The following is a 230,686-nucleotide window of genomic DNA, read 5'->3' as shown; positions in this document are numbered from 1 at the left end:
GGCGGCTGGCGCGGGCACCGCGCGGCACGGTGGCCGCCGCCGGCGGCGGGTGGCGGCCGCGCGGGACCGTACTGATCACCGGCGGTACGGGCTCGCTGGGCGGCCATGCCGCCCGCTGGCTGGCCCGTAACGGCGCCGAGCGCCTGGTGCTCACCAGCCGACGCGGCGAGGCCGCCGAGGGGGCGGCGGAACTGCGTGCGGAGCTCGAGGGCCTGGGGGCCAAGGTCGCCGTCGTGGCGTGCGACGTGGCCGACAGGAGCGCGGTCGCCGGGCTGCTCGGCTCGCTCGAGGAGACCGGCCCCGGGCTGACGGCGGTCGTCCACGCGGCGGGGCTTCCGCAGTTCGCGACCATCATGGACACGGGTACGGCCGAGCTGGCCGCCGTCGTGTCGGCCAAGGTCGCGGGTGCGGTGCACCTGGACGAGCTGCTGGGCGACCGGCCGCTGGACGCCTTCGTCCTCTTCTCGTCGGTGTCCGGGGTGTGGGGCAGCGGCAGCCAGGCCGCGTACTCGGCGGCCAACGCGTTCCTCGACTCGCTGGCGCAGCGGCGGCGGGCCCGCGGCCTGGCCGCGACTGCCGTCGCCTGGGGCCCGTGGGCCGAGGGCGGCATGGCGGCCGACGGCGGGGCGGAGGAGCACCTGCGCCGGCGCGGCCTGCCCTCGCTGCCGCCGGACCTGGCCGTCGGCGCGCTGCAGAACGCGATGGACCGGGGCGACACGGCGGTGGTCGTGGCGGACGTGGACTGGTCGCGGTTCGCGCCGTCGTTCACCATCGGCCGCCCCAGTCCGCTGCTCGGCGACCTGCCCGAGGTGGGTACGGCGCTGGCCTCCGGGGCCGGCCGTGACGACGAGGCGCCGGGTGACGGCGTCCTGGAGCTGACGCGGCGTCTGGCCGGGCTCGCGCGGGACGATCGGCGCGAGGCCCTGCTCGAGGTCGTACGGGCCGAGGCGGCCGCCGTGCTCGGCTACACGGGGGCCGCCGGGGCAGCCGCCGTCGAGCCGGACAGGGCGTTCCGCGAGCTGGGCTTCGATTCGCTCACGGCGGTCGAACTGCGCAACCGGCTCGGCACGGTCACGGGCCTGAAGCTCCCGATGACCATGGTCTTCGACCACCCCACGCCGCTGGCCCTGACCGAACAGCTGCTTGCCGACCTGCTCGTGGAGAACGGCCGCGACGGCTCCGGCGACGGCTCCGGCGCCGGTGGGAGCGACGACGAACGGGTGCGTCAGGCCCTCGCCGCCCTGCCGCTCGCCCGCCTGCGCGAGGCGGGGCTGCTGGACGCCCTGCTGCGTCTGGCGGGCGACAGCAACCCCGCCGACCCGGCACTTGCCCCTGCCCCCGCCGCCGGTACGGACGCCGACGAGGCGTCGCGATCCATCGAGTCGATGGACGTCGACAACCTCATCGAACTGGCGCTGGGCGACGGCGAACTCTGAACGATTTCCGAAACGGCCTGAGTACGGAGCACATGATGACCACGTCGAACGAGAAAATCGTTCAGGCACTGCGGGCCTCCCTCCAGGAGACCGAGCGGCTGCGTCGGCAGAACCGGAAACTGGTGGCGGAATCCCGGGAGCCCATCGCGATCGTCGCGATGAGCTGCCGCTTCCCCGGCGGCGTCACCTCGCCCGAGGAGCTGTGGCGGCTCGTCGAGGAAGGCGGCGACGCCGTCTCCGGATTCCCCGCCGACCGGGGCTGGGACCTGGACGCGCTCTACGACCCCGACCCCGACAACGCGGGCACCTGCTACGTCCGCGAGGGCGGATTCCTCGACGGCGTCGGCGACTTCGACGCCGCGTTCTTCGGGATCTCGCCGCGCGAGGCCCTGATGATGGACCCCCAGCAGCGGCTGCTGCTGGAGACCGCCTGGGAGGCCTTCGAACGGGCGGGCATCGACCCGGCCTCCGTACGCGGCAGCCGCACCGGAGTCTTCGCCGGCACGAACGGCCAGGACTACGCCCGCCTGTCCACCTCCCCCGAGGACTTCGACGGCTACCTCGGCACGGGCAACGCCGCCGCCGTCGTCTCGGGCCGGCTGGCCTACACCTTCGGGCTCGAGGGCCCGGCGGTGACGGTGGACACGGCGTGCTCGTCGTCGCTGGTCGCCCTGCACCTGGCCGCGCAGTCGCTGCGCAAGGGGGAGTGCTCGCTCGCCCTGGTCAGCGGGGTGACGGTGATGTCCACGCCGGGTGCGTTCATGGAGTTCAGCCGCCAGCGCGGGCTGGCCGCCGACGGCCGCTGCAAGCCGTTCGCGGCCGCCGCCGACGGCACCGGATGGGCCGAGGGCGTCGGCATGCTGCTCGTCGAGCGGCTCTCGGACGCCGAGCGCAACGGCCACCGGGTCCTCGCGGTCCTGCGCGGCTCGGCCGTCAACCAGGACGGCGCCTCCAACGGCCTCACCGCCCCCAGCGGTCCGGCCCAGCAGCGGGTGATCCGCCAGGCGCTGGCCGACGCCGGCCTCGGCGCGTCGGACGTCGACGTGGTCGAGGCGCACGGCACCGGCACCGCCCTCGGCGACCCCATCGAGGCCCAGGCGCTGCTGGCGACGTACGGGCAGGACCGGCCGGACGAGCGGCCGCTCCTGCTGGGAGCGCTGAAGTCGAACATCGGGCACACGCAGGCCGCCGCCGGCGTCGCGGGTGTCATCAAGACGGTGCTGGCCATGCGGCACGGCGTCCTGCCCAGGACCCTGCACCTGGACGAGCCCACGCCGCACGTCGACTGGTCGGCCGGCGCGGTCCGGCTGCTGACCGAGGCCACCCCGTGGCCGGCCGGGGAACCGGGCCGGCCGAGGCGGGCGGGCGTGTCGGCGTTCGGCGTGAGCGGTACGAACGCCCACGTCATCCTCGAGCAGGCCCCGGAGCCGTCCGCGACCATGGATCCTGGGGACACCGACGCGGAGAGGACCCGCGCGGAGACGCCCCACGCCACCGCCCGGCCGCTGCCCTGGATCGTCTCCGCGAAGGACGAGGCCGCCCTGCGCGATCAGGCGCGGCGCCTGCTCGCCTACGCCCGGACGCACCCCGAGCTCACACCCGGCGACATCGGCCACTCGCTGCTCACCACGCGCGCCGCGCTGCCGTACCGCGCCGCCACCGTGGGCGCCGGCCGCGACGAACTCCTCGCCGGACTCACCGCCCTGGCCCAGGGAGAGACGGCCGGAAACGCCGTGCGGGGCGTGTCCGCCCGGAGGAGCAAGGTCGCGTTCCTGTTCTCCGGGCAGGGGAGCCAGCGACCGGGCATGGGCCGGGAGCTGTACGCCGCCTTCCCGGTCTTCGCCGACGCCTTCGACGAGGTGTGCGCGTACATGGACACGCATCTCGAGCGTCCGTTACGGGATGTGGTGTTCGGCGAGGACACGGACGGGCTGCTCGACCACACCGGGTTCACTCAGCCGGCGTTGTTCGCTGTCGAGGTGGCGTTGTTCCGGTTGGTGGAGTCGTGGGGTGTCCGGCCGGACTTCCTGGCTGGGCATTCGATCGGTGAGCTGGCCGCCGCGCACGTTGCCGGGGTGCTGTCCCTGGCCGATGCGGCCGTGCTCGTAGTGGCTCGTGGTCGTCTGATGCAGGCGCTTCCCGCCGGTGGCGTGATGGTCGCCGTTCAGGCGTCGGAGGACGAGGTTCTTCCGCTGCTCGTCGGATACGAGGACCGGGTCGGCATCGCCGCCGTCAACGGTCCGCAGGCCGTGGTCCTGTCCGGCGCCGAAGCGGCCGTCACCGAGATCGCCGAACAGCTCGCCGCCCAGGGACGCAGGACGAAGCGGCTCCCGGTCTCGCACGCCTTCCACTCGCCGCTGATGGACCCGATGCTCGCGGAATTCCGGGCCGTCGCCGAGGGCCTGACCTATGCCGCCCCCACGATCCCGGTCGTCTCCGCCCTGACCGGCACCCCGGTCCCGGCCGACGAGCTGCGCGACCCCGCGTACTGGACCCGGCACGTGCGCCGACCGGTCCGCTTCGCGGACGCCGTCCGGTCGCTGGCCGCCGAAGGCGCGACGACCTTCCTCGAGATCGGCCCCGGCGGCGCGCTGACCGCCCTGGCCCAGGACGTCCTCGACGACGAGTCCGCCGTCGCGGTCCCGGCCCTGCGCACCGCCGACCGCCGCCCGGAGGACGCGGCCGTCGTCACCGCCCTCGCCCGGCTCCACGTCCACGGCGTCCCCGTCGACTGGACCGCCCTCTCTTTCGGAGACCACCGCACCGCGCTCGTCGACCTGCCGACGTATGCCTTCCAACGCCGCCGCTACTGGCTGGAGTCCACGGCCTTCGCCCCCGGCAACCCGTCGGCCGCGGCCGGGGACGCCCCGGCCGCGAACCCGGCCGAGGCGGGCTTCTGGGAGGCCGTCGAGAGCGAGGACCTGGCCGCGTTCGCCGACCGCATCGACGTCGAGGACGACGCCCCGCTGAGCTCGGTGCTGCCCGCCCTCTCCTCCTGGCGGCGGAGGAACCGCGAACAGTCGACGGTCGACCGGTGGCGCTACCGCGTCGTCTGGAAGCCGGCCACCGGCCTCGAGGCGCCCGCACTGAGCGGCACCTGGCTCGCGCTCACCCCCGCCTCCCACGCCGACGACCCCTGGGCCGCCGCCGTCGTACGGGCGCTGCGCGACCACGGCGCCGACGTCCACCCGGTCGTCGTCGAGGCCGGCGCCGACCGCGAGACGCTCGCCGCGCACCTGCCCGCCGGTGTCCACGTCGCGGGAGTCCTGTCCCTGCTCGCCCTCGCCGAGCGGCCGCACGGCCGGCACGAGGCGATGACCGAGGGCCTGGCCGCCACGCTGGCCCTGATCCAGGCGCTCGGCGACGCCGGCCTCGACGCCCCCCTGTGGTCCGTCACCCGGCGCGCGGTCTCCACCGGCTCCTCCGACCCCCTGCACAGCGCCCGCCAGGCACAGGTGTGGGCGCTGGGCCGGACCGCGGCCCTCGAACACCCCTCGCGCTGGGGCGGATCCGTCGACCTCCCCGACGAGCTCGACGCCCGCGCCGCCCGCCGCCTGGCGGCCGTCCTCGCCGGCGGCGGCGAGGACCAGCTGGCGGTGCGCGGGTCGGGAGTGTTCGTACGTCGCCTCGCGCGCGCCCCGCAAGGGGCCGTCACGGCGAAGGCGGCGTGGCAGCCGCACGGCACCGTCCTGATCACCGGCGGTACGGGCGCGCTGGGCGGGCACGTGGCCCGCTGGCTCGCCGGGGCCGGCACCGGACGGCCGCACCTGCTGCTGACCAGCCGGCGCGGCCCCGCGGCGGACGGCGCCGACCGGCTCAAGGCGGAGCTCGAGGAGCTCGGCGCCCGCGTCACCATCGAGGCCTGCGACATGGCCGACCGCGACGCCGTGGCCCGGCTGCTGGCGGGCGTACCGGAGGAGGAACCGCTGACCGCGGTGTTCCACGCGGCCGGCGTGGGCACGCCCGAGATGCTCGCCGACACCACGCCCGCACGGTTCGCGGACGTCCTCGCGGCGAAGACCACGGGCGCGGCCCACCTGGACGTACTCCTGGGCGACCGACCGCTGGACGCCTTCGTGATGTTCTCCTCGATCTCCGGCGTCTGGGGCGCCGGCGGGCAGGCGGCCTACGCCGTCGCCAACGCCTCGCTCGACGCCCTGGCCGAACGCCGCCGGGCCCGCGGCCTGACCGGGACGGCCGTGGCCTGGGGCCCCTGGGCCGACGGCGGCATGGTCGAGGACGGCGACGCCGAGGACCGGCTCCGCCGGCGCGGGCTGCCCGCGCTCGCCCCCCGGGCCGCGATCACCGCGCTGCGCGGGGTGATCGACCGCGACGAGACCGCCGTGACCGTCGCCGACGTGGACTGGACCCGTTTCGCGCCGTCCTTCACCCTGCTGCGGCCCAGCCCGCTGCTGGGCCACCTGCCCGAGGTACGGGCCGCCCTGGCCGCCGCCGCCGCTGACGCGGACGGGACCGGCGGGACCGGCGATCAGGTTCCGGCGTTCGTCCGGCGCGTGACCGCGATGAACGACGGCGAACGCCGGCGCGCCCTGCTGGACCTCGTCCGCACCGAAGCGGCAGCCGTGCTCGGCCACACCGGAACCGAAGCCGTCGCCTCCGACCGTGCCTTCCGCGAACTGGGCTTCGACTCGCTCACCGCCGTCGAGCTGCGCGACCGGCTGGCCAGAGCCACCGGCGTCCGGCTGCCCGCCACGCTCGTCTTCGACCACCCGACCCCCGCCGTGCTGGCCGCGCACCTCGCCACCGAACTCGGCACGGGCACGAGCACGGCGGCGAGCGCGCCCGACGCCGCCGTCACGCCCCCGCCCGTCGCGGCCGCCGGCCCCGACGACGAGCCGATCGCGATCGTGGCCATGAGCTGCCGCTACCCCGGCGACGTCCGCACGCCCGAGGACCTGTGGCGGCTCGTGGCCGACGGACGGGACGCCGTCTCCGGCTTCCCCACCGACCGTGGCTGGGACCTCGACGCCCTCTACGACCCCGACCCCGACCGCCCCGGCACCACCTACGCCAAGGACGGCGGCTTCCTCCACGACGTGGGCGACTTCGACCCGGCGTTCTTCGGCATCTCGCCGCGCGAGGCGCTGGCCATGGACCCGCAGCAACGGCTCCTGCTGGAGATCGCCTGGGAGGCGTTCGAACGGGCCGGCATCGACCCGACGTCGGTGCGCGGCAGCGCCACCGGAGTGTTCATCGGCTCCGGTTACCAGGACTACGCGGCCCGGCTGCTGAGCGTGCCGCAGGACCTGGAGGGCTACATCGGCACCGGAAGCTCCGGCAGCGTCGTCTCCGGACGCATCGCCTACTCCTTCGGCCTCGAGGGCCCCACCCTGACCGTCGACACGGCCTGCTCGTCGTCCCTGGTCGCCCTGCACCTCGCCGCGCAGGCCCTGCGACGGGGCGAGTGCTCGATGGCCCTCGCCGGCGGCGTGACCGTCATGTCCAGCCCCAACGCCTTCATCGAGTTCAGCCGCCAGCGCGGTCTCGCCCCCGACGGCCGCTGCAAGCCGTTCGCGGCGGCCGCCGACGGCACGGGCTGGGGCGAGGGCGCGGGCATGCTCCTCGTCGAGCGCCTCTCCGACGCCCGGCGCAACGGGCACAAGGTGCTCGCGGTCATGCGGTCCAGCGCGATCAACCAGGATGGCGCGTCGAACGGTCTGACGGCTCCGAACGGTCCGGCGCAGCAGCGGGTGATCCGGCAGGCGTTGGCCGGTGCGGGTCTGTCGGCTGCGGATGTGGATGTGGTCGAGGCGCACGGTACGGGTACGACGCTGGGTGACCCGATTGAGGCGCAGGCGGTGTTGGCGACGTACGGTCAGGACCGGCCGGAGGGTCGTCCACTCTGGCTGGGGTCGCTGAAGTCGAACATGGGCCACACGCAGGCCGCCGCCGGTGTGGGCGGCATCATCAAGATGGTGCAGGCGATGCGGCACGGTGTGCTGCCGAAGACGCTGCACGTCGATGAGCCGTCGCCGCACGTGGACTGGGCGGCGGGCGAGGTGCGGCTGCTGACCGAGCCCGTGGAGTGGACGACGGACGCCGAGGGGCGTCCGCGCCGGGCCGGCATCTCCTCCTTCGGCGTGAGCGGCACCAACGCCCACGTCATCATCGAGCAGGCGCCACGCACCCCGGACGAGCCCCGGAGTCCGGCCACCGCCCCCGTCGGCTCACGACCGGTCCCGTGGCTGCTCTCCGGAAGCGGCGCGGACGCCCTGCGGGAACAGGCCGAACGGCTGCTCGCCCATGTGACGGCACGGCCGGAGCTCGGACTCGCCGATGTCGCGCTGTCGCTGGCCACCACCCGCGCCGCGCTGGAACACCGCGCGGCCATGGTCGTCACCGACCGGTCGGCAGCGTTGGACGGCCTGCACGCCCTGGCGGCCGGGGAGACGACGGGCACGGAGGCCCGAGGCGTCGCTGCCACGGACGGCAAGGTCGCGTTCCTGTTCTCGGGGCAGGGGAGTCAGCGGGTGGGGATGGGACGGGAGTTGTACGCCACGTTCCCGGCGTTCGCCGATGCCTTCGACGAGGTGTGCGCGTACATGGACGCGCATCTCGAGCGTCCGTTACGGGATGTGGTGTTCGGCGAGGACACGGACGGGCTGCTGAATCAGACCGGTTTCACTCAGCCGGCGTTGTTCGCGGTCGAGGTGGCGTTGTTCCGGCTCCTCGAGTCCTGGGGTGTCCGGCCGGACTTCCTGGCCGGGCATTCGATCGGTGAGCTGGCCGCCGCGCACGTTGCCGGGGTGCTGTCCCTTGCCGACGCAGCCGTGCTCGTAGCGGCTCGTGGTCGTCTGATGCAGGCGCTTCCTGCCGGTGGCGTGATGGTGGCGGTGCAGGCGTCGGAGGACGAGGTCCTTCCACTGCTCACCGGCTACGAGGACCAAGCCGGCATCGCCGCTGTCAACGGTCCGCAGGCCGTGGTCCTGTCCGGCGCCGAAGCGGCCGTCACCGAGCTCGCCGAACAGCTCGCCGCCCAGGGCCGTAGAACCAAGGCCCTGGCCGTCTCGCACGCCTTCCACTCGCCGCTGATGGAGCCGATGCTCGCCGACTTCCGCAAGGTCGCCGAGAGCATCACCCTCTCCGCTCCCGCGCTGCCGATCGTCTCGACGCTCACCGGTCGGCCCGTCCCGGCCGAGGAGTTGTGCGACCCCGAGTACTGGGTGCGGCACGTCCGCCATGCCGTCCGCTTCGCCGACGCCGTCGAGGCGCTGGCCGCCGAAGGTGTGACCGCCTTCCTCGAGATCGGCCCCGGCGGCGTCCTGGCCGCGCTCGCCGACGCCGTCCTCGACGGCCGGGCGGACGCCGTGGTCGCCGCTCTGCGCGCCGACCGCCCCGAGGAGACGGCCCTGATCAGTGCCCTCGCCGGGCTCCACGTCCACGGCGTCCCCGTCGACTGGACCGCCCTCTTCTCCGACCGCGACGACGCCCGCCCCGTCGACCTGCCCACCTACGCCTTCCAGCGCCGACGCTACTGGCTGGACACCGGCCCGGCGGCCGCCGACCTGACGAGCGCCGGCCTGCGGTCCGCCGAACACCCGCTGCTGGGCGCCGCGGTGGCGCTCGCCGAGGGCGAGGGCGCGGTGCTGACCGGGCGGCTGTCGGTCGCGGCCCAGCCGTGGCTGGCCGAGCACGCGGTCATGGGGGCGGTGCTGCTGCCCGGCACCGCCCTCGTCGACCTCGCCCTACGCGCGGCCGACGAGGTGGGCTGCGACCACCTCGAGGAGCTGACCCTGCGGGCCCCGCTCGCGCTGCCCGCCGAGGGCGCGCTGCAGCTGCAGGTCACCGTCGGCGCCGCCGACGACGCCGGGCGCCGCACGGTCCAGGTGTACTCCCGCGCCGACGGCACCGGCCCGGATACCCCCTGGGTGTCGCACGCCACCGGCGTGCTCACATCGGCCCCGGCCCCGGCCACCGCACAACCCGACCTGGCCCAGTGGCCCCCGTCCGGCGCCACCCCGGTGCCCACCGACGGCTACTACGAGCGCCTCGCCGAGCTCGGCTTCGGCTACGGACCCGTGTTCCAGGGCCTGCGCGGCCTGTGGCGTGCCGCCGCCGACGGCGACACGAGCGACGGCGGCGGTACGAGCGACGGCGAGCCCCAGGGCGAGGTGTTCGCCGAGGTCGCGCTGCCCGACGGCACCGACGTCACCGGCTTCGGCGTTCATCCGGCGCTGCTCGACGCGGCGTTGCACGCCGTGGGCCTGGGCGGGCTGCTGTCCGACACCGGTCAGGGACGCGTGCCGTTCTCGTGGAGCGGCGTACACCTGTACGCCACGGGCGCGACCTCGCTCCGCGTCCGGCTGCGCCCGGCCGGGCAGGACGCGGTGTCCCTCCTGGTCGCGGACGCCGCCGGTCGGCCCGTCGCCTCGGTGGACTCCCTGGTCCTGCGCCCCGTGACGGCCGATCGGCTCGGGGCGGGCGCCGACCGGACCGTCGAGCACCAGGACGCGCTGTACCGCCTCGCCTGGCCGGCCGTCCCCTTGCCCGACTCGGCCCCCCGGCCCGCGTGCGTCCTGCTCGGTGCCGCCGAACCCGCCCTCGCCGAGGGCCTCGTAAGCCACCCCGACCTCGGCTCCCTCGCCGCCGCGGCCCCGGACGCCGTGCTCGTACGGTCGGACATCCCCGGCGGCGACACCGCCGAGGACGTGCGTACGGCCACCCGGTACGCCCTCGAGCTGGTGCGGGGGTGGCTGGGGGAGGAGCGGTTCGCCGGGTCTCGACTGGTGCTGCTCACCCGTGGCGCCGTCGCCGCCGTGCCCGGCGAGACCGTGGCCGACCCGGCGCAGGCGGCCCTCTGGGGCCTCCTGCGGTCGGCGCAGACCGAGAACCCGGACCGCTTCGTCCTGCTCGACGTCGACGACGACCCCGCCTCCGCCAGTGCCCTGACGGCCGCGCTGGCGGCCGGCGAGCCCCAACTCGCCCTGCGGCACGGCACCGCGTACGCGCCCCGGCTCGCCCGCCGGACGGCCGAGGACGCCCTGCGCCCCGCCCCCGGCGCCACCGGCTGGCGGCTCACGACCAGCGGCACCGGCACCCTCGACGACCTGGCGCTGACGGAGAACCCCGCCGCCACCGCGCCACTGGGCGAGGGGCAGGTGCGCATCGCCGTGCGCGCCGCCGGGGTCAACTTCCGCGACGCGCTCATCGCCCTCGGCATGTACCCCGGCGCCGCGACGCTCGGCAGCGAGGCCGCGGGTGTCGTGACCGAGACCGGGCCGGGCGTCACCGGCCTCGCGCCCGGCGACCGCGTCATGGGCATGGTCCCCGAGTCGTTCGGCCCGCTGGCCGTCGCCGACCACCGCATGGTGGCGCCGATGCCCCGGGGCTGGACGTTCGCCCAGGCCGCGTCCGTACCCATCGTGTTCCTCACCGCCTACTACGCCCTGGTCGACCTGGCCCGCCTGCGCCCCGGCCAGTCGCTGCTGGTGCACTCGGCCGCCGGCGGCGTCGGCATGGCCGCCACCCAGCTCGCCCGGCACCTGGGCGCCGAGGTCTACGGCACGGCCAGTCCCGGCAAGTGGGCGGCGCTGCGCGCCGACGGGCTGGACGAGAAGCACCTGGCGAACTCGCGCACCCTCGAGTTCGAGCAGGCCTTCCGCGAGGCCACCGGCGGCCGCGGGCTGGACGTCGTGCTCAACTCGCTGGCCGGCGAGTACGTGGACGCCTCGCTGCGCCTGCTGGCCGACGGCGGGCGTTTCCTGGAGATGGGCAAGACCGACGTCCGCGACCCCGCGGGGATCGCCGCGACCCGTCCCGGCGCGTCGTACCAGGCGTTCGACACCATCGAGGCGGGACCGGACCGCATCGGCGCCATGCTGCGCGCGCTCGTCGAGCTCTTCGAGCGCGGCGTGCTACAGCCGCTGCCCCTCACCTGCTGGGACGTCCGCCAGGCACCCGAGGCCCTGCGCCACCTCAGCCAGGCCCGGCACGTCGGCAAGCTCGTCCTCACCGTCCCGGCCGCCCCCGACCCCCAGGGCACCGTGCTCGTCACCGGCGCCACCGGAGCGCTCGGCGGCACCGTGGCCCGCCACCTGGTGGCCGAACACGGCGCACGCCACCTGCTGCTCACGAGCAGGCGCGGCCCGGCCGCCGAGGGCGCGGCCGCGCTGCGCGAGGACCTGCTCGCCCTGGGCGCCGAGACCGTCACCGTGGCCGCCTGCGACGCCGCCGACCGCGACGCGCTCGGCGCGCTGCTGGCGGACATCCCCGAAACCCACCCGCTGACGGCCGTGATCCACGCGGCCGGTGTCCTGGACGACGGCCTGGTCGCCTCCCTCACCCCCGAGCGGCTGGAGACCGTGCTGCGCCCCAAGACGGACACCGCGCTCCATCTGCACGAGCTCACACGGGAGGCGGACCTGTCGGCCTTCGTGCTGTTCTCCTCCGTCGCCGCCACGCTCGGCAGCGCCGGGCAGGGCAACTACGCGGCCGCCAACGCCCATCTGGACGCCCTGGCCGGGCGGCGGCGCGCGGCCGGGCTGCCCGCCGTCTCCCTGGCCTGGGGGCCGTGGGCCGACGGCGGCATGGCCGACGGCCTGGACGAGCGGGGGCGGAGCCGCATGGCCCGCTCCGGCCTGGTCTCCTTCCGCGCGGCGGAGGGCCTGGAGCTCTTCGACGCGGCGCGCCTCGGCGAGCAGGCCGTCGCCGTGCCGGTGCGCTTCGCCTCCCCGGCCACGGCCGGACGGGACGGTGAGGCGGCCGGCGTGCCCGCGATCCTGCGCGGCCTGGTCCGTACGCCGGCGCGGCGCACGGCTGGGGCCGCGGCCGCGCCGGGCGGGGACGCCGACGGCCTGCGCCGGCGCCTCGAGGGACTGCCGGAGACGGAGCGAAGCGGCATCCTGCTGGACCTCGTCCGCGCGAACGTCGCGGCCGTCCTCGGCATCGGCGGCCCGCAGGAGGTCGAACGCAACCGGGAGTTCAAGGCGCTCGGCTTCGACTCGCTGACCTCCGTGGAGCTCCGCAACCGCCTCAACGCCGCCACCGGGCTGCGGCTCCCCGCGACCCTGGTGTTCGACTGCCCCACGCCCATGGCGCTCGCCGAGCGGATCGGCGCGGACCTGGCGCCCGGGGGAGCGGACCCGGCGCTGTCGGCCCTGTCCGTGTTCGGCGAGCTCGACCGGCTGGACGCGGCCCTCGCCGCGGTCGGCGCGGACGACGAGCTCGTACGCTCGCGCGTCCGCACCCGGCTGCAGAGCGTGCTCGCCCGGCTCAGCGCATCGCCCGCGGCCCCGGCGGAGACCACCGGGCCGGACGACGACCCCGACGGCGGCGCCACGTCCGACGAACGCCTGCGGACGGCCACCGTCGACGACATCTTCGACCTCATCGACCAGGAACTCGACGGTGCCTGACCGCCCCGACGGCGCGGCCCTGCCGCTCACCGGAACACGCACGACTTCACGAACTCCTATGGCGGGTGAACGAGACATGCAGAACGAGCAGAACGAGCAGAAGCTGCTCGACTACCTCAAGCGTGTGACGGCCGATCTCAAGCAGACCCGGCGCCGGTTGCACGAAGTCGAGGCCAAGGACCAGGAGCCGATCGCCATCGTGGCGATGAGCTGCCGCTACCCCGGGCGGATCGACAGCCCCGAGGCGCTGTGGCGCCTGGTCGAGGACGGCGCCGACGCCGTCTCCGGCTTCCCCGCCGACCGCGGCTGGGACCTCGAGGGCCTCTACGACCCCGACCCGGGCACCCCCGGCAAGTGCTACACGCGCCACGGCGGATTCCTCCACGACGCCGGCGACTTCGACCCCGGCTTCTTCGGGATGTCCCCGCGCGAGGCCCTCGCCACCGACCCGCAGCAGCGACTGCTGCTCGAGGTCGCCTGGGAGACGTTCGAACGGGCCGGCATCGACCCGTCGTCCGTCAAGGGCTCGCGCACCGGCGTGTTCGTCGGCCTCGCCTACCAGGGCTACGCCGGCGGCAGCGACACCCTCGAGGAGCTCGAGGGCTTCCTGCTGACCGGCACCGCCCCCAGCGTCGCCTCGGGCCGGCTCTCCTACACCTTCGGACTCGAGGGCCCGGCGCTGACCGTGGACACGGCCTGCTCGTCGTCGCTGGTCGCCCTGCACCTGGCGGTGCAGGCGCTGCGGCAGGGCGAGTGCTCGATGGCCCTGGCCGGCGGCGCGGCCGTCATGGCGAGCACCGGCATGTTCACCGAGTTCAGCCGCCAGCGGGGCCTCGCGGCCGACGGCCGCTGCAAGTCCTTCTCCGCCGAAGCCGACGGCACGGGCTGGGGCGAGGGCATCGGCATGCTGCTGGTCGAGCGCCTGTCCGACGCGCGGCGCAACGGCCACCCGGTCCTCGCCGTCGTACGCGGCAGCGCCGTCAACCAGGACGGCGCCTCCAACGGCCTCACCGCCCCCAACGGCCCCGCCCAGCAACGCGTCATCCAGCAGGCCCTGGCCGGAGCCGGCCTCTCGCCGGCGGACGTCGACGTCGTCGAGGCGCACGGCACGGGCACGACGCTGGGCGACCCCATCGAGGCCCAGGCCCTGCTGGCCACGTACGGGCAGGGACGCCCGCAGGAGCAGCCGCTGTGGCTGGGCTCGCTCAAGTCGAACATCGGGCACACGCAGGCGGCGGCCGGCGTCGGCGGCATCATCAAGATGGTCGAGGCGATACGCCACGGCGTACTGCCCAGGACGCTGCACGCCGACGAGCCCTCGCCGCACGTCGACTGGTCGACGGGCACCGTACGCCTGCTGACCGAGAGCGTGCCCTGGCCTGAGACCGGGCACCCACGCCGGGCGGCCGTCTCGTCCTTCGGCGTGAGCGGCACCAACGCCCACACCATCATCGAACAGGCCCCCGCGGCAGGCACCGACCCGGAGCCGGAGCGCGCAGGGGCGGTGCGGGCACCGGTGCCCTGGATCGTCTCGGCCCGCAGCGCGGCGGCCCTGCGTGAGCAGGCGGAACGGCTGCTCACGCACGTCATCGGCCTCTCCGACGACACCGACGTCGAGCCCCTCGACGTCGCCTACTCGCTGGCCACCACCCGCGCGGCCATGGAACACCGCGCGGTCGTCGTCGGCACCGACCCCGGCGAACTCACCGCCGGCCTCCGGGCGCTGGCCGAGGGCACGTCCGCCCCGAACGTGGTGGACGGCGTCGTCGGCAAGGAAGGCAAGCTGGCGTTCCTGTTCTCGGGGCAGGGGAGTCAGCGGGTGGGGATGGGGCGGGAGCTGTATGCCGCGTTCCCGGTGTTCGCTGATGCCTTTGATGCGGTGGGCGCGCACATGGACGCGCATCTCGAGCATCCGCTGCGGGAGGTCGCTTTCGGTGACGATGACGGGCTGCTGAACCAGACCCGTTTCACGCAGCCTGCCTTGTTCGCTGTCGAGGTGGCGTTGTTCCGTCTCCTCGAGTCCTGGGGCGTGCGGCCCGACTTCCTGGCCGGGCATTCGATCGGTGAGCTGGCCGCCGCGCACGTCGCCGGGGTGCTGTCCCTGGCCGACGCCGCCGCGCTCGTAGCGGCTCGCGGTCGTCTGATGCAGGCGCTTCCCACCGGTGGCGTGATGGTCGCCGTTCAGGCGTCGGAGGACGAGGTCCTTCCGCTGCTGGTCGGCTACGAGGACCAGGCGGGGATCGCGGCCGTCAACGGTCCGCAGGCCGTGGTCCTGTCCGGCGCGGAAGCGGCCGTCACCGAGATCGCCGCCAAGCTCGCCGCCCAGGGACGTAAGACCAAGCCCCTGGCCGTCTCGCACGCCTTTCACTCGCCGCTGATGGACCCGATGCTCGCCGACTTCCGGGCCGTGGCGGAAGGCGTCACCTTCTCCGCCCCCGCGCTGCCGATCGTCTCGACGCTCACCGGTCGGCCCGTCCCGGCCGAGGAGTTGTGCGACCCCGAGTACTGGGTACGGCACGTCCGCCAGGCGGTGCGCTTCGCCGACGCCGTCGAGGCGCTGGCGGCCGAAGGTGTGACCGCCTTCCTCGAGATCGGCCCCGGCGGCGTCCTGACCGCGCTCGCCCGGTCGGTCCTCGCCGCCGCCCCGGCCGCGGCCCTTCCCGCCCTGCGCGCCGACCGCCCCGAGGACGTGGCGCTGACCACGGCCCTCGCCGGGCTGCACGTCCATGGTGCGGCCGTGGACTGGCACGCCGTCCTCGCCGGCCGCGGCGCCCGGCGCGTCGACCTGCCCACCTACGCCTTCCAGCGTCGGCCGTACTGGCTGGCGTCCCCCGCGCCCGGCTCCGGCGCCGACGGCACGCGGTACGTGGTCGCCTGGCGGCCGCTCGCCGACGCAGGCCCCCGGCCGCCGACCGCCGAGGGGCTGTGGCTGCTGCTGACCCCGCCGGACGACCGCGCCACGCGGGACGGTTCCGCCCTTCAGGAGGAGCTGACCGGGCGGGGTGCCCACACGCTCAGCCTGAGCGTCGACCCCGCCGAGGACCGTGACACGCTCGCGAACCGCCTGCGCACGGCGGCGGAGCACAAGGCCGACGGCCGGCTTCGTGGCGTCGTCTCCTTCCTCGCACTGGACGACGAGCCCTCGGTCCTCCCCACCCTCACCCTGGTGCAGGCGCTCGGCGACGCCGGCGTCGAGGCGCCCCTGTGGTGCCTGACCCGGGGCGCGGTCGCCACCGGCGAGTCCGACCCGCCGACCGTCCCCGCGCAGGCGGGAGTCTGGGGGCTCGGCCGGGTGGCCGCCCTGGAGCTTCCCCAGCGCTGGGGCGGGCTCGTCGACCTGCCGGAGGACCTCGACGCCCGGGCCCTGGCCCGGGTGGCCGGCGTCCTCACGGGCGGCCACGGCGACGAGGACCAGCTCGCCGTCCGCCCGGCCGGCGTCCTCGGCCGCCGCCTGGCGCACCGGGACAGTGCTCCGGCCGGGCCCGCGTTCTCCCCTCGGGGGACCGTCCTCGTCACGGGCGGCACGGGTGCCCTCGGCGGGCACGTGGCCCGGTGGCTGGCCGCCGAAGGCGCCGAGCGTCTCGTCCTCACCAGCCGTCGCGGCCCCGCCGCCGAGGGCGCGTCGGCACTGCGCGCCGAACTCGAGGAGCTCGGGGCGCGGGTGACGATCCTCCCGTGCGACGTCTCGGACCGGGACGCGGTCGCGGAACTGCTCCAGGGGCTGCCGGACCTGACCGCCGTCTTCCACACCGCCGGCGTCGACACCCCGGGCCCGCTGCCTGGCACCTCACCCGAGGCCTTCGCCGAGGTCGTGGCGGCCAAGGCGGCGGGCGCCGCGCATCTGGACGAGCTGCTGGGCGACCGCCCGCTGGACGCGTTCGTGCTGTTCTCCTCGATCGCCGGCGTCTGGGGCGCGGGCGGCCAGGCCGCCTACTCCAGCGCCAACGCCTGCCTCGACGCCCTCGCCGCCGCCCGCCGCGCCCGGGGGCTCGCGGCGACGGCCGTGGCCTGGGGGCCGTGGGCGGAGGCCGGCATGGCGGGTTCCGCCGAGGTCGCCGACGCCCTGCGCCGCCGCGGCCTGAACCCGATGACCCCGGCGTTCGCGATCTCCTCGCTCGCGGAGGCGCTGGGCCGGGACGAGGCCGCGGTGACCGTCGCCGACGTGGCCTGGGAACGGTTCGCGCCCACCTTCACCATCGGCCGGTCCAGCCCGCTGCTCGCCGACCTGCCCGAGGTCCGGGCCGCCGCGCGGCCCGCGGGCGACCGGCACGACGACGGGGAGGCCTCCGGCGCTGCCGCCGCCCTGTGCCGCACGCTCGCCGGGGCCGACGCCGCCGAACGCGACCGCATGCTGGTGGAGCTCGTACGGACCGAGGCGGCCACCGTGCTGGGGCACAGCGGACCGCAGGCGATCGAGCCGGGCCGGGCGTTCCGCGAGCTGGGCTTCGACTCGCTGACCGCCGTCGAGCTGCGCGACCGGCTCGGGCGGGCCACGGGTCTCCCGCTGGCCACCACCGTCGTCTTCGACTACCCCTCGGCCATCGACCTCGCCGGCCGGCTCCTGGTCGAACTGCTGGGCACCGGCGCGGAGTCCGGTCCTCTCGCGGGCTCCCGCGCCGCCGAGGACGAGCCCATCGCCATCGTGGCGATGAGCTGCCGCTACCCCGGCGACGTACGGTCCCCCGAGGACCTGTGGCGGCTCGTGGCCGAGGGCGCCGACGCGATGACCCCCTTCCCCGGCAACCGGGGCTGGGACCTGGACGCCCTCTACCACCCCGACCCCGACCACCCCGGCACCACGTACGCACGGGCGGGCGGCTTCCTGCACGACCTCCCCGACTTCGACGCCGCCTTCTTCGGCATCTCGCCGCGCGAGGCCTCGGCCATGGACCCGCAGCAGCGGCTGCTGCTGGAGACGTCGTGGGAGGTGTTCGAGCGGGCCGGCATCGACCCGACGGCCGTACGGTCCACGCCCGTCGGCGTGTTCGTCGGCTCCGGCTACCAGGACTACATCCGGCGCAACCTGCAGGTCCCCGACGGCGTCGAGGGCTATCTCGGCACCGGCAACGCCGCCAGCGTCGTCTCCGGCCGCATCGCCTACACCCTCGGGCTCGAGGGCCCGGCCGTCACCGTCGACACGGCGTGCTCGTCGTCGCTGGTCGCCCTGCACCTGGCGGCCCAGGCGCTGCGGCAGGGCGAGTGCGAGATGGCGCTGGCCGGCGGCGTGACGGTCATGTCGAGCTCCGGCGCCTTCGTGGAGTTCAGCCGGCAGCGGGGCCTGGCGGCCGACGGCCGCTGCAAGGCCTTCTCGGCCGGCGCCGACGGCACCGGCTGGAGCGAGGGCGTGGGCATGCTGCTCGTGGAGCGGCTGTCCGACGCCCACCGCAAGGGACACCGGGTCCTCGCGGTCGTGCGCGGCTCGGCCATCAACCAGGACGGCGCCAGCAACGGCCTGACCGCCCCCAACGGCCCCGCCCAGCAGCGCGTCATCCGCCAGGCCCTGGCCAACGCGGGGCTGACGGCCGCGGACGTGGACGCGGTGGAGGCCCACGGCACGGGCACGACGCTGGGCGACCCCATCGAGGCGTCGGCGCTGCTGGCCACGTACGGGCAGGAGCGGCCCGACGGCCGCCCGCTGTGGCTGGGCTCGCTCAAGTCGAACATCGGTCACACCCAGGCGGCGGCCGGTGCGGGAGGCATCATCAAGATGGTGCAGGCCCTGCGGCACCGGACGCTGCCGAGGACGCTGCACGTGGACGAGCCGACCCCGCACGTCGACTGGGCCTCGGGAGCCGTCCGGCTGCTCACCGACCCCGTCGCCTGGGAGGACGCCGGCCGCCCCCGGCGGGCCGGCGTGTCCTCCTTCGGCATGAGCGGCACCAACGCCCACGTCATCATCGAGGAGGCGCCCGAGCCGCCCGCGCCCGCCGAAGGCGACCCCGTGCGGCCGGTGTTCGACCCGGTGGCCGTTCCGCTGCTCCTCTCCGCCCGCACCCCCGCCGCGCTGGAGGAACAGGCGGGCCGGCTCGCGGCGCTGCTGGGCGAGTCCGCCGACGCGCGGCCGCGGGACGTGGCCCACGCCCTCGCCACCACCCGCACGGCCTTCGACGAGCGTGCGGTCGTCGTGGGCGCCGACCGCGACGGGCTGACCGCCGCGCTCGAGGCCCTCGCCTCGGGCGACGCGCACGAGCACCTGGTGCGCGCCACCGCCGCCGGCTCCCGCCGGCCGGTCTTCGTCTTCCCCGGGCAGGGCTCGCAATGGGCCGGGATGGCGGTGGAACTCCTCGACTCCTCGGCGGTGTTCCGCGAGTGGATCACCGCTTGCGGCGAGGCGCTGGCCCCGTACGTGGACTGGTCGCTGGAGGACGTGCTGCGCGGCGAGGCGGGAGCGCCCGGCCTGGAGCGGGTCGACGTGGTCCAGCCGGCGCTGTGGGCGGTGATGGTGTCGCTGGCCGAGCTGTGGCGCGCGTGCGGCGTGCGGCCGGCGGCCGTCGTCGGCCACTCGCAGGGCGAGATCGCGGCGGCCTGCGTGGCCGGCGCGCTGTCGCTCCAGGACGCGGCCCGGGTCGTGGCCCGGCGCAGCGCCCTGGTGTCGCGGCTCGCGGGCCTGGGCGGCATGGCCTCGCTCCCGGAGTCCGAGGCGGACGCCGCCCGGCGGCTCGCGCGCTGGGACGGGCGGCTGAGCCTGGCGGCCGTCAACGGGCCCCGTGCGGTGGTCGTCTCCGGCGACCTCGACGCGCTGGACGAGCTGCTCGCCGAGTGCGCGGCGCAGGGCGTGAAGGCCAAGCGCATCCAGGTGGACTATCCCTCGCACTGCGCCCAGGTCGAGACGGTCCGCGACGCGTTCGCCGAGGCGCTGGGCCCCCTGGCCCCGAAGGTGCCGGCGGTGCCGTTCTGTTCCACGGTGACCGGCGGCCCGTTGGACGTCGCCCCCGACGTGGCGTACTGGTACCGCAACCTGCGCGAGACCGTGCGCTTCGAGGAGGCCACCCGGCACCTGATGGCCGACGGGCACCGGGTCTTCGTGGAGATGAGCCCGCACCCGGTGCTGGTGTACGGCCTGCAGGACACCCTCGACGCCCACGGGGACGGCGACGTCCCCGGTGCCGTCGTCCCGACGCTGCGGCGCGGCGACGGCGGTGTCCCGCGGTTCCTCGCCTCCCTGGGCGAGGCCCACGCGCATGGGGCGCCCGTCGACTGGCGGGCGGTGTTCGCCGGCTGGGACGTCCGCCCCGTGGACGTGCCGACCTACCCCTTCCAGCGGCGGCGTTACTGGCTCGAGGCGCCGGAGGAGACCGCTCCGGCGGCGTCGGTGGTGGACGCCGCCTTCTGGGAGGCGGTCGAGCGCGAGGACCTGCGGGCGCTCGCCGAGGGACTGCACGTCGACGAGGACGTCACCCTGCGGTCGGCGCTGCCCGCGCTGTCCGCCTGGCACCGGCGCCGCCGTGACGAGTCGGCCGCCGACGCCTGGCGCTACCGGATCACCTGGAAGCCCCTGCCCGAGACGGCGCCGCCCGCCGTGCCCGGCACCTGGCTGGCCGTGGTGCCGCGCGACCGTGCGGACGACCCGGCCGTCACGCTCGCCCTGAACTCGCTGACCGCGCACGGCGCCGACGTGGTGCGGCTGACGGTGGACGGCTCCGAGGACCGGCGGGCGCTCGAGGCTCTCGTACGCGAGGCATGCTCCGAACCGGTCGGCGTGCTCTCCCTGCTGGCGCTGGACGACCGCCCGCACACGGACCACCCGGCGCTCGCGCGCGGCCTGGCCCAGTCGCTGCTGCTCATCCAGGCACTCGGCGACGCGGGCGTGGAGGCGCCACTGTGGTGCGTCACGCGGGGCGCGGTGTCGGCCGGCGTGGCAGGCGACGCCCCGCTCGCCGTGCGGCAGGCGCCCGTGTGGGCGCTGGGGCGCGTCGCGGCCCTGGAACACCCCGGGCGCTGGGGCGGCCTGGTGGACCTGCCGGGGACGGTGGGGGCCTCCGACGGGCGCGTCGCCCGGCGCCTGGCCGCCCGGCTCCTCGGTACGGGCGGCGAGGACCAGGTCGCGGTGCGGGACGCCGGAACGTACGCCCGGCGCCTGGTACGCACCCCCGGCGGCTCCGCGTCCGGCGAGCGGCCCTGGCGGCCGCGCGGCACCGTCCTGGTCACCGGCGGCACCGGCCACATCGGCGGTCACGTCGCCCGGCGGCTGGCCGCCGACGGCGCCGAGCACGTGGTGCTGGCCGGCCGCCGCGGCCCCGGGGCCGCGGGCGTCGCCGAACTGCGCGAGGAACTCCAGGCGCTGGGGGCGGGGGTGACGGTCGCCGCCTGCGACCTCGCGGACCGGGACGCGGTGGCCGCGCTCCTGGCCTCCCTCGAGGACCTGCCGCCCCTGACCGCCGTGGTGCACGCCGCCGGCATCGGCACGCCGGCCATGCTCGCCGACACCACCGTCGAGGAGTTCGCCGCCGTGATGGACGCGAAGGCGGCCGGCGCGGCGCATCTGGACGAGCTGCTGGGCGACCGCGCGCTGGACGCCTTCGTCCTCTTCTCCTCGGGAGCCGCCGCCTGGGGCAGCGGTGCCCAGGGCGCCTACGCGGCCGCGAACGCCTTCGTGGACGCCCTCGCCGAGGACCGCCGCGCCCGCGGCCTCGCCGCCACCTCCATCGCCTGGGGCGCCTGGGGCGGAGGCGGCATGGTCGACGCGGCGGCCGGGGAACGCCTGCGGCTGCGCGGCCTGGACCCGATGGGCCCCGACGCCGCGGTGCTCGCCCTGCGCCGCGCGGTCGAACGCGACGAGACGACCGCCGTCGTCGCCGACGTCGACTGGGCGCGCTTCGTGCCCGGCTTCACCATGGCCCGCCCCAGCCCGCTCATCGGCGACCTCCCCGAGGTCGCCCGACTGGCCGCCGAGGAGGAGCCCGCGGAGGGAACCGAACCGCCGCTGGTGCGCCGCCTGGCCGGCCTCCCGGAGGAGGAACACCTGTCGGCGGTCGTGGAGTTCGTCCGCGCCGAGGCGGCCGCCGTCCTCGGCCACCCGGACAAGGACGCGGTGGGGGAGCGGCACGTCTTCCTGGAGCTGGGCTTCGACTCGCTGACCGCCGTCCAGCTGGGCAAGCGCGTCGGCCGGGCCACCGGGCTGAAGCCGCCGAGCACCCTGGTCTTCGACCACCCCACGCCGGCCGCCGTCGCCGCCCACCTGCTCTCGCTGCTCGGCGAACGGCAGGGCAACCAGGAGGCAGGGGGCGCGCCGGCCGAGGAGGACGTCCTCGTCACCCTCTACCGCCGCGCCGCCGCCGTCGGCCGGCTCGCCGAGGGGATCGACATGGTCATGAGCGCCTCGCGGCTGCGGCCGGTCTTCGCGGCCGCCGACGCCGGGGCGCACCTGCCCACGCCCGTGCGGCTGGCGCGCGGCGAGGAGGGCCCGCACCTGGTCTGCTTCGGCCCGTACATGGCGCCGTCCGGTGTGCACCAGTACGCCAGGTTCGCGGCCGCGTTCGCGGGGCGTCGCAGCATCTGGGCGCTGCCCGAGCCCGGCTTCGCGCCGCACGAGGCGCTGCCCGAGGACGTGGCCGCCCTGCTCGAGGTGCACGCCGCCGCGATCGCGGCGAGCGTGGGCGACGAACCGGTCGTGCTGGTCGGCTACTCCTCCGGCGGTTGGGTCGCGCACGCGGTCGCCTGCCACCTCGAGCGGCTGGGCCGGCCGGTCGAGGGCGTGGTGATGCTGGACAGCTTCACCCGCCGGGAAGGCATGGGCGACCGCTTCCAGTCGGCGGTGGCCCAGGAACAGGCGGAGCGCTTCGACTTCGTCTCCTCGCCGGGCACCCAGCTCACCGCCATGGGCGGCTATCTCCGCGTCTTCGACGGCTGGGACGCGCCGACGGCCGCCGCTCCCACGCTCGTCGTCAGGGCGGGGGAGTGGATGGCGGATCAGGCGGCGAGCTCCGACGACCGCCCCGCCGCCCCGGAGCATGCCGATACGGTGACCGAAGTGCCGGGGAACCACTACACGCTGATGGAACGTCATGCCGAGTCGACCGCGGCGGCCGTCGACGAGTGGGTGGCGAAGCTGGGCACCGCGTCCTGAGGAAGGTCGGGACACCTAGCACTTCTGCCGAGACGACCGTGTTGGAAGGAACGACCCCACTGTGATCGACAACCTCTCGGGTGACGACAACGGCCTGTGGATCCGCAGGTTCCACCCGCGCCCGGACAGCGAGGTGCGGCTGGTGTGCCTGCCGCACGCCGGCGGCGCCGCGAGCTACTTCTTCCCCCTGTCCAAGGCGATGCCGTCGTTCGCCGAGGTGCTCAGCGTCCAGTACCCCGGCCGCCAGGACCGGCGCAACGAACCGCTCATCGACAGCATCCCCGACCTCGCCGACCGGGTCTACGCCGCGCTGTTGCCCTGGGCGGACCGCCCGCTGGCGTTCCTGGGCCACAGCCTGGGCGCCTCGCTGGCCTTCGAGGTGGCCCGGCGCTTCGAACGGGAGAAGGACATCGTCGCGGCCGGGCTCTTCGCCTCCGCCCGCCGGGCGCCCTCCACGCACCGCAGCGAGACCGTGCACCTGCTCGACGACCGGGGCCTGGTCGCCGAGGTCGACCGCCTCGCCGGCACCGCCTCCGGACTGCTCCAGGACGAGGAGGTGCTGCGGATGGTTCTGCCCGCCATCCGCTCCGACTACCGGGCCGCCGAGACCTACGTCTACGAGCCGGGGGAGCCGCTGCGCTGCCCGGTCCTGGCCATGACCGGCGACGCCGACCCCAAGGTGACGCTCGACGAGGTCGCCGCGTGGGAGCGCCACACCGAGGGCCCGTTCGAGCTCAAGGTCTACCCCGGCGGTCACTTCTACCTCGCCGACCACCAGGCGGCGGTGACCGAGGAGATAGCCGGCCGGCTGCGGCAGGCATGAGCGAGCGCGTGGGCCCGCCCGGCATCAGCCGGGCGGGCCCACGCGCGTCGCGCCTACGACTCCTGCCGGTCGCTCTGGACCTTGCCCTCGTGCGAGGCCCAGTCCCCGAAGGCCGCCGCGCCCGAGCCCTTGCCGCGGACGCTGCTCAGCCGGCCGTCCATGCCGAGCACCACCGCGACGTTGCGGCCGCGGGAGTCCTGGACGAGGGCGGCGGTGCCGCGGTGCGGTATGCCCTGCTCCAGCCAGGGGCCCGGACGCCCGGAGCCGGCGGACAGCCGGATACGCCCCTTGCCGTCCCGGGCGGCGAGCACGGTGTCGTTGCCGGCCTGGGCCAGCGCCACCCGCCCGTAGCCGCTGATCGGCTCGCACTGCGACGTCACCCGCCAGCCGCCGTTGTCCTGCCGGTCGGAGACCAGCACACGGGAGGTGGCCGGCTGGCGCATGGCCAGGCGCAGGCCGCCGCCGGACAGCGCGGCGAGCGACAGCGGTCCGGTGGCGGCGGGCAGCCGCGTCGGCTCGGCCATGTTCAGCGGGCTGCCCGGGCCGTCGGACATCCAGTGGTGGACGGTCTTGACGTCGGCCGCCACGACATGAAGGCGGCCCTTGGCGTCGAGCACCGCGTCCAGGCCGTCCTCGGCCTTCACCGGCTGCTCCGAGGTGGGCAGCTGCTCCCACTCCGACCAGTCCTTGCCGTGGGCGCCGGTGCACAGGCTGACGCCGCCCGCCCAGTTCTTGACGAGCACGTGGACCATGCCGTCCTTGTCGGCGACGGCGACGGGGTAGCCGACCTCGATCGACCGCTGGGGGTCCTCCTCGGGCGAGCGCAGCGACTCCCACGGGCCGAACGCCGGGGCGCCGCCGGGCGTCCTGCCGGTCTGCCGGGTCGTGACGATCTCGCGCCGGTGCGCCTGGTCGGCGGTGGGCAGCACGGTCCGTACGGAGAACAGCTGCAGCGTGCCGTCCGCGTGGCGCAGCGCCTGCACCTGGCCCTCCAGCATGCCGCCGTCCACGGGGACGGGCTTGGACCAGACGCCGCCGCCGGCCCGGGTCTCGGTCCAGCACTGCACCTGGCCGTCGAGGAGCGCGAAGGCGGCGAGCCGGCCGTCGGGCAGCGGCTGCACCCAGCGCTGGGTGCCGGTGGCGCGGTGGCGGAGGTTGTCGGACCAGCGGGTGTCCTTCGAGCGGTTGCCGACCTTGCGGTCGCCGCAGCCGGCCGGGTCGCCGCAGTCCTTGCCGTCGGCCCAGCCGTAGATGTCGAGGATCTTTATCTTGTGGCGGGTGGTGGCCGCGTCCAGGCTGTTGGGGAGCGTGGCGACCTCGTAGCCGACGTAGGTGTCGACGGCGGTGGGCCGGGAGTGCTTGCGCCCCCAGTACTGGGCCAGGGCGGCCTGCGCGAAGTAGGCGGAGGTCGTGTGGTCCTGGTGGTCGTACTTGGCTATGCCCTGCAGGACGGGCGGGGTGTTGGGGTAGTGGGGTTCCTTGGGCAGGTGCGTGGGGTTGGGGTCGAGCGTGCGCACGACCGTCGGCTGGTAGCGCTCCAGCACGGCGGTCAGCGTGTCGATCACCTGCTGGCGGTTGTACTGGAAGGTCCGCTTGACCGGGCTCGCGGCGGGCACCAGCGTGGTGAGCCTGGGCGCGGCGCCGAGCCACAGACCCCTCAGGCTCTCCTGCCGGGGGGCCTTGATGAAGCGGGCCTCTATCAGCTCCATGAAGATCAGCTGGACCTGCGGGGCGGCCTTGAGGGTCTGCAGTTCGACCTCGAAGCCGGGCAGGAGCGTCAGCGTCTCCACGGTCCACGGGCTGAGCCAGTCGCCGGTGGCCATCTGGGCGGTCGCCTCGCGCAGGCCGTTCATCCGGGCGCGGACGAACTCCGGCCGCTTCTCCGGGAGTTTGGCGTAGCCGGGGCTGCGGGCGAGCGCGTTGCGGCCGTCGGACTCGCCGCCGGTCATGCAGACGGTGACGGTCGGGGCGCCGCTGCGTATGGACTGCTCGAGCTCGGGGTTCATGAAGTACAGCGAGTCGTCGGCGTGCGCCATGATGTGGACGAACGACTCGTTGGTGGCGGCCTTCGCCGGCCGTGCGGGGAACTCCCCCGGCCGGCGGCTCTTCCCGGAGCCGGGAGCCAGCCACTGCCAGGCGCCCACCGCGCCCGTTCCGACGACCAGGCCTCCGCCCGCGACCTGGAGGACGCGCCGACGCGGTATTCGCCCTGGCACAGGGGTGTCTCCTTCTTCTCCTGCGCCAAGTGAGCGCGGCCGTGAAATGGAAAGAGGGCGATTAGCACTAATCGCCCGCTGATCATGAGTTCGATCCTATGATCCGCAAGCCCCTGTTTCCCTGCTGTTGTGTAACAGCCATGCCACGGCGAGGCATAGATTCTGAGGCGATTGGGCAACGTGGAGCGAAGCTCCTCGCGCCGCTACGGTCCGTCTGCGGACGGCTCCATGAGGTGATGCCCGCCGAGGGGTGCGGGCACTCCGCTCAGGCCGGTCCGCGGTCGTTGAGGATCTTGTGGTAAAGGACGTGGTCCCGCCACTCCCCGTCGATGTGCAGGTAGTTCCGCGCGGTGCCGATCAGCTCGAAGCCGCACTTGGCCAGCACCCGCTGGGAGGCGGCGTTGGCCACGACGGTCCCGGCCTCGATCCGGTGCAGCCCCAGCCGCTCGTCGGCGTCACGGCACGCCGCCGTCACCGCGGCGGTGGCCAGGCCCTTGCCCGCGTGCTCCGCCGCGACCCAGTACCCGAGATTGGTGCTGCGCCACGCCCCGTGCACGATGTTGGCGAGGTTCACCAGCCCCACGATCTCGCCCCGCCCCCCGTCCTCCGCCAGCACCCAGGGCATCACACGCCCCGCCGCGCGCAGCGCCAACAGGTCCTCCAGCCGCGCCGCCTGGCCCTCGGCCGTGAAGAACGCCTCGCTCCGGCCCGGCTCCCAGGGCCTGAGGTGGTCCCGGTTGCGCGTGTACGCCCGGGCGAAGGCCGCCGCGTCGTCGAGGGTCACCGGGCGCAGCACGATGTCCGAAGTGAGGGCATGGAAGTCAGCGATCATCCGCCTACCGTAAGGGCGGCGGGCGGCCTCGGCCGTCCCGGGGACCCCGGGAGCCACTCTCGTCATACCCCGGTATCACCCTCCGGTTGGCTCCCCGGGTTGACGCCCGGCGACCCACCCCCTTCCTACGTTCTCCCTCGTCACCACCTACGAGGGAGTTCACACATGCGCCGCTTCAAGCGCACGCTGGTCGCCGCGGCCGTCGCCACGACCGTCATGGCCGGCACGGCCGGCTGGGCCGTCGGCGGCGAGCAGACCGTCGTGACCGGCCCGCCGGCCGGCGCCGCCGCGTGGCGCGCGGACCACTCCCTCCCCGACCCCGAGGCCGCCCCCGAGGACATCGCCCGCTTCTTCGCCGCCCTCCCCGAGGCGAGCCGGCACGAACTGGCGTCCCGTCACCCGCTGGTCGTCGGCAACCTCGACGGCGCGCCCGTGGCACTGCGCTACGAGGCCAACCGCCTGGCCCTCACCACCGAGCGCGACCGGGAGCGTGCCCGGGCGGCCGACCGCTCCCTCGGCGCGCCCGAGCGCCGCCGGGCCGGCGACCTCGCCGACCGCTACACGCGGCTGCTCGGGCCCGGACGGCAGATCCTCGCCTTCGACCCGCGCGGGCGCGGCCAGGTCGCCGAGGTGTACGGCGACTGGACGGCGGCCCGGCACACGGCGGTCGTCGTCCCCGGCTCCGACATCGACCTCGCCTCCTTCGACCGCACCCACGACCGGTACGGCACCCCCGCCGGAATGGCCCGCTCGCTGCGCGCCGAACTGGCCCGGCAGGCCCCCGGCATCCCCACCGCCGTGATCGCCTGGGCCGGCTACACCACACCGGTCGGCGTCGGCCTCGACGCCGCGACCGGACGCCTCGCCGAGGCCGGCGCGCCGCGCCTGGAGCGCCTGCTGGCCGGCCTCTCCGCTCTGGGCACCGCCGCCACGCCGCCCGCCGTCTTCTGCCACAGCTACGGTTCGGTCGTCTGCGGCCTGGCCGCCCACGACATCGACGGCACCGAGGCCGCCGACCTCGTCGTCCTCGGCAGCCCCGGCATGCGCGCCGACTCCGCCGCCGGCCTGCGCACCGGCGCCCGGGTCTGGGCGACCCGCCGCAACAGCGCCGACTGGATAGGCCGCGTCCCCAACGTCAGCGCCTTCGGCCTGGGCCACGGCGGCGACCCGACGGCGGCGGAGTTCGGGGCGCGCCCGGTCCCCTCCGACGGGGCGCACGGGCACAGCGCCTACTTCGCGCCGGACACGCGGTCGCTGCGGCACTTCGCCGAGATCACGCTCGGGCGGTACGCCGATGTCCGCTGACGCCCATGCGTCGGAAGCGCCGTGACGTGACGTCAGAGGCGCCGGTCGAGCAGGAACTCCGAGAGGGCGACGAGTTCACCGACCGCCTCCGGCGCGAACGTCCCGCCCGCGAGGCACCGGCGGGCGGCCGCCGCGTGGCGGCGGGCCGCGACCTCGGCGGCGTCCCGCCCGCCCGCCTCCTCGACGAGCCCGGCCGCGTGGCGAGCGGCTCCGGCGTCCAGCGGGACCCCGGAGCCGAGCAGCGCCTCCAGGGAGCGGGCGGCCGGGCCCGCCCCGGCCAGGGCCGCGAGCACGGGCAGGGTCTTCTTCCCCCGGCGCAGGTCGCCGTGCACGGGCTTGCCGGTGACCTCCGGGTCGCCCCAGATGCCCAGCACGTCGTCCACCGCCTGGAAGGCGGCGCCCAGATGCCGCCCCGCCTCCGTCAGCGCGTCCACCCGCCGCGGCGAGGCGTCGGCGAGCACCGGCCCCAGCGCCAGCGCGCCGGCGAGCAGCGACCCCGTCTTGCCGGCCACCATGGCCTCGTACTCCGCCACCCGCACCGCCTGAGGGCCCGCCCATGGCCGGGACTCGAAGAGGAGGTCGTCGGCCTGACCGTGCAGCAGGTCGCGCAGCACGCCGGACAGACAGCGCACCGCCGCCGCGCCGTGCGCGCCCTCCGCCCGGGCCAGCGTCTCGACCGCCAGCGCGAACAACGCGTCCCCCACCAGGACCGCCGGGCCGGTGCCGAACGCCTTCCACGCGCTGTCGCGGTGCCGGCGCCGCTCGTCGCCGTCCATGACGTCGTCGTGCACCAGCGAGAAGGTGTGCACCAGTTCCACGGCGACCGCCCCGGCGACGACCGCCTCCTCCGGGGCGCCCACGGCCTGCCCGCCGAGCACCGCCAGGGCCTGGCGGACGCCCTTGCCGCCGCCGCCCGCGGCCGGCGTGCCGTCGGCCTCGCACCAGCCCAGCGCGAACGAGGCCATGCGCCGCGGCCAGGGGTGCAGGCTTCCCACGGCCGCGCGCAGGGCGGGCTCGACCCGCTCCCGGCAGCGGTCGAGGACCTGGAGCGGGCCGGTGTCCGGCAGTGCGAGGCCGGTGCGGGGCGTCACGCGGAGACCCCGAGCTCCGCGCGGGCCTTCGTGACCATCTCCCGGGCGTGCAACAGCCCCAGGCCGCCGAGCGTGCGGTCGAGTTCGTCGAGGTCGGCGGCGGTCTCCGCCGTGTCCCGCCCGAGGCGGGCCCGCGCCTTGACCAGGCCCAGGCCGGCCAGCGCGGTGCCCCGCGGCTCGCCCATGGCGCGGAACTCCTCCAGGGCCCCGGCGTAGGTCTCGCGCGCCTCCTCGTAACGCCCCGCGCGGAAGAGGACGTTGCCGCGCATCTTGTGGTTGTAGGCGAGGGCGCTCACCAGCCGCATCTCGCGGCAGGTGCGCTCGGCCCGCGCCAGCAGCTCCAGGGCGCGCCCGGTCTCGCCCCGCAGGGAGAGCACGTCGGCTATGCCGCGTAAGGCCCAGGCGTGGCCGCGCGCGTCGTCGGCCTTCTCCGCTATCGCCGCCGCCTCCTCGAACATCTCCAGGGCGGTGTCGTACGAGCCGGTGTTGCGGTGCATCTGGGCGATGCCCTCGAGCGCCCACACCGTGTGCCGGGCCTCGCCCCGGCGCCTGGCCTCGGCCAGCAGCTTCTCGTGCAGCTCGCCGACCGCCTGGTAGTCGCCCTGGATGCGGCCGGTCTCGGCCAGTCCCGCCAGCGAGTAGCCCCGGGCGACGACGTCCCCGCCGTGTTTGGCGAGTTCGGCGGCGATGGCCAGCCACCGCCGGGCCAGGGCCAGGTCGCCGCGCTGCCGGGCCAGGGTGCCGCCGCTCCACACGGCCCAGGCCATCGCGCCCTGGTCGCCGGCCCGCCGTGCCGAGCGGTAGCTCGCCTTCCAGGCCCGCTCGGCCTCCTCGATCCGGCCCAGCCGCCGGCTCGCCTCGGCCACGGCGAGACCCGCGTGCGCCGCGTCCAGCGCGGATCCGGCCCGTTCGGCCTCCTGCCGCTGTGCGACGGCCTTGTCCAGGACCTCCTCCAGGGAAGAGTTCACCGAGAGCGCGCCGAGCGCGCCGCGATATTCGGGCGCGAACGCCTTGCCGTACATGTGGTGCCTCTCTTCGTGACGGGGCGGCGAGGGCTGACGGGCACGCCGTCCGGCCCGTCTCCCACCGTTGATCACGAAGCTATGGCCAACACCCCGGGCCCGTAATCCGTCCCTGAGGTGGTCCCGTGTACCTCTGAGGACTGGTGGCCGAAGGACATGTCATACGTGAGATGTACGTGTCCGGACAGCTGATAGCTTCTCCGCGTTGATCTTGCGTTCGCCGAACGTAGGTCAGCTGTTCGCGGAATCGTTACTTTGTTTAAGGATGCACCATTGCTCCGGCACCGCCGTTTACCCCGTCTGGCGCGCTGCGCGACGATCTCGGCCGTCGTCCTCGCCGCCCTTCCCGCGGCCCCCGCCTTCGCGAGCCCGTCGCCCACCCCGCACCTCGACGCCGTGGAGAAGACGCTGCGTCAGGTCTCGCCGGGCCTCGAGGGTGACGTCTGGCAGCGCACCAGCGGCAACAGGCTGGACGCCTCCTCCGCCGACGCCTCCGACTGGCTGCTGCAGAGCCCCGGATGCTGGGGCGACGACACCTGCGCGGACCGCCCGGGCACCAAGCGGCTGCTGGCGAAGATGACGGAGAACATCTCCAAGGCGAAGCGCACGGTCGACATCTCCACCCTCGCGCCCTTCCCGAACGGCGCCTTCCAGGAGGCGATAGCCGCCGGCCTCAAGGCCTCGGTCGAGGCCGGTAACAAGCCGCGCGTACGGGTCCTCGTCGGCGCCGCGCCCGTCTACCACGTGAACGTGCTGCCCTCGAAGTACCGCGACGACCTCCTGGCGCGCCTGGGCAAGGCCGCCGGCGGCATCACGCTGAACGTCGCGTCGATGACGACGTCGAAGACCAGCTTCTCCTGGAACCACTCCAAGCTGCTCGTCGTGGACGGCGAGTCGGCGATCACCGGCGGCATCAACAGCTGGAAGGACGACTACGTCGACACCACCCACCCGGTGACCGACGTCGACCTCGCCCTGACCGGCCCCGCCGCCCACTCCGCCGGCCGCTACCTGGACCAGCTGTGGAGCTGGACCTGCCAGAACAAGGGCAACGTCGCCAGCGTCTGGTTCGTCTCCTCCGGCGGCGACTGCATGCCCACCATGCACAAGGACGCCAACCCCACCCCCTCCGCGCCCACCGGCGACGTCCCGGTGATCGCCGTCGGCGGCCTGGGCGTGGGCATCAAGGACCGTGACGCCGCCTCGGCGTTCGACCCGAAGCTGCCGACCGCTCCGGACACCAAGTGCGTCGTGGGCCTGCCGGACAAGACCAACGCCGACCGCGACTACGACACGGTCAACCCCGAGGAGAGCGCCCTGCGCGCGCTCGTCGGCAGCGCCGAGCGCAGCATCGTGATCTCCCAGCAGGACCTCAACGCCACCTGCCCGCCCATCGCCCGCTACGACATCCGCCTCTACGACCAGCTCGCCGCGAAGATGGCGGCCGGCGTGAAGGTCCGCATCGTCGTCAGCGACCCCGCCAACCGCGGCGCGGTCGGCAGCGGCGGCTACTCGCAGATCAAGTCCCTCGCCGAGATCAGCGACACCCTGCGCAACCGCCTCGCCCTGGTCACCGGCGACCAGCAGAAGGCGAAGGCGGCGATGTGCTCCAACCTCCAGCTCGCCACCTTCCGCAGCTCGCCGGGGGCGAAGTGGGCCGACGGCAAGCCGTACGCGCTGCACCACAAGCTGGTGTCCGTGGACAGCTCCGCCTTCTACATCGGCTCCAAGAACCTCTACCCCTCGTGGCTGCAGGACTTCGGCTACATCGTGGAGAGCCCGGCGGCCGCCAAGCAGTTGGAGGCCAAGCTGCTCGACCCCGAATGGACGTACTCGCAGCAGGCCGCCACGGTCGACCACGCGCGCGGGGTCTGCACCGGCTGACCCTGTGACGACCTGATGCCCGGCGTCCCCACGCCGGACCGGGAGTGCCCGTGCCACACAGGTGCGGGCACTCCCCTTTTCGTTCAGACATTCTCGTTCGAATACCGGAGAATTATCCGATCGTATTCACTCCTTGGTGAAAGAATTTCTTTCCGTGTGGCGTTTGATGCAAGCATGCGCTCGCTTCAACCGACGAGCGAGGAATTCTGGAGACTCAATGGAGCCATGTGAGGGAAGTGTGGTCCGCCGCTGGGGAGCGGCACTGACCGCGTCGGCCGCCGCCGTGGCGGTCGCCCTCCCGCCGGCCACCGCCCAGGCCGCGGGGGGCCCGACGGGAATCGGCGCCAAGGGCGCGTACCTCGACCGGGGTCCGGACGGAAAGCCGTGGGGCAAGGCCGCCGACACCCGGCGGCAGATGGCCAGCACCACCAAGATCATGACCGCCGTGGTCGTGGTCGACGACTACGCGGGAGCGCTGCACCAGCAGGTCGCCGTCAAGCAGTCCTACCGCGACTGGGTGCAGCGCAACCAGGCCAGCACGGCCGACCTGCGCACCGGCGACGAACTCACCGTGCGGCAGCTGCTCTACGCGATGATGCTCCCGTCCGGCTGCGACGCCGCCTACGCCCTCGCCGACACCTTCGGCGACGGCGCGACGGAGCAGGAGCGCACCGCGTCGTTCGTGGAGAAGATGAACAAGAAGGCCCGCGCCCTGGGAATGCGCGACACCCACTACGACTCCTTCGACGGAATCTCCGCGCGCGGCACCAATTACTCCACCCCGCGCGACCTGGCGAAACTCGCACGGCACGCCCTGGGCGACGGCACGCTCACGACCGTGATGAAGTCGATGAACACCCAGCAGAAGGCGGCCAACGTCAACCGCCTCTACACCTGGTACAACACCAACAAGCTGCTCGGGTCGTACGACGGAGTCGTCGGGCTCAAGACCGGGTCCACCCGGGCGGCGGGCCCCTGCCTGGTCTTCGCCGCCCGGCGCGCCGGCCGTACGGTCGTCGGGGTCGTGCTCGACGACCGCACCGGCCGCTACCCGGACGCCGCGAGGATGCTCGACTACGCCTACGGCTCACGCACCGCGCTCAAGCTCCGCGAGCTGCCCATGGGCGCCCACGAGGACTGACCCCCGAAGGGGCCGACGGTCCGTGCGCCCCCCGGGCGGGGGAGCGCGGACCGCCGGCTCAGGGCTCGTTGGAGGGGCGCGGCGAGGGCAGGGTGTCCATCGGGGCCCGGTGCCGGACGCGCTCGACGGGGTGGCAGTAGTCCAGGCCGGCGAGGGGATCGCCGCGGAAGAAGCGGGTCATCAGGTCCACCAGCTCCGCCGGGCGCTCGAGGTGGACGAGATGGTCGGCGTCCTTGAAGGTGGTGAACCGGGCGTCCGCGAGCCGGGTGGCCGCCTCCCGGCTCAGCGCGGGTGTGCTCAGCGGGTCGTGCTCACCGGTCGTCACCAGGGCCGGGACGCGCACGGACGGGCCGCCGGGAAGCCGCGAACACGACAGCAGTCGCTGGGAGTTCTCCTTGTACTTGGCGAGGTCGTCCGGCGTCATGTCGTACAGGGCGCGGCTCAGACACCGGGCGATCGCGGACCGCCGGGAGACCGTGACCAGCGGTGAGACGCACAGCATCGTCTCGATGACGCAGTCGACGAACTCCGCCCGCCGTCCCTGCTCCGCCATGACGAGCGTGCGCTCCACCCGGGCCCGTACGTGGTCGGCCAGATGGGACATGGTGCCCACCAGCCCGAGCCGTTCGGCTCGCCGGGGATGGTCTCGCACCCACTGGTAGGCCACCGCGCTCCCGTACGAGCCGCCCAGGACGTTCACCGGGGACGGCGCCACCTTGGAGAGCAGCTGGTCCAGCGCCTCGGCGAGGAAGTCGAAGCCGTACCGGGCGGGCAGCCGGTCCGCGTCGCCCCAGCCGGGCAGGTCGACGGTGATGACCGTGGCCGACTCCAGGAAGCCCTGCTCCAGCCGGCCCCAGGCGTTCTGGTGCTGGAACGCGCCGCCGACCAGGACGACGGGCGCCATTCTGGCGTCCGGCTGATGGATGACCCGGCCGCTGTAGGCGTAACCGTCGAGGGTGAGCGGAATGACCTCTTCCAAGAGTGCGGTACGCGTCGGCACGGCCGGTCTCCGTTTCGTGGGGGAGCTTCACCAGAGGAAACGAGGGGCGGCGGTGGGACGTTACTGCCCGTAGGCCCGGCGGTCCCCGGGCACGGGCGGCCGTCTCACGGCCGCAGCGCGAGCACCTCCGCGTGGATCAGAGCGGGCAGCCGGTCCGCCAGTCGGCGGTGGGCGTGATCGGTCACCACCGTCACCACGGCGGTCGTGTCGTGCAGGAACATCGTCACCGCCAACGGGTGGCCGGGGCTGAGCGGAGGCAGCCCCGCCAGCCCGGCCAGCCACGCGCCGCCCAGGCCGAGCGGGCCCGCGTACGTCGCCGCGCTGCTGCACAGCAGCGAGGAGTGGAAAGGGGAGTCGGCGTAGCGGCCGAGCACGTCGCCCAGCACGCTGTGCCGTCGCGGCCGCGACGCCACCAGGCGGGCCTGGGCCCGCGCCCGCTCCTTGAGCGCCGCGCGCCGGGTGAAGCCGTCCACCGCCGCCAGCCGCCGCCGGACGTCCCCGCCCAGGGGCAGCGGCACGCGGACCGTGGCGTAGCGGTTGCCCAGCACCGCCGCCTCGTCCGCCGTGCGCACGTCGACGGGCACCATCGCGCACACCCCCGGCAGCGGCAGCCGCCCCACCGCCCCGGCGGTGCGCAACGCACCGGCGGTCGCGGCCAGGAAGACGGCGTTGATCGAGGCCCGCCCCGCCGACAGCGCGCCCCGGGCCGCGCCCACGTCCGCCATGGACAACCGGCTCCAGGCCACCGCCCGCCGGGAGTCCACCGCGCCGTGGAACGGCAGCGGACGCCCCCGGGGAACCATGTCCGCCAAGGCCCGGGCCCAGGCGGCCCCGGGCGCGGAGGAGGCCGCCCGCGCGAGGGACTCCCGGCCCGGCCGGGGGCCCGGCAGGGCCGCCACCGGGGCGTCGAGGAGGGTGCGCAGCAGCGTGATGAGCGAGACCCCGTCGAGGAGCGCGTGATGCGCGCGCAGCAGCAGCGCGAAGCCGCCGGCGGCCGGCAGCAGGTGCAGCTGCCAGGGCGGCCGGCCCGGACCCAGGGGCTGGGCGAGCAGCCGGGCGACGACCGCCTCCGCCGGTGCCGTGGCGGCCCCCGGCCCCTCCACGACATGGTCCCCGGCGGCGAAGGGCGGACCGGCGACCCACCTCGGCCAGGCCCGGGGCCCGGCGGCCGCGTCCGGCGTCAGGCACAGCCGCTCGTGCGCCCCCCAGCGGGCCGCGACCCGCTCGCGCAGCCAGGCGGTCGGGGGAGGAGCACCGTCGAACCAGGCCATGACGCCGACGGTCATGCAGATCGCCCCGCTGCTCTGGTGCCGGTACAGCCAGGCGTCCAGCGGCGGCATGGCCGCTCCCGCCGGCCGGCCGTCGGCCGGAGCGGCCGGCGGGGCGAGAGCGGGCGCGGGCGTGTGCGGTGTCATGAACGCTTCCTCATCCGTGGCTGTGGCGTGGTCCCTTCGGGCCGTCCGGCACTCACCGGCCGGTCTCCGCGACCGCCCGGGCGACGGCCCCGGCCCCGTCCTCCCGCCCCAGCCGCCCGGCCAGCTCGACCGCGCGCCGGCCGAAGCGCGGATCGCCCGTGGCCCGCCGCAGGGCCCCCGCCAGCCGGCCCACCGTCAGGTCGGCGAACGGCAGCACCCCGGGGCTCACCCCCAGCCGCGCCAGCCGGGCGGCCCACCACGGCTGGTCGGTCAGGACCGGCACCGGCACCGCCGGCACGCCCGCCCGCAGGCCGGCCGCCGTGGTGCCGGCCCCGGCGTGATGGACCACGGCGGCGGTGCGCGGCATGAGCCACCCGTGCGGGAGCGGACCGACGGTGATGACGTCGTCGCCGGCCACGGACAGCCCGGCCCAGCCGGACTGGACGATGCCGCGCAGCCCCGCCTGCCGCAGGGCACGGACCGTCAGATCGCTCAGCCGCTCGGAATCGCCGGGCATCATGCTGCCGAAGCCCACGAACACCGGCGGCGGCCCGGCCGCGAGGAAGTCCGTGACCTGCGCGGGCGGCTGCCAGTCGGCGCACTCGTGCGGCCACCAGTAGCCCGCGACCCGCAGGCCCGGGCGCCAGTCCGCCGGGCGGGGCACCACCGACGGGCTGTAGCCGTGCCAGATCGGCCACCGCTCGCGCTCCCGCTCCCGGCGCAGCCGGTGCGCGCTGCGGTGGGCCAGCCCGAGCCGGAGATGCAGGCTGCGGTTCGCGGCGGCGTACAGGGCGTCCAGCACGCCGTTCGCGCCGTACCCGCGCAGCCGGTTCGCGTACCCCGGCGGCCTCAGGGCCATGGTGCAGGGCGAGAACGCCGAGGTGGGCGCGTCGGGCTGGAGGAAGACGCCCATGCTCGCGATGCCGTGGTAGCGCGCCACCACCCGGCCGATCGGGGCGGCGATCGACGACAGCAGCACCAGGTCGGCCTTGGGGTCCAGAGCGGCCAGGATCCCGTCGACGAGCGCGAGCGCGGCCCGCTCGACAGCGCGTGCGAAGTCCAGCAGCACGCGCGGCGAACGGGCCGCGCCATCGGCCCGGCTGTGCACCCCCAGCAGTTCCTCGAACGGGTCCGCCTCCAGCGGCCGCATGCCCAGGCCGCAACACGTCACCGCCGGGGCGAACCTGGCGTGGGTGACGAGCTCCACCTCGTGGCCCTCCGACCGCAGCCGGTGCCCGAGGCCCGTGTAGGGGGCGACGGAACCCGTCGTACCCGCTGTGATGATCTGGATGCGCATGTCCTCGGCCCTCCCGCCGCCCTGCCGGGACAACGACAGGGCCCCCGGACCGGATACGGCACCCGGCTACTTCGCCGCCCCCTCGGGCACCGGCAGCGGGCCGGCCGCGCACGACATGTCGCGCTCCGGCGCCTTGCCGTCGAGGAGGTAGGACTCGACGACGCCGTCCACACAGGTGTTCCCCGACATGTACGCGCCGTGGTCGCCGCCGCCGGTCACCGTGACCAGACGCGACCCGCGCAGGGCACGGTGGGCCCGCAGGGCGCCCTCGTAGTGGGTGGCCGGGTCGTGCTCCGAGTTGAGCATCAGCGTGGTGGGCAGGCCCTTGCCGGTCACCTTCACCGCGGGCGCCGGGGACGCGGGCCAGGCCGCGCAGACCGAGGCGAAGGCGAGCTCGCGGGCGCCGATCAGCGGCAGGTCGCGGGCGTCCTCGCCGCCCTTGCGCACCCAGTGGCCGGTGTCACGGGTCCACGGGGTGTCGTTGCAGGTCACCGAGAAGTACTCGGCGAGGAACTCCGGGCTGAGGTACTCGCCGAACACCTTGCCCACCAGCTGCTTCTCCGCCGGGGCGGCGGCGTCCCAGTGGTCGAGCGCCACGAGGCCCCGGGCCAGCGCCGGGAAGCCGTCCTTCGCGTTGTACATCGTCCGTATCGCGCCGTTGTCGAACTGGTTGGGGCCGATGACCACCGAGCCGGCCGTCACCGGGTGCTCGCGCAGCGCGGCCCGCCGCCGCTCCCAGGCGGCCTTGACCTCCTCGACCGTACGCCCGTAGTGGTAGACGTCGTCGTACTTCGCCAGCCAGGGCAGGAAGTCCTGCTCGAAACGGCGCTGGAAGCTCTTGGGCTGGCCCGTCATGAACTCCTCCCAGGTGCCGTCGAAGGCGATGTTGCTGTCCAGCACGGCCCGCTCGACGCGCTGCGGGAAGAGCGTGGCGTAATAGGCGCCGATCATCGTGGCGTAGGACGCGCCGTAGTACGCGATCCTGGGCGCGCCCAGCAGCGAGCGGAAGAGGTCCATGTCCCGCACCGTCTGCTCGGTGTTGAGGTAGGGCAGCAGGTCCCCCGTGCGGGCCTTGCAGCCCTCGACGAACGCGCGCGACTTCCGCAGCACGGCGTCGATCGCGGCGGGGGAGCGGTCGCGGTAGTCCCCGGCCAGGAAGTCGGTGAACTCCGCGTCGGTCTGGCACACCGCCCGGGTGCTGCGCCCCACCCCGCGCTGGTCGAAGCTGACCACGTCGTAGGCCGCCCCCACCGCCGGGGACCTGCGCACGACCTCACCGGGTCGCGCCAGCCCGCTGCCGCCGGGCCCGCCCGCGGCCATCATCAGCACGCCGCGCCGCTTGCCGGGGTCGCTCGCCCGGTGCCGGGAGACCTCGACCGAGATGTCCGCGCCGGTGCCCGGGCGGTGCCAGTCGCGGGGCACGGTCATCGTCGCGCACTCCAGCGACGAACCTTCCTCGCAGGCCCGCCAGTCCAGCTTCTGCCCGGCGTAGCGGGCGGGCACCGCCGAGCGGGCCTGGGCGGGCGACGCCGGAAGGGCGGTGGCGGCGACGGCCGCCACCAGAGCGCTCGCGGCGACGGCCGCCCGCCGCGACGACTTCCCGAACGTGAACATCGATCCTCCTGGGCAGTGTGAGTACGGCGTCGATACTTCCGCGCCGACCGGTCACGATCGATCCCTTCAGTGCCCGTCCTGGGGGTGGCACCAATGCCACCCCCGCGTCACGTCCCACCGTCCGGAGAGAGGACCCCGATGGACATCGCCGCACTGCGCGAGGACACCCCCGGCTGCGCGCATCGCGTGCACCTCAACAACGCCGGCGCCGCGCTCCTGTCCCGCCGCACCCTCGACACCATGACCGCCTACCTCGAATTCGAGGCCCGCATCGGAGGCTACGAGGCCGCCGCCGAGCGCCTCGCCGACATCGAGGCGACGTACGCCGCCGTCGCCCGACTCGTCGGCGGACGCCCCGAGGAGGTGGCTCTGTTCGACAACGCCACCCACGCCTGGGGGGCCGCCTTCTACTCCCTGCGCCTGCGGCCCGGCGACCGGATCCTGACCGGGCGTTCGGAGTACGGCAGCAATGTGCTGGCCTATCTGCAGGTCGCCCAGCGCACCGGCGCCGAGGTGGTGGTCGTCCCCGACGACGCCTTCGGACAACTCGATACCGAGGCCCTGGCCGGCCTCATCGACGAGCGCGTCCGGCTGGTCGGCGTCAGCCATGTCCCCACCGGCGGCGGCCTCGTCAACCCGGTCGCCGAGATCGGCCGGATCACCCGCCGGGCGGGGGTGCCGTTCCTGCTGGACGCCACCCAGTCCGTCGGCCAGTTCCCCGTCGACGTCGAGGAGATCGGCTGCGACATGCTCTGCGCCACCGGCCGCAAGTTCCTGCGCGGCCCGCGCGGCACCGGCTTCCTGTGGATCCGCTCCGGGCTCGCCGACGGGCTCGAACCGCCCGTCAACGAGACGGCCGCGGCCATCTGGGACGGCAAGGACGGCTACACCTGGCGGCCGGGCGCACGGCGCTTCGGGACGTGGGAGATGAGCTACTCCAACGTCCTGGGTCTGGGCAGCGCCGCCCGGCAGGCCCTGGAGCTCGGCCTGGACGCCATCGGCGAGCGCGCCCGGGGCCTGGGCGCGGCCCTGCGGGAGCGCCTCGACGCCGTGCCGGGCGTCACCACGCACGACCGGGGGCGCGAGCGGTGCGCCCTCGTGACCGCCACGGTCGAAGGGTTCGCCGCCGACGAGGTCAAGGCGGAGCTGGCCCGGCACGGGATCAACGTGACCGTCACCACCCCGGAGACGTCGCTGTACCAGAGCGAACCGCTGGTGCGGCTCTCGCCGCACTACTACAACACCGAGGACGAGCTCGACCGGGCCGTCGCCGTGCTCGCCGGCCTCGCCGGGAGCGCTCAGCCCAGGTAGTCGATCTGGTAGATGTGCAGCGTCTTCGTCTGGTGGCCCAGATAGATGACGGCGAAGACCTCGTCCAGCACCAGCATCCGCATGATCCCGTCGTCCTCGCCGTACGGGACGGTCGCCGCGAAGGGGTCCGTGCAGGCGGCGGCGAGGACGTCGCTGAGCTGCGCGCTCACCGGCGGCGGGAGCGAGTCCCAGACGGCGGCTATCGTCGCATCGTATTTGAGCGCGTACACCCACCCAGGGTGTCAGCTCCAGGCGGCTCCGCGGGCGCGAACGAGGGCAGCGTCCTCCTGCACCTTTCGGGTGATGTCGATCCAGTCGCCCGGGACGTCGCCGCCCGCCGCCTGCGCCGCCGCCGCCTGCCGGCCGCGTTCGACCGCGGCGAGGGTGCGTTCGGCGATGCCCTGCCACTTCGCGAAGACGGCCAGCACCTCGTGCGCCGGGGCCCGGCCGATCTCATGGACGAAGCGGCGGGAGAGGTCGGGACTGCCGAGGGCGTCGCGAATGCGCTCGATGCTCCACACCTGGCCGGTGCTCATGGGTCCTCCCCGCGTAGGCGGCTCGACCGCCCAGAGTAGCGAAATCGCTCTCGCCGTATCAGGGGAACCCGAGTGGTGCCTGGGCACTGCCGGGCGACGGGCGCCGGCTGCCGGATGAAGGCCACGCTGTGGAACGTCTGGCGGCCGTAGAACCCGGCCGGGAAGCAGGACGCCGCGCCCCGGCAGTCGGGCGTGTCGTAGAGATGGGCGGGCCGGTCGGTCTCGTTCCCGGTCACGCCCTGGGCGTCACCCGAACGATTCCCCCGGCGTCCCGTAGACCCTCCGGGCGTTGCCCGCCGCGATCATCGCCGCCACCCGCTCCGCGTCCCGGGCCCGCCAGGCGCCCTCCTCCACCCAGCCCGTCAGCAGCCGCGTCAGGGACCGGCGGAAGAGCTCGGCGCCCACCACGTACAGCTCCGGCAGCCCGTAGGCGTCCGTGGAGAACAGCAGCTTCCCGAACGGGGTCAGCTCGGCCGTCTCCGCCAGCACCGCCTCCGCCCGTGCGCCGGTGTGGGACAGCGACAGGCCCACGTCGGCGTAGACGTGCGGGAAGACGGCGGCCAGGTAGCCGGCGTTGCGGTGGTAGGGGTAGCCGTGCAGCAGCACCAGCGTGCAGCCCGTGGACCGTACGGCCTTGACGAAGTCGGTGAGCAGCAGGGGATCGCAGCGGTGCAGCCGCAGGTCGGGGTCGCCGAAGCCGGTGTGCAGCTGGAGCGGCAGGCCGGTGTCGGCGGCCGACCACAGCAGATGGCGCAGCAGGACCGGGTCGGCCAGCCGCTCGCCCGGGGCCCGTCCGGCCAGCCACCGGCCGGCGGCGGAGCGCACCTCGGCGGGTTCCGGCCGGGCGGGCGCGAAGTCCAGGCCGTGGCGGTAGCCGACGACCGACTTGAAGCCCACCGCGCCGGCCGCGGCGTCCGTCACGGCCGTGGCGAGGCCGTCGAGGAAGGAGGAGACGCCGCCGGCCGTGTCCGCGGCCCGTTCGGCGAGCGGCTCCAGGCGGACGATTTCGTGGCAGGCGGCACCGCTCGCGGCCGCCAGCTCGGCGGGCGTGGTCAGATCGCCGGTCAGCCCGGTGTCCACCAGGTAGTCGGCGATGCCGGCGGCGCCCAGCAGCCGGCGCGTGGCCTCGGCCGGGCCGAGTTCGTGGCGGCGCCGGAGGTACTCCTCCGGCGGGCAGTGCGGCTCGAGCCCGAGCAGCGGCGGGCACCAGCGGCGTACGGCGAAGCCGAGCTGGGTGTCGAAGAAGGTGGTGCCGGGCGCGGCGGGCGCGTCGGACTCGGTGAGGAAGGACTCGAAGGCCTCGGCGGACAGCCCGGAGCGGGCCACGCCGTGGCAGTGGTGGTCGACCAGCGGCGGCACGTACGGGCCGGTCATGTCAGTACCGCCGGCGGGTGGCGGCCACGACGTCCTTCGGCGCGAGGCCCTCGAACAGCTTCACCTCGCCCGCGCGGACGGCGGCGATCGCCTCGAACAGCGGGTCGCCGAGCGCCGTGCGCAGCAGGTCCGAGCGCCGGAAGTGCTCCAGCGCCTCGGCCAGGGACGTCGGCAGGCGCTCCTGGCCGCCGGTGAGGGCCGGGTCGCCGGCCGCCGGGGGCGGCAGCCGGAGCCCCTCGTCCAGCCCGGCCAGCCCGGCGGCGACGACCGCGCCGGTGACCAGGTACGGATTGGCCGCCGCGTCGAAGCACTTGACCTCGGCGTTGGCGGCCTCGGTGTCGTCGGGCGCGCCCGTGACGAAGCGCAGCGCGGCCTCGCGGGCCTCCAGGCCCCAGCAGCGGTAGACGCCGGCCCAGCGGGAGGGCTCGAGCCGCAGATAGCTGGCGGGCGTGGGAGCGCCGAGCGCCAGCAGGGCGGGGAGCTCCCGCAGGATCCCGGCCAGGAAAGCTTCGGACTCGTCGGTCATGCCGAACGGGCCGTCACCGCCCCGGCACAGGTTCCGCTCGTCCCGCCACAGGCTCAGGTGCAGATGGGCGCCGTTGCCGACGCCTCCCGGCTCCACCACGGGAGCGAAGGAGGCGTCGAGGCCGTGCCGGTGCGAGACCGCGCGCACGGTCTCGCGGACCAGGACGGACAGGTCGGCCGCCCCCACCGGGTCCGAGGGGGCGACGGACACCTCGAACTGGCCGGGGGAGTACTCGGGATGGATCTGCAGCACCTCGACCTTCTGCGCGCTCAGCGCGTCGAGCACGTCGTGCAGATAGTCCGACAGTTCGACGATCCGCGTCATGCCGTAGGCGGGGCCGGAGCAGCCGTAGCGGGGTGGTTCGTGGCCGTTGGACCGCATGACGACCCACTCGGTCTCGAACCCCATGCGCAGCCGGAGCCCGCGGGCCGCCGCGGCGTCCGTCATGCGGCGGGCGAACTGCCGCTGGCAGGCGACGTGGGGCGTGCCGTCCTGCGCGTAGCGGTCCACCGGCGCCCAGGCCCAGCCGGGCTGGGCGGCGAGCACGGTGAGCCGGTCCAGGTCGGGGAAGAGCCGCAGGTCGCCGTCCGGGCCGCCGAGGTACCGGCTGGTGACCGCGGAGTCGTCGACGAGGTAGGTGTCGAAGCACGGTGACGCGCCGACGCCCCGGCGGGCGGCGTGGGCGAGCCTGCCCGTCGGGACGGCCTTGGTACGGGAGATGCCGGCGTTGTCCACCCAGGTGAGGGCGACGCCGCGGACGTCCTGCGCGGTGAGCTGAGCGGCTGCCTGCCGGGCCGCCGACTCCGCCCGTTCCCGTTGCTCCACGGCCGCTCCTCCGCTCGAAGGCCCTTCGGGCCCGGGGGTCTGGTCGAGATCTGTCCGTATTACACCCCACGCGCGGTGGCGGAGGTGCGGATACGGCCATGTGCGGGGCGCCCTCGGTGCGGCGGCCGCCGGCTGCTGCCGGCGACCGCCGGGCGGGTGGCGCGGGATCAGCGCAGCGAGGTGAGCTTCTTCAGGTCCTTGCTCGTCTCGGTGGCGGCCGTCGGCCCGGCACCGCAGTACTCGGCCTCGAGCAGCGCGTTGGGGTCACCGGCCCAGTCGCCGTTGAAGTTGAACGCGGCGGTGTGGCGGCCGTCGGGGGTGCCGGAGGCCATCGAGGTGGAGCCGTGGATACCGCCGCCGTGGAACCAGATCGTCACGCCGCACGACAGCTTGCCCGTGGAGAGGCCGAGACCGTACCCGGCGCCGATCTCCTTGTCGCTTGTCGGCACGGCGGTGAGGAGCTCCCGCTGCTGGCGCTCGGGGAGCAGGTCGCCGCGCAGCAGCGCGCGGTAGTAGCGGTTGAGGTCGCCGGTGGTGGAGATGATCTCGCCGGCCGCCCAGCCCCAGGAGGGGTTGAGCTCGGTGACGTCGTGGATCTTCGCGTCGGGCGCGGTGGCGAACAGCTTGCTGTATCCCCTGCCATGGGGGCCGGGCACGCGGGCCGAGGTGCCGGGCAGGGTGGTGGAGCGCATGCCGGCCTTCTTGAGGATGCGCTTGTCGACCTCGGAGGCGTACGAGTGGCCGGTCACCTTCTCGACGATCATCCCGGCGAGGACGTAGTTGGTGTTGGAGTAGTGCCAGCCCTTGCCCGGCTCGAAGTGGGGCTCGTGCTTCATCGCCGTGGCCACCAGCTGCGCGGGCGTGCGGGTCTCGTAGCGGTGCTCGAGGAAGCCCGTGCTGATCTGCTGGAAGAACGCGGGGTCCTCGGTGTAGTTGAAGACGCCGCTGGTGTGGTTGAGGAGCTGCCGGATGGTGATCCGGCCGCCGTCGTGGCCGTTGCCGTGCACGACGCCGGGCAGCCGGCGCTCGACGCTGTCGTCGAGGTCGAGCCTGCCCTCGGCCTCCAGCTGCAGCAGCACGGTGGAGACGAAGGACTTGGTGATGCTGCCGATGCGGAAGCGGTCCTGGGGGAGCCGCTCGCGGCCGGTTCCGCGGTCGGCGACGCCGGCGGAGGCGTTCCAGACGCCGTGCGCGTCCTGCGCCTGTCCCAGGACGCCGGGAACCCCGGCCTTCACCTGAGCCTCCATCATGGCCCGGGTGGCGGCGTGCCGGTCGTGGTCCCGGCCGGTGTCGGCCGAGGCGGTGGTGGTGAGGGCCGTGGTGGCCAGCGCCGCGGCCAGGGCCGCCGCCGTCAGTGCTCTGCGTATCGTCCGTGCGGTCATCTGCCTGCCTCTCCCTGCGAGGAAACCTTCAAAGGGCTGTACAGCGGGGAGGACTCCGTCAACGTCCCTGGCGTTGAGAGGCGGTTGAGGGGATTCCGGTGGGGGGAGCGGGTTTCGGCCATTGTTCTTATCAGACCACTATCTACCGAGATGTCGTACTCCACTCCGTAATCTCACTCGATCGACGGAATGCACGTAAGGTGAGTGACCGACTACGCTGGATTTGTGGCGTTCTGGGGTCGTGCTGCCGTGATGCAGCCCGTGATGCGGGCTGTCATCGTGCTGCTGGCCTCCGCCCTGATGGTGCTGTCCGGTGTGACGTCGGAGTGGGTGGAGTCCGCCTCCGCCCGGGAGAGGGCTCCCGCCTCGGCCCCGGCGTCGGACGGCTCGTCCGACGACGCCGCCTGCGTGCCGGAAAGGCGCGTTCCGCGTCCGGGGAGGGCGGGGCGGCCGGTGGGCGGACGCTCGCCGGTCCCGACGGCCGCCATCGGAGGTGCCGGGGGGCTCGCCTGCGGGCAGCCGCCGGCCCGGCCCGGCGAGGCCGCCGTCGCCCCCGGTCACGCCTGTCATTCCGTCCTGCGCTGCTGAGCGGAACCACGTCCCCCGCCCTGTTCGAGGGCCGGGGGCGTCGTTCGTGTACCCGGATTCCGGCATGCCAGCAGTACGACAGCAGGAGTGACGTCATGCGCATCGATCCCGCGCGTGCGCTCGGCGCCTATGTGCGCGCCGAGGCCTATCGCACCCACCGACCCGAACCCGAGCCGGAGCCCGCCCCGGTCATCGTGGAGGAACGCCCCGAGGTTCCCGCGTCCGAGGCGGGAGCCGGCCATCGCTCCCCGGCCCGCAGGCCGGGGGTGCTCGCCCGGCTGCTCTTCCTGCGTCAGAAGTGAGGCCGCCGGGGGCGGGTCGCAGGGGGGTCCGGACCACCGGAACCCCCCTGCGGAGTGACTTTAAGGTAAGGCTAACCTAATATCGCTTCCGTCCGGCGGGTTCAGCCCCCGATCGGACGGCCCCACCCCTTGTACTTCTGACTTCTTTTCGACGCCCGGAGCATTCGATGACCTCGCCCAACCGCCTTCTCCTGTCCGCCCCGCGCCGCGCGGCCCAGGCTCTCGCCGCTGTGGGTGCGGCCGCCCTGCTCCTGACCGGCTGCGGCTCGGACTCCGACAAGGGCAAGGACGAGGCGAAGACCGAGGCGGGCGGGGGCGGCACCCGTACGATCAAGGACGCGACCGGCACCGCGGTCAAGGTCCCGGCCAACCCCAAGCGCATCGTCACCCTCACCCAGGAGGACCTGGACGCGGTGCTCGCGCTCGGCCTCAAGCCGGTCGGCATCACCAACGGGCAGGGCCTGAACAAGCCCCCGGCCTACCTCGAGGACAAGGTCAAGGGCATCAACGTCGTCGGCAATCTGCTGCAGCCGGTGATGGACAAGGTCATCGCCGCCAAGCCCGACCTGATCCTCGCCGGTGACATGCAGGACCAGCAGGTCCTCAAGCAGCTGCGCGAGATCACCCCGGCCACGCTGGTCACCATGGCCCCGACCGACGACTGGAAGCTCTCCTTCCGGGGCATCGCCAACGCCGTCAACGGCATGGACAAGGCCAACAAGGTCATCGCCGACTACGAGGCCAAGGCCAAGAAGACCGGCGAGGAGCTCGGCGACAACAAGGGTGCCGAGGTCAGCATCGTGCGCTGGAACCCCGACGGCCCGAGCTGGATGGAGAAGAAGCAGTTCGCCTCCGGCGTCGCCCTGGACATGGGCCTCAAGCGGCCCAAGGCCCAGGACAAGGACGGCAACGCCCACACCCCGGCGCTCAGCCTGGAGAAGATCAACGAGATCGACGGCGACTGGCTGTTCCTGTCCACCCTCACCGCCGACGGCGAGAAGGCGCTGAAGGACGTCCAGGAGAAGCCCGCGTACAAGGAGCTGAACGCGGTGAAGAAGAACCACGCCGTCACCGTGAACGGTTCGGTGTGGTCCACCCGCGGTGGCCCGCTGGCCAGCCTGGCCGTCATCGACGACATCGCCAAGGCGCTGAAGAAGTAGCCGCCGTGACGCCGGGGGCGCCGGGCGGACTGGATCAGTCCGCCCGGCGCCCCCGGCGTTCTTCTCACCGCGCCGCGCGCGAGGCCGCGAAGTCCGCCGCCGTCCAGGCCATGCCGACGGCCCCGTCGACGATGGCCCGTTCGGCCTCGGGGGAGACCGCCGCCGCGGCGAACTCCGGCTCGTGCGGCCCGCAGGCGCCGCCGGTGATGTCGAGCACGGGGTGGATCGAGGGGACGGCGTGCGAGACGTTGCCCATGTCGGTGCACGCGAAGGCGTCCCGCTGCTGCGGCTCGGGGCGGCCCAGCGCACGGGCGTTGGCCTGCCAGAGGGCGATGAGCCCGGGGTCCGTCCGGAAGTCGAGGTAGTCGGGCTCGGGGCGGGTGAGGGTCACTTCGCAGCCGGTGGCCAGCGCGCCCGCCCGGAAGCAGGCCTCGACGCGCTCGCGCACCTCGCGCAGGTCCTCGGCGGCCGAGGCGCGGATCTCGTACTCGGCGGTGGCCCGGTCGGGGATCAGATTGGGCGCCGTGCCCGCGCTCGTGGTCACGCCGTGCACCTTCCACTGCGCCGGCAACTGCTGGCGCAGCAGCCCCAGTGCCACCTGGGCGACCGTCATCGCGTCGGCGGCGTTGCGGCCCTCGTGCGCGTTCAGGCTCGGGTGCGCGGCCTTGCCCTGGTACTCCACCGAGAGGGTGCCGAGCGCGAACGAGCGGAACTCGGCGACCTCGAACGGGCAGGGGTGCACCATCATCGCGGCGTCGACGCCCTCGAAGGCCCCGGCCTCCAGCAGCAGCGCCTTGCCCGCCCCGCGCTCCTCGGCCGGGGTGCCCAGGACCCGTACGGTCAGGCCCAGTTCGTCGGCGTGCGGAGCCAGCGCGATGGCCGCGCCGACGCCGGCGGCGGCGATCAGATTGTGTCCGCAGGCGTGGCCGAGGCCGGGCAGCGCGTCGTACTCGCAGGCGATGGCCACGGTGACGGGCCCGGAGCCGGCGGTGGCCACGAAGGCGGTCTCGAGGCCGTGGGCGGGGGCGGTGACCGCGAAGCCGTGATCGCCCAGGACCTCGGCGCACCAGGCCGCCGCCCGGTGCTCGGCGAAGGCCGTCTCGGGGTGTCCGTGGATGCGGCGGCTGAGGGCGAGAAGCTCCTCGCGATGAGCGGAAACCCGCTCCCGTATGGCTGATTTGAGGCCTTCGGCCACGGTCATGTCCGGCTCCAGTGTCTTCGGTGTTCGATGCTGCTCAGGCGATGCGGGGGCCGCTCTCACAAGCGATCAAAAAATAGCTTAGGCTTACCTAAGCTGACGCACCGGGGGGTCCGGTGCGACCAGGAACGTTTGCCATATATCGGGAGTCCCCACGCATGCGTCACCATCAGGCCGAGACCACCCCTGCCGAACTGCCGCTGCTCGCCGCGCAGTCCGGCATCCTGTACGCCCAGGCTCTCGCGCCCGGCAACCCGGTCTACAACACCGGTGACTGCGTGGAGATCGACGGCCCCCTGGACGAGGAGCTGTTCGAACGCGCCCTGCGGCGGACGGTCCAGGAGGCCGAGACGCTGGCGCTCGTCGCCACCCCCGGCGACGGCGACCCCGCCCAGCGCGTCGAGCCCGGAGCCGTCCCCGCCCTGCGGCGGCTGGACCTGCGCACCGCCGAACGGCCCGACGAGGAGGCCGAGGCCTGGATGCGCGCCGACCTCGACCGGCCCGTCGACCTCACCGAGGGCCCCCTGGTCACCCATGCGCTCATCCGCCTCGCCGACGACCGCCACTGGTGGTACCAGCGCGTCCACCACTTCGCCGTCGACGCCTACGCGTTGACCCTCATCGGCCGTCGGCTGGCCGAGACCTACACCGCCCTCGCCGCCGGCACCACTCCTCCCGAGAACCCCTTCGGCACCCTGCGCGAGCTGGTCGAGGACGAGGCCGAGTACACGGCCGGGGAACGGCACGCCGCCGACCGCGACTTCTGGCGCGAGCGGTTCGCCGACCGGCCCGGGCCCGTCTCCCTCTCCGACCGCCCGGCCGCCGCCGCGGGAGCCGTCCTGCGGCACGGCGGCGAACTGCCCGCCGGCTCCCTGACCCGCCTGGAATCCGCCGCCCGCGCCGCCAAGGCCACCTGGGCCGAGCTCCTCATCGCCGCCACCGCCGGCTATGTGCACCGCATGACCGGCGCCCGGGACGTCGTCCTCGGCCTGCCGCTGATGAACCGCCGCGGCCCCGCCGCCCTGCGCACCCCCGCCATGATGGTCAACGTCATGCCGCTGCGCATCACCGTCCAGCCCCAGGACACCGGCGCCGAACTCCTGCGCCGCGTCGTCCTCGAGGTGCGCGCCGTGCGCCGCCACCAGCGCTACCGGCAGGAGGACCTGCGCCGCGACCTCGGCCTGACCGTCGCCGAGCAGCCGCTGTTCGGGCCGATGGTCAACATCAAGGCGTTCGAGGGCGACCTCGCCTTCGGCGACATGCCCGGCGTGGTCCGCAACCTCTCCGCCGGCCCCGTCGACGACCTCGCCGTCGCCGTCGTCCCGGCCCCCGACGGCTCCGTGAGCCTCGGCCTGGACGCCAACCCCGCGCGCTACGACGCCTCCGGCCTCGCCACCCACGAGAGCGGCCTGCGCCGCTACCTCGACGGTCTGACCGAACTGCTCCTGGACGACGCCCAGCGGCCCGTCGGCACCATCGACCTGCTCGACGCCCGCGAGATCCACCGCGCCACGGCGGGCCGCACCGAGCCGGCCGTCGAGCGGACGCTGCCCGAGCTCTTCACCGCACAGGCCGCCCGCACCCCCGACGCCGTCGCCGTCCGCAGCGGCGCCGTCTCGCTCACGTTCGCCGAACTGGAGTGCGCCGCCAACCGCCTCGCCCACGAACTGCGGGCGGGCGGCGTGACGGCGGGCACCGCGGTCGCCCTGGCCCTGCCGCGCAGCGCCGACACCGTCGTCGCCCTGCTCGCCGTCCTCAAGGCGGGCGGCGTCTGCCAGCCGCTCGACCTCGGCCACCCCGCACAGCGCCTCACCGACGTCCTCGACGACACCCGCCCCGGCCGCGTCGTCGGCACCGCCGACGCCGTGCGCGGCCTGCCGGAGCACGACGTCCCCGTCCTGCTCCTCGACGACCCGGACACCCGCGCCCGCCTCGACGCCCGCCCCGGCACGGCCCCCGCCGCGCCGGCGCTGCGTCAGCCCGCCTACGTCATCCACACCTCCGGCTCCACCGGCCGTCCCAAGGGCGTCCTCGTCACCCACGCCTCCCTCGCCAACCTGCACGCCGGGCACGGCACCGACCACATCGCCCCGGCGGTGGAGCGCACCGGCCGGGAGAGACTGCGGATCGCGCACAGCGCCTCGTTCGCCTTCGACGCCTCCTGGGACCCTCTGATCTGGATGGTCCACGGCCACGAGCTGCACCTCCTGGACGACGCCGCCTACCGCGACCCGGCCGTGCTGACCGCCTACGTCGCCGACCACCGCGTCGACTACCTCGACGCCACCCCCTCCTACGTCGAGACCCTGGTCGCCGAAGGCCTCCTCGACGAGGACCGCCACCGCCCCGCCCTCGTCGTCGTCGGCGGCGAGACGGTGCCCGAGCCGCTGTGGCGCCGCCTGGCGGGCACCGCCGGGCTGAACCCCATCAACCTCTACGGCCCCACCGAGACCACCGTCGACGCCTACTACTGGCTGGCCGGCCCCGACGGTGACGGCACGGCCACCGGCCGCCCGGTGCGCGGCTCACGGGCGTACGTCCTCGACACCTCCCTGCGCCCGGCCCCCGTCGGCGTCACCGGCGAGCTGTACATCGCCGGAGCCTGCCTGGCCGCCGGCTACCTGAACCGGCCCGACCTGACCGCCGAGCGCTTCACCGCCGACCCCTTCGGCGCCCTCCACGGCGAGCCCGGCGCGCGGATGTACCGCACCGGCGACCTCGTGCGCCGCCGGGCCGACGGCACCCTGGAGTTCCTCGGGCGCGCCGACGACCAGGTCAAGATCCGCGGCTTCCGCATCGAACTCGGCGAGATCCAGGCGGTGCTGGCCGGGCACCCGGCCGTCGCCCAGGCGGCCGTCATCGCCCGGGACACCGCCACCGGCAAGCGCCTGCTGGGCTACGCCGTGCCCGCCGAGGGCGCGACCGCCGGCCCCGAGGCGCTGCGGGCCCACCTCGCCGAGAAGCTGCCCGGCCACATGGTGCCCACCGCGATCACCCTCCTCGACGCCCTGCCCCGCACCGCCAACGACAAGCTCGACGTGCGCGCCCTGCCCGACCCGGACCCGGCGGCACCCACCGCCGGCGCCACCGGCCACAGCGGCCCCCGTACCCCGCACGAGGAGATCCTCCGCGGCCTCTTCGCCGCCGTCCTCGGCCTGGACGAGGCCCCCGCCCCGCACGCCGACCTCTTCGACCTCGGCGGCCACTCGCTGACCGCCGGGCGCCTCGCCGCCCGCATCCGCGAGACCTTCGGCACGCCCCTCGGACTCGCCGACGTCTTCCGCAACCCCACCCCCGCCGCCCTCGCCGCGCTCCTGCGCGAGGCGCCCGCGGCCGACGGCGAGGACCGGCCCGCGCTGGTGCCCGTACCCCGCACGGACCGGATGCCGCTCTCCCCGGCACAGAAGCGGCTGTGGTTCATGCACCGCCTCGAAGGCCCCAGCCCCACCTACAACATCCCCCTCGTCCTGACCCTCACCGGACCGCTCGACCACGACGCCCTGCGGCTCGCCCTGAGCGACCTGACGCACGCCCACGAGACGCTCAGAACCGTCTACCCGGCCACCGACAACGAGCCCTACCAGCGGATCCTCACCACCGACGAGGCGAGCCCGCGGCTGCACACCGCCCCCGCGGACGGCGACCTCACCGAGGCCGTACGCCACTGCTTCGACCTCGCCGCCGAACCCCCGCTGCGCGCCACGCTGTTCTCGGACGGCGGCGACCGCCACACCCTGCTCCTCCTGCTGCACCACATCGCCGGCGACGGCGCCTCCACCACCCCGCTCGCCCGCGACCTGGCCGCCGCCTACGCCGCCCGCGCCGCCGGCCGGGCCCCCGAACTCCGCCGCCGCACCGTCCAGTACGCCGACCACACCGCCTGGCAGCAGCACCTCCTCGGCACCGCCGACGAGCCCACCCCGCTCGCCGCCCGGCAGCTGGAGCACTGGAAGCGGACCCTGGCCGGACTGCCCGACCAGCTCGAACTGCCCACCGACCGGCCGCGCCCCGCCGTCGCGTCCTACGCGGGCGACACCGTCCCCTTCCACCTCGACGCCACGGCCCACGCCGCCCTGGAACGGCTCGCCCGCACCACCGGCACCAGCGTCTTCATGGCCGTCCAGGCCGCCCTCGCCGCCCTGCTCACCCGCTACGGCTGCGGCACCGACATCCCCCTCGGCACCCCCGTCGCCGGGCGCGACGACGACACGACCGCCGACCTCGTCGGCTTCTTCGTCAACACCCTCGTCCTGCGCACCGACACCTCCGGCGCCCCCACCTTCCGTACCCTCCTCGACCGCGTCCGCGCCACCACCATCGCCGCGTACGAGCACGCCGACCTGCCCTTCGACCGGCTCGTCGAGGAGCTCAACCCGCCGCGCTCGCTGGCCCGGCACCCCCTCTTCCAGGTGATGCTCGCCTGGCAGTCGGTGCCCGACGCCGAGTTCGCCATGGGCGAGGGGCTGACGGCCCGCATCGGCGCCGTCCCGTCCGGCACCGCCAAGTTCGACCTCACCCTCAACGCGGGCGAGCAGCCCGGCGGCGGCATATCCGGCTTCCTGGAGTTCCGCACGGACCTCTTCGACGCCGGCACGGCCACCCGCCTCTCCGCCCACCTGACCCGCCTGCTCACCGCCGCGGCCGCCGCCCCGGACACCCCCGTCGGCCGGCTGCCCCTGCTCGACGACGAGGAGCTCCACCGCTCCGTCGTCGAATGGAACGCCGGCACCACCACGCCCACCCCCTCCAAGCAGACCCTCGTCGAGCTGTACGAGGACGCCGCCCGCCGCCACCCCGGCCGCACGGCCGTCACCTGCGACGGGACCTCCCTCACCTACGCCGCGCTGTCCGACCGCGCCAACCGCCTGGCCCGGCTGCTGGCCGCGCGCGGCATCGGGCCGGGATCGATCGTGGCGCTGGCCCTGCCCCGCTCGCCGGAGCTGGTCGTGGGCCTGCTGGCGGCCGCGAAGGCGGGGGCCGCCTACCTGCCGATGGACCCCGACTACCCGGCCGACCGCCTGGCCTACATGCTCCAGGACGCCGCCCCCGCCGCCGTCGTCACCGACACCGCGACCGCCGCGCGCATACCCGCGCACGACCTGCCCGTCGTCCTCGTCGACGGCACCGAGGCCGACGCGTACGCGCCCACGGACCTGACCGACGACGACCGCACCCGCGCCCAGCGCCCCGGCGACGTCGCGTACGTCATCTACACCTCCGGCTCCACCGGCCGCCCCAAGGGCGTCCCCGTCACCCACCACAACGTCGCCCGCCTCTTCTCCGCCACCGACCACTGGTTCGGCTTCGACGAGAGCGACGTGTGGACGCTGTTCCACTCCTACGCCTTCGACTTCTCGGTGTGGGAGATGTGGGGCGCGCTGCTGCACGGCGGCCGGCTCGTGGTCGTCCCGCACCTCGTCAGCCGCGACCCCGCCGCGTTCCTGCGCCTGCTGGAGGAGGAGCGGGTGACCGTCCTCAACCAGACGCCGTCAGCGTTCTACCAGCTCATGGCCGCCGACAAGGACCGGCCCGGCACGGAACTCGCCCTGCGCTACGTCGTCTTCGGCGGCGAGGCCCTCGAGCTCGGCCGCCTCGACGACTGGTACGCCCGCCACGCCGAGGACGCGCCCACGCTGGTCAACATGTACGGCATCACCGAGACCACCGTCCACGTCTCGTACATCGCCCTCGACCGCGCGAGCGCCGCCGCCGGCACCTCCAGCACCATCGGCGTCAACATCCCCGACCTGCGCGTCTACGTCCTCGACGAGCACCTCCAGCCCGTGCCGCCCGGCGTCACCGGCGAGATGTACGTCGCCGGCGAGGGCCTGGCCCGCGGCTACCTCGGCCGGCACGCCCTGACCGCCGAACGGTTCGTCGCCGACCCCTTCGCCCGCCTCTTCGGCGAGCGCGGCAGCCGCATGTACCGCTCCGGCGACCTCGCCCGCCGCCGCCCCGACGGCACCCTCGAATACTTCGGGCGCGCCGACCACCAGGTGAAGATCCGCGGCTTCCGCATCGAGCTCGGCGAGATCGAGGCGGTCCTCGCCGACCACCCCGACGTCGCCGACGCGGCCGTCGTCGTCCGCGAGGACACCCCCGGCGACAAGCGCCTCGTCGCCTACGCCGTCCCCGCCCGCGAGACCACCCCGGCACGACTGCGCGAACACGCCGGCACCGAACTGCCCCTCCACATGGTGCCGTCGGCCGTCGTCCTGCTGGACCGCCTGCCGCTGACCGCCAACGGCAAGCTCGACCGCAAGGCGCTCCCCGCGCCGGACCTGGCCGGCGCCGTCACGGAGGGCCGCGCCCCCCGCGGCCCCCGCGAGGAACAGCTCTGCGCGATCTTCGCCGACGTCCTGGGCCTGCCCCGGGTCGGCGTGGACGACAACTTCTTCGACCTGGGCGGCCACTCCCTGCTCGCCGTGCGCCTCGCCGGCCGCGTCAAGTCCGCGCTCGGCGCCGACGTCGGCATCGGCACCGTCTTCCAGGCCCCGACCCCGGCCGCCCTGGACGCCGCCCTCGACGCGGCCGAAGGCACCGACGCCCTCGACGTCCTGCTCCCCCTGCGCCCGGCGAACGACGGGGACAAGGCCCCGCTGTACTGCGTCCACCCCGCCGGCGGCCTCAGCTGGTGCTACGCCGGACTCATCCGCCACCTGCCCGCCGACGTGCCCATCTACGGCCTCCAGGCCCAGGGCGTCGGCCCGGCCACCGCCGCCGAGCCGCTGCCGAAGACCCTGGAGGAGCTGGCCGCGCACTACGTCGACCGGCTCCGCGAGGTCCAGTCCGAGGGCCCCTACCGCCTCATGGGCTGGTCCACCGGCGGCATCATCGCGCAGGCCATGGCCACCCGCCTGCAGGACCTCGGCGCCGAGGTCGAGCTGCTCGCCATCCTCGACGCCTACCCCGCCGAGGGCTTCCGCGAGCTGCCCGTACCCGACCAGGCCGAGGCCCTCGAGGCCCTGCTCGCCATGGGCGGCTACGGACCGGACAGCCTCGAGGGCAAGCCCTTCGAACTCGCCCACGTCACCGAGGTGCTGCGCCGCGAGGGCTCCCCGCTGGCCAGCCTCGACGACGCCACCATCGAGGCCCTCAACCGCACCTACATCAACACCAACCTCCTGGTGCGCTCCTTCGACCACCGGGTCTTCGACGGCGACGTGCTCTTCTTCCGCGCCACCGTCGACACCATCGACGACACCCTCACCCCCGAGACCTGGACCCCCTATGTGACCGGGCGCATCGACAACACGAACGTCGCCTGCTCGCACAAGGACATGACCCTGCCCGAACCGATCGCGCACATCGCCAGCGTCATCGCCGACCGACTGCAGAACCTGGAGAACTGACCCCATGAGCGACGCACCCGCCAACCCCTTCGACGGCGACGGAGACTTCCTCGTCCTTGTCAACGCCGAGGGGCAGCACAGCCTCTGGCCGGGCTTCGCCGAGGTGCCCGAGGGCTGGACGGCCGCCCACGGGCCCTGCGCCCGGCAGCCCGCCCTCGACTGGATCACCGAGCACTGGACCGACCTGACCCCGGCCTCCGCCCGGTGACCCGCCTCTCCCCGCGCATCGCCGTCGTGATCGTGTACACGACGGCGATGTGCATGAACGGTCTCGACTCCACCATCGTCAACCCGGCGCTGCTCACCATCGCCCGGGACTTCGGCGAACCGGTCTCGGCGGCCAACACCGTCGAGGTGGCCTTCCTCGTCGCGCTCGCCGTCGCCCTGCCCGTCGCGGGCTGGCTCGGCGACCGCTTCGGCACCAAGAAGGTCTTCCTCGGCGCCCTCGCCGTCTTCACCGCCGCGTCGGCGGCCTGCGGTCTGGCGCAGAACCTGCCGACGCTGGTCCTCGCCCGTGTTCTGCAGGGCGTCGCCGGCGGCCTCCTGACGCCCGTGGGGATGACGCTGCTCTTCCGCGCCTTCCCGCCGCACGAGCGGATGAAGCTGTCCAAGGTGCTCATCGTGCCGACCGCGCTCATGCCGGCGCTCGGCCCGCCGCTCGGCGGCTTCCTCACCGAGCACCTGTCCTGGCACTGGCTGTTCTTCGTGAACGTGCCGCTCGGCGCGGCCGCCGTGGTGATCGGCCTGCTGGGGCTCGGGGAGCACAAGGAGGAGCCCGAGGGCTTCGACCTGAAGGGCTTCCTGCTGGCGACCCCCGCACTGGGCCTGCTCACCTACGCCCTCGGCTTCGGCCCCACCCACGGCTGGACCGCGCCCTCGGTCCTGGTCGCCGGCCCGCTCGGGCTCGCGCTGCTGGCCGCCGGGTGCGTCCACCTGCTGCGGGCGCGGACACCGCTGCTCCGGCTGCGCCTGCTGGCCGACAAGGTGTTCGCGTCCGCCACCGTGCTCGCGCTGGTCACCTCGGCGGGCCTGATGGGCGTCCTCTTCGCCTTCCCGCTCCTCTACCAGGCTGCCCTCGGCGCCTCGGCCCTGGACGCGGGCCTGAGCGTCTTCCCGGAGGCGCTCGGACTGATGCTGGCCTCCCAGGTGGCCGACCGGCTGATGCCCAGGCTCGGCCCCCGGTGGCTCGCCGTGCCCGCCCTGCTGCTGGCGACCGCCGTCTTCGGCGCGCTGGCCGTGCCGGGCGTCGCCGAGAACGCCTGGGCCGTACGGGCGCTGATGTTCTGCGTGGGCCTGGTGCTGGGCACCGCCGTGCTCACCGTGCAGATCGCCGGCTTCTCCGACGTCCCGCCGCCGGCCATGGGCCAGGCGATGGCCCTGTTCACCATCGTGCGCACCCTGGGCGGCGCCCTCGGCATCGCGGTCACCGCCGCCGTCATCTCCGCCTGGGGCGGCGCCGGCACGCACGACACCGACCCGGGCCCGTACCGGGCCGCCATCGCGGTCACCGCGGGTCTCGTCGCCCTCGGCACCCTGTGCGCGCTGCGCATGCCCAAGGAGGCCCCCGGCCCGCCGCCCTTCGACGACGAACCGCGGGCCGACGAACTGCCGGCCGCGGCCTGAGCACACCGCGCGCCCCACGAAAGAGGTCCCGCACCGGCGTCCTGCCGGTCCGGGACCTCTTTCGTTGGCGGTACCACCGGCGGTACTACCGCGGTGCCAGCAGCCCCGCGAGGCCGTCGGCCAGGCCACCGCGCCAGCAGGCGTAGTCGTGGCCGCCGTTGAACTCCGTGTACGTCACGTCGTAGCCGCGCGCCTCCAGAACATTGCGCAGGTGCCGGTTCTGGGGGAGCAGCATCCACTCCTGCAGGCCCACCTCCAGGTGGAAGCGGACCGGCAGTTTCCCGTGCGTCGCGTACTGCCGCGTCAGCCACTCGCTGCCGCCGTCGAACTCGGTCCCGTCCGGCCACCAGAAGGAACCCGACTGGGACAGCGCGTTCCCGAACCGCTCCGGCCGCCGGAACGCGGCGAAGGCCGCCGTCAGACCACCCGCGCTCTGCCCCGCCACGACCGTGCGCGCCGGGTCGTCCGTCGCCCCGTACTCCCGCGCCGCCCACGGCAGCAGCACGTCCGCCAGCCAGTCGACGAACTCCTCGCTGCAGCTGAGGTCGGCCATGCGCCGGTCGCGGCCCATCGTCTCGACGAACAGGGTCACGGTCGGCGGTATGCGGTCGTCGGCGCGCAGGTTGTCCAGCGTGGAGGCGAAGTCCAGCACCGGGCCCCACATCTCGCCGTCCAGCAGCACGGCGACGGCGTACGGGCCGCGGTCCTCGGTGTGCCCGGCGGGAAGGTGCACGCCTACGCGCCGCCCGTCGACCTCCGCGTCGACGCGCTCGCCGCGCGGTACGGTGTCGCGGGGGACCGCCCATTCCTGGGTCGGTGCGTCGGGGAGCTCCAGCACGGACGAGGCATTGCGCCCGTCCCGCGCCGCGAGCGAGGGCCCCGCGGCGAGCGGATCGGGCAGCGCACCGTCCAGAACGCCCAGCCAGCTGCGACGGTCCGTGCGCAGGGCGTCCTCGCGGGAGCCGCGGTGGACCGAGAACTGGTACGAGGCCCGGTGATCGGCCCGCAGCCGGTGGCTGATCGCCCACACATCGGTGCCGGGCAGCCTGCTCATCAGATGCGGCGCGAGGTCGTGGGCGTGCCGGTCCTTGTCCGTGACGGTGTGCAGAAGGGCGAGCACGCCGGTGGCCGGCTCGTCCACGTCGTCCCGCCAGAGGAAGGTGACCAGACGCCAGGCGTCGTCTCCTTCGGGGTCGGGCTCGACGAGGGGAGTGCCGGTGCGCTCGGCGCGCTGCCAGAAGGCTTCGACGGCGTCGGCCTCGCCGACGCGCACGGCTTCCGCGAGCTCGCGGAGCATTGAGCTCTGCATCTCCATGGGCTTCCTTTCTTGTCCCCAAATGCCGCGCGTGGCGCGGTCCGGGGGTCCGGGGGCTTGCCCCCGGTTACGGGAAGGGGCGGGGTGGGGAAAGAAACCGCCGGAGGCCTACACCCGCGCCGCCGCCGACCGCCCCAGCAACACCCACAGCAGGAACGGTCCACCAAGAACGGTCGTCACAATGCCCACCGGCACCTCGACCCCGTCGAAGACGATCCTCCCCACCGTGTCGGCGAGAACGATCAGAACCGCCCCCGTCAGCATCGACCCCAGCACCGGCACCCGCAGCGGCCCGGCCAGCCGTCCGGCGATGACCGGCGACGCGAGGGCGACGAAGCCCACCGGCCCGCAGATGCCGACGGCGAGGCCGGCGAGCCCCACGGCGAGCAGCAGGCACATCAGCCGCACCCGCCCTGGGGCGACGCCCAGCGAGGAGGCCGTGGAGTCGTCGAAGCGGAGCACGTTGAGCTGCCGGGCGGCGACGAGGGCGAGGGGTACGAGCACGGCGAGGCCGATGAGGACGGGGACGGCCACCGAGTAGCCGCGGCCGTTGAGGCTGCCGGAGGTCCATACGTAGAGGGAGCTCGCGGAGTTGAGGGAGCGGCGGGAGAGGACGACCTGGGTGACGGCCGAGGCGAGCGCCGACATGGCGAGGCCGACGACCAGGACGCGGTAGCCGCGCTGCCCGAGGCCGCCGGAGACGGTGGTGACGACGAGGACGGCCACCAGCGCGCCGACCGGCCCCGCCCACCAGGCGCCGAAGGTGCCGGTGAGAGTGGTGGAGAGCAGTACGGCCGCGGTGGCGCCGTCGTTGACACCGAGGAGTTCGGGGGTGGCGAGGCGGTTGCGGGCGAGGGTCTGGGTGAGGCAGCCGGCGAGTCCGAGGGCGGCGCCGGCGGTGAGCCCGGCGATGATGCGGCCGAGACGGAACTTCTGCACCAGCAGGACGTCGAAGCGGTCGCCGGAGCCGAAGACGGCGTTGAACGTGCGGGTCAGGCTCATCTCGCTCTGCCCGGCGTAGGCGGAGACGACGACGGCGGCCAGGAGCAGCGCGGCCAGGGACAGCGCGGCGAGCGCGGCCCGGCGCGGCACCAGCAGGGAGAGGGCGCCGCGTCGCACCAGCAGACTCTCGGAACGTTCCTTCGCTCCCCACGGAAGCCCCGGCAGGCGGGGGAGACGGGGGAGGAGCCGCCGGGGCGCGGAGCCCTCTTCGGTGGCGGGATCGGTCATGCCCATCGCGCCCATGCGCCGGGAACGGACGATGGCGATGAGGACGGGGGCGCCGATGAGGGCGATGATGACGGAGACCGGCGCCTCGAAGGGCCGGGAGACGACCCTGGCCAGGACGTCGGCGCCGGTGAGGACGCCCGCGCCGATGAGGCCGGCCAGGGCGATCTGGGCGGTGAGGCGGGGGCCGGCGACGGCCCGGGCGAGGAATCCGGCGAGCAGGCCCAGGAAGGAGATCGGGCCGACGAGGGCGACGGCGGAGGCGGTGAGCAGGGTGACCGCCAGCGCGACGACCACGCGGATGGCGGACGGCCGGTGGCCCAGGCCCCGGGCGAGGTCGTCGCCGAGGGCGAGCGCGGACAGCGGCCGGGCGATGAGGAGGGCGACGACGAAGCCCAGGGCGAGGACGGGGAGCAGGCTCGTCAGCTTGCCGAAGCCCTCGACGCCGGCGAGCGAGCCCAGTACCCAGAAGCGGAAGCGGTCGTAGGTCTCGGCGGAGTTGACGATGATGACGCTGGTGATGCCGCCGAAGGTGGCACCCAGGGCGGAGCCGGCGAGGACCAGCCGCATGGGTGAGCCGCCGCCCCGGCGGCCGGCGATGAACAGCACGAGCGCGCTGGCGGCGACGGCGCCGCCGAAGGCCCACAGCAGGTGCCCGTAGCCGCTCTGCACGCCGAGGAAGGCGATGCCGACGACGACGCCGAGCGAGGCGCCCGCGTTGACGCCCAGCAGCCCCGTCTCGGCGAGGGGGTTGCGGGTGACGGCCTGCAGGAGGCTGCCGGAGGTGCCGAGCGCCGCGCCGACGAGCAGGGCGGTCAGGGTGCGCGGGATGCGCAGGTCCCCGACGACGAGGGAGAGCCGGGAGTTGTCGCGTGCCCCGTTCCGGCCGAGGACGTAGTCGAGCACGTCGCCCGGTCCCACCTCGCCCGCGCCGACGGACAGCGACAGGGCGGCGAGCACGAGGACCGCCAGCAGGAGGGAGGCGGAGGCGATCAGGAGGGTCCGGCGGCCGTGCGGAGCGTCCGGAAGTGCCTGGTCATCAACGGCTTCCGCCTCGGGATCCACGTGCGACAAAGTCATAAGGTAAGGCTAGCCTAATGATATTTAAGGCCCGGAACGCCGGGAGGGTCCGGCGCGCCCCGGGCTGCCCGCCTTCGGATCCCCGTGGAGGGCATCCGCGTGCGTATGCGGATATGTGGTCATATGGTGGGCGTGCTTCCGCAGTCATCCCTCGTCGAGGAGAGACGCATGCCCAGCCACACGCTCAAGGACAAGGTCGTCGTCATCGGCGGCGCCTCGCGGAACCTCGGCGGCCTCATCGCGAGGGAAGTGGCCAAGGACGGGGCCCGCGTCGTCGTCCACTACAACTCCCCGACCTCCAAGGAGGGCGCGGAGCGGACCGCCGGGGCGGTGAAGGCCGCGGGCGGCGAGGCGGTCGTCCACGAGGCGGACCTGACGAAGGTCGCCGAGGTCGAGGGGCTCTTCGAGGTGGCGGTGGCGGCCTTCGGCAGGGTCGACTGCATGGTGAACACGGCCGGCATGGTCATCAAGAAGCCGATGACCGAGGTGACCGAGGAGGAGTACGACAGGATGTTCGCCGTCAACTCCAAGGCGGCGTACTTCATGATGCAGGAGGCGGCGCGGCGGGTGGAGGACGGCGGGAAGATCATCACCATCGTGACCTCGCTGCTGGCGGCCTACACCGGCCTGTACTCCGTCTACGCGGGCAGCAAGGCCCCCGTCGAGCACTTCACCCGGGCCCTGTCCAAGGAGCTCTTCGGCCGCGGCGTCTCCGTCAACAACATCGCCCCCGGGCCCATGGACACCCCGTTCTTCTACCCGGCCGAGACCGAGGACTCCATCGCGTACCACAAGTCGTCCGCGATGAACGGCGACCTGACGAAGATCGAGGACATCGTGCCGCTCGTGAAGTTCCTGCTCACCGACGGCTGGTGGATCAACGGTCAGACCCTCTTCGCCAACGGCGGATACACCACCCGCTGAACGCCCCGCTACGAGGCGACCTGCTCGGCCCGCGGGAAGTCCTGCCGGGGGGCTTCCTCCTGCGCGGGGCGGCCCGCAGCCCTCGCGCCCGTTCCCCCCTCCGTGTTCCGCGCGCCCTCGGTGGCGAAGAGGCGTACCACGGGCGGTATGAGATAGCGCGGATCCCCGGGCAGCCGCTCGTCGAGCACCTCCACGAGGTGGCCGTCCAGCAGCTCGCCGACGAGCCGGTGCGCGCGGGCGATGCCGCAGCCGAGCACCACGGCGGCGCCGCGCAGGCTGAAGCCCGGGGCCCGGGCCTGCGCCAGCCGGTACAGCGCCCACTGCGCCTGGTCGTCCAGCACGCCGAACGCCGCCGCTATCGCGGCCCGTACCGTCACATCCCCCGAGCCCAGCTCCTGCAGCCGGGTCCGGGGGTCGTCGAGCACCTCGTCGATCAGGGTGCGCATCGTCCAGTGCGGGCGGGCGAGCAGCCGGCAGCCGATCACCCGGAGGGCGAGCGGGAGATGACCGCACAGCTCGGCCACGAGCGCGGCGTCGGAGCGCGCCGCGCGGACGCGTTCCTCGCCGAGCATCCTCGCCAGGAAGGCCAGCGACTCCTCCGGGCCGAAGGCTCCGACCGTGACGGACTCGGCCCCGGCCAGCGCGGAGAGCCGGCGGCGGCAGGTCGCGATCACGGCGGACTCCCCGACGGCCGGGTGGGCGCAGCGGATCTGCCCCTCCGAGACGGCGTCGTCCAGCAGTACGAGCACTTTCCTGCGGGCGAGCACGGCCCGCAGCCGGGCGCTCGCCTCCTCCAGGGAGCCGAGCCCGTCGTCCAGGGCCCCGAGCGACTGGAGGATTCTGCGGACGACCTCCGCCGGCCGGAGCGCCGGGCGTCCGGCGGGGGACAGCTCGACGTAGAGCTGACCGTCCGGGAAGCGGGAGAGCGAGCGATGGGCGGCGTGCACCGCCAGGGCCGTCTTGCCCGCCCCCGGATGGCCGGCGACCAGCGTCAGCCGACGCTCGGGCCGTTCCGGGCCGCCGGGCCGGGCGTCGCCCAGGGCCAGCGCTTCGGTGATCCGGCGCAGTTCGGCTTCCCGGGCCGTGAAGTCCACGGTGTCCGGCGGCAGTTCGCAGGCGGGACGGCGGTCGGCCGGCTCGCGGTGGTCGTGGACGTCCCGCGCCGGTTCGGAGGCGGCCGGAGCGGAGGCGAGGTCCGGCGCGAGCCGGGCCGCCCTGGCCGCTTCGACGAGCCGCCAGGTGGCGTCGTCGCCCTGGGCGAGCGCCTCGGTGAGCAGTTCCACGGACTTGCGCCGCGGCCTGCCGGTCCGGCCGCGCTCGAGGTCGCTGATGGCGCGTACGCTCAGCCCCGACGCCTCGGCCAGCTCCTCCTGGGTCATGCCCGCCGCCAGTCGATATCGGCGCAGCAACAGGCCGAACGAAAACCACTGGTCCCCGTCAAGCAACTTTACTCCCCCTTGGCCAATTCCTGCCGATTCCGGAGCCGGCGTCGAGTGACCTACGGGCTTCCCCCCCCGTACATGGCTCCATCAAGGGTATGGCCATGGGGCGGGCCGTGAAGGCGGTTCCTGGTGCTCCGTTTATCGTACTTTCAGGGCCCTTGCCGGTGGACTTCTCTGAGCCTGCGGGTGGAAACCCCTGGATTCCGGATGGAATTCGCCACGGAATTCGCCGTTACCGCCAACCGCCGCCGCGCCGGGGGAATTCGTCGCGGAGCACTACCACCGTGGCGGACCGGAAGTCGCCCGGCGATTTCACGGAACTTCCCGGCCGTCGGCCGGAGGTTCACCGGAGGCCGGCCGGCGGTCTGCCCACGGGCGGCGGCGAAGGCGTTGCGGCGCGCCGCGCGGCGGACCCAGGATGCCCCGGAGGCGGTCACCACCCGCCGTGCCCCTCGTGTACCGGGAAGGTGGCCGATGGCACCCCGAATCGCAGTGACGGCCTGGCACTTCGCACCGGTCGACACCGTCGACCGGGCCGTACGCCCCCGCCACCCCGCCGGCACCCTCACCCACGGCACCGCGCATGCTCCGGGCCGGCGTTGAGCCCGGGCCGCGGTACGCCAAGGGCTACTGCGGCGGCAACGGCTTCGTCATCCTCCTCGACCCCGACAACCGCGTCCCGCTGTCCGAGGCCGCCGCGCGCGCCCTGTGCGCGCCGCACACCGGACTGGGCGGCGACGGCGTCCTGAGGCTCGTGCGCACCGCCCGGGCCGGGGTGCCCGGACTCACCCGCAGCGAATGGTTCATGGACTGCCGCGACCCCGACGGCTCCCGGGCCCTGATGTGCGCCCCCGGCCTCGGCCTCGTCGCCCGCTACCTGACGCTCGTGGGCCTGGCCCCGCCCGGCCGGATGTGGATCGGCACGCGCGTGGGCGACAAGCGCGCGGCCGTCGGCCCCGACGGCCGGGCGACGACGGAACTGCTGCCGCCGCGCGTCCTCGGCCCGTCCTCGGCGACCGTCGACGGGCGGACGCTGCCCGGCACCGCCGTCTCCCTGGGCAACCTGCACCTGGTCTGCCTGCTGGAGACGCCCGTGGGGTACGTGGACCTGAACCGGGACCTGCGCCTGGACGTCGCCGCCTACCCCCGGACCACCGGCGTCATCGTCCCGGACGTCCACCTCTCCCTGGTCAACGTCCTGCCCGACGGCAGCCTGCGGGTGCGCGTCCACGAGCCGGGCGTCGGCTCGAGGCGCTCGTGCGGCACCGCCGTGTGCGCGGCGGCCGCCGCCGTCCAGCACACGGCCGGGGAGTGGGGCACCACCATCGTGGAGAGCGACTGCGGACCGCTGTCGGTGACGCTGGAACCCAACGCGCCGGCGCTGCTGTCGGGAGCGGCGGGCATCGCCGCCGAGGGCGTCCTGGACGCGGGCTGGCTGGCCGCGCTGTGAACGAGGAGAAGATGCCGGTGCCCGCCGACGCCGACCACGCACCCGTCGCCTGCCCGGGCCCCGGCGGCGCCCGGCATGGCGTGAAAGGCGGGTGGACAGGAGCGGGCGGCGTGCCCAGGGTCGTAGGGGGTGTCCTAGCGGACCCGCCCACACCCAGCGAGGGGAAGTCATGCGCCCGCGTTCCAGATCGTGGATCGTTCTCGCACTCGCCCTACTTGTGGCCGCGACGGTGACCTCGTCGGCCCTCCCGCGCCCGGCCGGCGGCCGCCCGGCGTCCGTCGCCGCGCCCGCCGGCCCGCCTCGGCCCGAGGCCCGGGACGTGGTGCTCGCCGTGCACGGCGGCGCGGGCACGGCCCTGCGCCGCGAGGACACCGACGCCCGTACCGAGAAGGCCTACCGCGACGGTCTCGCCGGCGCCCTGCGGGCCGGGCGTGACGTGCTGCGCCGGGGCGGCGACAGCGTGGCCGCCGTGGAGGCGTCCGTTCGCGTCCTGGAGGACAACCCGCTGTTCAACGCCGGCAAGGGCGCCGTCTTCAGCGAGGACGCCGGCCACGAGCTCGACGCCTCCGTCATGCGCGGCCGCGACCAGGCGGCCGGGGCCGTAGCCGGGGTGCGGCACGTGCGCAACCCCGTGTCCGCCGCCCGCCTGGTGATGGAGCGGACCCCGCACGTACTGCTCGCGGGCGAGGCGGCGGACGCCTTCGCGGCGCGCGCCGGCCTGGTGCCCGTGACGCAGGACTACTTCTGGACACAGAAGCGGTGGGACGAGCTCATGAAGGCCAAGCAGCCCCGGCCGGCCGCCGCGGCCCGCGACGAGAGCATCACCGGCACCGTGGGAGCCGTCGCCGTCGACGCCCGGCGCGACCTCGCCGCCGCCACCTCCACCGGCGGCATGACCAACAAGATGGCGGGCCGCGTGGGCGACTCGCCCCTCGTGGGCGCGGGCACCTACGCCAGGAACGGCACCGTCGCCGTGAGCGCCACCGGCCAGGGAGAGGTCTTCATCCGGGGCACCGCGGCGGCGACCGTCGCCCACCTCGTCGAATTCGGCGGCAGGGACGTGGCGTCGGCGGCGTACGAGGTCGTGGTGGAGCGGCTGCCGAAGCTGGGCGGCAAGGGCGGGGTCATCGCGCTGGACGACCACGGCACGTACGCCGCTCCGTACAGCAGCGAGGGCATGCTGCACGGCTACGCCACGAAGGACGGCCGGATCGTCACCAGGATCTTCCCCGACGAGTGACCCCGGTCACGATCTTTCCGTCCAAACCCCCTGCCACCAGCGGGAATGCATGACGGGAAACCCTGGCGTGACGACGTCGCACTGGAGTCGCGCCGGGGGCCGGGCCGAGGGTGGTGACCATGAACGCAACCGACGCGAACACCTCCGACCGTGACGTCCTGGCGGTCGTCAGCCAGAGCGGCCCCACCGTCACCTTCTTCGACGCGACGACTCACCAGCGGCTCGGCGTCCTCGAAGTGCCCGCCGAGCCCCACGAGTTGTGCTACGACCCGGACCGTCGCCTGCTCTACTGCCTCAGCACCTATGTCTCCGGCTACTACCACGCGCACCAGGGACGCGCCCGGCAGATCACCGTCATCGACCCCGACACCCGCACGATCGTCGACACCCTCGACACCACCCCCGACCACGCCCCCCACGGCTTCGCCCTGGACCGGGCCCGCGCCCGGCTGTACGTCAGCGTCGAGGCCACCGACACCGCCCCCGGCGGAGTGATCGTCTACGACGCGCGGACCCGTGAGCGCCTGGCCAGGATCCCGGTCATGGCCAACGGCCCGCACTGGTTCGCGATCACCCCCGACGGGCGCCGGGGCTACTCCACCAACAAGGAGGCGCCCTTCGTGTCCGTCGTGGACCTCGAGCTCGACGCGTTCGTCGGCCGGATCGAGGTGCCCGGCAGCGAGGGACTGGACGTCTCGCCCGACGGCCGGCACGTCTACGTCGCGGCCCCCAAGGGCGACTTCGGTGTCCGCCCGTCGGCCCCGCCGGGGGTGCGCGTGATCGACGTCGCCAAGGGCGAGGTCGTACGGACCCTGCCCACCGAGGGCGTGGTCTTCCCCGTGCACACCACCGCCACCGGCGCGGTCCTCGCGGGGGAGCTGCGGATGGCCCGGGAGCCCGGCGGCGAGCTCGGCGCGCAGACCGACGGCGTGCTGACCGTCTTCGCGCCCGGCACCCTCGAGGTCCTCGGCCAGGTGGAGGTGGGGCGGTTCCCGCTGACGATCACCTCTTCGCCTGACGGCGGAACGGGTTACGTGGCGAACGTCATGTCCAGCACGGTGACGGTCGTGGACCTCGAGAGCCTGAGCGTGACCGCCACCCTCGAGGTCGACCGGGCGGGCGAAGCGGGTGCCCACGGGCTGGCCTACATACCCGCGGCCCGTAGCTAGAGGGCCCGGGCGGTCCGCGCGGCGCCGCCGGTGCACCCAGGCGGAGGAATCACCGGGCGGCGCGCGGTTGCGAGGTTTGGCACCTGCCCCGAGGGTGGGTGTCAAGATCATCGAACCGGCGTCGTCGCCGGGGTGAGGTGACGGACCGTGCGCATCCGGCGGTCCGTCACCCGTGAGGAGTCGTGCATGTCCGGATACCGTGACGCCTTCCGGCGTGGTCGCGGACGCCACCGGCGCCGCCGCCGGGCTCCGCTGAAGCCGGTCCTTGCCCTGTCCGTGCTCGTGGCCTGCTCGGCGTACATGGCGCACGCGGTGGACGACGACCCCACCGAGTGCGGACCGCAGGGCATGGCCGGCCCGAACTGCCGGAGCATGCCCCTGGGCAATCGGGCCGACAACCCGGCGGGCAAGGCGGGCGGCGCCGAGGCCGTGCCGCACGAGGGCGACGGCGCGGGCGCCGCCCCCCGGCCCCACACCGCCGAACAGGAGGGCGTCTACGACCGCGAGCGATGCGGCAACACCTCCGGCCGGGTGCTGCTGACGCTGGACGACTGGCCGTACAACGACCCGCAGCGGTCCGTGCGCATCGGCGCCCAGCTGCAGGCCCAGGGCGTACGCGCGGCGTTCTTCCTCATCGGCAAGTTCGCCGCGCAGTACCCCCAGATCACCGCGACCCTGCGGCAGCAGGGCCACTGGGTGGGCAACCACTCCTTCTCCCACCAGAAGCTGACCGCGCTGGACGAGGACGTCCTCACGGACGAGATCCGCCAGGGGGTGGGCGGCAACATGCTCCGCCCGCCCTACGGCGCCGCCGACGAGCGGGAGCGGGAGGTCGCGGCCGACATGGGCTTCCGGATCTGCAACTGGACCATCGACACCCACGACTGGGAGAAGACCGACGGCCAGCCGCGCAGCGCCGAGGACATCCGGGCGGCCGTGCGGGACGCGACGCCAGAGGAGAAGCACAACGGCGTGGTCCTGGGGCACCTGTTCAGCAACTTCCCCGACGCCCTGCCCGGCATCATCAGCGACCTGCGCAGCCAGGGCTACGGCATCTGCCGCAACACCGGACCGGTCAACGACCAGATGCCCTACCCGCTGGACTGCTGACCGCTTCTTCAGCGATAGCGCAGGTAGCGGCGCCGCACCGCCCGGAAGGCCGTGAGCTCCCGCTGCCAGGCGCCGGTCACCTCGTCCGTGCCCGCCCCGGCGTCGATCATGGTTCTGACCCGGGGCGAGCCCGTCAGCTTGTCGATGAAGCGGTCGGGGCGCCAGGCGAAGCCGCGCCAGGTCCGCTTCGCCGTGACCAGCAGCGCGATGCCCGTACGGACCGGGTCGAAGGCGTGGCGGTCGTGGACGTGCAGCTGCAGGCCGCCCACCGTCCGGCCCTGGGAGGGGCCGAAGGTGGGGGAGTAATAGGCCTCCCGGAAGTGGACGCCCGGCAGTCCGGCGGCGTTCGCGGCCCTGGCCCAGCGGCCGTCGAGGCCCTCGGCGCCCAGCATCTCGAAGGGGCGGACCGTGCCCCGCCCCTCCGACATGGTGGTGCCCTCGAACATCCCGGTGCCGGCGTAGACCAGCGCCGTGTCGGGCGTCGCCATGTTGGGGCTGGGCGGCACCCAGGGCAGCCCGGTGGCGTCGAAGAAGTCGCCGCGCCGCCAGCCCGACATCTCCACGACGGTCAGCGGCACGGCCCGCCCGGCCACGGAGGGCACGAACTCGCCGTTGTAGAGCAGGGCGAGCTCACCGACGGTCATGCCATGGGCCTGGGCGATCGGCGCGCGCCCGATGAAGGTCGCGTACGCCCGCTCGAGCACGGGTCCGTACGCCTCGCGGCCGCCCGCCGGGTTCGGCCGGTCCAGGACCACGAAGCGCTTGCCGGCCAGGGCGGCCGCCACCATGCAGTCGTAGAGGGTCCAGATGCAGGTGTAGAAGCGGGCCCCGGCGTCCTGGCTGTCGTAGACGAGCGTGTCCACCCCGGCCCGGTCGAACAGGTCGGCGAGCGGCTGTCCGCTCTTGCGGTACGTGTCGTACACCGGCAGCCCGCTCGCCGGGTCGGTGTAGTCGCCCTCGGAGAGCCCCGCCTGCGGCGTGCCGCGGTAGCCGTGCTCGGCGCCGAAGACGGCCCGCAGCCGTACCCGGCGGTCGGCGTGCATGACGTCGACGACGCCGCGCGCGTCGGAGGTGATGCCGCTCTGGTTGGTGATGACGCCGACCCGCTGCCCGTCCAACAGCCGGTAGCCGTCGGCCGCCAGACGCTCGAAGCCGGTCCGCACCCGCGCGGCGCCGTCGGGCCGCCCGGAGGAGGCCGCCGCGTGCGGCGGACCGGCCAGGGGCGTGACGCCGGCGGCCGCGCCGGTGGCCAGCAGGGTCCGCCTGGAAACCGCCATACCTGTCATATCCCAGCAAAGTAGCCCATCCGGGCCCGGCCCGTACGGACGCGACGCCGTACGGGCCGGGCCGTGTCCGCCGCGGGCCGGTGGGGGACCACCCTCGCGTCGGCGGGACGTCACAGGCTGACGGCCTCGGCGCCGTCGGGGGACCGCCGGGCGCCGGGACCGCCGGGTCGTCCTCGGCGAACTGGTCGCGCCGCAACCGGTAGACACGACGCCCGGTGGCCGCTGTGCGATTCACTCCGCCGTGGTCACTCACCCGATCCGGGGGTCGCGTCGCTCCCGGGAACGGCCGTGCGGCGCACCGGGGATCGGTCCCGCGGCGCCGGCGTACCGGCGGGCGTTCCCGGAGCGGACCGCTCCGTTCGTGAAGCGGTACGGACCGGGGCGGTGGACCCGCCGGCCGCACGCCCGGCCACGCGGCCGAGCAGCGGCAGGGTCAGGGCGAGCCAGCACGTGGCCAGCAGCCAGCCGCCCACGAGGTCCGAGACCCAGTGGACGCCCAGGAACACCCGGGTGCCCGCGACCCCGGCCGCCCACAGCCCGCAGCACGCCGCCGCCACCCGCCCCCGGGCGCCCGGCAGCGCCCGCAGCAGGCCCCAGGCCAGCAGCCCGGCCACCAGCGCACTGGTGGTGGCGTGTCCCGAGGGGAACGACGCCTCGTGGGCGTGGGCCGCCCAGTCGGCGGCCGGCGGCCGGGAGCGGTCCATGGCGGTCCGCAGGCCGATACGGACCGTCTGACCGAGCCCCAGGACGGCCAGGGCCGCCAGCACCACCGGCACCCGGCGCGACGCCGGCACCCGCGCCCGGTGGCAGGCGAACCACCCCGCCGCGGCCGCCAGCACGTACACCGTCACTCCCGTGCCCGTGGCGGTCAGCAGCCGCGCGGCGTCGACGGCGGCGGCGGAGCGGTGGGCGAGGGCCTCCGCGTGGGCGGCGGTGTCCACCGCGAACGGCCTGCCGTCCGCCGACGCCACCAGCGCCGTCAGCACGGCCAGCCCCGCCGCCGAGGAGGCCGCGAGTGTCGCCCGGGGCGTGGGCACCGCCCGCGGCGCGGGCGCGCGGCCGCTCACGCGGCCGTCAGCAGCAGCGGGCGCAGCCGGCCCTTGCGGGCCCGCTCGACCCAGGGCGCGCCCCTGGTCGCGAACACCGTCAGCGGAGCCGCCAGCGCGATGCCGACCAGCGCCCCGAGGGCCACGTCGTGGGGATAGTGCACGCCGATCCACACCCGGGAGGCGGCCATGGCCAGCGCGGCCGGCACGGCCAGCGCCCCCAGCCTGCGGTCGACCAGCCACAGCGCGGCCGCCGCCGCGAAGGCGATCACCGCGTGATTGCTGGGGCAGGACCAGTCGCCCGAGGCCGGGCACGACTCCAGGGTGAAGCTGCCCGGGATGGACCGGCACGGCCGTTCCTCCCGCACCAGCGCCTTCAGCGCCAGCTCCACGCCGTACACCACCGCCAGCACCAGCGGTGTGGCCAGCACCCGGGCCATCATCGGCGAGTCCGAGCGCCGCGCCCGCCACCAGGCCGCGAGCACCAGCGCGGCGAACAGCCCCAGCCCGAAGGCGGACCAGGTGACGACCGTGTCGTTCAGCAGCCAGGGCGCGTGCCGGGCGTCGCGGGTGATGTCGGTGTAGAGGCCGCCGTCGATGCCCGAGCCGTCGAACGCGGGCCAGGGGGACGGGGGGAGGAGGGGCCCGAGCGCCTGGGGTATGTCCTTCATCGCTGTCCTCCGTCGGTGCGCGTGACGATCGTCGGTGCCTCGGCCGCGGCCCGGCGGCGGCCGCGCAGCAGCTCGAAGGCGAGCGGCAGCAGCGACAGGACGACCACGACGGCGACGAGGGGCAGAAGATACCGGTCCACGCCCGGGAGCGCGGAGCCGAGACCATAACCGGCCAGCACCAGCCCCACCGTCCACAGCAGCCCGCCCGCCACCTGCCACACCGCGAAGGTACGGGCGCCGACCCCCAGCGCCCCGGCGAGGGGGTTGAGAACCGTGCGCACCACCGGGACGAAGCGGGCCAGGACGATGGCCCGGGCGTGACCGTAGCGGCCGAGCAACTCCTCGGCCCGCGCGGCGCCTTCGTGCAGCCGTCGGCTGCGGGAGCGGGCCAGCAGCGCACGGCCGCCCCGCCGGCCGAGCACGTAGCCGCACTGCGCGCCCGCCAGGGCGCCCACCACGGAGGCGGCCAGCACCTGCGCGAGGTCGAGGTGCGGCCCGGAGTACGCGCCCGCCCTGCACAGCAGGCCGGCCGTGAACAGCAGGGAGTCGCCCGGCAGGAAGAAGCCGATCAGCAGGCCGGTCTCCGCGAACAGCACCACGGCGACGCCGAGCGCGCCGAAGGACGCCAGCAGCGACGAGGCGTCGAGGACGTTGACGGCCAGCGGGGGGAAAGGGGGTGCGAGCACGAGTGCCGGGCCTCCCATGGTCGAGGGCGGACACGGTCGGGGGCGAGGACAACCGGGGCGAAGACAATCGGGGCGGAGACATAAGAATCCCCCCGCCCCGGGGCCCGTACACCCGGAGCAGGGGGAATTCGGTGCAACCGATGTGGGTTCCGACGCGATCGTCAGCCGTTGCCCGAACCGTTGCCCGAGATGATCGGGATCTCGTCGAGCAGGTGCGACAGCGGGTCGTCGCCGTCGTTGATCGTCGAGTTGTCGGTGCACTGTTGCTGCTGCTGGGACGTGAGGATCGGAATGTCCTGGAGATCGATGGGCACTGCGCCGAGGATGCCCTGGAGGTTGATCTTCCCGATACCCAGGCACGGCTTGTTGAGCGTGCCCTGGATCAGGCTCATCTGCGGGCTTTCCTCGCCTCCGGTCTTGGTGTTGCCGTAACCGGTCTTCGCGCCGTTGGCGTTCGCGACGTCCGTGTCGTTGCCGATGGCCATGGCGGGGGAGGCCATGGCGCCGACCGCGGAAGCCGAAACGGCGGCCGTGGCGAGTACCTTCTTCAGCACGTCTATGCCTTTCGATCGATCGATGATTCCCACCGGGAAGCGAACTGAGTAACTGCGATTTATTCAAGAAGTTCCGGACTTTCACTCATTCGCTCCAGCGGCCCATTCCCCGGGCGGCGTGGTCAACCCCCTTTGGCGAGCGGCTGGTAGCGTGCGCGGCGCGGCGGGATTCTTCAGCCGTCGGCCCGCTCGGACAGCGCCCCCACAGCATGCGTCCGGGCGGGCTTTTGGATGTTCCAGGGGTGCGAGGAATCCGGTGGATCAGATGGAGGAAGACGCTCCGTGACCGTTGAATACATCCGCTACCGCATCGCCGATCCCGACCGCCGCGGCGCATTCGAGAAAGCCTGTGCCGCCGCCGCCGGTCATCTGTACGCCGCGCCCCAGTGTCTGGCCTACGAACTGGCGCGCGGCGTGGAGGACCCGGCCTGCTACGTCCTGCGCGTCGAGTGGTCCTCGGTCGAGGACCACGACCTGGGATTCCGGCACGGCCCCCACTTCGCGCCGTTCCTCACCGAGGTGGGCCCCTACGCCGGCGACATCGAGGAGACAGGGCACTACGAGCGGGCACTGGTGGTGGACAAGCGGCGTATGTGAACGGCGTGTGACACGTGCCACCCCCGTCGGGCGCACTGATCACCGCCGAAGGCGTATACGCTCGGTGCTGTGAATCTCGTCAAGCGCCGCCACGTGGACTTCGTCCGCGTCACGAGCATGTCCTGTCGCCTCTCCGGCTGACCTTCATGCCTACGCCCGCCCACTTCTGAGGGCCGTGGCCGCCGCTTCTTTTCCGCTTTACAGCTTCTCCTCATCACGCCCTACCCGGCCCCGCCGTGCCCGCATACCCTTGCGTTTGGCCCCGGCGGGCCGTCCGGCTACCGCCGGACGTTCACCGGGCCCTTTCACGCTGTGGACACCTCATGATCAACGAGCTTCCCGTTCTGGACCTCTCCGCCGCCTCGGCCGGCCCCGAGGCCCGCGCCCGCTTCCACGACGCGCTGCACAGCGCCGCCCGTGACGTGGGCTTCTTCCACCTGACCGGCCACGGCATCACCCCCGCCGAGACCGAGGAACTGATGCGCGCGATGCGGAAGTTCTTCGCCCTCCCCGAGGCGGACCGCCTCGCCATCAGCAACCTCAACTCGCCCCACTTCCGCGGCTACACCCGCATAGGCGACGAGCGCACCGGCGGCAGCCGCGACTGGCGCGACCAGCTGGACATCGGTGCCGAGCGCGCCCCCCACGTCCCCGCCCCGGACCAGCCCGGCTACTGGTGGCTCGACGGCCCCAACCAGTGGCCCGCCGGCCTGCCCGAGCTGCGCACCGCCGCCCTGCACTGGATCGAGCGGCTCAGCTCGGTGGCCGAGCGGCTGCTGCACGAGCTGCTCGCGGCGATCGGCGCGCCCGAGGACTTCTACGACAAGGCCTTCGCCGACAGCCCCCACCTGCACCTCAAGCTCGTCCGTTACCCCGGCAGCGCTCCGGACGGCGCCGCCCAGGGCGTGGGCGCCCACAAGGACTACGGCTTCCTGACCCTGCTGCTGCAGGACGAGGTCGGCGGCCTGCAGGTGGAGGGGCCCGACGGAGCGTTCATCGACGTCCCGCCGATGCCGGGCGCGTTCGTGATCAACCTCGGCGAGCTGCTGGAGGTCGCCACCGACGGCTACCTCAAGGCCACCAATCACCGCGTGGTCAGCCCGCCCGGCACCCGCGAGCGCTACTCCGTGCCGTTCTTCTACAACCCCCGCCTCGACGCCCGGATCGAGCCGGTCCCCTTCGCCCACGCCGACAGGGCGCCGGGCGTCACGCAGGACGTGGCCAATCCGCTCTTCGCCGAGTACGGCCGCAACGAGATCAAGGGCTGGCTCCGTGCCCACCCGGGCGTCGCCCGCAGGTACCACGCGGACCTGCTGCAGAGCGCCGGGACGCCGGTCGGCTGAGCCCCGGTGCGCCCCGGCCGGCGGTGGCCGCAGGCCGGGGCGCCCCCACCAACAAGATCACACCAAGGCTGCCTATCCTGCTGATCAAGGATTCATAAGGCATGCGGGGGGAATGACCTTCGTATAGGCGCTGAGCGCCACGGGGGCAACACGGGGGTGTGATCATGAGCGTGCCGTTGGGCACGGGCGTCGGCTGGCGCCCGGAGATCGCCGAGGACATCGAGCGGCTGCCGGACATCGACTGGGTGGAGGTCGTGGCGGAGAACGTCTGCCCCGGCCACCTCCCCGCACCGCTCGAGCGACTGCTCGAGCGCGGCACCACCGTGATCCCGCACGGCGTCTCCCTCGGCCTCGGCGGCGCCGACCGCCCCGACCTCGCCCGGCTGATCGCGCTGGCCGAGCGGGCCGAGGCACTCGGGGCGCCGCTGGTGAGCGAGCACATCGCCTTCGTCCGCGCCGGCGGGCCGCTCACCGGGGCGCCGCGCGTCGAGGCCGGCCACCTGCTGCCCGTACCGCGCACCCGTGACGGCCTGGCGGTGCTGTGCGAGAACGTACGCATCGCCCAGCAGGTCCTTCCGGTGCCGCTCGCCCTGGAGAACGTCGCAGCGCTGCTGAGCTGGCCGGATGAGGAGCTCACCGAGGCGCAGTTCCTCGGCGAGCTCGTCGAGCGCACCGGCGTGCGGCTGCTGGTCGACGTCGCCAACCTCCACACCAACCACGTCAACCGCGGCGAAGACCCGGCCGAGGTGCTCGACGGACTCCCGCTCGAGGCCATCGCGTATGTGCACGTGGCCGGCGGCGTCGAGCGCGGCGGGGTGTGGCACGACACCCACGCCCACCCCGTCGGCCCGCCCGTGCTCGACGTCCTCGCCGAGCTCTGCGCCCGCACGGCCCCGCCCGGCGTCCTGCTCGAGCGCGACGACGACTTCCCCGCCACCGAAGAACTCGCGGCCGAACTCGACGCGATACGCGCCGTGGCCAAGGGGACCGTACGTGCCTGACCGCGACACCGACGCGGCCCGGGAGAGACTCGCGGCCGCACAGCACGCCCTGCTCTCGGCCCTGGTCGCCGGCGGCGCGTCCCCCGACGGCTTCGACCGGCCGCGGCTGGAGGTCCAGCGCCGCGCCCTGGTCGCCAAGCGCGCCGGCGTCGTCGCCAAGATCGCCCCCGGTCTCACGGACATCCTGGGCGAGGACATGCGCCCGCTCTTCGCCGCGTACGCGCGCGAGCACCCCATGACCGGCGGCTACCACCGTGACGCACTGGACTTCGCCGCCCACGTCCTGGACCGCACCGGTCCCCACGAGGCCGGGCGACGGGCACGGCTGGCCGCCTGGCTGGACGAGCAGGCCCCCTCCGCCCCGGCCCCCCGTGGACTTCTGCGCCGCCTCGCGTCGGCCCTCCGCAAGAAAGACAGGTGACCCATGCTCGCCTTCCTCGCGCTGCTCGCCTTCGTGGGCCTCGTGGGCCCCTCGGCCTGGCTCCTCTCCCTACGGGGCCAGGCGCGCGGCGCCGACATCCCCGTCCGGAAGATCAGCACGCCGGAGGTGGTCGAGGTCGCCTACCTGATGGGCGGCGGCTACCGCGCCGCCGACACCGTGATCACCCGCATGGTCACCGACGGACGGATCGCCGTCGGATCCGACGGCAAGGTCACGGTGCTCGAGGCGGTCTCCCACGACGCCGTGGAACGCGCGCTCCTGAGCGCGTGCGGCGCCGACTGGAGCGGCTCGCTCGGCAAGCTCCGGACGGTGCTCCGCTGGAAACCCGCGATGGACACCCTGGAACGTTCGCTGGAGGCTCGGGGCCTGCTGCTGTCGGCGGCCGCGCGGCGCTCCTGGGAGCGCGCGGCCAACACGCAGGTGGCCGGCCTGGTCGTCGGGGCGACCCTGGGGACGGGCCTGCTGCCCGTCCCCGGATTCCGCGCCGCCGCGCTGATCATGCTTGTCCTCGTCGTCGCCGGGATCGTGCTGCGTGTGAAGGGCGCCCCGCCCCGCCACTCCTGGGAGAACGCCACCGACCTCGGCGCCGAATACCGCGGCTACCTCGAGGCGATCGACCCCTGGAGCGGCCCCTGGAACGAGGAGCGGGACGAGGCGGCCCGGCTGGCCGGGCTGGTCGCCCGGCGCGGATACGAGGCACTCCCCGACGGCGAGCTGCGTACACAGCTCAAGAAGGCGGACCAGGAGCCCTCGAGCCGTTCCCCCATGCGCCGCTCCTCCTCCACCCGGAAGAAGAGGACGAGTTCTTCGTACTCGTCCTCGTCGTCCTCCTCCTCGTCCTCGTCGACCTTGTACTCGTCCTGCTCGAGCGGTTCGAGTTGCTCGAGCAGCTCGAGTTGTTCGTCCTCCAGCTGCTCTTCCAGCAGCTGCTCGTCCTCGAGCTGCGGCAGCAGCTAGCCGCTCCCGGCCGCACCGCCGTCGGCGCGCGGGCGAATACCGGACAGTCGCGGCGCGCCGTGTCCGCTATCCGCCCGCCGTCCGATGGTGGCGGCGGTCATGGGTGTTCACGCCGTTGACCTCTGACGGAGCGTCATATTGCGGAAGCGGTCGCTCCTCCCGTCCACGTCCTCGTGGGCGATCGTGTGCGACCGGATGCTTTCTTGTGCGCCGCGATGTCCGGACGGGACACTCGTTCGGCAACTCTTGACATGGACGCGACGTGCGGTCGCGGCCGTGCCGCATGAATCCTCCCGTGCCCGGACGTCGACGACGACGGGCGCACCCCCCTCACAGGAGGTCGGCGAGTTGAACCACTCACGCATACCCAGGCTCCGGACGGCCCTGGCCGTCGCCGGCGCCGCGGCCCTGGCGACCACCTCGCTCACCACGCACAGCGCAGGCGCGGCGCCCCCCGGTCCGGCCGTGATGCCCACGGCCGCCGCCCTCGCCGCGGCCCAGCGGGCGCTCGACGCCGACGCGGCCGTCCCCGGCACCACCACGTACGTCGACCACGCGGCGGGCAGGGTCGTCGTCACCGTCGACCGCACGGTCGAGGGCGCCGCCCTGGCGAAGGTGCGCGACGCCGTCGCCGCCCTCGGCGACAGGGCGACCGTCAAGCGGACGGCCGGCACGCTGCGGCCCCTCATCGCGGGCGGCGACGCCATCTGGGGCAGCGGAGTGCGCTGCTCCCTCGGATTCAACGTCACCAAGGGCGGCAAGCCGTACTTCCTGACCGCCGGGCACTGCGGCAACGCCTCGGCCTCCTGGTCCGAGTCGCAGGGCGGCTCCCGTGTCGGCACGACCGAGAAGGCGTCCTTCCCCGGCAACGACTACGCCCTCGTGAAGTACACCGCCACCACCGACCACCCGAGCGCGGTGGACCTCTACGACGGCGGCCGGCAGGAGATCGCCAAGGCCGGCGAGGCGACCGTCGGCGAACACGTCTCGCGCAGCGGCAGCACCACCCAGGTCCACGACGGCGAGGTCACCGCTCTCGACGTCACCGTCAACTACCAGGAAGGCCAGGTCAAAGGCCTGATCGGGACCACGGTCTGCGCGGAGCCCGGCGACAGCGGCGGCGCCCTCTTCGACGGCGACACCGCCCTCGGCCTCACGTCCGGCGGCAGCGGCGACTGCTCCTCGGGCGGCGAGACCTTCTTCCAGCCCGTCCCCGCCGCCCTCGGCGCGCTCGGGGCCCAGCTGCCCTGACCTCCATGCCCCCACGGCGCGACCCCCGGGCGTTCGCCTCCGCCCGGGGGTCGCTGCCGTGCGGGGCCCGCGCGCCACGGCGCCGGCCCGCGTCACCCGGGGCTCACCCGGGGCTCACCCGGGGCTCACCCGGGGCTCACCCGGGGCTCATCCGGGGCGGAAGGCGACCCGGGCGTTGGAGTCCGCCGGGACGATCAGCACGTCGCCCCGGCTCCGGTCCCAGCCCTGCGGAATGACGAACATCCGGTTGTCGACCTGGGCGAGCAGGCGCAGGCCGTGGTAGCGGTAGCGGAAGCGCTGGGCGACGCCCGGGACCGACGGCAGCACCTCCTCGCGCACGCCGGAGCCCGTGAAGTGCAGGCGCTCGGTCGTGTCGAGGACGATCTCCGGCCGCAGCCCGAGGTTGCGGGCGAGGTAGCGGGCGTCGGAGCGGCCCTGCAGCTGGGCGTAGGCCTGCACGGTCCAGAACAGGCACAGCGAGATCAGCGCCGCGACGAACGCCAGGGCGGTCAGCTCCCGCCTCCCGTACCCCATGCGCCCGGTGGATCTCAGGTACAGCAGCCGTCCGTACAGCACCAGCAGCAGGCCGGAACACAGGATCAGGGGAGTGTCCAGCAGCCCGGCGTGCCAGACCTCGTACCCGGCGAGCACACCGACGACGAACAGCGCCACCCCGCACCCGACGAGCCCCAGCGACAACCCCGTCAGGACCGGTGTCAGGCGGGGCCGCGACGCGCTGAGCACGGAGACCGCCGTGTAGCCCAGGGCGCCGAGGAGGCCGACCATCAGGGCCGTGCCGACCGGCATGAACAGGGGGCCGGCGCTGCGCAGCAGGTAGTCCTGGGTGGACAGGTCCAGCGTCGCCGCGTCGATGCCGAAGTACTGGTACCGGGCGTCGACGTAGGCGAAGCCGAAGTACAGGAGCAGGCCCGTCACCAGGGTGGTGGGCGCGACGACCCCGGCGATCGTCTTGAACCACGCGCCCCACGGCGGCCGGACCGGGGTCTGCTCCTCTTCCTCCACCGCGTCCCTCGCCGTCCTACGGCTCGCCGGGCTCGCCGGGCGTGTCCACGTCGGGCGGGGCCTCGGGGGTGGCCGGTGGCGCGCCGGGTGTCGCGGGGGTGCCGCCCCCGCCCGGCGGGGAGGCCGGGCCCTGGCGCTCGTGGCCGGCCGTGGGAACGCTGCCGCACAGGTCCTCGGAATAGCCGGAGAGGTTGGCGCACACGGTGTGGGCGGCGACGGCCGGCTTGCCCTGATCCGGGGGGAACTCCCAGTCGATCTCGGTGGTCCTGCCGGTCGTCAGGGTGACGGTCTGCGGCTCGGGCCGGGTCGTCCAGCGGCCCTCGCCGGGTGTCTTGTCCTGGAACGTCACCTCGGTCTCGTAGCTCTGGGAGGACGGCGGCTGACCGTCGCCCTTCCCCTCGGGCACGGTGACCGCGACCTTGCCCTTCGGCCAGGTGCCGGAGAAGTTCGCGGAGGGCTTGCCGGCCGAGCCGAAGCCGCCCTGCTGCTTCTTGCCGGTGCCCCCGCCCGGCGCCGGCTCCTCCCCGCCGTCGTCGGAGGAGCAGCCCGCGAGCGTCAGAGCGGTGGCGGCGGCCGTGCTCAGGGCCAGCAGGAGACCTCGTCTCACGGGGTGTGCCCGGCACCATCGCTGATCCACGCTGCCGACGGTAACCACGGCCGGCCGCCCCGGCGCGGCAGGCGCGCGACGCCAGGGACAATTCACCCGTTCCCGGCGCGAGCGCCCGCCCTCAGTGCCCGTCGGCCAGACCCAGCCGTCCGGCCACGCGCGCGTGCAGCCGGCCCAGCCGGGCCGGCACCCACCAGTTGAGCCGCCCCGCGACCGTCAGGTACGCCGGGACGAGCACGCCCCGCACCAGCACCGCGTCCACCAGCACGGCGGTCGCCAGCCCCGTGCCCAGCAGCTTGAGCGAGGTCACCCCCGAGGTGGCCAGCGCGCCCGTCACCACGGCCACGGCCAGCGCGCCGGTGGTCACCAGCCGGCCCGTACGGGCCACGCCCTCCACCACCGACCGGCGGTTGTCACCCGTCAGGAAATAGCGCTCCCTCACCCGCGACAGCAGGAAGATCTCGTAGTCGATCGCCAGCCCGAACGCGATCGCGAACATGAGCAGGGGCATGGAGATGTCCAGCGCCCCCGTCGCCGTGAACCCGCCGAGCGCCCTGCGCAGATGCCCGTCCTGGAAGACGAACACCAGCACCCCGAAGCTCGCACCGAGACTGAGCGCCCCGATGACCAGCCCCTTCACCGGCAGCAGCACGCTGCCCGTGAGCAGGAACAGCATGGCCCACGTCGCCAGCGCCGCGACGGCGGCGGCGAGCGGCAGCCGCTCCCGCACGGCCTCGCGGGTGTCGGTCAGCAGCGCGGAGCGCCCCGTGACCAGCTGCCCGCCGCCGGGCGCGGGCAGTGCCCGCAGGGCGCGCACCAGCTCCTGGCCGGCCGTGGACTGGGCCTGCCGCGGGCCGCTCAGCAGCAGCACTGCCCCCCGCCGTGGACCCCCGGCGGCCGTGGCGCCGGGGGTGGCCGCCCACCGGGCCCTCCCGGCCGACGGCAGGGCGGCCGCGGTGCGCGCGTACGCCCGCAGGGCCGCGGCGTCCCGTACCGGATCCGCGCGGGGCAGGACGACCGTCACCGTCCGGTCGGCCGAGGAGGCGAAGCGCGCCCGGATCTCATCGGAGGTCCGGTGCGCCTCGGTGTGCGAGGGCAGTACCCGCTCGTCCGGCAGGCCGAACCGCACGTGCGCGAACGGCGAGGCGAGCAGCAGCAGTACGAGGGCGCAGCCGCCGCCGTAGGCCAGCGGCCGCCGGGTCACGGCACGGGCGACGGCCCGCCAGGCGGGGCTGTCCGCCCGCGGCGGCCCGGCCGCCCGTCCCCGGCGCAGCACCGTGAGCGGGTCGCAGCGGTCGACGCGGGTGCCCAGGAGCGTGAGGACGGGGGGTACGAGCACCGTGGCGGTGGCCGCCGAGAACACCGCCACCGCCATGCCGGCGCAGGCCATCGACCGCAGGAACGGCAGCGGCAGCACCAGCAGCGCCGACATCGACAGCGCGACCGCGCAGGCGGAGACGGCGACGGTACGCCCCGCCCGGTGCGCGGTGCGCCGCACGGCGAGCTCGACGGGGTGCCCCGCGCGCAGCTCCTCGCGGTAGCGGGTGACGAGGAGGAGGCCGTAGTCCACCGCGAGTCCGAAGCCCAGGGCGCTGGTGAGGTTCATGGCGAACACGGACACGGGCATGACGTAGGTGAGCAGCCGCAGCAGCGCCGTCGTGCCGACGACGGACACCGCCCCGATCACCAGCGGCACGAGGGCGGCCACCAGCGACCGCAGGGAGAGGACCAGGAGCAGCAGGGTGACGGGCGCGGCCACCAGCTCGGCCCGCATCAGGTCCCGCTGGCTCTGTTCCCTGGCCTCCACGCTGACCCAGGCGCCTCCGGTGGCGGAGACGTCCAGGACGCCCTGGCGGCCGGTGAGGCCGGGCACGAGCTTCTCGGCGGTGCGCGCCGCGTCCCGGTCGGCGCCCGCGAGGTCGGCGGTGACGAGCGCGGCGGCGCCGTCCGCCGCGCGCAGGGACGCGTCGCCGCCCGGCCAGTACGAGCGCACGCTCGCCACGCCGGGGGCGCGCGCCAGCCGTGCGGTGAGGTCCTGCCCCGCCGCCCGCGCCCGGGCCGTGTCCACGCCGCCCGCGGCGCGGGCGAGCAGGACGATGTCGGGGTTCCCGGCGCCGAAGCGGTCGGCCAGCAGGGCGTTGGCCCGCGCCGACTCGGTGCCGGTGGCGGTGTAGCCGCCGTTGGCGAGCCGGCCGGCCGTGCCGGAGCCCGCCACCGCGAGCAGGGCGGTGAGCACGGCGGCGAGCGCGGGGACCAGCCAGGCCGCCGGCCGCCGGACGGCGTCGCGGCCGGACGCGCCCGCCGTGGTCGCGGCCCCGGCCCCGGCCTCGGGGGAGGCCGGGGCCAGGGGCGCGGGGCCGGGGGCGGGCTGAGGGGTCACGCGGCCCGGAAGAAGAGCACGGCGTTCTGCCCGCCGAAGCCGAAGGAGTTGCTGAGCGCCCCCTCCATGCGGTGCCGCCTGGCGATCTTCGTCACCACGTCCAGGTCCATCCCGTCGTCGAGGCGGTCGAGGTTGGCGGTGGGCGGAATGAGCTGCCGCTCCAGGGAGAGCACCGTGCACGCGGCGTCGACCGCGCCGGCCGCCCCGAGGGAGTGACCGATGACGCCCTTGAGCGAGGTGACCGGCGGCGGGGTGCGGAAGACGGCGCTCAGCATGGCGGCCTCGACGTCGTCGTTGAGGGGGGTGGAGGTGCCGTGCGCGTTGACGTGGTGCACCTCGTCGAGCCCGGCGCGGGCATCCGCCAGCGCCGCCTCCACGGCGCGCCGCGCGCCCGCGCCCTCGGGGTCCGGGCGGGTGGCGTGGTAGCCGTCGCTGGAGGCGCCGTAGCCGGAGAGGTAGCCGCGCACGCGGGCACCCCGGGCCCGCGCGTGCAGCGGGCGTTCGAGGATGAGCATGGCCGCGCCCTCGCTCAGCACGAACCCGTCGCGGTCCGCGTCGAACGGCCGGGAGGCGCCGGCCGGGTCGTGGCAGCGCCGCGACAGCGCCTGCATCCGGTAGAAGGCGGCCGAGCCCATCGGGACGCGGGCGCTGTCGGTGCCGCCGGCGATGGCGATGTCGCACGCCCCCGCGCGCAGCAGGTCGCGGGCGGTGCCGACGGCGGTGGCGCCCGAGGCGCAGGCGGTGGAGGTGGTCAGGCACGGCCCCAGGGCGCGCAGGTCCTTGGACACCTCCCCGGCGACCATGTTGGGCAGCGAACGCAGCAGCGCGGTGGGCGAGATGGCCTCCACCCGGCCCTCGTCCAGGTTGCGGTACTCCTGCGGCCAGCGGTCGCCGCCGTTGCTGGCGGTGCCGATGACGATCGCGACGCGGGGGGCGTCCCAGACGGCGGGATCCAGCGCCGCGTCGGCCACCGCCTCGCGCGCGGCGACCATCGCCAGGTGGATGAAGCGGTCGTTGCGCCAGGTGATCCGCCGGCCGAGCAGCGCGTTGCCGTCGAAGCCGGGCACCCGGCACGAGAAGTCGACCGGCAGCCCGGCCAGGTCCTCGTCGAACGCGCCGAGGCCCTCGCCGGCGCACAGCCCGTCCCAGGTCGCCTCCCGGCCGAGTCCGGCCGGAGTCACCATGCCGATGCCGGTGACGGCGACCTCGCGTTCGCTCACCGGACCGGCCCGGCCGGGGCCACGGCGTCGGCCGGGGCCTGCGGCTGCGCGCCGACGGTGCCCGCGGCGACCAGCCGTTCGATGCGGGCGGCGATCTCGCCGAGCGTGGCGCCCGCCGGGGGCTCGCCCAGGGTCACCTTCAACCGGTCCTCGAGCAGGGTGACCATCTCGACCTGGGCGAGGGAGTCGATGTCGAGCCGCTCGAAGGTCGCGTCCGGGGTGAGTTGCTCCTCGGGAACACCGAAGTATTCCGAGAGCAGACGGGTCATCAGGTCGTATACGGGTTCCATCGACCGTTCTCCTCGCTCGGGGTCGGCTGCCGGACGCCAGGCATACAGTTCATCTCATGTCATAGCGCACTTATCCGGTTGTTCCTTCGTCGCAGCCTCCTCCGCCCTCCGCCCCGGGCCGGAACGACACGCTCGCCGTCGTCGTCGCTGTCACCCGTCCTGCCGAGGACCGCCGCCGGGAAAACCCCGGGCGTTCCGCCGCCCGGCAGTGGCATGCTGTGCTGCGTGAACGGTCCCCAGATTCCCTTCAGCTTCGCCCCTGAGCTGCGGCTTTTCGTTCCCGCCGACCGCCGCCGGCCGGGCACGCCGGTGACCACCGACGGCGTCTCCACGCTCGGGCACGTGGTCGAGTCCCTCGGCGTTCCGCTCACCGAGGCGGGCCGGCTGCTCGTCGACGGGAAGGAAGTGGCGCGGTCCCATATCCCGGGTCCGGGCGAGTCCGTGGAGGTCGAGGCCGTCACCCGCCCCCAGGAGGTGCCCGGCGCCCCGCTGCGGTTCCTGCTCGACGTGCACCTGGGCACCCTCGCACGGCGGCTGCGCCTGCTGGGCGTCGACGCGGAGTACGAGAGCGAGGACATCGGCGACCCGGCGCTGGCCGCCCTCTCCGCGGCCCAGCGACGGGTGATGCTCTCCCGGGACCGGGGGCTGCTGCGACGCCGGGAGCTGTGGGCGGGGGCGTACGTCTACAGCGACCGCCCCGACGAGCAGCTGCGCGACATCCTCGGCCGCTTCGCGCCGGTCCTGGCCCCGTGGACGCGCTGCACCGCCTGCAACGGCCCGCTCCAGGACGCGGACAAGGAAGCGGTCCGCGAGCACCTCGAGCACGGCACGCGGCGTACGTACGACGTCTTCGCCCAATGCCTGGCGTGCGGCCGGGTGTACTGGCGCGGCGCTCACCACGCGAAGCTCCAGGCGATCGTCGAGGACGCGGTGCGGGAATTCGGCACGACCGCCGCCTGAGCGTTTCCGCTGAGCGTTTCCGTCGAGCGTTTGCGTTTTCCCGCCTTTTCGTTTCTCCGCCTTTGTTTCTCCGCCGCCGGGCGGGCCGAGGGGCCCGTCCGGTGTCGCATTCCGCCTTCCGGGTGCACGCTGGATACGTACTACAGGAGGTGGACGCTATGAAGACGATCGTCGGATGGCACGTCGAGGTCGAATTCGAGGAAGTCGACAAGCGCACCCGCGCGGCCGCCATGCTGAGGCTTCCCGACGGCGCCGAGCTCCGGGCGAAAGCCCACGCCACGCGGCACCCCGACGACCCCGAGCAGGTGAAGGTCGGCGAGGAGGTCGCCGCCGCGAGAGCGCTCAACCAGCTCTCCCGGGACCTGCTGGACAAGGCCGGGCACGACATCGAGGCGGTCACCCACGTCGAGGCCCACCCGGCGATGTGACCGGCGCGCGGGCCCCGCGACACCGCGCCGCACCGCGGAAAGCCGGCGGTGCGGAGGTAGGGTGCTGCGCGTGCTCAAGGGATTCAAGAGTTTCGTGATGCGCGGTGACATCGTCACCGTGGCCGTGGGGCTGATCATCGCGCTGGCCCTGTCCACGCTGATCAAGGCGTTCACCGATTCCGTGATCAACCCCATCATCGCGAGCCTTCAGGGCGGGCGCTCCATGGGGCTGGGCTGGCAGCTCGGCCGGCCGGGAAATCAGGCCACCTATCTCGACCTCGGGGCCTTCATCTCCGCGGTCATCTACTTCGTCATCTTCATGGCCGTCGTCTATTTCTTCATCGTCGTGCCGTACAAGCACGTCCAGGCGCGCCGGGGCGTGGTCGTCTTCGCCGAGCCGGGGCCGCTCAAGACGTGCCCGGCCTGCCTGTGCGAGGACCTGCCCGCGGCCGCCCGCAGGTGCCGGTACTGCGGTTCCGACCAGGAACTGGCGTAGGGCCGCGACGTTCGCGGGGCCGCGGCGCCTGCGGAGGCGTTCGCGCGGACGTGCGACTTTCGTAGGTGCGACTTTCGTAGGGCCACGCCGCGACCTTCGTTGAGTGTGCCCGGTGGGCCGCACTGCCTAAGGTTCCGGTGTGAACGTGACATCGTGGGCCCGTGACCTGTGGCAACGCCTGACCGACCCGGGGCAGTGGTCCCGGCGGCGGCTGGTCGGGGAGGGCGTGCTCGCGCTGGCGCTGGGGCTGATCGCGGGCCGGTCGGAGCTCGGCTTCGGCTGGCCCTGGGCGATCGGCGCCGGGCTGATCGTCGCCGCGCTGTCCCTGCTGCGACGGACGCTGCCCGCCAGCGTGCTGATCGCGGCCGGCGCGTTCGGCTCGCTGTCGGAGTCCGGCGGCCTGTTCCTGCTGGGCGTGGCCGCCTGGTCCGCCGGGCGGCGTATCCCCGGCGTGCTGCAGGCACTGGTGGCCTTCACCGTCTCCTTCGCGCTCTTCGAGGCGTTCGCCCTGTGGAAGGCGCCGGACCAGATGGTCTTCGTGCTGATCTTCGGCACCGCCCTGTTCCTGATGTTCGCGGTCGTCCCCGGCCTGACCAACCGCTACTGGACCCAGCGCCGCACCCTGCTGCGCACCCTCAGACTGCGCAACGTCCAACTGCTGCGCGAGCGTGAGATGGTCGCGAGCCAGGCCCGCTTGCGCGAGCGGCAGCGCATCGCGCAGGACATGCACGACAGCCTGGGCCATCAGCTCGCCCTGATCGCGGTGCAGACCGGCGCGCTGGAGGTGGACCGGGAGCTGACCGGGCGCCAGCGGGAGGCGGTCGGCGTGCTGCGGGAGGCCTCGGTGGCCGCCATGCAGGAGCTGCGCGAGGTCGTGGGCATCCTCAAGGACGGCACTCCGGAGGAGGAGCAGCCCGTCTCCCGGGTGGTGGCCGGGATCGAGGAGCTGGTCGAGGCGGCCGTGGCGGCGGGCATGCGGGTGGGCGTCGACCGCTCGGGCGAGATCCGGCCGCTGGCCCCCGCCGCCGACCACACGGGATACCGCATCGTGCAGGAGGGGCTGACCAACGCCGCCAAGCACGCACCCGGCGCGGCCATCGCGGTCAACCTGCGCTACGAACCCGACTCGCTCCTCGTGGAGGTGGCCAACGGCCCGGTCCCCCCGGGCGAGGCCCGGGCGGCCGGGCAGGGGGAGGCGGTCAGCGGCGGCCAGGGCCTGACCGGGCTGCGGGAGCGGGCCCGGCTGGTCGGCGGCATGGTGTTCACCGGCCCCGCCGAGGACGGCGGCTTCCGGCTCGCCGGCGTGCTGCCGTACGACTCCGCCGAGGCGGGGGAGGCCCGTAAGGCGGCGACGTTCGTCGACGCGTCCGACGACTTTCGGCGGCAGATGGAAGAGGTGGCTCCCGGCGACGGTGGACCGGTCATCGACCGGCTGGATCCGCGCGAGGAGTTCAAGGACATCATGAGCACGAAGAAGAGCAACGGCTGCCTGGTCGGCGCCGTCGTCGGCCTGCTGATCCTGGTGGTGCTGGCCGTGGCGGCCGTCTTCGGGATAGGGGCGATAGTCGACGAGGCCGACAAGGTCATGATCGACCCGGTGGTCTACGAGTCGGTCAAGGTCGGCGACCCCGAGCGGCAGGTGCGCGAGAAGCTGCCGGAGGGCAAGTCCTTCCTCACCTCCGATGTCGAGGACAAGCTGCCCGCCGAGCCGGCCGGCATGAGCTGCCTGTCCCTGCTGTCGACCGACACCTCCCGGGGGCTGTTGACGGACACGGTGTACCGCTTCTGCTTCAAGGACGGGAAACTGTCCGAGAAGCGCGAGTTCCACGTCAAGAGCTAGCGCCGCACAGCGACCCCGAGCAGGAGTACAGCAGGTGATCCGTGTCATCGTCGCCGACGACGAGCCGCTCATCAGGGCGGGCATCAAGATGATCCTCACCTCGGCCGACGACATCGAGGTCGTGGCCGAGGCGGCGAACGGACGCGAGGCGGTCGAGCTGGCCCGGCGGCACCGGGCGGACGTGGCGCTGCTCGACATCCGGATGCCGGTCATGGACGGCCTCACGGCCCTCGGCGAGCTCGGCCGCGCGGTGCCGGGCACACGGGCGCTGATCCTGACCACGTTCGGGGAGCGCGACAACGTCCTGCGGGCCCTGCGCCAGGGCGGGGCGGGCTTCCTGCTCAAGGACTCCGCCCCGAGCGAGCTGATCGGGGCGGTGCGGGCGGCAGCGGCGGGCGACGCGTATCTCTCGCCCGCCGCCACCCGGCACGTGGTCGACTCCCTGGCCGGAGGCGCGGCCGCCACCCGGGCCGAGGAGGCCCGGCAGCGGGTGGCCGTGCTCGGCGACCGCGAACGCGAGGTGCTCGCCCTGCTGGGCGAGGGGCTCTCCAACGCCGACGCGGGCAGGCGGCTCCATATGAGCGAGGCCACGGTGAAGACGTATGTGAGTCGGATCCTCGCCAAGCTCGCATGCGACAACCGCGTGCAGGCCGCCTTGCTGGCGCGCGACGCGGGGTTGGGGTCCTAAGGCACTCAGACCGAAGAAAGTAAGGTTTCAGGCCACCTTTGCCTGACATGTGTTCAGAGATTCGGGGATTTTGCGATATGTTTTTCGGCGTTCCCTCGTGACGGAGCGTCGGACGCGACGCCGGAGCGACGTCGGGAGTGCGTTGCACGCGCTGCGCGCCTCCTCCCGCGGAACACCTCGCACAGGCACGTGGCGGGAGAACCCTTCCCCGCCGCGCATCGCCATGCCGCACCATCTCCAGCCCTGTCCCGCATCACCTAGGCAAAGGCCGCATGTCCGTTCATTCGCTATCGGACCTCATACGTTTCACCCGCCATAACTCTCCCTTCTACTCGGCGCTCTACGCACACCTGCCGGCCGGCACGGACCGTCTCGCCGATCTCCCCGTCGTCGACCAGAACGCCTTCTGGGCAGCGAACACCCTCCAGGACAACACCGTGTTGACCGCCCCGCTCGGCGAGGCGGTCGTCTACAAGACCGGCGGCACCACCGGCGCACCGAAGTTCTCCTGCTTCACCCGCGAGGAGTGGCGGGAGTTCGTCACCGCCTTCGGGCAGGGGCTCGTCGAGGCGGGCCTGCGCCCCGGCCACCGGGTGGCGGACCTCTTCTACGCCGGAGAGCTCTACGCCAGCTTCCTCTTCGTCCTCGACTCCCTCGCCCACGCCCCCGTCGACAACGTCCGCCTGCCCATCGGCGGCGCCGCCCCGCTGGAGACCACGGTCCCCACGCTCGAGGACTTCGGCGCGCAGGTCGTGGCGGGCACCCCGACCACCCTGTGCCGGCTCGCCGAGTACGTGGTCGCGACGGGCCGTCAACTTCCCTCCGTGGAGTTGCTGTTCTTCGGCGGCGAGGCCCTCTTCGACGACCAGCGCCGACTGCTGGCCGCCGCCTTCCCGCATGCCGAGGCACGCTCCCTCGGCTATGCCAGCGTCGACGCCGGCCTCCTCGGCCGCCCCGTGCCTGGCCCCGACCCCCGTGTGCACCGCGCCTTCTCCCCGCACACCGTCGTCGAGATCCTCGACGAGACCACCGACGAGCCCATCGAGGAGGAGGGCCGCGCCGGACGCGTCGTGGTGACCCAGCTCTTCCGCAGGCTCATGCCCGTCATCCGCTACCCCGCGGGCGACCGCGCGGAGTGGACCGACCGCGCCGCCGGCCACTTCCGCATCCTCGGCCGCGCCGAGGAGGGCGTACGCGTCGGGCCAGTGTCGCTGTACTCGCAGGACGCGCTCGCCGCCGTCGCCGCCGCGGACACCGACGGCCGCGTTATGGGCACCCAGCTGGTGGTGCGCCGCCACGAGGGCCGCGACCAGCTCGTGCTCCGCCTCGCCACCGCCCCCGGCGACGACGACCCCGCCGAGCTCGAAGTGCTCGCCAAGGCCGTCGTGGCCGAGCTGAACGCCGCCCGGCCGCTGTACCCCGACAGCGTCGACGCCGGCTACGTCCACCCCATGACCGTGGAATGGGCACGCCACAGCGACCTCGTCGTCAACTCCCGCTCCGGCAAGCTCGTCCGCGTCATCGACGAGAGGCCGACCGCATGACCACCTCCGTTCCGGCGGCCTCCGAAGGCCGCCGCCTGCCCCTCGTCCTGCGCAACCGGGCGTTCGGAACCGTCTGGCTGGGCCAGGTCCTGACCCAGGCCGCGGTGCGGATGTTCCAGGTCGGCATCTCCTGGTGGCTGGTCGCCTACGCCGTCAGCGGCGGCCGGGGACTGGCCTCGGGGCTGTTCATGGCCGTCAGCACGCTGCCCGCCGTGGCCCTGGCGCCCGTCGTCGCCCGGACCGTCGCCCGCTTCGCCCCCCGCTCCGTGCTGCGCGCCGCCGCCGGCGCGGCGGGCGCCGTCGCCGCGGTGCTGGCCGCCTGGGCCTGCGCGAGCGGGCTGCCGCTCGCCGCCGCGTACGCCGCGACGCTCGCCCTCGCCGCCTGCCAGGCCTTCTTCGACCCCTGCCTGACCACCTCGGTGCCCGACCTCGTCGACGACGAGGACATCGAGGCCGCCACCGGCTTCGAGCTGTCCACCCAGTCGCTGGCCGGCCTCGGCGGGGCCCTGCTCGGCGCCCTGATCGTCGACCGGGCGGGCGTCGCGGGCCTCGCCGTGGGCTGCGCCTGCGCCTACGTCGCGGCCGCGGTGCTCATCGCGACCGTCCGCTTCCGCCCGGCCGCGGCCGCCACCGCCGACGGCGACCCGGAGGCCGCCCCGGCGCCCCGGACGCTGCGTCAGATCCTCGCCGGCCTGCCCCAGGTCCGCAGGATCCTGCTCTGCTTCACCGCCGCCAACCTCTTCACCACCGCGGTCTTCGTCGTCATCCCGCTCTACACCAAGTCCGTCCTCGGCGACGGCGGTTCCACCGTCGCCCTGCTCGAGGCCTCGCTGGGCGTCGGCACGCTGATCGGCTCCTTCACCGGCGCCCGGGTGCCCGGCCGCCCCACCGCCCTCGGCGCCTGCCTGCTGGGCGTCATGGCCGCCGCGTTCGCCGTCCCCGGCCTGGTGGCCGGACGGTTCGTCATGGCGGGCTGCCTGGTGGCGGCCGGCTGGTGCGTGGGCGTGATCGGGGTGCGGTTCGTGGCGCTGTTCCAGCGGCTCGTGCCCGCCGCCGACAAGCCCGGCTTCTTCGCGGTGATGCAGGCGGTGCTGGGCGCGACGTTCCCCCTCGCCTCGCTCCTCTTCGGCCTGCTGGGCGACCACCTCTCCGTGCGCGTCCTGTGCCTGATCCAGGCCGCCGGACTGATCCCGGCCGCCTGCGCGCTGGCCCTGCTGCGGGAGAGCACCGACGGGCAGGAGCCCGCCGACGAGCGGACGCCGGAGACCGCCGGCGCGGGAGGACGGGCATGACCATCGTCATCGACGCGGCGACCCCCGCCGACATCGCCGACCTGCGCCAGCTGTACTACGCCGTCTACGGCCCGCACTACCCCGTCGCGCTCGGCACCGACCCCGTGGAGATGTCCCGCCTCATCGCGGACCCGCACTCCCTCTGGCTCGTCGCCCGCTGCCCGCGCACCGGCGGCCTCGCCGGGTCCGCCGCCATCCGCAGCGAGGCCGGCAGCCGCACCGGCAAGCTCGAGGGCCTCGCCGTCCACCCGGACCACCGGGCGGCCGGCCTGGCCGGGACGCTGACCGAGGAGCTGTGCGCGCGGATGCTGGAGACCGGGCGGCTGGACTCGGTGTACGCCACCGTCCGCACCGTCAGCGCCGGCCCGCAGCGCGTGGTCTCCCGCAACGGCTTCAGGCCGCTGGGCGTCCTGCCCAACGCCGTGGACCTCAGCAGCCGGGAAAGCCTCGCACTCTACGCGCGTCACTCCGCCGGGGTCCTGGACCGCCGCGTCCCCGTCCCCGAGGTGCCGGCCCCGCTCGTGCCCCTGCTGCGCACCGTCGAGCGCAACCTGGGCATCGACTACGCGGACACCGCCGTCACCGCGCCGCTGCCCACGCGGGCGAGCACGACGCCGGCGCGGCTGGAGATGATCGAGGCCCCCGGCTTCGTACGCCGCCGCTTCCACGACCGCTTTCCCGACGCCGACCGCTGGTTCTACCCGCTGCACACCCCCAACACCCTGCTGGTGGCCGACGACGACCGCTTCGAGGTGTACGCCTACCTCAACCGCACCGGACGCTACTGCGCCCTGGTCGCCGCCCACCCCGGCCCGGCCGTCGCCGCCGACTGCCTGGAGGCGATCACCCGGACCCTCACCCGGGCCGGCACCGGCTACGTCGAGGCGCTGCTGCCGCTCTCCGAGCACGGGCTGCTCTCGGCCTTCCTGGCCCAGGGCTTCATCCCCAGCGCCCTCTACCCCGCGATGCGCCCCGAGGCCGACGGCGACCGCTTCCACGACTACGTCGTGATGTCCCGTGCCGCCGAGCAGATCGACTTCCGCGGCGTGGTCGTCGACGAACAGCTCCAGCCGTACCTGGACGCCTACGCGTCGGCCTGGGCGTCGACGTACCTGCCCACACTCGAGGTTGCCCCATGACCCCCGTCAATCCCCATCTCGCCCCGGTCGCCGTCCCCGACCCGGCCCTGCTGCCCCATGTGCAGCGGCTGTGCGACCTGACCGACCCCTACGCCTCGGGCCCCGCCGAGGAGGAGCTCTTCGCCGCCGCCATGGCGGAGACCAACGCCTGGCACGCGGACCGTTCGCCCTTCTTCCGGAGCCTCCACGCCGGCGAGCGGCCGTCCACGCCCTACGACGCCCCGCTGGTCCACGCGAACTTCTTCAAGCGCCACGAGGTCCTCTCGATCCCCCGGGACGACGTCCACCTGCACCTGACCTCGTCCGGCACCACCGGCCAGAAGTCGCAGATGTTCTTCGACGAGTGGACCATCCGCTCCGCCCAGCGCATGGTGGCCCGCATCTTCGACCGCAACGGCTGGATCACCCCCGACCAGCCGGTCAACTACCTGCTCTACAGCTACGAGCCCGCCCGCGACCTCAAGCTGGGCACCGCCTTCACCGACAACTACCTGTGCGACTTCGCCCCCGCGCGGCACGTCGAGTACGCCCTGCGCGACACCGGCAACGGCCATGAGTTCGACCCCTTCGGCTGCGTCGCCGCCCTGCGCCGCTTCGCCGAGGAGGACGCGCCCGTACGCATCCTGGGCTTCCCGGCGTTCCTCTGGTTCACCCTGGAGCGGATGAGCGCCATGGGCCTGCCGCCGCTGACGCTCCCCGAGGGCTCCCTGATCATCCTCGGCGGCGGATGGAAGGGCCACACCGACCGGCAGATCGGCAAGCACGAGCTCTACGCCCGCGTCACCGAACAGCTCGGCATCCCCTCCGAGCGGATCCGCGACACCTTCGGCTCCGTCGAGCACTGCGTCCCCTATATCGAGTGCTCGCACCACAACCTCCACGCGCCCGTCTGGTCCCGCGTGTTCATCCGCTCCACGCGCACGCTGGAGCCGCTCGGCCACGGCGAGCGGGGCTACCTGCACCTGGTGTCCCCCTACATCACGTCCGTACCGGCGCAGAGCGTCGTCATGGGCGACCTCGCCTCCCTGCACCCCGGCGAGGAGTGCGGCTGCGAACTGGACACCGACTGGTTCGTCATCCACGGCCGCGCCGGAGTGAGCCGCAACAAGAGCTGCGCGGTGGCCGCCGCCGAACTGATGAAGGGCATGTCGTGACCAACGGGACCACCCACCACCCGCACTACTGGCAGGGCGCCTTCATCGACGACGAGGAGGCGGGCCGGCGCCTGGCCGGACTGCCCGCCGCCGTCGAGGCCGCCCTGGCCAGGCCCCTGGAGACCGAGACCCTCCTGGCCGCCTGCGACACGCTGGCGACCGCCCTGCTCGACCCCGCCCACCCCACCCACGCCCGCCTGGCCCGGCTCCTGCCGGAGGGCGAGGACGCGAGCGTGCTCGCCGAGCTCGGCGCCTTCCTCGGCCGCCGGGAGCTGACCCGCAAGCTCCGCCGTGAGCTCGGCGGCACCGCCCCGCAGCGGCTCGGCCGCCCCGACGCCCGGGAGACCGTCTACGAGGCCTGGGCCCCGGTCGGCCTCGTCGCCCACATCGCCCCCGGCAACGCCGCCACCGTCGCCCCCCTCAGCCTCGTCGAGGGGCTGCTCGCCGGCAACGTCAACATCCTCAAGACCAGCGGCTCCGACAGCCTCCTCGCCCAGCACCTCCTCGCCGAACTGGCCGCCCTCGACGAGAGCGGGGCCATCGCCGAGCGCGTCATCGTGCTGCGCTTCTCCTCCGCGCGGCAGGAGTGGCTGCGGCTGATGTGCGCCCCGGCCGACGCCGTCGCCGTATGGGGTGGCGAGGCCGCCGTCGAGGGCGTCGCCGCCCATGTACCGGCCGGCTGCCGCCTGGTGGAGTGGGGACACAAGATCTCCTTCGCCTACCTCACGCGCGACGCCTGGCGGGACGCGGAGGTCCTCGACGCCCTCGCGGCCGACGTGTGCCTCTACGAGCAGCAGGCCTGCTCCAGCCCCCAGGTGGTCTACCTCGACACCGAGGACGCCGACGAGGTCTTCGCCTTCGCCGAGCGCTTCGCGGCCGTCCTGGCCGCCATGCCGCCCGCCGAACCGCCCACGGACGGGCCCGACCCCGCCGAGGAGGCCGAGCTCACCACCACCGAGCTCATCGCCCGCCTCGAGGAACACCTCGGCCTCACCCACGTCGTCAGCGCCCCCGACGGCTCCTGGCGCGTCATGGCCGACACCCGGCCCGCCCTCACCGCCTCCCCGCTGCACCGCAGCGTGTGGGTCAAGCCGCTGCCCCGCCGGAACATCCTGGCCACCCTGCGCCCCATGCGCCGCTACCTGCAGACCGCGGGCATCGCCGGGAACCGCACCGACACCGCCGAGCTCGCCCGGCTGACCCTGGCCGCGGGCGCCACCCGCGTCACCCCGGTCGGTGCCATGCAGGCCGGTTACTCCGGCGAGCCGCACGACGGCGTCTACGCCCTGCAGCGTTACAGCCGCCGCGTCGCCGTCCAGGCCGACGAGCGCTTCGCCACCACCGCGTGCCTGGACGACCTGGCGCGCCCGGTGGAGTTCCCCGCGCCGAGCGGACCCCTGCTGGACAAGGCCGCCGTCCAGGAACTCAACCACGACGTCGACCGGCGCGACGCCGAGCTGTACTTCCGCAGCGGCGGCAGCACGGGCACGCCGGCCCTGTCCCTGTTCACCTACGACGACTACGACACCCAGATGCACGCCGCCGCCCGCGGCCTGCTGGCCGCCGGCTACGACCCGGCACGCGACCGCACCGCCAACCTCTTCTACTGCGGCGGCATGTACGGCGGCTTCATCAGCTTCTTCTCCATCCTGGAGCGGCTGGGCGGGGTCCAGATGCCCATCGCGGCGAGCGCCGACCACCGGGCCACGGCCGAGGCGATCGTCGCCCACGAGGTCGACACCCTCTTCGGCATGCCCTCGTACCTGTGGCAGCTCCTCCACGAGGAGGGCGAACGGCTGCGCGCCTACGGCGGCATCCGCAGGATCTTCTACGGCGGCGAGCACTTCACGGCAGAACAGCGCCGCACCCTCGCCGAGACCTTCGGCATCGAGACCATACGCTCGATCACCTACGGCAGCACCGACCTGGGCCCCCTGGGCTACCAGTGCGCCGAGAGCACCGGCGGCGTCCACCACCTGCACGCCGACCTGCACACCCTCGAGATCCTCGAGACCGACGCCGACCGCCCCGTGACGCCCGGCGACACCGGCCGCCTGGTCTTCACCACCCACGCCCGGCGCGGCCAGAACCTGGGCCGCTACGTGATCGGCGACCTCGGCCGCGCCGTTCCCGGCCGCTGCCCCTGCGGAAGCCACGCCCCGCGCTTCGAACTGCTCGGCAGGCTCGGCGACGTGATGCGCGTGGCCACGTACTTCCTCAACTACCGGCGCATCGTCGCCATCGCCGAGGAGGACCGCGGCTACTCCGGCGAACTCCAGGTGCTCCTCACCGACGCGGGCCCGCGCGAGCGGCTCACCGTCCGCATCGAGGACACCTCCACGGCGACCCCGGACGACCTGCGCACCGCCCTCCTCGCCGGCTACCCGGAGCTGCGGTCGGCCGTCGAGGAGCGCCTGCTCGACCTCGTGGTCGAGACGGCGGACACCGCGGACTTCCACCGCACGGCGTCCAGCGGAAAGCTGCGGGCGGTGGTGGACGAGCGGCACTGAGCGCTCCGCTTGGTAGTGCGTTCGCGTTCGTCCGCGCGCCGGCGGGGGCCGGTCGCGCGGTTCCCCGCGCCCCTTACGGGGCGCGGGTACCGCACCGGACGTCGACAGGACCGCTCGGTCGCGCCCCGCGTCGCAGTCAGAATCGCGTCAACGTCGCGGCCCGGCCTGCCGCCGCCCGCCCCGACGACCTGACGATGGGTCATAACCCCGCAGGCCGCCGGGCGGCGCGCCGCCGCCCCCGAGACGAAGGAGCGGCACCATGCCCCAGGCCGGTGCTCCGTCCGACACGCCGGGTAATCGCCCCGGCACACTGAAGGTCTTCCTCGGCGCGGCCCCGGGAGTCGGCAAGACCTACCGGATGCTGGACGAGGGCTGGCGCCGGTCCCTGCGCGGCACCGACGTCGTCGTGGCCCTCGCCGAGTGCCACCACCGCCCGCACACCGAGGAGATGCTCGAGGGCCTGGAGATCCTGCCCCGGCTGCGCCGCACCCACCGGGGCGTGGAGTACGCCGAGCTCGACCTCGCCGCCGTCCTCGAACGCCGCCCCCATGTGGCGCTCGTCGACGAACTGGCCCACACCAACGCCCCGGGCGCCGGCCACCCCGAGCGCTGGCAGGACGTCGAGGAACTGCTGAGGGCCGGAATCGACGTCGTCACCACCGTCAACATCGAGGACCTCGAGTCCCTGAGCGACGTCGTCGAGAAGATCACCGGCGTGCCGCGGCACGAGACCGTCCCCGACGAGGTCGTGCGCCGCGCCCACCAGATCGAACTCGTCGACATGGCACCCGAGGCGCTGCGCCGCCGCATGGCCCACGGCAACATCCACGCCCCCGAGGAGATCGACGCCGCGCTCTCGCACTACTTCCGCGTCGGCAACCTCACCGCCCTGCGCGAGCTGGCCCTGCTGTGGGTCGCCGAGCGGGTCGACGAGACCCTGCACCGCTACCGCGCCGAGCACGGCATCGGCGGCGTGTGGGAGACCCGGGAACGCGTGGTCGTCGGCATCACCGGCGGCGCCGAGGGCGACACCCTCATCCGCCGTGCCGCCCGCATCGCCGCCCGGTCCTCCGGCGGGGACCTGCTCGCCGTCCACGTCGCCCGCAGCGACGGACTCGCCGGGGCCTCGCCCGCCGCGCTGGCCCGGCAGCGGCAGCTCGTGGAGAGCCTGGGCGGCAGCTACCACACCGTCGTCGGCGACCACGTGCCCATGGCCCTGCTGGAGTTCGCCCGCGCCGAGAACGCCACCCAGATCGTGGTCGGCGTCAGCCGCCGCGGCCGGCTGCAGCGCGTCCTCGCCACGCGCGGGGTGGGGGAGGCGGTGGTCGAGGCGTCCGGGGACATCGACGTCCACCTGGTCACCCACGAGCGGGCGGGGCGGGGCCGCGGCCGGCCCGCCCCCGGCCGGGACCTCGCCCTCGCCCGCCGGCTCGGCGGGCCCCTCGCCGGGCTCGCGCTGCCCGCCCTGCTGACCCTGCTGCTGCGGCGCCCGGCCGTCGCCGACGCCCTCAACCTCAACCTCACCAGCGAGGCCCTGATCTTCCTGGTGGCCGTCGTCGGCGTGGCCTGCATCGGCGGGGTGCTGTCCGCCCTGCTGGCGTCCCTCGCGGCCTCGCTCCTGCTCAACTACTACTTCATTCCGCCCGCCGGCCGCTTCACCATCGCCGAGGCCAACAACGTTCTGGCCCTGGTGGTGTTCGCGCTCGTCGCCGTCACCGTCGCCGCCGTCGTGGACCGCTCGCTGCGGCTCAGCCGCCGCGCCGCCCGCGCCACCGCCGAGGCCCAGACCCTGTCCTCGCTCGCGGGCGGCATCCTGCGCGGCGAGCAGGACGTGCCCGTCCTGCTGGAACGCACCCGCGAGACCTTCGGCATGGAGTCCGTCGAGCTGCGCCCGCGCCACGGGGACGGGGAAACGGTACGGGCGGGCCGCGCGCCGGACGACGGGGACGGCAGCGGTATCCGGGTGCCGGTGGGGGAGGACCGCCTGCTCGTCCTGCGCGGTCGCGACCTGCCCGCCACCGAACGGCGGGTGCTCACCGCCTTCGCCGCCCATCTGACGGCCGCCGTGGAACGCGCCCGTCTCGCCGAGGCGGCGGCCGAGATCGAACCCGTCAGGGCCGCCGACCGCATGCGCACCGCCCTGCTCGCCGCCGTCAGCCACGACCTGCGCACCCCGCTGGCCAGCGGCTGGGCGGCCGTCAGCTCCCTGCGCAGCCGGGACGTGCGCTTCTCCGACGAGGACAAGGAGGAACTGCTGGCCACCGCCGAGGAGTCCCTGGCCCGGCTCAACCGGCTGGTGGACAACCTCCTCGACATGAGCCGCATCCAGGCGGGCGCCCTGACCCTCCACCTGCAGCCCACCGCGCTCGCCGACGTGCTCCCGCCCGCCCTGGACAGCCTGCCGGAGCCGCCGGCCGACCCCGTCGTCGCCCAGGACCTGACGCCCGTACCGGACGTGCTCGCCGACCCGCCGCTGCTCGAGCGCGTCCTCGCCAACCTGGTCGCCAACGCCGCCCGTCACTCGCCGCCCGGCCGTCCGGCCACCGTCACCGCCAGCGTCCTCGCCGGCCGCGTCGAGCTGCGCGTCGTCGACCGGGGGCCCGGGATACGCGCCGCCGACCGCGAACGGGCCTTCGCGCCGTTCCAGCGGCTCGGCGACACCGACAACACCACCGGCCTCGGCCTGGGCCTGGCCCTCTCCCGGGGCCTGACCGAGGCCATGGGCGGAACGCTCACCCCCGAGGAGACCCCTGGCGGCGGCCTGACGATGGTCGTCTCGCTGCCCGCCGTCCCGGCGCCGACGGCGGGGGACACAGGGTCCGAGTAGGAACGGAACAGGGAACCGGTGTCGCTGTCGAAATGGGTCAGCGGGCGAGGGAGACGGCGAAGGGGGTGAAGCCGTGGCGGCGCAGGACATGGGGGACGACGAGGATCATGGCTTCTGTCGCGCGGGCGGTGGTGATGTCGCCGAGGTCTTCGATCCGGTCGGTCCGCCAGCCCAGGTCGCCGAGCAGCCTGGTGACGGTCTTCTTGGCCTGCTCGTCGTTTCCGGAGAGGTAGGCGGTGGGCGGGGTGGTCAGTGCCTCGGGGGCGGTCATGACCATGAACAGCATGGTGTTGAGGGTCTTGACGACGTGGGTGTCGGGCAGAGCGGCCTGGAGCTGTTCGGCGAGGCTGCTGCCCGGGTAGCACAGGTCGCCGGGCAGCCCGTCGTCGGCGTCGTGGGTGGCGTTGGAGACATCGATGAGGATCTTGCCGGCGAGTTCGGCCCGCAGGGCGGTGAGTCGGCCCAGGGAACTGTCGCCGGGGGTGGCGTTGATCACGATGTCCGCGGTGCGGGCGGTGGTGGAGTGATCCGCATAGCGGAGTGCGGTGCCGTCCGCGGGCGGGGTGCCCGTCTCTTCGCCGTTCTAGCGGCGGCCGAGGGTGACGTGGTGTCCCGCCGCGGTGAGGGTGCGGGCGAGGTTGGTGCCGACGCGGCCGGCGCCCAGGATACCGATGTCGGTCATCAGGGGGGCTCCTTGTGGTCTGGGGTGGGAGGGTCGGGATGGTTCGGGTGGGGCCGGTCAGATCGAGGACAGGATGTCGAGCGCGGCGGTGTGGATCTGGGGGGCGGCGGCCAAGAAGTCGCGGCCGGCCGTGTTCCAGGGCTTGCCGTCCAGGTCGGTGACGGTGCCTCCGGCCTCGGTGACCAGCAGGGCGCCGGCGACGAGGCCGGAGCGGACATCGGAGAACTGCCAGAAGGCGTCCATGCGTCCGGCGGCGACGTGGATGAGCTGCAGCGTGGCCGGGACGGACACGCGCACGACGAGACCGGCGGTGAGCATGGCGGTGACCGATGCGCCGATGCGGCGGAAGGTGTCGGTGCTCTCGCCGGGCCGGGCCTGGCCGGTGCCGATCAGCGCGGCACCCAGGTCACTCTTGGCCGACACGGTCAGGGTATGGCCGTTGAGGTGGGCACCGCCGCCGGCGGTGGCGGTGTAGGTGTCGCCGGTCAGCGGGAGGTGAACGACCGTGAGGACCGGCTGGTTGTCACGCACCAGGGTGGCGGTGACGGCCCAGTCCGGCATGCCGTGGACGTGGTTGATGTTGCCCTCGGCCGGGTCGACGACCCACCACTCGCCCGGCGGGAGTGCCCCGCCGGCCAGCTCGTCCTCCGCCCACCGCGACCCCGGCCTCGCCCGCAGCAGCGGCTCACGCATCACGGCGAGGACCGCGTCGTCATTCGCGTGGATCTCGCCGACGACCTCTTCCAGGCTCACGCCCCGGGCATGGGTCGTGTAGCGCTCCCGCAGGGTGACTCCGGCGTCCTCCACCGCGGCGGTCACCGCGGACAGGAGCGTGGCGTCGAGGCCGAAAGGCATGGCTGTGGTCATGGTGCACTCCCCGGATTCGGCAGAAGCGGGGCGACCGTTGGCGCTTTCCCCGGCCCCGCACCTCAAAGTTAGAAGCCGCAATTGTTAACAACAAGTGCATGGTTTTCACTCGTACAGTTACTGTCATGCAACTGGATTTGAATCTGCTCACCGCCCTGGACGCCCTGCTGGAGGAGGGCAGCGTGGCCGGGGCCGCGGCCCGCCTCCACGTCACCGCACCGGCGATGAGCCGCTCCCTGGGCCGTATCCGCAAAGCCACCGGCGACCAGATCCTGGTCCGCACCGGACGCCACATGACTCCCACCACCCGCGCCCTGGCCATGCGCACCCAGGTCCACGCCCTGGTGCAGCAGGCCCACCAGCTGCTGTCCGCTCAGGAGGAACTCGACCTGGCGACTCTGGAGCGGGTGTTCACCGTCCGCTGGCACGACGCCCTCACCACCACCTGCGGGACCGCCCTGATCGCCGCGGTACACCGCCAGGCTCCCGGGGTACAACTGCGTCTGACCGCCGAGCCCGGTGACGACACCCCCGAGCTGCGCCGCGGCGAGGTCGACCTCGCCTCCAGTGCCGGCCCGCCGTCCCTGCCCGACATCCGCCACCGCCTCATCGGCCGCGACCGGCTCGTCCTCGCCGTCCGCCCGGGCCACTCCCTCACCGAACAGTCCGTTACCGCCGAGAGGTACGCCGCGGCCGATCACCTCACCGTCTCCCGACGCGGACGCCTCCACAACCGGATCGACGAAGCCCTGACCGCACTCGGCCACGAGCGCCGCGTCATCGCCTCCGCCCCCACCACGGCCACCGCACTGCAACTCGCCCGCGACACCGACCTCGTGGTCACCCTCCCCGACGCGGCCACCCGCTCCGCCCGCCACCAGCTCGGCCTGACCACACTGCCGCTGCCGCTCGAACTGCCCGAAGTACCCCTCCACCTGCTCTGGCACCAGCGCTACGACAACGACCCCGCCCACGCCTGGCTGCGCGAAACAGCCGCCCGAACCCTCCGGGCCCTGTTCACTCCCCCCGACCGGTGACGGCCTGGCAGGTCACATTCCTACGCGGACCCCGACACGCCCCGAGGCCGGGCGAGGAAGGCGCGGACCTGTCGGGAGACCGTGTCGTCCGTCAGCAGCCCGTTGTGCGTGGGGCAGCCCTCGGCCCGGGTGTTGACGGCGCCGGCGAGCTCGGTGCTCGAGACCGGGACGATCACGCCGTCGCACGGCGACGACCACGTCCCGTAGCGCGTGGTGCCGGGAGTCTCGTCACCGGAGTTGAGCCGCGTCAGGACGTACGAACCGGGGGTCATGTCCTTGCATGCCTGGTTCCACAGCGCGCACACCCAGGCCGTGGTCGTCCCGTGGTTGGGCCCCGCCAGCGACGCCCAGTGCCCGACCTTGTCCGCGCCGCCGCCGAACTTCACGTACCAGCGCGAGGGCAGGCTGCCCAGGCTGTGCGCGACGATGTCCACGCGCGAGGCCCCGGTGCGGGCCAGCACCGCGTCGACGTAGGAGGACAGCAGGCCGGAGAGCACCTCGTTCGTCGACTGGCGGGTGTCGTACGACCAGGCCGCGAGCCGGTCCTCGGGATACCCGGCGCGGACGAAGTCGGCACGCATCTCGCCCCACACGCCCGGGTCCGCGTTGGCGCCGTGCACGAACACCACAGGATCGGGAGGAGTGCCAGCGGCCAGGGCGGGCGGAGCCGCGCCGAGGGCGACGGCGGACAGGACGAGCGAGAGGGCGGCGATGAGCAGACGGCGCATGGGATGGGGGCACCTTTCTGTTCTGCACGTCGGTTCGGCACTTCGGTTCGGCACTTCGGTTCCGTAACGGTGCTGCGCAGGGATCGCGTCCTGCGCGGCGATCCGCTCCTGTGCGCCGGAACTATGCCAGCCACACCGGCCGCACGGACAGGGGAAGCCGCGTGCATGGAAGGAACCCATCCGGGTAACTCGTCCGCTCTGCAAGGTGAACAGCGATGCGCCGCCGCGAGCGGCGCCCTGCGATTGGGGGCACGACCCATGTCCATATCCCGCACGACGTGGCGCACCACTTGGCGCACGGGGGCAGCGCTCGCCGTCCTCGCCGCGCTGACGACGTCCGCCGGCGCGTTCGCGGCGCCTGCGGGCGCCCCCGCCGGAGCCACGGCGAAGCCCGCGCCGGACCACGAGGGCAGCCCGTCCTCGGCCGTCGACCGGGTGGCGGCCTTCTACGGCGCGTACGTGGACGCCCGCACGGGCACCCCGGACGGAGCCCTGTCCGACGCCCTGCGCGCGCACTTCCTGACCCGCGAGTTCCGCGGGCGCCTGGCGGCCTGGGAGCGCAAGCACGGAGCGGACGGGGTCTTCCGCGCGCAGAACACCCCGCACGCGTGGCGTGTGAGCTACGACAACAGCGGCGCCGGCCACACCTGGACGCGCGTCCGGCTGGCCTGGGGCGACGAGGCGAAGCCCACGTACACCTATGTGAGCGTGCAGTCCGACCTGAACACGAAGCTGATCTCCGACATCAAGGAGGCGGACGGGACGACGGGGGAGTGAGGGTCATGTGACTGGCCGGAAAGAGGCGTCGGCCGGGACCGTTTGGGTCCCGCGCCGCGCCCGGCGTACCAGGATGGCCGCATGTCGAAGACCCTCAGCAGCGTGTCGCCCCGGCAGGTCGCCGACGACTACGTCGAGGCCCTGGTCGCCCTCGACCCGGCCACCGGCTCGAACCTCGGCGTCGCCGAGAGCCATCGCCGCCTCCCCGACCCCTCCCCCGACGGGCAGCAGGCGCTCGCCGATCTGGCGCTCGCCACGCTCCGGCGGCTGGACGGGGCCGAGGCACGGGCGGGTACCGGTGACGGGCCCGAGCGGCGCTGCGGACGGCTGCTGCGCGAGCGGCTGACCGCTCAGCTCGCCGTGCACGACGCGGGAGAGGGGCTGTGCGCGGTCAGCAACCTGCGCTCGCCGGTGCACACCGTCCGCAAGGCGTTCACCGTGATGCCGACGGAGACCGAGGAGGACTGGGCGGCGGTCGCGGAGCGGCTGGATGCCGTCGGCGGCGCGCTCGAGGGATACCGGGCCGCTCTGACGCTGGGCCTGGAGCGCTCCCTGCACGGCGGTCCCCGCGCGGTCGCCGCGCTGATCGGCCAGCTGACCGCCTGGGCGGAGACCGCGGGAGGCTGGTTCCAGGACTTCGCCGCGGCCGGCCCGGGCCGCCTGCGCACCGGCCTGGACGCCGCGGCCCGGCGTGCCGACGACGCGGTGGGCGCGCTGCGCGACTGGCTGCGCGACGTCTACGCCCCCGCCGTCGAGGACTCCCCGGACACGGTGGGGCGCGACCGGTACGCCCTGTGGGCGCGGCAGTTCAACGGCGCCGACCTCGACCCGGACGAGGCGTACGCCTACGGGTGGTCCGAATACCACCGGCTGCTGGCCGAGATGCGCCGCGAGGCCGCCAGGGTGCTGCCCGGCGCGGGCCCCTGGGAGGCGCTGGCCCACCTCGACGAGCACGGGGCCCACATCGAGGGCGTCGCGGAGGTCAGGGCCTGGCTGCAGGAACTGACGGACGAGACGATCACCGCACTGGACGGAACGCAGTTCGATCTCGCCGAGCGGGTGAAGAGGGTGGAGGTGCGCATCGCGCCGACGGGCAGCGCCGCGGCCCCGTACTACACCGCCCCCTCCGAGGACTTCTCCCGGCCCGGCCGGACCTGGCTGCCGACGATGGGCGCGACCCGCTTCCCCGTCTACGACCTGACCGCCGTCTGGTACCACGAGGGAGTGCCCGGCCACCATCTGCAGCTGGCGCAGTGGAGACATGTCACGGACCGGCTCTCCCGCTACCAGGCGACGGTCGGGGTGGTCGGCGCGGACACCGAGGGCTGGGCGCTGTACGCCGAGCGGCTCATGGACGAGCTGGGCTTCTTCACGGACGCCGAGCGCCGGCTCGGCTACCTCGACGGGCAGATGATGCGGGCCGTCCGCGTGATCATCGACATCGGCATGCACCTGCGGCTGGAGATCCCGGCGCACTCCCCGTTCCACCCGGGCGAGCGCTGGACCCCGGCGCTGGCGCAGCGGTTCCTCGCCGCGCACTGCGGCCGTCCCGCCGACTTCCTGGAGAGCGAGATGGTCCGCTACCTCTCGGTGCCGGCCCAGGCCATCGGCTACAAGCTGGGCGAACGGGCCTGGCTGCTGGGGCGGGAGCGGGCGCGGGCCGCGCGTGGCGGCTCCTTCGACGCCAGGGCCTGGCACATGGCGGCCCTGTCCCAGGGGTCGCTGGGCCTGGACGACCTCGTCGAGGAACTCGGCCGGCTCTGAGCGGACCGCCGGGGCCCTCCCGGCTCGCCGGCGCGGGGCTGTCACAGCCAGCTCAGCTGTGCCGCCTTCAGACCCGCCTCGAAGCGGCTGCGCGCGCCCAGGCGGTCCATGATGGAGGCCATCGTGCGGCGGGCGGTGCGGGGGGAGATGTGGAGCTGTCTGGCGGCGAACTCGTCCGTGTGTCCCTGGGCGATGTAGGAGAGCAGGGCGCGTTCGTGGCCGGACAGCGCGGGGCCGGAGGCGAGCGGGGCGGACCGTTCCCAGGTCTGGTCGAAGAGGGCGGTCAGGGGGGCCAGCAGCGCCGGGCCGGAGAGGTACAGGGCGCCCTTGCGGGTGTCGTCCGGATCGATGGGGATCAGGGCCGAGGCCCCGTCGACGACGACCATCCGCGGCGGCAGGCTCGCCGCGGTGCGGAACTCGCCGCCCTGGTCGGTCAGCCACCGCGCGTAGTCGAGGGTCGCGGCGTCCTCGCGGATCCCGTCCAGGCCGATCGTACGGATCGTCACCCCGCGGTCCATGGCGTGCCCGTCGTTGAGCCGCGCCGCCCGCAGGGCCGCCGCCGACTGGGGGCCGCCCGGCATGAACGTCAGCACTTCGCGGACCGCTTCGCGGGACAGTTCCTGCAGCCGCCGCTGCACCGCGTCCATGCCCTCCAGCCGCTCGACGCCGCCGCCGTCGGAGGGACGGGTTCCGGTGTGGGCGAGCATGCGGACGAACGAGGCGTGGCTCGCGGCTATCTGCCGCTGGCGCTCGATCAGTTCGTCGTGCTGCCGGGCCAGCAACTGCTGGAGGCCCACGGCCGGCTCCACGGCCACGAAGCGGCCGGGCGCCTCGAAGGACTCCTGGATCAGCCGGAGTTCGAACAGCTTGTCCAGGCAGGCGCGGACGCGGTCGGAGCTGGTCGCCAGGCGGGCCGCGATCTCCTCGACGCCCAGGGCGGGGGACTCCACCATCTCTCGGTAGACGGCCTCGTCCGTCGTCTCCAGGCCGAGCGTAGCGAACATTCGTTCCCCATTCATGTGACATGTGCCCCCGTGGCGGACAGTGTGGGCCGAGGCGGTCAACAGCGGATCAACACGCATTGAATGCAGGTCCCGCCGACCGTGTCACAAACCGGCCTGGACGGTTTGGACCGGCCCGAAACGCTTCCCGGGCCGAGGGGCCGCCGACCAGGATGGTTCCACCGGGACGGCGCGGCACACCCCGCCACCCGGTCTGCTCCAGCAGCACCACCAGCCCGGTCAGCCCGATCAGACGAGGTGTTTCCCATGGCAGTCCGCACCCGTGTCCCCGGCGGCCCCGCCGCACCGGCCGCAGCCGTCCGCCAGGTCCCGACCGCCCGGGTGGTGCGGCCGCTGTGATCTGGGACTGACACACCCCCCGCCATGCGACTGACCGCCATCACTCTGACCGCCACCGGGCCCGGCGCCCGTCAGGTACTCGACGCAGCGCAGGTGTCCGCCGTGCTGTGGGTCGCGGCAGTCGCCGAGGACCGCCTGGAGCACGTCAGCATCCGCTGCGCTCCCGGCCACGTCCACCTGGGGATCTTCACCCTGGCCCGGTCCGAGGCCACCGCCGCGGCCGCCGCCCTCGGCATCTGCCGGCGCGCGCTGGCCATGTCCCCGCTCCTGCGCGACTGGAGCGTCGGCGCCCTCCGCGCCGCGTAGGGCGGGCATCCGTCACCCGTTCCGCACGCCGGTCACCGGTGTACGCCACGCCGGTGCGCCGCCGTGCCCGAAACCCCCACCACCCCCATCCACGAGAGAGGGAATCCCCCATGGCCAACCCCTTCGAGGGCGACGACGGCGACTACCTGGTCCTGACGAACGAGGAGAACCAGCACTCGCTCTGGCCCGCCACCATCGAGGTGCCCGCCGGATGGACCGTCGCCCACAGCGAGGACACCCGGGCCGCCTGCCTGGACCACATCGAGCGGACCTGGACCGACATGCGCCCGGGCTCCCTGATCGCCCTCACCCGCGAGCCCTAGCCGGTCCGGTCCGGCCCACCCCCGCCCCGCCCACCCGACCCGGAGATCCCCATGTCCGAACAGTGGCACCCGGCCCGCACGGCCCGCCCCCGGCACTACCTGATGTGCCGCCCCACGCACTTCACCGTCGACTACCGCATCAACCCCTGGATGGACCCCGCCAAGCCGGTCGACACCGCGCTGGCCGTGCTCCAGTGGGAGCGGCTGTACGAGCTCTACCAGGAGCTCGGCCACACCGTCGAGCTGATCGAGCCGCTGCCGGGCCTGCCCGACATGGTGTACGCCGCGAACGGCGCCACCGTCCACGACGGCCGGGTCCTGGTCGCCAACTTCCGCTACGAGCAGCGGGCCGCCGAGGCCGCCGCGTACCGCGAGTGGTTCGAGAACGCCGGCCACACCGAGGTGCGGGACGCCGTCCACACCAACGAGGGCGAGGGCGACTACCTGGTGGCCGGCGACCGGGTGCTGGCCGGCACGGGATTCCGTACCGAGCCCGCCGCGCACGCCGAGGCCCAGGAGCTGTTCGGCGTGCCCGTCGTCGGCCTGACCCTCGTCGACCCCCGCTACTACCACCTCGACACCGCGCTCGCCGTCCTCGACGACGACGAGATCATGTACTACCCGGACGCCTTCTCGGACGCGAGCCGGCGGACGCTGCGGGAGCTGTACCCGGACGCGATCCTCGCCGACGAGGCGGACGCCGAGGTGTTCGGCCTGAACGCCATCTCCGACGGGCTCAACGTCCTCCTCCCGCAGGCCGCGACGGCCCTCGCCGACAAGCTCGCCGCCCGCGGCTTCCGGCCCGTCGGCGTCGACCTGTCCGAACTCCTCAAGGGCGGCGGCAGCGTCAAGTGCTGCACCCTGGAGATCCGCCACGGCGCCACGGGCGGCCGGCGGTGAACGGCCGCTGGACCGTGGAACCCGGAAGACCCACCACCCTCGAGGCCCCCCACCTGTCCGGCGTCGAGGAGGCCGTCGCCTGGCTGGAGTCCACGCACACCGAGCTGCTGGCCGGCCTGCGGGAGCACGGGGCCATCTACTTACGCGGCCTGCCCGTGCACAGCGTCGAGGCCTTCGCGCAGGTCCGCGACGTGCTCGTACCGCGGCGCACCCCCTACCGGGAGAAGGCCACGCCCCGCAGCGACTTCGGCGGCGGCGTCTACTCCTCCACGGACCTGCCAGCCGCCCAGCCGATCAGACCCCACAACGAGAACAGCTACACCCTCACCTTCCCCGGGCTGCTGCTCTTCGGCTGCCTGAGCGCACCCGAGCAGGGCGGAGCCACCCCCGTCACCGACTGCCGCAGCGTGCTGCGCGGCCTCCCCCCGCACCTGGTGGAGCGGATGCGCACCCACGGCTGGCTGCTCAAGCGCGCCTACTCCGAGCACCTCTCGGTGGACTGGCAGTCCGCGTTCGACACCGACTTCCCGGCCGAGGCGGAGCGCTACTGCCAGGAGAACCTCATCTCCTGGACCTGGCGCGAGGACGGCGGCCTGAGCACCCGCCAGCTGCGGCCGGGCATCGTCCGCCACCCGGAGACCGGCGAGGAGGTGTGGTTCAACCACCTGGCCTTCTGGAACGAGTGGTCGCTGGAGGACGAGGTCCGCGAGGCGCTCGTGGAGGAGCTCGGCCACGACGGGCTGCCCTTCAACACCGCCTTCGGCAACGGCCTGCCCCTCACCCGCGAGGAGCTCGACACCGTCAACGCCGCCTACGAGGCGGCCACCGTCCGCCGGCCGTGGGAGCCGGGCGACCTGATGCTCGTCGACAACGTCCTCACCGCGCACGGCCGCGACCCCTACTTCGGCGACCGCCGGATCCTGGTCGCCATGGGCGCCCCCCTGGCGCTCGCCGACTGCCGGCCCACCGTGGAACCCGCCGCCGACGCGCCCTGCCCCATACCGGAGGCGGTGACCTCGCATGACTGACGTCCGCACGCTCCCGCTCCCCGCGGACCCGGTGGACCGGTTCCTGCAGACCGTACGGGCCCTGCCGGACCGCACGGCCGTCATCGGACCCGACGCCACCCTCACCTTCGCCGAACTGGACGCCCGCACCGGGGACCTCGCCGGCCGCCTCCACGACCTGGGCATCGGCCCGGGCGACCGGGTGGGCGTCGGCCTGCCCCGGGGCGTGGACTGGGTGGTGGCACCCCTCGCCGTCTGGCGCGCGGGCGCCGCCTACGTCCCCCTCGACCCGGCCCACCCCACCGCCCGGCTCGCCCGCGTCGCCGCCGACGCCGGGCTGCGCGCGCTGGTGACGGACACCGGCACACCCTCCTGGCTCACCGGCCTGCCGGTCCTCACGCCCGGCCCCACGGGCGCCGCCGCACCGCCGCGCGGGAGGGCGGACGCCCTGGACCCCGCGTACGTCATCCACACCTCCGGATCCACCGGCACCCCCAAGGGCGTCGAGGCCTGCCGGGGCGGCGTCGCCGCCCTCATCGCCGCCCTGGAGCAGCGGGGCGTGTACGCCGACGGCCACCGGGTCGTCGCCTGGAACGCGAGCATGTCCTTCGACGCCTCCGTCCAGCAGTGGGTCCGGGTGTGCCGCGGCGACACCCTGGTCGTCCTCGACGACGCGGACCGCACCGACCCGCACCGGCTGGCCGCGCTCCTCGCCGAGCACCGGGTGACCGACCTCGACCTCACCCCCTCCCACTGGGCCGCCCTCGCCCCCCACCTGCTGCCGCGGGCCGCCCCCGGGCGGACGCTGCGCCTGCTCATCGGCGGCGAGCCGGTGCCGCCGCGCATGTGGCGCGAGCTCGCCGACGCCTCGGCCGAGGGCCGGATCGAGGCGTTCAACCTCTACGGGCCCACCGAGACCACCGTCGACGCCACCGCCTGCCGCGTCGAAGGCCCCGGCCCGCACCTGGGCAGCCCCCTGCCGCGGGTACGGGCGTACGTCCTCGACGACGCCCTGCGCCCCGCCCCCGCCGGCACCGCCGGCGAGCTCTACCTGGCGGGGCCCGGCCTGGCCAACGGCTACACCGGCCGGCCGGCGCTCACCGCCGAACGGTTCGTCGCCGACCCCTTCGCCGCGGACGGCACCCGCATGTACCGCACCGGCGACGAGGTCCGCGAAGGCGCCGACGGAACCCTGGAGTTCCTCGGCCGCACCGACCGGCAGGTCAAGGTCCGCGGCTTCCGGGTGGAGCTCGGCGAGGTCGAGGCGGCCCTGTGCTCGCACCCCGGCGTCACCGGCGCGGTGGCGACCGTACGCCGGGGGACCGAGATCCTCGCCCACTACGTGCCGGCCGGCGGCGCGGCCCCCACCACCGCCGAGCTGCGGGCGCACACCGCCGCGGCGCTGCCCGGCTACATGGTCCCGACCGCGTTCGTCGCGCTGGACGCCCTGCCGAGGACCGTCAGCGGCAAGGTCGACGTACGCGCCCTGCCGGACCCGGAGCCGCGGTCCACGCCGGAACGCCCCGGCCCCGGCCCCGGCAGCGAGATCGAGGAGCTGATCGCCGGCGTGTGGTCGGAGGTCCTCGGCCGCGACGACATCCACCCCGACGACGACTTCTTCGCCCTCGGCGGCCACTCCCTGGTGGCGCTGCGCGTCGTCTCCCGCCTCAAGAAACGGATCGGCGTCGTCATGCCGACGAAGGACGTCTACCGGCACCCGCGCCTGCGCGACCTCGCCGGGCACGCCGAAGCACTGCGCGCGGGGAGGACGGGATGAGCACCGCACACGGCACCACGGTGCTCGCCCTGAAGCGGACCGAGCGGGCGGAACGGACGCTGGTGTGCCTCGGCTTCTGCGGCGGCGGCACGGCGGCCTACCACGAGTGGGCCGCCGCGATGCCGCCCGCCACCGACCTCCTCGCCGTCTGCTACCCCGGCCGCGAGGGGCGCTTCGCCGAGGACTTCGCCGAGGACTGGGGCGCCCTAGCCGAGGACGCCACCGCCGCCGTGCGCGCCGCCACGGCGGACGGCGCCCCGTACGTCCTCTTCGGCCACAGCATGGGCGGCTGGATGGCGTTCGACGTCGCCACCCGGCTGGCCGCGGCGGGCGACCCGGCGCCGGAGGCGCTGGTGGTGTCCGCGTGCAACGCCCCGGACCGGGGCCTGACCGAGCGCGACCGGTTCCCCGACCCGCGCGACACGGACGACGAGCTCCTGACGTGGATGAGCACCCACGGGCTGCTGCCCGCGCACGTCCTCGAGGACGAGGACCTGACGGAGATGGCGGTGGAGCTGATGCGCGCCGACCTCCGGGTCCGCGACACCTTCACCCACACCGGGGCGAAGGTCGCCGTCCCCCTCCAGGTCCTCTCCGGCGCCGACGACCCGGTCGTCGAGGACGAGGCCGGAACCCGCTGGGGCGGCCTGACGACCGCCGCCCACCGGCACGACGTGCTGCCCGGCAGCCACTTCTACACCCCCGGCATCTGGCGCACCCTCCCGGACCGCATCGCGGCGCTCCACCCCGACGCACCCCTGACGAAAGGCGCCCTGAGCGGATGACCGGCGACACCTCACTGATCCGGCACCTCGTCGACGCCGCCCACCGGCACCGCGACGCCGTCGCCGTGACCGACGGCGGCATCCACCACACCTACGCCGAACTCGACGCGGCCTCGGCCGAGATCGCCGGCGGACTCGCCGCGCGCGGCATCGGCCCCGGCGCCGTCGTCGCCGTCCTCGCCACCCGCTCCTGGGAGCGCTGCGTCGCGCTCCTCGGCGCCTGGCGGGCCGGCGCGGGCGTCCTGTCCGTCGACCCGGGCCTGCCGCCGGCCAGGGCCCGCAAGGTCGCGCACGGCGCCGGCTGCGCGCTGGTGCTGCGCGCCGCCGACCTGCCCCCCGCCGGCTGGGACATCCCCGAACACACCATCGGCGAGGTGCGCGGCCCCCGCCGGGACCGGGTCACCGACGGGCCGGTGTGCTACGTCATCTCCACCTCCGGCTCCACCGGCGAACCCAAGGCCGTGGCACTGCCCCCGGTCGTCCTCGCCGGCCTCGGCCGGTGGCACGTGCGCCACTGGCGCTACCAGTCCCCGCCGCACACCCTGCACACCACGTCCGTCGGCTTCGACGTCGGCTACGAGGAGATCGTCGCCACCTGGCTGGCCGGAGCGGCACTGATCGTCGTCGACGACGAGGAGCGACAGGACCCCTTCACGCTCGTCGACATCATCCGCGACAACGGCGCGGCCCGCGTCTTCCTGCCCGTCGTCGGACTGCACGGACTGGCGATGGCGACCGCCGTCGAGGCCATGGAACTGCCCACCCTCCGCGAGATCCTGGTGAGCGGTGAGCCGCTGGTCGTCAACGACGAGGTCCGCGATCTGTGCGCCCGCGGCGCCATCGACCTGGTGAACCAGTACGGGCCCAGCGAGACCCACGTCGTCACCCAGCACCGGCTGCCCGGCTACCCCGCCTCCTGGCCCGACCACCCGCCCATCGGCACCCCCGTCGCCGACGCGGAACCACTGCGCCTGGACGACGGCCGGCTGCGGCCGTTCGAGCCCGGCGAGGAGGGCGAACTCGTCATCGCCGGCGACTGCGTGGCCCTGGGCTACCTCGGCGACGACGACCTGACGGCACGGAAGTTCCGCACGGCCGTGCACCGCGACGGCGGAACCCGCCGCTGCTACCTCACCGGCGACCTGGTGCGCTTCGACGGCACCACCTTCCACTTCCTCGCCCGCGCCGACGACCAGCTCAAGGTCAACGGGTACCGGGTGGAGCCCGGCGAGGTGGAGGCCGTCCTCGGCGGCGTCCCCGGCGTCCGCCGGGCCGCCGTCGTCGGCGTGAAGGTCGCCGTCTCGACCCAGCTGGCCGCCGCCTACCTGCGCGAGACCGGCTCGGACGTCGGCACCGACGACCTGATCCGCGCCTGCGCCGCCCAGCTCCCCGCCTACATGGTGCCGAAGCGGTTCACCGCGCTCGACGCCCTGCCCGTCACCCCCAACGGCAAGATCGACCGGGCCCGGCTCCGGGACATGGTCTGACGCCGCCTCACCGGCCCTGACGCACCGCGTCACGAAGACAGGAAACGGATCATTGTGGCAACGCCCCTGACGCCCCGGGAAGCCATCCTGTGCGGCCTGCTCGCCGACCTGTTCGGCGTCCCCCGGGTCGCCCCCGGCGACAGCTTCGTACGGCTCGGCGGCGACAGCATCATCGCCGTACAGCTCGTCGGCGCCGCCCGCAAGGCGGGCCTGCGGATCGGCGTGCGCGACGTCCTCACCCAGCCCGACGTGGCCGCACTGGCGGCCGTGGCCAGGACCGCCACTCCGGCCGGCACCGCCACCGGTGACGGCGACGGGACCGGCCCGCTGCCGCCGACGCCGATCATGCACTGGCTGCGCGAGCGCGGCGGCCCCGCCGACCACTACCACCAGTACGTCGTCGTCCGCACCCCCGCCGGGCTCACCCACGAGCGGGCGCTGACGGTGATCCAGGCCCTGCTCGACCGCCACGACGCGCTACGGCTGCGCCGCACGGCACCCGGCGGAGCCCTCACCGACCACCTGGTGATCCAGCCCGTCGGCGCCGTGCGGGCCGAGTCCGCCCTCACCCGGGTGAGCACCGAAGGGCTCGGCCCCTCGGACACCGCCCCCCTCGTCCGGCGCGAGGTCGAAGCGGCCAGGGACCGGCTCTCGCTCGGCGACGGCGCCGTGCTCCAGTCCGTCTGGTACGACGCCGGCCCCGACCGGCCCGGCCGCCTCGCCATGGTGATCAACCACATGGTCGTCGACGGGATCTCCTGGCGCGTCCTGACCGGCGACCTCGCCACCGCCTGGGAGGCCGTGTCCGCCGGCCGCCCGCCGCGGCTCGACCCCGTGCCCACCTCCTTCCGCCGCTGGGCCGGCCTGCTCGCGGCCGAGACGTCCACCGCGCGCCGGGCCGCCGAACTCCCGCACTGGACCGACACCGTGCGGCCCGGCACCCTCCGCCTCGCCGACCGTCCGCTCGACCCCGGGCAGGACCTGGAGGAACGGGCCGGCCACCACGCCGTCACCCTGCCCGCCGGCATCACCGGCCCCCTGCTGACGGAGGTGCCCGAGCGGCTCAACGCCGACGTCAACGAGATCCTCCTGACCGGCCTCGCCCTCGCCCTGGCCGAACACCGCCACCACCACGCGCCCGGCGGCGCGTCCGGCGTCCTCGTCGACCTCGAGGGCCACGGCCGCGAGGAGCTCTTCGAGGACGCCGACGTCTCCCGCACCGTCGGCTGGTTCACCAGCGTCTTCCCCGTCCGCCTCGAGCTCGGCCGGTTCGACGCGCGCGACGTCCGCGCCGGCGGCCCCACCGTCGGGGCGGCCCTCGAGCGCGTCAAGGAACACCTGCGCGGCATCCCCGACAAGGGCATCGGCCACGGCCTGCTGCGTCACCTCCACCCGGCCGCGGGCCCGGAGCTGGCCGGCGCGGCCACCGCCGAGATCGGCTTCAACTACCTCGGGCGCTTCACCGGCGACCGGGAGCGCGACTGGCACATCCTGCCCGAGTACGGCGCCCGCCTGGACTCCGTCACCCCCGGCATGCCCATGGCCCACGTCGTGGAGATCGGCGCCATCACCCTGGACTCCCCGGACGGGCCGGTCCTGCGGGCCGACTGGACCTGGGCCACGGGAGCCGTCGGCGAGGCGGCCGTCCACGGGCTGGCCGAGTCCTGGTTCCGCATGCTCACCGCCCTCCTCACCCGTGCCCGCCGCCCGGACGCCGGCGGGCCGACGCCCTCCGATGTCGCCCTGTCCTCGATCGGCCAGGACGAGATCGACGACCTCGAAGCCGCGCTGGAAGCCTTCTGATGAGTGGGGAAGCCATGAAGAACACCCGGTCGGTCGTCGAGGACATCCTGCCGCTCACGCCCCTGCAGGAAGGCATGCTCTTCCACTCGCGGTACGAGCGCGACACCCACGGCCTCTACATCGCCCAGTTCACCGTCGACCTCCGCGGCCCCCTCGACGCGGCACGGCTGAAGGCGTCCGCCGACGCCGTCGTACGCCGCCACGCCAACCTCCGGGCCACCTTCACCGAACGCCGCACCGGCGAGCCGATCCAGGTCGTCCGCAGGGACGCGCCCCTGGCCTGGCAGGACATCGACCTCACCGCCCTCGCCCCCGACGCGGCCGAGGCCCGCGCCGTGGACCTCACGGACGAGGACTGGGCCCGCGGCGTCGACATCCGCCGCCCACCGCTGCTCCGCTTCACCGCGCTCGCCCTCGGCCCGGCACGCCACCGCCTCGTCGTGACGGCACATCACATCCTCCTGGACGGATGGTCGTTCGCCCTGCTCTTCCGCGAGCTGTTCACCCTCTACGGGCAGCAGGGCGAGGTCACCGCACGGCCCCCGGCCCACCCCTACCGCGACTACCTGGCCTGGCTGGGACGGCGCGACCGGCCCGCCGCCGAGCGCGCCTGGCGGGCCGCGCTGGACGGCGTCGGCGAACCCACCTACCTCGCCCCCGCCGGCCCGGCCCCGGCCCCGGCCGGCGGCACCTGCGAGGACGTCACCGTCCGCCTCACCGAGGAGGCCACGGCGGCCCTCACCGAGCAGGCCCGCCGGCAGGGCCTGCTGCTCAACTCCGTCGTGCAGGGCGCCTGGGCCGTGCTCCTCGGTGGCGCCACCGGACGGGACGACGTCGTCTTCGGCTGCACCGTCGGCGGCCGCCCCGCCGACCTCCCCGGCGCCGACACCATGATCGGCATGCTCATCAACACCGTGCCGGTCCGGGCACGGCTCGACCCCCGGGCGTCCCTGACCGCGCTGTGCGAACGCGTCCAGCACCAGCGCGCCGGGCTCATGGACCACGACCACCTCGGGCTCACCGACATCCAGCACCTCGCCGGATCGTCGCAGGCACTGTTCGACACCAACATCGTCTTCGACAACTTCCCGATGAACGACTACGCGCTCGACCTGCCGGGCACCCTCGACGTGGACATCGCCTTCCGCGACACCACCCACTTCCCGCTGACCCTCGTCGTCGAACCCGGCACCCGGCTCGAACTGCGCCTGAGCCACCGCCCCGAACTGCTCGACCGCACTCGCGCCGAGGCCCTCGCCGCCCGGCTGACCCGGCTGCTCCACCAGTGGACCGCCGACCCGGAGCTCGCCCTCGGCGCCCTCGACACCCTCGGTCCGGCGGAGCGCCGGCAGGTCCTCCACGACTGGAACGACACCACCCGGCCCCTCCCGCACACCACCCTCCCCGAGCTGCTCACCGCCCAGGCCGCCCGCACCCCCGACGCCCCGGCCGTCCTCTTCCACGACGAGCACCTGACCTACCGCCGGCTGGAGGAGCGCGCCAACCGGCTCGCCCACCACCTCGTCGCCCTCGGCATCGGCCCCGAGGACACCGTCGCCGTCGCGGTGCCGCGCTCCGTCGACCTCGTCGTCGCCCTGCACGCCGTGGTCAAGGCCGGCGCCGCCTACCTGCCCGTCGACCTCGGCCAGCCCCCGCGCCGCACCGAAGCCGTCCTCGCCGACGCGGCACCGGCCCTGCTGCTCACCACCACCGAGGCCGCCGGGCACCTGCCGCCCACAGCCGTGCCCGTCGTCGCGCTCGACACCCCCGACGCCGACCTGCCCACGCACCCGCCGGTCACCGCGCTCACCCCCGCCCACCCGGCCTACGTCATCTTCACGTCCGGCTCCACCGGCCGCCCCAAGGGCGTCCAGGTCACCCACGCCGGCATCGTCAACCGCCTGCTGTGGATGCAGGAGGAGTACGGGCTGACCGCCGAGGACCGCGTCCTGCAGAAGACGCCGTACGGATTCGACGTGTCGGTGTGGGAGTTCTTCTGGCCCCTGATCACCGGCGCCGCACTCGTCGTCGCCGAACCGGACGGCCACAAGGACCCCGCCTACCTCGCCGACCTCATCCGCCGCGAGTCCGTCACCACCGCCCACTTCGTCCCCTCGATGCTGAGCGCCTTCCTCCAGGAACCGGCCGCCCGCGCGACCGCGAGCACGCTCCGCCGGGTGATCTGCAGCGGCGAGGCACTCCCGCCCGCGACCCGGACCGCGTTCTTCGCCACCCTCGACGGCGTGGAGCTCCACAACCTCTACGGGCCCACCGAGACCTCCGTCGACGTGACCCTGTGGCCCTGCCGCCCCGACCCCGCGGCGACCACCGTCCCCATCGGCCGCCCCGCCGCCAACACCCGCGCCTACGTGCTCGACGACCGGCTGCGGCCCGTCGCCCCCGGCGTCGTCGGCGAGCTCTACGTCAGCGGCGTCCAGCTGGCCCGCGGCTACCTCGGCCGCCCGGCGCTGACGGCGGAACGGTTCATCGCCTGCCCCTTCGAACCCGGCGCCCGCATGTACCGCACCGGCGACCTCGTGCGCTGGACCGGCGACGGCACCCTGGAATTCCTCGGCCGCGCCGACGACCAGGTCAAGATCCGGGGATTCCGCATCGAACCCGGCGAGGTGGAGTCCGCGGCCGTCCGCTGCGCCGGAGTCGGCCGGGCCGCCGCCGTCGTCCGCGAGGACCGGCCCGGCGACCCGCGCCTGGTCGCCTACGTCGTGCCCACGCCCGGCGCCGAACCCCGGCCCGCCCGGATCCGGGAGGAACTGGCCGAGGTGCTGCCGGACCACATGGTGCCGTCCGCCGTGGTCGTCCTGGCCGACCTGCCGGTGACCGCCAACGGCAAGCTGGACCGCAAGGCCCTGCCCGCCCCCGTCCACACCACCGGACGCGGCGGCCGCAGGCCGCGCACCGGACGCGAGGAGATCCTGGCGGGCCTCTTCGCCGCCGTGCTGGGCCTGCCCGAGATCGGCGCCGAGGACGACTTCTTCGACCTGGGCGGCAACTCCCTCCTGGCCATGCGCCTCGTCGCCCAGGCCCGGACCGCCCTGGGCGTGGAGCTCGGCATCCGCGAGGTGTTCACCACGCCGACCGTCGCCGGCCTGGCGGCCGGCCTGGACCGCTTCGGCCCGGCCCGGCCGGCCCTGGGCGCGGCGGACCGCCCCACCGTGCTGCCCTTGTCGTTCGCCCAGCGCCGACTGTGGTTCCTGAGCCGCACGGGGCAGGGCGTCGGCTACAACTGCCCGTTCGCCCTGCGGCTGAGCGGCACCCTGGACCGTACCGCGCTGCGCTCCGCGCTGGCGGACGTCATCGGCCGCCACGAGGCCCTGCGCACGGTCTTCCCCGAGATCGACGGCGAACCGTGCCAGCTGGTGCTGCCGGCGGACGCCGCCGCCGTGGAGATGGCCGTAGTGGAGATGACCGTCGCGGAAGCCGGCGACGCCGGACCGGGCACGGCCCTGGAACGGCTCGTAGCCGAGGAGTTCGACCTCGGCCGTCGGCCTCCGGTGCGGGCCGGGCTCTTCGCGCTGGGCGAGGACGAGCACGTACTGGCCCTCGTGGTGCATCACATCGCGCTCGACGGCTGGTCATGGGAGCCCCTCTTCCGCGACCTCGCACGGGCGTACGAGGCGCGCACGCGGGGGAGCGACCCGCAGTGGGAGCCGCTGCCCGTGCAGTACGCGGACTACACGCTGTGGCAGCGCGAGCTGTTGGGCGAGGAGTCCGACCCGGACAGCGTCGTGTCCCAGCAGCTGGATTTCTGGCGGGAAGAGCTCGCGGGAATTCCCTCCGAGCTGGCTCTGCCGTTCGACCGGCCGCGTCCGGTCGTGGCGAGTTATGCGGGTGGTTCGGTTCCGGTCGAGCTGGACGCGGCGTTGCACGCCCGTCTGCTGGAGCTGGCGCGGTCGAACGGCTGCACGTTGTTCATGGTGCTGCAGGCGGGCCTCGCGGTGTTGTTGTCGCGGCTGGGGGCCGGTACGGACATCCCTCTCGGTACGCCTGTGGCGGGTCGTGCCGATGAGGCGCTGGACGACCTGGTGGGGTTCTTCGTCAACACTCTGGTCCTGCGCACGGACGTCTCGGGTGATCCGAGCTTCGTGGAGCTGTTGTCCCGTGTGCGGGACGCGGATCTGGCGGCGTACGAGCATCAGGACGTGCCGTTCGAGCGGGTGGTGGAGGCGCTCAATCCCGACCGGTCCCTGGCCCGTCACCCCCTCTTCCAGGTCATGTTCCAGCTCCAGGACCCCGCCGCGACGCTGACCCTCGCCGGCCTCGACGTGCGCGACGAGCCCCTCCGCTTCGACGCCGCACAGTTCGACATGACCGTCGACGTCCGGGAACGGTGGGACGCCGACGGCGGCCCGGCCGGGATCGGCGGTTCGCTCGAGTACGCGGTGGACCTCTTCGACCAGGAGACCGCCGAGACCCTGGCCGAGAGCCTCACCCGGGTGCTGCGGCAGCTGGCGGCCGACCCGCGGCGCCCGGTCGGCGAGGCGGAGCCGCTGTCCGGCCAGGACCGCGAGCGGATCCTGAACGACTGGAACGACACCGCGCTCGCCGCGCCCGAGGCGACCTTCCCCCGGCTGTTCGAGGACCGGGTCGCGCGGACGCCGGAGGCCACGGCGGTCGTGTACGGCGACACCGTGCTGACCTTCGACGAACTCAACGCGCGGGCGAACCGTCTGGCCCACGCCCTGGCCGAGCAGGGCGCGGGTCCCGAAAGCCTCGTCGCGCTGGCGCTGCCCAGGTCCGAGCAGTCGATCGTGGCGCTGCTCGCCGTCCTCAAGACCGGTGCGGCGTCCGTCCCCGTCGACCTCGAGTACCCGGCCGAGCGCATCGCGCTGCTCCTGGAGGACGCCGCCCCCGCAGTCGTCGTCACCGACTCCGCCACCGCCGGAACCCTGCCGACGACGGCCGACGCCCACCTGGTACTGATCGACGACCCGGCGACGGCGCGACAGCCGCACGAGAACCTCGGGCGCGAGATCCTGCCCGGCGACGCCGCGTACGTCATCCATACCTCCGGTTCCACCGGCCGTCCCAAGGGCGTCGTCATCGACCACGCCGGGCTGCGCAACCTCTACGCCCACCACCACACCGGCCTCATGGCCCGTGCCGAGGAGGCCACGGGCGGGCGGCGGCTGCGGGTGGCGCTGACGGCCTCGCTCTCCTTCGACACGTCCTGGGAAGGGCTGTTGTGGATGGCCGCCGGGCACGAGCTGCACGTCATCGGCGACGACATCCGCCGCGACGCGGGCGCGATGGCCCGGCACACCACCGCGGCCGGCATCGAGGTTCTCGACGTCACTCCGACCTACGCCGAACAACTCCTCGAGGAGGGCCTGCTGGACGACCCCCGGCATCACCCCCGGGTCATCCAGCTCGGCGGCGAGGCCACGAGCCCCGCACTGTGGCACCGGCTGCGGGAAGTGGACGGGCTCATCAGCCTCAACATCTACGGCCCGACCGAGTGCACCATCGACGCCCTGTGGTGGGACCTGGGGGCCAGCACACACCCCCTGGTCGGCCGCCCGATCGCCAACACGCGCGCGTACGTCCTCGATGCGGCCCTACGACCTGTCGCGCCGGGCGTGGCCGGGGAGCTCTACCTCGCCGGTACCGGACTGGCCCGCGGTTATCTCGGTCGGCCGGGGTTGACGGCGGAGCGGTTCGTGGCGTGCCCGTTCGCGGTGGGGGAGCGGATGTATCGCACGGGTGACCTGGTGCGCTGGAACCGTGACGGTGCCCTGGAGTTCCTCGGCAGGGCGGACGAGCAGGTGAAGATCCGTGGCTTCCGCGTCGAACCGGGCGAGATCGAGACCGCCCTCGTTCGCCTTCCGGACATGGCACAGGCCGCGGTGACGGTACGCGAGGACGGCCCTGGCGGGAAGCGGCTGGTGGCCTATGTCGTGCCCGTCGGCGGCCGTACGGTCGATGTGGCCGCCCTGCGCCGGGAACTCTCCTCGGTGCTGCCGGACCACATGGTGCCCTCGGCGTTCATGGCGCTGGAGTCCTTGCCGTTGACGCCGAACGGGAAGCTGGACCGCAGGGCGCTGCCGCGACCCGACTATGCGGCCGGTGCGGGATCCCGTGCGCCGCGCACGCCGCGGGAGGAGATCCTGGCGGGTCTGTTCGCCGAGGTCCTGGGCGTGTCCGATGTGGGTGCGGAGGACGGCTTCTTCGACCTCGGCGGGCACTCGCTGCTCGCGACGCGACTCATCTCCCGCGCCCGGACGGCACTCGGCGTCGAACTCGGCATCCGTGACCTCTTCCAGGCGCAGACGCCCGCCGCCCTCGCCGAACTGGCCGGCGACGCCGAGCGCGCGCGGCCGCCGCTGGCGCCTCGGCGGCACGCGAAGAATCCGCCGCTGTCCTTCGCCCAGCACCGCCTGTGGTTCGTCCACCAGGCCGAGGACCATGCCGCCACCTACAACATGCCGTTCGCCGTCCGGCTCCACGGCACCCCGGACGTCGCCGCACTCGCCGCGGCGATGGACGACGTCGTCGCCCGGCACGAGACGCTGCGCACCCTGTTCCCCGACGAGGACGGCCGCCCGGCCCTGCGCGTCCTGCCCCCGGACGAGGCACGCCCCGGGCTCAAGCCCGAGGACGTCACCGAGGCGGAGCTGGACCGGGCCGTCGAAGCCCTGACAGCCCACCGCTTCGACCTCGCCACCGAACCACCCCTCCGGACACGGTTGTTCCGCCTCGGCGCGGATGAGCACGTCCTGCTCCTGGTGATGCACCACATCGCCTCCGACGGCTGGTCCATGCGCCCGCTGCTGCGGGACCTGGCGCGGGCGTACGAGGCGCGCACGCGGGGGAGCGCCCCGCAGTGGGAGCCGCTGCCCGTCCGCTACATCGACTACACGCTATGGCAGCGGGAGTTGTTGGGCGAGGAGTCCGACCCGGGCAGTGTGGTGTCCCAGCAGCTGGGCTTCTGGCGCAAGCAGCTCGCCGGGGTTCCTTCCGAGCTGGCTCTGCCGCTGGACCGGCCGCGTCCGGCAGTGGCGAGTTATGCGGGTGATTCGGTCCCGGTCGAGCTGAGTCCTGAGCTCCATGCCCGTCTGCTGGAGCTGGCGCGCTCGAACGGGTGCACGTTGTTCATGGTGCTGCAGGCAGGTCTTGCGGTGTTGTTGTCGCGGCTGGGGGCCGGTACGGACATCCCTCTCGGTACGCCTGTCGCGGGTCGTGCCGACGAGGCGCTGGACGACCTGGTGGGGTTCTTCGTCAACACTCTGGTCCTGCGCACGGACGTTTCCGGTGATCCGAGCCTCGTGGAGTTGTTGTCCCGTGTCCGGGACGCGGATCTGGCGGCGTACGAGCATCAGGACGTGCCGTTCGAGCGGGTGGTGGAGGCTCTCAACCCCGACCGGTCCCTCGCCCGTCACCCCCTCTTCCAGGTCATGCTCCAGCTCCAGAACACGCCCACCGACGACGTGGCCCTGCCCGGTCTGACCGCCACGCCCCAGCCGGTCCCCTTCGGCGTCGCCAAGTTCGATCTCACCCTCGACATGGCGGAGCGGCACGGCGCCGACGGGGCGCCGGACGGCCTGCACGGCGAGCTGACGTACGCGACCGAACTGTTCACCGCCGACACCGGGCGACGCCTGGCCGCGGACCTCGAACGGCTGCTCGGTACTCTCGCCGCCCACCCCGCCCGGCGGTTCAGCGCCCTCACCGGACTGCCGACGGCCCCGCGCCCGGCCGTCCGCACCGCCGAAGAGGCACCCGCCGCACCGCTCGGGGAACCCACCGGTGGCGGCTCGACGGAGCGGGCGCTGTGCACGCTCTTCGCCGAGGTGCTGGAGGTCGACGCCGTCGCCCCCGACGACAACTTCTTCGCCCTGGGCGGCCACTCCCTCCAGGTGACCAGGCTCATCAGCCGGGTCCGGGCGGAGCTCGGCCTGGAGCTGCGCATCCGCCAGGTCTTCCAGCACCCCACCCCGGCCGGCGTCGCCGCCCGACTGACCGCCGCACCGAAGGCGCGCCCCGCGCTGCGCCGCTCGGCCCTCTGACCCGCCGAGTGCCGCGCACACCAAGGAGATCTCGTGTTCCCTGTGTCCTTCGCCCAGCGCCGGCTGTGGTTCCTCCACCGCATGGCCGAGACGGGCGCCGCCTACAACTGCCCGCTGGCGTTCCGCCTGCGGGGCCCGCTCGACCGCGCCGCCCTCGCCGCCGCGCTGGAGGACGTCGCGGACCGCCACGAACTGCTGCGGACGGTGTTCCCCGAGTCCGACGGCGAGCCGGTGCAGCGCGTCCTGGACCGGCGGCCCGGGCTGACGACCGTGGCGATCACCGAGGACCGGCTGCCCGCCGCCCTCGCCGAGGCCGCCGGACACGTCTTCGACCTCACCGTCGAACTGCCCGTCCGTGCCGAGCTGTTCGCCCTGTCGGCCGACGATCACGTGCTCTCCCTCGTCATCCACCACATAGCCTGCGACGGCTGGTCGTGGGAGCCCCTGTTCGGCGACCTCTCGCAGGCGTACGCGGCGCGGCGCACCGGCACCACTCCGCAGTGGGAGCCGCTGCCCGTCCGCTACGTCGACTACACGCTGTGGCAGCGGGAGTTGTTGGGTGAGGAGTCCGATCCGGACAGTGTGGTGTCCCAGCAGCTGGGCTTCTGGCGGGAGGAGCTCGCGGGGGTTCCTTCGGAGTTGGCTCTTCCGTTCGATCGGCTGCGTCCGGTGGTGGCGAGTTATGCGGGTGGTTCGGTTCCGGTCGAGCTGAGTCCTGAGCTGCACGCCCGACTGGTGGAGCTGGCGCGGTCGAACGGCTGCACGTTGTTCATGGTGCTGCAGGCGGGCCTCGCGGTGGTGCTGTCCCGCTTCGGAGCGGGCACGGACATTCCCCTCGGCACGCCCGTGGCGGGTCGTGCCGATGAGGCGCTGGACGACCTGGTGGGGTTCTTCGTGAACACCCTGGTCCTGCGCACGGACGTCTCCGGCGACCCGAGTTTCCTTGAGCTGTTGTCCCGTGTGCGGGATGCGGATCTGGCGGCGTACGAGCATCAGGACGTGCCGTTCGAGCGGGTGGTGGAGGAGCTCAATCCCGACCGGTCCCTCGCCCGTCACCCCCTCTTCCAGGTCATGATGACGCTGGAGAACGGCTCCGGAACGGCCATGAGCCTGCCCGGCGTCTCGGCCGAGGAGGAGCCGGTCGGCTGGGACATCGCCAAGTTCGACCTGACCGTCGACTTCCAGGAGTACCAGGAGCCCGAGGGCGGGCCGGCCGGGATCGGCGGTTCGCTCGAGTACGCGGTGGACCTCTTCGACCAGGAGACCGCCCGGAGCCTGGCCGAGAGCCTCCCCCGCGTCCTGGGGCAGCTGGCGGCCGATCCCGGCCGTCCGGTCGGGGCGGCGGATCCGATGTCCGACGAGGACCGCGAGCAGGTCCTGGCGGGCTGGAACGACACTGCCCGGCCCACCCCCGAGGCGATGCTTCCCCGGCTGTTCGAGGACCGCGCCGCACGGACGCCGGAGGCCACGGCGGTGGTGCACGGGGACACCGTGCTGACCTTCGACGAACTCAACGCGCGGGCCAACCGTCTGGCCCACGCCCTGGCCGAGCGCGGTGCGGGCCCCGAGACCCTGGTCGCGCTGGCGCTGCCCAGGTCCGAGCAGTCGGTGGTGGCGCTGTTCGCCGTCCTCAAGACCGGTGCTGCGTTCGTGCCCGTCGACCTGGAGTACCCGGCCGAACGTATCGCCCTGCTCCTGGAGGACGCCGCCCCCGCGCTCGTCGTCACCGACTCCGCCACCGCCGGAACCCTGCCGACGGCGGACGACACTCAGCGGGTGCTGGTCGACGACCCGACGACGACGGCGCACTCGCCGGACAACCTCGGACGGGACGCACGGCCGCGCAACGCCGCGTACGTCATCTACACCTCCGGCTCCACGGGCCGTCCCAAGGGCGTCGTCATCGACCACGCCGGGCTGCGCAACCTCTACGCCCACCATCACACCGGCGTCATCGCCCGTGCCGAGGAGATCCACGGGCCCCGTCCCCTGCGGGTGGCGCTGACGGCCTCGCTGTCCTTCGACACGTCCTGGGAAGGGCTGTTGTGGATGGTCGCCGGGCACGAGCTGCACGTCATCGGCGACGACATCCGCCGCGACGCGGGTGCGATGACGCGGCACATCGCCGCGGCCGACATCGAGGTTCTCGACGTCACTCCGACCTACGCCGAACAGCTTGTCGAGGAGGGCATGCTGGACGACCCCCGGCACCGCCCCCGGGTGTTCCTCCTCGGCGGCGAGGCCGCCGGAGCCACCTTGTGGACGAAGGTCCGCGAAGCGGACGGCATGCTCTGCTACAACCTCTACGGCCCGACCGAGTGCTCGGTCGACGCCCTGTGGTGGGACGCCGCCCGCAGCGAACGCCCCCTGGTCGGCCTGCCCCTCGACAACACCCGTGTCTTCGTCCTGGACGCGGCGCTGCGGCCCGTACCGCCCGGCGTCGCGGGCGAGCTGTACATCGCCGGCGTGAGCCTGGCCCGTGGCTATCTGGGTCGGCCGGGATTGACGGCGGAGCGGTTCGTGGCATGCCCGTTCGCGGTGGGGGAGCGGATGTACCGCACCGGTGATCTGGTGCGGTGGGGCCGTGACGGGGCTCTGGAGTTCCTAGGGCGAGCGGACGAGCAGGTGAAGATCCGTGGCTTCCGCGTGGAACCCGGTGAGATCGAGGCGGCGCTGGCCGGTCTCCCCGACGTGGCACAGGCCGCGGTGACCGTGCGCGAGGACGGCCCCGGTGGTAAGCGGCTGGTGGCGTACGTCGTACCGGTGGCCGACCGGACCGCCGAGGCGGCCGCCCTGCGCCGGGAGCTCTCCTCGGTGCTGCCGGACCATATGGTGCCCTCGGCGTTCATGGCGCTGGAGTCCTTGCCGTTGACGCCGAACGGGAAGCTGGACCGCAAGGCGCTGCCGCGCCCCGACTACGCGGCCGGTGCGGGCTCCCGCGCGCCGCGCACGCCCCGGGAGGAGATCCTGGCCGGCCTGTTCGCCGAGGTCCTGGGCCTGCCCGAAGTCGGCGTCGACGACGGCTTCTTCGACCTCGGCGGGCACTCGCTGCTCGCGACGCGGCTCATCTCCCGCGCCCGGACGGCACTCGGTGTCGAACTCGGCATCCGTGACCTCTTCCGGACGCCGACCGTCGCCGGTCTGGCGGCGGGTCCGGACCGCTTCGGCCCGGCTCGGCCGGCCTTGCGAACGGTGGACCGTCCCGAAGTGGTGCCGTTGTCGTTCGCCCAGCGACGTCTGTGGTTCCTGAGCCGTTCGGGGCAGGGGGCGGGCTACAACTGCCCCTTCGCCCTGCGGCTGAGCGGGCCGTTGGACGGTGCCGCCCTCGCCGCGGCGCTGGCGGATGTCTCCGGCCGTCATGAGGCCTTGCGGACGGTGTTCCCGGAGATCGACGGTGAGCCGTGCCAGCTGGTGCTGTCGCCGGATGCCGCCGCCGTGCGGCTGGAGACGGTGGAGGCCGGGGAACGTGGGCCGGGCGAGGTTCTGGAACGGCTGGTCGCCGAGGAGTTCGATCTCGCCTCCCGGCCTCCGGTGCGGGCGACGCTTTTCACAGTGGGTGAGGACGAGCATGTGCTGGCACTGGTGGTGCACCACATCGCGCTTGACGGCTGGTCGTGGGGGCCGCTCTTCCGTGACCTGGCGGCTGCGTACGAAGATCGTCGTGGGGGCGGTGGCCCGGCTTGGGAGCCGCTGCCGGTGCAGTACGCGGACTACACGCTGTGGCAGCGGGAACTGCTGGGTGAGGAATCCGATCCCGGCAGCCTCGTATCGCGGCAGCTTGAATTCTGGCGCAAGCAACTCGACGGCATTCCTTCGGAGCTGGCTCTGCCGTTCGACCGGCCGCGTCCGGTGGTGGCGAGTTATGCGGGTGGTTCGGTTCCGGTCGAGCTGAGTCCTGAGCTGCACGCCCGACTGGTGGAGCTGGCGCGGTCGAACGGCTGCACGTTGTTCATGGTGCTGCAGGCGGGTCTTGCGGTGGTGCTGTCCCGTTTCGGGGCGGGTACGGACATTCCCCTCGGCACGCCTGTCGCGGGTCGTGCCGACGAGGCGCTGGACGACCTGGTGGGGTTCTTCGTCAACACCCTGGTCCTGCGTACGGACGTCTCCGGCGACCCGAGTTTCCTTGAGCTGTTGTCCCGTGTGCGGGATGCGGATCTGGCGGCGTACGAGCATCAGGACGTTCCGTTCGAGCGGGTGGTGGAGGCCCTCAACCCCGACCGGTCCCTCGCCCGCCACCCCCTCTTCCAGGTCATGCTCCAGCTCCAGGAGACCGCCGATGACACCCTGGCCCTCGCCGGCCTCGATGTCCGCGACGAGCCGTTCCGCTTCGACGCGGCGCAGTTCGACCTGACCGTCGACGTCCACGAGCGGCGGGACGCCGAGGGCGCGCCGGCCGGGATCGGCGGCTCGCTCGAGTACGCGGTGGACCTCTTCGACCCACGGACGGCGGCCGGCATCGCGGCCGGCCTGGCGCGCGTCCTGGACGGGCTCGCCGCCGACCCGGCACGGCCGGTGAGCGTGGCGGACCCGCTGTCGCCCGAGGAGCGCGACCGGATGCTGGTGCGGTGGAACGACACCGGGCTTCCGGTGCCCCGCACGACCGTACCGGAGCTGTTCGAGGAGCAGGCGGCGCGCACCCCGCAGGCCACGGCCGTGGTGCACGGCGCCGCGGCGCTGACCTTCGGCGAGCTCAACGCCAGGGCGAACCGGCTGGCCCGCCGCATGGTACGGGCCGGCGCGGGGCCCGAGCGCGTGGTGGCGGTGGCGCTGCCCAGGTCCGAGGAGTCGGTGGTGGCGCTGCTCGCCGTCCTCAAGTCCGGCGCCGCCTGCCTGCCCGTCGACACCGGCTACCCGGCCGAGCGCATCGCCCTTCTGCTGGAGGACGCGGCCCCCGCACTCGTCGTCACCGACGCGCCCACGGAGGAGACGCTGCCGCTCGGCGGCATCCCCCGGCTGCGGGCCGACGACCCCGCCACCGAGGCCGAGTCCCCGCAGGACCTCGGGCGCGAGGTCCTGCCCGGCGACGCCGCGTACGTCATCCACACCTCCGGTTCCACCGGCCGTCCCAAGGGCGTCGTCATCGACCACGCCGGGCTGCGCAACCTCTACGCCCACCATCGCGCCGGCATCATGGCCCGTGCCGAGGAGGCCACGGGCGGGCGGCGCCTGCGGGTGGCCCTGACGACCTCTCTGTCCTTCGACGCCTCCTGGGACGACCTGCTGTGGATGGTCGCCGGGCATGAACTGCACGTCATCGGCGACGACGTCCGCCGCGACGCGGGTGCCCTGGTGCGGTACATCGCCGACGCCCGTATCGACGTCGTCGACGTCACGCCCACGCATGCCGAACAACTCGTCGAGGAAGGCCTCGCGGCCCGTCCTCCCAGGGTTCTGCTGCTCGGTGGCGAGGCCGTGGGCCCCGCTCTGTGGAGTCGGCTGCGGCAGGTGGACGGCATGCTCTGCCACAACCTCTACGGTCCGACCGAGTGCACGGTCGACGCCCTGTGGTGGGACCTGGCGGACAGCGCCCGTCCCCTGGTCGGCCGCCCGGTCGCCAACACGCGCGCGTACGTCCTGGACGCGGCGCTGCGGCCGGTGCCGCCCGGTGTCGCGGGCGAGCTGTACATCGCCGGCGTGAGCCTGGCCCGTGGATATCTGGGTCGGCCGGGGTTGACGGCGGAGCGGTTCGTGGCGTGTCCGTTCGCGGTGGGGGAGCGGATGTATCGCACGGGGGATTTGGTGCGGTGGGGCCGTGACGGGGCTCTGGAGTTCCTCGGTCGGGCGGACGAGCAGGTGAAGATCCGTGGCTTCCGCGTCGAACCGGGCGAGATCGAGGCCGCCCTCGTCCGCCTCCCGGACGTGGCACAGGCCGCGGTGACCGTGCGCGAGGACGGCCCTGGCGGGAAGCGGCTGGTGGCCTATGTCGTGCCCGTCGGCGGCCGTACGGTCGACGTGACCGCCCTGCGCCGGGAACTCTCCTCGGTGCTGCCGGACCACATGGTGCCCTCGGCGTTCATGGCGCTGGACGCGTTCCCGCTGACGCCCAACGGCAAGCTGGACCAGGCGGCGCTGCCGCGACCCCGTATCCCCTCGCCCGCCGCCTCCCGTGCGCCGCGCACGCCCGAGGAAGCGACGCTGGCGGCGCTGTTCGCCGAGGTCCTGGGCCTGCCCGAAGTCGGCGTCGACGACGGCTTCTTCGACCTCGGCGGGCACTCGCTGCTCGCCGCCCGGCTCATCTCCCGCGCCCGTACCGCCCTGGGCGTGGAGCTCGGGATCCAGGACCTGTTCCAGGCGCCCACCCCGGCCGGGCTGGCCGCGCGACGCGCGACCGACGCCCCGCACGACTCGCTCGCACCCCTGATCCCCCTCCGGTCCGGCGGCGGGAAGCCCCCGCTGTTCTGCGTGCACCCCGGGGCCGGGATCGGCTGGGTGTACTCGGGGCTGCCCGGTCACCTCGGCCCGGACCGGCCGGTGTACGCGCTCCAGGCACGGGCGTTGCGCGATCCGGCCGCCCGGCCGGCGAGCGTCGAGGCCATGGCGGAGGACTACGCCGACCTGATCCGTACGGTCCAGCCGGACGGCCCGTACCACCTCCTCGGCTGGTCGTTCGGCGCGGTCGTCGCGCACGCCATGGCGGTGCACCTGCAGAGCCGGGGAGCGGAGGTCGCCGAACTGGTCCTGCTCGACGGATACCCCGCCGATGCCGATGCCGATGCCGATGCCGATGCCGATGCCGAGGCCGACGCGGAGGAACGCCCGCAGGGCGACCCGCTGGCCGCACTCCTGGCGTCCCTGGGGCACGCGGTGGGCGACGACACCCCGGTCGGCGAGGCCGGGTTCCTCCGGCTCGCCGGCGCCCCGGGCGGCCCGCTGGCCGGCCTCGGAACGGACGTGATCGCGGCCGTCGGCGAGGCGTTCGTCCATCACGGCACGCTCGCGGACCACCATCGCCCCAGCCGTTTCCACGGCGACGTCACCCTCTTCACGGCGGCTCTCGACGCGGACGCCGACGCCGTCGGCCCCGAGCCGTGGCGGCCGTACGTGACGGGCCGCGTCGACCGGCACGACATCGCCTGCGCCCACGGGGAGATGATGGCGAAGCGGCCGCTCGCGCGGATCGGCGCGGTCCTCCGGGACGGGCGGGACCGATGAAGGGATCCCTGCGGCACCGTGACTTCCGGCTGCTGTGGGCGGGGGAGACGGTCAGCCAGGCCGGCAGCGCGGCGACGCGCGTGATGCTGCCGCTGATCGCGGTGGAGACGCTGCACGCGAGCTCGATGACCATGGGCGTGCTGAACGCCGCGGCGTGGCTGCCCTGGCTGCTGATCGGCCTGCCCGCCGGGGCCTGGGTCGACCGCGTGCGCCGCCGGCCCGTGATGCTCGTGTGCAACAGCGTCTCGGCGGTGCTGCTCCTCTCCGTGGGGGCGGCCGCCTGGCTGGACGCCCTCTCGGCCGGTCAACTCCTCCTGGTGGCCGTCCTGTCCGGCACCGCCGACGTCTTCTTCCGCGCGGCCTACAGCGCCTACATCCCCGCCCTGCTGCCGCGTGAGGACCTCGAGGACGGCAACTCCAAGCTCGAGGCCAGCGAAGCGGCCGCCGACGTCGTCGCGCCGAGCGCGGGCGGCGCGCTCGTCCAGGCCGGGGGAGCGGTCTTCGGGTTCCTCGCGGACGGGCTGAGCTTTCTCGCGTCGGTGCTCCTGCTGACCCGGATCCGGGCGCGGGAGGCGCCGCCGGGCGGTGAGCGGCGCCGGGCCCCCGCCCTCGGCCCGGAGATCCGCGAAGGCTTCGCCTTCCTCGTCCGGGATCCCTTCCTGCGGACGATCCTGCTGTGCGACGCGGGCATGAACCTCTTCCTCGCGGGCACCCAGGCCCTCGCGGTCGTGTTCCTGAGCCGCACGGTCGGCGTCGGCGGGGGCACCATCGGCGTGCTGATCGCCCTCGTCGGCCTCGGCGGTGTGCTGGGCGCCGTCGTCTCGCCCCGGCTGGCCCGCAGGGTCGGCACCGCCCGGGCCGTGATGCTGTGCGCCTTCTGCGGCGGCCCGTTCGGGCTGCTGATCCCGCTCACCACCGACGGCGCGGGGCTGGCGGCGTTCCTCGTCGGGGACTTCTGCCTCACCGCGAGCATCGTCGCCGGAAACGTGATCATCGTCAGCTTCCGGCAGGCGTACTGCCCGCCCGGGATGCTCGGCAGGATCAGTTCCGGCATCCGCTTCGTCATGTACGGAACGATTCCCGTCGGCAGCCTCCTGGGCGGCGCCCTGGCCACCGCCCTCGGCGACCGGGGCGCCCTGTGGGCGCTCTACACGGGCAACGCCCTGTGCGCCCTGTTCCTCCTCCAGGGACCGGTCCGGCACCGCAAGGAGCTGCCGGTGGGCTGAGCGCGCGGGGCGGGGCGGACGCGTCACGCGTCCGCCGTCGCCTCCGCGGCCCCGCGCAGTGCCCGGTACAGCTCCTCGGCCGCCGCCAGGTGCGTGCCGGCCTCCGCGTCCTCGCCCGTCGCCCGCAGGGCGCTGCCGAGTGCCTGGTGGCTGCGGGCCGTCAGCAGCGCTTCCCCGGTCAGCCGGGCGCCGGCCAGGGCGTCCCGTGCCGTATCGACGGCGGCACCGTTCTCCCCGGCCGCCAGGAGCGCCTCGGAGAGCCGGAACAGGGCCTCCGTCTCGTTGTGGGCATGACCGCTGGACCGGGCCCGTTCCAGCACCCGGCGGTAGAGCGGGGCCGCCTGGGCGTGGGCGCCGGCGCGCAGCAGGCTGTCCGCCTCGGTCAGCATCATCCTGATGAGCCACTTCTCGTCCTCGGCCCGGGTGAAGACCGCCATCAGCTCCCGGCACTGCGCTCCGATCTCGGCCAGGTCCATGCGCCGGTCCGGGTCCTCGGCCTCGACCTGGAGCACGATGGTGCGCCGCCGGGCGACCAGCTGCCGGTCGCCGCTGGCCGCGGCCACGGCCACCGACCGCTCCGCGCAGTCGCGGGCCGAGGCGAAGTTCCCGAACTGGCGCTCCAGCTGGGCCAGCATCGCCAGGGTGAACAGCACCAGCAGGAAGGGCCGGTGGCGGTCGCCCGCCGGGGGAGTGTCCCCGAAGATCTCCAGTACCTTCAGCAGGTGCGCGCGCGAGCGGCGGAGGGACTCGGGGGACGAGTGCTTCTGGAGCATCACCCCGGCCGCGTAGTGGGCGGTGCCCGCCATCTCGCCGTCGCAGTGCTCCAGGGCGGCGGGGACCAGCGCGGTGGCGGCCTGCGCGAGCGACCCCAGCGGCACCATGTACTCGAAGCAGGGCACGAGGGTGAGGATGTCCACGGCCAGCGCCACCGCGTCGGGATCCCCGCTGGCCGCCGCCTGTTCGACCACGGCGGTCAGGGTGGGCAGTGCGTCCCGCACCCACTCCGTCGCGTCGCGCGCGGTACGGAGGTCCGCGCCCGCCGACCGCCGCGGGTGGATCTCCGCGGTCAGCGGCCCGGCCAGGGGCTGGGTGGCCCGCACCGCGGCGACGACGCTCGCGCACATGTAGTCGGCCGCGCGGCGGACCACCTCGCGGCGTTCGGGCTCGGTGAACTCCTTCTGGGCCTTCGCCCGCGCGTACGCGCCGACCAGGTCGTGGAAGTGGTAGCGGCCCGGTGCGCGGGTCTCCAGGAGCACGGCGTCGACCAGTGCCTCCAGGACCGTCTCGGCGTCCTCCTCCGGCAGGTCGAGAACGGCCGCCGCGCCCGTGACGTGGAACTCCGTGTAATGCGGGATGGACAGCGCCATGAACGCACGGGCCTGCACGGGGGGCAACTGGGATGTCGAGAGTTCGAAGACCGCCTCGAGCGTCAGCTCTCCCACCCGGAGCTCTCCGAGCAGCCGGGCCTGGTCCGACACGCGTGCCAGCAGGGTGTCGACGCTCCACGCGGGCCGGGCCGCCAGGCGGGAGCCCGCCGCGCGCAGCGCCAGCGGCAGATATCCGCAGGTCGCCGCCAGCGCGGCGACGGCCTCCGGCTCCTCCGCCGGCCGCCGCGCTCCGGCGACCTTGCCGATCAGTTCGACGGCGTCGTCGGGGCCCAGCCCCTCGAGGGGCAGGGTGAGCGTGGCGGGCATCGCGGCCAGGGTCCGGGCGGTGATCAGCGCGGCGCACCGGGCGGCGCCCGGCAGCAGCGGTTCGACCTGCGCCACGCTGGTGGCGTTGTCGAGGACGACCAGGACGGCGTGCTGCGAGAGCAGGGTGCGGAAGAGGGCCGAGCGGTCGGCGAGCGACACCGGGAAGCGCTCGTTGGGGACGCCCAGCGCGGTCAGGAAGCCCGTCAGGATCGCGGCCGGGTCGCAGGGCGTCCCGTCGGGGCCGCGCAGATTCGCGTACAGCTGCCCGTCCGGGTAGGTGCCGGCGACGGCGTGCGCCGTGCGCAGGGCCAGGGTGGTCTTGCCGACCCCGCCCATCCCGGTGATGACCGCGACGGCGTGCTCGGCGCCGCCGGTGAGCGCGGAGACCAGCGCCGAGAGCTGTTCCCGGCGGCCCGTGAAGTCGCTGGGCACGGCCGGAAGCTGAGCGGGCCGGCCGTCCGGGGCCGGCCGTATCCGGCCGGCCCGCGGCGGCCGCCCCCCGGCCGCCGCGGTGGGGGGTGCGAGGAGCGTCCGGTCCTCCGCCAGGATGGCGGCGTGCAGCTCCCGGAGGGCGGGGCCCGGGTCGACGCCCAGTTCCTCGGAGAGGACCCCGCGGGCGTTGTCGTAGGCCAGCAGCGCCTCGGCGGTCCGGCCGGACCGGTAGAGCGCCAGCATCAGCGCGCCGTGCAACCGCTCGCGGTAGGGGTACTCCTCCAGGGCGCCCAGGATGTCCGGCACCAGCTCCGGGCCGCGCCCGCACTCCAGCAGCAGCCCCAGGCGGTGCTCCACGGCGGAGGCGCGCTCCTCGGTCAGCGCGCGACGCCGGTCCTCGGCGCCGGGGCCGGGCAGCCCCGCCAGAGCGGGCCCCCGCCACATCCCGAGCGCGTCCTCCAGGCAGGCCACGGCGGACAGCGGGTCGCCGTCCCGGGCCCGTTGCCTGGCCTGTGCGGTGAGCAGGCCGAACCGCAGCGCGTCGACGTGCTCCTTGGGGAACCGCAGGACGTATCCGTCGTCCGTGGTCTCGATGACCGAGGACGGGCGCCCGCCGCCGTCCGACTCCACCCGGTCGATGTGCGTCCGCAGCCGGTGCACGTAGTTCACGACCACGCGCCGCGCGGAGGACGGCGGACGGTCGTGGTACAGGCCGTCGATCAGCTCATCGATCGTCACCAGCCTTTCCGTGCGCAGCGCGAGGGCCGCCAGCACGGCCTGCGGCCCCGGTGCTCCCGGGCGGGTGGCCGTCCCCTGCGCCGAGACGAACTGGACGGGCCCGAGCAATCGGATGCGAGTCACCTCGTGCGGTGTGGGCAATTGCGGCGTCTCCCCTGTCCCGACGGATCGCAGAGATCATATGTGGCGCCCGGACGGCGGGCGCCACCGCCGTCCGGGCGTCCTCCGACGACCTGGACAGGTCCGCTGCTCACACCTCGTTGCGGACGATGCAGAGGGCCCAGATGACGAAGCCGCACACGGCGATCACCACGATCGACCACAGCGGGTAGTAGGGGAGGAAGAGGAAGTTGGCGATCACGAGGAGCGCCGCTATGACGATGCCCAGCACTCTCGCCCACGTGGAGACCTTGAACAGCCCGATGCCCACCATGACCGCCGCGATGCCGAGGAAGAGGTGGAGCCAGCCCCAGCCCGTCAGGCTGAATTTGTAGACGTAGTTGGGCGTGTTCACGTACACCGTGTCGTGGACTATGGCCGAGATGCCCCGGAAGATGTCCAGGAAGCCCGCGATGAGCAGCATCACGGCCGCGAACACCGTCAGTCCGGCGGCTGCCGCCAGGGACCGTTCGCTGTGGGGGTGGTGGAGCGAGGAGGACATGGTCTTTCTCCTTCGTCCGGTCGTCGGTGGGGTTTCCGGCTGCTCTGGCGCCGGTCGTCGTGGGTCAGTGCAGGATCTTCTCCTTCGCCCGGCGGAACTCCTCGTCGGAGATGTCTCCCCTGGCGCGGATCTCCGAGAGCTTCATGAGCTCGTCCGCCTCGCTTCTGCGGCCCGTACCGCCGGCCGTGTCGCGGACGTACTGGTCGAACGCCTCCTGTTGCGCCCGGACGTGGCGCCGTTCCCGGGTGCCCATGCTCCGGCCCCGGGCGAGGACGTAGATGAAGACGCCCAGGAAGGGCAGCAGCAGGGTGAGAACGAGCCAGCCGGCCTTGGCCCATCCGCTCAGCGCGTCGTCGCGGAAGATGTCGGCGATCACGCGGAACAGCAGGATGAACCACCACACCCACAGCGCGATGACCAGGATGGTCCAGAACGCGCCCAGGAGGGGGTAGTCGTAGGCCAGATAAACGTTGTCGCTCATGATTCGGCTCCCTTTTCGGTGGAGGCGGCCGCGAGAACGGCGAGGATCGCCAGGACGAGGACGGTGATGACGAGGATCAGGGCCACGCCCGCCACGGTGGGGTAGTTCCACAGGAGCAGGATCAGTGCCGCCGCCGCGATGACGACGCCGGTGGTCCAGCGCCGGTGCGTCTGCAGCCAGTGGCCGGTGGCGCCGGTGCGCAGGCCGGAGTGGGCCATGGCCCGTCCGGAGGCTCCGGTGGCCCGGGTGGACACCGAGCGGACGAACCGGGCGCCCCGTCCGGGACCGTAGAGGTAGGCGGCCACCGCCGTGATCACCGCGATGACCAGGACCGTGCGGGTGCCGTCGCGCAGGAAGCGGACGAGGGTGTCGTAGGCCGAGGCGGCCGCGTCCGGTGGCAGGGTCGAGGGCGGCACGGAGTCCAGATAGATGTGCCGGACGACCGCGAGCCCCACGAGGAGCAGCACCATCATCACGCCGATGCCGATGGCCGCGGTCATCAGCGTCACCCGGTGGGCGGGCGCCGACCACACGGCGAGCGCGGCCAGGGCGATGACGGTGACGGGCAGCCAGGTGCCGACGACGTTGAGAAGGCGCATGGCGGCCTGGGCGTCGTTGAGCTTGTCGGTTTGGAACAGCGGGATCGTCTTGTCGACGTCGGGGATGTTCGCGGCCTTCTCGTAGCCGTCCTCGACGAGCTTCTGCTTGACCTTGTCCACGACCGTGCCCAGGTCGATGACGACGGAGTCGCCCCGGGCCTGCACGGCGCTGTTGCCCTCGCCGGTGAGCACCTTGACGACGGCCGCGTGGGCGCGCCGGTTCGCGTCGTTCCACAGCTCGGCGAACTGGTCGCTGGTGACGACCTTCTGGACGACGGTGTGGACGGCGGTGGTGAGGGCGTTCTTGAGGGGGCCGGCGAGCAGGTGGGACCTGTCCACGATCGCCGGCGGGGCGTTCGTCTTGGCGAGGGCTCCGGCGAGGGCGTCGGTGATGCCCTTGATGTCGACGTTGTCGACCACACGCGTGGTGAGCCGGTCCGTGACGGCGTTCTGCACCGCCGGATCCTTGGCCAGTGGCGCGACGGTCTGCACATAGCGATCGGTGTCCGAGACCTGGCTGTCGGCCCAGGCCGCCACCACCGCGAGCGGTGAGAGGACGAAGGCGAGCACCAGCAGGACGGACGTCGCCGCGTAGCGCAGCCGTCGGTGGCGCAGGGCCTCGCGCTGGCTCAGGCGTCTGTAGTGGTCGCGTTCGCCTGGGGTCAGCGGGCGGTCCTCGGACGACGGGCCGGGAGCGCTGGGCGCGTCCATGTCCTGCTCCCTCCTGGCCGGGCGCATACGCGCGGGGACGGTTGTCCTTAGCAGCGTGACCGCGGCCCGGTGGGCGCCGCATCACCCGTACCGGGTGAGCGCGGGAGCGGGCCCAGGGGCCCAGACCTTCGGAAACAGCGCAAACGGAGGCCGGCCCCGGCCCCGCGGGCGACACGCCCCCCGCCAAGGCCCCGGCCGGTCGCCGCGCGGTTCTAGGGTGCGGACTAGGGCGTGTCCCGACCCATCGGACACGCCCTAGGGGCCGCTCGCCCGTCACCGGGGCGCACCGGAAAGCGAAGAGGGTGCAGGCGTGAAACGTTGGCGGGCCTTGATCGTGCTCGGGACGGCCCAGTTCCTGATGGTGCTGGACACCTCGGTCATGAACGTCTCGATCAGCAAGCTGGTCGAGGACTTCGACACCGAGGTCACGGCGATCCAGGCCGTCATCACCCTCTACACCCTGGTCATGGCCGCCTTCATGATCACTGGCGGGAAGCTCGGGGACGCGTTCGGGCGCCGCCGGGCCTTCGCCGTCGGGCTGGTCGTCTACGGAGCCGGGTCCGCCCTCACCTCGGTGGCCCCACAGCTGTGGGTGCTGGCGCTCGGCTGGTCGGTGATCGAGGGCCTCGGCGCCACGCTCGTCCTCCCGGCGCTCGCGGCGCTCGTCGCCGGCGCGTACCGGGGCCGGGAACGGGCGGTCGCCTACGGCGTCGTCGGAGGGCTGGCCGGCGCCGGCATCGCGGTGGGGCCACTGCTCGGCGGGTGGGTGACGACGTACCTGACCTGGCGGCTGGTGTTCGCCGGCGAGGTCGTGATCGTCATCGCCATGCTGTGCGTCGTCCGCTGGATCCCCGACGTCCCGAAGGAGCCGAGGACCGCACTGGACAAGGGAGGCGTGGCGCTGTCCGCGGCCGGGCTCGCCCTATTCGTCCTGGGCGTCCTGCAGAGCAGCTCCTGGGGCTGGCTCAAACCCCGGAACCCGCCCTTCACCGTCCTCGGCTTCTCCCCGACCGTGTTCGCCATCGCCGCGGGAGGCGTACTGCTGTGGCTCTTCTGCTCCTGGGAGCGTCGGCAGAGTGCGCGGGGGAGGGAGCCCCTGATGCGCCTGTCGCTGTTCGCGGTCCCGCCGCTGCGGTCCGGTCTGACCATGCTGCTCTGTCAGAACCTCGTCCTGCTCGGCCTGTTCTTCATCATCCCGCTGTACCTCCAGGTCGTGCAGGGCCTCAACGCCTTCCAGACCGGACTGCGCCTGCTGCCGGTGTCGGTGACCATGCTGCTGTCCGCCATGACGGGCCCGCTGCTCGGCCGGGTCGCCGCGCCCCGGACGGTGGTGCGCTGCGGCCTGCTGGTGCTCCTGGTCGCGCAGGTGTGGCTGCTGGCCACGATCGAGCCCCGGATCGACAACCTCTCCTTCGGCCTGGCGATGGCCGTCCTCGGTGTGGGCATGGGGCTCCTCGCCTCCCAGCTGGGCAATGTCGTGCAGTCCAGCGTCGGCGAGGAGGAACGCAGCGAGGCGGGCGGCCTGCAGTACACCGCGCAGAACCTCGGCTCGTCCCTGGGCACCGCGCTCATCGGCTCCCTGCTGATCGGCGCCCTGGTCCACGCCTTCACCACCCAGATCGAGGACAACCCGCAGATCTCGGACGCGGCCCGCCGGCAGGCCGGCATCTCCATGGAGGCGGGCGTCAGCTTCGTCGGTACGGACCAGGTGCGCGGCGCCGCCGAAGGCGCCGGGCTTCCGCCCTCCGAGGTGGACGCGATCGTCGGCTCGTACTCCACGGCGCAGCTCAACAGCCTCAAGGCCGCCGTGCTGGCCGCCGCGGCCGTCACCCTCGGCGCCCTCCCGTTCACCCGCCGGCTGCCCGCCGAGCGGCCGGCCCGGGAGGCCGGCCGGTGAGCGTGGTACTGCGGCCCGTCGGGACGGCGACCGCCCTCGTCCTCGCCTATTACCTGCTCCCTCTGAACGAGAGGTTCGAGGGAGCCACCGCCGTGGGCCTCGTTCTCGGCCTGGCCGCCGTGGCGGCCCTGTTCACCTGGCAGATCCGTTCGATCCTGCGGTCCTCCCGGCCCCGGCTGCGGGCCGTCGAGGCGCTGGCCACCACCGTGCCCCTGTTCCTGCTGCTCTTCGCGGCCACGTACTACCTCCTGGAGCAGGCCGAGCCGGGGGGTTTCACCGAGCCCCTGAACCGGACCGACGCCCTGTACTTCGCGCTCACGGTGTTCAGCACCGTCGGCTTCGGCGACATCGCCCCCCACGCGGAACCGGCACGGATCGTCACCATGGCGCAGATGGCGGGTGACATCCTGCTCGTCGGTGTCGCCGCCCACGTCGTCGTCGGCGCCGTCCAGTCCGCCCTCGCGCGCGACCCGTCAACCGCTCCCGGAGGGCCCCGCGGCTCCGGAGGAACCGGCCGGGGGTAGGGCGCGGCCCGCCCTGGCCGCGAGCTCCCACAGGCGCCGCCAGTCCAGACGCGGCCGCGCCGGCGGAACACCCGGACGGTGCCGCGGAACCCGTACCCGCAGCGCACCTGGCTCCGACACACAGCGCACGGGAGTGGGCAGCGTCAGCGCCTCACCGTCGACGCCCACCCGCACCTCCGGCCCGTCGGCGTCGACGACGACCTCGCCGGCGGTGAGGGAGACCAGGCCCGGAGCGTGCCGGCCGCGCAGCAGCTCGGCCGCCTGGACCGCGCTGTCGACCGTGACGCCCACCAGCCCCAGCACGCCGCCGTCGAGCCGGTCGCGCCGGCCCAGCCCCGCACGGTCACCCACCCGGTAGGGGTTGTTGCTCACCAGCACGGCCTGCGGCGCGTCGAGGGCGACGGCCCCGGCGCCCACCGTCAGCCGGGGGCCGTGCTGATGCGTCAGCACGTCGGGCAGCAGCCGCAGCAGGGTGCCGGCCTTGTCGTCGCGGTACGCCGGGCTCTGCACGACCTCCGCGTACGCGCCGAAGGAGGCGTTGTTGACGAAGACGCGCCCGCCGACGCGCCCGAGGTCCACCCGGAACTCGACCCCGTCGGTGAGCGCCTCCAGGCTCCGCGACGGGTCCTCCCGGTCGAGCCCGAGGTCCAGGGCGAAGTGATTGCGCGTCCCGGCCGGAATCACCACGAACGGCACGCCGTGCTCGGCCGCCACATCCGCCACCAGCGCCTGCGTCCCGTCGCCCCCCGCCACACCGAGCAGATCGGCGCCCCGGGCGACGGCGTCGCGGGCGAGCCCGGCGGCGTCCCAGTTGCCCGGGCCGAGCAGCACCACCTCCGCGCCGAGTGCCTCGGCCCTCTCCTTCAGCCGGAAACGCCCCACCTTCCCGCCGCCCGAGCGCGGATTCATCAGCAGAAAAGCCCGCCCGGGCGGCGGGACCGGCCGGCCGGGGGCCGTACGGGGGGCCGAGTCCGCCCTCAGCGCGGAGCGGCCCGCGACGGCGGCCAGCGACCCCAACGCCACGGACACCACGACGAGCCACAGCAGCCTCGCCGCCGCGTACGCCGCGAGGACGGCCAGCGGTGCCGCCCCCGCCAGGACCAGCGCGGCGCCCCTCACCACGCCCCGGCGCGTCAGCGCCCACCACCCGGCCGCCGCCGACACGACCAGGCCCGCCACCCCCACGGCCACCAGCGCCACACTCCGGAACCCCGCCACGGACAGCAGCAGCACCCCCGCGCCGACGGCCGCCACGACCGCCAGCCGCGCATTCCAGCGCTGCCGTGCCCCTCCGGGGGCGGCGACCTGCCTCATGGCACCTCCAGGGCTCGCGGCCCGGCCTTGTCGCCATTGTCGTCGCCCGCGGGGAGCACCACCACCGTCACCCGGAACGGGTGAGGCAGGTCCCGGCACGCCGGGCCACAGTGGAACTGCCACCGGTGCGGGCCGAACCGGTGACGGGGAGACCGCCACGCGGCCACGGGCACGCCCCGGCCGCGCGGGCGGATCCCCGCCCAGGGCGACAGCCGAGGAAGGCGGACCCGGATGAACGGCGGACCCGGATGAACGGCGGCGGACGAACCACCGGCGGGCCGCGCCCGGCCCCCGGGGACGAGTCGGTGACGGTCGAGGCCCAGGCGCTGCTGCCGATGATCTGGGCCGATCCGCAGCACATGCCCGAGCAGCTGGCCTTCTTCGCGGTGCGGCGGTTCGGCCCACGGGCCGCGGCCGCCGTGGCCCGCCGCGAGGAGCGCGAGCCGCAGGCGGCGGACGACGAGCTCCGCCGGGAGGCCATCACCCACGGAACCCGCATGACGATCGCCGACGGCGCCGTGCTGGGCGGCCCGTTCGTGATCCTCATGCCGGTCGGTTTCGTCGCCGCCCTGCTCTCCCAGGCCCGGATGGTGCTGGAACTGGCCGTCCTCGCCGGGCACGACCCCCGCAGCGAACGCCGGGTGGCGGACCTGCTGGTCCTTCAGGACGTGTACCCCTCGACCGAGGCGGCCGCCGCGTCCCTGGCCGAGGTGCGGCGTCACCCGCCGGGAGGCCACGGCCGCATCCCCCGGCGGACGCGATGGTCGATGCTGGTCAGGATGGCGGCGATCCTCGGCATCGTGGGCGGCGGCGAGAAGCGCGGCAAGCTCCAGCAGGTGGTCGCGGCCCTCCCGATCGCGGCCCTGTTCCTCGTGGGCATGGTGCTGCCGCTGATCTGGGTACCCGCCCTCGCGGTGATCTACCGGAAGAACACCCTGCGGCTCGCGGACAGGGCCGTGCGGTACTACACCCCGGGCGCCGTGGGCTACCAGGCCGCGCACCCCGGGCGGCTCAGCCACGCGCCCAGGGCGGCCGGCGTCGCCGTCATCCTGCGGTTCCTCGCCCTGGCCGTGGCGCCCCTCGCGGTCGCGGTCGGTCTCGCCGTGGCCGGGATCCGGCTGGCCGGCGGGTTCTGGGGCACCGGCCTGATCATCCTCGTCGCGGTCTCCCTCCTCGCGGCGGGCGTCTGGTTCGTGTACCGCCGGTCACGCCGGCGGTGAGCAGGGAAGGAGACGGCCTTGAGCACACAGGAGCATCATCCGGCGCCGGACGAACGCGCGGCGCGCGGCAAGGCGGCGCGCGGCCGGGTTCCCCGCTCGGCCCACGCCGCGTGCGAACTCCCCGCCGGCCGGGCCGACCCGGTCGAGATCCTCGAACGGCAGTGCGCCGACCGGGTGCCGGACCTCGTGCCGATCCGCTACGGACGCATGCTGCGCTCGCCGCTCTCCTTCCACCGCGGCGCCGCCGCCATCATGGCCGCCGACCTGGGCACCCAGCCCCGCACCGGAATCGAGGCACAGCTGTGCGGGGACGCCCACCTGCTGAACTTCGGGCTCTTCTCCTCCCCCGAGCGCCGCCTGGTCTTCGACCTCAACGACTTCGACGAGACCCTGCCCGGCCCGTGGGAGTGGGACGTCAAGCGGCTGGCCGCCAGCCTGGCGATCGCCGGACGGGACAACGGCTTCCCCCGGAAGCGACGCGCGGACGTCGTCCGCGCCACCGTACGGTCGTACCGGCAGGCGATGCGTGACTTCGCGGGGAAGGGCAACCTCGAGGTCTGGTACACGCGCTATGAGGCCGAGCGCCTGCGCGCCCTGTTCGCCGACCGGCTCGATCAGCAGGGACGCCGCCGGTTGTCCCGGGCCCTGGAGACCGCGCGCACCCGCGACCAGCAGCACGCCTTCCAGCGGCTCACCGAGGTCGTCGACGGCGTCCGCCGGATCGCCGCCGACCCGCCCCTGCTCGTCCCGCTCGGCGACCTGATGGCCGACGACCGGCGGGCCGAACTCGAGGGACGCCTGCGCCTGCTCGCCGAGCGGTACGGCCGCAGCCTCGCCTCCGACCGCCGGCACCTGCTGAGCCAGTTCCGGATGGCCGACGCCGCGCGCAAGGTCGTGGGCGTCGGCAGCGTGGGCACCCGCTGCTGGATCGTGCTGATGCTCGGCAGGGACGCCGACGATCCGCTGATCCTGCAGGCCAAGGAGGCCGTCCCCTCGGTGCTGGCGCCCTACGTACGACCGAGCGCCTACGACAACGAAGGGCAACGCGTGGTCTGCGGACAGCGCCTGATGCAGGCAGTCAGCGACATCCTCCTCGGCTGGGAGCGCGCCACCGGGATCGACGGGCGGCAACGCGACTTCTACGTCCGTCAGTTGCGCGACGGGAAGGGAAGCGCCCGCCCCGAGAGGATGTCGCCCGGCCAGATGCGGGTCTACGGCGAGCTGTGCGGCGCCACCCTGGCCCGCGCCCACGCCCGCTCCGGCGACCGCATCGCCATCGCCGCGTACCTGGGCGGCGGCGACGCCTTCGACCGGGCGCTGGCCGACTTCGCCGAGGCCTACGCCGACGTCAACGAGCAGGACTTCCTGGCACTCGCCGAGGCCGCGGACCACGGCCGCGTCGTGGCCCGGGACGCCTGACGCGCCCGCGCCCGCCGGCCCGCGGTCACCACTTCTTCCACTCGGGCAGGGGATGTACGCCGGGAACCCTGTCGGCCACGCTCTCCCGCAGCGCCACCCGGCGCGCCACGGCCCGCTCGTACCACCGGCCGTACCGGTCCGCGAGAGCGACGGCCGAGACGCCGTGCAGCAGGACGCTCAGCCCGACGGTGACCGCGATCACCGTGCCCGTGGGCCGCGTCCCGGGCACCTCCTCGGCCGCCACGAGAAGCCCGAGGACGAGGGAGGGCAGGCCACGGGGGCCGAACCAGCCGGTGTAGGCCACGGTGGCCGGGCGCAGCCCGCTGCCCATGAGGGCGAGGGCGGTGGGCAGCATGCGCACCACCGTCAGGCTCAGCACCGCGTAGGTGACGACACGCCAGTTCAGATGCGTCAGCGCGGGTCCGAGCAGCACCGCGCCGAAGACCATGAAGCTCAGCGCGGCGAGGAGCGCCGCCAGGTGCTCGACAGACTCGAGCGTGTCGTCCTGCCCGTCCGGAGCGCCGTCCGGAACGCCGTCCTGAGTGCCGTCCGGCGGCGGTCCCGCGCCCAGGGCGGCCGTGAAGACGAAGCCCGTGACCCAGGCGGCGACGAAGGCGCTGCCGCCCGTGGCGGCCGCGAGTGTGCCCGCCATGGTGACGAGGGCGAGGGGCACGATGTGGCGCCAGTCGTGCGCGACGAGGCCCCCGGCCCACGCCCGGCGCAGCAGCCACCCGCCGAGCCCCCCGACCAGCACCCCCAGCAGGGGGCTGAGCACCAGCACCTGCCCGAGGATTCGCGCCACCCCCTGGTGGGAGGCCGCCGTCCCGGGCAGGCCGGCGAGGAGGACGGCGAAGACCGGCAGGACCAGGCACTCGTTCAGGCCGCACTCGGCGTTGAGCCCGTGCCGCACGACCGCCGGGATGCGCGGTGCGAACACCGCGGCCTTGCCCACGGACGCGTCGGTGGGCGCGAGGACCACCCCGGCGAGCGCCAGTTCCCAGGCCGTCAGGCCCGGCAGCAGCGCCCACGCCAGGAGCGCGCCGCCCGCGATGGTGAGCGGCAGCGCGACGACGAGCAGCCGGACGGGCAGGAACCAGCCGCTGCGGAACTCCTCCGAACGGATCGTGGCGGCGTCGGTGAACAGCACCAGCGCCAGGGCCACCTCGGCGAGGGTGAGCACCGGACCGGCGTCGCGCTCCAGGTCCAGGAGGCCGAGGCCCACCGGGCCGATGAGCACGCCGGCCGCGGTGAACACCAGCGGGGCCGACACGGCGGTCGAGGCCAGGCGCCGGGAGACCAGGGCGTATCCGCCGGTCACCGCGGCCACCGCGGCCGTCGCCCACGCGCTGCCTGCGCTCACGTCTCTCCTCCGGCCGCCCGCGGCGCGCGCCGGCCGCCGGTCCGGGCCCCGCGCCCGTCCCCGTACGCGGACGGCGCTCCCGGTCGCATGGAGCGTAACGGCCATCGGCCGCGATTCCCCTCGCCATACGGGCGGCGGGGCGCCGGGTCGCCCGAGTGGATGACGCGGCGGACCGGCGGATCCGGCCCACTCCCCCCGGTGGCTCAGCGGAAGCCTCCGGCATCCTGGGCGTCGTCGTGTCCCTCCGCGCCCGGGAGCGTGCCGCGCGGCAGCAGACCCGCGACCGGCGGCTGGTTCAGCCGGATCCGGGTGGCGGGCAGCCCGGCGAACTGGGAGGCGAGCCGGGACGCGTGCGTCCGCGTGAAGACGCTCAGGTGGGAGCCGGTGTGCTGGGCCAGTTCCAGGGCCTGCGCCCACCAGGTGAACCGGGTCACGACCGCCAGGGGGCCGAGCGGCAGCTCGTGGGGGCGTTCGTGCCACCGGGAGCCGTCCAGCAGGATCACCGGCCGCGGGACGGCCGGCGCGGAGCCGTCGGGGCGGTCACCCGGCCGGCCGCCCAGGAGGAGGGGCTGGGCACCGGACGCGACGGCGCTGTCGGCCCAGTCCAGCAACAGGGCCGGCTGACGGCGCTGGAGCAGCGTGCTCCCCGGGGTGAACCGGGCCGCCTCCCGGACGAAACAGTCCAGGAAGTCCGCCGACTGGGCGGCGTGCACCGCGATGAGCGGGGTGGCGGCGCAGCCGCGGCCCGCGCGCGAGAAGCACGCCCGGACGGCGGCACGCGCGGCCGCCCGCGCCTGTCCGTCGTGCCGCACCACGAGGAGTCCGGGCAGCCGAGGGCGCGCCCGCGTGGAACGCGCCGGCCCGGGCCCGCAGCACTGCGGCGCGACGTCGTCCGCGTGCTCGGTCAGGACGGCGCGCACCGCACGGGCGGTGGCGTGATCCGAGAAGCCCTGGACGACCAACTGCCAGGCACCGGCGGGCAGCCCGGCGCGGCGCGCCGCGGAGGTCACCGCGAGCGCCACCATGGCGCTGCGCACGTCGACCTCGGTGACCACCGCCCCGCCGCGCAGCAGCGCGGGGAGGGCTCCCTCGAGCAGGGAGGCCAGCGGCCGCGCGTCGTCCACCTGGGAGGCGAGCACCGTCGGCCGCTCCCCGGTCCGGTGCGGCGGGCCCCCTGGGCCGGCCCTGCCCCGCGGCTGCCAGGAGTCGAAGCCATGGCGTCCGGCCGCCGCGAAGTGGCGCAGCACCCGGTCGGCCTGCCGGAGTTCGGTGGCGGCGTCCACGGAGCCCAGCCCCGCGGCGTGCGTCAGGACGGAGCCCAGGGCGCCATGGCGTCCGGCGAGGCCCTTGCGCAGCCACGTGAGCCACCTGGCGCGGTCGGAGGCCCGTACGCCCCGCCAGACCCCGTGCGCCGTGCGCGCCCGCTCGACCGCGTTTCTCGCGTCCGCGGGCACGGACAGCGGAAGGGAGAGCAGAGGACGTCCGGAGAACGCGCTCTCCACGAGGACGTGTTCACGGTGGCCCGCGGAGACTGTGCCGGCCTTCAGCGCCGCGGCGAGCGTCGTGCCGAGCAGGTCCTGGTAGGTCCGGCATCGAGGGCGCGAGGGCATGGGCGGCTCCCTGGGTGCCTCCAGCCGGATGATGGTGGGAAAGAGGATGGGTGGAATGAACTCGAGTGAAGCCTTTCCGGCGCAACCGCACGGGAAACAACGATTCTGCAGAAATGTCCGATGTCGGTGTTCGGCCCCTTCGGGCGTTCGGTCCCTCCGGTCGTTCGGCTCCGCCCGGGCGTTCAGCCCCGGCCGGCGGGGCAGGTCGTCGCCGCCGAGGGCTGCGTGAAGGCCGGACGGCGCTGCTCGGTGTCGTAGTAGCGGTGGAAGACGGGGGTGGCCGCGCCCGAGAGGGGCGGGACGATCCACGACCAGTCGGCCCCGACCTGCCGGCCGGCCCGTTCCTCGCGGGCGATGTGGTCCAGGAAACGCCGCGACTCGGTGTGGTGGTCGGTGATGGAGACGCCTGCCCGCTCGAACGAGTGCAGCACGGCGATGTTCAGCTCGACCAGCGCCCGGTCCTTCCACAGGGAGCGGTCCCGGGAGGTGTCCAGGCCCAGCCGCCGGGCGATCTCCGGCAGCTGGTCGTAGCGGTCGGCGTCGGCCAGGTTGCGGGCGCCGATCTCGGTGCCCATGTACCAGCCGTTGAAGGGGGCCAGCGGATAGACCACGCCGCCGATCTCCAGCCGCATGCCGGAGACGGCCGGCACCGCGTACCAGCGCAGGCCCAGCCGGGAGAACCACGGCAGCCCCGGATGCTCGATCGGCACCTGGAGCACGGCCGAGTCCGGCACCTCGAACCACCGCGGCTTCTCGCCGCGGCCCTCCACCAGCAGGGGCAGCACGTCGAAAGGGGTGCCCGGCCCGCCGGGCCAGCCCAGATCCTGGGCGAGGGCGGTGATCCCGGCGTTCGCCGGGTCGCCGAGCACGGTGCCGTCGGGGCGGGTGTAGCCCGCGTAGCGCACCAGTTGCTCGTTGAGGACGCGCGGCCCCGGCCGCCCGGGGGCGTCGGGGGCGAAGACGGTGACGTACGGGCGTACGCGCCCGCCGTTGCCGGCCAGGCGCAGGTGCTGGACGGCCTCCTGCGCGATCCGCTCGGCGTCGTCGACGTGACGCAGGTCCCGTACCGCCAGGGAGCGCCAGTACAGCCGGCCGATGCAGCGGTTGCTGTTGCGCCAGGCGACCCTGGCCCCGAACTCCAGCTCCTCGCGCGTGTGCCGGTAGGTCCCGGTGCGGGCGATCTCCGAGGCGACCTCCGCCAGCCGCCGGTCGGGCGAGCCGGCACCGGGATTCTCGCGGTGATGGAGGCGTATGAACTCCTCCGCCAGGGCGAGGACGGTACCGGCTCCCCGTAAGGCGTCCCCTCCCCGCGGTGCGTCGGGCGTCCGCAGGGTGCGCGGTGTGGGATGTCCGGTCATCGCTGCTGGCCTCGTCGAGAGTCGTCGCGGTTCGGTCACACGCATCCCGGAGGGCGGTCAACCGCCCCTTGGTGCCGCGCCCTTGCCGTGACGACGGACGAGAGGCCTGCCGGCCGCCCGGTCCCCGTTGGGGGAGGGCGGAGACAGCCTACGAGGAAGCCCGCGGGCCTGCCATGCGTATCCCTCAGCCGGTCTCTCCCAGCCGGTACTCCCTCAGCCGGTCTCTCCCCGCCGGTACTCCCTCAGCCGGTGCCCGGGCGTTCCTCCAGGACCAGGGACTGGGCCGAGGGCATCAACAGGAAGCGCGGGACCGGCCGGACCGGTTCCGGATCGAGCGAGCGCAGGCGCCACCTCGAGCCGATCCCGGCGAGCGCCAGCATGGCCTCCGTCATCCCGTAGAACTCCCCCATGCACCGGCGCCGGCCCGCGCCGAAGGCGAGGAACGACTGCCGCTGGCCCGGCGTGACGCGATCGGGCAGCCACCGGTCGGGCTCGAAGGCGTCCGGCCGGGGGAAGACGCCCGGATCGCGCTGGAGGGCGTAGGGGCTGACGATCACGTCGGCTCCTGCCGGGAGGACGACCCCCGCGACCCGCGCCCGCTTCACCACGACCCTGCTGAGCATCCAGGCCGGTGGGTACAGGCGCAGCACCTCGGTCAGGACCCGCTTGGTGAAGGGGAGGTGCGGCAGGTCGTCGAAGGCGGGCTCGCGGCCGCAGAGCCTGGCGTCGAGCTCGGCCCACAGCCGCCGCTCCACCTCGGGCCGGCGGGCCAGTACATGAAAGGTCCAGGCCAGCAGGGAGGCGGTGGTCTCCACACCGGCTGCCAGCACGGACATGACCTGGTCCCGCACCTCCCCGTCGTCCGGGACACGGCCGCTCCCCTCCTCCGCGGCCATGATCGTCGACAGCAGGTCCCCCCGGTCCCGCTCCGCGCCGCGGTACTGCGCGATGACGTCGTCCACGGCGGCGTCGAGACGGGAACGGGCCCGGGAGAAACGCCGGTTCGCCTGGGTGGGCACCCGGTGTGCCCAGGGCAGGGGGACGAGCATCCGGCGCAGCATCCCTTGCAGGAGCACCGGCAGCGTGGCCGCCATCGTCTCCGCCGCCTGCCGGCCCGCGGGCGCGGAGACCAGCGTCCGGGAGACGACCGCCGCCGACAGGCGGTACATCTCCTCCCTGACCGCCACCGCGCGGCCGGGACGCCACAAGGCGGTGGTCTCCCGCACGCAGGCGCTCATCACGGGGGCGTAGCCGGCGACCCGGCTGCGGTGGAACGCCGGCTGCACCATGGGCCGTTGGAGCCGGTGCTCGTCCGCGCTGCAGGTGATCACGCCGTTGCCGACGAGGAGGCGGGCCGCCTCCATGAACGGCCCGCCCTTGTCGAAGCACCGCTGCTCCGAGGCGAGGACCTGCAGGGCCGCCTCCGTGCCGGTGACGAGGAACGCCTCGCGTCGGCCGATGAGCAGCCTCACCACCGGCCCCTCGCCGTCCTGCGAGCACAGGAACGCGAGCGGATCCCGCAACAGCGGATGGGCGTGCCCGACCAGGGGCAGCGCCCCTGCGGCGGATTTGATCCCCGGCCCGGCCCCGGACCCGGCCTCTGGCTTGGTCCCGGATCCGGCCTCTGACCTGATCCCGGACTCGATCGACTCGACCCCGGACTCGATTTCCGAAGTGACCACGTGTGCGACCCCTGTCATGTCGGTTCGGCATGAGGTGGGCGGAAAAACCGGACAGACCTACGGCCACGCCGGGGCGGATCGCGCCTCGTGCGGGGCCGTCGGGCAACTCCATTCCACTACACACAGTGCCGACTTGGAAGCGGAACGTGATAATTGCTGGTGCGGGGACCGGGAATTGCCCCCTCCGGTCGCTGTGTGGCCGGCGCACACCCGCACCCCGACCGCTGTGTGCCCGCGCTCCGTCGATCCCCGCGCGCCGCCACCCTAGGGTGCCGCCATGACCGCCCCCTCGCCTTCCCCCGGCCGCCCGCCCGCCGAACTCGCCGGGCGCACCGCCCTCGTCACCGGCGCCGCCGGAGGCATCGGCGCCGCCTGCGTCCTGCGGCTCGCCGCGGCCGGGGCCCGGGTGCGCGCGCTGGACCGCGACGCCGCCGCGCTCGCGGAGCTCGCCCGGACGGCGGAGGGGGAGGGGGCGGGGGCGAGCGTCGAGACCGTCGTGCTCGACCTCGGCGACCTCGACGCGGCCGAACACGTCGCGGGCGGCGCCGACATCCTCGTCAACAACGCCGGCGTCCAGCTCGTACGCCCCATCGAGGACTTCCCGCCCGACGCCTTTCACGCCATCCTCACCGTCATGCTGGAGGCGCCCTTCCGTCTGCTGCGCGGCGCGCTGCCGCACATGTACGCCCAGGGCTGGGGCCGCGTCGTGAACATCTCCTCCGTGCACGGGCTGCGGGCGTCCGCGTACAAGTCCGCCTACGTCGCCGCGAAACACGGCCTCGAGGGGCTCTCGAAGACGGCCGCCCTCGAAGGGGCCCGCCACGGCGTCACCTCCAACTGTGTGAGCCCCGGCTACGTACGCACCCCGCTCATCGAACGTCAGCTGTCCGACCAGGCCGACGCCCACTCCCTGCCCGCCGAACGCGTCGTGACGGACGTCCTGCTGGCCGGCCAGGCGCTCAAACGCCTCATCGAACCGGAGGAGGTCGCCGAGGCCGTCGCCTACCTCTGCGGGCCGCACGCCGGCGCCGTCACCGGCGCGACGCTGACGATGGACGGCGGATGGACCGCCCGTTGAGGCGGCCCCGCGATCCTGGCGCCATGCCCGACGACGCCACCGACAGCCCCTTCGCCGCCTACCTCGAACTCCTCGCCGGCGGCGCGCCCGCCGACGCCTACGAGCGGCCCGTCCTGCGCGTCCGCGCCGACGGCGCGGACCCCGGCCGGCTCGCCGCCGTGGAGCGGGCCAAGCTCCTCGCCCTGCGGGTACGGGCCGAACTCGAGGACCGCCGACGGCGCGAGGCCGAACTGGCCGCCCTCTTCGCCACCGCCCACGACCTGGCGGGGCTGCGCGACATCGACGCGGTGCTCCAGGCCATCGTGCGGCGCGCCCGCGCGCTGCTGGGCACCGACGCCGCCTACCTCACCCTCAACGACCCCGCCGCCGGGGACACGTACATGCGCGTCACGGACGGCTCGGTCTCCGCGCGCTTCCAGGAACTGCGGCTGGGCATGGGGGAGGGGCTCGGCGGACTGGTCGCGCAGACGGCACGCCCGTACGCCACCGACGCCTACCTGCGCGACCCGCGCTTCAGGCACACCAGGATCATCGACTCCGGAGTGCGCGACGAGGGGCTCGTCGCCATCCTCGGCGTCCCGCTGCGGCTCGGCAGCGGCGTCATCGGGGTCCTCTTTGCCGCCGACCGGCGCTCCCGCGTCTTCGACCGGCGGCAGATCGCCCTGCTCTCCTCCTTCGCCGCCCACGCCGCCGTCGCCATCGACACCGCCAACCTCCTGGCCGAGACCCGCTCGGCGCTGGCCGATCTCGAGGCCGCCAACGAGATCGTCCGGGACCGCGGCGCCGCCGTCGAACGCGCCGCCGACGTCCACGACCGGCTCACCGAACTCGTCCTGCGCGGCGGCGGAGTCCACGACGTCACCGCCACGATCGCCGAAGTCCTCGGCGGCCGCGCCGAGTTCCTGGACGAGTTCCCGGACCCGGCGGCGGAGCCGCTGAGCGCCGTCGAACGCTCCCGCGCCGAAGGCCGCGCCGTCCGCCACGGCGACGACTGGATCGCGGCCGTCACCGCCGGCGACGAACTGCTCGGCGCGATCCGGCTGTCCGACCGCCCCGGCCTCGACCCCGTCGACCGCCGCGCCCTGGAACGCGCCGCCATGGTCACCGCCCTCCTGCGACTGGCCCGGCGCTCGGCGGGCGAGGCCGAACAGCGCGTACGCGGCGAACTCCTGGACGACCTGCTCGACGCCCCCGACCGCGCTCCCCGCCTCCTGCGCGAACGGGCCGCCCGCCTGCGCGCCGACCTCGACGCGCCCCACCTCGTGCTCGCCGCCCGCATCGCGGACGAGGCCGCCGCCGCCCCCGGCGACCGGCGACGCCTGGGGGCCGCCGCCGCCCACCTGGCCGCCACCGGCCACGGGCTCGCCGTCGCCCGGGACGGCGGCGCCGTGCTCCTCCTCCCGCACGGACCGGGCGACGACGCCACCACGACCGCGCGCAACACCGCCCGCCGCCTGGAGGAAGCGGCCCACGCACCCGTCACCGTCGGCGCCTCCCGGCCCGTCCCCGCGCCCGCCGCCCGCCCCGGCGACGTCGCCACCGCCTACGCCGAGGCGCGGCGCTGCCTGGACGTCCTGCACGCGCTCGGCCGCGGGGGCGAGGGCGCGGCGGCGGACGACTTCGGCTTCCTGGGCCTGCTGCTCGCCGGAACCGACGGCGGCACCCAGGCCGGGGAGTTCGTGACCCGGACGATCGGGCCGGTCATCGACTACGACGCCCGGCGCGGCACCGCCCTCGTCCGCACCCTCGACGCCTACTTCGCCTGCGGCATGAGCCCGGCACGCACCAAGGACGAGCTGCACGTGCACGTCAACACCGTCTCCCAGCGCCTCGAGCGCGCCGGCCGCCTCCTCGGCGCGGACTGGCAGACGCCCGCCCGCGCCCTGGAGATCCAGCTGGCCCTGCGCCTGCACCGCCTCTCACCCGCGCTCGGAGGCGAGTGAACGCCCTGCTCGCTCTTTCTTCTCATCCTCGGCGGCCAGGTCGCGGTGCCGGGTCTCCCGGGCACAACCGACGGCCACGAGGGTGAGAACGGCGGCGGCCATCACATACAGGGCCACCGGGGTCGCGCTGCCGTGCTCGGCGAGCAGCGCGGTGGCGATGAGCGGGGCGGGCGCTCCGGCGGCCACGGACGAGAACTGGGCCCCGATCGACGCGCCCGAGTACCGCACCCGGGTCGCGAACATCTCGGAGAAGAAGGCGGCCTGGGGCGCGTACATCGCACCGTGGAACACCAGCCCCACCGTCACCGCGGCGACCAGGGCCCCGAACGACCCCGTGTCGACGAGCGCGAAGAACGGGAACGCCCACGCCCCCACCCCCGCCGCGCCCAGCAGATAGACGGGCCGTCGGCCGACCCGGTCCGACAGGGCGCCCCAGGCGGGGATGACCGCGAAGTGTGCTGCCGAGCCGATGAGAACGGCGTTGAGGGCCGTCTGCTTCGACAGCTGCGTGTGCCCGGTCGCGTAGACGAGGACGAACGCGGTGATCACGTAGTAGCCGATGTTCTCCGCCATACGAGCGCCCATGGCCACCAGCACGTCCCGCCACTGGTCCCGCAGCACCACGACGAGCGGCATCCGCTCGGTCGCGGCCGCCGCCCCACCATCCTGCGACGCCTGGGCCCGCTCCAGCGCGGCCCGGAAGACCGGCGACTCGTCCACGGACAACCGAATCCACAGCCCCACCACCAACAGCAGCCCCGACAACAGGAACGGAACCCGCCAGCCCCACGCGAAGAACTCCGCGTCCGACAACGTGGCCGTCAGCGCCGACAACACCCCCGTCGCCAGCAACTGCCCCGCAGGCGCCCCGGTCTGCGGCCACGACGCCCAGAACCCCCGCCGCCGCGCATCCCCGTGCTCCGACACCAACAGCACCGCACCACCCCACTCACCCCCCAGAGCGAACCCCTGCACCAGCCGCAGCCCAGTGAGCAGCACGGGCGCGAGTGCCCCGGCCGTGGCATGCGTCGGCAACACCCCGATGGCACACGTCGCACCCCCCATCATCAGCAAACTCACCACCAACAGCCGCTTCCGCCCCAACCGATCCCCGTAGTGCCCGAACACCAACGCCCCCAACGGCCGGGCCGCGAACCCCACGGCATAGGTCAGGAACGACAACAGGGTGCCGACGAGCGGATCGGACCCGGGAAAGAACAGCTTGTTGAAGACGAGCGCGGCGGCGGAGCCGTAGAGGAAGAAGTCGTACCACTCCACGGTGGTGCCGATCAGGCTGGCGACGACTATGCGGGGGAGTGAGTTGGGAGTTGGCGGGTGTGTGGCGGGGGTGGCCATGGTCATCACTTCCGGGTGGGCGAGGGGCGCGTCATTGCGTCGCCACACGGTAGGAAGTGGCAGGTCAGGGGCCTATGTGGTGGGGGACCACACTTCGGGGGCGGGGTGTGAGGGCAGCGCCCATGAGGGGGCCCTGCGGGCCCGGCGTATCACTCAACTCGATTTAGGAATTCGGCGCGGAGTAATGCCGTGATTGGGGCGATCTGGCGCTCCCGTGCTGACTCCCGTGCTGACTTGGTGCTGACCTGAGGGCACCTGTCATCACCCCTGATGACCTGCACCGTGCTGACTTTCCGTAGTCGGTGAGAGGTCGGGCGAGAGTGAGGGTGGATCGTGGCGACCCGATGGCGAGATGAGCTGGCGAGGGGTGCCGGGACCAGCTCATGCCCAGAGCCCCGCCCGCACGCCACGGGAAAGACGCGCAGGCGGGGCCATTTCGGACGGACCTTCTTATTCCTCGGGGATGCCTCGATAAGCTGCCCACGCCTGAGCCGCTTCCGCCATGGCCCCGAGCCACGCCTGATCGGGACGCCGGTCGGCGATGGCACGGAGCATCCGCAGATAGGCCCCGGCGAACACGTCGATCGCCTTCGGGTCTGCGTTCGCCCATGCCGTGCAACCGGTGGCCCAGGACTCAGCGGACTCGGGGCTGTGGCCGGCTGCGACCAGTTGCACGACGAAACAGGCCGGATCGATGAAGGCAGGCCCGCACGTGGGCCATGCCCAGTCGATGATCCACGATCCCGCATCCCCTACCGTCAGGTTGTCCGGGTTGATGTCCGTGTGCAGCAGGGCATCGCCGCGGAGGAACACCAGTTCCTCTTCGCTGCCTACGTAGGCGTCCCACCGGTCTTCCGTCCAGTTCCGCGCGACGTCAGGCAACGGCAGGGCCGCCGCCCGGTTGAGGAGATCCACAGCGAGGGGAAGATCCGGCGAGTCCGGCTCGAAGTCAAGACCACGCTCCTCGATGACTTCGAACGCGAGGATGATCCATCCGGCGTCGTCTCCGTCAACGCTCCACAGCAGGGCCGGAGAGAGGGGCTGTACGTAGGGGTTGATCTCCCGTTCCCGGATGATCGAGTCCCGCCGGCCCCCCGGCTCGTTGAACACCGCCTTGACGAAGAACTGCCCCTTCTCACTGTTGATGATCGCAGCGAAGTCCGAGCTGTACCCGTGGTCCGGGATCTCCACCGCAGTGACTTCGCCGGTGTGCGGGTGAATCAGTGCTCGGAAGTGGGCGTCAGGAAGATCAGCCACGCCGGTTCTCCTCAGTTGCTCAGTTCTTCGGTCGGCACGTACTGGGCGGCGTACCCGGGTAGCACGAGGCGTTCGGCTCGCACCTCGGGTCACATGGGTTCTTCGGGACGCAGTCAGGGTTGCACGGCTGGTTCTGGCCGCCGCCCTTGTCCTTGTCTTTGTCCTTCCCCCACCCCCAGACCTCCCGGAAGGAGTCGATGGCCTCGGATAGAGCGGGGCCGCCCAGGATAGAGGTCAGCGAGTCCTCGCGGACGTTTCCGACACCCATCCAGGTGGAGAAGACACAGGGCGAGACGTTGCCGTTCGGGTCGATCGAGGCCCTGCCATCGCCACACCCGCCACACAGGTTGGACGCGTCCGGCTTCTGGCCGCAGGATGCTCGCCCGAACTCCCTGATGTGGTCGATTCCGATCTGGGCGACGCCGATCGATTCCAGGTCGGCCTTCGCCGCCTCGATGACCTGCTCGTTGTCTCCAACGATTCCGACCCGGATCGGGACACCGAGTTCAATCGCCTTGACGATGTTCGCGCGAGTCCGAGCGTGGCTCGGACGACTGGTGACCTTGTTGTGCTCCGGCGCCTTGTTCGAGTAGTACGACGCGGCGAGGGACATTCCCTCGCGCTGGAGCAGCGTCCACCACTCGTTCGTCACGTGAACCAGGTTGCTGTAGACCTCAACCTTGATGTCGAGCGTCAGAGCGTGGTCCGCGATTTCGATCGTGTGCGGGTACATCATCGGCTCTCCACCGATGAGGGTGACATTCTCGACGCCCACCTTGGCCGCCTGGTCCAAGACCTTGAACCAGTCGTCCCGGCTCATCGCCCCGTGGTCGCCATCAGGCCCCGACCCGTTGTAGCAGTGCGTGCATTCGAGCTGACACTTCCTCGTCAGGTCCAGCCACAAGTAGTGCGTCGTGGCCTGCTGGACGGGTAACGCCGTCGCCATGTTCTTGTCCCTTCGCTCGTTGAGCTGGATCAACGCGAGGCTTTCCTGGCGTCGTCGTGCGCTTGCCAACCCGCCCGTCCGTCACAACGGAGCGGGCATCCGCCATCGGTTGGGCTGCCGGCCGTGATGGAGTACTGGAGTCCTGGGAAGTCCCCGCCGATGGCGGAAGCGTGAAGGCCGTCAGTCCGGCTTCGTCTGCTCGGCGGCGAAAGCGTCCCTGAGGCGTTGGAGGCCGCGTTGCAGGTCCTCAAGCGTGTACCGGTCCGGCTGGAGGGCGGACCAGGTAGCGAGTCGAATGCCGTCGAGTCGCCGGTAGAGCTCTCGCTGCGTGACGTGGCGGCACCAGTACTCTTCCACCGCCCCCACAATCCGGCCGACCTCGTCGCGAAACGTGGGGCCGGGAGGGTTGAGGATGCGCTGAATGTTTCGCTCACGGTTCGAGATCGGCTGCCTGCGGCGGCGCCAGCGCAGCCACGGCCGCCTCATGCTGCCGCCAAGTCGCGCAGGTTCACGGGCTTGACCTCGCGAAGCTCCATGATCAGTTTGGAGCCGAGCATCCCGTCCAGCCGAGTATCGCCGTACGGCAACCACGGCTCCCCGCCGAAGGAACGCCATCCCGCGAGGGCACGCCGGTAGAGCGCGCCGGCCACGCCCCACGGGCGCGGGTCGCGCACTCGGAGCGCCGCGAACGTGGGACTGGTGCCAATGTGCGGGCACTGTTCGATGGACGCACGGGCGTGAGGTTCGCAGAGGGGCGGCATCGCCGTGAGTGACCTCTCGGGCCACGTCTTCGGGTCTTGGTCCGTGCGCCAGTCCAGGAACAGCCAGCCGTCCTCGTTGTGGCTTGCGGGCTCCCGGCAGACCTGGCACTTCAGCCCGCGCGCGCACTCGTACTGTCGCCTGGGGTGCATCTCGCTGTAGATGGGCCGCCCCTTGCCGGGGGACGAGGAGACACGCGCCACGAGGACGCCTCTCTCGTCGCGGTCGGCCCGTTTCGCGGGGCCCTTGTAGCCGAGTCGAGGCCGGGGGAAGACCTCAAGGGTCAGGTCGCTCACCAGGCCAGGGCGCTCGCTGTCCCACAGGGTGACGTACGGGACCACCGTGGGGCGAGCGATCGGTCGACTACACACTGACGGCCTCCCTGGCATCGGCCCCCTGCCAGCCTTCCTGCTCCAGCAGCGAGAGGAGGTCCCGAGTCGTGGCCGCGGCGCGTTGGGCGAGGTGCCGGTTCGGGCCGCCGCGTTCATCGGCGACCGTCCGCGCGCGGGCGACCATCTCGCGGACCACGACGCGACCGCCGTCCAGGGCGCCTTCCGCCTCGTTCGCCAGGGTGAGAGATAGCCGTGCAGGGTGAGCACCGTGGCAGTTAGCTCGGCATCGTCGACATCGTCGAGGTGACTGCTGACCACGTAGTCCGCCGTCTGCCGGATTGCCTCGGGCGTGATCCGAACCGGCGTGCTGGCCTGCTCCGACACGAGTTGGCGCCGCATCGCCTCCAGGAAGCGCCGCAGCGTTCCGGTGTCCGTTGCCTCCAGGGTGTCCTCGACGAGGTAGCCCAGTTTCGGTAACTCGTGTCCCCAGGCTTCCCCGGCCACCCGCCGGTCGTCCGAGCCGCCGGACGGAAGGGCGCGGCGGACGAGCGTGAACCTCCGAGGCTTCGCGTGCTTGCCCATCAGGTACTCACCTCGTTGACCAGCTCGGCCCACACGACCTTGCCCCAGCGGCGGCGGTCAACGTTCCAGTCGTCAGCGAGAGCCTCCACGATGACCAATCCGCGGCCACTTGTGGCCTTCGCCTCCGGGGCATCGGGCACCGGCATACGGCGAGACCTGTCGGACACGGCAACGCGCACCCGGTTCTCGGACCGTCGTTCCACGCTTACTCGCAGCGTCGAACACCTGCTGTGCTGCACGGAATTGGTCACCAGCTCGGAGACGACCAGGACTCCATTGTCGGTCAAGCTGCTGAGGTCCCAAGTGTTCAGGGCGGCCCGGACCAGTCGGCGTGCCTCGCTCGCCGACTCGGCCTCGCAGGGCAACGTCTCGCTATAGCCAGGGACACCAGTGGCGCTGGCTCTGGTCGCGATCATGGTCAAGGTGTCTTCCCTTCGAGGGCGGTGGAGCACCTCACCGACAGAGGGGGGTGGGCGGGCGCTCTCCTCCATGCAGTCAGGCGCCAGGGGCGGTGCCTGCCTCTTCACTGCGGCTTGCGACTTTGAAGAGTCCACCGCCGGGGAAGGAAAGGTGACAGGTGATTTCGCGAGATGCAGCGAGCGTGACCCCGGTGATTTTTACCTTCAGGCTGTCGCCGTCGATGTCGGCACGGTTACCTTCGAGTTGTGGGAGAGAACCGCGAACTTGCAGCCGCGTTGGACGACGCCCAGATGGGGCAGGCGGAGTTGGCTCGGCGCGTCAACGCGGAGATCACTGCACGGACAGGTCAGGTGGGACACGTCACGGACCGAGATGTACGCCGCTGGTTGACGGGCGAGACCCGCTGGCCGCAAGCCAAGCAGCGGTTATGTATCGAGAAGGTCCTTGGGCGCTCGGCGATCGACTTAGGCTTCGTCCCCCGCGCCAAGAACGCAGCACAAGCACCTCCGGAGGACTCCTTGCAACGTCGTGTCTTCTTCGCTGCTGCAACTGGAACGGCTGTCGCGGCGACCGTTGGTGCCTCGCCACCTCGCCTCGGCCAGAGCGACGTGCTCCGGTTCCACGTTGAGCACGGCGAGATCGTCGCCCAGGACCAGGCGGTCGGAGGGGCCGAGAAAGTTGAGAATCACGCCGTAGAGCTGGCGATGCGAATCAAGTCGTCGCTGGCTAGAGGTGCGGCAACGTCCAGCAGGGTACGGGCCAGGCTCTACGCTCTGGCCTCGGACGTCACGTGCTCCGCGGCCTTCGCTGCGATCGATGCCCAAGCCCGCACCCGCGCCCGCAGCCACCTCGACTCGGCGGTTACGTTCGCTGGGCTTTCGGGCGATAGCGAGACTCAGTATCACGTCTGGAACCACCTCGCGATGGTGGCTGGCCAACGAGCAGACTACGCGGAGGGCGCTGCCGCAGCCGAGGCGGCCAAGGGCCTTGCCATCACGAAGAAGGACCCCCTCTACGCGTCCCTGGCACACATGCGCAGCGCCCATGCACATGCAGGCCGCCGCGACCGAAGCGCCGCACTTCGAGCCCTCGCCGCCTCGGAGCGGGCCTTCGGCCGGCACGCCGCCATGGAACGCCCCCCTTGGATTCAGTTCTACGACGAGGCTGAGCTTGACGGGCTGACATCGATCATGTGGCTCCGCCTCGGCGTGCCTGATCGTGCGGAATACCACCTGCATCGCGCGCTTCGCGCCATCCACCCTGACCGCATCCGCAACCGCACGTACTACACCGCACACCTGTCCCTGGCGCAGGCCAGGCAGGGAGACCTGATGCAGGCATGCAGCACGGCCGACCGAACTGGCGTACTCCTGAGCAGGGTTCGCGGATCAAAGCGCACGACGGACACCCTGGCGAATGTTCGCAAGCTCGTGGTGTCGTCGGGCTCAAGGGAGCCCAGCATTCTGGACTGGGCGGAGAGGGCACAGGCATGGATCTGAAGACCTATACGCACAAGGATGCGTCCGATATCCGGGAGATGCTTCTCGACATGCACGATGCCGTGTACGACGGCGACGAGGATCGGTTTCACGAGCGGGAACGCTTCGCCTGGTTCGTCGACCACTGGAGCGGCAAGAAGAGCTGGTCCTGCGTCGTCGGCTTCGACAAGGGGGCGCCCACCGGCTTCGCGTATGGGGCGACGTTCGACCAAGGGGGCTGGTGGAAGAGCTCCGAGCGACCCGCTTCCGTCCCGCCCGAGGCGACCGTGTTCGCCCTGTCCGAACTCATGGTGATGGAGCGGTGGCGGAAGACCGGCGTATCAACTCAGCTCCATGAAGCCTTGGTGGACAGTCGAGACGACGACTTCGCCACGCTCCTCGTCGACTCGACGCACCCAAAAGTGCAGGCTCTCTACGGGACGTGGGGGTACGAGAAGGTCGGCGAGCAGAAGCCCTTCGAGGATTCGCCTGTCTTCGCGATCATGGTGAAGAAGCTCGCGGCCTTGGTCTGACGCTGCCAGACGGCCCCGCCCCGTTGTGGAAGGGCGGGGCCGCTGTCATGCGGCGCTGTCGAGCGCCTCGTACCCGTCCACGTAGTCGCAACCGTTCAAGTGGGAAACGATCTTGCCGACACCGCGTTCGAGTCGGTACCGCACTGCTCGGCCGGTGACTCCGTCGCGGGCGGCGATCAGGTCGTCCGGCCAGTCGAGCGCGTACCGCAAGAACAGGGCCCGTCGCTCGCCAAGGGATAGCTCGCACGAGCGCGGCTATGCGGAGAGCACCACCGTGAACCGCTACGACATCCTGGCTGCTACGTTCAACTTCGCGTTGGCCAACGACTACATTGCGAAGAACCCCTGTGTTGGCCTCAAGGTCGGGCGCAACAAAGCCAAGCGGAAGTCCAAGAAGAAGATCTCGATTCCGACACTGACCGAGCTCCAGACGCTCGCCGATCACTTGCCAGCTCAGTACCAGCTCCTGGTCTGGCTCATGGCGGGCTGCGGACTCCGGATCGCCGAGGCGATGGCGGTCAGCCTCGGCCAGTTCGACTTCGAAGCCGACGTCCTGTATGTCGACCGCCAGGTGACCCAGGACGGTGCGAACGAGAAGCCTCGCACCCAACGCCAGAAAGCGATCACCAAGGGGCGAGGGAGAGCCCACCGGATTCGACATCTGAAGTGGCGCGAAGCGGACGAGGGCAGAGCAGTCCCCATGTCCGCCTACGTTGCTCGCAAGGTTCAGGAGCACGTGGCCAAGTTCGGGACTTACCGTGTGGAGGATGGTGCGAACCGCATGGCAGGCGACTACCTGTTCTCCAACGTGGGCCGAACCAACATCCTCATGTACTCGCTGGCCGACCGACTCTGGGGCAAGGCCCGAAGGGACGCCGGCATCCCTCGGAAGGTCAAGCCGCATTGGCTGAGGCACTTCTTCGCCTCGGCTGCACTGAGCAAGGGTGTGCCGGTCAATGAAGTCGCAGAGTGGCTCGGGCACCGCGACCCGAAGATCACTCTCCAGACCTACGCTCACATCATGCCCGACGCACCCTCACGCCTCCAGGCTGTGATGGACTCCGTCTTCAGTTGTGAGGTGGAGCTGGATCTGCCATTGGGGTTCGACGCATTCGTCGAAGCAGCATGACCCGATACCGGGGGACGCCAGCCGCGCCCCCGGTATTCGCGTTGTCTACTTGCGAGGCCGGTTGAACCAGAGCTTCCACCAGTTCAGCCCGTCAGTGCCTGTGTCGAATCCTTCGATTCCAAGGCGATGACTTGTCCATGGTGGACGGTTGCTTGAGCGGCAGGGATGAGGCTCAGCCGAGGCGGAATTGCTGGTTCGGCTTGCCCCTGTCGGTCCACTGGACGAGCTTGGCGCCGTCCTCGGTGTCCTCGCCCGCGACGGACAGGAGCTTGCCGCTGTGGCGTGCTTCCAGGGAGAAGTAGCCGTTGTCCTTCTGGACGAGCTTCCACTCCTGGTTGGTTTTGCCCTTGTTCTCCCACTGGACGACCGTGGCGCCGTCGTCGGTCCCCGAAGAGGTGACGGACAGTGCCTTACGGCTGTGCAGTGCCAGGACGATGTAGTAGCCGTCCGTCGACGCTTCGAGGTTCCAGTGCTGGTTGGGCTTGTCCTTGTCGGTCCACTGCACGACGTCGGCACCGTCCTGGGTTCCCGCACCGCGCACAGAGACGAGCTTGTTGCTGTGACGGGCCACCAGTGAGGCGGTGAACACGGCCATGAGTCTCCCTAACCTAGGGTCTCCAATTGCTCTCCGCCCCAGGATCCCGTCCCCGCTTTCTGCGGACCATCCCTCACATGGGCGACCGTGATCGGGCGACCAGGTCACGTGGCCGCAGCCGGGCTCGCGCCGAGTCGGCGCCGTGCTTTCGAAGACGCAGGCGCCGCCCGGCCCATGTCATAGAGGATCTGGCACAGGCAGTCACGCAACTGTCGGGGCATCAGCGACCCAGCAACGAGGTAGAACGCGATTGCGAGTACGAGCACGAGTGCAAGCAATCTGACGAACCACCACAGCGCAGGCGGCAGGCCCACGAGCTTCAACCGGGACCAGTACGCACGCAGGAATGAATTCGAGCGCACCGTGAACGCCCTCAAGGGCTTCCGCGCTGTAGCGACGCGGTTTGACAAGCGCGCCTACATCTTCCAGGGAACGGTCACGGTCGCAGCTATCCGGCTCTGGCTCCGCTCATGAGCCGCCGGACACGCCGTAGACCCGACGTAGACAGCGCCCTCGCGCCAGCCCAAGGGCGGGCGCGAGGCTGATCGTTTAGGGCCTGCTCGATGAGTCGTCGACCGGCTTACACAGCCCGGGGCACAGTGCCACCGTGACCCGGGCCGGAGTGGATTGCCGGTGTCCCGGCAGGGAGCGTGCCCTAGGGGGTGTAGGTCAGCACTACGCAGCCGTCGTGCCCCTGCCTGCCACTTTGGGAAGGCTCTTCTGTGCCGGTCCCGTTTTCCGGGTTGTGGCCGGCCCCGTTGCCGCCTTTGCCGCCGGCCCCTGCGCCGGAGCAGCCCGGTTCGGACACCGGAGCCTGCCCTCCTTCACCGCCGCGTCCCCGGTGGGTGCGGTAGCCGTCTTGGCCGCGGTCGCCGTCATGGCCCGGTTGTTTAACGTGATCGCGGGACGCGCAAAGGCCGTTGTTGCCGCTGGCTCCGCCGGCCCGTCCGTAGCCGCTCCCCAATTCCCCGGACCCCTCGCCGCCCCGCCCCGGCTGTCCGGGTGAGGCACCAGCCAGCCCCACCCGCAAGACCCCGTACTTGCTGCCGACAGAGGAGGGCTGCCCCTTCACGCCGGGTTTGCCGTCGTGCTTCTTGCCTGAGCCGCCAGCGCCTCCGGCACCGCCTTTGCCGACGCCAACGATGATATTCCTCCCATAGTTGAGGTCGATGGTGCAGGATTCCAGCGCCCCGCTGGCGCCGCCCCCGCCGCCTCCCCCGGTCAGGGGGCCGTCGTTGTTGCCGCCGCCACCCCCGCCTCCGCCGCCGGCGCCCACGAGCGTCACATGGATACGGGTGACACCGGTCGGCACGGTGAAGTCGTACTGACCGGGTTGGTTGAACGTCTTGACGACGGGATCCGGCGCCGCCGATGCCGAGCCCGGCATCGCCAGCAACGGCACCGTCGCCGCACACACCAGGGCCGCGCACCACGACCGTGAGGGGGTGAGCATCCTCATGAACGACCTCCTGAACATCCTCAGATCACACCCCCTCCCTCTCCCGTGCCCGCCGTGCCAATCGCCCACAGCCACGCGTTCACTCCATCCGGCGACGTCACGGGATACCCCCCACGCCCCCAAGAGCCTCCTCTCGGCAAGCCACCCCAACAGTCACTCAACCCGTCGGACCCTCCCCAGTGTGACTCTCTGTGATTTCTTCGCGGGAGGTCGCTTCGCATGTCCGCTTCGACGGGTGCTGGTTCAGGAGCAGTTGGAGTTCCCGTGCTGTTTCGTGCTGACTTCGGGCCTTAGATGCCAGGGAAAGCGCAGGTGGGAGCTCTCCTACAGTGAGGCGTCGTACCACTCGATGGTGGTCCCGATGAGGCTCGCGACGACGATCCGGGGGAGCGAGTTGGGGGTGGGGTTGCTTGAGGCGGGGGTGGTCATGGTCACCGCTTCCGGGTGGGGGAGGGGCGCGTCATCGCGTCGCCATACCGTAGGAAGTGGCAGGTGAGGGGCCTATGTGGCGGGGGACCACACTTCGGGGGCAGGGCGTGAGGGCAGCGCCCATGAGGGGGGCGTTGCGGGCCGCCCTACGAGGGGAAACCGGCCCCCCGTTCAGCGAATATCTTCATTGCATCACCCAGGAATTCCACCATCCTGGGATGGTAGGAATTATGGAACTCCCTCATGGCGTCGTCTTCTGAGTACAGGAGCGCCGTGCCGACGTAGGCCTTCCTGGTAGGGGTGTAAAATCGGCAGGTTACGTCAAAGTGCCTGCGAACGAGCTCCTGAATGTGTCGATCCCCGGGCAGGGAGTCGTCCAGGCATGCCGCAATCTCCCTGTACAGCACATCCCAGTCCTGGTGGACCTGATTCTTGTCCACATGTGCCCAGTTGTTGGTCTCGGCAAGGCTTTTTGTCTGCTCGCTGGCCAACGACCGGCGACACTCGTCTTCGTACTGATTCCCCATGGCACCAATTCTCATGATTCTTACGTCTCTTCAGTGGATTTCTCAAGAGGCGGCCGACATGCCGACATTGACCGACTGTTGATCCAGGCGGAACGGTGACACACGCCCGCCGGGTAGGCAAGCCGTTTTATTGAGCCCGGATCCAGGGCCGCGGCGTACGCCTACTGGAGCGGCTGGCCGAGGTGCCGGACCCGCGTGAATTGCGCGGGGCGCGTTCACAGGGAGCACGTATTGACGGTGTCGGTTCCGCGGGCAGGCGCCGGCACAGTGTGGCTCGTCGGTGGGGTGGTGCCTCGGCTGGTCCAGGCCGTCAGTGTGTCGAAGGCTGCCGTGAAGCAGGGGGACATCGGCCGGACGAGCTCCTCGTGGCCCTTGTACAGGCCGTCGGAGTGGGTTCCGCCGGTGACCCGGTAGTAGCGGTGCAGGTTGCCGCGCCCCGCGTCGTCGACCATCTTCGCGTAGACGTCGCCGCTCCTGGAGATCGGGAGGAGCGCGTCGAGTGTGCCCTGGAGGGTGATCAGCGGTCGCTTGATGTTGCCGGTGAGGGACAGGCGCTCGACCGTCTTGTGCACGCTGTCCGGCCGGTCGGCGTAGACGTAGTCGGCGTCGCAGCCCTTCTGGGTGGCTTCCCGGCAGAACGGGGTTCCGGCCTCCTTGCCGCCGTCGTACTCAGGGTCGATCTCCTCGCGCACGATCCGCTGCAGCAGGTCCCATTGCTTGTCGTAGTGGAAGCCCCACATCGTCTCGGAGCCGACGGGATACCCGGCGGCGTACATCGCCTCGAGGGCGCCGGGCTCCTTGGCGACGTAGCGGGGGTAGGCGCGCAGCGCGGCGGGAGCCGTGTCGAGGATGTTGGGACTCTTCGGAGTGAACAGCAGGCCGTGCAGCTCGATGCCGCCCTTGTACAGCTCCGGGTGGTGCTCCAGCTGCCATCGCACCAGGTAGCCGCCGGCCGAGGCGCCCGCCATATAGGTGTTCACGGTCGTGCGGCCGTAGTGCCGCGCGACGGTGCTCGTGGCGGCCCTGGCCAGTTGGGTGACGCGGTCGTGCCATTCCGCGATGGCGTCGCCGGGGCGTCGGCCGTCGGTGTAGATCTTTTCCCCGGTGTTGCCCTTGTCGGTGGCCGCGTACGCGAAGCCCCGGGCGAGCACCTCGTCGGAGATCAGGCGGTCATTGGCGTACTGCTCGCGCACACCGGGCGGTCCGGCGACGACGAGTCCGCCGTTCCATTTTTCGGGCAGCCGGATCACGAACTGGCTGTCGTGGTTCCAGCCGGGGTGGTTGGTGTTGGTGGCCGAGGTGTCGGGGAAGTAGCCGTCCAGCTGGATCCCCTTCACCCCCGACGGTTTGACCGTGCCGGGTGCTTCGAGCCCGAGCCAGTCCTTGGGGTCGGTGTGCCCGGAGACCATGGTCCCGGTCGTGGTCAGGTCGGCCAGGCAGGCGCCGGTCACGTACTCGGCCCCGGGGACACGCAGGGTGCACGACGTCGTCGTGGGCGAGCCGGGCTCCGGCAGTGCGCTCGCGGTGGGCGAACCGAGCGTCGCGGCCAGCAGCGCCGCGGCGACGGCGGCGACCGGCCGGGCGACGCGTTGCGTCAGGGGTGTCATCAGAGGCATCAGAGGAGGCATCAGAGGTGTTCCTGTCATCTCATCTACGGGGAGCCGTTGTCCGGCGATCCGAGACTAGGAAGGGCCGGGCCCGGGCCACAGATGCCGAGTGGCCGCATCGGCGGGCGACGCCCCGCCGACTCGTGCCACGGCCGGCCCGGACGGCACATGACCTTTGGCCAATGTCCGTCATGACCTGCGGTATCGCCGGTCCGCCCAGCCATGTCCGTGGGTATCGTTCGCTGCAGTCGAAGCTGCTTGAGAGGGACCGAATGACTGCGTTGCCGACTCCGGCCGGCGGGCTCTCGCGCCCCATGCCGTGGCTGCCGCTCCTCGTCTACGCAGCCGTCCTGATCGGCGGGCTCTACGGCGGCGTCGTGGCCGCCGGCCCGGCCGACTGGCCCCGGCTCGGGGGATTCACGGCGTGCCTGCTGCTCCTGGCGGCCCTCGACAGGGGTGAGCGGCGCCGTCATCCGGTCCGTACACCGGCCCGCCCGGCCCTCGCACTGCTCATCGCACGCCTCGTGCTCTTCGCCGCCGCGAGCGGCTTGGACCGGTCCGGAGTCTCACGGGCACTGTTCGTGCTGGTGCCCCTCACCGCGTACTTCGCATTCGGCCGCCGCACGAGCGTCGCGCTGAGCGTGGCCTGCGTGGGGGTGATTCTCGCGGGAAACGTTCTGTTGGTTCCCCGGTGGTACCTCCGGCCCGACACCGTCGCCGACCTGCTGATGTCCGGCCTCGGCCTCGTACTCGCGGTCTCGATGGCCACCATCGCCGTGGGTGAGCAGGAGGCACGCCTGCGGCTCGAACGCACCCTGGACGAACTGCGGGACTCGCACGCGCAACTGACCGCGTACGCGGCCCGCGTCGCACAACTCTCGACGGTGCAGGAACGCAACCGACTCGCCCGCGAGTTCCACGACGGACTCGGCCACCACCTCACGGCGATCGCCATCCAGTTGGAGAAGGCCTCCGCCTTCCACGAGGTGGACGCGGGGGTCGCCCAGCAGGCGGTCGCCGACGCCCGCTGGTCCGCAAACCGCGCGCTCGACGAGGTCCGGCAGTCGGTGAGGGCACTGCGCGACGAGGACGAACCCTTCTCGTTGTCCACCGCGCTCGCGGACCTGGTACGCCATACCGCCGGCGCGCCGCCGCGTGTGACGCTCCACCTGTCCGGTGACGAGCACGGCCACCGCGCCGAAGCGCTCACCGCCTTGTACCGCGCGGCCCAGGAGGGGCTCACGAACGCACGCAGACATGCACACGCCGAACACATCACGGTATCGGCGGAGTACGGGGACCACGAAGCCCGGCTCGTGGTCGCGGACGACGGGCGGGGCTTCTCCGTCGACGCCACCGGGCGCTCCGGCAGCGGAGCCGCCCCGGGCAGCACCGGCGGCCAAGGGGGATTCGGCCTCCGCGCGATGCGCGAACGGCTCGACCTCTTGGGTGGCTGTGTACAGATTGACGCGGCCCCGGGTCGCGGCACCGTGATCACCGTGACGGTGCCGTGCTCCCTCACGCCCGCACCAGCACCCGCATTCGGATCCGGCCTGGAGGTGGCACGATGACGACCGGTACCGAGACCGACCCCGTGCGGGTGCTGGTCGTGGACGACCAGCAGCTGGTCCGGGAAGGCATCGCTTCCCTGCTCGGCATCCAGCCCGGCATCACCGTGATCGGTGCGGTGTCGGACGGCCGGCAGGCCGTAGAGGCCGCAGTCGCCCATCACCCCGACGTGATCCTCATGGATGTCAGGATGCCCGTCATGGACGGTGTCACTGCCGTCGACGTGCTGAGCAAGCGCGCACCCCTTTGCCGCGTGGTCATGCTGACGACCTTCGACGACGACGAGTACGTGGCACAGGCCCTCCGCGCGGGTGCCATCGGCTACCTCCTCAAGAACCTGCCCTCCGTAGAACTCGCCGCCGCCGTACGCCTGGCGCACGCCGGCGTTGCCCAGCTCGATGCCTCGGTGGCACGCGGCCTGGCCGCCGGACTGTCCCGCCCGGCCCGGGGGGCGCCGGCGGTCGCCGAACGGGTGCCGGGGCCGACCACCGCCACCACCGACCCCGGACCCGGCCTCTCGGTCCTGACCGAGCGCGAGACCGACGTGCTGCGTCTGATCGCCACAGGGTCGACCAACCGCGAGATCGCGGGCCGTCTCTTCCTCAGCGAAGGCACGGTCAAGAACCACATCTCCCGCGTCCTGGCACGACTCGGCCTGCGCGACCGCACCCACGCCGCGATCTATGCCCGCGACCACGGCCTCCTGTAAAGGGTGTTCCGTAGGGTAGGCACGTCCCGGCATTGTCAGGGCCGCTTCCCACCCTCACCGGCGTCCCCCGGATCAGGCTGTCCTCAGCTTCAACCGGACTGCTGCGACAGCCCGGTGGCGGAGCCCTTTCATCCCCGCCCGGTCATCAAGCGCCTCGTGGCGCACGGTTCCGTCCACGATCAGCACCGTGCCTGCCGGGTGCCGGCGGCGGACCGGTGCCGGCGCAAGGAACGGAGCGACGATGTGGTGTTCGGCGATGGCCTTCCGGGTGGTGGCGTCCCTGGCTGACCCTGGCCGCCGCAGGGCCGGCGATGGCGGGCCCCGCGGCGGTCACGGGTTGTGTCATATCAGGCGGTGCGCCCGGAGATCGGCCACGTACTTGGTGATCAGGTCCGGTGACAGACGGGGGATGTCGTTGTCGTCGTCGAGGGCTGCGGCCCGTACCGCCGCGCGGAACCGGTCCGCCGGCAGGGCGGAGCCGGCGAGTGGCTGTTCCGGCTCGGCGAAGGCGTGCAGCAGCGGGAGCAGCGAATGCCGCTTCTGGCGGTCGGGCAGGGCGCGCAGGGTGGTCTCGAAGCGGTCGATCCACTTGGCGTGGTCCTGAATGCGTGTCAGGGGATGTCCGGCTGATATCAGCCAGTCGACGACCGTGTCGAGCGAGATGCCGTCTTCGTGCGGGTTGACCACGTTGTAGGTCCGGTAGCCCTCTCGTGCGTCGTCACCGAGCGAGGTGATGGCCCGCGCGGTGAAGTCCACCGGGAGTGCATCGAAGTGTCCGCGGCCGTCGTCGGTGCCCCGGGCGTAGAAGCTGCTGGGTGCGATGCCCGTCGCCAGCAGGCTCAGCACGAGGCGGGTGAAGACATCCGGGATGTTGAGCTGACCGCGGTAGCGCGGGTGGGCGAGGATCATGTTGGAGCGGAAGACGGCGACCGGCAGACCGAATGTTTCGTGCGCTTCGCGCAGCAGCACCTCGCCGGCCCATTTGCTGGCTGCGTAACCGTCGGCGTATTCACCGTCGAGGTCGCGTGTCCCGCAGGCGGTGCGGATGTCAGCCTGCTCGTCGGCGGCCGCCGGGTTCCCGAAGACGACGGCGACCGTCGACAGGTAGGTGAACTGCTTGATCCGGGAGGTGACCGCGAGCCTGATCAGTTCGACCGTTCCCAGCACGTTGGGGCCGAACAGCTGGCCGTAGGGCAGGACGTGGTTGACCAGTGCCGCCGGGTGGACGATCAGGTCCACGGTATCGGCCAGCCGCTGCCAGGTCTCCTCGTCGAGCCCGAGACGCGGTTCCCCGATGTCGCCGGCGACCACGTGAAGATGCTGGGCGGCGGACTTGCGGTAGCGCTCCATGAGTTCCGGGTCGCCGCTGTCGAAGGCCGCGTCGAGCCGTGCCCGGGCTGCCTCGGCGGAGGAGCCGCGGACTACGCATACCAGCGTGCCGCCGCGCTCCGCCGTGCGCTCCAGCCACTCGAGGCACAGGAAACGGCCCAGGTAGCCGTTGGCGCCGGTCAGCAGGACGGTCCGGGCCTCGGGCAGCGGACCGGCCGGCCTTTGCCTTCCGGCCTGCTCGACGGTCCGCGTGTCGAGGAACGCGTCCAGCCGCAGCTCGGCCGCGTCGAGTCGCGTCGCGTTCGGGCCGTGCACGCTGTCGGCGGTGGGACGGCGACGTTCCGTCGCGAGCGCCCGCTCGATGTGGTCGGCCACCCGCTGCAGCGAGTTGACCGGGCTGATGATCACGTCGACAGGGACGTCGACGTGAAGGATCTCCTTCATCAGCTGGGAGAACGACAGCGCCGTGAGGCTGTCACCGCCGAGTTCGAGGAAGCGTGTGCCAGGCTTCACGACACCCTCTTCCAGCCCGAGAAGCGCCTGCGCGGCCCGAAGCACGGTCGCCGGTACCGGCTGGTCGGCGCCGGCCTGACGCAGTGTCCGGAGTTCTTCGGTCTCACGGTCGGACAGCTCGGTGTACAGCGCTTCGAGGCGCTCGCCGTAGCGCTTCGTCAGGGCCGGCCGTAACGGCTTGCGCACCCCGGCGAGCAGCCCGTTCTCCTGAGTGAACGGCTCGGTCTCGACGAGGAGATCCCGGGGAATCTCGTAGGAGTTCAGCCCCGCCTCGGTGGCGAGCTTCCGCAGGGACTCCCGCAGGATCGGCCTGAGGCGCCGGGCGTCCCCGTCGGCGCGCTCGAGGGCCTCCTGCGTCGGCACGACGACCGCGAGCAGGTAGGCGCGAGCGCCGCTGCCGTACAGGAAGATCTGCCGGACGACCGGACTGCCGCTGAAGAGCGCTTCCAGGCGGGAGACGGCGACGAATTCGCCCTGTGACAGCTTGAGGACGTTGGAGCGGCGCTCGACGTACCTCAGTTCGTCGGGGCCGACGCGGGCCATGATGTCGCCCGTGCGGTAGAAGCCGTCCTCGTCGAAGACCTCGGAGGTGGCGTCCGGGCGCCGGAAGTACCCGGGGACGAGCCGGTCGGACCTGATCAGCAGTTCGCCCCTGGGGTACGGCGAGTCGGTTCCGAAGTATCCCAGCTCGGGTACGTCGGCCAGCCTGTGGTCGGTCACCGGCGGGCGCAGTACCCGGCCGTCGAGGGAGACGACCCCGCCTTCCGTCGACCCGTAGCCGTCGAGCAGCCGGACGTGGAAGCAGTCCTCGATGAAGGCCGTCGTCTCGGGGCTCGGCGGGGCCGAGGCGCTGAGGGCCCACAGGAGGCGGCCGCCCATGACCTTCTCCCGCAGTTCCTCCATCACCTGCTCCGCCGGCTCGGCCGCATCGCCGTCTGTCCCGGTCCGGTGGGACAACTCCGCCCGGTAGTGCTGGAAGAGCATGTCGGAGATGCGGGGAACCATGACGAACTCGGTGGGACGGACCAGGGAGAGGTCCTCGAAGAGCGTCGACAGGTCGCTGGACGCCGTGAAACAGGCGAGACCGCCCTTGGCGAGTGTCCCGAACAGCACGCCCCTTCCCATCATGTGACTCAACGGCAGGTAGTTGAGCACGATGGAGGGCCGCACCGCCTGGCCGGGCACGAAGTCGACCCAGAACTGCCTGACCAGACGCTCGGTGTACATGGCCCCCTTGGGGGTGCCGGTACTTCCCGAGGTGTAGATCAGCGCGCTCAGCGCGTCGGCCGCCGACCCGTCGGGAACCCGGGGGAGCGACGGCAGCGCCCTTCCCCGGTCGACGACCGACGCCAGCGTGTCCAGGGCCACTCCCCGGCCCTGCGCCGCGAGCCGGGCGCGCGCGGACTCCAGCTTCTCCTGGTGGGCGGTGGCCTCGGGCCGGTGGCCGATGACGACGATCCTGCCCAGCGAGGGGGCGTTCGCCGCGACCTCGAGCGAGACTTCCAGGTGGTCGACGTCCACCACGAGCAGGCGCGGTCCGGCCTGTTCGACGATGGGCGCCAGGTGTGCTGCCGAAGCACCCGACTGCAGGGGAACGGACACCGCGCCCGAGCGGACACAGGCCAGATCCGTCACGGTGTATTCGGCGCTCGTGGGACCGAGGACGGCGACGAAGTCGCCGGGGCCCACCGCATGTTCGGGGTGGTGCCGCCACTCGGAGGCCACCGCACCCACCCGCTCCCAGAGTTCGCCGTAGGTGAGCGTGTCGAACCGCTGCAGAAGGCGCAGCGTGGTGCGGCCCGTCTCCGGGTCGGTGACCGGCTCCGTGGCACGCTCGCCCAGGGCGGGGCGGTCGGCGTATGCCTCCATCACGGTGGCCACCAGGTCGGCGAGCGGTAATCCGGGGCGCCGGATCGCCTCGGTGACGGCGTCCAGGGGCGCAGCGTCACGGAACTGGGCGTCGGTCGCGTACAGGCGGACGCTTCGTCGGTCGGTACGTGCGTCGAGCTCGTCGGTGGGGAGGTGGGAGCGAGACACGAGTGATCTCCTTTGTGGCCGTGAAAGCCTGTTCAGACAGGCGGCGTTGCCGCTCGGACAGGGTGATCGGATCAGGAGGAGGGAGGAGGGCTGACGTAGGTGGCGGTGCCGGCCCGCGCCGTGGCCGGCGAGCGCCGTGGCGATGCCGAGGACGGCCAGGACGGCGCGGTGTGCCAGGAACCCGGCACGGCGGGGGTCGGCGGTGCCACGAGGCAGATCGCGATGACGAGTCCGGCGGACACGGCGGGCCGGGCGCAGTAGGCGGCCGGTGTCCCGGCGGCGGAGCGCCGGTGGGACACCGGGGTCGGCTGCGGGCTCACCGGTCCTCCGCCGCGCGTGCGTCGGCGGTTTCGTGGTCGCGGGTGAGCCGGACGATCGCGGCCGCGGCATCGCGGGCGCCGCCCGCGTCCCGGGCCTCGATCGCGTCGACGAGCCGCCGGTGCAGGCCGGCGTGCTCCTCGGCGTGGGCGGCGTCCCAGGGCAGGCCCCCCAGGTGCGAGGTGAGCGCCGCGCCGAGGTAGTCGTACACCTCGATCAGCAGGTCGTTCCCGCTCGCCCGGACGACGGACCGGTGGAAGAGCGCGTCGACGTCCGTGGCCGCGGACATGTCCTCGCCGGCGGTGGCCGCTTCGGCGTCGGCCAGCAGCTCCCGCAGCTGCCGCACCTGCCCGTCGCTGCGGCGCAGGGCCGCGGCGCCCGAGGCGTACTCCTCCAGAACGGTCCGCAGTTCCAGCACGTCGTCCCGCTTCGCGGAGCCTGCCCGCCGCACCATGACCGACTGGAGCTCGCTGGAGGAGCGGACGTACGTGCCGTCACCGGCTCTGGGCTCCAGCAGGCCGAGGTGCACCAGTGCGCCGATCGCCTCGCGCAGCGTGCTGCGTCCGACCCCGAGCTCCTCGATGAGGGCCTGTTCCGGCGGGATGCGCGTCCCGACCGGCCAGCCCCCTGCCTCGATGTGCGAGCGGAGGCTCTCCACGAGCTGGGCGGACAGGCTGGCCGTCCGCCGCGGTGCGCTGATGCGTTTCATGGAAGCACCGTACACAAACATCAGACATTTGAACATCGTCTCTTGTGGTTCGCGCACTTCTCCGCCGCCCCCAGCAACAACGGGTGCGGGCCGGCGTCTTACCGACCCAGTCCCCGTCAGGTGGCGACGCGGCCCCGATCTGTGCCGCGGCTTCCGCCGTCGAGCCGAACTGTGGGCGAAGCCGCGCCCCCGAGCGTCCCGGAGCAGTTGGACGCCGAACAGCTCAATGCCCTTGGAGACTTGATGCCTCAAGCTCGCGAAAAGGGAGTGGTCCACGAACGTCAGCGGGGCATCAGCAAAACGTCAGAGCGGCGTCAGCGTTGCGTGAGCGGTTCGCCATAGGTTGACGGGGCGTCATGGCTAGCTCAAAGGGGCCTGGCCTGCGCAGATCGTGTTGAGAGAACAGGATGCTCAAGGTGAAGAGATTCAAGGCCGCCGTTGTCGCCATCGCCACCATGGCAGGGCTGGCCGTGGCCGGCGCCCCGGCTCAGGCGGCCGACACCTGCACCGCGGGGGGCGGCGGCAAGTACATATGCGATTACGGCGTGAAGGAGCACGCGCTTCCGAGCGGCGAGAAGGAGCAGTTCCTGGTCGGCCTCGACTACGCGGTATGGACGCGCTGGACCGTCGGCAAGCAGTGGACCGGGTGGGTGTCCATGGGCATGCCCGATCCTTTCGGTTCTGCCCGTGCTGCGAGCGGTGTCAACGTGAAGGATGAGCAGTCGCAGGGCAAGCTCCGAACGATCATCTACCTCCAGAACAGCAACGGCGCCACCGTGGCCAAGACGCGCGACGGCCTCGGGACCACCTGGTGGGCTTGGGACTTCCCCAACTGCTGCTGACCGCGCGTTCCGCCCTCTGGGTCGTGTGTGATGCCATGGTCGGCCGCCGCGTCGGATCGGGGTGGTTTCGCCGGTGAGGCGGCGGGCCATGGGGCCGATCACGGCTCATGGCGATCACGGCTGCGGAGCGGTGCGGGTGGGTTTCGTAGCCACGGGCCGGGCGGCGCTGGTGCGTGAGCCGGCCGAAACTTCCCTCGATCGTCCAACGCCACGGAATCACCGTGCAGGCCGGGGCCGGGCGGTGACCGTCGTGGTCACCGGTCTGCTGGGAGCGTTGGCCGGCTTCCTGGCGCTCGTCGTTCCGGCAGGTCCGGCCACCCCAGGGCGCTCAAAGGGGTGCCCGGCTGCGGTCTGAAGATCGCAGCCAGAGAGGGAGGAGCGCCGGTCTCGCTGGACGGGCGTTCACTCATTCCCCTCGCGGGGTGGATTAGCGTTTTAGGTCATTAAGTCTATTTATTGCGGGTAGTCACTCATGCGGCTCAAGTCTCGAATGCCCTGATCGGCGACGGGAGTGATCGGTGACTGGTGCGGCCCCGTGCCCGAACGCGGCATGTGATTCCTCGGATCCCCTGGCCGTTGTCGGTGCGGCTTGCCGACTGCCGGGGGGAATCACCGACCTCGGCCGGTTGTGGGATGCCCTGGCGGAGGGAAAGGACCTGATCTCCGAGGTGCCGCCGGCGGATCGTGTGGATGCCGCGCGTTTCGTGGATCCCTCCCCGCAGCGTCCGGGCAAGGCCTACACCATGGCGGGCGGCTACCTGGACGATGTCGCCGGTTTCGACCCTGAGTACTTCGGCATCTCGCCTCGTGAGGCGACGTACATGGATCCGCAGCAGCGGATGCTGCTGGAGATGGCGGCGGAGGCGCTGGACGACGCGGCCATCGCCCCCGCGAGTCTGGCCGGTTCGGACACGGCGGTCTTCGTGGGGATCAGTGACATGTCCTACGGAGGGCTGCAGTTCAGCCGGGTGGAGCAGATCACCCCGCACAGCATGAGCGGCGCAGCCCTGTCGATCGCGGCGAACCGCCTGTCGTACGTCTTCGATCTGCGCGGTCCCAGCATGGCGGTGGACACCGCTTGTTCCTCCTCCCTGGTCGCGTTCCATCAGGCGTGCGAGACGCTGCGCTCGGGTCGCAGCCGCGTGGCACTCGCGGGCGGTGCCAACCTGCTGCTGAGCCCGTACCACTTCGTCGGCTTCTCCCAGGCGCTCATGCTCTCCCCGCGCGGGCGTTGCGCCGCGTTCTCGGCCGGGGCGGACGGCTACGTCCGTGCCGAAGGCGGCGGGATGGTGGTGCTCAAGCGACTGCGGGACGCCGTGGCCGACGGTGATCGCGTGCACGCCGTCGTCGCCGGGAGCGGGGCCAACAGTGACGGCGGCACCTGGGGTATGACGGTGCCGGACTCGGAGATGCAGCGGCGGCTGCTGTGCGAGGTGTACGAGCGGGCGGGCGTCACGCCGGACCAGGTGCTGTATCTCGAGGCGCACGGGACGGGCACACCGGTGGGCGATCCTCAGGAGTGCCGTGCGATCGGCGAGGCGCTGGGGGCACGGCGCGGCAGCGGGCCTTTGCTGTTCGGGTCGGTGAAGACCAACCTCGGGCACTGTGAGCCGGCGTCGGGGATGGCAGGGCTGTTCAAGGCGATGCTGGTACTACGGCACCGCCGGATTCCGGCTTCGCTGCACGGGGACCCGCCGAGCCCGAAGGTCGACTTCACCGGACTCAACCTGGAGCTGGTCACCGCCATGCGCGCGGTACCGGCGGCCGAGGGCGGGGTGGTGGGCGTGAACAGCTTCGGCTTCGGCGGCGCCAACGCGCATGTGGTCCTGGCCGCCGCGCCCGCCCGGGAGCCATGTGCCGCCGACCCGGTCGGCGGGCCGTTGCCGCTGGTCGTCTCGGCGCGCACCCGGGCGGCCTTGGCCGACGCCGCCCGCGCGGCCGCCGGCCGCATGGCCGAGGTCACGGACGAGAAAGAGTTCTACGACGTGTGCTGGACCGCTTCCCGCAGGCGGGGGCGGCACCCGCGCCGGGTGGCGTTGCTGGTCGCGGGCCCGCGGGAGGCGGCCGAGCAGCTGTCCGCGCTGGCCGCCGATGAGGAGGTGCTGGCCGCTGCCGAGGCACATGTGGAGCGGGAGCGGGCTGCCGGGGTGGTGTTCGTCTTCAGCGGCAACGGCACACAGTGGCCGGGCATGGGGGCCGCCCTGATGGCGGAGGAAGCGGTCTTCAGAGCGGCAGTGGAGGAGGCCGACACGCATCTGCGACCGCTGCTGGGCTGGTCGGTGGCCGAGCTACTGGCCGACACCGCGGGCGAGGGAAGCGCCGCGGCCGAGCGGATGTCGGTCAACGCCTTCGCCCAGCCGGCCCTGTTCGCGTTGCAGGTGGGTCTGACCGCACTGCTGGAAGAGCTGGGCGTGCGACCGTCGGCTGTGCTGGGGCACAGCGTCGGAGAGGTGGCGGCGGCGTACGCCGCCGGGGCCCTGGGCCTGGCGGAGGCCGCGCGTGTGGTTGCCGAGCGCAGCCGGGCCCAGGCCGTGACGGCAGGCTCGGGAAGGATGGCCGCGCTCGGCCTGGACGAGCGGGAAGCGCGGGAGCTTCTGACCCCCTTCGACGGGCATCTGGAACTCGCGGCGGTCAATGGGCCCAGGGACGTGACCGTTTCCGGTCCGGTGGACGCGGTCCGGGAACTGGGGGAGGTTCTGGCCGGCCGGGGCGTGCCGTTTCGTGAGCTCGACATCGATCACGCCTTCCACAGTGCCGCCATGGACGTGATCGAGCAGCCGCTCCTCCGGGGGCTGACGGGCCTGGTCGCCGGGACGCCGCAGGTACCGATGTACTCGACCGTGACCGGTGAGCCGGTCGGCGCCGGTGAGCTGGACGCACGCTACTGGTGGCACAACGCCCGGCGCCCGGTCCGGTTCGCCGACGCCCTCGGGCGATCGGTGCGCGCCGGGGCGGCAGCGGTGGTGGTCATCGCACCCCAACCGGCCCTCACCGCATCGGTGACGCGGATCATCACCGATGCGCAGAGCGGACAGATCCCCGTCGTCCCTTGCATGCGGCGGCAAGGAAGCGCCGTGGAACAGGTACGCCGGGCGGCGGCTCGGCTCCTGGCGGCGGACACCTGCGCCTTCGAGCGCACCGACCGCTTCTTCACCCGGCCGGGCGCGGTCGCGGACCTGCCGACGTACCCCTGGCAGCGCGAACGGTACTGGAACGGCACCCCGGAGCACTGGATCCGTACCAGTGGCGACGGCGTTCTGGTCCACCCGTTGCTGGGTGAACGCGCTCCGGTGCTGGAGCCCGTCTGGCACACCGCGGTGGAGCGTACGCGCACTCCCTGGCTGGCCGACCACCGCGTCGGCGGCGCGGTGGTGATGCCGGCCACCGGCTACATCGAGATGGCACTGGCCGCGGGGCGGGAGGCGCTCGCCGGCCCGGTGGAGATCACGGACTTGCAGATCGTCCGAGGTCTGCCCGTGCCCTGGGACTCCCCGGCGGACCTCCTCCTGACGACGTCCCTGTCCGATGAGGACGGCGTCCTCCGCGTCGCCAGTCGCGCCGCCGGCGGCTGGCGGTTGCACGCACGGGGAAGGGTCCAGCGGCTGACCGCACCCCGGCCGGAGGCGGCAGACCCGGCGGCCTTGCGGGAGCGGATGACCTCCCGCCTCGACGCTGCGGAGCTCTACGCCGAGCTGGCCGCCGGAGGGTTGTTCTACGGTCCGGCCTGCCAGGTGCTGCGTGAGCTGCGGGTGGGCCGGTCAGAGGTCGTCGCGGCCTACCACTGCGCGTTGCCCGACGACGGCTACGGCGGCTATCTGGTGCACCCTGCCCTCTTGGACGGTGCGTTGCAGGCGGGCGCCCAGCTGGTGCTGCGGGAGGGGGAGACAGGGTATCTGCCATCCGGGTTCGACCGCGTCCGGTACTGGGCGAGGCCGGCCGATCAGGGGCTGGCCTATGTGCGGCAGCGCTCCCGCACACCGCGTGAAATCGTCTGGGACGTCACTGTCCTCGGTGAGGACGGCGCGGTGGCGATGGAGCTGACCGGCTGCCGCCTTCAGCGCGTGGCCCTGTCGTCCACCGACCGGGGCGAGCAGTACTCATGGGTGATGCGGGCGGCGCCGCTGCCCGGCCGGCCCGCTCCGCCATGGATCCCGCCCGCCCCCGCGCGGGTCGTCGCCGCGGCCGCCCCGGACCTGACACGTCTGCGCGAAGAGCTGCGTGTGGAGGCGGCCGCAGACGCCGATGCCGTGCGCAAGGAGCTCACGGCGTACGGGGTGTCCACCGCACTGGCGCAGCTGCTGCCCGGGCAGCGGGACACCTTCACCTTCGACGACCTGCTCGCGGCCGGGGTGCTGCCGCAGCACGAAAAACTGGTGCGTCTTCTGGCGGACATGGCGGTGGAAGCGGGGATCCTGGCCGAAGAAGGCGGGCGATGGCGCCGGCTGAGGACGGCTGCGAAGCCCACGATCCAACACTTGGTGCGCACGAGCGACTTCCTGCCGTCAGTGATTCTCAACATCTCCAGCGGGCTCCACCTGCGGGACGTCCTCACGGGGAGGCGTAAACCGCTGGAACTGCTGTTCCAGGACAGCGGAGCGGAGACCATCGAGCAGTACTACGACATCGACTCCGGCCCCCGCTTCTACAACCGCATGGCCGCTCACTTGCTGAGTGCGCTGCTCCGCAGCCGGCCCGCTGACCGGCCCCTGCGCATCCTCGAGGTCGGTGGCGGCACGGGCGGGCTGACCGCGCATCTCCTGCCTCTGCTGGACGAGCGTGGCTGCTACGTCTTCACCGACATCTCCGCCGCGTTCTTTCCCGCGGCCCAAGCCCGGTTCGACACCTACGGCGACCACGTGACCTATCGGACACTGGACCTGAACACCGACCCGGTGGAGCAGGGCTTCACCCCCCATTCCTTCGACATGGTGGTGGCAGGCTTCGCCCTCCACGCCGTCGCGGATGTGCGGGCGTCACTGCGGCACCTGACCCGACTGCTCGTCCCCGGTGGTCACCTCCTGGCCCTGGAAGCGCACAACCCCGAGCTGCTGGCGCTGCTGTTCGGAGCACTGCCGGAGTTCTGGAACCCCCGGGACACCGATCTGCGCCCGGACCACATCCTCATCCCCCGTGCCCAATGGCCCCAGGTCCTGGCCGACAGCGGATTCCACGACACCATCCAGCAAGGGGCGTCGACCGGTCCCTTGCACGAACAGGGTTCACTGCTGCTCAGCCGCACTTCACCGGCCGCCACCCCGATCCTGACGACCCCTTCCGGCCCGGCGGATGCCGAGGGATGTGGCACAGCGGATGCCGCGGGCTGGCTCCTGGTCACCGAAACCCCCGCGCAGGAACCTCTCGCCATCCTGACGGCCGGCGAACTGGCGACAGCGGGACGCGCCACTGCAGAGGTCGTGCCCTGCCCGTGCGGCCCGGCCGAATGGCGGGCCGCGCTGGAGCGGACACCGGACGCGGCCGTCGTGCTGATCCTGGGCAGTGACGCGGACGAGGAAGCCGGACAGGACCCCGCGGCCTGTACCGAGCTGGCCGTCCGCCGCGTCGCCGCACTACGGTCCTTCGCGCAAGCCCTCAAAGCCGACGGCACCGTCACGGTGCGCCGCCTGGTCCTGCTCACCCATCCCACCGGAGTGTTGCCCGCCCCGGAACGGCCCGCCTTCCCCGGCCAGGCGGCGGCCTGGGGAGCCGCCCGCACACTCGCCAACGAGATCACCGTGCCCGTGCGCCGCATCTCCCTCGACCGGGGAGCCGACCTCGCGGCGGATGCCGCACGCCTGGCGCACGAACTCCTGGTGGCAGCTCCCGAGGGCGCGGCGGAAGAAGACGAGATCGCCCTGACACAGGGCGGCCGGTTCGTACCCCGCGCCGTGCACACCCCACCGCCCTGTGTACAGGTCGCACCGGACGACGACCTCCCCTACCGGGTAGCGCTGAAGGACCAGGGACTGGGGTACGGCCTGAGGTGGACCGAATGCGACCCGCCCCGCCCGGGGCCGGAAGACGTGGTGATCGCGGTACGGGCGGCGGCTTTGAACTACCGGGACATCATGGTCGTCACAGGGCTGCTGCCCCCGGTGGCCGAGGACGGAGCCCCCTCGGAGGAGATCCTGGGACTCGAGGGAGCCGGCGTCATCACCGCCGTAGGCGGCAAGGTGGAGGACTTCGCCGTCGGTGACCGGGTCTTCGGCGCCTTCCCGGGAGCCTTCGCCTCCCACGTACGCACGCGTGCCACCGCCGTGCGGCGCATGCCGGCGGGCATGACCTTCGAGGAGGCGGCCACACTGCCGGTGGCCTACTTCACCGTCCACCACAGCCTCAAGAACCTCGCACACCTGAAGAAGGACGAAACCCTCCTCATCCATGGCGTGGCCGGAGGCGTGGGTCTCGCCGCCGTCCTCTACGCGCGCCTGGTCGGAGCGCGCATCCTCGCCACCGCCGGTACCCCCGCCAAACGCGATCTCGCGGAAGCCCTCTGCGCCGACTACGTCACCGACTCGCGCCGGCTGACGTTCGCCGACGACATCCGCACCTACACCGTCGGCCGCGGAGCCGACGTGATCCTCAACACCCTCAGCGGCGAAGCGGCGTCTCGCTCCCGTGAACTCCTCGCACCCGGCGGCCGGTTCATCGAACTCGGCAAACGCGACGTCTACGCCAACCAGCGCATCCTGCTCAAGCCCCTGGCCGCGAACGCCACGCTGTGCGTGGTGGACGCCGCCGGCCTGCTATGGCAGAACCCCGAACTGGCCACCACCGTCTTCGACGAGATCTGCACCGCTGTCCACGACGGCACCTACCCTCCGCTGCCCCGCCTGTGCTATCCCGCTCACCGCATTACCGACGCCTTCCGCCTCATGCAGCACTCCAAGCACACGGGCAAGGTCGTCATCACCTTCAACGACCCCGTGCCCGTCGAGCCCGCCCCCCGTCCCCTGCGACTGGACCCCGAGGGCACCTACCTCATCAGCGGCGGCCTGAGCGGCCTGGGCGCGCACACGGCCCGCACACTGGTCCGCCACGGCGCACGCCACCTCGCCCTGGTGAGCCGTCGAGGCCACGAAGCTCCCGAAGCACCCGGCTTGCTCGAAGAACTGCGCGCACAAGGCGCACAGGCCACAGCGCACACCGCCGACGTCAGTGACCCGCACACCATGCAGCCACTACTGGAACAACTCCAGGCCGGCCCCCACCCGCTGCGCGGCGTCATCCACGCCGCCATGCACATCGACGACCACCCGCTGACCGAACTCACCGATGACCAGCTCCACGCCATCATCGCCCCCAAATGGGGCGGCGCGCTCCAACTGAACGCCGCCTGCCCACGAACCGACTTCGTCGTCTACTCCTCGATCAGCGCCACCGCGGGCTTCATGCACCAGGCCGGTTACGCCGCCGCCAACCTCACCATGGAAGCCCTCGTGCGCGCCCGCCGAGCAGCAGGCCGCCCCGGGACGTTCATGACCTGGGGCGCCATCGACCGCGTCGGATACGTCGCCCGCAACCAACTGACCGGCACACTCACCAGCATGGGCGCCGCACCGGTCGATCCCGACGACGCGCTCGACGCTCTGGCGGGCCATCTTTCCAACGGCTCGGAGGGGTCGGCGTTCGGCCGCGTCGACTGGCACCGTTTGGGTGCCGTCTGTCCTTCCTTGGCCGGCCCCCGCTTCGCCGCCGTACGCCCCCCGGAGATCGCCGGCGACGAATGGCACCTCGAAGCCGTCCGCCGGCGCCTCGCCACGGCCACTCCGCCGGAAGCGCTCGCCCTCATCGAGGACATGCTTGCCGCCGTGATCTCCGAAACCCTTCACATGCCGCCCGAGGACATCGACCGCAACCGGCCTCTCCAGCAGTACGGCATGGACTCCCTCCTCGCCATGGAGGTCCTCGCCCGCTTCCGCGTCTACATCGACCAGGACGTGCCGATCATGGAACTGCTGCACACCGACGGCACGATCCACGGCATCGCCGAGACCATGCTCCCCCACGTGCTCCGGCGCGTGCACACCAACGCCACCAGCACGCTCCCCCCACGGCGCAGCCTCCCACTCCAGCCGGAAACCCAACGGAGGCCGGATGATGCCGCCGATCCGGCCGCCGAGTAAAGCGCACACGCGGGGCGTCATCCTGGTGTGTGCCGGGAGGTGTCCCGCTGGAGGAGCCTCCAGCGGGACACCTCCCGGCCAAGGTGGTTGCCGTTGTCAACGGCTGTTCGCTGACACCTCGTTCGAGGTGGTGGCCGCATCTGGATCGGTGGAACGTCGCGGCGCCGCGGAGCCTTCCGCGGGCTTGGACCTCGCCAGCCACAGGCCGGTGAACACGGCGGTGGCCAATGTGACGGCGCCGGCGGCGACGAAGGCGCTGTTGAGGCCGGTCTCGAAGGAGGCGCCGCCGGATTGCCGGGTGCGGACGACGGCTCCGAGCACCGCAACGCCGAGCACCGCGCCGATCTGCCGGGTGGTGCTGCTGATGCCGGAGGCGAGGCCGCCTTCCTGCGTGCTGACCGCTTGGATGGCGGCGCCCGTCAGCGGGGACATGGTCAGGGCGAAGCCGATGCCGACGACTCCCAGCCGCCACCACACGTTCCCGTAGCCGGTGTCGGCGTGCACCATGCCCAGCGCCAGCAGTCCCAGCCCGGCCAGGGCCAGGCCGATGGTGACCACGATGCGGAAGCCGTACCGAGCGGCGAGCCGGCCCGCGTACGGGCTGACGATCACCATGGCGAGGGAGACGGGGAGGGTCTGCAGGCCGGCGCGCAGGATCGAGCTGCCCTGGACGTACACGAAGAACTGGGAGAAGAAGAACGACGAGCCCATGAGCGCGAACCCCACCACGACCATGGCGGTGTTGGACACGGTGAACAGCCGCTGCCGGAACAGCCGCAACGGCAGCATCGGAGCGGGACGACGCGCTTCGACGACGACGAAGGCGGCGAGGAGGATCACCGCGGCGGCGAAGCTGCCCAGGATCACCGGCGACGTCCAGCCGCGGGCACCACCCTCGATCAGCCCGTAGGTCATCGCCCCCACCGCCAGAACGGACAGCACCGTGCCCGGGATGTCGATCGCGGGAGCGCTCGGATTGCGGGACTCGACGAGGTGGCGCAGGCCGATCAGCAGCAGGACCACGCCGATGGGCAGATTGACCAGGAAGATGGCGGGCCAGCCGAAGGCTTCCGTCAGCACGCCGCCGGCCACGGGGCCTGCGGCCAGACCGATTCCGCTGAATCCGGCCCACAGCCCGATCGCCTTGACTCGTTCTTGCGGCATGGGATGGGCGGCCACGAGCAGGGCCAGCGAGGCAGGGCTCAGCGCCGCGGCCCCGATGCCCTGCAGCACCCGGCCGGCGACCAGCCAGCCGACCGAGGGAGCGAGGCTGCACAGCACCGACGCGGCGGTGAACACCACCACGCCGGTCAGGTACACCCGCTTGCGGCCGAACCGGTCGGCGAAGATCCCGCCGGACAGCAGCAGCATGGCGACCAGCAGTACGTACGCGTCGACGATCCATTGCAGACCGGTCAACTGAGTGTGCAGCCGGTGCTGCATATCGGGCAGCGCCGCTCCAACGATCGTGTTGTCGAGCAGGACCATGAACTGGCCTAGGCAGGTCACCGTGAGCAGCACGGCCCGGTTCGATCGACTGCCTACGGCCGCATGCGATGCAGCGATGGGGATTCCTCTCAATCGTCGGTTGCGCCCGGCCACGGTCGACGTGGGCGGCGATACACCTGAGCGCTCTAAAGCAGTCAGTGACTGCGTTAGGAGACTGTAAGGAGGGTTGCCCCACAAACGCAAGTCGCTACTGCGTTAAGGTGGGGGCATGAACGAGGGACAGCGAGCCCGGCGGCCCGGCGGGCGCAGCGCCCGCGTCGGCGTGCAGGTGCACCAGGCCGTCACCGACCTGATCAGTGAGCGCGGCTACGGCAACTTCACCATCGGCGAGGTCGCAGCCCGCGCGGGCGTGGCCGACAGCAGCATCTACCGCCGGTGGGGCAACCTGGAAACCCTGCTCACCGACGTGGCGCTCACCCGCCTCAACGCGCAGTCGCCGATGCCCGACACCGGGAGCCTGGCCGGCGACCTGCGCACCTACGCGGCCCAGGTGGCCCGCGAGATCACCGGACCCGACGGTCTGGCAGTGGTGCGCCTGGCCGTCGCCTTGTCGAGCAGCGGTCAGCAAGGCCTGCAGGCGCGTGACGCCCTCCGCGACGAACGCACCCGGCAACTGCAGTCCATGCTCGATCGCGCCCGCGAACGCGGCGAGCAGGCACCCGACGCGCTCGGCGTGCTGGACCACATCCTGGCCCCGATGTATATCCGCGTCCTGTTCGGCATGGGCCCGCTCACCCCGGACTACATCGACGGGCTGGTCGACCGATTGCTGTGACCTGACCCGGTCCCCTGAATCAGCCCTCGGACGCGGCGCCAGGGCTCCGTGAGGCAGCCGCAGGGCGCCCCCACGCCGGGCCGGATCAGATGCATGGCCAGATACCGCCTCAGTGGCAGGTTGGCCGGTTTCAAAGCGGCGATGTTGCCGGGAAGTTAACACCGGGACATGATCACTGCTCGTATCGACCCGATCACTCATCCGGGAGTCGAGAAGTGATACGCAGAACCGCTCTCCGAACCCTCGCCACCGTCGCTGTGACCGCGGCCCTCGCCCTGCCCCTCGCCCAGGGAGCCCAGGCGGCCACCGCGGCAACGACCGCCCCGGCGACCGCCGCCACTCCCGCCACGATCAACGCGGACGACGACACGGACATCGCCGTGCGCACGGTTGACCACCTCGACCAGGTCCGCCCGGTCGACACCGAGTTCATGCGCTCCCACCCGCGCGTCGAGGTCCGGTACGGCGACCCCGACCACCCGGGCCGGGCCCGCGTCGTCGCTTCGGCGACGACGCTGATGTAGCGCCGGCCCCGCCCGACCCGCCCGACCAGCCCACGTCGGGCCGGCGACGAGTGCGCCGCCACCGCCATCTCCCGTACCACTGCATCTCCCCCCCCCATGGCGTCGCGCTCTCGCATGCTCTCGTTCACGAGATTCACCACAAGGGAGTTGTTGATTCTCATGTACAAACGTCGGAGACTTCTCACCTTCGCCACCGCGGGTGCGGTCATATGCACCGCCGGATTCATCCCGTCGGTCAGTCAGGCCGTCGGCAGCGGCGACAGGGAAGAGAACGGGTCCTACGCCGCAACGCACGGCCTGACGGCGGATGACGTCACGAACATCAACGCACTCAACGAAAACGCCCTGACTCTGGGGCAACCCGGCAAGCCTACGGGGGAGTTACCTCCGAGCGCCGGCCCGTCCTCCCGGTTCCCCGACTCAACCGACGACAGGGAAACCCCTCCGGCCGAGCCGCTCGAAAGGATGCCTGATGCGTACCGGGCCTACGGAGGCAGGGCCACTACGGTCATCAACAACTACATACGCAAGTGGCAGCAGGTCTACAGTCACCGCGACGGCAAGAAGCAGCAGATGACCGAAGAGCAGCGGGAGAAGCTGTCCTACGGTTGCGTCGGCGTCACCTGGGTCAATTCGGGTCCCTACCCGATGAACAAGTTGGCGTTTTCGTTCTTCGACGAGGGCAAGTACAAGAACGACCTCAAGAACATCAGCCCCCGGCCCGATGAAACGCGGGCAGAGTTCGAGGGTCGCATCGCCAAGGACAGTTTCGACGAGGAGAAGGGTTTCAAGCGGGCGCGTGATGTGGCGTCCATCATGAACAAGGCCCTGGAAAGTGCCCACGACGAGGGGACGTACATCGGCAACCTCAAGACGGGGCTCACGAACAACAATGACGCTCTGCTCCACGAGGACAGCCGCTCGAACTTCTACTCGGCACTGAGGAACACACCGTCTTTCAAAGAAAGAGACGGAGGCAACTACGACCCGTCCAGGATGAAGGCGGTGGTCTACTCGAAGCACTTCTGGAGCGGGCAGGACCAGCGGGGCCCCTCCGACAGGAGGAAGTACGGCGATCCGGAGGCCTTCCGCCCCGACCAGGGCACGGGCCTGGTCGACATGTCGAAGGACAGAAGCGTCCCGCGCAGTCCCGCCAAGCCCGGCGAAAGCTGGGTCAATTTCGACTACGGCTGGTTCGGAGCTCAAACGGAAGCGGACGCCGACAAGACGGTCTGGACCCACGGCGACCACTATCACGCGCCCAACAGTGGCCTGGGCCCCATGCACGTATACGAGAGCAAGTTCCGGAAGTGGTCTGCCGGGTACGCCGACTTCGACCGCGGAACCTACATGATCACGTTCATACCCAAGAGCTGGAACACCGCCCCCGCCAAGGTGCAGCAAGGCTGGCCGTAACAGCATCGGGCAGGAGGGCCGGGTCGCCCACGGCCCTCCTCCGTCCACGGCCGGAGACCACGACCCGGTCCGTGGTCAGGTGGCGGTGAGGACCAGCACTGCTTGGTCGTCGTGCGTGGCGTCAGCCGCGAAGGCGGTGACCGCGGTGGAGACCGACTCGAGGAGCATCCCGGCGGTAGGGGAGGAGGTTCGGAGTGCGCCGAGGGCGTCGGCCAGGCGATCCTCCCCGAAGAGTTCGCCACTGGTGGAACGGGCCTCGGTGATGCCATCGGTGACCAGGACCAGGCTGTCGGCCGGGTACAGGTCGACGCCGCACGGGGACGAGTCGGGGTCGGGTCCGATGCCCAGGAGCAGGCCCGGTGGGGCGATTTCCTCGACTGTGCCGTCGGCCCGGCGCACGAGTGGGGGGACGTGACCGGCTCGAATCAGGTTCAACGCCAGGTGGGATGCGGTGTGCCGCAGTTCGCCATAGACGAGTGAGACGAAGCATTCCTCGCCGACCGCCCGATCCGTCAGTGCGGCGTTGATGGTGGTGACCACGGCCGCCGGGTCGTCGAGGAGGCGGGCGGCGGCGCGTGCGCTGTGGCGGACTATGCCGGTGGTGGCGGCGGCGCGAGCGCCGCGCCCGCATACGTCGCCGATCATGATCGCCCAGCGGTCGTCGGGAAGCGGGAAGACGTCGTAGAAGTCGCCACCGACGTCGAGTCCCTCACCGGCAGGGTGGTAGGAGGCCGCCAGTGTGGCGCCGGGGACCTCGGGCAACTCGGGAGGCAGCAGGCCGGCCTGCAGGTCGCGGGCGAGTCTGGCCCGGTCGGTGAACTGGCGGGCATTGTCGGCGCTGGAAGCGGCCCGGCGGGCGAGCTCCTCGGCCAGGGCGACGACGTGGCCGTCCAGGGGCCGATCGGTGGTCAGGAGGGTCAGTACGCCGAAGGTGCGGCCATGGGTGGCCAGTGGCACGCACACATAACCGCTGACGCCGAGATGCGCGGACAGATCGTCCGGACAGGAGCCGACCCGACCGGTCCGGGGGGTGCCGGAGGCCAGCACACGGGCGACCACGTTGTCGATCTCGATGCCCAGTTCGGGCGAGGCGAGGATGCCTTCCTCGGCGCGGGTGGCGGCGGCGACGGCGATCCGCCGGATCCGGTCGCGCTCGACCACGTGGACGGCGCACAGCGGAGCCAAGGCCGGCACGGTCAACCGAGCCATACGCTCGAGGCAGTCGAAATAGTGCGGCTGGCGCGCGATGGCGGTACTGGCCTCCAGGACGAAGGCCAGGTCCTCACGAGCCGCCTTCTCCCGCTCCTGGGCGGCATGGCCCGCCTCCACCGCGCGGTGACGCTCGATCGCCAGGGCGGCGATGCGGGTGAAAGCCGCGCTGAGCGCCAGGTCCTGGTCGTCGGGCGCCCTGGGAGTGCGATGGTAGATCGCGAAAGTGCCCAGCAGCCGGCCGTCCGAGCCGCGGATCGGCGTGGACCAGCACGCCGCGACCCCGGCCCGCTTCGCCAGGTCGCGATAGCCCTCCCACAGGGGGTCGGTGGCGATGTCGCTGACGATCACCGGTGCCTGCCGGTGGGCGGCCGTGCCGCACGAGCCGACTCCGTCGCCGATGGCGATCCCGTCGATCGCGTCGTTGTAGAAGTCGGGCAGGCGCGGGGCGGTGCCGTGGCGCAGGTGACGGCCGTCGGGATCGAGGAGCAGCACCGAGACGATCATGTCGGGGGAGAGCTCCTCGATCGCCCTCGCCATGCCGGTCAGGATCTCGCTCAGCGGGGCGTCGCGCGCGATCTGCTCCAGCAGGACGCGCTGCTCGGCGGCCAGGAGCTGCGCGTGGTGGTACGCGGTGGTCTCCACCGCGATCACCGTCACCCCGTCGACCCGGCCGACCGCATCCCGGCGGGGCTCGTAGGTGATGTCGAAGAACTCCTCCCGTCGGGCCCCTCGCCCACCGAGCACGAGGTGCCCGCCTCGGTTCCGGTACACAGCGCCGGTGCGGTACACCTCATCGATCCGATCGAGGACACCCTGCCGGGCCAGTTCCGGAACCAGCTCCCCGACCGGTATGCCGGTGGTCGTGCGGCCGGCCGCGAAGGCGTCGAAAAACGCCGGACTCGCCGCCTCCAGTACATGTTCCGGGCCGCTCAGCGCAGCGAAGAACACCGGAGCCTGCCCGAACAGGTCCGTGTACTCCTCGCTCCGCCCGTGCAGGAACATGGGAACTGCAGTGGCGAGGCGATCAGGCTGTGCCGGCATGACAGGGAAACCTTCTCCCGCGTCCTCACCCGCGCCATCGCGTCGTACCTCCACTCTGACACATCGCCTCCGACACATCGCCGCGCGGATTCCCGCGCTCCGTGCGGCGACCCGCACCTGCACGGAGCGTCATCGCTCGTCTGGCGGACCCGATCGACCCCGGGGAAAATGGTGATCACGAGTTCTCTCGGGCGTGCCGGCTCTCCAGGCGAGATGCGGAGATGAATGCAGAGGTGAAGCTCTTCGATGGTCCGGTCGGGTCCCCCGCGCCGCTCGCGCCCGGCCCCGGCCCGGGCGAGAAGGGGCTCAAGGCCGGTGCCCTGGGACTGTTCTCCTCGGTCGCCATGGGCCTGTCCTCCACCGCTCCGGCGTACAGCCTGGCGGCGACGCTCGGCCTGATCGTCGTGGGGGTCGGCCTCCAGGCGCCGATCGTGACGATGCTGGCCTTCGTCCCGATGCTGCTGATCGCGTACGCCTACCGGGAGCTCAACGCGGGCGACGCCGACTGCGGGACCACCTTCACCTGGGCCTCCCGCGCCTTCGGGCCGCGCATCGGCTGGATGGGCGGCTGGGGCATCATCGTCGCCGACGTCATCGCCATGGCGAACCTCGCGGAGATCGCCGGCATCTACGGCTTCCGGCTGCTGGGGTTCGACTCGCTCGCCGAGGACCGGCTGTGGACCACCGTCGCGGGGGTCACCTGGATCGCCGTGATGACCACGGTCTGCTACGTGGGCATCGAGGTGTCGGCGGCCCTCCAGCGCTGGCTGGTGTGCGCCGAGGTGGCGGTGCTGATCCTGTTCGCGGTGACCGCCCTGGTCAGGGTCTACACCGACGGGCCGCCGACGGCGATCCACGTCTCCGCCTCCTGGTTCAACCCCCTCCATGTGCCGTCGGCCAAGGAGCTGACCGCGGGCCTCCTCGCCGCGGTCTTCATCTACTGGGGCTGGGACACCGCCGTCGCGGTCAACGAGGAGACCGCCGACAGCAGGCACACCCCCGGACGGGCGGCGATCGTCTCCACCGTGCTCCTGCTGGGCATCTACGCCCTGGTGTCGACGTCGGCGCAGGCGTTCGCCGGGATCGGCACCGAGGGCGCCGGTCTGGGCAACGCGGCCAACTCCGGGGACGTGCTCTCCGGCCTGGGCGGTGCCGTCTTCGGCACCACGGGCCCCGGCTGGTTCCTCACCAAGCTGCTCATCTTCACGGTGCTGACCTCGGCGGTCGCGTCCACCCAGACCACCATCCTGCCGCTGGCCCGCACCGTCTTCTCCATGGCGGCCCACAAGGCCGTCCCCTCGCGCTTCGCCCGGGTGCACCGCCGGTTCCTCACCCCGACCTGGTCGACCGTCGGCATGGGCCTGGTCTCCATGGGCTTCCTCGTCCTGCTGACCGTGATCAGCCACGATGTGCTGGCCGACTCCATCAGCGCGGTCGGCCTCGCGATCGCCTTCTACTACGGCCTCACCGGCTTCGCCTGCGTCTGGTGCTACCGCGGGCGGCTCACACGCAGCCCCCGGGACCTGCTGTTCAAGGGGGTGCTTCCAGGGCTGGGCGGGCTCCTGATGCTCAGCCTGTTCTGCTACGCCGCCTTCGTCGTCTACGCCGCCCCGGACTACGGCTCGACCTCCTTCGACCTGCCGCTCCTCGGCCGGACCGGCGGGGTGAGCGTCGTGGGCCTGGGCGCCCTGCTGGTCGGTGTCGTCCTGATGCTGGTCATCACGCGCGAACACACCGCCGCCCTCAAACTGCAACGCGGTCTGCTGCCCCACCGCCTGCCATCGCTGACCGGGGTCGAGGCGGCCAGCCGCTACGTGCCCGCCGACAGCCGCTCCGGGGTGGGCGGCGACTGGTTCGACGTCATCCCGCTGTCGAGCTCCAGGGTCGGCCTGGTGGTCGGGGACGTGCGCGGCCACGGGCTGCGCGCCGCCGCCACCATGGGCCGGCTGCGTACGAGCGTACGCGTCCTGGCCCGGCTCGACCTCGCCCCGGACGAGCTGCTCGCGCGCCTGGACGACGTGGTCGGGCGGACCGCCGAGGAGCGCGCCGCCGAGGAGCGGGCGTACGGCCGCGGCGAGAGCACGCCGGGGGCCGGCGGCGACGAGGCCCTGGGGGTCACCTGCCTGTACGCCGTCTACGACCCGGTGTCCGGGCAGTGCAGCATGGCACGCGCGGGCCACTCGCCACCCGTCGTCGTCGACCCCGCCCGCGGTACCGTCAGCCGCCCGGACCTCCCGGAGGGCCCGCCCCTGGGCCTGGGCGGCGCGCCCTTCCAGAGCATGGAACTCCAGCTGCCCGCCGGCAGCCTGCTCGCCCTGTTCACCGACGGTCTCGTCCAGGCCCCGGACCACGACACCGAGACGGCGCTCGGCCTGCTCACCGGCGTCCTCACCGAGTGCCACAGTGCCCTGGAGGAGCTCTGCGACCGCACCGTGGCCGAGCTGCTGCCCGGCCCGGTGGACGACGACGCGGCCCTGCTCCTGGTCCGTACCCGGATGCTCGGCGAGCACGAGGTGGCGGTCTGGGAGGTGGCCGCCGACCCCGCGAGCGTCGCGCGGGCCCGGTCCGTCACCAGCGGGCAGCTGGGGGAGTGGGGGCTCGAGGACCTGTCCTTCACGACCGAGCTGATCGTCAGCGAACTGGTCACCAACGCCGTCCGCTACGCCTCCGGCGGGCCGGTCCACATCCGGCTGATCCGTGACCGCAGCCTCGTCTGCGAGGTCGCCGACACCGGCCACACCTCGCCGCACCTGCGGCACGCCGCCGCCGACGACGAAGGGGGCCGGGGCCTGTTCATCGTCGCCCAGCTCACCCAGCGGTGGGGCACCCGCTACGCCCCCAGCGGCAAGACCATCTGGGCCGAGCAGCCCTTGCCGACTGCGGAGTGAGCCCCCCGCCTCGGTCGGCGCGGCGAACCCTGCGCCCATGCGCGAGGCCCGAATGGGTTCTAGGGTTGGGGGAAGGCCCCACACTCGCGGAACCCGGTTCCTTCCGCCTCACATCTCGGGCTCGAAACTCACCAGGAGGGCATGCGATATGTCCACTGCATCGGAAACCCCTGTCCTGGACACCCTCGCCGCCATGACGGTCGACTCGCTCGAGCGATGCGGGATGGCTCCGGACATGCTCATCCTCACGCGCATCGCGGCACTCGCCGCTTCGGATGCCCCGCCCATCTCCTACGTGGCCCATATCGACCCTGCCCTCAAGGCCGGCCTGACCTCCGAACGACTACAGGACGTCCTGGTCGCCATCGCACCCATCGTGGGCACCGCCCGCGTCATGACGGCAGCAGGCAACATCGCCACGGCACTCGGCATCGCCATCGCCGTCGCCGATGCCGAGATCGAAGGCCAGGGCTGAGAGCAGGCGGGGTCTCTTCCGGCCGGAGAAGTGCCGGGGCCGTGGGGCCCGGGTCTGCTGTGCCCGGGCCCCACGGCCCTTACGGCCAGTGGTGGTTTCAGCCCTTGCGGAAGTAGTAGTCGACGTGCCCCGTCCCGCCGTTGACCACGAACTTGCTGTACGGGTACCGCTCGCCGATGCAGCCGTAGTGGAAGACGCAGTTCTGCACCACGCCGGTGTAGGCGGACGAGTACCACTGCGTGTCCTGGCCGACTTCGTCGTTCTGCTGGGGGGCGCGCAGGTAGAAGTTCACGTCCCGGTTGGCGACGTACTGGCGGCGCGAGACACGGTGCACGCCCTTGGCGCCCTTGGGACAGATGTATATCTCGTGGTGCCAGTCGAACGCCTTCGCGCCCAGGAGCGTGGAGTAGGCGATGTAGCGGTTGTACGTCTTGCAGGTGATGCCCCGCAGGGTAGCCGGGCGCACGGTCTCGGAGACCGTGGCGGAGGCGGGGTCGAGGATCTGTGCGGCGACCTCGGGGTGCTTGCGCAGGACGGCACGGTCCGCGGGCGTCAGGTCGTGGGTCGCCTTCATCCTGTCGAGGGTCGTGACGACTTCGGCTGACAGAGCGCCCGCGCTCGCCCCCGCCGCGCTCGCGTGGCCCTCGGGCGCGGTGACGCCCGTCAGTGCGATGGCGCCGGCCACCGCGGTCAGCGAAGCCGCTTTCCATTTCCGCATGTTTCCCGTTTCCCTTCATGTCGGCTCGACGTGTCCGATGTCGACTGGACACGTCGCAGCCTCCGGGAGCGTCGGGCTTGGGGCAACGGTTTGCGATTGTCCCGGACAGGCGTGCCTGTCCGGCCTGGTCGACGCGGTGCCCGGACAGGCAGCCGGACAGGCGAGGGCACGGGGCTCAGGTAGCGCTGTCCGATCGGCCTGCCACGAGTGCATGCGGCAGGGGGCCGGGTCCTGGGCTCAGCGTACGAACTTCCAGGTGATGCCGTTGACCACGCCCCGGTCGAGCGGTGCCAGCTTCTGGAAGGCCGGCCGGCCGAGGTCGATGTGGGTGCGGTCGCACGAGAGGCACTTGTCCCTGACCGGCACTCGGATGGTCTTGCCGTTGTAGCTGACCTCGACCGATATGCCCTTGCAGAGAGGGTCGTTGTTGGGGTTGGCGGAGGTCCACCACGAGGGTGAGACCGCGACCAGGTCCTGGGAGTTCGCGTCGATGGGCGTCCCGCAGGCGCCGAATCCCTTGTCGGTGTAGTAGGTCATCTTTCCGTTCATCGGCTTGCCGATCGGAACGTCGGCGGACGCCGGCCCCGCGGCGACGGCGATTCCGGTGGCCGCGGCGGCCAGGACGACGGCCACGGAGCGCACAGCTCTGATTCCACGCATGGTCTCTCCTCGTTCAGAGGTAATGGCGGGCGGGTGTACTCCACGGACCCGTGGAGCGAGCGCCCCGGAAACCGGCATCACAGAGCCTTCATGGCTCGCCGGTCAGGAAGCCGAAGGACAGCGGCATTTCTTCGGCACGCGTCAGGCTTTCGGTCCATGAGTGCCATGCGGGACGACGCCGACGCAAGCCCCCGCAGCGACAGTTGTCCGGAACCGGGTGCCAAATGAACCTGGTTTGGCCGCCCGTGATGCATGTCGTTGACAGCGAAGTTGAAGAGTTATTCACTGCGCAAGGAAGACGGGCCGCGGTGTCCACCGCCGGCCCCGTCGCGCTTTCCGCAAGCGAGTGTCACCTCAGCGATCCGAATCCCACAGGAGCCGCCATGAGAAGAAACCGCTTCGTCACCTTGCTACTGGCCGTACTGGCTCTGTTCGGTACGGCACTCGCCGTGCCGTCCGGCACGGCGAGTGCCGCCGGCCCGTGCGACAACGCGGCCGCCTGGACGGCCGGCGCCTGGTATCCGGCGGGTACGGTCGTCCGGTATACGGACGGCACGTACTACATCGCCGAGCACGACAATCCCGGCTACGACCCGCTCATCAGCACGTGGTACTGGGACCCGTACACCTGTCAGGGAGGCGGGAACCCGGGGACCGGAAAGTTCCCCGTGACGGAGGCTCAGTTCCAGCAGATGTTCCCGGGCCGGAACTCCTTCTACACGTACAACGGGCTGGTCGCGGCGCTGGCCGCGTACCCGGGATTCGCCAACACCGGCAGTGACCAGGTCAAGCGGCAGGAGGCCGCGGCCTTCCTGGCCAACGTCGACCACGAGACCGGGGGCCTGGTCCACATCGTGGAGCAGAACACGGCCAACTATCCCCACTACTGCGACCGGAACCAGCCCTACGGCTGCCCGGCCGGCCAGGCCGCCTATTACGGCCGCGGTCCTCTCCAGCTCAGCTGGAACTTCAACTACAAGGCGGCGGGCGACGCCCTCGGAATCAACTTGCTGAACAATCCGTCGCTCGTCCAGACCGACGCGGCCGTCTCCTGGAAAACCGCCCTGTGGTACTGGAACACCCAGCGCGGCCCCGGCACCATGACGCCGCACGACGCGATGGTCAACAGCCGTGGATTCGGGCAGACCATCCGCAGCATCAACGGCGCCGTGGAATGCGACGGCCGCAACCCCGCCCAGGTGCAGAGCCGGGTGAACAGCTACCAGCGATTCGCCCGGACACTGGGTGTGGCTCCGGGCGGCGACCTCTACTGCTGAGCCCCGGGAAATGCGGCCGCGGCAGGTCCGCGGCGCATTTTCCATCCCGACAGCGAGAACATCTCAGTCGACGTCCGGGAAGAGGATCGCGGCCACGTGCTGGGTGTCGGCGTATTCGACGACGGAGGTGATCTTTCCGTCGCGGACGGTGTAGATGCCGAGGCAGCGGGTGTCGTAGGTGCCGCCGTGGACGGTCTTGGCCTTGGAGGTCCATTCGGCGACCACGCGGTCGCCTTCGGCGATCGTGCTGACCAGTTCGACCTCCAAGGTGCCGGGGACGAGGATCGGTCCCATGCCGCCGAGGAAGTCGTTGATGATCACGTCGCGGCCGCGCCACACCTTGGAGATGGGCAGGTCGCCCGGGTAGTGCCAGGTCGCGTCCTCGGCGAAGCTGTCGTGGATGACGTCGGCGTCGCCGTCGCGGACGGCTTCGACGTAGCGGATGACGACGGTCCTGGGGTCGGTGCTGGTCATGGCCATGGTCATGGTCGTGTTCCTTCGGCGGTTGTCGATTCCCGGTCGTTCGGATGTGATCGGGTGTGGCGTCTGGGACCATCTGACCGCGCGGGGCGGTGGCCCGGCCAACAACGCATCCGCCTGACCGACAACGAACGGTTGTCACACAAGGTCAGCGGCGCGCCGTACTTCGGGCGGGCCGCCGAAGAGCTGACCACCAGCCGGCAGGCGCTGACGCGAGGACCTGGGCCCTCTCGCCTCGTGCATGAGGCAAGGAGGCCCAGGTCCCGGCACTGCTCCGCGGAGGCCAAGGAGCGCTCAGAGAACCTGCGTTTCCTCCCGCACCCGCAGTGTGGCCGCTCCCTCCGTCGGGATGTGCGCGCCACCGGCCGGCAGCCTCCGGTTGGTCGCCCAGACGATCAGCCCGCAGGCCGCGAAGCCGGCCCCGAGGAGGCTGGAGCCCGCCCAGCCGTGGGAGGTGTAGAGGGAGGTGGTCGCGGCCGCGCCGAGGGCGGAGCCGAGCGAGTAGAAGACCATGTAGCTGCCGATGACGGTGCTGAGGCGGTCCGGGTGCGCGGAGGTGAGCATGTGCTGGTTGCTCACGTGCACGGCCTGGACGGCGAAGTCGAGGGCGATGATTCCGATGACGAGGAGCCACAGCGCCCACGTCAGCTGCCCGATCGCCGCCCAGGAGGCGATCAGCAGGACGAGCGCGAAACCGCTGACCGGGATCGCCCGTCCCGCGTCCGCCCATCGTCCCGCGCGTGCCGCGCCGAGCGCGCCGGCGAGGCCTGCGATGCCGAAGAGACCGATCTGGCTCTCGTTCAGGTGCCACGGCGCGTCCGCCAGCGGCAGGGCCACTCCGCTCCACAGGGTTCCGAACGACGCGAAGAGGAAGAACGTGATGAGCCCGCGGGTCAGGAAGAGACGATCCGTGAACACTTCGCCGAGTGAGGCGAGGGTCTTCTTGTACCCCGGACCCGCGTGTCCGTCGGGGCGCTCGTCCGGCGGCAGTACGGCGAGGACGAGGGCCGCGAGCCCGACCGACAGCGCCGCGAGCACGGCGTAGATGCTCCGCCAGCTCCACATGTCGGCCAGCGCGCCGGTGACGACCCGCGCGCCCAGGATGCCGATCACGACGCCCGAGGTCACGACACCGATGTTCCGTCCGCGTTCGGAGGGTGGTGAGACCGACGCGGCGTAGGCCACCGTGGTCTGCACCACCACCGCGAACACCCCGGCCATCGCGAGCCCCAGGAACGCCATCCACGCGGCCGCCGCCGTGGCCGTGAGGAGCATGCCCGCCGCGGTGACCACCAGGTGCACGGCGATAAGCCGGCGCCTGTCGGCCACCACATCGCCGAGCGGAACCAGCAGCAACAGCCCCGCGATGTAGCCGAACTGGCCGGTCGAGACGATCCACCCGGAGAGGTCCGCCGACAGGCCGAGATCGTGCCCCATCGGCTCCAGAACCGGTTGCGCGGCATAGATACTCGCCACCGCGACACCGCATACCACCGCGAGCAGCAGACGCCGCCACACGTTCATCGCGCCCCATCCCCAATCAGTAGCAGATTGCAACCGTTTTGACGGTACGGCATGATGGTTTCAATCCGCAACCCATCGGGAGGTGTCATGTCGCGTACCACCGCGTACGCCCCGAACTCCGGCTGGACCGACCCCGACTGCCCCGTCGCCCGTACGCTCGACCTCGTCGGCGACAGGTGGAGCCTGCTCGTCGTCCGTGACGCGATGGACGGGGCACGGTCGTTCACCGAGTTCCAGCGACGCACCGGCATCGCCCGCAACATCCTCACGGACCGGCTCCGCAAGCTCATCGCTCACGGGCTCCTCGTCCAGCGCACCGCGCCGTCGGGCCGCCGCCAGGAATACGTGCTCACGGACGCCGGACGCGACCTCTTCGCGGTCATCCTCACCCTGCGGCAGTGGGGGGAGCGCCACGCCTTCGATCCGGGCGAGACCCACTCCACCCTTGTCGACCAGCACGGCACCCCTGTGCCGGACATCGCGCCGGCCGGCGCCGACGGCGCCCTTGTCGACGCCGACAGCACTCATGTGCGCAGGGCCGGCTAGAGACCGGCAAAAGCAGTCGGCCACGGTGGCATGCCCGCGCACCGTGGCCGAACCGCTCGTCACGCCCCCGGACTAGCGGGCCAGTTCGGCCCGCAGCAGGTCCAGGCCCATCGGCCCCAGGTCCAGGGCGCGTCGGTGGAACCGATTGAGGTCGAACGCGGCACCGTCGCGGCGGCGCGCCGCGTCCCGCGCCTCCAGCCACACCTTCTCGCCCAGCTTGTAGGCGAGGGCCTGGCCGGGGCGCCCCAGATACCGGTCGATCTCGAACTCGACGAACCCCGCCGGGCCCAGCCCGCAGTACTCGGCGAGGAACTCGCGGCCCAGCCGCGGAGTCCACCGCTCCCCCTCATGGAACCCGGTGCCCACGGGGATCGGGAGCCGCAGGTGCAGCCCGATGTCCAGCACGACGCGCGCGGCGCGCAGCAGCTGCCCCGTGGCCAGCGTTCCCAGCCGGTGCGCCGGGTCGTCGAGATACCCCAGCTCCTCCATCAGCCGCTCCGCGTACAGGCCCCACCCCTCGACGTGCGCCGGGTGCAGCTCGCACGACAGCCGCTGGAACCGGTTGAGGGTGGCGGTGTTGAGGGTCGTCACGCCCAGCTGCAGGTGATGGCCCGGAACGCCTTCGTGGAACATCGTGCCCGGCACCTTCCACACCGGGATGGGCGCGTCCGAGCCGGGCAGCGGCCACCAGACCGTCCCGGGGCGCGACAGGTCCTCGCTGGGCGCCAGATAGACGGCGACCCCTTCTCCGAGGGTGATCCGGCAGTCGATCCGCCGCAGCGGCTCGGGGATCGCGAAGTGCGTACCGTCGAGATCGGCGATGGCGCCGTCGGCGAGCTCCTGGATCAGGTCGCGGAACGCCGCCGCGTCCTTCACCTGGTACCGGGGATCGCCGTCGAGCGCCGCCAGCACCGCCGGGACCGGTTCGCCGGGCCCGATCCGCGCCGCCGCCTCGGCCATCTCCCGTCGCACCCGGGCCAGTTCGTCCCAGCCCCACGCGTAGGTCTCCGCCAGGTCCAGCCGGGTGCCGAGGAACTCCCGTACCCCCAGCCGGTAGCGGTCCGCGCCCAGCGCGTCCAGCTCCGGCGCATCGGCGGCGAGCTCCTGCGACAGGTACGCCGCGAACTCCGTCAGCGCCTGGTTCGCGGCCACCACGGCCTCGTCCAGAGCGCGCCGCGACACGCCGTCGCCGTGCCCGGCGGGCAGCCCCGCCAGGTACGGCCGCATGTCCAGGCACTCCCGGGCGTTGCGGGCCACCTGGCGGTACGGCGCGACCCGGCCGCCGCGCCGCGCGGCCTCCAGGCTCTCGCGCAGCCCCGCCAGCGCGCCCGGGACGGCCCGCAGCCGCGCCAGCAACGTGTCCCACGCGGTGTCGCCGCCCTGGTCCAGCAGCCCCACCGCGTGCCGTATCCGCTGGACCGGCCCGTCGAGGGTGTCCAGCAGCGTGCCGTACGCGTCGGCGTCGGCCAGCGCGACCTCCGTGGCGAGCCGCTCGCGCAGCACCGCCGCCGCGACCCGCTCCGCGTCGCCCGCGACCGGTGTGTCGTCGACCGCCTTCAGCGTGCGACGCGCCAGCTCCGCGCGGGCCTGGGCCGCCCGCGGGCCGAAGTCGGTCAGCCGTTCCTCCTGCCCGGCGATGCCCATCACGGCGGCCAGGCACGGATCCAGCGCGGCCAGCTCGTCCACGTACCGGTCCGCGAGATCGTTCAGGAGGGTCATCGGCCCACCGACGACGGGATCCGAGCGGCGCTCCTGGACTCGGCCAGCCGCTTGCCGTAGAGGCCGATGACCAGGCCGGTGACGATCAGCGCTCCGGCCACCAGCTTGAGCGGCGGCAGCGACTCGTTGAAGATCACCATCGAGCCCGCCATGCCGAAGACCGGGACGAGCAGGGAGAGCGGCGCGACGGTCGACACCGGGTACTCGCGGAGCAGCCAGTTCCACACGGCGTATCCCAGCACGGTGTTCGGGTACGCCTGGAAGAGGAGGGACAGGATCGCCGCCCACCCGAGCTGGTGCGGCAACTCGGCATAGCCCTTGGTGCCGTTCACGACCAGGTCCAGCAGGAACAGCGGGACCGGCGAGAACAGGCTCGACCACACCATGAACGACAGCGTGTCCTTGGGCTTGGCCTTCTTCATGATCACGTTGGCGACGCTCCACGCGGCCGCGCCGAACAGCACCAGCGCGACGCCGGCGAACGTCACCGTGCCGTCGGTGACGAACGTGACCGAGAACAGGCCGACCAGCGCGACCGCCATTCCCAGGTACTGGAACCGCGACAGCTTCTCGCGGAATATCACGGCCCCGAGCAGGATCGTCAGGAACGCGCTGAACTGCAGCACCAGGGACGAGATCCCCGACGACACCCCGGCCTTGATGCCCAGGTTCACCACGCCCCACAGCCCGACGCCGAACACCAGCCCGTAGCCGATGATGTACCGCCACGCCACCTGCGGCCGCTTCAGGAAGAACACCGCGGGCAGCGCGCAGAGCGCGAACCTGATCCCGGCCAGGATGAGCGGGTCGACGCTTTTGAGCCCGATCTTGATGACCGAGAAGTTGAGGCCCCAGATCGCGGTGACGGCCACCGCGATCAGGATGTGCTGTTTCTTCATGCGGAGACCTGTTCCGGGATCGTGGGGGCGGCCGGGCGGGTACGGACCGAAAGGGAGCCGAACAAGTCGGCCATCCAGTCCCGGGTCTCCTCGGGAGCGTCGCCCGCGACGATCCCGGCGAGGACCGTCTCTCCGGCCTGGTAGGTGATGTGGTCGGGCAGCGGCGCGCCGGACGGCAGTTCGTGCCAGGTGACCACGCGCGGACCGGCCCGGAACGCCAGGGTCCCGTCGAGGCCCACGTACTCCCGCCCGGCCAGGTGGTGGCCGGGGTGGACGAACCAGCCGTACCAGCGGCGGTCGGCGGGCGGCTCGGGGAGCGTCCCGGCGATGCGCTCGCCGAGCAGGACGCGCAGCTCGTACGACGGCAGGTGGACGCCGGTGGCCAGCTCGACACAAGCCACCACGTCGGCACCCCCGACCCGGTTGCCGACCTCCAGGAAGACCAGCTCCCCTTCGTGGACGATCGCCTCCAGATGGAAGCTGCCGTCCTCGATCCGCACGGCGGCCAGGGCGCGCGACACCCAGGCGCGCGTCTCCTCGGAGAACTCGATCTGGAACGATCCCATCGGCTCGCCCTGCGCGTACTGCAGGCAGGTGCCGACGTACTCGCTGGCGCTGAGGACCAGGACCTCGCCGCCCTGCACCAGGCCGTCGAAGTGCCTGATCGGCCCGGAGACGAACTCCTCGACCTGGAAGTCCTCCAGGCCGCTCGCGGCGTCGAGGCGGGCGACGCCGGCCTGCCGTCCGGTGACCGCCGCGGCGGCCTGCCGTGGGGTGTCGAACACGAGCACGTCCTCGCTGGACGCGCCCCGGTGCGGCTTGAGGACGGTCCGGCCGGACCAGGGCACCCGGCCGTCCAGTTCGAGGAAGCGAGGTAACGGGAGGAAGCGCGGCACCCGGAGGCCGGCCTCCTCGACCGCCCGCTTCATCAGGACCTTGTCGCGGGCGAGCGCGACCTGGTCCAACGCCGCGCCCGGGACGCCCAGATGCTCGCGCAGCCGGGCGGCGTCGAGCAGCTCGTACTCCGACGCCGAGATGATCCGGTCGAATGCGCGAGGACGCTCCGCCAGCCAGTCCCGGGCCTCCTCGAAGGCCGGGCGCTCGCCCGGACGGCTCACCCGCTCGCAGCGCAGGTCGGGCGGCAGGGTGGCCAGGGCCCGGTCGGTCCCGAAATAGGTGACCTCGTGCCGGTCATGAGAGATCCCTCGGTGGTATTCAATCTTGAAGTAGGGCACGCGATGCAGGATAAGGATCTTCATCGGGACTTCCTTACAGGGGCGGGGAGTTCGAGGGCGCGGTCCAGGGCCTCCGACCACGCCTCACGCAGCGCGTGGACGACGGGCCGGATGTCGGCGCGGTCGCCGCGCAGGACGACGCAGCCCTGCGCCGCGAAGTCCGCGTTGTCGCGGGCCACGGCATGCAGGTCGCGGCGCTCGCGCGACAGCCAGGAGAACTCTGCGACGGTCAGCTCCCCGTCGGCCAGGCCGAACCGCTCGGCGGTGTCCTGGACGGCGTCCGCGAACGGGTCCGCGCCAGCCGCGACGTCGTCCGGGGAGAACGAGCGGTCGCTGCCGACCCCGAGCAGCACCGTCGCCGCCGAGCAGCCCGGCACCGGCCGCCCCACGCCGGCGGCCGCGCCGAAGGCCGTGTCGATCCAGTGGTGGTGCAGATCGATCCCGTAGACCCAGCGGGCCAGCGCCCAGATCTTCATCCCGCCCGGCCGCCGGTTGGGCTCCACGACCGCGGCGTGCAGCCCGTCGTCGCTCAGCTTGATCTCGTTGTGGAACGGCCCGTCGCACTGGCCGACCAGCCAGTTCGCCTGCCGTCCCGCCCGCTCCAGCGTCGCGCGCTCGTGGTCGTCCAGCCCGGCGGGCAGCACCTGCGCGATCTCGACGGGATACCGGCCGCTCGCGCTGATCTTCTCGGTGAGGAACACCAGCGGGCCCAGCCCGTCGAAGGAGTACTCGCGCCGGTACGGGATGAGCTCCTCGCAGATGACCCCGCCCTCCAGATAGGGCAGGACCTCGGCGAACGCCGCCGTCAGGTCGTCGCCGTTACGGACCACGACGACGCCCCGGTTGTTGCCCTCCGCCGCGGGCTTGACCACGAAGCCCTTGGGGTGGTCGCGCGCGAAGTCCCTCAGCTGGTCGAGCGAGGCGATCTGGGCGAAGTCGGGCACCATCATCCGTTGCGCTGCCAGCAGGTCGGCGACGCGCGCCTCACCGAGCCGGTAGCGGTACTTGGAGAACGCGCCCTCGGCCAGCGGTGACGAGTCGACCGCCACACCCAGCCGCTCGAGCAGCTCGGCCCCGCTGCGCACGGCGTTGTCGGAGAAGACGATGCCCGCCCTGATTTGCTCGCGCCGGTCGCCGAGCAGCTTCTCGCCCATCTCGGCGAAGTCGTCCCGCAGCGGATCGAGGTCGATCACCTCGTCGGCGATGGCGTGGTCGGCCTCGGTGGGATCGGCGCGGATCAGGACCACCGTCGCGCCGTGGCGTTCGCGCGCGTAGTCCCGCAGGTGACGGACCTCGTCGATCCGGCTCAGGTTGTAGTCGACGATGAGGAGTATCGGCCTGGTCATGCGCGCTCCGTCTCGTACACGATCTCGATCGCCCGCTCGGAGGCGGGCATCAGCTCGGGGAGGACCGCGTCCCGGCCGGCCAGGTCCATGCTCCAGAGCAGCTGGCCGAGGAACACCTCGCGCGAGGACGACTCCACGACGTCACCGGGCTCGAGCAGGACGTGCGTGACGACCGGCCGGAGCGGGAGTCCGTCGTTCAGTCCCACCGCACGGATCGTGCCGGGGTCGGCGAAGAAGACGCGGAAGAACGTCGCGTTCCCGCTCGGCGTGCTGCCGTCCTCCGCGAACGACAAGGCCTTCAGATCCTTCCGGAATCCGTCCGGCCGAAGGGCTGTGAGCAGGGAGTCCAGCCAGAGGTCGAGCAGGTCGGGGCCGCCGGTCAGCGCCGCCACGCTGGGCGAGATCAGGCTGCCGCCGACGCGCGGGTTGACCTCGATCAGATCCCAGCCGCCCGGGGCGTGCCGTGCCTCGACGTGGAAACAGCCCCAGCCGAGGCCGAGGGTGTCCAGCACGCTCGCCACCCAGCGGATCCCGACGCCGATCTCCTCCTGCGACAGGCTCGTGGGCGGGCTGACGCAGGCGTTCTCGAGCACGGTGCCCGCCGTCTCCGTCACCTCGCACTTCTCGTGCACGGCCACCACGTGCGGCTCGTCGTCGACGACGACCACCTCGAAGCTGAACTCCCGCCCGGGCACGTAGTCCTCGACGAGGAACTCCATCCCGTCGGCGGTGAAGGCGCTGGCGTAGACCGTGTCCGCCCGGGCCTCGGCGGCGATGCGTTCCAGGTCGGCCCAGGTCGTGCCGGTGGTGAGCGGGAACGTTCCGAACGAGGCGATGCCGCTGACCGGCTTCACGAAATAGCGCCCGCCGTCGCGCTGGCGCTCGACGAGCGTTCCGGGGGTGAGCGCGGACGCCCGGCCCCGGCTGAGGCCGGCGTCGGCGAGCCGGTTCCGCAGCGTCAGCTTGTCGCGCAGCTCCAGGACCTGTTTCTCGTCCAGGTCCGGCACCCCGAGACGGGCGTTGGCCAGCGCCATCAGGTGCCGGTAGCCCTCCCAGACGGTGAGGCAGCACGACACCGACGCGCCCGCGGCCTCCAGACGGTCGAGGTGGTCCTCGACGTCGCGCGGGGTCAGCACGTGCGCGTCGGTCACCCGGACGTCGTCGGCGAGGTCCGCCAGCGCCCCGGGCCTGGATCCCTGGAAGTGCGGCTCCGGCAGCGAGCTGAGCACGTAGACCTTCAGCCCCCGCGCCGTGACCGTGCTGACGAGGTCCTCCATGAACGAGAACCCGACATGGCTGAGCAGCAGCACTCCACTGGCGTTTTTCATGCTCAATCCGGCCTCCTCACCGGCGGGCGGGGGCGCGGCACGGCCGCGCCGCGCCCCCGCCGAGGACAGGGATCAGGCTCAGACCGACTGCTTCTCGGCCTTGACGATGGTGTCCTGGTAGAGCTCCTCGAAGTACTGCGCCAGGATCGACTGGTGCTCGCGGAGGTACCGCTTGAACGCGGCGATGTCGTCATCGCCGCGCAGGAGGTGCCGGACGGCCGCCCAGACCTCGCCGGGGTGGTCGTCGTTGATGTCGGTGTGGGAGTGGTTGATCTGGCCGCCGATGTTGCTCTCGCCGACCGAACCCTTCAGCGCCTCCAGCTTCTTGGGCTCCAGCTTCACGTTCACGTACTCGACGAGGTAGGAGTACGCCACCACACCGAGCGGGCCCTCGTGGTCCAGGAGGTAGGAGAAGTAGCCGGTCAGCAGCTTGGTCGACAGGTAGGGCTCGGTGTCCAGGAACTGCTCGCGCGACACGCCCACCTTCTCCAGGTCGGTGATGAACAGCTCGTCGTGGAGCATTTCCTCCTGCTCGTAGTTGGCCCAGACCTGGGCCGCCTCCGGGCTGCGCTTGGCGATCTCCGCCAGTGCCTTGGACTCGGCCACCCGCAGCAGCCGGATACGCCAGGCGGTCTCGATCAGGTGCCGCTTGTAGTACGCGGAGTCGACGTTCTTGCCCTCGAGGTGCGCGGCCTCGGGGACGTTGGCGTACCACTCGGCGACCTGCAGATCGAGCTGCTCGTCGATCTCGGCGCGCAGCTTCGCCGAGGCGGCGGCGTTGAGGAACGGGGTACGGTCTCCGTAGCCGACGTTGTGCACGCGGTTCGGCATGGTGTCACCTTTCTCGTTTTTCTCGTGGACGTTTCTCGTGGACGCTCGGACGTTCGGGTGCGAGCGCGGTCAGATGTCATCGGCGACGCGGACGATCGCGTCGCCCCGCAGCCGGCACTGGCAGGCCAGGCGGTGGTCGCCGCCGGTCCGGCCGAGGTCTTCCAGGAAGTCGAGCTCGTCGTCGTCGGGTTCGCCGAGGGAGTCGAAGCCCTCCAGCACCTGGACGACGCACGCGCCGCACGATCCGGAGCGGCATCCGAACGGGATGAGCCGCTGCGGGGTCTCGTACTCGACTTCGGTGAGGGGAGATCCCGTGGGCAGCAGGATCTCTGTTCCGGTCGGGAGGATGGTCAGTTTCTTCAGGGTCATGACAGCGGCTTCTCCGGGGTCATGACAGCGGCACGTCCTCGCGGTCGGTGGAGTGCTCCGGCGCGAGGCGGGAACCGGGGCGCAGTTCGACCGCCGCGTGGTTCGCCGCGGCCGCCGCCTCGCCGAAGCCCACCGAAACGAGCGGGACGCGACCCTCGTAGGTACAGATGTCGCCGACCGCGTACACGCGCGGCAGATTCGTCCGCATCGCCCTGTCGACCGCGATCTGGCGATTCTCCACCTGGAGTCCCCATTCGGCGATCGGGCCCAGGCTGGTGATGAATCCCAGAGCCGCGACAAGAGCCCGCGCGGGCAGCGTCAATTCCTCTTCGCCGATCGTGACGCGCACTTCTTCCAGATGTTCCGCGCCCTTGCAGGCCGTCACGTGCGCATCTGTCAATACGCGAATATCGGCCGCATACATTTGTTTGACGCTGTGTTCGTGGGCACGGAAGGCCGAGCGCCGGTGGACGACGGTGACGGACCGGACGATCGGCGCGAGGGCGAGGGCCCAGTCGACCGCGCTGTCGCCACCGCCCACGATCACCACGTCGCGGTCCCGGTGCTCGTCGAGCCGCGGCACGTGGTACGCCACGCCACGCCCCTCGTAGGGGCTCAGACAGGGCATCGTGCGCGGGACCGAACGGCCGAGCCCGCCCGCGATCACAACAGCTCCGGCACGCACCCGCCCGCCGCCCTCCAGCCCGATCGTCCAGCCCGCCCCGGCGTCCGGCGCCAGGGCGTCGGACATGAGGTCGGACGTAAGGGAGGCCGCTGTACGGCCGAGCAGGTAGCGCGGCTCGAACGGCGCGACCTGCGCGACCAGGTTGTCGATCAGCTCCCGGCCTCGCACGGCCGGGTGACCGGCGACGTCGTAGATCTTCTTCTCCGGGTACAGGGCCGCGATCTGGCCGCCCGGCTCGGGCAGCGCGTCGACCAGCACGCTGGAAAGCCCGCGGAATCCCGCGCAGTAGGCGGCGTACAAGCCGGCCGGGCCCGCTCCGACGACGGCCACGTCCGCGCTTGTGTCGACGTCAGTCGATGTCATCTCCATTCGATTCCCCGCTTGATTCATTCCGAACTCCAGCCCCTTTTGACGTTCGGCGTTTTCGCGCTCATACAAAGCACCGCAGCGGGGCCGTGCTTGGCCTATGAAACTTACCGCCGAGCGCAAATTCATCCTTCAGGGCACTGAACATTCCGTCAAGGAAAGGGGTCGAAAGTCCCCTCGTCCGTACAGGTGGGCGGACATTCCATTCCTGGTGCGCTCGGCCACGTCCTACCGCTCGGCCCTGTCCTACTGCTCGCCCACGTCCTACCGCTCGGCCGCGTCGCCGACGGCCTGATCCAGGGCCCTGGCGAACCGCTGCCATTCCCGGGCGTAGGTGTCGGCCAGGTCCGCGACCGCGACGGCGCAGTGCAGCGGTACCGCGGCCATCAGCTGCCGCCCTGCCTCGAGATCCGGCGCACGCTCGTTCAACCAGCGCAGCAGCGCGCGCCCGGACTCGGTGAGTCTGAGCGACGGATCCTTCGCCAGGGTCTCGATGCGCTGCACCCGGCCGTTCTCCGTCCGCTGTTCGTCCGTCGGCGGCCCGGAGCTGCCCGTCCGGTTCCGGTCCCGGACCTCGGGTACGGCACGCATGCGCGGCAGCGGAGGGTGCTGCTCGTTCTGCTCGCCACGCCGTACCCGCTGCCGGATCTCGCACGCGGTGCTGATCGACACCCCCGCACTGGCGGCGATCTCGTGAAGCGTGGCGCCGGCGTGCTCGGCGAGGAACGCGCGGGCCGCCTCCCGGCGTCGCGCCGCGTCGAGCGGGCGGGAGCGGCCGTCCGCCCCGACCCGGACCTTCGACTGAGGAACTTCCTCGCTCGAAGTGCGGCGGACGACTCCCACGGTCTTGGGTGAGAGTCCTGTGATGCGCCCGATCGCACGGTCCGACAGATTCGGGTGCGAGACCAGGATTCGCCCGGCCGCGGCCTTTCTGTCCTTGAGCGTCAACGGCAGACCATGGGCGACATTGGCCATCACGGAGTGAATGAAGACCTCGCCGACCGGCCCGTCCAGATACCGGACGGGAATCAGATTCTCCCCCCGGAGCCTCGCGGCCTGGAGGCGGTGCATCCCGTCGACCACGCGCCGGGTGTCCCGATGCACCAGGATCGGCTCGATAGCGCACTGCGCGAGCACTTCGACGTGCTCCCGGCTCAACCCGCCCAGACGGGGCGAGTCGGCGACCACCAGGGAGCCGACCGGCACCAGGTGGACATCGGCGCGTCCATCCTCCGTCGCGTTCTCGGGGTTTCGAGCCATTGCCTTTAATAGGTACGTCAACGCCCCACCACTCCCCGTTGTTTCACACTACAGGTAGATAGGAGAATGGTTAACGATCTATGCGGCGATCCGTCAAGTCCTGATCAAGTGCATTGACCCGGCATTGCGGGCCCGGGCTTTCGACCGGCGGATTGTGCCCATCTCACCCAGTCGCTGCTCGTTCCGTTGGCATATGCCAACGGCAGCGGAACCGGCTTCTCCCGTTATGGGTGATTGGATTGGAAATCTCCTGCGGCGCCTCTCGAATAAGCCAACGCTGGCCGAAATTGCCCCGGAGGGCGCCCGCCGAAGTTCCGGATAAGCTTCTTGACGGGCCGAAACGGAAGCCGTTAGTCTCCCCGAAATGCGATGATCAAGCACAATTCGGTCTCGCTGAAGAATCCGGACGAAGAGCCGGGGAATTTCGGCCGGGAAATTGGGCAGCGCGCCTCGCCAAAACAACTGTGACGCGCCACCGCGGCCCTCGCCCGGCGATGTGCAAGCCGCTGCATATCACTTTATGGAGGGGTAATCGTGTCTCTTTCGCGTCGCAAAATACTGGTCGGCTCAGGCATCGCGGCCTCCTCGCTGGCCCTGTCGGGGCCCATGGCGAACGCCGCCGCACAAACTGCCGCACAAACCGCCGCACCGCAGGCCGCGCCCCAGCCCTTCGCGCCGCACGACTGGAAGTCCGTCCGTGCGCAGTTCCTGCTCCGGCCCGACTACGCGCACCTGTCGAATTTCTTTTTCGCCTCGAACCCGACCCCCGTCCGCGAGGCGATCGCGAGGTACCGCAAGGCGTTCGACGAGAACCCGTACAACTTCCTTGACGACAACATGTTCGAGCGCGACCAGGACATGCTGTGGCGCCAGGTATGCGCCGCCGCCGCCGAATACACCGGCGGGCAGCCCAACGAGATCGCCCTCACCAGCAGCACCACAATGGGGCTCGCCCTCATCTACAACGGCCTGCGCCTGAAGCCGGGCCAGGAGATCCTGACCACCACGCACGAGTTCTATCCGCACCACGAATCAATACGTCTGGCCTGCGACAAGTGGGGCGCGAGCTGGCGCAAGATCCCGCTCTACGAATCGTCGCTGAACTTCTCCGCGGACAAGGCCATAGCGCGGATACGTGCCGCCATACGCCCGCATACCCGGGTCGTCGGTGTCACCTGGGTCCATTCCAACACCGGTGTACGGCTGCCGATAGCCAAGGTCGCGGCCGTCATCAAGGACCTGAACCGCAACCGCGACGAAGCGGACCGCATCCTGCTGGTGGTGGACGGGGTCCACGGCTTCGGCGTGGCGGACGAGGACGTCGCGAAGATGGGCTGCGACTTCTTCTCCGCGGGCACGCACAAGTGGATCCTCGGACCGCACGGGACCGGGATCATCTGGGGGAAGGCGGAGAGCTGGAAGCATGTCCAGCCGACCATTCCCAGCCTGATGGCCCCGGAAACGGAAGACGCCTGGCGGCAGGAACGCCCGCCGCACGGCCCGACCGAAGCCGCGTGGATCAGCCCGGGCGGCTTCTTCGCCTACGAACACCAGTGGGCCACCGTCGAGGCGTTCCGCTTCGTCCGGCAGATCGGCCGCAAGCGGATCCAGGACCGGATCCTCGAGCTGAACGGCCAGATCAAGGAAGGTCTGGCCCGCATGAAGCACGTCACGCTCCATACGCCGCTCGACCCTGCGGTGTCCGCGGGCATCGTCACCTTCGACGTACAGGGCTACAAGCCGAAGGACGTCGTGCAGGTCCTCCGCGACAACCGCGTCGTCGCCAGTGCCACGCCGTACGCGGTTCCGCATGTGCGCCTGTCGGCCGGAATCGTCAACTTCCCGAAGGAGATCGACAAGGCGCTCAAGGTCATACGGTCACTGGCTTGACGACCGCCGCTCGCGGCGCGCAGCCTGCCGGTTCACCACCCCGTCCATATGGGCGGGGTGGCGGCGTTCGAGCGGAGGCCCCTCGGACGGCGGCGACGAGTAACGGCCGTCATGTGCCCGAGGCTGCGCAGCATCGCCGCCGACGAGCCCTGTTGCGGTCCTGCGCGCCGCAGCAGTCGCCCGTAGGCGCTGACGGCCGGGTGTGGAAGACCTGCTCGGCCGCCTCCATCGCCTCGGCGCCGCCGTAGCGCTCGATTTCCGGCTCATAGGAGCACAGGGTCAGGTCCTGCAGGAGGCCGAGGTGCCGCAACGTCCTCGCCCAGGCGTGCAACGCCGGCAGCACGCCGTTGCCGCACGGCGTAGCGGGCCAGTGCCAGGGCCACGCGCCGACTGCGAGCCGCCCCGGCGATCCGCCCGGCCACCAGCCGGTCGACGGAACCGGCCAGGGCCGGACTGGAGATCCGTACAGCCTCACGCAGACGCGCGTCGCTCCACAGCCGCCCGGCCGGCCCGCCCCGGTCAGTGGACGTGCTGGCAGTTCACGAGACCGACGCACACTGTGGCGTGCGCGACGTCACCGGGCCCGTACAGCCACGCCCCGCCGATTCACTGCCTCCAGCATGGCGTTCACTCTCAATTCATTGCAACGAACGACTGATCATCATTGCATTAAATTCGGGACGGTTGCAACGATCTTACAGCTCTGACCTGCAATTATGTTGATTCCTTGCGGTGGCGACGTTGCTGGAAATTAGAACGCAACGTAGCTTTTCCCTCGTCGGAAACGGCGAGCCGAAGGGAAGCGCCCCTCGGATCCAGTCCGTTCAGTCGAATTCCCAAGGAGCACACCCCCATGTCCATCACTCTTGCCGACCAGGACCGCCCGGAGCTGCAGAAGGTCATCGAGGAGATGGTCGAGTCCGGTTTCACCGGGGTGACGTTGCGCGTGCACGACGAGCGGGGGGAGTGGGTCGGCAGCGCGGGAGTGCGCAAGCTGGGCGAGACCGCGAAGCCGTCGGTGAACGGGCACGTCCGGATAGGCAGCAACACCAAGACCTTCACAGCGGCCTTGGTGCTGCGGCTGGTGGCCGAGGGCCTGATCGGGTTGGACTCCCCGGCGGTCGACTACCTGCCCGAGTTCGGGCTGGACCGGAAGATCACGGTGCGGATGCTGCTGCAGCACACCAGCGGGGTGTTCAACTTCACCGGCGAGTACTACGAGGACGGGACGTTCGCGCCGGGGATCCCCGCCACGACCGCGGGCCAGGAGTGGGTGGACAACCGGTTCAAGACCTACCTGCCGGAAGAGCTCGTACGGCTGGCGTTGTCCAAGCCTGCGCGGTTCGAGCCGGGTACGGACTGGAGCTACTCCAACACCAACTATGTGCTGGCCAGGCTGCTGATCGAGAAGGCCACCGGCCGCTCGTTCGCCGAGGAGATGCAGCGGCTGATCCTGGGACCGCTCGGGCTGTCGGGCACCGTGGTGCCGGAAACCGGTGCGGAGATCCCCGAGCCGCACACCCACGCCTATTACCGGTACGAGGACGCCGGTCAGCAGAAGACGGTCGACGTCACCCGCCAGAACCCCTCCTGGATCTCCACCGGCGGAGACATGATCTCGACGACCCAGGACCTCCACACGTTCATCTCCGCACTGATGGGCGGCAAACTCCTGCCGGCCCCGCTGCTGGCCGAGATGTGCAAGCCGAGTTCCAAGGTCGGCTACGGCCTCGGGGTGTTCGTGCAGGACGCGGGCGAAAACGGCGGCACCGTCATCACCCACAACGGCGGCATGGCGGGCCACGCGGCGCTGATGTACAGCACGCCCGACGGCAGTAAGACCCTGACCGCCGCGCTGAACTATGTCGACGACACCGCGCTGTCCATGGCGGCGGCGTTTCAGGAGTCGACGCAAAAGCTCGTCAAGGAGGTGTTCGGCGGCGGGCGGACCGGGTCGGCCGACGCGGCCGAGTCGGCTCAGTAGACAGAATCGGGCGACGTGCGAGCCGTGGGGGCGGGTCACGGGTACTTGCGGCAGCGGGCCGGCACGTCATGGGTGGTGCCATGACGCAGAGTCACCAGTCCGGACAGCGGCCCGCCGACGAAGACGAGCCTGTGCTTCGCCCCGGCCACCGCGGCTCGCCCCGCCGCGGTCGGGCCGTGAGCCGGGGCTGGTGCCGGTGCCACAACGGCCCCAGCTCAATGATGAGTTCAGTCCTCACGTCCGGCGGCACCCCCGGCGTCTTCCCGATTGAGTGTAACTCCCCAGCAGCGGCTAGTCTTTGGTTGTTCTTGGGAAGGGGCGCTGATGGGCACCAGATTTATTGAGGTAGACGAATCGCGACAAGGCGAACCGGGTGTGCGGAAGGGAGGCAGGACATTGACAGTGGGAGACCAGTCCGTCACCCAGGAGACATGGGTGAAGGTTGAGGTCTACGACGACCTCGATCCGACCGTGACCGAGGACGTCCATCTGCACACGTTCTCAGTCCCGGGTATGGAAGTGCGGGCTGGGGCCGGGAAGGGTGACGAGGACGGAGGCGGCGAATTCGAAACCAGGCTGATCCCATCCGTCCAGTATTACGAGATCGAGCTCGGGCCCGACTCGCTGAATAAGCTCCATGATGCACTCAAGCCCTTCATCGCGGCCGCACGGGAATGCGGGCCGCCGCCAAAGGGCCGGAAGATACGCACCAAGTAGTCCACGACGCCCCCTCTCATGAGGGGGCGTCGTCATATTGCAGACGGATTGCAGACGGAAAGTTCCGTCTGTCTTCGGCCGACGAGGCGGACCGCACACGCGGTTCACGCCGCCGTTCCCGCTGGAGGACACCCAGGCGTACACCGTGGCCAGCGACGACATGATCATCACGGCTTTCCGCGGCACGGAGCCGGTCCAGATCCGTGACTGGCTCTCCGACGGCACCACCCCGCCCTGGCCCGGTCCCGCGAAGACCGGCTACGTCCACTACGGCTTCGCCCAGGCCCTGGAGTCGGTCTTCCCCACCGTCAAGAACACCCTGCAGGAGATGCGCACGAACGGGCAGAGCCTGTACTTCACCGGTCACAGCCTCGGCGGCGCCCTGGCCATGCTCGCCGGTGCACGGCTGTACCTCGAGGACCCGAAGCTGCTCGCCGACGGCGTCTACACCTACGGCCAGCCCCGTACCTGCGACCGCCTCCTCGCCGAGGCGTACAACAAGGGCTTCAAGCAGCGCATGTTCCGCTTCGTCAACAACAACGACGTCGTCCCGACGCTGCCGCCGGAGCCCGTCTACACCCACGTCGACACCCTGCGCTACCTCGGCTCCGACGGCCGGCTCCGCGAGAAGACCTCGCTCTTCGGCAACCTCGCCGACCACGCCAAGGGGTACACCGCCGACGCGCTCGCACCCGCCGGCGACGGCGTGCGCGACCACTCCATCCACCAGTACATCGCCGCGCTGGAGAAGAACCTGGCCTGACATCGCCCGGTGTCCCTGGCACCGGGCGGCAACAGCATTCCGGGGCGGCCGGCGCGGTCCCCGGGAGGGCCGTACCCGCCTCCGCCCGGTGTCTCCACCACGAGGACGTCTCCGGGCAGCACGTCGACCGAGTCGCAGCCCGCCATCGGGGTCGTACCGCCGTCGGCCCGGTCCACACGGTTCGAGCCCGGCGAGCCCGGGCGGCCGCCGGCCATGCCGTAGGGCGGGACGCGACGGTGCCCGGACAAGGTGCTCACCGTCATCGGCTCGCGGAAGCGCAGTCGGCGTACCGTGCCGTCGCCGCCGCGCCAGCGGCCCTCGCCTCCGCTGCCGGTGCGCACGGCGAACTCCTCCAGGAGGACGGGAAGGCGCCATTCGAGTACTTCCGGGTCGGTGAGGCGGGAGTTGGTCATATGGGTCTGGACCGCCGGTGCGCCGTCGAACCCTGGTCCCGCGCCCGATCCGGACGCGACGGTCTCGTAGTACTGGTGGCGGTCGTTGCCGAAGGTGACGTTGTTCATGGTGCCGCTTCCCTCCGCCTGGGCTCCGAGGGCGGCGTAGAGGGCGCCGACGATGGCCTGGGAGGTCTCGACGTTGCCGGCGACGATGGCGGCGGGATGCTCGGGAGCGAGCATCGATCCCCGCGGGACGATGATGCGCAGGGGGCGCAGACAGCCGTCGTTGAGGGGGATGTCCTCGGCGATGAGCGTGCGGAAGACGTAGAGCACCGCCGCGTTCACCACGGCGGTGGGTGCGTTGAAGTTCGTCGCCAGCTGCGCTGACGTGCCCGTGAAGTCGATGGTCGCCGACCGGTTGTGCCGGTCGACCTCGGCGCGTACGGCGATGACCGCGCCGGAGTCCGTCTCGTAGCGGTACTCACCACTGGAGAGGCTGGCGAGGGACCGGCGGACGGCTTCTTCGGCGTTGTCCTGGACGTGGCGCATGTACGCCTGCACCACGTCCAGGCCGAAGTGGCCGATCATCCTGCCGACCTCCTCGACGCCCTTGCGGTTGGCGGCGATCTGGGCGCGCAGGTCGGCCAGATTGGTGGCGGGGGAGCGGGAGGGGCAGGGGGCCGAGGTCAAGAGCTCGAGTGTCTCGGTCTCTCTGAACCTGCCGTTCTCCACCAGCAGCCAATTGTCGAAGAGAACGCCCTCGTCGTCGATCTCGTGGCTGTTCGCCGGCATCGAGCCGGGTGTCAGACCACCGATCTCGGCGTGATGACCGCGGGACGCGACGAAGAAGAGGATCGTGTCGTCGTGCGTGGGCCGTTCGTCGAAGACGGGCGTCACCACGGTGATGTCGGGCAGGTGCGTGCCACCGTGATAGGGGTCGTTGACGGCGTAGGCCTCACCGGGGCGCATGGTGCCGGACCGGCGGCGGATCACCTCCCTGACGGCGGTTCCCATCGAGCCGAGATGCACGGGGATGTGGGGGGCGTTGGCGACGAGATCGCCCCGGGGGTCGAACAGCGCGCACGAGAAGTCGAGCCGTTCCTTGATGTTGACGGACTGCGCCGTCGACTCCAGACGCGCGCCCATCTGCTCGGCGATCGACACGAAGAGGTTGTTGAAGATCTCCAGCATGACCGGGTCGGCCCTGGTCGCCACGTCGGCTTCGGGGGGCGGGGCCACGCGCTCGGCGAGCAGGTGGCCGGCCGCCGTCACACCGGCCTGCCAGCCGGGCTCCACCACCGTGGTCGCGTCGGCCTCGGTGATGACGGCGGGGCCGGGCACCATGATGCCGGGGCGCAGGTGTTCCCGCCGCCGGAGCGGGACCTCGTGCCATGTCCCCTGCGCGTGGAGCCTGACGGTGTCGGTGCCCGTGCCGTCGTCGTTCTCCTCCTCGGCCGGTGCGAGGTCACCGAGGTCGGGTTGCGGGGTGAGCCCGTCGGCCTCGACCGAGAGCGCCTCGACGATGACGGGCCGGTCCAGGAGGAACGAGTACATCGCCCGGTGGTTCGCCTCGAACTCTTCCCGCATCGCGGGGCGTTCGCCGAACCGGACCGTCACGGCGGTGTCGGTGCCGTCGTAGCGCAGCCGTGCGCGCCGGGTCACCCGGACTTGCTCGGCGGGAACGTCCTCGTCGTGGAGCTCGGCGCGCGCCGCGGCCTCCAGCTCGCCGGCCACGGTCCGGACGCGCTCCATGGTCGCCTCCTCGAGGGGAAGCTCCACCGACCGCTCGCGCAGGGTGGTGGTGTCGGCGAGTCCGATGCCCAGCGCGGAGAGGACGCCGGCCATGGGCGGGACGAGGACGGTGCGGATGCCGAGGGCGTCGGCGACGGCACAGGCGTGCTGGCCACCCGCGCCACCGAACGTGGTGAGCACGTACTCGGTGACGTCGCGGCCCTTCTGTACGGAGATCCGTTTGACGGCGGCCGCCACGTTCGCCACCGCCACCCGCAGGAAGCCCTCGGCGACCTGCTCCGGGGTGCGGCTGTCGCCGGTGCGGGCGCGGATCTCCTCGGCGAGCTCGGTGAAGCGGTGGTGGACGACGTCGAGGTCCAGGGGCTGGTCGCCGTTCGGGCCGAACACGTGCGGGAAGCGCGCGGGCTGGATGCGACCGAGCATCACGTTGGCGTCCGTGACGGTCAGGGGACCTCCGGCGCGGTAGCAGGCGGGGCCCGGGCTCGCCCCGGCCGAATCGGGCCCGACGCGGTAGCGGCTGCCGTCGAAGTGCAGTACGGAGCCTCCTCCGGCCGCGACCGTGTGGATGTCCAGCATCGGTGCCTGCAGCCGGACGCCCGCCACCTGGGAGGTGACCACCCTCTCGTAGGAGCCGGCGAAGTGTGACACGTCGGTGGAGGTGCCGCCCATGTCGAAACCGATGACCTTCTCGAAGCCCGCCAGCTGTGACATGCGGGCCATGCCCACGATGCCGCCGGCCGGTCCGGACAGAATGGCGTCCTTGCCACGGAAGTGCCCCGCTTCGGCCAGGCCGCCGTTGGACTGCATGAACATCAGACGGACGCCCGGCAGCCGGTCCGCCACCTGCCGCACGTAACGGCGCAGGACGGGGGAGAGATACGCGTCGACCACGGCCGTGTCGCCCCGGGGCACCAGCTTCATCAGGCGGCTGACCTCGCTGGACAGCGATACTTGCGGGAAGCCGGTCCGCTCGGCCAGTTCCCCGATCACCTCCTCGTGCCGGGGATGCAGGTGGCTGTGCAGGCATACGACCGCGATGGCGCGGATGCCGTCGTCGTGGGCCCGCCGCAGGTCGGTGGCGAGACCGCGCAGGTCGGGGTGGCACAGCACCTCACCTTGTGCTGTGACGCGCTCGGACACCTCGACGACCCGCTCGTACAGAACCTCCGGCATGGTGATGTGCCGGTCGAAGAGCCGGGGGCGGTTCTGGTACCCGATGCGCAGCGCGTCCCGGAACCCCCGGGTGATCACCAGAGCCGTCCGCTCGCCCGTGCGCTCGAGCAGGGCGTTCGTCGCCACGGTGGTGCCCATCCGCACCGCGTCGACGGCGTCGGTCGGGATCTCCTGGCCGCGGCGCAGTCCGAGCAGTCTGCGGATGCCCTCCACCGCCGCGTCGCCGTAGCGGGCCGGGTCCTCCGAGAGGAGCTTGCGGGTCAGCAGGCGGCCGTCCGGGCTCCGGGCGACGATGTCGGTGAAGGTGCCGCCACGGTCGACCCAGAACTGCCAGCCGGCGCGGACGCCGGGCGCGGTGCCGCCCGTTCCTCGTGTGTCCGCCGTCGATCCAGGCATGCTTTCAGCATGGCCCGTCGGCATCGGTTTCGCGGTGCACGGCACTCGGAGCGAGATCCATACTGAAGAACGGGAGACCTTCGAAAGGGGGTGGACCGGTGACGGCGGGCATGACACTGGGCGTGTACAAGGAGACCGCCCCGGGCGAGCGCAGGGTCGCGCTGCTGCCGGAATCCGTCCGGGCGGTGGCGGCCCTGGGGCTGTTCGTGCTGGTGGAGTCGGGCGCCGGGGCCCTCGGCTTCCGGTCCGACGCCCGCTACCGGGAGTCCGGTGCCGACGTCGTCCCGCTGGACGAACTCCTCGACCGCTCGGACGTCCTCGTGGGAGTACGGCCTCCCAACCTCCCGGCCGGTCGCGGTCTTCGCCGCGGGCAGGTGGTGATCGCGCTGCTGGACCCGATGCACATGCCTTTCCGCGTCCGGGGATGGGCGGACGCGGGCGTCACCGCCATCGGTCTCGACCTGGCACCGGAGAACTCGGTCCTGGCGCGGCCGATGGACGCCGTCGCGTCACAAGCCGGGCTCGCGGGCTACAAGGCGGCCCTTCTCGCCGCCGACCGTCTGGACCGTCCCTTGCCGGCCACGGCCGGCGCCTCGCCGGGCCCCGCACACGCGCTCGTCCTGGGCGCGGACGACGCCGCACGGGCGGCGGTCGGAACGCTCCGCCGGCTGGGCGCGGAAGTGCGTACCGGCGCCCTCGGCCCACCGGAGCCACCGGGTACCGGCCGGCTGGCCGGCGCCGACCTGGTCGTCACCACTGTCCGCCCCCGTCGTGGACGCCCCCCGCCCGTGCTGGTGACGGCCGGCGACCTGGCGGGCATGAGGCCGGGCGCCGTGGTGGTCGACACGGCCGCCGGACCGGACGGAGGCAATGTCGAGGGCGTGGAGGCGGAACGCGCCGGCCTCGTGGGTGCCGGCGTCACCGTGATCGGCGCGGGCCGGCTGCCGGAAGGCATCCCGGTGGCGGCCTCCACGGCGTACGCCCGGAACGTCACGGCACTGCTCGCCCACCTCGTCCGCGACGGCGAGCTGTGGATCGAACCGGACGATCCCGTACAGAAAGCCATGCTGGTGACCCACGACGGTCTCGTACGGGCCGAGGACGTGTGGCAGCTGATTCTCGAGCAGACCGCTGTGGCCGGACTGCCCTGATGAGGTGCCCCTTGGGTTACCCGCCCATCGGAGTCTCCCGGAGCAGGCACATGTGCTGGGCCACGGCGGTGGCGCGTTGCGCGCACTCGGCGTAGCAACGGCCCAGGATGGCGGTGTCCACGGCGTCGATGACATCCAGCGAGCCGATTCCGGAGAGCAGGGTGCGGCACAGCCGGCGCTGCAGGCCGCCGACCTCCGCCAGCTCGGCGTCCGTGACCTCGGGGGAGGCCGGGGAAGCGATCGCGTCGTGGGCTCTGCCGACCAGCGCGAGACTGCTCTCGCCCAGCTCCCGCACGCATTCCCACACGGGCGTGGGGAGCGGTGGTTTCGACTGGCGGGCCCAGGCGATGTCACTCACCTGGCGTGTCAGTACGCCCATGCGCCCGATGTCCTCGCCGACGTACATGTCCGTGATCACCGTACGGAGGTCGGCGTCCTGGGCCGCGCCCGCGGCCAGACCCGTCCAGGTGAGATCCTCCGCTTCCCCCCACAGCTCACCCAGCGCCCTGCCCACGGCAGCCATCCCCTTCTCGGCCTTCGTCGTGGAGCGGAACAGCACCGCTGTGGCCCGGCTCAGAGCGGTGTGGGCCAGACGGAGCAGATCGGCCACACGCTCGGACGTGTCGTCCGCGGAGGGTCGGCCGTTCTCATGCACTGCGAACTCCTCGTCCGGTGTGATCCCCACGGTTCCACGACATGCCGGCTCCGCAGGGCGCCCCTAAGGAACCGGGGGGCCGGCCGCCCACGCGATGGCTTCGTCGAGTTCGTCGTATTCGAACCGCCGGACTTCGGCCTGGACGAAGTGATTCGCGAGCTGGGGCACCAGGGTGGCCGCTTTGCTGTCGGCCGCCAGGGCGATCTTCCTGACCTTCCGGTGGTGGTCGCGAACGAACCGCACATGACGGATCAAGCCGCCGATGTTCTCCCATCCGGGGAACTCGCGCGCATGGATCACGACGCCGGCCAATTCGGCGTGCGTCCCGAGCCAGCTGTCCGCGGTCGCTGCGAGGGCATCGAAATCCTGCGCACGCAGGGGCTGTTCGACCTCGACCACGAGCACTTCGGAATCGGTCAGCCGGTGGGAAATGCCGGGGCCCTCGGGAAGCGACGCCAGCCAACGCAGGGCTTCGTCGCGCTCCTCGCTGCCGAAGACGCGTACCGGACAGGGCATCAGAAAGCTCGTCAACCGCGTGGACTCACGGATCCAGCGCACATCGGTGACGACCGCGCAGCCCTCGAACAGTCTGATGGCACCGGTGCCGACCTTGAGGTCCTCCCAGGCGGCTCCGGGGGTGAAGGACTTGAAATCGGGGCCGATCTCGCACAGCATCCGAATGCGGCGGCCTTCCCTTCTCGCGTCCTCGATGAGTGGCTCGACCACCTTCCGGTAGTCGTCCTTCGACACGGTCCCGACAGCCTTGATCGCGTCGACGCCGGCGGGTGTGTCCTTGGCTCTCTCCAACATGCCGTTCTCCTCTGGGCCGGGTGACCGGCGATTCCGCAAGCCAGTACGTCAGAGCGGCGGCGTGCCCGGCTGCAGGCGATCAGCGGTGATCGATGCTGCTGTTCCGGAGGACGCGAAGATTCGTCATCGTGTTGTTCGGGGCGCCCTTCCATAGTACGGCGCAGGGGTGGGTCAAGGCGGAGGCACACCTTGAGCACGTCGGTCCTCCTCGTCATCCGGGGTTCGTGGCCCGCGTGCCTCGGGGGCCTTCGACGCTCAGGTCGAGGAAGTGGGCCGAGCAGGAGATGCAGGGGTCGTGGTTGCGGATGGCCCGCTCGCACAGCCGGGTCAGCTCGGCATCGGTGACTTCGCCGCGCCGCAGCCGGTCCTGGACGATCCGTCTCAGGTCCTCCTCGATGGCGCCCTGGTTCTGGGAGGTGGGCGGAATGAGGCAGGCGTCGGTGACGAGTCCTTCGGCGTCGAGGGCGTAGCGGTGGTAGAGGGTGCCGCGTGGTGCCTCGGTGGCGCCGTGGCCCGTTCCGGCCCGCGGGGGAACGTCCGCGGCGGGCTGCGGCGGGCGCTCGTAGGCGTCGATCAGGCGCAGCGCTTCTTCCACGGCGTAGAGGACTTCGACGGCGCGGACGATGACGCTGCGGAACGGATTGCGACAGATCTCTCCGGAGGCCGGGTCGGCCAGGCCGGCCGCCCGGGCCGCTTCCCGGACGGCCGGTGGGAGCAGGTGGCCGCTGATGGCGTACCGGGCCAGGGCACCGGAAAGGTGGCGTCGGCCGTCCAGCCGGGCCTGGAGCGCGGTGGAGTGAGGGACCTGCTCCTCGACCACGTGGGTGGTGAAGTCCGCGAGGGGGAACGTCCTCGTGCGGTGCCCGTCGCAGTGCGGCAGCACGGTGGGGGTGCCCGTCTCGATAGCGTACGTTCCCGGCTCGGTGAGGGCGAGGAGGTCGGCGTCGCACTCGGCGTCGGGGAACTCGAAGCCGGCCACCCAGGCGACGGTCTCGAGCGCGTCGTCACGAGCCTGCTTCAGGCGCTCGGACAGGGGGCGCAGCTCGGCTCGGGCGGGCGTGCGGTGGAAGCCGCCCACGCGCATGGTGACGGGGTGGATGGCGCGCCCGCCGAGGACCTCGACGATCGTGTTCCCGGCCTGCTTGAGCCGCAGGCCGCGTTCGACGGCGGCGCGGTGGGTGCGGGCGAGTCCGAGGGCGTCGTCGCAGCCGAGGAAGTCGGGGGCATGGAGCAGGTAGATGTGCAGGGTGTGGCTTTCGATCCATTCGCCGCAGTAGACGAGGCGGCGCAGTGCGGCGATCCGGCCGTCGACGGTGACGCCGCAGGCGTCCTCGATCGCGTGGCAGGCGCTGGTCTGGTAGGCGATGGGGCAGATGCCGCACACGCGCGAGGTGAGGTCGGGCGGTTCGGTGTGCCGGCGCCCGCGCAGGAACGCCTCGAAGAAACGTGGGGGTTCGTAGATGCGCAACCGGGCTTCGGCGACGGTTCCGTCGTCACCGACGCGCAGCCGCAGCGCGCCCTCGCCCTCGACGCGGGCGAGCGCTCCGACCTGCAGTTCGCGCGTACCGTCGTCGTTCACGGCCGCTCTCCTGGCTGCCGGATGCCGGGTTCGACCTCGTCCTCCGGGTCCGGCTCGATGGCGGTGAAGTCGTTGACGTTGAAGGTGTGCAGGAGACGGAGGATGTCGTCGTCGCTCATGCCGTCGCTGCGCAGGAGCGGGATCATCGCGGGCATGTTGGCCGAGCCGGACGGGCCGAAGCAGCCGTAACAGCCCCGCCCGTACGCCGGGCACAGCGCCCCGCACCCGGCGTGGGTCACCGGTCCCAGACAGGGGATGCCGTGCGCGACGGGGAGGCAGGTGGTGCCGCGCCGTTTGCAGGCGAAGCAGACGCTGTGGTTCGGGATGTCGGGGCGGCGGCCGGCGAGGAACGCGGTGATGACCTCGATGAGCTGTCCGCGGTCGATGGGGCAGCCGCGCAGCTCGAAGTCGACCGGAACATGGGCCGAGATGGGCGTGGAGGTGGCGAGGGTCTCGATGTACTCGGGTTTCGCGTAGACGGCCGCACGGAACTCGGCGACGTCGGCGTAGTCGCGCAGGGCCTGGACGCCGCCCGCCGTGGCACAGGCGCCGATGGTCACCAGGTACCGCGACTCGGCGCGGACGCGCCGGACGCGTTCGAGGTGCTCGGGTGTGGAGACGGATCCTTCGACGAGCGACAGGTCGTAGGGGCCGGGCCGGATGTCGCTGGACGCCTCGACGAAGTGGGCGATCTCCAGCTCGGCGGACAGCGGCAGCAGCTCGTCCTCGCAGTCGAGCAGGGTGAGCTGGCAGCCGTCGCAGGAAGCGAACTTGAACACGCCGAGCCGGGGCCGGGACCGTGCGGGTGCGGCCATCTCACAGCTCCCGCACGGCCAGGAGCGGCTCGGCGCGGTCGTACGTGACGACGGGACCGTCCCGGCACAGCAGGAGGGGGCCGAGCTGGCAGTGGCCGCAGTGGCCGGTGGCGCAGTGCATGTTCCGCTCGAGGGAGATACGGATGTGGTGGGCCGGTACGCCGCGGTGCAGCAGCTCGCGGGCGGTGGCGCGGATCATGACCTCGGGGCCGCAGACGAAGGCGGTGGTCTCATGCGGGGTGAACGCCGCCTGGTCCAGCAGGGTGGTCACGACCCCGACGTTGCCGGTCCATCCCGGGCCGGCCCGGTCCACGGTCACGCCGCAGTACGGGAGGCCCCAGCCCTTCAGCTCCGACCGGTAGAGGAGGTCCGCGGGCGTGCGGGCGCCGGCCAGGACGTTCAGGCGGCCATGGTCACCGGGCGCGGACAGCGCCGCCCGTACGAGCGGCCGCAGTGGGGCCAGGCCGATGCCGCCGGCCACGACGAGCAGGTCGCGTCCGGCGGCGGCCGGCAGGTCCCAGCCGGTGCCGAACGGGCCCCGTACGCCCACCTGCGTCCCCGGCCGGACCGCGCACAGCGCCCGGGACGTCGCGCCCACGGCGCGGATCGTGTGGGTGAGCACCCCTCCGTCGATCCCGGCGACGGACACGGGGATGTCCCCGACGCCGAAGGCGTAGAGCATGGCGAACCGCCCCGGGGCGAAGGCCGGCAGGGCTTCCGCGACCGGCTGCAGCGAGATCGTACGGGTGCCGGCGGACTCGGGCCGGTTGGCCGTCACGCGGTAGGGGAGGGGAACGGCGGTCACCCGGGCGATCCGCTTCCGTAGGGCCCGTAGAGGTCGAGGAGCCGGGTGCGGGAGGCGCGCAGCCGGCGTCCGAGGACCTCGACGACATAGGTGAGGAGGGCGTGGTCGAGCTCGTGGTCCCGTTCGCAGAGTTCCAGTACTTCGGCGGCGTCGAACTCCCACGCCTGCACGGTGCCGTTCGCCTCGGCGCCCAGGTGCCACTGGTGCGGCGGGCACAGCCAGGACCATCCCAGCATCCGCCCGGCGCCCAGCGTCTCGATGACCGCGGCACGGCGTCCCGGCACGTGGATGTCGAGGTTGACGCCGCCCATACGGATGACCCAGAACCGGTCGGCCCGGCCACCCTCCTCGAAGATCCTCGTACCCGCGGGGAAGGACACCTCGCGGCCGAGCGCCATGAGTCGTTCGCGGGGGCCTTCCGGGACGGCCGCGAAAACACCGGTGTCCTTCATGGCGTCTCGTCCTTTCTCTCGGCCTGCCGGTCGAGGGCCTCGTGGTGCAGGGCCTCGTGGTGCAGGGCGTGCGCCTCTTGCGTGATGTCGATGCCGACCGGGCACCACACGATGCAGCGCCCGCAGCCCACGCAGCCCGAGCTGTCGAACTGGTCCCACCAGGTGCCGAGTTTGTGGGTGAGCCACTGGCGGTAGCGGCTGCGCCCGGAGCCGCGGACCGAGCCGCCGGGCAGATGGGTGAACTCCAGGTCGTAGCAGGACTCCCAGCGTCGCCAGCGCTCGGCGTGGTCTCCGGTCAGGTCGGTGATGTCCTCACTGGTGGTGCAGAAGCACGTGGGGCAGGCCATGGTGCAGTTGCCGCAGGTCAGGCAGCGGGCGGCGACGTCGTTCCAGCGTTCGGCCTCCAACGTGCCGGAGAGCAGCGCGCGCAGGTCGACCTCCGGCATGGTGCGGCCCATCCGCCCGGCGGCGTCCTCCACGGCCTCCCGGGCCGACGCGGCGGTGGTCGCGTCGGCGGGTCGGCGCGGCAGGGCCGCCAGGACCTCCGTGCCCTCCTCGGTGCCGGCACGGGCCAGGAAGCGGTGACCGGCCTCGTCCACGACCTCTGTGAGCGCCAGGTCGTAGCCGGGCTGCGCGGCGGGACCGGTGCCCATGGAGACGCAGAAGCACGTGGCGCCCGGCTCCGTGCACTCGACCACGATCAGGAAGGCGCCGGTACGGCGTTCCTCGTAGGCGTCGTCCTTGTGCCGGCCGCCGATCATGACGCGGTCCTGGATCCGGATGGCTCTCAGGTCACAGGGTCGTACGCCCAGGAAGGCGAACGAGGTGGGCTCCGGGTGTTCGGCACGGACCGTCATCCCACCGTCGGGAGCACGGTCGGCGGTCCACTGCCGGACGCGTTCGGGGTGCAGGAAGTTCTTCCACGACTGGGGGCCGGCGCTGTGCGCGAAGGCCGCGGAGTCGGTCCGCCGTCTGGTCCGGTAGTGGCCGGCCTCCAGCTCCACTCCCCAGCCGTAGGGCAGCTCGTCGGCGGACTCGATCTCGGTCAGCACGATGGCGCCGTCCCGCTCGGTCGGACCGATCACGGTCCGGCCCCGGGCACGCAGCACCCGCACAAGAGCCCCGATGCCCTCCAGGTCCAGCACACAGGCCGTGCTGTCGGCGTCCGGCGGTGCCGTCGCGGAGGGCATGGCGTCTCCTGCTCGCTCGGTGGCGGTGCTCACCTCAGCCTGACCACACCCCCGACGGGCCGCACGCCGAGCGGGCCGGGAGGAGTGCGGGCCATCCGGGCGCCGGTCTCGGCCACCAGAGCCCGGTCCCCCGGCCCCGCGTCCACACACAGGGCGTCCGCCGCCCGCTGCGCGACGAGAGTACCGCTGGCGAAGAAACGCAACCGCAGGTTCTCGGGAGACATCCGCTCGTACAGCCGGAAGACCGCCGCGCGGTCCGCCGGTACGACAGGCCGGACACATACGGTCGTACCGTCGGCCAGCAGCGCGTACACCGCAGCGCTTGCCGACTCGGGCGCACGGGTCATGGCACGGACGCCTCCTCTCCCCCCCCCAGCATGGCCCGCGGCGTGCGGGGGGGGGCACGGGCAGGACGGTACCGAGTGGGCGCCACCCCTCACAGCCGTACGTTCCGAGGCGTCGCCCCGCCGCGAGGTCCGGCGAGGCAGCGGGCGATGTCCCGCTCGATCCGTTCCGTGAGGGGACCGATCGCCGCGGCGACCGCGGGGGTCAGCCCCGTGCCCAGGGAGCCGTCGGCTCCTTCGACCGCGTGGACGACCAGGCGCCGGGGCAACCTGTCGAGCGCACGGGCCAGCTCGACCGCCTCTCCCAGGCCGAGGCCGTGGCTGCTCGCCGTGCCCGCCCGCCACGCCTCGTACCGGGTCGGCTCCAGTCGGTGGATCCTGCCCGGACGCCCCGGGTGGGCATGGGCGGCGTCCACGACCAACGCCGTCTCGGCGCCCTCCCACAGATCGATCAGCCGACCTGGTTCCCCGTCACAGCACACCAGCCGGATTCCGGCCGGCAGGCCGCCGTGGGCTGCGCGTTCCCGCAGCCGGGCGACGACGACGGGTCCCACGCCGTCGTCCCGCCGGAACTCGTTGCCGACTCCGATGACCGTGACGCGAGGGGAGATCGCCATGGTCCGCTCCTGGGCGGGGGGAACGGTCGCGTGGTTCACCGGTGCGGGACCACCGCGACGGGGCAGGGCGCCCGGTGCAGGGTGGTATGGCTGACCCGGCCGAGCTGCAGGCCGAACTGTCCCTGCCGCCGGGTGGCGCCGAGTACCAGAAGGTCGGCGTCGACCGCCGACCCGAGCAGCACCCGGTGCGCGGGTCCTTCCAGCACGGCGCGCTGGACGGACACCCGGGGGTGCTCGGCCACTGCCTCCTCCAGCACTTCGTCCAGAACGGCGACAGCCTGTTCCCCGTAGGCACGGGCAGCGGAATCAAGCATGATCAAGGGGTCCGTCGGCTGCTGGGGGGCTCGCCACGCCCGTACAGCCCGCAGCTCGCACCCGCGGGCCTCGGCCTCACGCAGGGCGAACCGCACGGCGGAGGCGGCCTCGTCCGCCTCGCCCACGCCGACGACGACCCGGTTGCTCATGCCCTTGATGTTGTGCTCCTCGCCGCGTACGACGACGACCGGGCAGTCGGCACGTCCCGCCACCGCGAGGCTCACCGAGCCCAGCAGGAATTCCTTGACGGCTCCTCGCCCGGACGAGCCGGTCACCAGGGTGGCCGCGCCGCGTGACTCCTCCACCAGCGCGTCCAGCGGGTCGTCCGGCACGGTCACGGCATTCACCCGCAGGTCCGGGGAGAGCTGCCGGGCGCGCTGCTCGGACGAGGCGACGATGTTCTGGGCCGCTACCTCCTCCACCGGTCGTTGACTGCTGAACGACGGCATCGACCCTTCGTAGTGCTCCCACAGCGACGCGTAGACCACGCGCAACGGGAGCCGGAGCCGGGCCGCCTCCTCCACGGCCCAGTCCAGGGCAGCGAAGCTGCCGTCGGACCCGTCGACGCCCACGACCACGGGACGCTCCATCGTGTTCACCGCCTCACCGCCTCACCGGCATCTCGGACCGGGCGTCGGCCCGTGTCGTTCGCCTCTTCCACCATCTCTCGCCGTCGCCCTCACGGCATGTCATGTCCCACATGCCTCCGCGAGAGCGCCGCAGGAGGAAACGGGCCGAAGGGGCCTGACCACCGGGGCCGAAGGGTCACACCGCCCCGGCGCCCCGTGATGGGGGCCGACCGGCCCTGGGCGCTGTCTGCCGGTGACGCCGCCCTGCGCCTCGCCGTGGTTCTCGTCAGCGGACGACGCGGGAGGGCAACTGCGCCAGGAGCAGGGTCACGTCATCGTCGCCGGCTGTGATCGGCAGCAGGGCCGTGACGGCCGCGTCCGCCACCGCTTCCAGATCCTGCCGAGTGCCCAGGGCGGTGCCCAGTTCCGTGGCGAGAGCGGCGATCTGCTCCTCGATGTCGGTGTCCGGCGTCTCCACCAGGCCGTCGGTGTACAGCGCGAGCGTCGCCCCCGGGGGCACGGTGTGGGTCACCTGTTCGTGCGCGACGCCGCCCACGCCCAGGGGCACGCTCACAGGTGCGGGCAACGGTCGGACGTCGGGGCCGGGAGCGGCGAGGAGTACGGGCAGGTGCCCTGCCGAACAGAGGGTGATCTCTCCGCTGTCGGGGGCGACGACCAGGTAGCAGCAGGTGACCAGTTGGCCGGGGAGGTCGGCGACGACGGCGTCGAGGACGTCCATCAGCCGTCGGGGCGGCATGCCGGTGCGGGCCAGGGCGTTGGCGGCGGAGCGGAGCCGGCCCATGACGGCGGCCGCCTCCAGCCCGCGGCCCATCACGTCGCCGATCAGGACACCGACCCTGCCGCCCTCCAACGGGACGAGGTCGAACCAGTCCCCGCCGACGCCCGCACCCTGGGTGGCGGGCAGATAGCGGCTGGCGGTACGGAGGCCGGGTACGTCGGGCGGGGTGCCCATGAGGCTGCGCTGCAACGTCAGCGCGACGTGCCGCTGCTGCTCGTAGAGCCTGGTGAGCTCGGCCTCCGCGGCCCTGCGCGCGGTGACGTCGCGGACCGCCGCCGAGAACAGCAGCCCGTCGGGCGTCCGCAAGGGGCTCAGACTGATCTCCACGGGGAACTCCCGCCCGTCCCTGCGGAGTCCGTACAGGTCCAGCCCGGCTCCCATGGGACGGAACTGCGGGTTGTGCGCGTAGTCCTTGCGGTGCACCGCGTGCCGGTCGCGGAACCGGCCGGGCACGAGGACTTCCACGGGACGGCCCAGCAGCTCATGCCGGTCGTAGCCGAACAGAGCCTCCGTCTGGGCGTTGACTAGGCGGATGAGGCCCGTGTCGTCCACGATGACCATGGCGTCGGGAGCGGATTCGAGCAGCCCCCGGAACTGCTCGTCCGCGGTGCCGCAGCCCTTGGCGTGAAGGCCCTCGCCCTCGCAGGAGCATGCCGCCCGGCCGACGGGGTCCTGCCCGTCGAGAACGGTGCGCCTGGTCATCCGCCTGCCTTCCCTGGACGTCCGGTTCCGGTGTCTTCCTCACATCACGTGCACGGTGACCTCATCACCGTGAGGCGACTGTGGCATATACAGACTTCGCCGTTGCCTTCGAATGGCATGAGGTGATCGTTTCTCTCCCGTAGGGGTGAGGTCCTGCACGTTCTTTGCGGCCGACTGACCGGCTTTCCGGCCCGCCGCTGCTGGGATCGGTCATCCTGCGCGTGGCAGCCCACTGCGAGGGCCCGCTGCTGGTGGTACGGATGGTCCTGGTGTCTGTGACCTGAGCCGGCTCCGGGCCGAATGCCGAGCGCGCATGCCGCTGCCGGGTGGCCCCCTGCCCACGGTCTTGCCGGGCTTTGGCGAGTGCGCCGTGCCCAACGGGCCGACCGGCAGCGGTGGAGGGACCGATGCGGTCGGCCTGTCGGCTCCGGCCATGCTGCCCGCCGTGCACAGGGGCAGCACGTCGAGCGGTGCGTCGGAGCGCTCAGGCGCCGAGGCCGCGCTCCGGGCGATCAGCTACGGATCGCACCCGCATCGGTGACCTCGGCGTCCAGGCCGCACCACACCGTGGAAGTACCACCGGAGCGGGCGCGGTTACCGAAGCGGATGTACAGGTAACCGTCGGGCTGATGGCAGACGGCGTACCCGGTGAACGAGCTGCCGTGGCACGTGATCGACGCACCATGGCCGGCGGTTCCCCTCTCGTACCGCCATGCGTCGCAGGAGAGGGAGGGCGCGGTGGCGCCCTCGGATGCGGAAGCAGGCGCGGCGACACCCACCGCGCCCCCACCCGCAAGGACGAGGGATGCGCTGACGGCCGCGACACGGTAGCGGAATCTCATGTGCCCCCCTTGTGGACGTTGAGGTCGATCGATACGGGGGGCGACGCTACTCATGGATGCGGACACCCGGTAGTGCCCGAGCGGAGTTGGCCGGGAACCGGCGGGCCGCTTCGGACGCACCGAACGTGTGGGGTGCCGGTCATGACGCCAGAAGGGTCTCCGCTGCCTCGCGCAGCGTCGTCCTGATGGCCCGGGGGTCGTCGAGATAGCCGCCCACCATGGCCCCGTCCCGCAGGACCACCAACGCCCGGGCCACGCGCTCGGGATCGGGATGACCGGCGTCGTGGACCACGGTGCGCAGCACGCCGTGGAACCAGCGGCGGTGTTCGGCGACGCGGACGCGTACCGGATGCGTGGGGTCGGGATATTCCGCGGCGGCGTTGAGAAAGCCGCAGCCGCGGAACCCCGGCCGGCAGAGGTTGTCGCCGATCATGTCCATGATGGCGAGCAGGGCGTCACGGCCCTGATGGGCGTGGAGAATGACCGCCACGGCGTCCTCCACCCTCGCCCCGCGGGCCTCCAGGTAGGCGACGACCAGCCCATCCTTGCTGGAGAAGTGGCGGTAGAAGGTGGCCCTGGTGACCCCTGCCTCCGTGACCAGCTGCTCCACGCCCACGGCCTGGATGCCCCGCGCGTAGAACAGTCGCCCCGCGGTGTCCAGCAGGCGTTCTTTGGGGTGGGTTCTCTCGGTGGCTCCCGTCGTCATGGGCACAGGGTAGGGAGGGACGGCCGGTCCGTGCGGTCAGGGGCGAAACCTCGCGGGCTCGCGCTCGTACGTCTCGTACGTGGTGACCAGAGGTTTCGTCTCGTCGACGACGTAGGTGGACAGCATCATCGTGGTCACCGTGCCGACGTTGCGGGCGTTGTGGACGGCACTGGAAGGGATGAAGAAGGGGTTGCCGGTGCGCAGCCGCAGGACGTGGCCGTCGTCGAACACCATGAGTACGTCGCCGCGGACGATGTATCCGACCTCCACCCCGGGGTGGCTGTGCCGGCCGGACTCCTTGCCCCTGGGGATCTCCACCAGGGTCTGGACGGTGTCCCAGCCCTTGGCGGGGGAGGGGTGGCGTTGGAGCAGGGTCCGGGTGACTCCGGACGTCGGGTCCGTGGGGTCGGCCGCTGCGGCCGCGGTCGTCGGGGTGAGGGCGGACATGCCGAGCGCACCGGCGGTGGCAGCGCCTGTGTTACGGATCAGGGTGCGGCGGTCGATCATCATCGGGCTCCGTTCTGGAGGTCTTCGAAGGAAGAATGACCGTTCTTTCTGCCTCGACAGCGTGCCGCCCCGCTGCGGGGGAGCGCAAGAGGGATGCGCATCGTTTCCGGGTAGACCTGTCGATCAAGTGACCCTGGCATGCGACGACTTGGCGTGCGTCACCTGTTTGACCGGTGACGCACGCTGTGCCACAGTCGTCTGGCACGCCTACGGAGGTCGTCGAAACCGGTGTGCGCGTGGGATCTCCTGCGAGGCGCAGATCGGTCGCAGGCCGGCACTTCGAGACGCGCGGAGGGCTTCACATGATCAACAGGCGTACGTTCGGCAAGGCTCTCGGCCTGGGTGCCGGTGGCGCGGTCGCCGCACCCCTGGCGGGGCCGTCGGGAGCGGCGCATGCCTCGGCCATGACGGGGCGGCCGGCCGCGACGGCCGCCGCGCCCGCGGCCGGCTCCCGCGGGCGCACCGTGTTCCCTCCGCTCAAGAAGGTCAGGGCCGGTCTGCTGGAGATCGGCTACGCCGAGCTGGGACCGGCCCATGGGGCGCCGGTCGTCTGCCTGCACGGCTGGCCGTACGACATCCACAGCTTCGTCGATGTCGCGCCCCTGTTGGCGGCGGAGGGGTACCGAGTGATCGTTCCCTATCTGCGCGGCCACGGCACGACGCGCTTCGTCTCGTCCCGGACCTTCAGAAACGGTCAGCAGTCGGCCATCGCCCTCGACGTCATCGCCCTGATGGACGCGCTGGGGCTGGAGAAGGCGGTGCTCGCCGGATTCGACTGGGGGGCTCGGAGTGCCGACATCATCGCGGCGCTGTGGCCCGAGCGCTGCAAGGCCCTGGTGTCGGTGGGCGGTTACCTCGTCGTCAACCTCGAGACGAACCTCCAGCCGCTGGCGCCCGCGACCGAGCACGCCTGGTGGTACCAGTACTACTTCTCCACGGAGCGAGGCCGGCTCGCCATGGAGGACAAGGACAAGCGGCACGATCTGACCCGACTGGTCTGGGACACCGTGTCCCCGACCTGGGACTTCGACGACGCCACCTTCGAGCGCACGGCCGCCGCCTTCGAGAACCCGGACTACGCCGCCATCGTGATCCACAACTACCGCTGGCGGCTGAGCCTCGCCGAGGGTGAACGGCGCTACGAGCCGTACGAGAAGCGGCTCGCCGCCCGGCCGGTCATCGCCGTGCCGACGGTGACGCTCGACGCCGAGCGCGACCCGTTCACGGTTCCGGGCGACGGGACCATGTACCGGGACAGATTCGCGGGCCCGTACGACCACCGCACCCTGAAGGGCATCGGCCACAACGTGCCGCAGGAGGCGCCCGAGGCCTTCGCCCGAGCCGTCGTCGACGCGAACCACCTCTGACGCGACATCAACCGCATAGTGTTCCGAGGCAGCGGGAGGCTGACGATGCGAGACGACAACACACAGGACAGCGGCTCGGCGATGCGCCACGCGCGGTTCGGCGCTCTGCCCGAGCGGATCGCCTACGAGGACATGGTCGAGGTGAAGCAGGCCTCGCCGAGGGATCCGGCGCGAGACGCCTACGACCCCGAAGGGGCGAGCGATCTCCTCTCGTGTCTGGCGTGGGACCTGGTGCTCTGACGTGCGCCCCCGGGGAGGGGCCCCGCGGTAGCGGCCGACGATCCTTGCAGGCGCCGTAGTCACCCGTCAGGATGGTGACGTGAACCTGGATCATGTCTTTGTGTGCGGCAATCCGGCCCTGGACTTCGCGGCCACGCTCCGCGCACGCCGCGCGGCGCGATTCGAGATGTTCGCGGCACCGGACCGCCTGGACGCGTGGTACGTGGAGTCCGGCACGGCCGACTCCGTCTCGCCCGCCCGGCAGGCCGACGTGGTGCGGGCGACGACCGTACGGGAGGCCGTCTACCAGCTGATCACGGCTCGGCGCCTCGGCGAGGACTTCGACGACGAGGCGCTGGCCGTGGTCAACGAGGCGGCCCGCAGGGCTCCCGCGGCACCACAACTGACCCACTCCGGCCGCTGGACGGCGGCGACGCAGCGAGAAGCGCTGTCCACCGTCGCCCGGCACGCGGTGGAACTGCTGAGCGGCCCGGACGTACCCCTGCTCAAGGAGTGCGGCAACCCCGAGTGCACCCGCGTCTACGTCGACCGCTCGCGCGGCGGACGGCGCCAGTGGTGCGGCATGGAGTCCTGCGGCAACAAGATCAAGGCCGCCGCGTACCGCGCCCGCAGGAAGACCGTTGTCGCCTCCGCGTGACCGCGGATACCCGCGGCCGTGCCCGCGGCCATGCCCGCAGCCGTGCCCGCGGTCAGGGGACGGCCGGGAGCATGGCGCGGAGCAGCTCGAAGGTGCGGACCCGTAGGTCGAAGTCGGGGCAGACGGTGGTGAAGGCGAGTTCGTCGGGGGAGTAGGCGGCGATCAGGGCGGCGAGCTTCTCGGCCACCTCCGTGGGGACTCCGGCGAGTACGGACATACCGTCCGTGTCCGTGCCCGCGATCGGTGAGGGCGCGGTGGAGCCCATGGCGTGGAGCTCGTCCCAGGACGGAAGGGTCCGGCGGTTCGTCGGGGCGGCGGCCAGGGCGAGGAGGGAGCGCAGGAGCCGGACGTCCCGTGGGTCCTCCGCGCAGGCCACCCGGGCGGCGATGCTGACGCGTGGAACCGCACCGAGCGGGCCCGGGCGGAAGTTGTCGCGGTACAGGTCGACGATGTCCGGCCGTGCGGCGCCGTGGGCGAACTGCGCGAGGCTGAACGGCAGTCCGTGGCGGGCGGCGAGCAGAGCGCCGCCGGGCCCGGCGCCGGTCAGCCACAGCTGGGGCGGCGTGGAGTCGGGCAGCAGGTCCGTGCCGACGGTGAGGTGGGTCACGAGGCGCTCGACCTTCTCCGGGTAGGGGGCCTCGTCGGGTCGCGCGAGCTGCCGGACGACCGGCTCGCCCGCGCCGGGGCCGCGGCCGATGCCGAGGTCGATCCGCCCGGGGAAGAGCCGTTCCAGCAGGTTGAAGGTGGTCGCCACCTTCAGGGGCGCGTAGTGGGGGAGGAGGACCGAGGCGGTGCCCACCCGGATGGTGGCGGTCTCCGCCGCGGCGGCGGCCACCAGTATCTCGGGCGAGCCGCAGCCGCTGGTCGCGCCATGGTGCTCGGCGACCCAGAACCGGTCGTACCCCAGGCGCTCGGCCGACACGGCCAGCCGGACCGACTCGCGGGCGGCCCCGGCAGGGCCGGTGGCGCCGTAGACCAGGACCTGGTCGAACGCGGTGAGTTTCATCCTCGGGCTCCCGTCCCGGCTCCCGCCGTGGGTGCGTGGCCGGCGGTCTGTGCCTCGTACATGCGCGCGTAGAGACCGCCGAGACGCATGAGCTCGTGGTGGTCGCCGTCCTCGACGAGGTGGCCGCGGTCGAAGACCAGCACCCGGTCGGCGCGCAGCACGGACGAGAAGCGGTGGGCGATCAGCAGCGAGACCCGGCCGGAGGTGGCGGTGGTCAGGGTGTCGAGCAGCTCGGCCTCGGTGATCGTGTCGAGCGC

General features: G+C 72.6%; 160 protein-coding genes and 5 pseudogenes (2 of these 165 cut by a window edge). 80 read left to right on the top strand and 85 right to left on the bottom strand.

The genetic code is table 11. The features are described from left to right. From AB4K12_RS21235 to AB4K12_RS21220, 4 genes are all read left to right on the top strand, one after another. Positions 1-1,436 carry the final stretch of a type I polyketide synthase gene (locus AB4K12_RS21235; RefSeq protein WP_368435685.1) on the top strand. It extends 13,756 nt beyond the left edge of the window, so the window shows 1,436 of its 15,192 coding nt (coding positions 13,757-15,192); its start codon lies off the left edge, out of view; its stop codon occupies positions 1,434-1,436. 35 nt (positions 1,437-1,471) lie between these two features. Beyond that, positions 1,472-12,811, top strand: coding sequence for a type I polyketide synthase (locus AB4K12_RS21230; RefSeq protein WP_368435684.1), 11,340 nt, complete (start codon positions 1,472-1,474; stop codon positions 12,809-12,811). 76 nt (positions 12,812-12,887) lie between these two features. Then, on the top strand, positions 12,888-22,877 hold the full coding sequence (locus tag AB4K12_RS21225; RefSeq protein WP_368435683.1) for a type I polyketide synthase: 9,990 nt from the start codon (positions 12,888-12,890) through the stop codon (positions 22,875-22,877). Between the two features lie 64 nt (positions 22,878-22,941). Next, positions 22,942-23,700 carry a thioesterase II family protein gene (locus AB4K12_RS21220; protein ID WP_368435706.1) on the top strand — a complete coding sequence of 253 codons (759 nt, stop codon included), beginning with the start codon at positions 22,942-22,944 and terminating at the stop codon, positions 23,698-23,700. A 53-nt stretch (positions 23,701-23,753) separates the two neighbouring features. On the opposite strand, the gene AB4K12_RS21215 is transcribed toward AB4K12_RS21220, so the two are convergent. Both AB4K12_RS21215 and AB4K12_RS21210 read right to left on the bottom strand, forming a co-directional pair. Beyond that, entirely contained in the window at positions 23,754-25,916 is a 2,163-nt protein-coding gene (locus AB4K12_RS21215; RefSeq protein WP_368435682.1) for a PIG-L family deacetylase, read from the bottom strand. Positions 25,917-26,181: 265 nt separating this feature from the next. Next, positions 26,182-26,748, bottom strand: coding sequence for a GNAT family N-acetyltransferase (locus AB4K12_RS21210; RefSeq protein ID WP_368435681.1), 567 nt, complete (start codon positions 26,746-26,748; stop codon positions 26,182-26,184). Positions 26,749-26,913: 165 nt separating this feature from the next. Here AB4K12_RS21210 and AB4K12_RS21205 point away from each other — a divergent pair, with 165 nt between their 5' ends. Then, positions 26,914-28,053, top strand: a complete 1,140-nt coding sequence (locus tag AB4K12_RS21205) for an alpha/beta hydrolase (protein WP_368435680.1) — start codon at positions 26,914-26,916, stop codon at positions 28,051-28,053. 32 nt (positions 28,054-28,085) lie between these two features. On the opposite strand, the gene AB4K12_RS21200 is transcribed toward AB4K12_RS21205, so the two are convergent. Together AB4K12_RS21200 and AB4K12_RS21195 are read right to left on the bottom strand one after the other, a co-directional pair. Continuing rightward, the gene (locus tag AB4K12_RS21200) at positions 28,086-29,144 is read right to left on the bottom strand and encodes a polyprenyl synthetase family protein (RefSeq protein ID WP_368435679.1); all 1,059 of its coding nucleotides are present in this window, start codon (positions 29,142-29,144) and stop codon (positions 28,086-28,088) included. Next, positions 29,141-30,166, bottom strand: a complete 1,026-nt coding sequence (locus AB4K12_RS21195; RefSeq protein ID WP_368435678.1) for a tetratricopeptide repeat protein — start codon at positions 30,164-30,166, stop codon at positions 29,141-29,143. The genes AB4K12_RS21200 and AB4K12_RS21195 overlap by 4 nt, the downstream gene beginning before the upstream one ends. A 273-nt stretch (positions 30,167-30,439) precedes the next feature. On the opposite strand from AB4K12_RS21195, the gene AB4K12_RS21190 reads away from it, so the two are divergent. Both AB4K12_RS21190 and AB4K12_RS21185 read left to right on the top strand, forming a co-directional pair. Continuing rightward, positions 30,440-32,050, top strand: a complete 1,611-nt coding sequence (locus AB4K12_RS21190) for a phospholipase D-like domain-containing protein (protein ID WP_368435677.1) — start codon at positions 30,440-30,442, stop codon at positions 32,048-32,050. 217 nt (positions 32,051-32,267) lie between these two features. Then, on the top strand, positions 32,268-33,191 hold the full coding sequence (locus AB4K12_RS21185) for a D-alanyl-D-alanine carboxypeptidase family protein (RefSeq protein WP_368435676.1): 924 nt from the start codon (positions 32,268-32,270) through the stop codon (positions 33,189-33,191). 58 nt (positions 33,192-33,249) lie between these two features. On the opposite strand, the gene AB4K12_RS21180 is transcribed toward AB4K12_RS21185, so the two are convergent. The 4 genes from AB4K12_RS21180 to AB4K12_RS21165 all read right to left on the bottom strand — a co-directional run bounded on the left by AB4K12_RS21180 (position 33,250) and on the right by AB4K12_RS21165 (position 38,517). Further along, positions 33,250-34,191, bottom strand: coding sequence for an alpha/beta fold hydrolase (locus tag AB4K12_RS21180; protein ID WP_368435675.1), 942 nt, complete (start codon positions 34,189-34,191; stop codon positions 33,250-33,252). 104 nt (positions 34,192-34,295) lie between these two features. Next, positions 34,296-35,606 carry a wax ester/triacylglycerol synthase domain-containing protein gene (locus AB4K12_RS21175; RefSeq protein WP_368435674.1) on the bottom strand — a complete coding sequence of 437 codons (1,311 nt, stop codon included), beginning with the start codon at positions 35,604-35,606 and terminating at the stop codon, positions 34,296-34,298. Positions 35,607-35,658: 52 nt separating this feature from the next. Next, positions 35,659-36,903 (bottom strand): glycosyltransferase, encoded by a 1,245-nt coding sequence (locus AB4K12_RS21170; protein WP_368435673.1) that lies wholly within the window; start codon positions 36,901-36,903, stop codon positions 35,659-35,661. Between the two features lie 66 nt (positions 36,904-36,969). Further along, entirely contained in the window at positions 36,970-38,517 is a 1,548-nt protein-coding gene (locus AB4K12_RS21165; protein WP_368435672.1) for an alpha/beta hydrolase, read from the bottom strand. Positions 38,518-38,655: 138 nt separating this feature from the next. Between AB4K12_RS21165 and AB4K12_RS21160 the strand changes: the two genes are divergently transcribed. Continuing rightward, positions 38,656-39,828: an aminotransferase class V-fold PLP-dependent enzyme gene (locus AB4K12_RS21160; RefSeq protein ID WP_368435671.1), complete on the top strand. Its 1,173-nt coding sequence runs from the start codon at positions 38,656-38,658 to the stop codon at positions 39,826-39,828. On the opposite strand, the gene AB4K12_RS21155 is transcribed toward AB4K12_RS21160, so the two are convergent. The 5 genes from AB4K12_RS21155 to AB4K12_RS21135 form a co-directional block, all read right to left on the bottom strand. Beyond that, the gene (locus AB4K12_RS21155) at positions 39,816-40,058 is read right to left on the bottom strand and encodes a hypothetical protein (protein ID WP_368435670.1); all 243 of its coding nucleotides are present in this window, start codon (positions 40,056-40,058) and stop codon (positions 39,816-39,818) included. The two genes, AB4K12_RS21160 and AB4K12_RS21155, sit on opposite strands and share 13 nt — an antisense overlap. Positions 40,059-40,070: 12 nt before the next feature. After that, on the bottom strand, positions 40,071-40,364 hold the full coding sequence (locus tag AB4K12_RS21150) for a hypothetical protein (protein ID WP_368435669.1): 294 nt from the start codon (positions 40,362-40,364) through the stop codon (positions 40,071-40,073). A gap of 246 nt (positions 40,365-40,610) precedes the next feature. Further along, positions 40,611-41,738 carry an amidohydrolase family protein gene (locus AB4K12_RS21145; RefSeq protein WP_368435668.1) on the bottom strand — a complete coding sequence of 376 codons (1,128 nt, stop codon included), beginning with the start codon at positions 41,736-41,738 and terminating at the stop codon, positions 40,611-40,613. Between the two features lies 1 nt (position 41,739). Continuing rightward, a complete protein-coding gene (locus AB4K12_RS21140) occupies positions 41,740-43,089 on the bottom strand; it encodes a glutamine synthetase (protein WP_368435667.1) in 1,350 nt (449 codons plus the stop codon). Positions 43,090-43,256: 167 nt separating this feature from the next. Then, positions 43,257-44,471 (bottom strand): serine hydrolase domain-containing protein, encoded by a 1,215-nt coding sequence (locus AB4K12_RS21135; protein WP_368435666.1) that lies wholly within the window; start codon positions 44,469-44,471, stop codon positions 43,257-43,259. A gap of 264 nt (positions 44,472-44,735) precedes the next feature. Between AB4K12_RS21135 and AB4K12_RS21130 the strand changes: the two genes are divergently transcribed. From AB4K12_RS21130 to AB4K12_RS21120, 3 genes are all read left to right on the top strand, one after another. Next, positions 44,736-45,059, top strand: a complete 324-nt coding sequence (locus AB4K12_RS21130; RefSeq protein WP_368435665.1) for a hypothetical protein — start codon at positions 44,736-44,738, stop codon at positions 45,057-45,059. Between the two features lie 95 nt (positions 45,060-45,154). Next, positions 45,155-45,361, top strand: coding sequence for a hypothetical protein (locus AB4K12_RS21125; protein ID WP_086566078.1), 207 nt, complete (start codon positions 45,155-45,157; stop codon positions 45,359-45,361). A gap of 167 nt (positions 45,362-45,528) precedes the next feature. Further along, positions 45,529-46,521 (top strand): ABC transporter substrate-binding protein, encoded by a 993-nt coding sequence (locus tag AB4K12_RS21120; protein ID WP_368435664.1) that lies wholly within the window; start codon positions 45,529-45,531, stop codon positions 46,519-46,521. A 64-nt stretch (positions 46,522-46,585) separates the two neighbouring features. Here the strand turns inward: AB4K12_RS21120 and AB4K12_RS21115 are convergent, their stop codons facing one another. After that, positions 46,586-47,722, bottom strand: coding sequence for a M20 family metallopeptidase (locus tag AB4K12_RS21115; RefSeq protein WP_368435663.1), 1,137 nt, complete (start codon positions 47,720-47,722; stop codon positions 46,586-46,588). Between the two features lie 155 nt (positions 47,723-47,877). Between AB4K12_RS21115 and AB4K12_RS21110 the strand changes: the two genes are divergently transcribed. From AB4K12_RS21110 to AB4K12_RS21100, 3 genes are read left to right on the top strand one after another with little or no spacing between them, the layout of a single operon-like run. Further along, complete coding sequence (locus AB4K12_RS21110; protein ID WP_368435662.1) at positions 47,878-55,071, top strand: amino acid adenylation domain-containing protein; 7,194 nt, start codon at positions 47,878-47,880, stop codon at positions 55,069-55,071. A 4-nt stretch (positions 55,072-55,075) separates the two neighbouring features. Further along, the gene (locus AB4K12_RS21105; RefSeq protein ID WP_368435661.1) at positions 55,076-55,279 is read left to right on the top strand and encodes an MbtH family protein; all 204 of its coding nucleotides are present in this window, start codon (positions 55,076-55,078) and stop codon (positions 55,277-55,279) included. Positions 55,280-55,326: 47 nt separating this feature from the next. Next, positions 55,327-56,694: a DHA2 family efflux MFS transporter permease subunit gene (locus AB4K12_RS21100; RefSeq protein ID WP_368435705.1), complete on the top strand. Its 1,368-nt coding sequence runs from the start codon at positions 55,327-55,329 to the stop codon at positions 56,692-56,694. Between the two features lie 85 nt (positions 56,695-56,779). Here AB4K12_RS21100 and fes read toward each other — a convergent pair whose 3' ends face one another. Beyond that, entirely contained in the window at positions 56,780-58,003 is a 1,224-nt protein-coding gene (fes, locus tag AB4K12_RS21095) for an enterochelin esterase (RefSeq protein WP_368435660.1), read from the bottom strand. A gap of 114 nt (positions 58,004-58,117) precedes the next feature. Then, positions 58,118-60,316, bottom strand: a complete 2,199-nt coding sequence (gene fhuB / locus AB4K12_RS21090; RefSeq protein ID WP_368435659.1) for a Fe(3+)-hydroxamate ABC transporter permease FhuB — start codon at positions 60,314-60,316, stop codon at positions 58,118-58,120. Positions 60,317-60,484: 168 nt separating this feature from the next. Here fhuB and AB4K12_RS21085 point away from each other — a divergent pair, with 168 nt between their 5' ends. Further along, complete coding sequence (locus AB4K12_RS21085) at positions 60,485-61,240, top strand: SDR family oxidoreductase (protein WP_368435658.1); 756 nt, start codon at positions 60,485-60,487, stop codon at positions 61,238-61,240. Between the two features lie 8 nt (positions 61,241-61,248). Here AB4K12_RS21085 and AB4K12_RS21080 read toward each other — a convergent pair whose 3' ends face one another. Next, complete coding sequence (locus AB4K12_RS21080) at positions 61,249-62,649, bottom strand: NB-ARC domain-containing protein (RefSeq protein WP_368435704.1); 1,401 nt, start codon at positions 62,647-62,649, stop codon at positions 61,249-61,251. A 507-nt stretch (positions 62,650-63,156) separates the two neighbouring features. Here AB4K12_RS21080 and AB4K12_RS21075 point away from each other — a divergent pair. The 5 genes from AB4K12_RS21075 to AB4K12_RS21055 all read left to right on the top strand — a co-directional run bounded on the left by AB4K12_RS21075 (position 63,157) and on the right by AB4K12_RS21055 (position 67,651). Next, complete coding sequence (locus AB4K12_RS21075) at positions 63,157-63,285, top strand: hypothetical protein (RefSeq protein ID WP_368435657.1); 129 nt, start codon at positions 63,157-63,159, stop codon at positions 63,283-63,285. Next, positions 63,266-64,132: a diaminopimelate epimerase gene (locus AB4K12_RS21070; RefSeq protein ID WP_368435656.1), complete on the top strand. Its 867-nt coding sequence runs from the start codon at positions 63,266-63,268 to the stop codon at positions 64,130-64,132. Before AB4K12_RS21075 ends, AB4K12_RS21070 begins: the two co-directional genes overlap by 20 nt. Positions 64,133-64,301: 169 nt before the next feature. Beyond that, a complete protein-coding gene (locus AB4K12_RS21065) occupies positions 64,302-65,372 on the top strand; it encodes an isoaspartyl peptidase/L-asparaginase family protein (protein ID WP_368435655.1) in 1,071 nt (356 codons plus the stop codon). Positions 65,373-65,491: 119 nt separating this feature from the next. Continuing rightward, positions 65,492-66,541 carry a YncE family protein gene (locus AB4K12_RS21060; protein WP_368435654.1) on the top strand — a complete coding sequence of 350 codons (1,050 nt, stop codon included), beginning with the start codon at positions 65,492-65,494 and terminating at the stop codon, positions 66,539-66,541. 186 nt (positions 66,542-66,727) lie between these two features. Next, complete coding sequence (locus tag AB4K12_RS21055) at positions 66,728-67,651, top strand: polysaccharide deacetylase family protein (RefSeq protein ID WP_368435653.1); 924 nt, start codon at positions 66,728-66,730, stop codon at positions 67,649-67,651. An 8-nt stretch (positions 67,652-67,659) separates the two neighbouring features. Here the strand turns inward: AB4K12_RS21055 and AB4K12_RS21050 are convergent, their stop codons facing one another. From AB4K12_RS21050 to AB4K12_RS21030, 5 genes are all read right to left on the bottom strand, one after another. Then, the gene (locus tag AB4K12_RS21050) at positions 67,660-68,928 is read right to left on the bottom strand and encodes an exo-beta-N-acetylmuramidase NamZ domain-containing protein (protein ID WP_368435652.1); all 1,269 of its coding nucleotides are present in this window, start codon (positions 68,926-68,928) and stop codon (positions 67,660-67,662) included. Between the two features lie 254 nt (positions 68,929-69,182). After that, positions 69,183-70,004 carry a phosphatase PAP2 family protein gene (locus tag AB4K12_RS21045; RefSeq protein WP_368435651.1) on the bottom strand — a complete coding sequence of 274 codons (822 nt, stop codon included), beginning with the start codon at positions 70,002-70,004 and terminating at the stop codon, positions 69,183-69,185. Further along, on the bottom strand, positions 70,001-70,654 hold the full coding sequence (locus tag AB4K12_RS21040) for a phosphatase PAP2 family protein (protein WP_368435650.1): 654 nt from the start codon (positions 70,652-70,654) through the stop codon (positions 70,001-70,003). The genes AB4K12_RS21045 and AB4K12_RS21040 overlap by 4 nt, the downstream gene beginning before the upstream one ends. Further along, a complete protein-coding gene (locus tag AB4K12_RS21035) occupies positions 70,651-71,358 on the bottom strand; it encodes a DedA family protein (RefSeq protein ID WP_368435649.1) in 708 nt (235 codons plus the stop codon). Before AB4K12_RS21035 ends, AB4K12_RS21040 begins: the two co-directional genes overlap by 4 nt. 143 nt (positions 71,359-71,501) lie before the next feature. Continuing rightward, positions 71,502-71,894 carry a rodlin gene (locus AB4K12_RS21030; protein WP_368435648.1) on the bottom strand — a complete coding sequence of 131 codons (393 nt, stop codon included), beginning with the start codon at positions 71,892-71,894 and terminating at the stop codon, positions 71,502-71,504. 282 nt (positions 71,895-72,176) lie between these two features. Here AB4K12_RS21030 and AB4K12_RS21025 point away from each other — a divergent pair, with 282 nt between their 5' ends. The 5 genes and pseudogenes from AB4K12_RS21025 (at position 72,177) to AB4K12_RS21005 (ending at position 77,485) form a co-directional block, all read left to right on the top strand. Further along, the gene (locus tag AB4K12_RS21025) at positions 72,177-72,491 is read left to right on the top strand and encodes a putative quinol monooxygenase (protein ID WP_368435647.1); all 315 of its coding nucleotides are present in this window, start codon (positions 72,177-72,179) and stop codon (positions 72,489-72,491) included. Positions 72,492-72,814: 323 nt separating this feature from the next. Next, positions 72,815-73,834, top strand: a complete 1,020-nt coding sequence (locus tag AB4K12_RS21020; RefSeq protein WP_368435646.1) for an isopenicillin N synthase family dioxygenase — start codon at positions 72,815-72,817, stop codon at positions 73,832-73,834. A 164-nt stretch (positions 73,835-73,998) separates the two neighbouring features. Beyond that, positions 73,999-75,256, top strand: a pseudogene (locus AB4K12_RS21015) (DUF692 domain-containing protein). A gap of 3 nt (positions 75,257-75,259) precedes the next feature. Further along, complete coding sequence (locus AB4K12_RS21010; protein ID WP_368435645.1) at positions 75,260-76,234, top strand: TIGR04222 domain-containing membrane protein; 975 nt, start codon at positions 75,260-75,262, stop codon at positions 76,232-76,234. 348 nt (positions 76,235-76,582) lie between these two features. Next, positions 76,583-77,485 (top strand): S1 family peptidase, encoded by a 903-nt coding sequence (locus AB4K12_RS21005; RefSeq protein WP_368435644.1) that lies wholly within the window; start codon positions 76,583-76,585, stop codon positions 77,483-77,485. Positions 77,486-77,632: 147 nt separating this feature from the next. Here the strand turns inward: AB4K12_RS21005 and AB4K12_RS21000 are convergent, their stop codons facing one another. From AB4K12_RS21000 to AB4K12_RS20980, 5 genes are all read right to left on the bottom strand, one after another. After that, positions 77,633-78,508, bottom strand: a complete 876-nt coding sequence (locus tag AB4K12_RS21000; RefSeq protein ID WP_368435643.1) for a hypothetical protein — start codon at positions 78,506-78,508, stop codon at positions 77,633-77,635. A 16-nt stretch (positions 78,509-78,524) separates the two neighbouring features. Then, entirely contained in the window at positions 78,525-79,115 is a 591-nt protein-coding gene (locus AB4K12_RS20995) for a hypothetical protein (RefSeq protein ID WP_368435642.1), read from the bottom strand. A gap of 121 nt (positions 79,116-79,236) precedes the next feature. Further along, complete coding sequence (locus tag AB4K12_RS20990) at positions 79,237-81,495, bottom strand: MMPL family transporter (RefSeq protein WP_368435641.1); 2,259 nt, start codon at positions 81,493-81,495, stop codon at positions 79,237-79,239. Next, the gene (locus tag AB4K12_RS20985; RefSeq protein ID WP_368435640.1) at positions 81,492-82,715 is read right to left on the bottom strand and encodes a beta-ketoacyl synthase; all 1,224 of its coding nucleotides are present in this window, start codon (positions 82,713-82,715) and stop codon (positions 81,492-81,494) included. Before AB4K12_RS20985 ends, AB4K12_RS20990 begins: the two co-directional genes overlap by 4 nt. After that, positions 82,712-83,005, bottom strand: coding sequence for an acyl carrier protein (locus AB4K12_RS20980; protein WP_368435639.1), 294 nt, complete (start codon positions 83,003-83,005; stop codon positions 82,712-82,714). The genes AB4K12_RS20985 and AB4K12_RS20980 overlap by 4 nt, the downstream gene beginning before the upstream one ends. Before the next feature lie 225 nt (positions 83,006-83,230). Between AB4K12_RS20980 and AB4K12_RS20975 the strand changes: the two genes are divergently transcribed. From AB4K12_RS20975 to AB4K12_RS20925, 11 genes are all read left to right on the top strand, one after another. Then, positions 83,231-83,965, top strand: a complete 735-nt coding sequence (locus AB4K12_RS20975) for a Mut7-C RNAse domain-containing protein (RefSeq protein WP_368435638.1) — start codon at positions 83,231-83,233, stop codon at positions 83,963-83,965. Between the two features lie 158 nt (positions 83,966-84,123). Continuing rightward, complete coding sequence (locus tag AB4K12_RS20970; protein WP_368435637.1) at positions 84,124-84,393, top strand: DUF1876 domain-containing protein; 270 nt, start codon at positions 84,124-84,126, stop codon at positions 84,391-84,393. Between the two features lie 70 nt (positions 84,394-84,463). Then, positions 84,464-84,889: an MscL family protein gene (locus tag AB4K12_RS20965; RefSeq protein ID WP_368435636.1), complete on the top strand. Its 426-nt coding sequence runs from the start codon at positions 84,464-84,466 to the stop codon at positions 84,887-84,889. 139 nt (positions 84,890-85,028) lie between these two features. Continuing rightward, entirely contained in the window at positions 85,029-86,729 is a 1,701-nt protein-coding gene (locus AB4K12_RS20960; protein ID WP_368435635.1) for a sensor histidine kinase, read from the top strand. Positions 86,730-86,763: 34 nt separating this feature from the next. Then, complete coding sequence (locus tag AB4K12_RS20955) at positions 86,764-87,417, top strand: response regulator transcription factor (RefSeq protein ID WP_207248285.1); 654 nt, start codon at positions 86,764-86,766, stop codon at positions 87,415-87,417. A gap of 272 nt (positions 87,418-87,689) precedes the next feature. Next, positions 87,690-88,961: a phenylacetate--CoA ligase family protein gene (locus AB4K12_RS20950; RefSeq protein WP_368435634.1), complete on the top strand. Its 1,272-nt coding sequence runs from the start codon at positions 87,690-87,692 to the stop codon at positions 88,959-88,961. Beyond that, positions 88,958-90,253 carry an MFS transporter gene (locus AB4K12_RS20945; protein WP_368435633.1) on the top strand — a complete coding sequence of 432 codons (1,296 nt, stop codon included), beginning with the start codon at positions 88,958-88,960 and terminating at the stop codon, positions 90,251-90,253. Before AB4K12_RS20950 ends, AB4K12_RS20945 begins: the two co-directional genes overlap by 4 nt. Then, complete coding sequence (locus AB4K12_RS20940) at positions 90,250-91,392, top strand: N-acetyltransferase family protein (protein WP_368435632.1); 1,143 nt, start codon at positions 90,250-90,252, stop codon at positions 91,390-91,392. The genes AB4K12_RS20945 and AB4K12_RS20940 overlap by 4 nt, the downstream gene beginning before the upstream one ends. Then, the gene (locus AB4K12_RS20935) at positions 91,389-92,546 is read left to right on the top strand and encodes an acyl-protein synthase (protein ID WP_368435631.1); all 1,158 of its coding nucleotides are present in this window, start codon (positions 91,389-91,391) and stop codon (positions 92,544-92,546) included. The genes AB4K12_RS20940 and AB4K12_RS20935 overlap by 4 nt, the downstream gene beginning before the upstream one ends. Next, positions 92,543-95,056, top strand: coding sequence for an acyl-CoA reductase (locus AB4K12_RS20930; protein WP_368435630.1), 2,514 nt, complete (start codon positions 92,543-92,545; stop codon positions 95,054-95,056). The genes AB4K12_RS20935 and AB4K12_RS20930 overlap by 4 nt, the downstream gene beginning before the upstream one ends. A gap of 259 nt (positions 95,057-95,315) precedes the next feature. Then, on the top strand, positions 95,316-97,883 hold the full coding sequence (locus AB4K12_RS20925) for an ATP-binding protein (RefSeq protein ID WP_368435629.1): 2,568 nt from the start codon (positions 95,316-95,318) through the stop codon (positions 97,881-97,883). A 37-nt stretch (positions 97,884-97,920) separates the two neighbouring features. Here the strand turns inward: AB4K12_RS20925 and AB4K12_RS20920 are convergent. Then, positions 97,921-98,565: pseudogene (locus tag AB4K12_RS20920) on the bottom strand (NADPH-dependent F420 reductase). A 57-nt stretch (positions 98,566-98,622) separates the two neighbouring features. Beyond that, positions 98,623-99,432, bottom strand: a complete 810-nt coding sequence (locus AB4K12_RS20915) for an inositol monophosphatase (RefSeq protein ID WP_368435628.1) — start codon at positions 99,430-99,432, stop codon at positions 98,623-98,625. A gap of 125 nt (positions 99,433-99,557) precedes the next feature. On the opposite strand from AB4K12_RS20915, the gene AB4K12_RS20910 reads away from it, so the two are divergent. Further along, entirely contained in the window at positions 99,558-100,469 is a 912-nt protein-coding gene (locus AB4K12_RS20910; RefSeq protein WP_368435627.1) for a LysR family transcriptional regulator, read from the top strand. A gap of 20 nt (positions 100,470-100,489) precedes the next feature. On the opposite strand, the gene AB4K12_RS20905 is transcribed toward AB4K12_RS20910, so the two are convergent. Continuing rightward, the gene (locus AB4K12_RS20905; protein WP_368435626.1) at positions 100,490-101,197 is read right to left on the bottom strand and encodes an esterase/lipase family protein; all 708 of its coding nucleotides are present in this window, start codon (positions 101,195-101,197) and stop codon (positions 100,490-100,492) included. A 258-nt stretch (positions 101,198-101,455) separates the two neighbouring features. Here AB4K12_RS20905 and AB4K12_RS20900 point away from each other — a divergent pair, with 258 nt between their 5' ends. Next, positions 101,456-101,974: a hypothetical protein gene (locus tag AB4K12_RS20900; protein ID WP_368435625.1), complete on the top strand. Its 519-nt coding sequence runs from the start codon at positions 101,456-101,458 to the stop codon at positions 101,972-101,974. A gap of 81 nt (positions 101,975-102,055) precedes the next feature. Continuing rightward, entirely contained in the window at positions 102,056-103,738 is a 1,683-nt protein-coding gene (locus AB4K12_RS20895) for a DUF885 domain-containing protein (protein WP_368435624.1), read from the top strand. 41 nt (positions 103,739-103,779) lie between these two features. Here AB4K12_RS20895 and AB4K12_RS20890 read toward each other — a convergent pair whose 3' ends face one another. Next, positions 103,780-104,742, bottom strand: coding sequence for a LuxR C-terminal-related transcriptional regulator (locus tag AB4K12_RS20890; protein ID WP_368435623.1), 963 nt, complete (start codon positions 104,740-104,742; stop codon positions 103,780-103,782). A 381-nt stretch (positions 104,743-105,123) separates the two neighbouring features. Here AB4K12_RS20890 and AB4K12_RS20885 point away from each other — a divergent pair, with 381 nt between their 5' ends. From AB4K12_RS20885 to AB4K12_RS20835, 11 genes are all read left to right on the top strand, one after another. After that, positions 105,124-105,405, top strand: a complete 282-nt coding sequence (locus tag AB4K12_RS20885) for a hypothetical protein (protein WP_368435622.1) — start codon at positions 105,124-105,126, stop codon at positions 105,403-105,405. 110 nt (positions 105,406-105,515) lie between these two features. Then, entirely contained in the window at positions 105,516-105,728 is a 213-nt protein-coding gene (locus AB4K12_RS20880; protein ID WP_368435621.1) for an MbtH family protein, read from the top strand. A 51-nt stretch (positions 105,729-105,779) separates the two neighbouring features. After that, positions 105,780-106,628 carry a dimethylargininase gene (gene ddaH / locus AB4K12_RS20875; RefSeq protein ID WP_368435620.1) on the top strand — a complete coding sequence of 283 codons (849 nt, stop codon included), beginning with the start codon at positions 105,780-105,782 and terminating at the stop codon, positions 106,626-106,628. A gap of 14 nt (positions 106,629-106,642) precedes the next feature. After that, positions 106,643-107,656, top strand: a complete 1,014-nt coding sequence (locus AB4K12_RS20870; protein ID WP_368435619.1) for a TauD/TfdA family dioxygenase — start codon at positions 106,643-106,645, stop codon at positions 107,654-107,656. Continuing rightward, positions 107,649-109,412 (top strand): amino acid adenylation domain-containing protein, encoded by a 1,764-nt coding sequence (locus AB4K12_RS20865; protein ID WP_368435618.1) that lies wholly within the window; start codon positions 107,649-107,651, stop codon positions 109,410-109,412. Before AB4K12_RS20870 ends, AB4K12_RS20865 begins: the two co-directional genes overlap by 8 nt. Next, positions 109,409-110,197, top strand: a complete 789-nt coding sequence (locus tag AB4K12_RS20860) for a thioesterase II family protein (RefSeq protein ID WP_368435617.1) — start codon at positions 109,409-109,411, stop codon at positions 110,195-110,197. Before AB4K12_RS20865 ends, AB4K12_RS20860 begins: the two co-directional genes overlap by 4 nt. Next, positions 110,194-111,684, top strand: coding sequence for an AMP-binding protein (locus AB4K12_RS20855; RefSeq protein WP_368435616.1), 1,491 nt, complete (start codon positions 110,194-110,196; stop codon positions 111,682-111,684). The genes AB4K12_RS20860 and AB4K12_RS20855 overlap by 4 nt, the downstream gene beginning before the upstream one ends. Before the next feature lie 54 nt (positions 111,685-111,738). After that, positions 111,739-113,487 carry a condensation domain-containing protein gene (locus AB4K12_RS20850; RefSeq protein WP_368435615.1) on the top strand — a complete coding sequence of 583 codons (1,749 nt, stop codon included), beginning with the start codon at positions 111,739-111,741 and terminating at the stop codon, positions 113,485-113,487. Positions 113,488-113,501: 14 nt separating this feature from the next. After that, a complete protein-coding gene (locus AB4K12_RS20845) occupies positions 113,502-121,511 on the top strand; it encodes an amino acid adenylation domain-containing protein (protein ID WP_368435614.1) in 8,010 nt (2,669 codons plus the stop codon). A 33-nt stretch (positions 121,512-121,544) separates the two neighbouring features. After that, positions 121,545-128,663, top strand: a complete 7,119-nt coding sequence (locus tag AB4K12_RS20840; RefSeq protein ID WP_368435613.1) for an amino acid adenylation domain-containing protein — start codon at positions 121,545-121,547, stop codon at positions 128,661-128,663. Next, positions 128,660-129,889: an MFS transporter gene (locus AB4K12_RS20835; protein WP_368435612.1), complete on the top strand. Its 1,230-nt coding sequence runs from the start codon at positions 128,660-128,662 to the stop codon at positions 129,887-129,889. Before AB4K12_RS20840 ends, AB4K12_RS20835 begins: the two co-directional genes overlap by 4 nt. A gap of 23 nt (positions 129,890-129,912) precedes the next feature. Here the strand turns inward: AB4K12_RS20835 and AB4K12_RS20830 are convergent, their stop codons facing one another. From AB4K12_RS20830 to AB4K12_RS20815, 4 genes are all read right to left on the bottom strand, one after another. Beyond that, entirely contained in the window at positions 129,913-132,876 is a 2,964-nt protein-coding gene (locus tag AB4K12_RS20830) for a BTAD domain-containing putative transcriptional regulator (protein WP_368435611.1), read from the bottom strand. A 127-nt stretch (positions 132,877-133,003) separates the two neighbouring features. Continuing rightward, the gene (locus AB4K12_RS20825; protein ID WP_362261967.1) at positions 133,004-133,414 is read right to left on the bottom strand and encodes a hypothetical protein; all 411 of its coding nucleotides are present in this window, start codon (positions 133,412-133,414) and stop codon (positions 133,004-133,006) included. Positions 133,415-133,478: 64 nt separating this feature from the next. After that, complete coding sequence (locus tag AB4K12_RS20820; protein WP_362261964.1) at positions 133,479-133,895, bottom strand: SHOCT domain-containing protein; 417 nt, start codon at positions 133,893-133,895, stop codon at positions 133,479-133,481. Further along, complete coding sequence (locus AB4K12_RS20815) at positions 133,892-135,205, bottom strand: hypothetical protein (protein WP_368435610.1); 1,314 nt, start codon at positions 135,203-135,205, stop codon at positions 133,892-133,894. Before AB4K12_RS20815 ends, AB4K12_RS20820 begins: the two co-directional genes overlap by 4 nt. Positions 135,206-135,515: 310 nt before the next feature. On the opposite strand from AB4K12_RS20815, the gene AB4K12_RS20810 reads away from it, so the two are divergent. Further along, entirely contained in the window at positions 135,516-137,102 is a 1,587-nt protein-coding gene (locus AB4K12_RS20810) for an MFS transporter (RefSeq protein ID WP_368435609.1), read from the top strand. Continuing rightward, positions 137,099-137,626: a potassium channel family protein gene (locus AB4K12_RS20805; RefSeq protein ID WP_368435608.1), complete on the top strand. Its 528-nt coding sequence runs from the start codon at positions 137,099-137,101 to the stop codon at positions 137,624-137,626. Before AB4K12_RS20810 ends, AB4K12_RS20805 begins: the two co-directional genes overlap by 4 nt. On the opposite strand, the gene AB4K12_RS20800 is transcribed toward AB4K12_RS20805, so the two are convergent. Then, entirely contained in the window at positions 137,576-138,940 is a 1,365-nt protein-coding gene (locus AB4K12_RS20800) for a diacylglycerol kinase family protein (RefSeq protein ID WP_368435607.1), read from the bottom strand. The genes AB4K12_RS20805 and AB4K12_RS20800 overlap by 51 nt on opposite strands. A 305-nt stretch (positions 138,941-139,245) precedes the next feature. Here AB4K12_RS20800 and AB4K12_RS20795 point away from each other — a divergent pair, with 305 nt between their 5' ends. Together AB4K12_RS20795 and AB4K12_RS20790 are read left to right on the top strand one after the other, a co-directional pair. After that, complete coding sequence (locus tag AB4K12_RS20795) at positions 139,246-140,160, top strand: hypothetical protein (RefSeq protein WP_368435606.1); 915 nt, start codon at positions 139,246-139,248, stop codon at positions 140,158-140,160. Between the two features lie 18 nt (positions 140,161-140,178). Further along, positions 140,179-141,579, top strand: a complete 1,401-nt coding sequence (locus tag AB4K12_RS20790) for a DUF2252 domain-containing protein (RefSeq protein WP_368435605.1) — start codon at positions 140,179-140,181, stop codon at positions 141,577-141,579. Positions 141,580-141,604: 25 nt separating this feature from the next. Here the strand turns inward: AB4K12_RS20790 and AB4K12_RS20785 are convergent, their stop codons facing one another. From AB4K12_RS20785 to AB4K12_RS20770, 4 genes are all read right to left on the bottom strand, one after another. Beyond that, positions 141,605-142,939, bottom strand: coding sequence for a cation:proton antiporter (locus tag AB4K12_RS20785; protein ID WP_368435604.1), 1,335 nt, complete (start codon positions 142,937-142,939; stop codon positions 141,605-141,607). 203 nt (positions 142,940-143,142) lie between these two features. Further along, complete coding sequence (locus AB4K12_RS20780; protein ID WP_368435603.1) at positions 143,143-144,549, bottom strand: aldehyde dehydrogenase family protein; 1,407 nt, start codon at positions 144,547-144,549, stop codon at positions 143,143-143,145. Positions 144,550-144,731: 182 nt separating this feature from the next. Next, positions 144,732-145,907, bottom strand: a complete 1,176-nt coding sequence (locus AB4K12_RS20775) for a nitric oxide synthase oxygenase (protein ID WP_368435602.1) — start codon at positions 145,905-145,907, stop codon at positions 144,732-144,734. Between the two features lie 242 nt (positions 145,908-146,149). Beyond that, positions 146,150-147,589, bottom strand: a complete 1,440-nt coding sequence (locus AB4K12_RS20770) for a cytochrome P450 (protein WP_368435601.1) — start codon at positions 147,587-147,589, stop codon at positions 146,150-146,152. A gap of 277 nt (positions 147,590-147,866) precedes the next feature. Here AB4K12_RS20770 and AB4K12_RS20765 point away from each other — a divergent pair, with 277 nt between their 5' ends. Beyond that, a complete protein-coding gene (locus tag AB4K12_RS20765; RefSeq protein WP_368435600.1) occupies positions 147,867-148,667 on the top strand; it encodes a 3-hydroxybutyrate dehydrogenase in 801 nt (266 codons plus the stop codon). Positions 148,668-148,690: 23 nt separating this feature from the next. Continuing rightward, positions 148,691-150,610, top strand: coding sequence for a helix-turn-helix domain-containing protein (locus tag AB4K12_RS20760; RefSeq protein ID WP_368435599.1), 1,920 nt, complete (start codon positions 148,691-148,693; stop codon positions 150,608-150,610). Here the strand turns inward: AB4K12_RS20760 and AB4K12_RS20755 are convergent. From AB4K12_RS20755 to AB4K12_RS20730, 6 genes are all read right to left on the bottom strand, one after another. Further along, a complete protein-coding gene (locus AB4K12_RS20755; protein WP_368435703.1) occupies positions 150,587-151,966 on the bottom strand; it encodes an MFS transporter in 1,380 nt (459 codons plus the stop codon). The genes AB4K12_RS20760 and AB4K12_RS20755 overlap by 24 nt on opposite strands. Before the next feature lie 450 nt (positions 151,967-152,416). Further along, positions 152,417-153,223 (bottom strand): protein kinase, encoded by an 807-nt coding sequence (locus AB4K12_RS20750; RefSeq protein WP_368435598.1) that lies wholly within the window; start codon positions 153,221-153,223, stop codon positions 152,417-152,419. A 19-nt stretch (positions 153,224-153,242) separates the two neighbouring features. After that, positions 153,243-154,202 (bottom strand): radical SAM/SPASM domain-containing protein, encoded by a 960-nt coding sequence (locus tag AB4K12_RS20745; protein ID WP_368435597.1) that lies wholly within the window; start codon positions 154,200-154,202, stop codon positions 153,243-153,245. Positions 154,203-154,349: 147 nt separating this feature from the next. Beyond that, on the bottom strand, positions 154,350-154,655 hold the full coding sequence (locus tag AB4K12_RS20740; protein WP_368435596.1) for a hypothetical protein: 306 nt from the start codon (positions 154,653-154,655) through the stop codon (positions 154,350-154,352). Next, a complete protein-coding gene (locus AB4K12_RS20735) occupies positions 154,652-155,842 on the bottom strand; it encodes a hypothetical protein (protein WP_368435595.1) in 1,191 nt (396 codons plus the stop codon). Before AB4K12_RS20735 ends, AB4K12_RS20740 begins: the two co-directional genes overlap by 4 nt. Then, the gene (locus AB4K12_RS20730) at positions 155,842-156,258 is read right to left on the bottom strand and encodes an ATP-binding protein (protein ID WP_368435702.1); all 417 of its coding nucleotides are present in this window, start codon (positions 156,256-156,258) and stop codon (positions 155,842-155,844) included. Before AB4K12_RS20730 ends, AB4K12_RS20735 begins: the two co-directional genes overlap by 1 nt. 249 nt (positions 156,259-156,507) lie before the next feature. Between AB4K12_RS20730 and AB4K12_RS20725 the strand changes: the two genes are divergently transcribed. The 3 genes from AB4K12_RS20725 to AB4K12_RS20715 all read left to right on the top strand — a co-directional run bounded on the left by AB4K12_RS20725 (position 156,508) and on the right by AB4K12_RS20715 (position 159,402). Beyond that, positions 156,508-157,761, top strand: coding sequence for an XRE family transcriptional regulator (locus tag AB4K12_RS20725; protein ID WP_368435594.1), 1,254 nt, complete (start codon positions 156,508-156,510; stop codon positions 157,759-157,761). Continuing rightward, positions 157,752-158,273, top strand: coding sequence for a GNAT family N-acetyltransferase (locus AB4K12_RS20720; RefSeq protein WP_368435593.1), 522 nt, complete (start codon positions 157,752-157,754; stop codon positions 158,271-158,273). Before AB4K12_RS20725 ends, AB4K12_RS20720 begins: the two co-directional genes overlap by 10 nt. A gap of 274 nt (positions 158,274-158,547) precedes the next feature. Beyond that, positions 158,548-159,402, top strand: coding sequence for a tyrosine-type recombinase/integrase (locus tag AB4K12_RS20715; protein ID WP_368435592.1), 855 nt, complete (start codon positions 158,548-158,550; stop codon positions 159,400-159,402). 172 nt (positions 159,403-159,574) lie between these two features. Here the strand turns inward: AB4K12_RS20715 and AB4K12_RS20710 are convergent, their stop codons facing one another. Next, a complete protein-coding gene (locus AB4K12_RS20710) occupies positions 159,575-159,997 on the bottom strand; it encodes an RICIN domain-containing protein (protein WP_368435591.1) in 423 nt (140 codons plus the stop codon). Between the two features lie 294 nt (positions 159,998-160,291). Here AB4K12_RS20710 and AB4K12_RS20705 point away from each other — a divergent pair. Further along, a pseudogene (locus tag AB4K12_RS20705) lies at positions 160,292-160,471 on the top strand (IS5/IS1182 family transposase); the annotation flags it as partial. Between the two features lie 181 nt (positions 160,472-160,652). Here AB4K12_RS20705 and AB4K12_RS20700 read toward each other — a convergent pair. The 3 genes from AB4K12_RS20700 to AB4K12_RS20690 all read right to left on the bottom strand — a co-directional run bounded on the left by AB4K12_RS20700 (position 160,653) and on the right by AB4K12_RS20690 (position 164,019). After that, positions 160,653-161,456, bottom strand: coding sequence for a hypothetical protein (locus AB4K12_RS20700; protein WP_368435590.1), 804 nt, complete (start codon positions 161,454-161,456; stop codon positions 160,653-160,655). 575 nt (positions 161,457-162,031) lie between these two features. Continuing rightward, positions 162,032-162,412, bottom strand: coding sequence for a TipAS antibiotic-recognition domain-containing protein (locus AB4K12_RS20695; RefSeq protein ID WP_368435589.1), 381 nt, complete (start codon positions 162,410-162,412; stop codon positions 162,032-162,034). Between the two features lie 215 nt (positions 162,413-162,627). After that, complete coding sequence (locus AB4K12_RS20690) at positions 162,628-164,019, bottom strand: tannase/feruloyl esterase family alpha/beta hydrolase (protein ID WP_368435588.1); 1,392 nt, start codon at positions 164,017-164,019, stop codon at positions 162,628-162,630. A 272-nt stretch (positions 164,020-164,291) separates the two neighbouring features. Between AB4K12_RS20690 and AB4K12_RS20685 the strand changes: the two genes are divergently transcribed. Both AB4K12_RS20685 and AB4K12_RS20680 read left to right on the top strand, forming a co-directional pair. Beyond that, complete coding sequence (locus AB4K12_RS20685) at positions 164,292-165,590, top strand: sensor histidine kinase (RefSeq protein WP_368435587.1); 1,299 nt, start codon at positions 164,292-164,294, stop codon at positions 165,588-165,590. Beyond that, positions 165,587-166,297 carry a response regulator gene (locus AB4K12_RS20680; protein WP_368435586.1) on the top strand — a complete coding sequence of 237 codons (711 nt, stop codon included), beginning with the start codon at positions 165,587-165,589 and terminating at the stop codon, positions 166,295-166,297. Before AB4K12_RS20685 ends, AB4K12_RS20680 begins: the two co-directional genes overlap by 4 nt. Positions 166,298-166,639: 342 nt before the next feature. On the opposite strand, the gene car is transcribed toward AB4K12_RS20680, so the two are convergent. Next, positions 166,640-170,176 (bottom strand): carboxylic acid reductase, encoded by a 3,537-nt coding sequence (car, locus tag AB4K12_RS20675; RefSeq protein ID WP_368435585.1) that lies wholly within the window; start codon positions 170,174-170,176, stop codon positions 166,640-166,642. A 99-nt stretch (positions 170,177-170,275) separates the two neighbouring features. Between car and AB4K12_RS20670 the strand changes: the two genes are divergently transcribed. Continuing rightward, a complete protein-coding gene (locus AB4K12_RS20670) occupies positions 170,276-170,437 on the top strand; it encodes a hypothetical protein (RefSeq protein ID WP_368435584.1) in 162 nt (53 codons plus the stop codon). 55 nt (positions 170,438-170,492) lie between these two features. Here AB4K12_RS20670 and AB4K12_RS20665 read toward each other — a convergent pair whose 3' ends face one another. Then, positions 170,493-171,203, bottom strand: coding sequence for a FadR/GntR family transcriptional regulator (locus AB4K12_RS20665; RefSeq protein ID WP_368435583.1), 711 nt, complete (start codon positions 171,201-171,203; stop codon positions 170,493-170,495). A 416-nt stretch (positions 171,204-171,619) separates the two neighbouring features. Here AB4K12_RS20665 and AB4K12_RS20660 point away from each other — a divergent pair, with 416 nt between their 5' ends. After that, on the top strand, positions 171,620-172,045 hold the full coding sequence (locus AB4K12_RS20660) for a hypothetical protein (RefSeq protein ID WP_368435582.1): 426 nt from the start codon (positions 171,620-171,622) through the stop codon (positions 172,043-172,045). Positions 172,046-172,102: 57 nt separating this feature from the next. Here the strand turns inward: AB4K12_RS20660 and AB4K12_RS20655 are convergent. After that, positions 172,103-172,265: pseudogene (locus tag AB4K12_RS20655) on the bottom strand (IS5/IS1182 family transposase); the annotation flags it as partial. A gap of 298 nt (positions 172,266-172,563) precedes the next feature. On the opposite strand from AB4K12_RS20655, the gene AB4K12_RS20650 reads away from it, so the two are divergent. Further along, the gene (locus tag AB4K12_RS20650) at positions 172,564-180,168 is read left to right on the top strand and encodes an SDR family NAD(P)-dependent oxidoreductase (RefSeq protein WP_368435581.1); all 7,605 of its coding nucleotides are present in this window, start codon (positions 172,564-172,566) and stop codon (positions 180,166-180,168) included. Between the two features lie 96 nt (positions 180,169-180,264). On the opposite strand, the gene AB4K12_RS20645 is transcribed toward AB4K12_RS20650, so the two are convergent. Continuing rightward, positions 180,265-181,734: an MFS transporter gene (locus tag AB4K12_RS20645; protein WP_368435701.1), complete on the bottom strand. Its 1,470-nt coding sequence runs from the start codon at positions 181,732-181,734 to the stop codon at positions 180,265-180,267. Positions 181,735-181,885: 151 nt separating this feature from the next. Here AB4K12_RS20645 and AB4K12_RS20640 point away from each other — a divergent pair, with 151 nt between their 5' ends. The 3 genes from AB4K12_RS20640 (at position 181,886) to AB4K12_RS20630 (ending at position 184,392) form a co-directional block, all read left to right on the top strand. Beyond that, positions 181,886-182,452, top strand: a complete 567-nt coding sequence (locus AB4K12_RS20640) for a TetR/AcrR family transcriptional regulator (RefSeq protein ID WP_368435580.1) — start codon at positions 181,886-181,888, stop codon at positions 182,450-182,452. Between the two features lie 257 nt (positions 182,453-182,709). Next, on the top strand, positions 182,710-182,976 hold the full coding sequence (locus tag AB4K12_RS20635) for a hypothetical protein (protein WP_368435579.1): 267 nt from the start codon (positions 182,710-182,712) through the stop codon (positions 182,974-182,976). Between the two features lie 114 nt (positions 182,977-183,090). Beyond that, positions 183,091-184,392, top strand: coding sequence for a protein-glutamine gamma-glutamyltransferase (locus tag AB4K12_RS20630; protein WP_368435578.1), 1,302 nt, complete (start codon positions 183,091-183,093; stop codon positions 184,390-184,392). Between the two features lie 75 nt (positions 184,393-184,467). On the opposite strand, the gene AB4K12_RS20625 is transcribed toward AB4K12_RS20630, so the two are convergent. Beyond that, complete coding sequence (locus tag AB4K12_RS20625; protein WP_368435577.1) at positions 184,468-186,606, bottom strand: SpoIIE family protein phosphatase; 2,139 nt, start codon at positions 186,604-186,606, stop codon at positions 184,468-184,470. Between the two features lie 260 nt (positions 186,607-186,866). Between AB4K12_RS20625 and AB4K12_RS20620 the strand changes: the two genes are divergently transcribed. Then, the gene (locus AB4K12_RS20620; RefSeq protein ID WP_368435576.1) at positions 186,867-189,533 is read left to right on the top strand and encodes a SpoIIE family protein phosphatase; all 2,667 of its coding nucleotides are present in this window, start codon (positions 186,867-186,869) and stop codon (positions 189,531-189,533) included. Positions 189,534-189,681: 148 nt separating this feature from the next. After that, a complete protein-coding gene (locus tag AB4K12_RS20615) occupies positions 189,682-190,008 on the top strand; it encodes a carboxymuconolactone decarboxylase family protein (protein ID WP_045934167.1) in 327 nt (108 codons plus the stop codon). Between the two features lie 97 nt (positions 190,009-190,105). On the opposite strand, the gene AB4K12_RS20610 is transcribed toward AB4K12_RS20615, so the two are convergent. Together AB4K12_RS20610 and AB4K12_RS20605 are read right to left on the bottom strand one after the other, a co-directional pair. Then, complete coding sequence (locus tag AB4K12_RS20610) at positions 190,106-190,726, bottom strand: hypothetical protein (RefSeq protein ID WP_368435575.1); 621 nt, start codon at positions 190,724-190,726, stop codon at positions 190,106-190,108. A 237-nt stretch (positions 190,727-190,963) separates the two neighbouring features. Continuing rightward, entirely contained in the window at positions 190,964-191,386 is a 423-nt protein-coding gene (locus tag AB4K12_RS20605; protein WP_368435574.1) for a cysteine/serine endopeptidase inhibitor, read from the bottom strand. 383 nt (positions 191,387-191,769) lie between these two features. Between AB4K12_RS20605 and AB4K12_RS20600 the strand changes: the two genes are divergently transcribed. After that, positions 191,770-192,663 carry a glycoside hydrolase family 19 protein gene (locus AB4K12_RS20600; protein WP_368435573.1) on the top strand — a complete coding sequence of 298 codons (894 nt, stop codon included), beginning with the start codon at positions 191,770-191,772 and terminating at the stop codon, positions 192,661-192,663. A gap of 63 nt (positions 192,664-192,726) precedes the next feature. Here AB4K12_RS20600 and AB4K12_RS20595 read toward each other — a convergent pair whose 3' ends face one another. Next, a complete protein-coding gene (locus AB4K12_RS20595; protein ID WP_368435572.1) occupies positions 192,727-193,149 on the bottom strand; it encodes a nuclear transport factor 2 family protein in 423 nt (140 codons plus the stop codon). 288 nt (positions 193,150-193,437) lie between these two features. After that, a complete protein-coding gene (locus AB4K12_RS20590) occupies positions 193,438-194,667 on the bottom strand; it encodes an MFS transporter (protein ID WP_368435571.1) in 1,230 nt (409 codons plus the stop codon). Positions 194,668-194,754: 87 nt separating this feature from the next. On the opposite strand from AB4K12_RS20590, the gene AB4K12_RS20585 reads away from it, so the two are divergent. Further along, entirely contained in the window at positions 194,755-195,213 is a 459-nt protein-coding gene (locus AB4K12_RS20585; protein ID WP_368435570.1) for a winged helix-turn-helix transcriptional regulator, read from the top strand. 72 nt (positions 195,214-195,285) lie between these two features. On the opposite strand, the gene AB4K12_RS20580 is transcribed toward AB4K12_RS20585, so the two are convergent. From AB4K12_RS20580 to AB4K12_RS20540, 9 genes are all read right to left on the bottom strand, one after another. After that, complete coding sequence (locus tag AB4K12_RS20580) at positions 195,286-196,932, bottom strand: DUF885 domain-containing protein (RefSeq protein ID WP_368435569.1); 1,647 nt, start codon at positions 196,930-196,932, stop codon at positions 195,286-195,288. Further along, on the bottom strand, positions 196,929-197,831 hold the full coding sequence (locus AB4K12_RS20575) for an EamA family transporter (RefSeq protein ID WP_368435568.1): 903 nt from the start codon (positions 197,829-197,831) through the stop codon (positions 196,929-196,931). The genes AB4K12_RS20580 and AB4K12_RS20575 overlap by 4 nt, the downstream gene beginning before the upstream one ends. Next, positions 197,828-199,090, bottom strand: a complete 1,263-nt coding sequence (locus AB4K12_RS20570; protein WP_368435567.1) for an acetyl-CoA carboxylase biotin carboxylase subunit family protein — start codon at positions 199,088-199,090, stop codon at positions 197,828-197,830. The genes AB4K12_RS20575 and AB4K12_RS20570 overlap by 4 nt, the downstream gene beginning before the upstream one ends. Then, entirely contained in the window at positions 199,087-200,412 is a 1,326-nt protein-coding gene (locus AB4K12_RS20565; RefSeq protein ID WP_368435566.1) for an acetyl-CoA carboxylase biotin carboxylase subunit family protein, read from the bottom strand. Before AB4K12_RS20565 ends, AB4K12_RS20570 begins: the two co-directional genes overlap by 4 nt. Beyond that, positions 200,409-201,740, bottom strand: coding sequence for an acetyl-CoA carboxylase biotin carboxylase subunit family protein (locus AB4K12_RS20560; RefSeq protein ID WP_368435565.1), 1,332 nt, complete (start codon positions 201,738-201,740; stop codon positions 200,409-200,411). The genes AB4K12_RS20565 and AB4K12_RS20560 overlap by 4 nt, the downstream gene beginning before the upstream one ends. 78 nt (positions 201,741-201,818) lie before the next feature. Continuing rightward, positions 201,819-202,571: a hypothetical protein gene (locus AB4K12_RS20555; protein WP_368435564.1), complete on the bottom strand. Its 753-nt coding sequence runs from the start codon at positions 202,569-202,571 to the stop codon at positions 201,819-201,821. 69 nt (positions 202,572-202,640) lie between these two features. After that, positions 202,641-202,940, bottom strand: coding sequence for a 2Fe-2S iron-sulfur cluster-binding protein (locus AB4K12_RS20550; RefSeq protein ID WP_368435563.1), 300 nt, complete (start codon positions 202,938-202,940; stop codon positions 202,641-202,643). Positions 202,941-202,959: 19 nt separating this feature from the next. Continuing rightward, positions 202,960-203,988, bottom strand: a complete 1,029-nt coding sequence (locus AB4K12_RS20545; protein WP_368435700.1) for an NAD(P)/FAD-dependent oxidoreductase — start codon at positions 203,986-203,988, stop codon at positions 202,960-202,962. 267 nt (positions 203,989-204,255) lie between these two features. Beyond that, the gene (locus AB4K12_RS20540) at positions 204,256-205,197 is read right to left on the bottom strand and encodes a transcriptional regulator (protein WP_368435562.1); all 942 of its coding nucleotides are present in this window, start codon (positions 205,195-205,197) and stop codon (positions 204,256-204,258) included. A gap of 660 nt (positions 205,198-205,857) precedes the next feature. Between AB4K12_RS20540 and AB4K12_RS20535 the strand changes: the two genes are divergently transcribed. Continuing rightward, on the top strand, positions 205,858-207,141 hold the full coding sequence (locus AB4K12_RS20535) for an aminotransferase class V-fold PLP-dependent enzyme (protein WP_368435561.1): 1,284 nt from the start codon (positions 205,858-205,860) through the stop codon (positions 207,139-207,141). 109 nt (positions 207,142-207,250) lie between these two features. Here the strand turns inward: AB4K12_RS20535 and AB4K12_RS20530 are convergent, their stop codons facing one another. Beyond that, entirely contained in the window at positions 207,251-207,484 is a 234-nt protein-coding gene (locus AB4K12_RS20530) for a thiopeptide-type bacteriocin biosynthesis protein (RefSeq protein WP_368435560.1), read from the bottom strand. A 510-nt stretch (positions 207,485-207,994) separates the two neighbouring features. On the opposite strand from AB4K12_RS20530, the gene AB4K12_RS20525 reads away from it, so the two are divergent. From AB4K12_RS20525 to AB4K12_RS20515, 3 genes and pseudogenes are all read left to right on the top strand, one after another. Beyond that, positions 207,995-209,125: a serine hydrolase domain-containing protein gene (locus AB4K12_RS20525; RefSeq protein ID WP_368435559.1), complete on the top strand. Its 1,131-nt coding sequence runs from the start codon at positions 207,995-207,997 to the stop codon at positions 209,123-209,125. A gap of 324 nt (positions 209,126-209,449) precedes the next feature. Then, positions 209,450-209,842 carry a hypothetical protein gene (locus AB4K12_RS20520; RefSeq protein WP_368435558.1) on the top strand — a complete coding sequence of 131 codons (393 nt, stop codon included), beginning with the start codon at positions 209,450-209,452 and terminating at the stop codon, positions 209,840-209,842. Between the two features lie 160 nt (positions 209,843-210,002). Beyond that, positions 210,003-210,398: pseudogene (locus tag AB4K12_RS20515) on the top strand (lipase family protein); the annotation flags it as partial. A 41-nt stretch (positions 210,399-210,439) separates the two neighbouring features. Here the strand turns inward: AB4K12_RS20515 and AB4K12_RS20510 are convergent. Continuing rightward, positions 210,440-214,321, bottom strand: coding sequence for a hydantoinase B/oxoprolinase family protein (locus AB4K12_RS20510; protein ID WP_368435557.1), 3,882 nt, complete (start codon positions 214,319-214,321; stop codon positions 210,440-210,442). 110 nt (positions 214,322-214,431) lie between these two features. Here AB4K12_RS20510 and AB4K12_RS20505 point away from each other — a divergent pair, with 110 nt between their 5' ends. After that, entirely contained in the window at positions 214,432-215,472 is a 1,041-nt protein-coding gene (locus AB4K12_RS20505) for an NAD(P) transhydrogenase subunit alpha (protein WP_368435556.1), read from the top strand. 16 nt (positions 215,473-215,488) lie between these two features. Here the strand turns inward: AB4K12_RS20505 and AB4K12_RS20500 are convergent, their stop codons facing one another. The 13 genes from AB4K12_RS20500 to AB4K12_RS20440 form a co-directional block, all read right to left on the bottom strand. Further along, positions 215,489-216,157: a hypothetical protein gene (locus AB4K12_RS20500; protein ID WP_368435555.1), complete on the bottom strand. Its 669-nt coding sequence runs from the start codon at positions 216,155-216,157 to the stop codon at positions 215,489-215,491. A 33-nt stretch (positions 216,158-216,190) separates the two neighbouring features. Further along, positions 216,191-216,937 carry an STAS/SEC14 domain-containing protein gene (locus tag AB4K12_RS20495; protein ID WP_368435554.1) on the bottom strand — a complete coding sequence of 249 codons (747 nt, stop codon included), beginning with the start codon at positions 216,935-216,937 and terminating at the stop codon, positions 216,191-216,193. A gap of 211 nt (positions 216,938-217,148) precedes the next feature. Continuing rightward, complete coding sequence (locus AB4K12_RS20490; RefSeq protein ID WP_368435553.1) at positions 217,149-218,516, bottom strand: Ni/Fe hydrogenase subunit alpha; 1,368 nt, start codon at positions 218,514-218,516, stop codon at positions 217,149-217,151. Then, positions 218,513-219,331, bottom strand: a complete 819-nt coding sequence (locus AB4K12_RS20485; RefSeq protein ID WP_368435552.1) for an oxidoreductase — start codon at positions 219,329-219,331, stop codon at positions 218,513-218,515. The genes AB4K12_RS20490 and AB4K12_RS20485 overlap by 4 nt, the downstream gene beginning before the upstream one ends. Position 219,332: 1 nt before the next feature. Then, on the bottom strand, positions 219,333-220,136 hold the full coding sequence (locus AB4K12_RS20480; protein ID WP_368435551.1) for an FAD/NAD(P)-binding protein: 804 nt from the start codon (positions 220,134-220,136) through the stop codon (positions 219,333-219,335). Next, positions 220,133-220,588, bottom strand: a complete 456-nt coding sequence (locus AB4K12_RS20475; RefSeq protein WP_368435550.1) for a Crp/Fnr family transcriptional regulator — start codon at positions 220,586-220,588, stop codon at positions 220,133-220,135. Before AB4K12_RS20475 ends, AB4K12_RS20480 begins: the two co-directional genes overlap by 4 nt. After that, a complete protein-coding gene (locus tag AB4K12_RS20470) occupies positions 220,585-221,778 on the bottom strand; it encodes a 4Fe-4S dicluster domain-containing protein (protein WP_368435549.1) in 1,194 nt (397 codons plus the stop codon). The genes AB4K12_RS20475 and AB4K12_RS20470 overlap by 4 nt, the downstream gene beginning before the upstream one ends. A 29-nt stretch (positions 221,779-221,807) precedes the next feature. Continuing rightward, on the bottom strand, positions 221,808-222,125 hold the full coding sequence (locus tag AB4K12_RS20465; protein ID WP_368435548.1) for a hypothetical protein: 318 nt from the start codon (positions 222,123-222,125) through the stop codon (positions 221,808-221,810). Positions 222,126-222,214: 89 nt separating this feature from the next. Continuing rightward, positions 222,215-222,739: a hydrogenase maturation protease gene (locus tag AB4K12_RS20460; RefSeq protein ID WP_368435547.1), complete on the bottom strand. Its 525-nt coding sequence runs from the start codon at positions 222,737-222,739 to the stop codon at positions 222,215-222,217. A 35-nt stretch (positions 222,740-222,774) separates the two neighbouring features. Beyond that, positions 222,775-223,644 carry a universal stress protein gene (locus tag AB4K12_RS20455; protein ID WP_368435546.1) on the bottom strand — a complete coding sequence of 290 codons (870 nt, stop codon included), beginning with the start codon at positions 223,642-223,644 and terminating at the stop codon, positions 222,775-222,777. Positions 223,645-223,909: 265 nt separating this feature from the next. Beyond that, complete coding sequence (locus AB4K12_RS20450) at positions 223,910-225,124, bottom strand: PP2C family protein-serine/threonine phosphatase (RefSeq protein ID WP_368435545.1); 1,215 nt, start codon at positions 225,122-225,124, stop codon at positions 223,910-223,912. Between the two features lie 981 nt (positions 225,125-226,105). Continuing rightward, entirely contained in the window at positions 226,106-226,672 is a 567-nt protein-coding gene (locus tag AB4K12_RS20445; RefSeq protein ID WP_368435544.1) for a TetR/AcrR family transcriptional regulator, read from the bottom strand. A gap of 36 nt (positions 226,673-226,708) precedes the next feature. Next, entirely contained in the window at positions 226,709-227,182 is a 474-nt protein-coding gene (locus tag AB4K12_RS20440) for a cupin domain-containing protein (RefSeq protein ID WP_368435543.1), read from the bottom strand. A gap of 299 nt (positions 227,183-227,481) precedes the next feature. Here AB4K12_RS20440 and AB4K12_RS20435 point away from each other — a divergent pair, with 299 nt between their 5' ends. The 3 genes from AB4K12_RS20435 (at position 227,482) to AB4K12_RS20425 (ending at position 229,423) form a co-directional block, all read left to right on the top strand. After that, positions 227,482-228,546, top strand: a complete 1,065-nt coding sequence (locus AB4K12_RS20435) for an alpha/beta fold hydrolase (protein WP_368435542.1) — start codon at positions 227,482-227,484, stop codon at positions 228,544-228,546. A gap of 45 nt (positions 228,547-228,591) precedes the next feature. Continuing rightward, on the top strand, positions 228,592-228,786 hold the full coding sequence (locus tag AB4K12_RS20430; RefSeq protein WP_368435541.1) for a hypothetical protein: 195 nt from the start codon (positions 228,592-228,594) through the stop codon (positions 228,784-228,786). A gap of 79 nt (positions 228,787-228,865) precedes the next feature. Beyond that, positions 228,866-229,423 (top strand): ABATE domain-containing protein, encoded by a 558-nt coding sequence (locus AB4K12_RS20425; RefSeq protein WP_368435540.1) that lies wholly within the window; start codon positions 228,866-228,868, stop codon positions 229,421-229,423. A 52-nt stretch (positions 229,424-229,475) separates the two neighbouring features. Here the strand turns inward: AB4K12_RS20425 and AB4K12_RS20420 are convergent, their stop codons facing one another. Continuing rightward, the gene (locus AB4K12_RS20420; RefSeq protein WP_368435539.1) at positions 229,476-230,429 is read right to left on the bottom strand and encodes an MsnO8 family LLM class oxidoreductase; all 954 of its coding nucleotides are present in this window, start codon (positions 230,427-230,429) and stop codon (positions 229,476-229,478) included. Next, a protein-coding gene (locus tag AB4K12_RS20415) for an ABC transporter ATP-binding protein (protein ID WP_368435538.1) crosses the window boundary here: on the bottom strand, positions 230,426-230,686 show its 3' end. It continues 1,593 nt past the right edge of the window; 261 of the gene's 1,854 nt are visible here — the last part of the coding sequence; its start codon lies beyond the right edge, outside the window; it ends in the stop codon at positions 230,426-230,428. The genes AB4K12_RS20420 and AB4K12_RS20415 overlap by 4 nt, the downstream gene beginning before the upstream one ends.

Source organism: Streptomyces sp. C36, from assembly GCF_040932295.1.
Taxonomy (GTDB): Bacteria; Actinomycetota; Actinomycetes; order Streptomycetales; family Streptomycetaceae; genus Streptomyces; species Streptomyces triculaminicus.
The sequence above is the reverse complement of the archived record's forward strand: the minus strand, read 5'-3'. Positions and strand labels throughout refer to the sequence as shown.

Coding starts and splice junctions, on each gene's coding strand:
- AB4K12_RS20485 (WP_368435552.1), bottom strand. CDS start 219,331: ATGGCCGCACCCGCACGGTCCCGGCCCCGGCTCGGCGTGTTCAAGTTC.
- AB4K12_RS20505 (WP_368435556.1), top strand. CDS start 214,432: ATGACACTGGGCGTGTACAAGGAGACCGCCCCGGGCGAGCGCAGGGTC.
- AB4K12_RS20710 (WP_368435591.1), bottom strand. CDS start 159,997: ATGGCCGTGTTCACCGCCTCACTGGTGGCCCGTCACAGCAACAAGCTC.
- AB4K12_RS20535 (WP_368435561.1), top strand. CDS start 205,858: ATGGCGAACGCCGCCGCACAAACTGCCGCACAAACCGCCGCACCGCAG.
- AB4K12_RS20575 (WP_368435568.1), bottom strand. CDS start 197,831: ATGAAGAAACAGCACATCCTGATCGCGGTGGCCGTCACCGCGATCTGG.
- fhuB (WP_368435659.1), bottom strand. CDS start 60,316: ATGACTTTGTCGCACGTGGATCCCGAGGCGGAAGCCGTTGATGACCAG.
- AB4K12_RS20695 (WP_368435589.1), bottom strand. CDS start 162,412: ATGGGGAATCAGTACGAAGACGAGTGTCGCCGGTCGTTGGCCAGCGAG.
- AB4K12_RS20970 (WP_368435637.1), top strand. CDS start 84,124: ATGAAGACGATCGTCGGATGGCACGTCGAGGTCGAATTCGAGGAAGTC.
- AB4K12_RS20560 (WP_368435565.1), bottom strand. CDS start 201,740: ATGAAAAACGCCAGTGGAGTGCTGCTGCTCAGCCATGTCGGGTTCTCG.
- AB4K12_RS20605 (WP_368435574.1), bottom strand. CDS start 191,386: ATGCGTGGAATCAGAGCTGTGCGCTCCGTGGCCGTCGTCCTGGCCGCC.
- AB4K12_RS20435 (WP_368435542.1), top strand. CDS start 227,482: ATGATCAACAGGCGTACGTTCGGCAAGGCTCTCGGCCTGGGTGCCGGT.
- AB4K12_RS21125 (WP_086566078.1), top strand. CDS start 45,155: ATGCGCATCGATCCCGCGCGTGCGCTCGGCGCCTATGTGCGCGCCGAG.
- AB4K12_RS20615 (WP_045934167.1), top strand. CDS start 189,682: ATGTCCACTGCATCGGAAACCCCTGTCCTGGACACCCTCGCCGCCATG.
- AB4K12_RS20935 (WP_368435631.1), top strand. CDS start 91,389: ATGACCCCCGTCAATCCCCATCTCGCCCCGGTCGCCGTCCCCGACCCG.
- AB4K12_RS21230 (WP_368435684.1), top strand. CDS start 1,472: ATGACCACGTCGAACGAGAAAATCGTTCAGGCACTGCGGGCCTCCCTC.
- AB4K12_RS20910 (WP_368435627.1), top strand. CDS start 99,558: ATGCAACTGGATTTGAATCTGCTCACCGCCCTGGACGCCCTGCTGGAG.
- AB4K12_RS20855 (WP_368435616.1), top strand. CDS start 110,194: ATGACCGGCGACACCTCACTGATCCGGCACCTCGTCGACGCCGCCCAC.
- AB4K12_RS21010 (WP_368435645.1), top strand. CDS start 75,260: ATGCTCGCCTTCCTCGCGCTGCTCGCCTTCGTGGGCCTCGTGGGCCCC.
- AB4K12_RS20565 (WP_368435566.1), bottom strand. CDS start 200,412: ATGACCAGGCCGATACTCCTCATCGTCGACTACAACCTGAGCCGGATC.
- AB4K12_RS21110 (WP_368435662.1), top strand. CDS start 47,878: ATGCGTCACCATCAGGCCGAGACCACCCCTGCCGAACTGCCGCTGCTC.
- AB4K12_RS20825 (WP_362261967.1), bottom strand. CDS start 133,414: ATGTCCTCCTCGCTCCACCACCCCCACAGCGAACGGTCCCTGGCGGCA.
- AB4K12_RS21065 (WP_368435655.1), top strand. CDS start 64,302: ATGCGCCCGCGTTCCAGATCGTGGATCGTTCTCGCACTCGCCCTACTT.
- AB4K12_RS20835 (WP_368435612.1), top strand. CDS start 128,660: ATGAAGGGATCCCTGCGGCACCGTGACTTCCGGCTGCTGTGGGCGGGG.
- AB4K12_RS20475 (WP_368435550.1), bottom strand. CDS start 220,588: ATGAAGGACACCGGTGTTTTCGCGGCCGTCCCGGAAGGCCCCCGCGAA.
- AB4K12_RS20845 (WP_368435614.1), top strand. CDS start 113,502: ATGAAGAACACCCGGTCGGTCGTCGAGGACATCCTGCCGCTCACGCCC.
- AB4K12_RS20600 (WP_368435573.1), top strand. CDS start 191,770: ATGAGAAGAAACCGCTTCGTCACCTTGCTACTGGCCGTACTGGCTCTG.
- AB4K12_RS20895 (WP_368435624.1), top strand. CDS start 102,056: ATGTCGAAGACCCTCAGCAGCGTGTCGCCCCGGCAGGTCGCCGACGAC.
- AB4K12_RS21135 (WP_368435666.1), bottom strand. CDS start 44,471: ATGACCGCACGGACGATACGCAGAGCACTGACGGCGGCGGCCCTGGCC.
- AB4K12_RS21150 (WP_368435669.1), bottom strand. CDS start 40,364: ATGAGCACCGGCCAGGTGTGGAGCATCGAGCGCATTCGCGACGCCCTC.
- AB4K12_RS20730 (WP_368435702.1), bottom strand. CDS start 156,258: ATGATCGCGACCAGAGCCAGCGCCACTGGTGTCCCTGGCTATAGCGAG.
- AB4K12_RS20440 (WP_368435543.1), bottom strand. CDS start 227,182: ATGATGATCGACCGCCGCACCCTGATCCGTAACACAGGCGCTGCCACC.
- AB4K12_RS20900 (WP_368435625.1), top strand. CDS start 101,456: ATGTCCATATCCCGCACGACGTGGCGCACCACTTGGCGCACGGGGGCA.
- AB4K12_RS20510 (WP_368435557.1), bottom strand. CDS start 214,321: ATGCCTGGATCGACGGCGGACACACGAGGAACGGGCGGCACCGCGCCC.
- AB4K12_RS21160 (WP_368435671.1), top strand. CDS start 38,656: ATGGACATCGCCGCACTGCGCGAGGACACCCCCGGCTGCGCGCATCGC.
- AB4K12_RS20865 (WP_368435618.1), top strand. CDS start 107,649: ATGACTGACGTCCGCACGCTCCCGCTCCCCGCGGACCCGGTGGACCGG.
- AB4K12_RS20455 (WP_368435546.1), bottom strand. CDS start 223,644: ATGGAGCGTCCCGTGGTCGTGGGCGTCGACGGGTCCGACGGCAGCTTC.
- AB4K12_RS20755 (WP_368435703.1), bottom strand. CDS start 151,966: ATGGCCACCCCCGCCACACACCCGCCAACTCCCAACTCACTCCCCCGC.
- AB4K12_RS20625 (WP_368435577.1), bottom strand. CDS start 186,606: ATGTTCCTGCACGGGCGGAGCGAGGAGTACACGGACCTGTTCGGGCAG.
- AB4K12_RS21175 (WP_368435674.1), bottom strand. CDS start 35,606: ATGACACCGCACACGCCCGCGCCCGCTCTCGCCCCGCCGGCCGCTCCG.
- AB4K12_RS21060 (WP_368435654.1), top strand. CDS start 65,492: ATGAACGCAACCGACGCGAACACCTCCGACCGTGACGTCCTGGCGGTC.
- AB4K12_RS20720 (WP_368435593.1), top strand. CDS start 157,752: ATGGATCTGAAGACCTATACGCACAAGGATGCGTCCGATATCCGGGAG.
- AB4K12_RS21085 (WP_368435658.1), top strand. CDS start 60,485: ATGCCCAGCCACACGCTCAAGGACAAGGTCGTCGTCATCGGCGGCGCC.
- AB4K12_RS20665 (WP_368435583.1), bottom strand. CDS start 171,203: ATGAAACGCATCAGCGCACCGCGGCGGACGGCCAGCCTGTCCGCCCAG.
- AB4K12_RS20765 (WP_368435600.1), top strand. CDS start 147,867: ATGACCGCCCCCTCGCCTTCCCCCGGCCGCCCGCCCGCCGAACTCGCC.
- AB4K12_RS20470 (WP_368435549.1), bottom strand. CDS start 221,778: ATGCCCTCCGCGACGGCACCGCCGGACGCCGACAGCACGGCCTGTGTG.
- AB4K12_RS20915 (WP_368435628.1), bottom strand. CDS start 99,432: ATGACCACAGCCATGCCTTTCGGCCTCGACGCCACGCTCCTGTCCGCG.
- AB4K12_RS20640 (WP_368435580.1), top strand. CDS start 181,886: ATGAACGAGGGACAGCGAGCCCGGCGGCCCGGCGGGCGCAGCGCCCGC.
- AB4K12_RS21205 (WP_368435680.1), top strand. CDS start 26,914: ATGCGCCGCTTCAAGCGCACGCTGGTCGCCGCGGCCGTCGCCACGACC.
- AB4K12_RS20585 (WP_368435570.1), top strand. CDS start 194,755: ATGTCGCGTACCACCGCGTACGCCCCGAACTCCGGCTGGACCGACCCC.
- AB4K12_RS20905 (WP_368435626.1), bottom strand. CDS start 101,197: ATGCGCCGTCTGCTCATCGCCGCCCTCTCGCTCGTCCTGTCCGCCGTC.
- AB4K12_RS20620 (WP_368435576.1), top strand. CDS start 186,867: ATGAATGCAGAGGTGAAGCTCTTCGATGGTCCGGTCGGGTCCCCCGCG.
- AB4K12_RS20450 (WP_368435545.1), bottom strand. CDS start 225,124: ATGACCAGGCGCACCGTTCTCGACGGGCAGGACCCCGTCGGCCGGGCG.
- AB4K12_RS20980 (WP_368435639.1), bottom strand. CDS start 83,005: ATGGAACCCGTATACGACCTGATGACCCGTCTGCTCTCGGAATACTTC.
- AB4K12_RS20545 (WP_368435700.1), bottom strand. CDS start 203,988: ATGACATCGACTGACGTCGACACAAGCGCGGACGTGGCCGTCGTCGGA.
- AB4K12_RS21020 (WP_368435646.1), top strand. CDS start 72,815: ATGATCAACGAGCTTCCCGTTCTGGACCTCTCCGCCGCCTCGGCCGGC.
- AB4K12_RS20690 (WP_368435588.1), bottom strand. CDS start 164,019: ATGACACCCCTGACGCAACGCGTCGCCCGGCCGGTCGCCGCCGTCGCC.
- AB4K12_RS20885 (WP_368435622.1), top strand. CDS start 105,124: ATGCGACTGACCGCCATCACTCTGACCGCCACCGGGCCCGGCGCCCGT.
- AB4K12_RS20740 (WP_368435596.1), bottom strand. CDS start 154,655: ATGAGGCGGCCGTGGCTGCGCTGGCGCCGCCGCAGGCAGCCGATCTCG.
- AB4K12_RS20420 (WP_368435539.1), bottom strand. CDS start 230,429: ATGAAACTCACCGCGTTCGACCAGGTCCTGGTCTACGGCGCCACCGGC.
- AB4K12_RS20820 (WP_362261964.1), bottom strand. CDS start 133,895: ATGAGCGACAACGTTTATCTGGCCTACGACTACCCCCTCCTGGGCGCG.
- AB4K12_RS20610 (WP_368435575.1), bottom strand. CDS start 190,726: ATGCGGAAATGGAAAGCGGCTTCGCTGACCGCGGTGGCCGGCGCCATC.
- AB4K12_RS20925 (WP_368435629.1), top strand. CDS start 95,316: ATGCCCCAGGCCGGTGCTCCGTCCGACACGCCGGGTAATCGCCCCGGC.
- AB4K12_RS21130 (WP_368435665.1), top strand. CDS start 44,736: ATGCGGGCTGTCATCGTGCTGCTGGCCTCCGCCCTGATGGTGCTGTCC.
- AB4K12_RS21075 (WP_368435657.1), top strand. CDS start 63,157: ATGGCACCCCGAATCGCAGTGACGGCCTGGCACTTCGCACCGGTCGAC.
- AB4K12_RS21115 (WP_368435663.1), bottom strand. CDS start 47,722: ATGACCGTGGCCGAAGGCCTCAAATCAGCCATACGGGAGCGGGTTTCC.
- AB4K12_RS20775 (WP_368435602.1), bottom strand. CDS start 145,907: ATGACCGGACATCCCACACCGCGCACCCTGCGGACGCCCGACGCACCG.
- AB4K12_RS20760 (WP_368435599.1), top strand. CDS start 148,691: ATGCCCGACGACGCCACCGACAGCCCCTTCGCCGCCTACCTCGAACTC.
- AB4K12_RS20595 (WP_368435572.1), bottom strand. CDS start 193,149: ATGACCATGGCCATGACCAGCACCGACCCCAGGACCGTCGTCATCCGC.
- AB4K12_RS21145 (WP_368435668.1), bottom strand. CDS start 41,738: ATGACCGGCCCGTACGTGCCGCCGCTGGTCGACCACCACTGCCACGGC.
- AB4K12_RS21185 (WP_368435676.1), top strand. CDS start 32,268: ATGGAGCCATGTGAGGGAAGTGTGGTCCGCCGCTGGGGAGCGGCACTG.
- AB4K12_RS21050 (WP_368435652.1), bottom strand. CDS start 68,928: ATGGCGGTTTCCAGGCGGACCCTGCTGGCCACCGGCGCGGCCGCCGGC.
- AB4K12_RS21040 (WP_368435650.1), bottom strand. CDS start 70,654: ATGAAGGACATACCCCAGGCGCTCGGGCCCCTCCTCCCCCCGTCCCCC.
- AB4K12_RS20800 (WP_368435607.1), bottom strand. CDS start 138,940: ATGAGGCAGGTCGCCGCCCCCGGAGGGGCACGGCAGCGCTGGAATGCG.
- AB4K12_RS20630 (WP_368435578.1), top strand. CDS start 183,091: ATGCTCTCGTTCACGAGATTCACCACAAGGGAGTTGTTGATTCTCATG.
- ddaH (WP_368435620.1), top strand. CDS start 105,780: ATGTCCGAACAGTGGCACCCGGCCCGCACGGCCCGCCCCCGGCACTAC.
- AB4K12_RS21120 (WP_368435664.1), top strand. CDS start 45,529: ATGACCTCGCCCAACCGCCTTCTCCTGTCCGCCCCGCGCCGCGCGGCC.
- AB4K12_RS21210 (WP_368435681.1), bottom strand. CDS start 26,748: ATGATCGCTGACTTCCATGCCCTCACTTCGGACATCGTGCTGCGCCCG.
- AB4K12_RS20555 (WP_368435564.1), bottom strand. CDS start 202,571: ATGCCGAACCGCGTGCACAACGTCGGCTACGGAGACCGTACCCCGTTC.
- AB4K12_RS21170 (WP_368435673.1), bottom strand. CDS start 36,903: ATGCGCATCCAGATCATCACAGCGGGTACGACGGGTTCCGTCGCCCCC.
- AB4K12_RS20590 (WP_368435571.1), bottom strand. CDS start 194,667: ATGAACGTGTGGCGGCGTCTGCTGCTCGCGGTGGTATGCGGTGTCGCG.
- AB4K12_RS20495 (WP_368435554.1), bottom strand. CDS start 216,937: ATGTTGGAGAGAGCCAAGGACACACCCGCCGGCGTCGACGCGATCAAG.
- AB4K12_RS21070 (WP_368435656.1), top strand. CDS start 63,266: ATGCTCCGGGCCGGCGTTGAGCCCGGGCCGCGGTACGCCAAGGGCTAC.
- AB4K12_RS20780 (WP_368435603.1), bottom strand. CDS start 144,549: ATGCCCTCGCGCCCTCGATGCCGGACCTACCAGGACCTGCTCGGCACG.
- AB4K12_RS21035 (WP_368435649.1), bottom strand. CDS start 71,358: ATGGGAGGCCCGGCACTCGTGCTCGCACCCCCTTTCCCCCCGCTGGCC.
- AB4K12_RS20445 (WP_368435544.1), bottom strand. CDS start 226,672: ATGACGACGGGAGCCACCGAGAGAACCCACCCCAAAGAACGCCTGCTG.
- AB4K12_RS20735 (WP_368435595.1), bottom strand. CDS start 155,842: ATGGGCAAGCACGCGAAGCCTCGGAGGTTCACGCTCGTCCGCCGCGCC.
- AB4K12_RS21105 (WP_368435661.1), top strand. CDS start 55,076: ATGAGCGACGCACCCGCCAACCCCTTCGACGGCGACGGAGACTTCCTC.
- AB4K12_RS20550 (WP_368435563.1), bottom strand. CDS start 202,940: ATGACCCTGAAGAAACTGACCATCCTCCCGACCGGAACAGAGATCCTG.
- AB4K12_RS20940 (WP_368435632.1), top strand. CDS start 90,250: ATGACCATCGTCATCGACGCGGCGACCCCCGCCGACATCGCCGACCTG.
- AB4K12_RS21165 (WP_368435672.1), bottom strand. CDS start 38,517: ATGTTCACGTTCGGGAAGTCGTCGCGGCGGGCGGCCGTCGCCGCGAGC.
- fes (WP_368435660.1), bottom strand. CDS start 58,003: ATGCAGAGCTCAATGCTCCGCGAGCTCGCGGAAGCCGTGCGCGTCGGC.
- AB4K12_RS20460 (WP_368435547.1), bottom strand. CDS start 222,739: ATGGCGATCTCCCCTCGCGTCACGGTCATCGGAGTCGGCAACGAGTTC.
- AB4K12_RS20945 (WP_368435633.1), top strand. CDS start 88,958: ATGACCACCTCCGTTCCGGCGGCCTCCGAAGGCCGCCGCCTGCCCCTC.
- AB4K12_RS20525 (WP_368435559.1), top strand. CDS start 207,995: ATGTCCATCACTCTTGCCGACCAGGACCGCCCGGAGCTGCAGAAGGTC.
- AB4K12_RS21195 (WP_368435678.1), bottom strand. CDS start 30,166: ATGTACGGCAAGGCGTTCGCGCCCGAATATCGCGGCGCGCTCGGCGCG.
- AB4K12_RS20570 (WP_368435567.1), bottom strand. CDS start 199,090: ATGAAGATCCTTATCCTGCATCGCGTGCCCTACTTCAAGATTGAATAC.
- AB4K12_RS21055 (WP_368435653.1), top strand. CDS start 66,728: ATGTCCGGATACCGTGACGCCTTCCGGCGTGGTCGCGGACGCCACCGG.
- AB4K12_RS20890 (WP_368435623.1), bottom strand. CDS start 104,742: ATGTTCGCTACGCTCGGCCTGGAGACGACGGACGAGGCCGTCTACCGA.
- AB4K12_RS20580 (WP_368435569.1), bottom strand. CDS start 196,932: ATGACCCTCCTGAACGATCTCGCGGACCGGTACGTGGACGAGCTGGCC.
- AB4K12_RS20860 (WP_368435617.1), top strand. CDS start 109,409: ATGAGCACCGCACACGGCACCACGGTGCTCGCCCTGAAGCGGACCGAG.
- AB4K12_RS20465 (WP_368435548.1), bottom strand. CDS start 222,125: ATGACCCGTGCGCCCGAGTCGGCAAGCGCTGCGGTGTACGCGCTGCTG.
- AB4K12_RS20685 (WP_368435587.1), top strand. CDS start 164,292: ATGACTGCGTTGCCGACTCCGGCCGGCGGGCTCTCGCGCCCCATGCCG.
- AB4K12_RS20815 (WP_368435610.1), bottom strand. CDS start 135,205: ATGGACGCGCCCAGCGCTCCCGGCCCGTCGTCCGAGGACCGCCCGCTG.
- AB4K12_RS20680 (WP_368435586.1), top strand. CDS start 165,587: ATGACGACCGGTACCGAGACCGACCCCGTGCGGGTGCTGGTCGTGGAC.
- AB4K12_RS20950 (WP_368435634.1), top strand. CDS start 87,690: ATGTCCGTTCATTCGCTATCGGACCTCATACGTTTCACCCGCCATAAC.
- AB4K12_RS21225 (WP_368435683.1), top strand. CDS start 12,888: ATGCAGAACGAGCAGAACGAGCAGAAGCTGCTCGACTACCTCAAGCGT.
- AB4K12_RS20430 (WP_368435541.1), top strand. CDS start 228,592: ATGCGAGACGACAACACACAGGACAGCGGCTCGGCGATGCGCCACGCG.
- AB4K12_RS20520 (WP_368435558.1), top strand. CDS start 209,450: ATGGGCACCAGATTTATTGAGGTAGACGAATCGCGACAAGGCGAACCG.
- AB4K12_RS20700 (WP_368435590.1), bottom strand. CDS start 161,456: ATGAGGATGCTCACCCCCTCACGGTCGTGGTGCGCGGCCCTGGTGTGT.
- AB4K12_RS21100 (WP_368435705.1), top strand. CDS start 55,327: ATGTGCATGAACGGTCTCGACTCCACCATCGTCAACCCGGCGCTGCTC.
- AB4K12_RS20880 (WP_368435621.1), top strand. CDS start 105,516: ATGGCCAACCCCTTCGAGGGCGACGACGGCGACTACCTGGTCCTGACG.